Source organism: Pseudomonas sp. GW822-FHT02G04 (assembly GCF_058802085.1).
On the sequence record NZ_JBXANU010000002.1, the window covers coordinates 1 to 226704 of the forward strand.

General features: G+C 58.9%; 212 protein-coding genes and 3 pseudogenes. 78 read left to right on the top strand and 137 right to left on the bottom strand.

The features are described from left to right. The first annotated feature begins 298 nt into the window (after window positions 1-298). Genes AC1RO5_RS02430 through AC1RO5_RS02455 form a run of 6 tightly spaced genes read left to right on the top strand, consistent with a single transcriptional unit; the run spans window position 299 to window position 6252 of the window. Window positions 299-1393 (top strand): ABC transporter ATP-binding protein, encoded by a 1095-nt coding sequence (locus tag AC1RO5_RS02430; protein ID WP_018925486.1) that lies wholly within the window; start codon window positions 299-301, stop codon window positions 1391-1393. Continuing rightward, window positions 1393-2508 (top strand): ABC transporter ATP-binding protein, encoded by a 1116-nt coding sequence (locus AC1RO5_RS02435; RefSeq protein ID WP_493172444.1) that lies wholly within the window; start codon window positions 1393-1395, stop codon window positions 2506-2508. The genes AC1RO5_RS02430 and AC1RO5_RS02435 overlap by 1 nt, the downstream gene beginning before the upstream one ends. Next, the gene (locus tag AC1RO5_RS02440) at window positions 2505-3371 is read left to right on the top strand and encodes a carbohydrate ABC transporter permease (RefSeq protein ID WP_253421468.1); all 867 of its coding nucleotides are present in this window, start codon (window positions 2505-2507) and stop codon (window positions 3369-3371) included. Before AC1RO5_RS02435 ends, AC1RO5_RS02440 begins: the two co-directional genes overlap by 4 nt. 8 nt (window positions 3372-3379) lie before the next feature. Beyond that, entirely contained in the window at window positions 3380-4180 is an 801-nt protein-coding gene (locus tag AC1RO5_RS02445; RefSeq protein ID WP_018925489.1) for a carbohydrate ABC transporter permease, read from the top strand. 10 nt (window positions 4181-4190) lie between these two features. Then, the gene (locus tag AC1RO5_RS02450; RefSeq protein ID WP_493172447.1) at window positions 4191-4463 is read left to right on the top strand and encodes a DUF2160 domain-containing protein; all 273 of its coding nucleotides are present in this window, start codon (window positions 4191-4193) and stop codon (window positions 4461-4463) included. A gap of 46 nt (window positions 4464-4509) precedes the next feature. Beyond that, the gene (locus tag AC1RO5_RS02455; protein WP_007940906.1) at window positions 4510-6252 is read left to right on the top strand and encodes an ABC transporter substrate-binding protein; all 1743 of its coding nucleotides are present in this window, start codon (window positions 4510-4512) and stop codon (window positions 6250-6252) included. Between the two features lie 82 nt (window positions 6253-6334). Here the strand turns inward: AC1RO5_RS02455 and AC1RO5_RS02460 are convergent, their stop codons facing one another. Both AC1RO5_RS02460 and AC1RO5_RS02465 read right to left on the bottom strand, forming a co-directional pair. Next, on the bottom strand, window positions 6335-7744 hold the full coding sequence (locus tag AC1RO5_RS02460) for a heavy metal sensor histidine kinase (RefSeq protein WP_493172449.1): 1410 nt from the start codon (window positions 7742-7744) through the stop codon (window positions 6335-6337). Beyond that, window positions 7741-8415: a heavy metal response regulator transcription factor gene (locus tag AC1RO5_RS02465; RefSeq protein WP_007940896.1), complete on the bottom strand. Its 675-nt coding sequence runs from the start codon at window positions 8413-8415 to the stop codon at window positions 7741-7743. The genes AC1RO5_RS02460 and AC1RO5_RS02465 overlap by 4 nt, the downstream gene beginning before the upstream one ends. 466 nt (window positions 8416-8881) lie before the next feature. Here AC1RO5_RS02465 and AC1RO5_RS02470 point away from each other — a divergent pair, with 466 nt between their 5' ends. The 6 genes from AC1RO5_RS02470 (at window position 8882) to AC1RO5_RS02495 (ending at window position 16077) form a co-directional block, all read left to right on the top strand. Beyond that, a complete protein-coding gene (locus tag AC1RO5_RS02470) occupies window positions 8882-10141 on the top strand; it encodes a TolC family protein (RefSeq protein WP_493172451.1) in 1260 nt (419 codons plus the stop codon). Between the two features lie 49 nt (window positions 10142-10190). Then, entirely contained in the window at window positions 10191-11384 is a 1194-nt protein-coding gene (locus AC1RO5_RS02475) for an efflux RND transporter periplasmic adaptor subunit (RefSeq protein WP_493172453.1), read from the top strand. A gap of 40 nt (window positions 11385-11424) precedes the next feature. After that, a complete protein-coding gene (locus AC1RO5_RS02480; RefSeq protein WP_493172455.1) occupies window positions 11425-14577 on the top strand; it encodes an efflux RND transporter permease subunit in 3153 nt (1050 codons plus the stop codon). A gap of 120 nt (window positions 14578-14697) precedes the next feature. Further along, a complete protein-coding gene (locus AC1RO5_RS02485) occupies window positions 14698-14901 on the top strand; it encodes a co-regulatory protein PtrA N-terminal domain-containing protein (RefSeq protein WP_493172457.1) in 204 nt (67 codons plus the stop codon). Window positions 14902-14980: 79 nt separating this feature from the next. Further along, a complete protein-coding gene (locus AC1RO5_RS02490; protein WP_493173198.1) occupies window positions 14981-15313 on the top strand; it encodes a DUF2790 domain-containing protein in 333 nt (110 codons plus the stop codon). Between the two features lie 383 nt (window positions 15314-15696). Next, complete coding sequence (locus AC1RO5_RS02495) at window positions 15697-16077, top strand: DUF6124 family protein (protein ID WP_493172459.1); 381 nt, start codon at window positions 15697-15699, stop codon at window positions 16075-16077. Between the two features lie 208 nt (window positions 16078-16285). Here the strand turns inward: AC1RO5_RS02495 and AC1RO5_RS02500 are convergent, their stop codons facing one another. The 3 genes from AC1RO5_RS02500 to AC1RO5_RS02510 form a co-directional block, all read right to left on the bottom strand. After that, a complete protein-coding gene (locus AC1RO5_RS02500; RefSeq protein ID WP_493172461.1) occupies window positions 16286-17611 on the bottom strand; it encodes an OprD family porin in 1326 nt (441 codons plus the stop codon). A 176-nt stretch (window positions 17612-17787) separates the two neighbouring features. Beyond that, on the bottom strand, window positions 17788-18102 hold the full coding sequence (locus tag AC1RO5_RS02505) for a helix-turn-helix domain-containing protein (RefSeq protein WP_493172463.1): 315 nt from the start codon (window positions 18100-18102) through the stop codon (window positions 17788-17790). Next, on the bottom strand, window positions 18092-18442 hold the full coding sequence (locus AC1RO5_RS02510; protein WP_493173200.1) for a toxin: 351 nt from the start codon (window positions 18440-18442) through the stop codon (window positions 18092-18094). The genes AC1RO5_RS02505 and AC1RO5_RS02510 overlap by 11 nt, the downstream gene beginning before the upstream one ends. Window positions 18443-18815: 373 nt before the next feature. Here AC1RO5_RS02510 and AC1RO5_RS02515 point away from each other — a divergent pair, with 373 nt between their 5' ends. Then, window positions 18816-19280, top strand: coding sequence for a GNAT family N-acetyltransferase (locus AC1RO5_RS02515; protein WP_493172465.1), 465 nt, complete (start codon window positions 18816-18818; stop codon window positions 19278-19280). Window positions 19281-19285: 5 nt separating this feature from the next. On the opposite strand, the gene AC1RO5_RS02520 is transcribed toward AC1RO5_RS02515, so the two are convergent. The 23 genes from AC1RO5_RS02520 to AC1RO5_RS02630 form a co-directional block, all read right to left on the bottom strand. Continuing rightward, the gene (locus AC1RO5_RS02520; RefSeq protein ID WP_493172467.1) at window positions 19286-19534 is read right to left on the bottom strand and encodes a type II toxin-antitoxin system Phd/YefM family antitoxin; all 249 of its coding nucleotides are present in this window, start codon (window positions 19532-19534) and stop codon (window positions 19286-19288) included. Between the two features lie 207 nt (window positions 19535-19741). Continuing rightward, window positions 19742-21205 (bottom strand): NADH-quinone oxidoreductase subunit NuoN, encoded by a 1464-nt coding sequence (nuoN, locus tag AC1RO5_RS02525; protein ID WP_007940882.1) that lies wholly within the window; start codon window positions 21203-21205, stop codon window positions 19742-19744. Window positions 21206-21212: 7 nt separating this feature from the next. Next, window positions 21213-22745 carry an NADH-quinone oxidoreductase subunit M gene (gene nuoM / locus AC1RO5_RS02530; protein ID WP_476212827.1) on the bottom strand — a complete coding sequence of 511 codons (1533 nt, stop codon included), beginning with the start codon at window positions 22743-22745 and terminating at the stop codon, window positions 21213-21215. Window positions 22746-22785: 40 nt separating this feature from the next. Continuing rightward, a complete protein-coding gene (gene nuoL, locus AC1RO5_RS02535) occupies window positions 22786-24639 on the bottom strand; it encodes an NADH-quinone oxidoreductase subunit L (protein WP_493172470.1) in 1854 nt (617 codons plus the stop codon). Continuing rightward, window positions 24636-24944 (bottom strand): NADH-quinone oxidoreductase subunit NuoK, encoded by a 309-nt coding sequence (gene nuoK, locus AC1RO5_RS02540; RefSeq protein ID WP_007940879.1) that lies wholly within the window; start codon window positions 24942-24944, stop codon window positions 24636-24638. Before nuoK ends, nuoL begins: the two co-directional genes overlap by 4 nt. A gap of 2 nt (window positions 24945-24946) precedes the next feature. After that, window positions 24947-25450, bottom strand: coding sequence for an NADH-quinone oxidoreductase subunit J (gene nuoJ / locus AC1RO5_RS02545; RefSeq protein ID WP_007940878.1), 504 nt, complete (start codon window positions 25448-25450; stop codon window positions 24947-24949). A 9-nt stretch (window positions 25451-25459) separates the two neighbouring features. After that, window positions 25460-26005, bottom strand: a complete 546-nt coding sequence (nuoI, locus tag AC1RO5_RS02550) for an NADH-quinone oxidoreductase subunit NuoI (protein WP_019648466.1) — start codon at window positions 26003-26005, stop codon at window positions 25460-25462. A 12-nt stretch (window positions 26006-26017) separates the two neighbouring features. Next, on the bottom strand, window positions 26018-27025 hold the full coding sequence (nuoH, locus tag AC1RO5_RS02555) for an NADH-quinone oxidoreductase subunit NuoH (RefSeq protein WP_019648467.1): 1008 nt from the start codon (window positions 27023-27025) through the stop codon (window positions 26018-26020). Beyond that, window positions 27022-29736: an NADH-quinone oxidoreductase subunit NuoG gene (nuoG, locus tag AC1RO5_RS02560; RefSeq protein WP_493172473.1), complete on the bottom strand. Its 2715-nt coding sequence runs from the start codon at window positions 29734-29736 to the stop codon at window positions 27022-27024. Before nuoG ends, nuoH begins: the two co-directional genes overlap by 4 nt. A 137-nt stretch (window positions 29737-29873) precedes the next feature. Continuing rightward, window positions 29874-31229: an NADH-quinone oxidoreductase subunit NuoF gene (nuoF, locus tag AC1RO5_RS02565; protein WP_258669446.1), complete on the bottom strand. Its 1356-nt coding sequence runs from the start codon at window positions 31227-31229 to the stop codon at window positions 29874-29876. After that, window positions 31226-31723 (bottom strand): NADH-quinone oxidoreductase subunit NuoE, encoded by a 498-nt coding sequence (gene nuoE / locus AC1RO5_RS02570; RefSeq protein WP_007940871.1) that lies wholly within the window; start codon window positions 31721-31723, stop codon window positions 31226-31228. The genes nuoF and nuoE overlap by 4 nt, the downstream gene beginning before the upstream one ends. 2 nt (window positions 31724-31725) lie before the next feature. After that, the gene (nuoC, locus tag AC1RO5_RS02575; protein WP_493172476.1) at window positions 31726-33510 is read right to left on the bottom strand and encodes an NADH-quinone oxidoreductase subunit C/D; all 1785 of its coding nucleotides are present in this window, start codon (window positions 33508-33510) and stop codon (window positions 31726-31728) included. 72 nt (window positions 33511-33582) lie between these two features. Beyond that, window positions 33583-34257, bottom strand: a complete 675-nt coding sequence (locus AC1RO5_RS02580; RefSeq protein ID WP_007940869.1) for a NuoB/complex I 20 kDa subunit family protein — start codon at window positions 34255-34257, stop codon at window positions 33583-33585. Between the two features lie 10 nt (window positions 34258-34267). Further along, window positions 34268-34681: an NADH-quinone oxidoreductase subunit A gene (locus AC1RO5_RS02585; RefSeq protein WP_007940868.1), complete on the bottom strand. Its 414-nt coding sequence runs from the start codon at window positions 34679-34681 to the stop codon at window positions 34268-34270. 627 nt (window positions 34682-35308) lie between these two features. Continuing rightward, a complete protein-coding gene (gene aceA, locus AC1RO5_RS02590) occupies window positions 35309-36634 on the bottom strand; it encodes an isocitrate lyase (protein ID WP_007940867.1) in 1326 nt (441 codons plus the stop codon). A gap of 496 nt (window positions 36635-37130) precedes the next feature. Further along, entirely contained in the window at window positions 37131-37892 is a 762-nt protein-coding gene (locus tag AC1RO5_RS02595) for a secretin N-terminal domain-containing protein (RefSeq protein ID WP_493172479.1), read from the bottom strand. Window positions 37893-38138: 246 nt separating this feature from the next. Beyond that, window positions 38139-38564: a GNAT family N-acetyltransferase gene (locus AC1RO5_RS02600; protein WP_493172481.1), complete on the bottom strand. Its 426-nt coding sequence runs from the start codon at window positions 38562-38564 to the stop codon at window positions 38139-38141. Continuing rightward, complete coding sequence (locus AC1RO5_RS02605; protein ID WP_493172483.1) at window positions 38557-39726, bottom strand: ribosomal protein uL16 3-hydroxylase; 1170 nt, start codon at window positions 39724-39726, stop codon at window positions 38557-38559. Before AC1RO5_RS02605 ends, AC1RO5_RS02600 begins: the two co-directional genes overlap by 8 nt. 86 nt (window positions 39727-39812) lie before the next feature. Next, entirely contained in the window at window positions 39813-41183 is a 1371-nt protein-coding gene (purB, locus tag AC1RO5_RS02610) for an adenylosuccinate lyase (RefSeq protein ID WP_493172485.1), read from the bottom strand. 128 nt (window positions 41184-41311) lie between these two features. Next, window positions 41312-41935: a high frequency lysogenization protein HflD gene (gene hflD / locus AC1RO5_RS02615; protein ID WP_007940860.1), complete on the bottom strand. Its 624-nt coding sequence runs from the start codon at window positions 41933-41935 to the stop codon at window positions 41312-41314. Beyond that, window positions 41932-43065, bottom strand: coding sequence for a tRNA 2-thiouridine(34) synthase MnmA (mnmA, locus tag AC1RO5_RS02620; RefSeq protein WP_490136245.1), 1134 nt, complete (start codon window positions 43063-43065; stop codon window positions 41932-41934). The genes hflD and mnmA overlap by 4 nt, the downstream gene beginning before the upstream one ends. A gap of 59 nt (window positions 43066-43124) precedes the next feature. Continuing rightward, the gene (locus AC1RO5_RS02625; RefSeq protein ID WP_493172488.1) at window positions 43125-43571 is read right to left on the bottom strand and encodes an NUDIX hydrolase; all 447 of its coding nucleotides are present in this window, start codon (window positions 43569-43571) and stop codon (window positions 43125-43127) included. A gap of 79 nt (window positions 43572-43650) precedes the next feature. Continuing rightward, on the bottom strand, window positions 43651-45876 hold the full coding sequence (locus AC1RO5_RS02630; RefSeq protein WP_493172490.1) for an NADP-dependent isocitrate dehydrogenase: 2226 nt from the start codon (window positions 45874-45876) through the stop codon (window positions 43651-43653). Window positions 45877-46381: 505 nt separating this feature from the next. Here AC1RO5_RS02630 and icd point away from each other — a divergent pair. Further along, the gene (icd, locus tag AC1RO5_RS02635; protein WP_007941117.1) at window positions 46382-47638 is read left to right on the top strand and encodes an NADP-dependent isocitrate dehydrogenase; all 1257 of its coding nucleotides are present in this window, start codon (window positions 46382-46384) and stop codon (window positions 47636-47638) included. 62 nt (window positions 47639-47700) lie between these two features. On the opposite strand, the gene AC1RO5_RS02640 is transcribed toward icd, so the two are convergent. Further along, on the bottom strand, window positions 47701-47982 hold the full coding sequence (locus AC1RO5_RS02640; RefSeq protein WP_493172492.1) for a cold shock domain-containing protein: 282 nt from the start codon (window positions 47980-47982) through the stop codon (window positions 47701-47703). Window positions 47983-48207: 225 nt separating this feature from the next. Between AC1RO5_RS02640 and clpS the strand changes: the two genes are divergently transcribed. Continuing rightward, window positions 48208-48570, top strand: coding sequence for an ATP-dependent Clp protease adapter ClpS (gene clpS, locus AC1RO5_RS02645; RefSeq protein WP_015094394.1), 363 nt, complete (start codon window positions 48208-48210; stop codon window positions 48568-48570). Window positions 48571-48600: 30 nt separating this feature from the next. After that, window positions 48601-50871, top strand: coding sequence for an ATP-dependent Clp protease ATP-binding subunit ClpA (gene clpA, locus AC1RO5_RS02650; RefSeq protein ID WP_019648478.1), 2271 nt, complete (start codon window positions 48601-48603; stop codon window positions 50869-50871). A 225-nt stretch (window positions 50872-51096) separates the two neighbouring features. On the opposite strand, the gene infA is transcribed toward clpA, so the two are convergent. From infA to trxB, 4 genes are all read right to left on the bottom strand, one after another. Beyond that, window positions 51097-51315: a translation initiation factor IF-1 gene (infA, locus tag AC1RO5_RS02655; protein WP_002553999.1), complete on the bottom strand. Its 219-nt coding sequence runs from the start codon at window positions 51313-51315 to the stop codon at window positions 51097-51099. A 100-nt stretch (window positions 51316-51415) separates the two neighbouring features. Next, complete coding sequence (locus tag AC1RO5_RS02660; RefSeq protein ID WP_493172494.1) at window positions 51416-52123, bottom strand: arginyltransferase; 708 nt, start codon at window positions 52121-52123, stop codon at window positions 51416-51418. Between the two features lie 88 nt (window positions 52124-52211). Then, window positions 52212-52892, bottom strand: a complete 681-nt coding sequence (gene aat, locus AC1RO5_RS02665) for a leucyl/phenylalanyl-tRNA--protein transferase (RefSeq protein WP_493172496.1) — start codon at window positions 52890-52892, stop codon at window positions 52212-52214. A gap of 68 nt (window positions 52893-52960) precedes the next feature. Beyond that, the gene (gene trxB, locus AC1RO5_RS02670) at window positions 52961-53920 is read right to left on the bottom strand and encodes a thioredoxin-disulfide reductase (protein WP_493172498.1); all 960 of its coding nucleotides are present in this window, start codon (window positions 53918-53920) and stop codon (window positions 52961-52963) included. 306 nt (window positions 53921-54226) lie between these two features. On the opposite strand from trxB, the gene AC1RO5_RS02675 reads away from it, so the two are divergent. From AC1RO5_RS02675 to cysG, 6 genes are all read left to right on the top strand, one after another. Beyond that, a complete protein-coding gene (locus AC1RO5_RS02675) occupies window positions 54227-56632 on the top strand; it encodes a DNA translocase FtsK (protein WP_019580089.1) in 2406 nt (801 codons plus the stop codon). A gap of 68 nt (window positions 56633-56700) precedes the next feature. Then, window positions 56701-57324 (top strand): outer membrane lipoprotein periplasmic chaperone LolA, encoded by a 624-nt coding sequence (lolA, locus tag AC1RO5_RS02680; protein ID WP_237886954.1) that lies wholly within the window; start codon window positions 56701-56703, stop codon window positions 57322-57324. A 79-nt stretch (window positions 57325-57403) separates the two neighbouring features. Further along, window positions 57404-58726 carry a replication-associated recombination protein A gene (locus AC1RO5_RS02685; RefSeq protein WP_258669400.1) on the top strand — a complete coding sequence of 441 codons (1323 nt, stop codon included), beginning with the start codon at window positions 57404-57406 and terminating at the stop codon, window positions 58724-58726. Next, window positions 58726-59100 (top strand): fluoride efflux transporter CrcB, encoded by a 375-nt coding sequence (gene crcB / locus AC1RO5_RS02690; protein ID WP_007941127.1) that lies wholly within the window; start codon window positions 58726-58728, stop codon window positions 59098-59100. Before AC1RO5_RS02685 ends, crcB begins: the two co-directional genes overlap by 1 nt. 15 nt (window positions 59101-59115) lie before the next feature. Beyond that, the gene (serS, locus tag AC1RO5_RS02695; protein ID WP_493172501.1) at window positions 59116-60396 is read left to right on the top strand and encodes a serine--tRNA ligase; all 1281 of its coding nucleotides are present in this window, start codon (window positions 59116-59118) and stop codon (window positions 60394-60396) included. After that, window positions 60397-61791: a siroheme synthase CysG gene (gene cysG, locus AC1RO5_RS02700; RefSeq protein ID WP_493172503.1), complete on the top strand. Its 1395-nt coding sequence runs from the start codon at window positions 60397-60399 to the stop codon at window positions 61789-61791. 134 nt (window positions 61792-61925) lie between these two features. On the opposite strand, the gene AC1RO5_RS02705 is transcribed toward cysG, so the two are convergent. The 8 genes from AC1RO5_RS02705 to AC1RO5_RS02740 form a co-directional block, all read right to left on the bottom strand. Further along, window positions 61926-62927, bottom strand: coding sequence for a glutathione S-transferase family protein (locus AC1RO5_RS02705; protein ID WP_493172505.1), 1002 nt, complete (start codon window positions 62925-62927; stop codon window positions 61926-61928). A gap of 90 nt (window positions 62928-63017) precedes the next feature. Further along, window positions 63018-64019 (bottom strand): glycosyl transferase family protein, encoded by a 1002-nt coding sequence (locus tag AC1RO5_RS02710; RefSeq protein WP_493172507.1) that lies wholly within the window; start codon window positions 64017-64019, stop codon window positions 63018-63020. Beyond that, entirely contained in the window at window positions 64016-64351 is a 336-nt protein-coding gene (locus AC1RO5_RS02715; RefSeq protein WP_258669380.1) for a TusE/DsrC/DsvC family sulfur relay protein, read from the bottom strand. Before AC1RO5_RS02715 ends, AC1RO5_RS02710 begins: the two co-directional genes overlap by 4 nt. Then, window positions 64348-64641 (bottom strand): sulfurtransferase complex subunit TusB, encoded by a 294-nt coding sequence (tusB, locus tag AC1RO5_RS02720; protein ID WP_493172509.1) that lies wholly within the window; start codon window positions 64639-64641, stop codon window positions 64348-64350. Before tusB ends, AC1RO5_RS02715 begins: the two co-directional genes overlap by 4 nt. After that, entirely contained in the window at window positions 64641-65003 is a 363-nt protein-coding gene (gene tusC / locus AC1RO5_RS02725; RefSeq protein ID WP_493172511.1) for a sulfurtransferase complex subunit TusC, read from the bottom strand. Before tusC ends, tusB begins: the two co-directional genes overlap by 1 nt. A 1-nt stretch (window position 65004) precedes the next feature. Further along, window positions 65005-65397, bottom strand: a complete 393-nt coding sequence (gene tusD, locus AC1RO5_RS02730; protein ID WP_026286366.1) for a sulfurtransferase complex subunit TusD — start codon at window positions 65395-65397, stop codon at window positions 65005-65007. 98 nt (window positions 65398-65495) lie between these two features. After that, window positions 65496-65825, bottom strand: a complete 330-nt coding sequence (locus AC1RO5_RS02735; RefSeq protein ID WP_413695350.1) for a DUF6388 family protein — start codon at window positions 65823-65825, stop codon at window positions 65496-65498. A gap of 19 nt (window positions 65826-65844) precedes the next feature. After that, on the bottom strand, window positions 65845-66093 hold the full coding sequence (locus AC1RO5_RS02740; protein ID WP_413695349.1) for a hypothetical protein: 249 nt from the start codon (window positions 66091-66093) through the stop codon (window positions 65845-65847). Window positions 66094-66240: 147 nt separating this feature from the next. Here AC1RO5_RS02740 and AC1RO5_RS02745 point away from each other — a divergent pair, with 147 nt between their 5' ends. Further along, entirely contained in the window at window positions 66241-66591 is a 351-nt protein-coding gene (locus AC1RO5_RS02745; protein WP_007941140.1) for a hypothetical protein, read from the top strand. A gap of 134 nt (window positions 66592-66725) precedes the next feature. Here the strand turns inward: AC1RO5_RS02745 and AC1RO5_RS02750 are convergent, their stop codons facing one another. Next, window positions 66726-67154, bottom strand: coding sequence for a GNAT family N-acetyltransferase (locus AC1RO5_RS02750; RefSeq protein WP_493172514.1), 429 nt, complete (start codon window positions 67152-67154; stop codon window positions 66726-66728). A gap of 260 nt (window positions 67155-67414) precedes the next feature. Between AC1RO5_RS02750 and AC1RO5_RS02755 the strand changes: the two genes are divergently transcribed. From AC1RO5_RS02755 to AC1RO5_RS02765, 3 genes are all read left to right on the top strand, one after another. Then, window positions 67415-68008, top strand: a complete 594-nt coding sequence (locus AC1RO5_RS02755; RefSeq protein ID WP_493172516.1) for an NUDIX domain-containing protein — start codon at window positions 67415-67417, stop codon at window positions 68006-68008. 122 nt (window positions 68009-68130) lie between these two features. Then, window positions 68131-68670, top strand: coding sequence for a kinase inhibitor (locus tag AC1RO5_RS02760; RefSeq protein ID WP_493172518.1), 540 nt, complete (start codon window positions 68131-68133; stop codon window positions 68668-68670). Window positions 68671-68675: 5 nt separating this feature from the next. Next, a complete protein-coding gene (locus AC1RO5_RS02765; RefSeq protein ID WP_493172521.1) occupies window positions 68676-69494 on the top strand; it encodes a helix-turn-helix transcriptional regulator in 819 nt (272 codons plus the stop codon). 221 nt (window positions 69495-69715) lie between these two features. Here AC1RO5_RS02765 and AC1RO5_RS02770 read toward each other — a convergent pair whose 3' ends face one another. Beyond that, window positions 69716-70438 carry a pirin family protein gene (locus AC1RO5_RS02770; protein WP_493172522.1) on the bottom strand — a complete coding sequence of 241 codons (723 nt, stop codon included), beginning with the start codon at window positions 70436-70438 and terminating at the stop codon, window positions 69716-69718. Window positions 70439-70664: 226 nt separating this feature from the next. Between AC1RO5_RS02770 and AC1RO5_RS02775 the strand changes: the two genes are divergently transcribed. Then, window positions 70665-71615 carry a GlxA family transcriptional regulator gene (locus AC1RO5_RS02775; RefSeq protein WP_493172524.1) on the top strand — a complete coding sequence of 317 codons (951 nt, stop codon included), beginning with the start codon at window positions 70665-70667 and terminating at the stop codon, window positions 71613-71615. Between the two features lie 185 nt (window positions 71616-71800). Next, window positions 71801-73279 carry an ATP-binding protein gene (locus AC1RO5_RS02780; RefSeq protein WP_493172526.1) on the top strand — a complete coding sequence of 493 codons (1479 nt, stop codon included), beginning with the start codon at window positions 71801-71803 and terminating at the stop codon, window positions 73277-73279. Here AC1RO5_RS02780 and AC1RO5_RS02785 read toward each other — a convergent pair. After that, complete coding sequence (locus AC1RO5_RS02785; protein ID WP_493172528.1) at window positions 73244-76048, bottom strand: ATP-binding protein; 2805 nt, start codon at window positions 76046-76048, stop codon at window positions 73244-73246. The two genes, AC1RO5_RS02780 and AC1RO5_RS02785, sit on opposite strands and share 36 nt — an antisense overlap. A 230-nt stretch (window positions 76049-76278) precedes the next feature. On the opposite strand from AC1RO5_RS02785, the gene AC1RO5_RS02790 reads away from it, so the two are divergent. Beyond that, on the top strand, window positions 76279-76854 hold the full coding sequence (locus AC1RO5_RS02790) for a flavodoxin family protein (RefSeq protein ID WP_493172533.1): 576 nt from the start codon (window positions 76279-76281) through the stop codon (window positions 76852-76854). Between the two features lie 33 nt (window positions 76855-76887). Next, the gene (locus tag AC1RO5_RS02795) at window positions 76888-77712 is read left to right on the top strand and encodes an alpha/beta fold hydrolase (RefSeq protein ID WP_493172535.1); all 825 of its coding nucleotides are present in this window, start codon (window positions 76888-76890) and stop codon (window positions 77710-77712) included. Between the two features lie 33 nt (window positions 77713-77745). Here AC1RO5_RS02795 and AC1RO5_RS02800 read toward each other — a convergent pair whose 3' ends face one another. After that, entirely contained in the window at window positions 77746-78210 is a 465-nt protein-coding gene (locus AC1RO5_RS02800; RefSeq protein WP_493172537.1) for a helix-turn-helix domain-containing protein, read from the bottom strand. 318 nt (window positions 78211-78528) lie between these two features. On the opposite strand from AC1RO5_RS02800, the gene AC1RO5_RS02805 reads away from it, so the two are divergent. From AC1RO5_RS02805 to ycaC, 7 genes are all read left to right on the top strand, one after another. Continuing rightward, window positions 78529-79452: a LysR family transcriptional regulator gene (locus AC1RO5_RS02805; protein ID WP_493172539.1), complete on the top strand. Its 924-nt coding sequence runs from the start codon at window positions 78529-78531 to the stop codon at window positions 79450-79452. A 157-nt stretch (window positions 79453-79609) separates the two neighbouring features. Next, window positions 79610-82102: a hypothetical protein gene (locus AC1RO5_RS02810; protein WP_493172541.1), complete on the top strand. Its 2493-nt coding sequence runs from the start codon at window positions 79610-79612 to the stop codon at window positions 82100-82102. A gap of 390 nt (window positions 82103-82492) precedes the next feature. Next, the gene (locus AC1RO5_RS02815; RefSeq protein WP_493172544.1) at window positions 82493-82861 is read left to right on the top strand and encodes a DUF6124 family protein; all 369 of its coding nucleotides are present in this window, start codon (window positions 82493-82495) and stop codon (window positions 82859-82861) included. A 270-nt stretch (window positions 82862-83131) separates the two neighbouring features. Then, window positions 83132-83548 carry a DoxX family protein gene (locus AC1RO5_RS02820; protein ID WP_493172546.1) on the top strand — a complete coding sequence of 139 codons (417 nt, stop codon included), beginning with the start codon at window positions 83132-83134 and terminating at the stop codon, window positions 83546-83548. Beyond that, window positions 83541-84143 carry an antibiotic biosynthesis monooxygenase gene (locus tag AC1RO5_RS02825; RefSeq protein WP_493172548.1) on the top strand — a complete coding sequence of 201 codons (603 nt, stop codon included), beginning with the start codon at window positions 83541-83543 and terminating at the stop codon, window positions 84141-84143. Before AC1RO5_RS02820 ends, AC1RO5_RS02825 begins: the two co-directional genes overlap by 8 nt. A gap of 69 nt (window positions 84144-84212) precedes the next feature. Then, window positions 84213-86051 (top strand): amidohydrolase, encoded by a 1839-nt coding sequence (locus tag AC1RO5_RS02830; RefSeq protein WP_493172550.1) that lies wholly within the window; start codon window positions 84213-84215, stop codon window positions 86049-86051. A 66-nt stretch (window positions 86052-86117) separates the two neighbouring features. Further along, on the top strand, window positions 86118-86744 hold the full coding sequence (gene ycaC / locus AC1RO5_RS02835; protein WP_028941293.1) for an isochorismate family cysteine hydrolase YcaC: 627 nt from the start codon (window positions 86118-86120) through the stop codon (window positions 86742-86744). A gap of 89 nt (window positions 86745-86833) precedes the next feature. Here ycaC and AC1RO5_RS02840 read toward each other — a convergent pair whose 3' ends face one another. Together AC1RO5_RS02840 and AC1RO5_RS02845 are read right to left on the bottom strand one after the other, a co-directional pair. Next, the gene (locus tag AC1RO5_RS02840; RefSeq protein ID WP_493172553.1) at window positions 86834-88261 is read right to left on the bottom strand and encodes a mechanosensitive ion channel domain-containing protein; all 1428 of its coding nucleotides are present in this window, start codon (window positions 88259-88261) and stop codon (window positions 86834-86836) included. A 63-nt stretch (window positions 88262-88324) separates the two neighbouring features. Then, a complete protein-coding gene (locus tag AC1RO5_RS02845) occupies window positions 88325-89341 on the bottom strand; it encodes an alpha/beta hydrolase (RefSeq protein WP_493172555.1) in 1017 nt (338 codons plus the stop codon). Between the two features lie 160 nt (window positions 89342-89501). On the opposite strand from AC1RO5_RS02845, the gene AC1RO5_RS02850 reads away from it, so the two are divergent. Both AC1RO5_RS02850 and AC1RO5_RS02855 read left to right on the top strand, forming a co-directional pair. Further along, a complete protein-coding gene (locus AC1RO5_RS02850) occupies window positions 89502-90386 on the top strand; it encodes a LysR family transcriptional regulator (protein WP_493172557.1) in 885 nt (294 codons plus the stop codon). Window positions 90387-90500: 114 nt separating this feature from the next. Next, window positions 90501-91313: a class I SAM-dependent methyltransferase gene (locus tag AC1RO5_RS02855; RefSeq protein ID WP_493172559.1), complete on the top strand. Its 813-nt coding sequence runs from the start codon at window positions 90501-90503 to the stop codon at window positions 91311-91313. A gap of 14 nt (window positions 91314-91327) precedes the next feature. On the opposite strand, the gene AC1RO5_RS02860 is transcribed toward AC1RO5_RS02855, so the two are convergent. From AC1RO5_RS02860 to AC1RO5_RS02935, 16 genes are all read right to left on the bottom strand, one after another. Further along, window positions 91328-91636 (bottom strand): addiction module antidote protein, encoded by a 309-nt coding sequence (locus tag AC1RO5_RS02860; protein WP_007937045.1) that lies wholly within the window; start codon window positions 91634-91636, stop codon window positions 91328-91330. A gap of 211 nt (window positions 91637-91847) precedes the next feature. Next, the gene (locus tag AC1RO5_RS02865) at window positions 91848-92537 is read right to left on the bottom strand and encodes an N-acetyltransferase (RefSeq protein ID WP_493172561.1); all 690 of its coding nucleotides are present in this window, start codon (window positions 92535-92537) and stop codon (window positions 91848-91850) included. 57 nt (window positions 92538-92594) lie between these two features. Beyond that, complete coding sequence (locus AC1RO5_RS02870) at window positions 92595-93407, bottom strand: ChbG/HpnK family deacetylase (RefSeq protein WP_493172562.1); 813 nt, start codon at window positions 93405-93407, stop codon at window positions 92595-92597. Then, a complete protein-coding gene (locus AC1RO5_RS02875; RefSeq protein WP_493172564.1) occupies window positions 93379-94599 on the bottom strand; it encodes a GNAT family N-acetyltransferase in 1221 nt (406 codons plus the stop codon). The genes AC1RO5_RS02870 and AC1RO5_RS02875 overlap by 29 nt, the downstream gene beginning before the upstream one ends. A 31-nt stretch (window positions 94600-94630) precedes the next feature. Further along, window positions 94631-96550, bottom strand: a complete 1920-nt coding sequence (locus tag AC1RO5_RS02880; RefSeq protein WP_493172566.1) for a hypothetical protein — start codon at window positions 96548-96550, stop codon at window positions 94631-94633. Further along, complete coding sequence (locus tag AC1RO5_RS02885; RefSeq protein ID WP_493172568.1) at window positions 96547-97851, bottom strand: lipopolysaccharide biosynthesis protein; 1305 nt, start codon at window positions 97849-97851, stop codon at window positions 96547-96549. The genes AC1RO5_RS02880 and AC1RO5_RS02885 overlap by 4 nt, the downstream gene beginning before the upstream one ends. Continuing rightward, window positions 97848-98849 carry a polysaccharide deacetylase family protein gene (locus AC1RO5_RS02890; protein WP_493172570.1) on the bottom strand — a complete coding sequence of 334 codons (1002 nt, stop codon included), beginning with the start codon at window positions 98847-98849 and terminating at the stop codon, window positions 97848-97850. Before AC1RO5_RS02890 ends, AC1RO5_RS02885 begins: the two co-directional genes overlap by 4 nt. 12 nt (window positions 98850-98861) lie before the next feature. Continuing rightward, window positions 98862-99998 (bottom strand): glycosyltransferase, encoded by a 1137-nt coding sequence (locus tag AC1RO5_RS02895; RefSeq protein ID WP_493172572.1) that lies wholly within the window; start codon window positions 99996-99998, stop codon window positions 98862-98864. Then, a complete protein-coding gene (locus AC1RO5_RS02900) occupies window positions 99991-100959 on the bottom strand; it encodes a glycosyltransferase family 2 protein (RefSeq protein WP_493172574.1) in 969 nt (322 codons plus the stop codon). The genes AC1RO5_RS02895 and AC1RO5_RS02900 overlap by 8 nt, the downstream gene beginning before the upstream one ends. Further along, window positions 100956-102323, bottom strand: coding sequence for an O-antigen ligase family protein (locus tag AC1RO5_RS02905; protein WP_493172576.1), 1368 nt, complete (start codon window positions 102321-102323; stop codon window positions 100956-100958). Before AC1RO5_RS02905 ends, AC1RO5_RS02900 begins: the two co-directional genes overlap by 4 nt. Continuing rightward, on the bottom strand, window positions 102320-103375 hold the full coding sequence (locus tag AC1RO5_RS02910) for a glycosyltransferase family 4 protein (protein WP_493173202.1): 1056 nt from the start codon (window positions 103373-103375) through the stop codon (window positions 102320-102322). Before AC1RO5_RS02910 ends, AC1RO5_RS02905 begins: the two co-directional genes overlap by 4 nt. Window positions 103376-103407: 32 nt before the next feature. Then, window positions 103408-105003 (bottom strand): GumC family protein, encoded by a 1596-nt coding sequence (locus AC1RO5_RS02915; protein WP_493172578.1) that lies wholly within the window; start codon window positions 105001-105003, stop codon window positions 103408-103410. 17 nt (window positions 105004-105020) lie between these two features. Next, complete coding sequence (locus tag AC1RO5_RS02920; protein WP_019648519.1) at window positions 105021-106043, bottom strand: polysaccharide biosynthesis/export family protein; 1023 nt, start codon at window positions 106041-106043, stop codon at window positions 105021-105023. Between the two features lie 23 nt (window positions 106044-106066). Further along, window positions 106067-106711 carry a CpsD/CapB family tyrosine-protein kinase gene (locus AC1RO5_RS02925; RefSeq protein ID WP_493172581.1) on the bottom strand — a complete coding sequence of 215 codons (645 nt, stop codon included), beginning with the start codon at window positions 106709-106711 and terminating at the stop codon, window positions 106067-106069. After that, a complete protein-coding gene (locus tag AC1RO5_RS02930; protein ID WP_493172583.1) occupies window positions 106712-107458 on the bottom strand; it encodes a sugar transferase in 747 nt (248 codons plus the stop codon). Window positions 107459-107469: 11 nt separating this feature from the next. Continuing rightward, entirely contained in the window at window positions 107470-108513 is a 1044-nt protein-coding gene (locus AC1RO5_RS02935) for an NAD-dependent epimerase (protein WP_493172585.1), read from the bottom strand. Window positions 108514-108990: 477 nt separating this feature from the next. Here AC1RO5_RS02935 and AC1RO5_RS02940 point away from each other — a divergent pair, with 477 nt between their 5' ends. The 5 genes from AC1RO5_RS02940 (at window position 108991) to AC1RO5_RS02960 (ending at window position 116515) form a co-directional block, all read left to right on the top strand. Continuing rightward, window positions 108991-110688 (top strand): sulfatase-like hydrolase/transferase, encoded by a 1698-nt coding sequence (locus AC1RO5_RS02940; RefSeq protein WP_493172587.1) that lies wholly within the window; start codon window positions 108991-108993, stop codon window positions 110686-110688. Between the two features lie 91 nt (window positions 110689-110779). Then, window positions 110780-111448 (top strand): ABC transporter ATP-binding protein, encoded by a 669-nt coding sequence (locus AC1RO5_RS02945; RefSeq protein WP_493172589.1) that lies wholly within the window; start codon window positions 110780-110782, stop codon window positions 111446-111448. 1 nt (window position 111449) lies between these two features. Next, window positions 111450-113921: an ABC transporter permease gene (locus AC1RO5_RS02950; RefSeq protein ID WP_493172591.1), complete on the top strand. Its 2472-nt coding sequence runs from the start codon at window positions 111450-111452 to the stop codon at window positions 113919-113921. Further along, window positions 113911-114981, top strand: coding sequence for a lipocalin-like domain-containing protein (locus AC1RO5_RS02955; protein WP_493172592.1), 1071 nt, complete (start codon window positions 113911-113913; stop codon window positions 114979-114981). Before AC1RO5_RS02950 ends, AC1RO5_RS02955 begins: the two co-directional genes overlap by 11 nt. A 715-nt stretch (window positions 114982-115696) precedes the next feature. Beyond that, complete coding sequence (locus AC1RO5_RS02960; protein ID WP_493172594.1) at window positions 115697-116515, top strand: cyclase family protein; 819 nt, start codon at window positions 115697-115699, stop codon at window positions 116513-116515. A 7-nt stretch (window positions 116516-116522) separates the two neighbouring features. On the opposite strand, the gene AC1RO5_RS02965 is transcribed toward AC1RO5_RS02960, so the two are convergent. The 9 genes and pseudogenes from AC1RO5_RS02965 to AC1RO5_RS03005 all read right to left on the bottom strand — a co-directional run bounded on the left by AC1RO5_RS02965 (window position 116523) and on the right by AC1RO5_RS03005 (window position 128872). Further along, complete coding sequence (locus tag AC1RO5_RS02965; RefSeq protein WP_493172596.1) at window positions 116523-118409, bottom strand: ATP-binding protein; 1887 nt, start codon at window positions 118407-118409, stop codon at window positions 116523-116525. Window positions 118410-118711: 302 nt separating this feature from the next. Further along, the gene (locus tag AC1RO5_RS02970) at window positions 118712-118978 is read right to left on the bottom strand and encodes a hypothetical protein (RefSeq protein WP_493172598.1); all 267 of its coding nucleotides are present in this window, start codon (window positions 118976-118978) and stop codon (window positions 118712-118714) included. Then, a pseudogene (locus tag AC1RO5_RS02975) lies at window positions 118975-119220 on the bottom strand (DUF6124 family protein); the annotation flags it as partial. The gene AC1RO5_RS02970 and the pseudogene AC1RO5_RS02975, both read right to left, overlap by 4 nt. 56 nt (window positions 119221-119276) lie before the next feature. After that, the gene (locus AC1RO5_RS02980; RefSeq protein ID WP_493172600.1) at window positions 119277-119939 is read right to left on the bottom strand and encodes a hypothetical protein; all 663 of its coding nucleotides are present in this window, start codon (window positions 119937-119939) and stop codon (window positions 119277-119279) included. A gap of 174 nt (window positions 119940-120113) precedes the next feature. Beyond that, entirely contained in the window at window positions 120114-120545 is a 432-nt protein-coding gene (locus tag AC1RO5_RS02985) for a HEAT repeat domain-containing protein (protein WP_493172602.1), read from the bottom strand. Continuing rightward, complete coding sequence (locus tag AC1RO5_RS02990) at window positions 120542-125452, bottom strand: RHS repeat-associated core domain-containing protein (protein WP_493172604.1); 4911 nt, start codon at window positions 125450-125452, stop codon at window positions 120542-120544. The genes AC1RO5_RS02985 and AC1RO5_RS02990 overlap by 4 nt, the downstream gene beginning before the upstream one ends. Then, window positions 125449-126177 (bottom strand): DUF4123 domain-containing protein, encoded by a 729-nt coding sequence (locus AC1RO5_RS02995; protein ID WP_493173204.1) that lies wholly within the window; start codon window positions 126175-126177, stop codon window positions 125449-125451. The genes AC1RO5_RS02990 and AC1RO5_RS02995 overlap by 4 nt, the downstream gene beginning before the upstream one ends. A gap of 4 nt (window positions 126178-126181) precedes the next feature. Beyond that, the gene (locus AC1RO5_RS03000) at window positions 126182-128224 is read right to left on the bottom strand and encodes a type VI secretion system Vgr family protein (RefSeq protein WP_413695317.1); all 2043 of its coding nucleotides are present in this window, start codon (window positions 128222-128224) and stop codon (window positions 126182-126184) included. A gap of 132 nt (window positions 128225-128356) precedes the next feature. Beyond that, window positions 128357-128872, bottom strand: coding sequence for an Hcp family type VI secretion system effector (locus AC1RO5_RS03005; RefSeq protein WP_007900657.1), 516 nt, complete (start codon window positions 128870-128872; stop codon window positions 128357-128359). Window positions 128873-129305: 433 nt separating this feature from the next. On the opposite strand from AC1RO5_RS03005, the gene ligD reads away from it, so the two are divergent. Further along, on the top strand, window positions 129306-131840 hold the full coding sequence (gene ligD / locus AC1RO5_RS03010) for a DNA ligase D (protein ID WP_493172607.1): 2535 nt from the start codon (window positions 129306-129308) through the stop codon (window positions 131838-131840). A 143-nt stretch (window positions 131841-131983) separates the two neighbouring features. Here the strand turns inward: ligD and AC1RO5_RS03015 are convergent, their stop codons facing one another. The 3 genes from AC1RO5_RS03015 to AC1RO5_RS03025 form a co-directional block, all read right to left on the bottom strand. Continuing rightward, complete coding sequence (locus AC1RO5_RS03015) at window positions 131984-132265, bottom strand: DUF3303 domain-containing protein (RefSeq protein WP_007937010.1); 282 nt, start codon at window positions 132263-132265, stop codon at window positions 131984-131986. A gap of 219 nt (window positions 132266-132484) precedes the next feature. Continuing rightward, entirely contained in the window at window positions 132485-132886 is a 402-nt protein-coding gene (locus tag AC1RO5_RS03020; protein WP_019648541.1) for a hypothetical protein, read from the bottom strand. A gap of 132 nt (window positions 132887-133018) precedes the next feature. After that, window positions 133019-133309, bottom strand: a complete 291-nt coding sequence (locus tag AC1RO5_RS03025; protein WP_493172609.1) for a hypothetical protein — start codon at window positions 133307-133309, stop codon at window positions 133019-133021. Window positions 133310-133565: 256 nt separating this feature from the next. Between AC1RO5_RS03025 and AC1RO5_RS03030 the strand changes: the two genes are divergently transcribed. Next, window positions 133566-133910 carry a cupin domain-containing protein gene (locus tag AC1RO5_RS03030; protein ID WP_018925601.1) on the top strand — a complete coding sequence of 115 codons (345 nt, stop codon included), beginning with the start codon at window positions 133566-133568 and terminating at the stop codon, window positions 133908-133910. Between the two features lie 72 nt (window positions 133911-133982). Here AC1RO5_RS03030 and AC1RO5_RS03035 read toward each other — a convergent pair. From AC1RO5_RS03035 to AC1RO5_RS03070, 8 genes and pseudogenes are all read right to left on the bottom strand, one after another. Continuing rightward, window positions 133983-134189, bottom strand: a pseudogene (locus AC1RO5_RS03035) (chromate resistance protein ChrB domain-containing protein); the annotation flags it as partial. Next, window positions 134161-135519, bottom strand: a complete 1359-nt coding sequence (chrA, locus tag AC1RO5_RS03040) for a chromate efflux transporter (protein WP_493172612.1) — start codon at window positions 135517-135519, stop codon at window positions 134161-134163. The gene chrA and the pseudogene AC1RO5_RS03035, both read right to left, overlap by 29 nt. Continuing rightward, window positions 135512-136453: a chromate resistance protein ChrB domain-containing protein gene (locus AC1RO5_RS03045; RefSeq protein ID WP_493172614.1), complete on the bottom strand. Its 942-nt coding sequence runs from the start codon at window positions 136451-136453 to the stop codon at window positions 135512-135514. The genes chrA and AC1RO5_RS03045 overlap by 8 nt, the downstream gene beginning before the upstream one ends. 124 nt (window positions 136454-136577) lie before the next feature. Then, window positions 136578-137561, bottom strand: a complete 984-nt coding sequence (locus AC1RO5_RS03050; protein ID WP_493172616.1) for an SDR family NAD(P)-dependent oxidoreductase — start codon at window positions 137559-137561, stop codon at window positions 136578-136580. Window positions 137562-137591: 30 nt separating this feature from the next. After that, on the bottom strand, window positions 137592-138215 hold the full coding sequence (locus tag AC1RO5_RS03055; protein ID WP_349746511.1) for an eCIS core domain-containing protein: 624 nt from the start codon (window positions 138213-138215) through the stop codon (window positions 137592-137594). 392 nt (window positions 138216-138607) lie between these two features. Continuing rightward, window positions 138608-139123, bottom strand: a complete 516-nt coding sequence (locus AC1RO5_RS03060) for a GNAT family N-acetyltransferase (protein WP_493172617.1) — start codon at window positions 139121-139123, stop codon at window positions 138608-138610. 128 nt (window positions 139124-139251) lie between these two features. Next, window positions 139252-139572, bottom strand: a complete 321-nt coding sequence (locus AC1RO5_RS03065) for an isochorismate lyase (RefSeq protein WP_493172618.1) — start codon at window positions 139570-139572, stop codon at window positions 139252-139254. A 58-nt stretch (window positions 139573-139630) separates the two neighbouring features. Continuing rightward, the gene (locus AC1RO5_RS03070) at window positions 139631-140539 is read right to left on the bottom strand and encodes a LysR family transcriptional regulator (protein WP_493172619.1); all 909 of its coding nucleotides are present in this window, start codon (window positions 140537-140539) and stop codon (window positions 139631-139633) included. Between the two features lie 92 nt (window positions 140540-140631). Here AC1RO5_RS03070 and AC1RO5_RS03075 point away from each other — a divergent pair, with 92 nt between their 5' ends. Beyond that, window positions 140632-141639 carry an aldo/keto reductase gene (locus tag AC1RO5_RS03075; RefSeq protein ID WP_493172621.1) on the top strand — a complete coding sequence of 336 codons (1008 nt, stop codon included), beginning with the start codon at window positions 140632-140634 and terminating at the stop codon, window positions 141637-141639. 114 nt (window positions 141640-141753) lie between these two features. Here the strand turns inward: AC1RO5_RS03075 and AC1RO5_RS03080 are convergent, their stop codons facing one another. The 5 genes from AC1RO5_RS03080 to AC1RO5_RS03100 form a co-directional block, all read right to left on the bottom strand. Continuing rightward, complete coding sequence (locus tag AC1RO5_RS03080; RefSeq protein ID WP_493172623.1) at window positions 141754-144849, bottom strand: efflux RND transporter permease subunit; 3096 nt, start codon at window positions 144847-144849, stop codon at window positions 141754-141756. Further along, window positions 144846-145958, bottom strand: a complete 1113-nt coding sequence (locus AC1RO5_RS03085) for an efflux RND transporter periplasmic adaptor subunit (protein ID WP_493172625.1) — start codon at window positions 145956-145958, stop codon at window positions 144846-144848. Before AC1RO5_RS03085 ends, AC1RO5_RS03080 begins: the two co-directional genes overlap by 4 nt. A 30-nt stretch (window positions 145959-145988) precedes the next feature. Beyond that, the gene (locus AC1RO5_RS03090) at window positions 145989-147503 is read right to left on the bottom strand and encodes an efflux transporter outer membrane subunit (protein WP_493173206.1); all 1515 of its coding nucleotides are present in this window, start codon (window positions 147501-147503) and stop codon (window positions 145989-145991) included. Between the two features lie 117 nt (window positions 147504-147620). Further along, on the bottom strand, window positions 147621-147836 hold the full coding sequence (locus tag AC1RO5_RS03095; RefSeq protein ID WP_493172627.1) for a hypothetical protein: 216 nt from the start codon (window positions 147834-147836) through the stop codon (window positions 147621-147623). A gap of 275 nt (window positions 147837-148111) precedes the next feature. Further along, window positions 148112-151012 carry an AAA family ATPase gene (locus AC1RO5_RS03100; RefSeq protein ID WP_493172629.1) on the bottom strand — a complete coding sequence of 967 codons (2901 nt, stop codon included), beginning with the start codon at window positions 151010-151012 and terminating at the stop codon, window positions 148112-148114. A gap of 232 nt (window positions 151013-151244) precedes the next feature. Between AC1RO5_RS03100 and mhpA the strand changes: the two genes are divergently transcribed. The 7 genes from mhpA (at window position 151245) to AC1RO5_RS03135 (ending at window position 160010) form a co-directional block, all read left to right on the top strand. After that, the gene (gene mhpA, locus AC1RO5_RS03105) at window positions 151245-152903 is read left to right on the top strand and encodes a bifunctional 3-(3-hydroxy-phenyl)propionate/3-hydroxycinnamic acid hydroxylase MhpA (protein ID WP_493172631.1); all 1659 of its coding nucleotides are present in this window, start codon (window positions 151245-151247) and stop codon (window positions 152901-152903) included. 2 nt (window positions 152904-152905) lie between these two features. Then, window positions 152906-153550, top strand: coding sequence for a TetR/AcrR family transcriptional regulator (locus tag AC1RO5_RS03110; RefSeq protein WP_493172633.1), 645 nt, complete (start codon window positions 152906-152908; stop codon window positions 153548-153550). A gap of 242 nt (window positions 153551-153792) precedes the next feature. Further along, window positions 153793-154407 (top strand): TetR/AcrR family transcriptional regulator, encoded by a 615-nt coding sequence (locus tag AC1RO5_RS03115; protein ID WP_493172635.1) that lies wholly within the window; start codon window positions 153793-153795, stop codon window positions 154405-154407. A gap of 89 nt (window positions 154408-154496) precedes the next feature. Continuing rightward, window positions 154497-155588 carry a VOC family protein gene (locus tag AC1RO5_RS03120; RefSeq protein ID WP_493172637.1) on the top strand — a complete coding sequence of 364 codons (1092 nt, stop codon included), beginning with the start codon at window positions 154497-154499 and terminating at the stop codon, window positions 155586-155588. A gap of 82 nt (window positions 155589-155670) precedes the next feature. Beyond that, entirely contained in the window at window positions 155671-156627 is a 957-nt protein-coding gene (locus tag AC1RO5_RS03125) for a fumarylacetoacetate hydrolase family protein (RefSeq protein ID WP_493172639.1), read from the top strand. Next, entirely contained in the window at window positions 156627-158528 is a 1902-nt protein-coding gene (locus AC1RO5_RS03130; protein WP_493172641.1) for an acyl-CoA synthetase, read from the top strand. The genes AC1RO5_RS03125 and AC1RO5_RS03130 overlap by 1 nt, the downstream gene beginning before the upstream one ends. A 162-nt stretch (window positions 158529-158690) precedes the next feature. Further along, complete coding sequence (locus tag AC1RO5_RS03135; RefSeq protein ID WP_493172643.1) at window positions 158691-160010, top strand: outer membrane protein transport protein; 1320 nt, start codon at window positions 158691-158693, stop codon at window positions 160008-160010. A 12-nt stretch (window positions 160011-160022) separates the two neighbouring features. On the opposite strand, the gene AC1RO5_RS03140 is transcribed toward AC1RO5_RS03135, so the two are convergent. Together AC1RO5_RS03140 and AC1RO5_RS03145 are read right to left on the bottom strand one after the other, a co-directional pair. Next, window positions 160023-160334, bottom strand: a complete 312-nt coding sequence (locus tag AC1RO5_RS03140) for a hypothetical protein (RefSeq protein ID WP_493172645.1) — start codon at window positions 160332-160334, stop codon at window positions 160023-160025. Between the two features lie 159 nt (window positions 160335-160493). Continuing rightward, entirely contained in the window at window positions 160494-161567 is a 1074-nt protein-coding gene (locus AC1RO5_RS03145) for an alpha/beta fold hydrolase (RefSeq protein ID WP_493172647.1), read from the bottom strand. Between the two features lie 207 nt (window positions 161568-161774). On the opposite strand from AC1RO5_RS03145, the gene AC1RO5_RS03150 reads away from it, so the two are divergent. Further along, window positions 161775-162239, top strand: coding sequence for a VOC family protein (locus AC1RO5_RS03150; RefSeq protein WP_493172649.1), 465 nt, complete (start codon window positions 161775-161777; stop codon window positions 162237-162239). A gap of 28 nt (window positions 162240-162267) precedes the next feature. Here the strand turns inward: AC1RO5_RS03150 and AC1RO5_RS03155 are convergent, their stop codons facing one another. Both AC1RO5_RS03155 and AC1RO5_RS03160 read right to left on the bottom strand, forming a co-directional pair. Then, window positions 162268-162810 (bottom strand): GrpB family protein, encoded by a 543-nt coding sequence (locus AC1RO5_RS03155; protein WP_493172651.1) that lies wholly within the window; start codon window positions 162808-162810, stop codon window positions 162268-162270. 185 nt (window positions 162811-162995) lie between these two features. Further along, window positions 162996-163454, bottom strand: a complete 459-nt coding sequence (locus AC1RO5_RS03160) for an Lrp/AsnC family transcriptional regulator (RefSeq protein ID WP_493172653.1) — start codon at window positions 163452-163454, stop codon at window positions 162996-162998. 267 nt (window positions 163455-163721) lie between these two features. On the opposite strand from AC1RO5_RS03160, the gene bcaP reads away from it, so the two are divergent. Then, complete coding sequence (gene bcaP / locus AC1RO5_RS03165) at window positions 163722-165110, top strand: branched-chain amino acid transporter BcaP (protein ID WP_493172655.1); 1389 nt, start codon at window positions 163722-163724, stop codon at window positions 165108-165110. Between the two features lie 308 nt (window positions 165111-165418). On the opposite strand, the gene AC1RO5_RS03170 is transcribed toward bcaP, so the two are convergent. From AC1RO5_RS03170 to AC1RO5_RS03180, 3 genes are all read right to left on the bottom strand, one after another. Further along, a complete protein-coding gene (locus AC1RO5_RS03170) occupies window positions 165419-166288 on the bottom strand; it encodes an AraC family transcriptional regulator (RefSeq protein WP_493172657.1) in 870 nt (289 codons plus the stop codon). Between the two features lie 129 nt (window positions 166289-166417). Then, window positions 166418-166936 carry an isochorismatase family protein gene (locus AC1RO5_RS03175; RefSeq protein WP_493172659.1) on the bottom strand — a complete coding sequence of 173 codons (519 nt, stop codon included), beginning with the start codon at window positions 166934-166936 and terminating at the stop codon, window positions 166418-166420. 327 nt (window positions 166937-167263) lie between these two features. Then, complete coding sequence (locus AC1RO5_RS03180) at window positions 167264-167749, bottom strand: hypothetical protein (RefSeq protein WP_493172661.1); 486 nt, start codon at window positions 167747-167749, stop codon at window positions 167264-167266. Window positions 167750-167959: 210 nt separating this feature from the next. On the opposite strand from AC1RO5_RS03180, the gene AC1RO5_RS03185 reads away from it, so the two are divergent. Together AC1RO5_RS03185 and AC1RO5_RS03190 are read left to right on the top strand one after the other, a co-directional pair. Beyond that, on the top strand, window positions 167960-168544 hold the full coding sequence (locus AC1RO5_RS03185) for an eCIS core domain-containing protein (RefSeq protein WP_493172663.1): 585 nt from the start codon (window positions 167960-167962) through the stop codon (window positions 168542-168544). Window positions 168545-168548: 4 nt separating this feature from the next. Continuing rightward, window positions 168549-168665 (top strand): annotated as a pseudogene (locus AC1RO5_RS03190) (DUF2269 family protein); the annotation flags it as partial. 4 nt (window positions 168666-168669) lie between these two features. Here AC1RO5_RS03190 and AC1RO5_RS03195 read toward each other — a convergent pair. The 3 genes from AC1RO5_RS03195 to AC1RO5_RS03205 are packed head-to-tail and all read right to left on the bottom strand — an operon-like array spanning window position 168670 to window position 170700. Further along, the gene (locus AC1RO5_RS03195; RefSeq protein WP_493173208.1) at window positions 168670-169212 is read right to left on the bottom strand and encodes a histidine phosphatase family protein; all 543 of its coding nucleotides are present in this window, start codon (window positions 169210-169212) and stop codon (window positions 168670-168672) included. 17 nt (window positions 169213-169229) lie between these two features. Then, window positions 169230-170273: an SDR family oxidoreductase gene (locus AC1RO5_RS03200; protein WP_493172665.1), complete on the bottom strand. Its 1044-nt coding sequence runs from the start codon at window positions 170271-170273 to the stop codon at window positions 169230-169232. Window positions 170274-170289: 16 nt separating this feature from the next. Further along, the gene (locus tag AC1RO5_RS03205; RefSeq protein ID WP_493172667.1) at window positions 170290-170700 is read right to left on the bottom strand and encodes an ester cyclase; all 411 of its coding nucleotides are present in this window, start codon (window positions 170698-170700) and stop codon (window positions 170290-170292) included. Between the two features lie 121 nt (window positions 170701-170821). On the opposite strand from AC1RO5_RS03205, the gene AC1RO5_RS03210 reads away from it, so the two are divergent. Then, window positions 170822-171763, top strand: a complete 942-nt coding sequence (locus AC1RO5_RS03210; RefSeq protein WP_493172669.1) for a LysR family transcriptional regulator — start codon at window positions 170822-170824, stop codon at window positions 171761-171763. 147 nt (window positions 171764-171910) lie between these two features. Then, window positions 171911-172606, top strand: coding sequence for a tRNA (adenine(22)-N(1))-methyltransferase (locus AC1RO5_RS03215; protein ID WP_493172671.1), 696 nt, complete (start codon window positions 171911-171913; stop codon window positions 172604-172606). A gap of 67 nt (window positions 172607-172673) precedes the next feature. On the opposite strand, the gene tssI is transcribed toward AC1RO5_RS03215, so the two are convergent. Both tssI and AC1RO5_RS03225 read right to left on the bottom strand, forming a co-directional pair. Next, window positions 172674-173969, bottom strand: coding sequence for a type VI secretion system tip protein TssI/VgrG (gene tssI, locus AC1RO5_RS03220; protein WP_493172673.1), 1296 nt, complete (start codon window positions 173967-173969; stop codon window positions 172674-172676). Window positions 173970-174268: 299 nt separating this feature from the next. Further along, window positions 174269-175372: a polyamine ABC transporter substrate-binding protein gene (locus AC1RO5_RS03225; RefSeq protein ID WP_493172675.1), complete on the bottom strand. Its 1104-nt coding sequence runs from the start codon at window positions 175370-175372 to the stop codon at window positions 174269-174271. A 138-nt stretch (window positions 175373-175510) separates the two neighbouring features. On the opposite strand from AC1RO5_RS03225, the gene AC1RO5_RS03230 reads away from it, so the two are divergent. Then, complete coding sequence (locus tag AC1RO5_RS03230) at window positions 175511-176302, top strand: response regulator transcription factor (protein WP_493172677.1); 792 nt, start codon at window positions 175511-175513, stop codon at window positions 176300-176302. A gap of 89 nt (window positions 176303-176391) precedes the next feature. Here AC1RO5_RS03230 and argC read toward each other — a convergent pair whose 3' ends face one another. Further along, the gene (argC, locus tag AC1RO5_RS03235; RefSeq protein WP_493172679.1) at window positions 176392-177321 is read right to left on the bottom strand and encodes an N-acetyl-gamma-glutamyl-phosphate reductase; all 930 of its coding nucleotides are present in this window, start codon (window positions 177319-177321) and stop codon (window positions 176392-176394) included. A gap of 114 nt (window positions 177322-177435) precedes the next feature. Here argC and AC1RO5_RS03240 point away from each other — a divergent pair, with 114 nt between their 5' ends. Next, window positions 177436-178320 carry a LysR family transcriptional regulator gene (locus tag AC1RO5_RS03240; RefSeq protein WP_493172681.1) on the top strand — a complete coding sequence of 295 codons (885 nt, stop codon included), beginning with the start codon at window positions 177436-177438 and terminating at the stop codon, window positions 178318-178320. Between the two features lie 34 nt (window positions 178321-178354). Here AC1RO5_RS03240 and AC1RO5_RS03245 read toward each other — a convergent pair whose 3' ends face one another. Further along, window positions 178355-178969 carry a LysE family translocator gene (locus AC1RO5_RS03245; RefSeq protein ID WP_493172683.1) on the bottom strand — a complete coding sequence of 205 codons (615 nt, stop codon included), beginning with the start codon at window positions 178967-178969 and terminating at the stop codon, window positions 178355-178357. A gap of 175 nt (window positions 178970-179144) precedes the next feature. After that, a complete protein-coding gene (locus AC1RO5_RS03250) occupies window positions 179145-180038 on the bottom strand; it encodes a LysR family transcriptional regulator (RefSeq protein WP_493172684.1) in 894 nt (297 codons plus the stop codon). Window positions 180039-180231: 193 nt separating this feature from the next. Here AC1RO5_RS03250 and AC1RO5_RS03255 point away from each other — a divergent pair, with 193 nt between their 5' ends. Continuing rightward, window positions 180232-181758 carry an MFS transporter gene (locus AC1RO5_RS03255; protein WP_493172686.1) on the top strand — a complete coding sequence of 509 codons (1527 nt, stop codon included), beginning with the start codon at window positions 180232-180234 and terminating at the stop codon, window positions 181756-181758. A gap of 88 nt (window positions 181759-181846) precedes the next feature. Here the strand turns inward: AC1RO5_RS03255 and AC1RO5_RS03260 are convergent, their stop codons facing one another. The 12 genes from AC1RO5_RS03260 to AC1RO5_RS03315 all read right to left on the bottom strand — a co-directional run bounded on the left by AC1RO5_RS03260 (window position 181847) and on the right by AC1RO5_RS03315 (window position 191343). Beyond that, window positions 181847-182587 carry a Mut7-C RNAse domain-containing protein gene (locus tag AC1RO5_RS03260; protein ID WP_493172688.1) on the bottom strand — a complete coding sequence of 247 codons (741 nt, stop codon included), beginning with the start codon at window positions 182585-182587 and terminating at the stop codon, window positions 181847-181849. 125 nt (window positions 182588-182712) lie between these two features. Beyond that, window positions 182713-183477: an ABC transporter ATP-binding protein gene (locus AC1RO5_RS03265; RefSeq protein ID WP_046031503.1), complete on the bottom strand. Its 765-nt coding sequence runs from the start codon at window positions 183475-183477 to the stop codon at window positions 182713-182715. Between the two features lie 16 nt (window positions 183478-183493). Next, on the bottom strand, window positions 183494-184204 hold the full coding sequence (locus tag AC1RO5_RS03270) for an ABC transporter permease (RefSeq protein WP_493172691.1): 711 nt from the start codon (window positions 184202-184204) through the stop codon (window positions 183494-183496). Further along, entirely contained in the window at window positions 184201-184929 is a 729-nt protein-coding gene (locus AC1RO5_RS03275) for an ABC transporter permease (protein ID WP_258669065.1), read from the bottom strand. Before AC1RO5_RS03275 ends, AC1RO5_RS03270 begins: the two co-directional genes overlap by 4 nt. 55 nt (window positions 184930-184984) lie before the next feature. Beyond that, window positions 184985-185767, bottom strand: coding sequence for a transporter substrate-binding domain-containing protein (locus AC1RO5_RS03280; RefSeq protein WP_493172693.1), 783 nt, complete (start codon window positions 185765-185767; stop codon window positions 184985-184987). A 429-nt stretch (window positions 185768-186196) separates the two neighbouring features. Further along, the gene (locus AC1RO5_RS03285; protein ID WP_493172695.1) at window positions 186197-186856 is read right to left on the bottom strand and encodes an aspartate/glutamate racemase family protein; all 660 of its coding nucleotides are present in this window, start codon (window positions 186854-186856) and stop codon (window positions 186197-186199) included. A gap of 51 nt (window positions 186857-186907) precedes the next feature. Further along, window positions 186908-187675 carry a phosphonate ABC transporter, permease protein PhnE gene (gene phnE, locus AC1RO5_RS03290; protein ID WP_493172697.1) on the bottom strand — a complete coding sequence of 256 codons (768 nt, stop codon included), beginning with the start codon at window positions 187673-187675 and terminating at the stop codon, window positions 186908-186910. Next, a complete protein-coding gene (gene phnE, locus AC1RO5_RS03295; RefSeq protein WP_493172699.1) occupies window positions 187672-188499 on the bottom strand; it encodes a phosphonate ABC transporter, permease protein PhnE in 828 nt (275 codons plus the stop codon). The genes phnE (AC1RO5_RS03290) and phnE (AC1RO5_RS03295) overlap by 4 nt, the downstream gene beginning before the upstream one ends. Then, the gene (locus tag AC1RO5_RS03300) at window positions 188493-189290 is read right to left on the bottom strand and encodes a phosphonate ABC transporter ATP-binding protein (protein WP_493172701.1); all 798 of its coding nucleotides are present in this window, start codon (window positions 189288-189290) and stop codon (window positions 188493-188495) included. Before AC1RO5_RS03300 ends, phnE (AC1RO5_RS03295) begins: the two co-directional genes overlap by 7 nt. Then, entirely contained in the window at window positions 189287-190138 is an 852-nt protein-coding gene (locus AC1RO5_RS03305; RefSeq protein ID WP_493172703.1) for a putative selenate ABC transporter substrate-binding protein, read from the bottom strand. The genes AC1RO5_RS03300 and AC1RO5_RS03305 overlap by 4 nt, the downstream gene beginning before the upstream one ends. 146 nt (window positions 190139-190284) lie before the next feature. Continuing rightward, window positions 190285-190824 carry a hypothetical protein gene (locus AC1RO5_RS03310; protein ID WP_493172705.1) on the bottom strand — a complete coding sequence of 180 codons (540 nt, stop codon included), beginning with the start codon at window positions 190822-190824 and terminating at the stop codon, window positions 190285-190287. A gap of 36 nt (window positions 190825-190860) precedes the next feature. Continuing rightward, window positions 190861-191343, bottom strand: a complete 483-nt coding sequence (locus AC1RO5_RS03315) for a hypothetical protein (RefSeq protein ID WP_493172707.1) — start codon at window positions 191341-191343, stop codon at window positions 190861-190863. A gap of 259 nt (window positions 191344-191602) precedes the next feature. On the opposite strand from AC1RO5_RS03315, the gene AC1RO5_RS03320 reads away from it, so the two are divergent. Next, window positions 191603-192301, top strand: a complete 699-nt coding sequence (locus AC1RO5_RS03320; RefSeq protein WP_493172709.1) for a hypothetical protein — start codon at window positions 191603-191605, stop codon at window positions 192299-192301. A gap of 192 nt (window positions 192302-192493) precedes the next feature. On the opposite strand, the gene AC1RO5_RS03325 is transcribed toward AC1RO5_RS03320, so the two are convergent. Continuing rightward, window positions 192494-193156, bottom strand: coding sequence for an NADPH-dependent F420 reductase (locus tag AC1RO5_RS03325; protein WP_493173210.1), 663 nt, complete (start codon window positions 193154-193156; stop codon window positions 192494-192496). Window positions 193157-193257: 101 nt separating this feature from the next. Between AC1RO5_RS03325 and AC1RO5_RS03330 the strand changes: the two genes are divergently transcribed. Next, on the top strand, window positions 193258-194154 hold the full coding sequence (locus tag AC1RO5_RS03330; RefSeq protein ID WP_493172710.1) for a LysR family transcriptional regulator: 897 nt from the start codon (window positions 193258-193260) through the stop codon (window positions 194152-194154). 213 nt (window positions 194155-194367) lie between these two features. Here AC1RO5_RS03330 and AC1RO5_RS03335 read toward each other — a convergent pair whose 3' ends face one another. Beyond that, window positions 194368-194631 carry a hypothetical protein gene (locus AC1RO5_RS03335; protein ID WP_493172712.1) on the bottom strand — a complete coding sequence of 88 codons (264 nt, stop codon included), beginning with the start codon at window positions 194629-194631 and terminating at the stop codon, window positions 194368-194370. A gap of 37 nt (window positions 194632-194668) precedes the next feature. Continuing rightward, complete coding sequence (locus tag AC1RO5_RS03340; RefSeq protein WP_493172714.1) at window positions 194669-195109, bottom strand: hypothetical protein; 441 nt, start codon at window positions 195107-195109, stop codon at window positions 194669-194671. Between the two features lie 771 nt (window positions 195110-195880). On the opposite strand from AC1RO5_RS03340, the gene AC1RO5_RS03345 reads away from it, so the two are divergent. Next, on the top strand, window positions 195881-196414 hold the full coding sequence (locus tag AC1RO5_RS03345; RefSeq protein ID WP_493172716.1) for a hypothetical protein: 534 nt from the start codon (window positions 195881-195883) through the stop codon (window positions 196412-196414). Window positions 196415-196419: 5 nt separating this feature from the next. Here the strand turns inward: AC1RO5_RS03345 and AC1RO5_RS03350 are convergent, their stop codons facing one another. From AC1RO5_RS03350 to AC1RO5_RS03380, 7 genes are all read right to left on the bottom strand, one after another. Further along, window positions 196420-196707 carry a DUF7693 family protein gene (locus tag AC1RO5_RS03350; protein ID WP_493173212.1) on the bottom strand — a complete coding sequence of 96 codons (288 nt, stop codon included), beginning with the start codon at window positions 196705-196707 and terminating at the stop codon, window positions 196420-196422. 79 nt (window positions 196708-196786) lie between these two features. Beyond that, window positions 196787-197818 (bottom strand): HlyD family secretion protein, encoded by a 1032-nt coding sequence (locus AC1RO5_RS03355; RefSeq protein WP_493172718.1) that lies wholly within the window; start codon window positions 197816-197818, stop codon window positions 196787-196789. A 6-nt stretch (window positions 197819-197824) separates the two neighbouring features. Beyond that, a complete protein-coding gene (locus tag AC1RO5_RS03360) occupies window positions 197825-199321 on the bottom strand; it encodes an MFS transporter (protein ID WP_493172720.1) in 1497 nt (498 codons plus the stop codon). A 71-nt stretch (window positions 199322-199392) separates the two neighbouring features. Further along, the gene (locus AC1RO5_RS03365; protein ID WP_493172722.1) at window positions 199393-200928 is read right to left on the bottom strand and encodes an efflux transporter outer membrane subunit; all 1536 of its coding nucleotides are present in this window, start codon (window positions 200926-200928) and stop codon (window positions 199393-199395) included. Window positions 200929-201042: 114 nt separating this feature from the next. Further along, window positions 201043-201444: a cupin domain-containing protein gene (locus tag AC1RO5_RS03370; protein ID WP_493172724.1), complete on the bottom strand. Its 402-nt coding sequence runs from the start codon at window positions 201442-201444 to the stop codon at window positions 201043-201045. 197 nt (window positions 201445-201641) lie between these two features. Beyond that, window positions 201642-202121, bottom strand: coding sequence for a carboxymuconolactone decarboxylase family protein (locus AC1RO5_RS03375; RefSeq protein WP_493172726.1), 480 nt, complete (start codon window positions 202119-202121; stop codon window positions 201642-201644). Window positions 202122-202197: 76 nt separating this feature from the next. Beyond that, window positions 202198-202947: an SDR family oxidoreductase gene (locus AC1RO5_RS03380; protein WP_493172728.1), complete on the bottom strand. Its 750-nt coding sequence runs from the start codon at window positions 202945-202947 to the stop codon at window positions 202198-202200. Window positions 202948-203173: 226 nt separating this feature from the next. On the opposite strand from AC1RO5_RS03380, the gene AC1RO5_RS03385 reads away from it, so the two are divergent. Beyond that, window positions 203174-204748: a winged helix-turn-helix domain-containing tetratricopeptide repeat protein gene (locus tag AC1RO5_RS03385; RefSeq protein ID WP_493172730.1), complete on the top strand. Its 1575-nt coding sequence runs from the start codon at window positions 203174-203176 to the stop codon at window positions 204746-204748. 13 nt (window positions 204749-204761) lie between these two features. Further along, window positions 204762-206195 carry a mechanosensitive ion channel domain-containing protein gene (locus tag AC1RO5_RS03390; protein WP_493172732.1) on the top strand — a complete coding sequence of 478 codons (1434 nt, stop codon included), beginning with the start codon at window positions 204762-204764 and terminating at the stop codon, window positions 206193-206195. Between the two features lie 16 nt (window positions 206196-206211). Here AC1RO5_RS03390 and AC1RO5_RS03395 read toward each other — a convergent pair whose 3' ends face one another. Further along, entirely contained in the window at window positions 206212-207084 is an 873-nt protein-coding gene (locus AC1RO5_RS03395) for a LysR substrate-binding domain-containing protein (RefSeq protein ID WP_493172734.1), read from the bottom strand. 135 nt (window positions 207085-207219) lie between these two features. On the opposite strand from AC1RO5_RS03395, the gene AC1RO5_RS03400 reads away from it, so the two are divergent. Genes AC1RO5_RS03400 through AC1RO5_RS03415 form a run of 4 tightly spaced genes read left to right on the top strand, consistent with a single transcriptional unit; the run spans window position 207220 to window position 211438 of the window. Continuing rightward, window positions 207220-208272, top strand: coding sequence for an agmatine deiminase family protein (locus tag AC1RO5_RS03400; RefSeq protein WP_493172736.1), 1053 nt, complete (start codon window positions 207220-207222; stop codon window positions 208270-208272). Between the two features lie 4 nt (window positions 208273-208276). Beyond that, the gene (gene aguB / locus AC1RO5_RS03405; protein ID WP_493172738.1) at window positions 208277-209185 is read left to right on the top strand and encodes an N-carbamoylputrescine amidase; all 909 of its coding nucleotides are present in this window, start codon (window positions 208277-208279) and stop codon (window positions 209183-209185) included. Window position 209186: 1 nt separating this feature from the next. Next, a complete protein-coding gene (locus tag AC1RO5_RS03410) occupies window positions 209187-210290 on the top strand; it encodes an extracellular solute-binding protein (protein WP_493172740.1) in 1104 nt (367 codons plus the stop codon). 23 nt (window positions 210291-210313) lie between these two features. Further along, window positions 210314-211438 carry an agmatine deiminase family protein gene (locus AC1RO5_RS03415; RefSeq protein WP_493172742.1) on the top strand — a complete coding sequence of 375 codons (1125 nt, stop codon included), beginning with the start codon at window positions 210314-210316 and terminating at the stop codon, window positions 211436-211438. Window positions 211439-211482: 44 nt separating this feature from the next. Here the strand turns inward: AC1RO5_RS03415 and AC1RO5_RS03420 are convergent, their stop codons facing one another. Further along, complete coding sequence (locus AC1RO5_RS03420; RefSeq protein WP_019580216.1) at window positions 211483-211962, bottom strand: VOC family protein; 480 nt, start codon at window positions 211960-211962, stop codon at window positions 211483-211485. 112 nt (window positions 211963-212074) lie between these two features. Here AC1RO5_RS03420 and AC1RO5_RS03425 point away from each other — a divergent pair, with 112 nt between their 5' ends. Continuing rightward, entirely contained in the window at window positions 212075-212641 is a 567-nt protein-coding gene (locus tag AC1RO5_RS03425; protein WP_493172744.1) for a hypothetical protein, read from the top strand. Between the two features lie 688 nt (window positions 212642-213329). Here AC1RO5_RS03425 and AC1RO5_RS03430 read toward each other — a convergent pair. After that, the gene (locus AC1RO5_RS03430; RefSeq protein WP_493172746.1) at window positions 213330-213788 is read right to left on the bottom strand and encodes a hypothetical protein; all 459 of its coding nucleotides are present in this window, start codon (window positions 213786-213788) and stop codon (window positions 213330-213332) included. Window positions 213789-214064: 276 nt separating this feature from the next. Between AC1RO5_RS03430 and AC1RO5_RS03435 the strand changes: the two genes are divergently transcribed. Beyond that, a complete protein-coding gene (locus AC1RO5_RS03435; protein WP_493172748.1) occupies window positions 214065-214676 on the top strand; it encodes an alpha/beta fold hydrolase in 612 nt (203 codons plus the stop codon). A gap of 12 nt (window positions 214677-214688) precedes the next feature. Here the strand turns inward: AC1RO5_RS03435 and AC1RO5_RS03440 are convergent, their stop codons facing one another. Continuing rightward, entirely contained in the window at window positions 214689-215267 is a 579-nt protein-coding gene (locus AC1RO5_RS03440; RefSeq protein ID WP_019648604.1) for a DUF4337 domain-containing protein, read from the bottom strand. A gap of 325 nt (window positions 215268-215592) precedes the next feature. Here AC1RO5_RS03440 and AC1RO5_RS03445 point away from each other — a divergent pair, with 325 nt between their 5' ends. Then, window positions 215593-216498 (top strand): hypothetical protein, encoded by a 906-nt coding sequence (locus AC1RO5_RS03445; protein WP_493172751.1) that lies wholly within the window; start codon window positions 215593-215595, stop codon window positions 216496-216498. Here the strand turns inward: AC1RO5_RS03445 and AC1RO5_RS03450 are convergent. From AC1RO5_RS03450 to xylA, 5 genes are all read right to left on the bottom strand, one after another. Then, window positions 216464-216634: a helix-turn-helix domain-containing protein gene (locus AC1RO5_RS03450; protein WP_493172753.1), complete on the bottom strand. Its 171-nt coding sequence runs from the start codon at window positions 216632-216634 to the stop codon at window positions 216464-216466. The genes AC1RO5_RS03445 and AC1RO5_RS03450 overlap by 35 nt on opposite strands. 136 nt (window positions 216635-216770) lie before the next feature. Beyond that, window positions 216771-217907 (bottom strand): sugar ABC transporter permease, encoded by a 1137-nt coding sequence (locus AC1RO5_RS03455; RefSeq protein ID WP_305412242.1) that lies wholly within the window; start codon window positions 217905-217907, stop codon window positions 216771-216773. Next, a complete protein-coding gene (gene xylG, locus AC1RO5_RS03460; protein WP_493172755.1) occupies window positions 217908-219464 on the bottom strand; it encodes a D-xylose ABC transporter ATP-binding protein in 1557 nt (518 codons plus the stop codon). It abuts the gene before it with no gap. An 80-nt stretch (window positions 219465-219544) separates the two neighbouring features. Further along, window positions 219545-220546, bottom strand: a complete 1002-nt coding sequence (gene xylF, locus AC1RO5_RS03465; RefSeq protein WP_007936912.1) for a D-xylose ABC transporter substrate-binding protein — start codon at window positions 220544-220546, stop codon at window positions 219545-219547. Window positions 220547-220687: 141 nt separating this feature from the next. Continuing rightward, entirely contained in the window at window positions 220688-222004 is a 1317-nt protein-coding gene (gene xylA / locus AC1RO5_RS03470; RefSeq protein ID WP_493172757.1) for a xylose isomerase, read from the bottom strand. Window positions 222005-222179: 175 nt separating this feature from the next. On the opposite strand from xylA, the gene AC1RO5_RS03475 reads away from it, so the two are divergent. Genes AC1RO5_RS03475 through AC1RO5_RS03485 form a run of 3 tightly spaced genes read left to right on the top strand, consistent with a single transcriptional unit; the run spans window position 222180 to window position 224574 of the window. Further along, window positions 222180-223355 carry a XylR family transcriptional regulator gene (locus tag AC1RO5_RS03475; protein ID WP_007936905.1) on the top strand — a complete coding sequence of 392 codons (1176 nt, stop codon included), beginning with the start codon at window positions 222180-222182 and terminating at the stop codon, window positions 223353-223355. A gap of 40 nt (window positions 223356-223395) precedes the next feature. Beyond that, entirely contained in the window at window positions 223396-224064 is a 669-nt protein-coding gene (locus tag AC1RO5_RS03480) for a hypothetical protein (protein WP_493172759.1), read from the top strand. 39 nt (window positions 224065-224103) lie between these two features. Beyond that, window positions 224104-224574, top strand: coding sequence for a hypothetical protein (locus AC1RO5_RS03485; protein ID WP_493172761.1), 471 nt, complete (start codon window positions 224104-224106; stop codon window positions 224572-224574). A gap of 79 nt (window positions 224575-224653) precedes the next feature. On the opposite strand, the gene AC1RO5_RS03490 is transcribed toward AC1RO5_RS03485, so the two are convergent. The 3 genes from AC1RO5_RS03490 to AC1RO5_RS03500 are packed head-to-tail and all read right to left on the bottom strand — an operon-like array spanning window position 224654 to window position 226648. Then, window positions 224654-225139, bottom strand: coding sequence for a MaoC family dehydratase (locus AC1RO5_RS03490; RefSeq protein WP_493172763.1), 486 nt, complete (start codon window positions 225137-225139; stop codon window positions 224654-224656). Between the two features lie 20 nt (window positions 225140-225159). Next, complete coding sequence (gene panB / locus AC1RO5_RS03495) at window positions 225160-226002, bottom strand: 3-methyl-2-oxobutanoate hydroxymethyltransferase (protein ID WP_493172765.1); 843 nt, start codon at window positions 226000-226002, stop codon at window positions 225160-225162. A gap of 28 nt (window positions 226003-226030) precedes the next feature. After that, a complete protein-coding gene (locus AC1RO5_RS03500; protein WP_493172767.1) occupies window positions 226031-226648 on the bottom strand; it encodes a LysE family translocator in 618 nt (205 codons plus the stop codon). Between the last annotated feature and the right edge of the window lie 56 nt (window positions 226649-226704).

The following is a 226704-nucleotide window of genomic DNA, read 5'->3' on the forward strand; positions in this document are numbered from 1 at the left end:
CCCCCCCCCCCCCCCCCCCCCCCCCCCCCCCCCCCCCCCCCCCCCCCCCCCCCGCCTGGCTCCTACAGGGGCAATGTGTGGCTGAAAGCGCCTATAGAGTGTTGTTCACATTTGTTCATTGTCAATCGTTGAACTGTTCAATTGTTCATTCGTGGTTGTTCATTTCTGTTCAGCAACGAATGCGATTCTTGTTTTGTGTGAGGGGATTTCAAGCCAAATCAAGCGCTTGGAATTTCTGGCACGAATGTCGCTGTAGTGCTCCGGTCGCTTGACTCAAAAAATAAAAAAAGGCCGAGCCATGTCACTAATCCTGGAACACGTCAGCCGCACCATCGAAGGCCAGACCTGGATCGACGATGCGTGCCTTAATTTCGAACCCGGATCGTTCAACGTTTTGCTTGGTCGCACGCTGTCCGGCAAAACCAGCCTCATGCGCCTGATGGCCGGTCTGGACAAGCCCGACAGCGGTCGCATCCTGATGAACGGCGTCGACGTCACCCAACGCCCGGTGCGTTTGCGCAACGTGTCGATGGTCTATCAGCAGTTCATCAATTACCCGACCATGACGGTGTTCGAGAACATCGCCTCGCCGCTGCGTCAGGGCGGCGTTGCCAATGAACTGATCCAGAGCAAAGTGCTGGAAACCGCGAAGATGCTGCGCATCGAGAAATTCCTCCAGCGCCATCCACTGGAGCTCTCCGGCGGCCAGCAACAGCGCACGGCCATGGCCCGGGCGCTGGTCAAGGACGCCGAGCTGATTCTGTTCGACGAGCCGCTGGTCAACCTTGACTACAAGCTGCGCGAAGAGCTGCGCCAGGAAATGCGCGAGCTGTTCAAGGCGCGCAATACCATTGCGATTTACGCCACCACCGAACCCAACGAAGCCCTGGCGCTAGGCGGCACCACGACGATTCTTCACGAGGGTCGGGTGATTCAGAGCGGCAAGTCCTCCGAGGTGTATCACCAGCCGCAAACCGTGCTGGCGGCGGAGTTGTTCTCCGAGCCACCGATCAACCTGATGCCGGGGCGCATTGCCGGCAACGAAGTCAGTTTCGCCAATTTCGTGCACTTCCCGTTGAACGTCGATCTGCGTCCGGTGGGCGAGGGCGAGTTCCGTTTCGGCGTGCGTCCCAGCCATATCTCGCTGGTGCCGAGCAACGACGACGATCTGGAACTGGCGGTGACCGTCGAGGTGGCCGAGATCAGCGGTTCGGAAACTTTCCTGCACGTGCGCAACGAGTATTTCCTGTTGGTGCTGCACTTGCCGGGGGTGCACGAATACGACGTCGATGCGCCGATTCGCATCTATATCCCGACTCATAAACTGTTTGTGTTCGATATGCAGGGGCGGCTGGTCCAGGCGCCCGGTCGCCGTATTGCGAGGGTTGCCTGATGGCCGAAATCCGTTTGCAGAGCCTTGCCCACAGCTACACCCACACACCGACCGGCCCCGAGGATTACGCGATTCGCGAGATGGACCACGTCTGGGAGCAGGGCGGCGCCTATGCGCTGCTCGGGCCTTCGGGGTGCGGCAAGTCGACCTTGCTCAACATCATTTCCGGGTTGCTCAGCCCGTCCCAGGGCCAAGTGCTGTTCGACAGTAAAGTGGTCAACGAACTGACCCCGGAAAAGCGCAACATCGCCCAGGTTTTCCAGTTTCCGGTGGTCTACGACACCATGACGGTGTTCGACAACCTGGCCTTCCCGCTGCGCAATCAGGGCATGGTCGAAGCGAAGATTTACAGCAAGGTGCATGAAATCGCCGAAGTCCTCGACCTTCAGGCATTGCTGCACAAGAAGGCGCGCAACCTCACCGCCGATGAAAAACAGAAAGTCTCCATGGGCCGTGGATTGGTGCGTGATGACGTGTCGGCGATCCTCTTCGATGAACCGCTGACGGTGATCGACCCGCACCTGAAGTGGAAGCTGCGGCGCAAGCTCAAGCAGATCCACGAGCAGTTCAACATCACCATGGTCTACGTCACCCACGATCAGCTCGAAGCCTCGACCTTCGCCGACAAGATCGCGGTGATGTACGGCGGGCAGATCGTGCAGTTCGGTACGCCACGGGAATTGTTCGAACGGCCGAGCCACACCTTTGTCGGCTATTTCATCGGCAGCCCGGGGATGAACCTGATCGACGTCCAGCCTCAGGCCGGCGGTGTCGGTTTTGCCGGGACTCATTTGCCATTGTCCGACGCGATGCAGAAACGCATCGCCGACAGCGAATGGAAAACCCTGAAGGTCGGCATCCGTCCAGAGTTCGTCCATGTGTGGGAGGAGGCCTTTGATGACGCGTTGCAGGCCAAGGTCGTACACGTCGAGGACCTGGGCACCTACAAAATCATGACCCTGAACCTCGACGGCGTGCTGCTGAAAGTACGCCTGGCCGAAGACAAACCGGTGCCCGACGGCACGGCGTACATCAGTTTCCCGGGGCAATGGCTGATGGTTTATGCCGATGATTATTTGCTGGAAGCGAAAGCCATTAACGAGGTGCAGCCATGAACAAGGTGCAGAACAACAAGGCCTGGTGGCTGGTGCTGCCGGTGTTTCTGCTGGTGGCGTTCAGTGCGGTGATCCCGATGATGACCGTGGTCAATTACTCGGTGCAGGATATCTTCGACCAGTCCAGCCGCTATTTCGTCGGCGCCGACTGGTACAAGCAGGTGCTGCTCGACCCACGGTTGCATGACTCGCTGCTGCGTCAGTTCATCTATTCCGGCTGCGTGTTGTTGATCGAAATCCCGTTGGGCATCGCCATCGCCCTGACCATGCCGATCAAGGGCCGCTGGTCGTCGCTGGTGCTGATTATCCTGGCGATTCCGCTGTTGATCCCATGGAACGTGGTCGGCACCATCTGGCAGATTTTCGGTCGGGCCGACATCGGCTTGCTCGGCTCCAGCCTCAACGGCATGGGCATCAGCTACAACTACGCGGCCAACACCATGGACGCCTGGGTCACGGTGTTGGTAATGGACGTCTGGCACTGGACGTCGCTGGTGGCGCTGCTGTGTTTCTCCGGGCTGCGAGCGATTCCGGACGTGTATTACCAGGCGGCGCGGATCGATCGGGCGTCGGCCTGGGCGGTGTTCCGGCACATCCAGTTGCCCAAGCTCAAGAGCGTACTGCTGATCGCGGTGATGCTGCGGTTCATGGACAGTTTCATGATCTACACCGAGCCGTTTGTGTTGACCGGTGGTGGTCCGGGCAATGCCACGACCTTCTTGAGTCAGACCTTGACCCAAATGGCCGTAGGGCAATTCGATCTCGGCCCGGCGGCGGCATTCTCGCTGGTGTACTTCCTGATCATCCTGTTGGTGTCGTGGCTGTTCTACACCGCCATGACTCACTCTGACGCCAATCGGTGAGGCCCGCCATGAGCAAGAGAAAGCTGATTCCGCTGCTGGTCTACATCCTGTTCCTGCTGGTGCCGATCTACTGGCTGCTGAACATGTCCTTCAAGAGCAACACCGAAATCCTCGGCGGCCTGACCCTGTTTCCCCAGGATTTCACCTTCGCCAACTACAAGGTGATCTTCACCGACCCGAGCTGGTACACCGGCTACCTCAACTCGGCGTACTACGTCAGCATGAACACGATTATTTCCCTGACCGTGGCCTTGCCGGCGGCCTATGCGTTTTCGCGTTATCGCTTCCTCGGCGACAAGCACCTGTTCTTCTGGCTGCTGACCAACCGCATGGCACCGCCGGCGGTGTTCCTGCTGCCGTTTTTCCAGCTGTATTCCTCGATCGGCTTGTTCGATACGCACATCGCCGTGGCGTTGGCTCACTGTCTGTTTAACGTGCCGCTGGCGGTGTGGATTCTTGAGGGCTTCATGTCTGGCGTTCCCAAGGAAATCGACGAAACCGCCTACATCGATGGCTACAGCTTTCCCAAGTTCTTCGTGAAGATTTTCGTTCCGCTGATCGGCTCCGGGATCGGTGTCACGGCGTTTTTCTGCTTCATGTTTTCCTGGGTCGAACTGTTGCTGGCGCGAACCCTGACGTCGGTGAACGCCAAACCCATCGCCGCGGTGATGACCCGCACGGTCTCGGCCTCCGGCATCGACTGGGGCGTTCTGGCAGCGGCGGGGGTGTTGACCATCCTGCCGGGCATGCTGGTGATCTGGTTTGTTCGCAACCATGTGGCCAAGGGCTTTGCCCTGGGCCGGGTATGAGGAACTGATGATGGAATGGATGAGCTGGACCAGCCCGACGGCGGCGTTCTTCGGCGTCATTGCCTTGATCCTGGTGGGCATGACGACCTGGGAGTTGCGTTCGCCAAGCATTCTTCGAAAAGGTTTTCTGCCGATTACCACCACCCGTGGCGATCGGCTGTTTATCGGTCTTCTCGGCAGCGCCTACCTGCATTTGCTGGTAATCGGCGTCACCGACTGGAGCATCTGGGTGGCGTTCGCGTTGTCCCTGGTGTGGCTGTTGGCTGTGATGCGTTGGGGATAGGCTCTGTACGAGAACTGCCTGCTCCGAAACCCATAAAGGAGGTCTTATGTTCGATAAAAACAATAAGCTGCGACATAGCATTTCACTGGCAGCCATGCTGGCACTCAGCGGTTTGAGCGCATCGGCCTGGGCTGATGCCTACGAAGACGCTGCGAAAAAGTGGATCGGCGGCGAATTCAAACCGTCCACCCTGACGGCCGATCAGCAACTCGCGGAATTGAAGTGGTTCATCAAGGCGGCCGAGCCGTTTCGCGGGATGGACATCAAGGTTGTCTCGGAAACTCTGACCACCCATGAATACGAGTCCAAGGTGCTGGCCAAGGCCTTCACCGAGATCACCGGGATCAAGGTCACCCACGACCTGCTGCAAGAAGGCGATGTGGTGGAAAAGCTGCAGACCGTGATGCAGTCGGACAAGAGCATCTATGACGGCTGGGTCAACGACTCGGACCTGATCGGTACGCACTTTCGCTATGGCAAGACCGAGGCGATCACCGACCTGATGGCCAACGAAGGTAAAAACTTCACCTCGCCAACCCTCGACATCAAGGACTTCATCGGCACCTCCTTCACCACCGCGCCCGATGGCAAGCTCTATCAATTGCCCGATCAACAGTTCGCCAACCTCTACTGGTTCCGCGCCGACTGGTTCGAGCGCCCGGAGCTGAAAGCCAAGTTCAAGGAAAAGTATGGCTATGAACTGGGCGTGCCGGTGAACTGGTCTGCCTATGAAGACATCGCCAAATTCTTCAGCGAAGACGTCAAGGAAATCGACGGCAAGCGGGTCTACGGGCACATGGACTACGGCAAGAAAGACCCGTCTCTGGGCTGGCGTTTTACCGATGCCTGGTTCTCCATGGCCGGCGGCGGTGACAAGGGCTTGCCCAACGGTTTGCCGGTGGATGAGTGGGGCATTCGTGTCGAAGACTGCCATCCGGTCGGCTCCAGCGTGACCCGCGGAGGCGATACCAACGGCCCGGCAGCGGTTTTTGCCACCACCAAATACGTCGACTGGCTGAAGAAGTACGCGCCACCGGAAGCGGCGGGCATGACCTTCTCCGAATCCGGCCCGGTGCCGTCCCAGGGCAACATCGCCCAGCAGATTTTCTGGTACACCGCGTTCACCGCCGACATGACCAAACCGGGCCTGCCGGTGGTGAACGCCGACGGTACGCCGAAGTGGCGCATGGCGCCGTCGCCGAGAGGGCCGTACTGGGAAGAGGGGATGAAGCTTGGGTATCAGGACGTGGGTTCCTGGACATTCATGAAGTCCACGCCTGAGAAACAGAAGCTCGCGGCCTGGCTGTACGCGCAGTTCGTGACCTCGAAAACCGTGTCGCTGAAGAAAACCATCGTCGGCCTGACGCCGATCCGCGAGTCGGACATCAACTCTCAAGCCATGACCGACCTGGCGCCGAAGCTCGGTGGCCTGGTCGAGTTCTATCGCAGCCCGGCGCGGGTGCAATGGACGCCGACCGGCACCAACGTGCCGGACTATCCGCGTCTGGCGCAGTTGTGGTGGAGCCACATCGCCGAAGCTGCCAGCGGCGAGAAAACCCCGCAACAGGCGCTCGATGGTCTGGCCAAGGATCAGGACGCGATCATGACCCGTCTGGAACGCTCCAAGGCCCAGGCCACTTGCGCGCCGAAAATGAACCCGGAACGCGACGCGCAATACTGGTTCGACCAACCGGGCGCACCGAAGCCGAAACTGGCCAACGAGAAGCCCAAGGGTGAAACCGTGAGCTACAACGAACTGCTGAAATCGTGGGCAGATGCGCGTAAGTAAGCTTCTCTACTGAGAAAGAGGAACGGCACCGAAAGGTGCCGTTTTACTTTGTGCCTGTTCCTCCGCCAGGTATTGCGGTGACCTACATTGCATTTTCGTTTTTGGGGAAAACCAGTCTGAACACGGTCATCGTACCGGGCAGGCTTTCAACCTCGGCCACTCCCTGATGCAAACTCATGATCGAACGCACGATGGCCAGGCCCAGTCCGGTGCTGCCTTGCGAGCGGGAGCGACTGCTGTCGACCCGGTAAAAGCGGTCGAACAGGTGCGGCAGATGCTGCGCTTCGATGCCCGCGCCGGGGTTGCTGACCCGCAGCGAAATCTGAGTCGGCTCTTGCTCAATGTGCAGCGAAACCGTTTGCCCGGCCGGGCAGTGGCGCAGGGCGTTGGACAGCAGGTTCGAGATCGCCCGTTGAATCATCAGGCGGTCGCCCAGTACCCGTGCGCTGGCGCCGGTCACGCGCAGGCTGATGCGCTTGTCTTGCGCCGACAAGGAAAACAGGTCGGCCACTTTCTCGGCTTCTTCTTCCAGGGCGACCGGCTCGAAGGACGTGAGCGCTGCCGGGTTACTGGCCTGCGCCAGAAACAGCATGTCCGAGACAATCCGCGCGACACGCTCCAGCTCTTCGGTGCAGGACACCAAAACGTTTTTGTACGCCTCGGCCGTGCGTTCCCGGGACAGCGTCACCTGTGCCTTGCCCATCAAATTGTTGATCGGCGTGCGCAGTTCATGGGCCAGGTCATCGGAGAACTGCGACAACTGCTGCACACCATTGTCGAGGCGATCCAGCATGAAGTTGATCCCTTGGGCCAGTTCACTGAGTTCCTGGGGCATGTCGAGCACCGACAGCCGATGGCCGAGGTCTTGCGTCGAGACCATCGCCGCCACTTTGCGAAATTCGCGCAACGGCATCAGCCCCCGCTGTACGGCGGCCCAGGCACTGAGGCCGATGAAGATCAGCAGCAATGGCAAAGCAATCAGCGTCGAGCGCAGATAGGCGCTGAGCAACGCCTGATTGTGGGCATCGTCCATCGACAGCAGCACCGGGACGCGGGTGCCGTCCTTGATGCGGACCAACCGCGAGGCGGTCAGGTAGCGCTTGCCTTGATCGTCGGTACCGTCGGAGAACGCCAGTGGTTCGTCGGCGGCCAGTACTGCCTTGCGTTCAAGGCGAGGGTCGGCCATGCCGGAGCCGGATTTCAACAGTGGCGTGCGCAAGTTTCTGCGGTCATAAATCGTCAGGGTGAGGTTGTCATGGCCCATGACCTGATCGAGCAGAATGTGCGGCGCCGAACGAATTTCTGCGGGATCGGCGTACAGCGACAGGCTGTGTTCCACCTGTTCCATCTTCTGGGCCAGGCTGTCCCTGGATAACGCGTTCAGTTCATGGGTCAGGGCGAAATAAGCCAGGATCGCCAGAAACACTACCAGCAGCGCCCCGAGAATACTCACCGTCAGGCCGAGGCGCATCGACAGGCTGGCCGGCTTCATTCCCGCGCCTCCAGCACATAGCCGACACCGCGCAGGGTATGGATCAACTTGCTGTCGAACGGGTCGTCGATCTTCGCCCGCAGGCGGCGGATCGACACTTCGACCACGTTGGTGTCGCAGTCGAAATTCATGTCCCACACCAGCGAAATGATCTGGGTGCGGGTGAGCACTTCCCCGGACTGGCGCATCAGCAGGTGCAGCAGGGCGAATTCCTTGGTGGTCAGGTCGATGCGCTGCTCGCCGCGGAAGGCGCGGTGACGGCCCGGATCAAGTTCCAGGTCGGCGACTTTGAGCACCTGCGGCACCGGGATGTTTTCGCTGCGGCGCATCAGCGTGCGCACTCGCGCCAGCAATTCCGGAAACTCGAAAGGCTTGACCAGATAATCGTCGGCGCCCAGATCCAGACCACGAATCTTGTCGGCCAGACGCCCGCGCGCGGTGAGCATCATCACTCGGGTGGAATGGGTGCGACGCAATTGTTCCAGCACGCCCCAGCCATCGAGTTCCGGCAGGTTCACATCCAGAATCACCAGGTCATACGCCTGCTGTTGCGCCAGATGCAGTCCATCGGCGCCGGTGGCCGCATGGTCAACGATATAACCACTTTCCGTCAGTCCCTGATGCAAGTATTCGGCAGCTTTAAGCTCGTCCTCGACGACAAGGATTCGCATGATCTATCACCACTTTTATTTAATGGATATTTAATTAAGGTGGCCGGGAAAGTTGTTGTTTTTGTAGGGGCTTCCGGACGGATTTGAATAACGACTAGAGGTTGTGAGTTGCTGGTTTCCTACAGCGGTTTCCCTGTGTGATGGCGTGCAAGGTAAAGGCTGTAGTGGCTACAGGGTCAACTGAAATGGTGGGTCTTGAGCCCTTTAATAGCGATCTGCGACAGCCTGTCGCAGCAGGCAAGCCCGAATGCCCATACGCCGCATTCAGGCAAGTGCTGTTTGGCAGATAACTACCGCGTATTTGTTTCCATGTATTGCTATGTCGCCTTTCGCACTTCGCATCCTAAATCAAAACAACTTCTACATGCCGCGGATAACGGATTTGTAATGTTCCAGTCACCTTGCCGATAAGTTCAAAACCCTACCGTGGCGGCATCAAAGATTCTTGAATAAAGGAAGTCTTCCATTGCCCGGTTTAAAAGAACGGACGGCGCGATCACGCCTGAAAAAAACAGCGAGGAGAGTGACGGCCAGCGTTGTATTGCTGGCCGGCACGGGTCTTGTGCATGCATCGACCCTGACCCTCGATCAAGCCCTGCAAACAGCATTCGCCGGTAACCCGGATCTGGCGGCTGCGCAGTGGGAAATCGGCATCGCCGAGGGTGAGCGCAAACAGGCCGGTCTGATCCCCAACCCCGAAGTGTCATGGGAGGCTGAAGACACCCGGCGCGATTCGCGAACCACCACGGTGATGCTCAGCCAACCGATCGAACTGGGCGGCAAACGTGGCGCACGGATCGACGTCGCCAGCCGCGCGCAGGACGCCGCCGGGATCGAATGGGAGCGCAAGCGCAATGCCTTGCGCGCCGATGTGATTCAGGCGTTCAACAGCGCCCGGACCGCGCAACAACGCTTGCAGTTGTCGCGTCAGTCGCTGCAACTCGCCGAACACGGTTTGCGCGTCGCCCAAGGACGCATCGAGGCTGGTAAATCATCGCCGGTCGAAGGCACCCGGGCGCAAGTGCAACTTTCCGAAGTGCGCCTGGAGCTGAGCCGCGCCGAACGCGATCAGGCCAACGCCTACCAACAATTGGCGCAGGTCATGGGCGCACCGTTGCCAACCTCGACCACCGTGCAAGCGGCCACGCAAAGCATGCCCACCGTGCCGCCGGCGAGCCGATTGCTGGAGCGCCTGAACGAGACCGCCGAACTGCGTCTGGCCAAATTGCAGATCGATCAGCGCGAAGCCTCATTGGGTCTGGAAAAGTCGCAGCGCATTCCCGACCTGACTGTGAGCATCGGCAGTCAATACAGCGAAACCGAGCGCGAGCGGGTCAACGTGGTCGGGCTGTCGATGCCGATTCCGCTGTTCAACCGCAACCAGGGCAACGTGCTGGCGGCAGCCCGGCGCAGCGATCAGGCGCGGGATCTGCGCAGCGCCACCGAGCTGCGTTTGCGCACGGAAATCCAGACCACCCTTGAGCAATGGCAGACCGCCAACGGCGAAGTCGAAGCGTTCAATCAGACCATCCTGCCCGCTGCGCAAAGTGCAGTCGACAGCGCCACGCGCGGCTTCGAAATGGGCAAGTTCGGCTTCCTCGACGTGCTCGACGCCCAGCGCACCCTGATCAGCGCGCGCAGCCAATACATCCAGGCCGTCAGCGAGGCGACGGATGCGCGAGTACGCATCGAACGCATTTTCGGCGACCTCACCGTCAACCCTTGAATTTCATCTTTCAGATCACTGCGCGATGGCATGGCGCAGAGGAGTTTCCATGGAAAAAAAACTGATCGTGGTGGCTGCGGCGACGTTGGCGCTGGGCATTGGTATTGGCTCGATGTGGCCGGGCAATGCGTCCATCGACGCTCACGCCGATGAAGCGGCGGAACACGCCGGTCACACTGAGGAAGGCGCAGCAGCCGACGGTGAACATACGGAAGAAGGGCACCTGGAGTTGAGCGCCGAACAGATCACTGCGGCAGGCATTCAACTGGCCGAAGCGCGGGCACAGAACATTAGCCTCGGCTTGCCGTTCCCTGGCGAAGTGCGCTTTGACGAAGACCGTACCGCGCACGTGGTGCCTCGGGTGCCCGGCGTGGTCGAGTCGGTGTCGGTCAATCTTGGGCAGTCGGTGAAGAAGGGCCAGTTGCTGGCGGTGATCGCCAGTCAGCAGATCTCTGATCAGCGCAGCGAACAGGTTGCCGCACAGCGTCGCCTGAGCTTGGCGCGCACCACCTACGAACGCGAGAAAAAACTGTGGCAGGACAAGATCTCCGCCGAGCAGGATTTCCTTCAGGCACGCCAAGCCTTGGAAGAAGCCGAAATTGCCCTGACCAATGCGCGGCAAAAAATCAGCGTGCTCAGTGGCAGCGTGGTCGCCACCGGCGGCAATCGCTATGAACTGCGCGCGCCGTTCGACGGTGTGGTGGTGGAAAAACACCTGACGCCGGGGGAGGTGGTCGATGAAACCACGGCGGCGTTTACGCTCTCCGACCTGTCGCGGGTGTGGGTGACGTTCGGCGTTTCGCCCAAGGATCTGAACAAGGTGCGAGTGGGCAAACCGGTCACCGTCAGCGCTCCGGAACTCAATGCCGAAGTCGCCGGCACCGTAGCCTACATCGGCAGTTTGCTCGGTGAACAGACCCGCACTGCAACGGTCCGCGTGACCCTGGAAAATCCGCAAGGCTCGTGGCGCCCCGGCCTGTTCGTCACCGCGCTGGTGGCGACCGACAGTCGCCAAGCCAGGGTCGCCGTACCCGAGACCGCGATCCAGACCGTCGAGGACAAGCCCACGGTGTTCGTGCGCACCGATGACGGTTTCAAGGCGCAAGCGGTGGAGTTGGGCAGTCGCTCGGCCGGTCTGGTGGAAGTCACCCAAGGGCTGGAACCGGGCGTGCAAGTCGCCAGTGCCGGCAGCTTCGTCCTCAAATCGGAGTTGGGCAAAGCCTCGGCTGAGCATTCTCATTGAAGGCTCCCACTGATCCGTCAACCTCGACCGGAAGGTTCTCATGTTCGAACGCCTGATCCAGTTTGCCATCGAGCAGCGCATCATCGTGCTGCTCGCTGTTCTCCTCATGGCCGGCCTCGGCATCGCCAGTTATCAAAAGCTGCCGATCGACGCCGTGCCCGACATCACCAACGTCCAGGTGCAAATCAACACCGGCGCGGCCGGGTTCTCGCCGCTGGAAACCGAGCAGCGCATCACTTTCCCGATTGAAACCGCCATGGCCGGTTTGCCGGCGCTGGAGCAGACCCGCTCGCTGTCGCGTTCGGGGCTGTCGCAGGTCACGGTGATCTTCAAGGACGGCACCGATCTGTTCTTCGCCCGGCAATTGGTCAATGAGCGTTTGCAGATCGCCAGGGAGCAATTGCCCGAGGGTGCGCAAGCGCTGATGGGGCCGATTTCCACCGGGCTTGGCGAGATTTTCCTGTGGACGGTGGAGGCGCAGGAAGGTGCGCTCAAGGACGACGGAACCGCCTACTCGCCGACCGACCTGCGGGTGATTCAGGACTGGATCATCAAGCCGCAATTGCGCAACGTGCCCGGTGTGGCCGAGATCAACACCATCGGCGGATTCGCCAAGGAATACCAGATCGCCCCCGACCCGAAACGGCTGGCGGCGTACAAACTGACCCTCACCGATCTGGTCACGGCGCTGGAGCGCAACAACGCCAACGTTGGCGCCGGTTACATCGAGCGCAGCGGCGAGCAACTGCTGATTCGTGCGCCCGGGCAAGTGGCGAGTACAGACGACATCGCCAATATCGTGATGGCCAATGTCGACGGTACGCCGATCCGGATCAAGAACGTCGCAACCGTAGAGATCGGCCGCGAACTGCGTACCGGTGCCGCCACCGAAAACGGTCGCGAAGTGGTGCTGGGCACGGTGTTCATGCTGATCGGCGAAAACAGCCGGACCGTCTCCCAGGCAGTGGCTACCAGGCTTGAACAAATCAACCGCTCCCTGCCCAAAGGTGTGATCGCGGTGCCGGTGTATGACCGCACGCACCTGGTGGACAAGGCCATCGCCACGGTGAAGAAAAACCTCGTGGAAGGGGCGATTCTGGTCATCGCGATTTTGTTCCTGTTCCTGGGCAACATCCGCGCGGCGTTGATCACCGCCATGGTCATTCCGCTGTCGATGCTGTTCACCTTCACCGGCATGTTCACCAACAAAGTCAGCGCCAACCTGATGAGCCTCGGCGCCCTCGACTTCGGCATCATCGTCGACGGCGCGGTGGTGATCGTCGAAAACACCCTGCGACGGCTGGCCCATGCGCAGCAACATCACGGGCGTTTGCTGAGCCGTTCCGAGCGTTTCCATGAAGTATTCGCAGCGGCCAAAGAAGCGCGGCGGCCGCTGATTTTCGGCCAGTTGATCATCATGGTCGTGTACCTGCCGATCTTCGCCCTGAGCGGTGTCGAAGGGAAAATGTTCCACCCGATGGCCTTCACGGTGGTCATCGCGCTGCTCGGCGCCATGCTGTTGTCGGTGACCTTTGTGCCGGCGGCCATAGCGCTGTTTGTCACCGGTAAAGTCAAAGAAGAGGACGGCGTGGTCATGCGCGGCGCGCGTCGCGTTTATGCGCCGGCTCTGGCGTGGGTGATGTCCCATCGCGCAATGGCGGTGGGTGCGGCGTTGGCTGTGATTGTGCTCAGCGGCGTGCTCACCAGCCGCATGGGCAGCGAGTTTGTGCCGAGCCTCAGTGAGGGCGATTTTGCCCTGCAAGCCTTGCGCGTGCCGGGTACCAGCCTCACGCAATCGGTGGATATGCAGCAGCGTCTGGAGACCTTGATCCTCAACAAGGTGCCGGAAGTCGAGCGCGTGTTCGCCCGTACCGGCACCGCCGAAATCGCCTCCGACCCGATGCCGCCGAACATCTCCGACAGCTACGTGATGCTCAAGCCGAAGGAGCAGTGGCCGGATCCGGGCAAGTCCCGCGAGACCCTGATGGCCGAACTGCAACAAGCCGCCGCGACGCTGCCGGGCAGCAACTATGAACTGTCGCAGCCGATCCAGTTGCGCTTCAACGAACTGATCTCCGGTGTGCGCAGCGATGTGGCGGTCAAGGTGTTCGGGGATGACATGGACGTGCTCAACGCCACGGCGGCGAAGATCGCCACCGCCATGCAGAAGGTCAACGGCGCATCCGAGGTCAAGGTCGAGCAAACCACCGGCCTGCCGGTGCTGACCATCAACATCGACCGCGACAAGGCGGCGCGATACGGGCTCAACGTCGGCGATGTGCAAGACACCATTGCGGTGGCGGTTGGCGGGCGCCAGGCCGGGACACTGTATGAAGGCGATCGTCGTTTCGACATGGTGGTGCGTTTGTCCGATGCCATGCGCAAGGACATCGAAGGTTTGTCGGCACTGTTGATTCCGGTGCCAGCGCCCCTGAATGGCGCGGCCGATCAGATTGGCTTCATCGCCCTCAAGGACGTCGCCAGCCTTGATCTGGTGCTCGGGCCGAATCAGGTCAGCCGCGAAAACGGCAAGCGGTTGGTGATCGTCAGCGCCAACGTGCGTGGGCGGGATATTGGCTCCTTCGTTAAGGAGGCCGGTGAGGTGATCGAGCGCGATGTGCAGGTTCCAGCGGGTTACTGGACCCGTTGGGGCGGGCAGTTCGAGCAGTTGCAGTCGGCAGCCAAACGCTTGCAGATCGTGGTGCCGGTGGCCTTGCTGTTGGTGTTCGGGCTGCTGTTCATGATGTTCAACAACCTCAAAGACGGCTTGCTGGTGTTCACCGGGATTCCGTTTGCGTTGACGGGCGGCGCCATGGCCTTGTGGCTGCGGGACATTCCGCTGTCGATCTCGGCGGGCGTGGGGTTTATTGCGCTGTCGGGGGTGGCGGTGCTCAACGGCCTGGTGATGATCGCGTTCATCCGCAATTTGCGGGAGGAGGGGCGTTCGCTCGCTGATGCAATCAATGAGGGCGCGCTCACGCGACTGCGCCCGGTGTTGATGACGGCGCTTGTGGCGTCCCTGGGCTTCATTCCCATGGCTTTGGCGACCGGCACGGGTGCCGAGGTGCAACGTCCGTTGGCGACGGTAGTGATTGGCGGGATTCTGTCTTCGACCATCCTCACGCTGCTGATACTGCCCGCGCTGTATCAGCTCGCGCATCGTCGGGATGAGGAGGTGAGTCCTACCCCATAAGCCAATGTTTCAGACATATCCCCTGTGGCCACATAACGGATATGTAATTTGCGCGCCACCGTCATGAAAGGTTCGGATTGTTACCTTGACCTCGTTAGTTAATTAAACGAGGAATCAAGCATGAAACTTGTACAACTGAGTGCGTTTGCAGCGGCGTTGGTGATGTCTTCTGTTGTTTTGGCTGAAGGTGGCGGCGACAGAGTCTTTGAGAAAATGATGGCGGCCAATGACCGCTCGGTGGAGGCCTTTGTCGCCAAGGAACAGGCGCGTAACCCCGTCGTGTTGAATGAAAAGAAGGACGACAACAAGACCAAAGACTTGTAAGCGTGTCGCACCTGAACTAGCCCGTCATCGAAGGCCGATGGTGGGCTTTTTTTTGAGCCTCGATTTGAAGGTATTGGATATGAAAGTTTTTAAGTTGATGGCGTTCGTCGGTGTGATGGCGATGTCGTTGAATGCGCTGGCAGAAGGCGGCGGTGACCGGACGTTTGAGAGGGCGCTCAGTGCCAACATCAAAGCCATGGAGCAATACGCGGCCAACCGGGGCAAACCTGCGCCGGTGGTGAAAGACTACGAATACGGGATGAAACTGGATGTGGTGAAAGTGGTGAGCGTTGTGCGGCCGCAAGTTGCTTGTGCTGTTGTGCCTACTGCCATGACCTATGAAGATTCAAAGGGCCAACTCAACACCATCAAATACACCGTGGCAGGCGGTTGCCGCAATCGCGGCGGCTGACACAGCTTCCACCTGTCTGGCATCGAATCCCCCTACACATTGCGTATTTCAATTCGGGATGTTTAAAGGTTGTACTTGGAATACAGACGCTTCCCACAATATTTTCAGGTTGTCCGTCGGACGCCCGCTCTCTAGCCTGTGCACGTCGCTGCCAATTCAGCGACCGGGCCTGGAAACCCCGATCAGTAACAGTGGCGCCAACACGCCTTTCATAACGTATCCTTGCGCACCTTGAATGTGTGCACTCCGTTATGGCGGCTGTGCGTGGGAGACCTTCGGGTCGACCGGGTCGCCGCTGCCCGGGTTTCCAACCTGCGTACAGCTGCCACCTCTTCGTCCGGAAACCGAATGGGGCAGCTCCAACTTTTCAGTGGAGTTTCACCATGAAAAAACCAACACCAAACCCTCCCGAAGCAAGCACAGCTACGGACACCGACCCAACATCCCCCTACGCCACCATCGACTCCAAAAAACTCCACGAAGCTGCCGAACGTGCGCTCGATTACTACCTGAACCCTACCGCCCACGTCATGGCCACGCCCTACACCCCCAACCAGATGTATTTCGCCAATCCCAAAGCCGACACCGAATCCCTGCTGGCCAATGCCAGCGAATCATTGTCCTCGGCCACGGTCATGCTCGGTGACTTCGCTGCACTGCTGGAAGGCACCCATCGCAAGACTTTGCTGGGCATTGCGCAAGTGGTGATGTTGGGAGAGCTGGCGGTAAATCAGGCGTTGGATAACGTCGAGCCGGCTGAGTAACCCTCGCGCAACGCAACCCCCGTAGGAGCTGCCGAAGGCTGCGATCTTTTGACTTTAATTTTAAGGATCAAAAGATCGCAGACTTCGGCAGCTCCTACAGATTCTCAATCCACGGGCATAAAAAAGGCGCCCCGAAGGACGCCAAAAGATTCACCTCTTACCAAAGGAGCAAGGAGCTTCTAAAGGTGAATTTGCATAAACCGTGAAGTCAGAGAATCGCCAGCGGATACTCGACAATCACCCGCACTTCATCCAGATCCGACTCAAACGCCGTGGCGCGGGTTGTGGCCTGGCGCAGACGAAGAGACATGTCTTTCAGCGAGCCGCTCTGCACCACGTATTTGACTTCGATGTCGCGCTCCCAGCGCTTCTGGTCAGTCAGCGGGTTGCCGTCGGCATCGCGGCGCATGTACACGGCGTTGGCGTTGGAATAGTTGGCGTCGGTGCCACGGGCGTAACGGGTCATGAACGACAAACCCGGCACGCCATAGCTGTTCATGTCGAGGTCGTAACGAACCATCCAGGAACGCTCCTTGGGCGAGTTGAAGTCGCTGTACTGGATGGAGTTGTCGAGGAAGATCGAGTCGGACTGGCGCAGGTAATCGAAGTCGTCGTTGCCGTTGTTGCGCTGGTGCGATAACGCAACGGAGTGGGCGCCGAGTTTCACCCCGACACGGCCGCTCCAGATGTTGTTGTCGAATTCGCCGAGCAGTTGTTTGCCTTCGTCGACCGCCTTGTAATAGTTCAGGCCACCGAACAGCGACAGGTCGTCCGACAGCGGATAAGTCCATGCGGTGCCGGCGTAGTACTGATTCCAGGCATCCTTGAGGCGACTGGAATACAGGCTGAAACTGAGGTTTTTGTTCTGCGTGTAGTCGCCACCGAAATAGCCGACCCACGGCGAATTGACTGGACCGGCGTAGAAGGTCGCGAAGTTTTCGCGCATGTTGCTGGACACCGGTTGGCTCATCGCATGCAGGCGACCGCCCTGCACCGACAGACCTTCGATACTGGTGTTGGTGGCCGTGACACCCCGGAAGCTTTCGGGCAACAGTCGGGAGTCACCCGCCGCAACCACCGGGTTGGCCGGAAACACATCGCCGACCTTCACCACCGTATCGAAGGCGCGCACTTTGGCGGCGCCACCGACCTTGGTGTATTCATCCCGCGCTTGGCCATCACTGTCGACCGGCAGCACATCAAACGAACTACGGCCACCGTTTCGACCATCGCCGGTATCGAGCTTCAAGCCGATCATCGCAAATGCATCGACCCCGACCCCGACGGTGCCTTGGGTAAAGCCGGATTCGAACTTGCTGATGACCGCGTGAGACCAGGCCTCGGAATAACCATTGCCGGTGGGACTCGACTGGCCGTCACGGTGATCACGATTGAAGTACAAGTTGCGGTTGAGCACCGTCAGGCTGCTGCCCTCGATAAACCCCTCGGCTTTTTCTTCCGCCAACACCATGGACGGCCCGGAGCCGACAACCACCGCTAAAGCGGCTATCGACATTTTTGTATTGTTAACCATCAATCACTCCTTGGGTTCGGCAGAACGGGAACGTGCTTCGGCGTGGGTTTTATTGTTCGACGGGCAAGGGCCCGCCGGCATGGTCGCCGGGTGACATCGTTGCAAGCTGCGGATAACGCCAAGGTGATGGGGGAATTACAATTTCGTCATGTGGGTGGAATGACAACCCTGCACGTTCAGGTCAGCGCTGCGAGTTGTTCGATCGTCTGCGGAAAGCGTTCAACCAAGCGGATCAGTGTCGTGGCTTGGGCATTTGGTGTTGCCCGTCCTTGTTCCCAGTTCTCGAGGGTTCGGGTGTTGGTGCGTAGATACATGGCGAACACCGACCGGGAAAGATTGAGCTGTTGACGGATGGCCACCACTTCCTCGGCAGTGATGGGTACCAGTTTCGGCAGCGTGACCTTGTGGGTCCGCAGCGTGACCTTGCCTTGGCGCTCGTCGGCCAAGGCTTCGAGGCCTTCCATCAGTTCGGAAAAAATGTCACGTTTCATAGTGGGTTCTCGTGTTGATTTCTCTATCCAGCGTTTGTCTGAAAAGTTTTTTCTGGGACGGCGACAGGTCGTCTTGCTCGTTTTTGCTATACACGGTGAACAGCCAGAATTGATCGAAACCTGACCACCAGTAATAAATCACCCTAAGCCCGCTGCGCTTGCCTTTACCCCGACGTTGATCGAAAAAGCGGATTTTTCGCAGCCCGCCCGTGCCTTCAATGAGATCGCCAGCTTCGGGGTTTTTTAGCAGCTCCAACTGAAAGCTGCGGAACAGATCGTCATCCAGGTAAGCGTCTCGGTGTTTCTGAAACGCAGGTAATTCGATAAAAAGAGCATCCATGTTCTGTACGTCACCTGCGTATAGTGTTGTCTCGATAATCGAATAGGTCAAGGCATCGAAGCCATCCTTTTCGTTCCCCGTTTTCAAGGTAGACCCCGGTCGTAAAAACGCCTGTAGGACGAAGCGACCAGGCCGGTGAGAGTTTTCGAGTAATGCTGGGGAAAGGGGACTTCGCAATTGACTCATCGGATCATCCACAGCACTATCTGCCGATGAATGATCAACGCCGAATGAACATGATGTGTTCCTCTATGACCGCTTCCGGCGGGCCATAAGGTCATACGTGCTTGGCATTTGACGTGTTACCCAAAGCCCCGCCAGAGATGGACGGGGCTTTTTGATTCTCCGTCTCACATGGCTGATGGAGAGTGATATGTTCGAAATTAGAAAAGCCACCCAAAGCGACGCCCAGACTGCATTCGACATACGGCTGCTAGCCATCCGGCATCAATGCATCGGTGCCTATACCGAGAAGCAAATGCTGACCTGGACATCGGGGGCAGCTGAGGACGGTTACTGCGCGCTCATGGAAAAGTATTTCTATCTGGGGTGCATTCAGGGTGAGCCCGTGGCGACAGGCATGCTGGATCTGGAGAACCGCGAAATCGGTGCAATCTTTATACATCCTGACTTTATGCAACGAGGCTTGGGCAAGCGCGTCGTGGGCTTTCTCGAAGATCTGGCGCGGGATCTTGGCCTGTTGGAAGTCCGTCTGGATGCGACTTTGAATGCTGCCGATTTTTATCGACGCTGTGGTTACATTGGGGAGGAACCTGCGGTTTACCATTCCCCCTCCGGTCTTCAACTGGCCTGCGTTCCCATGGTGAAGAAACTGTGATGGCTTCATTTTTGAGTGCCTTGAAAAGCATCGAGCATGTCGTCCGGCAGTGAGGCGTCATAGTCTTCGTGAAGCACCAGTTTGCCTTTCATCGCACCGATCCGCTGGCCGTTGGATTTTCCCACCGGAACCAGACGCGCAAGAGCCCGACTATGTTTGGCAATCGTGATGAGCTGCCCGGCGGCTGCGTCATCGACGAGTTTGGACAGATTGTTTTTTGCTTTGGCCAACGGAATGACGATGTCACGGTTCATTGTTATTTCTCGCGTTGATTTATCGATCCAGCCAGTCATTCAAGATAGAGCCAAGTGCGCAGTGCTGGATGTAGGACGAAACGGACATTCCCGCGCGAGGTTTCGGGGATTGCAGAAGGAGGGGAGGGCAGCAGTAACAAATCCCACAAACGAAAAAACGGCACCCGAAGGTGCCGTTTCTGTTTTCTACCGAGTATCGCTACGCGATCAACCCGCCAACCCCGACTGTTGAACCAGGTTCAGCAGCGGTTGTGGGTACAGACCGAGGAAGAACGCCAGTACGGCAATCGCCAGCAGCATCACGCCGCCTGCACGTTGTTCCCAGTGCAGTTGCGCATCGTGGCGACGCAGGTTCGGTTCCATCAGGTACAGGGTGACCATCACACGCAGGTAGTAGAAGACGCCGATGGCGCTGCCCAGTACCAGGGAGCCGACCAGCCACCATTGGTGCGACTCGACGCCGGTGGCGATGATGTAGAACTTGCCGATGAAGCCCGCGGTCAGCGGGATACCGGCCAGGGACAGCATCATAACGGTCAGGACGGCGGTCAGGTACGGACGGCGCCAGAACAGGCCACGGTATTCGTACAAGGCATCCGCGTCACGGCCGCTGTACGGCGAGGACATCAGGGTGATCACACCGAACGCGCCGAGGCTGGTGATCACGTAGGTGACCAGGTACACGCCGATGGCTTCCACGGCCAGGCCCTTGCTCGCCACCAGGGCGATCAGCAGGTAACCGAAGTGTGCGATGGACGAGTAACCCAGCAGACGCTTGAGGTTGCTCTGGGTCAGTGCCAGCAGGTTACCGAACAGGATGGACGCGATGGCGATGATGGTCAGCACGTTGCTCAGTACGCCACTGCTCGCCGCTGGCGAGATCTGGAACAGACGCACCATCACCGCGAACACAGCCACTTTGGAGGCCGTGGCCAGGAACGCTGCCACCGGTGCCGGAGCCCCTTCGTAAACGTCCGGGGTCCAGAGGTGGAACGGTACCAGCGACAGTTTGAACGCCAGGCCGATCAGCATCATGCCCAGGCCCAGTTGCGCGATCGGGCTAGGCAGGCCGGTGGCCGCCAGGGCCTGACCGATGCCGTTGAAGCTCAGGCTGCCGGCTTCGGCGTAGAGCAGGGCCATACCGAACAACAGGAACGCGGAACCAGCGGCCGACAGCACCATGTACTTGATGCCGGCTTCCAGCGAACGCTTGTTGAAGAAGGCGTAAGCCACCAGACCGTAGACCGGTACCGAAAGCAGTTCCAGACCGACGAACAAACCGGCCAGGTGCTGCGCGCTGACCAACACCAGGCCACCGGCGGCGGACATCAGGATCAGCAGGTAAAGTTCTTCACGGTTGCCCGGGTAGCCCGTACCGCCATCGCCCAGGTAGGCGTGGGCGAGGGTTACACAGGCGAGGGTGGCGACCAGGATCAGCGCCATGTACAGGCAGGCGAAGGTGTCGATCTGCAGCAACGGAGTCACGGCCAGTGGCGCGACTTTCAGGGCTGGCAGGATCGACAGCAAGGCCAGGTTAAGACCTGCCACCGACAGCAGGAAGGTTTGCGAGTGGTTGCGGCGCCACGCGATAGCCAGCATCACCACGATGATCGTGGCGCTGGTGATCAACAACGGCGCAAGCGCGATAAAGTGTTGAGTCGTGAATTCCATAGCGCTCTTACCGGGCCGAAGCGAGTTGAGTGAAGGCGGTGCCGAGCCACTGCTGCACGCCATGCATCGTTGCGGCAGAGGTATCGAGGAACGGTTGCGGGTACACGCCGATGTAAAGCAGCAGTGCCGCAAGCCCAACCACCATGATCAGTTCGCGACCGTCCATGCCATGCAGCACCGCGTCGGATTTCGACGGGCCGAAGAAGGCACGGTGGACCATGATCAGCGAGTAGACCGAACCGAACACCAGGCCGGACGTAGCGATCACGGTGACCCATGGCGCGCTGGCGAAGGTGCCGATCAGGATCAGGAACTCACCGACAAAGTTACCGGTCGCAGGCAAGCCCAGCGATGCCGCCGCGAAGAACAGGCTGAGGGCTGGAAGGTAGGCAATCTTCGACCACAAGCCACCCATCTCGCGCATATCACGGGTGTGAGTGCGCTCGTACAGCTGACCGGAGAGGATAAAGAGTGCCGCGGCCGACAGACCGTGAGCCAGCATCTGCATTACCGCGCCCTGCAGCGCCAGTTGGCTGCCGGAGTAGATGCCGATCAGTACGAAGCCCATGTGGGAAACGGACGAGAAGGCAATCAGACGCTTGATGTCGGTTTGCGCGAAGGCCAGGAACGCACCGTAGAAGATCCCGATCAGACCCAGGGTCATGGCGAACGGCGCGAACTCGGCCGAGGCATTCGGGAACAGCGGCAGGGCGAAACGCAGCAGGCCATACGCAGCGGTCTTCAGCAAGATACCGGCCAGGTCCACGGAACCCGCAGTTGGTGCCTGGGCGTGAGCGTCAGGCAACCAGGAGTGGAACGGTACGACGGGCAGCTTGACCGCGAAGGCGATGAAGAAGCCGAGCATCAGGATGTACTCGGTGGTCTGCGACATCTTGGTTTTCAACAGATCGGCGTAGTTGAAGGTAATCACGCCGGTGTCGTTGAAGTTGACCAGTACCAGGCCCAGGATCGCCACCAACATGATCAGGCCGGAAGCCTGAGTGAAGATGAAGAACTTGGTCGCCGCGTAGATCCGGGTTTTCTTGCCGTCCGAAGAACTGTGACCCCAGAGCGCGATGAGGAAGTACATCGGCACCAGCATCATTTCCCAGAAGAAGAAGAACATGAACAGGTCGAGGGCGAGGAACACGCCGACGACACCGCCCAGGATCCACATCAGGTTCAGGTGGAAGAAGCCCACGTGACGCTGAATCTCTTTCCAGGAGCAGAGTACCGAGAGGACACCCAGCAGGCCGGTCAGCAGGATCATCAACAGCGACAGGCCGTCGAGGGCCAGGTGCACGTTGATGCCGAAGCGCTGGATCCAGACGTGTTTGAACTCAATCGCCCAGGTCGGATCGGCACCCGGTGCCGGAGCAAATGAATAGTCACCGTTGGCCCACAGCCAGAGGCCGAGGGAGAGCAGCAGGGACATGGTGATCAGCGCAATCCAGCGGGGGAGGGTGGCGCCGAAGCGCTCACCCATCCAGCACAGCAGGCCGCCGATGAAGGGGATCAGGATTAGCCATGGCAGAATCATGACGGGCTCGTTTCCTTTCGCAAGTTCGCAAGGTTCATAGTCAGACCGCTACCAGCACGACGGCGCCGATTACCAGCACGGCACCAGCAGCCATCGAGGCGGCATACCAACGCAGTTGACCGGTCTCGGTGCGGCTCAGGGCGGTGTGACCGCCTTTGGCCATACGCGGGATCAGACCGATGGTCTGGTCGAGCGGGTCTTTGCGCAGAATGTGGCTGATCGCAAGGTATGGCTTGACGAACAGTTTGTCGTAGATCCAGTCGAAGCCCCAGGCAGCGAACCACCAGGCCGAAAGGAAGCGGCCGATGCCGCTGTTGGCGATGGCCGTGACGAAGCGACGCTTGCCGAGGAACAGCAGCGCGGCCAGCAGGATACCGGACAGGGCGATGGCGCCCGAAGCGATTTCCAGGCTGTGCTTGGCTTCGCCGCCGGCATGGCCGACGCTTTCCGGCAGCACACCGTGCAGCGGTGGAACGATCATCGCGCCGACAAACGTCGACAGTACGATCAGCACCGACAGCGGCAGCCAGTGAGCAATGCCGTGACCGGCATGGGCTTCGGTCTTCGCTTCACCGTGGAACGTGATGAAGATCAGGCGGAAGGTGTACAGCGAGGTCATGAAGGCACCGACCAGACCGGCATAAAGCAGGCCTTCGTTACCGCTGGCGAACGCTTCCCAGAGGATTTCATCCTTGGAGTAGAAGCCCGCGGTCACCAGAGGCAAGGCCGCCAGGGCCGCGCCGCCGACGATGAAGCTGGCGTAGGCCAGTGGCAGTTTCTTCCACAGGCCGCCCATCTTGAAGATGTTCTGCTCGTGGTGGCAGGCAACGATCACCGCACCGGATGCAAGGAACAGCAGCGCCTTGAAGAAGGCGTGGGTCATCAGGTGGAAAATCGCACCATCCCATGCACCCACGCCCAGGGCCAGGAACATGTAGCCGATCTGGCTCATGGTCGAGTAGGCGAGGATACGTTTGATGTCGGTCTGAACCAGTGCGGCAAAACCTGCCAGCACCAGCGTCACGCCACCCACGACACCTACCAGGTGCAGGATATCCGGCGCCAGTGCGAACAGGCCGTGGGTACGGGCGATCAGGTAGACACCGGCGGTTACCATGGTCGCGGCGTGGATCAGTGCCGAAACCGGAGTAGGGCCGGCCATCGCATCCGCCAGCCAGGTTTGCAGCGGCAGTTGCGCGGATTTACCGACAGCGCCGCCCAGCAGCATCAGGGTCGCCAGAACGATCCAGAAGTCGCCGGCCTTGAAGTGCTCAGGCGCCTTGACCAGCAGTTCCTGGATATTCAGCGTGCCCAACTGTTGGAACAGGATGAACAGGCCGATGGCCATGAACACGTCGCCGACCCGGGTCACGATGAAGGCTTTGAGTGCCGCGTTACCGTTGTTGCGGTTGCTGTAGTAGAAACCGATCAACAGGTACGAGCACAGGCCCACGCCTTCCCAGCCGAAGTACACGAACAGCAGGTTATCGGCCAGGACCAGGAACAGCATGCTGGCGATAAACAGGTTGGTGTAGGCGAAGAAACGCGAGTAACCGGCTTCACCGCGCATGTACCAGGACGCGAACAGATGGATCAGGAAGCCCACGCCCACTACCACACCGAGCATGGTCACGGACAGGCCGTCCAGGTAGAGGGTGAAGGTCGGCGTAAAGCCTTCCACCGCCATCCATTGCCACAGCATCAGGCTGTAGTGACCATCTTGCGGTGGCGCAACGTTGAACTGCCAGATCACATAGGCCGCGACGATCGCCGACAGGCCGATGGAGCCGACGCCGATCAGCGCCGAGAGGTTTTCCGAGAGGCGTCCCCGGGAGAACGCCAGCAGCACAAAACCGATCAGGGGGAACAGGAAAGTCAGATAGAGAAGGTTCATCCGCGCATCTCGCTGGCAGCGTCGATATCGAGAGTGTGGAAGCGGCGATACAGCTGCAACAGAATCGCCAGGCCGATACTGGCCTCGGCGGCTGCCAGGCTGATCACCAGGATGAACATGATCTGTCCATCCGGCTGCGCCCAGCGGCTACCGGCAACGATGAACGCCAACGCGGAGGCATTCATCATGACCTCCAGGCTCATCAGCACGAAGAGAATGTTGCGCCGGACCATCAGGCCGACCAGACCGAGGCAGAACAGGATGCCGGCGACCGCCAGACCATGCTCCAAAGGGATAGCAGGCATCGTCATTGCTCCTTGGCTTCGTTGCGGCCCAAGTGGAACGCCGTGACGGCTGCGGCGAGCAGCAGCATCGAGGCGAGTTCGACCACCAGCAGATAAGGGCCGAACAGGCTGATGCCCACGGCCTTGGCGTCTACGGTGGTGTGGCCGAGGGCCTGACCGCTGGAGTGGCTGAACAGCACATACAGCAGTTCAGCCAGCAGCAGGGCGCCGAGTACGACCGGGCCCAGCCAGATACCGGGCTTGAGCCAGACGCGCTCTTGCTGAACCGAGGCCGGGCCCAGGTTCAGCATCATCACCACGAACACGAACAGCACCATGATGGCGCCGGCGTAGGCGATCACTTCCAGTACACCGGCAAACGGTGCGCCAAGGGCGAAGAACGTCATGGCCACGGCGATCAGCGAAATGATCAGGTAGAGCAGGGCGTGCACAGGGTTGGTGTTGGTGATCACGCGAAGCGTGGACACAACAGCGACACCCGATGCGAAATAGAAAGCGAATTCCATCGTTCTTCCTTAAGGCAGCAAGCTCTTCACGTTGATCGGCTCGGCTTCATTCTGCGCGGCGCCTTTTGGCTTACCGGCAATCGCCATACCTGCAACACGATAGAAGTTGTAATCAGGGTTTTTGCCGGGGCCGGAGATCAACAGATCTTCTTTCTCGTAAACCAGGTCCTGACGTTTGAACTCGGCCATCTCGAAATCCGGTGTCAGCTGGATCGCGGTGGTCGGGCAGGCTTCCTCGCAGAGGCCGCAGAAAATGCAGCGCGAGAAGTTGATACGGAAAAACTCCGGGTACCAGCGACCGTCATCGGTTTCAGCTTTCTGCAGCGAGATGCAACCCACCGGGCACGCCACGGCGCACAGGTTGCAGGCTACACAACGCTCTTCGCCGTCGGGGTCGCGGGTCAGGACGATACGGCCACGGAAACGCGGCGGCAGGTACACGGCTTCTTCCGGGTACTGCAGCGTGTCGCGCTTGCGGAAGGCGTGGCCGAAAATCATCACCAGGCTGCGAAGCTGGGTGAAGAAGCCATGCACGATGTCAAAAATGTACTTCATGATTCTCTATCCTCACTGAGCCGCGACGGCGGGCGTGTTGAGCAACACGATCGCAGCGGTCACCAGCATGTTGACGAGGGTCAGCGGCAGGCAGAACTTCCAGCTGAAGTCCATCACTTGGTCATACCGTGGGCGCGGAATCGAGGCGCGCAGCAGGATGAAGAACATGATGAAGAACGCGGTTTTCAGTGCGAACCAGATGAACGGGATCTGCGGCAGCAGGCCGAACGGGCCGTGCCAGCCACCGAAGAACAGCGTGACCAACAGCGCCGAAATCAACACGATGCCGATGTACTCACCAACGAAGAACATGCCCCATTTCATGCCGGCGTATTCAATGTGGTAACCGTCGGCCAGTTCCTGTTCCGCTTCCGGCTGGTCGAACGGGTGACGGTGAGTCACGGCGACACCAGCGATGAAGAAGGTCAGGAAACCGAAGATCTGCGGAATGATGAACCACATGTTCTGCGCTTGGTATTCAACGATGTCGCGCATGTTGAACGAGCCAACCTGGATCACGATGCCCATCAGCGACAGGCCCATGAACACTTCGTACGACACGGTTTGTGCCGAGGCCCGCAAGCTGCCCAACAGGGCGAACTTGTTGTTACTCGACCAGCCCGCGAACAGCACCGCGTAGACCGACAGACCCGCCATGGCGAAGAAGAACAGGATGCCGATGTTGATATCTGCCACGCCCCAGGTCGGGGTGATCGGGATGATCGCGAAGGCAATCAACAAGGCGCTCATGGCCACGACCGGTGCCAAGGTGAAGATCACTTTGTCGGCGAACGGCGGGGTCCAGTCTTCCTTGAAGAACATCTTGATCATGTCGGCCGCAATCTGGAACGCGCCGAACGGGCCGACACGGTTCGGACCGTAACGGTCCTGCCAGAGGGCGAGCAAACGACGCTCGACCCAGCTCAGCAGCGCGCCACAAACCACTACGGCGAGCAGAATCACGATGGCCTTGAGGACCGCGATGATTACGTCGATCACTTCAGGAGTGAACAAGGTCATAGCGCTGCCTCCTGCAGACCGTCAACGGATTTGCCAAAGATGGCTGGTGGAATGCCGGCGATACCTGCAGGCAATGCGACCAGACCGGCACCCAGCTCTTCGTTGATGCGCAGCGGCAGGCGCAAAGTCTGGCCAGCAACGTTCAAGCTCAGCAGGGCACCGTCATTGACACCCAGGCGATCGGCTTCGGACTTGGCCAGCGACACGTAGGCGGCCGGGATGCGTTCCTGCACCGGTGCGGCTTTGGAAGAGTTCTCTTCGCTGCCGAACAGATGGAAGAACGGCACGACCTGCCAGGTGCCTGGGGCCGGGTTGAACGCACGCGGAACACTGGCGAACCAGTTCAGCGAATCACCGGTGCTTTCGATCAGGCGAGTGCCCGGGTCGCCAGCGCGCAGGTGACCACCGACTTCGTCCTGGAACTTGTTCCAGGCTTGCGGCGAGTTCCAGCCCGGAGACCAGGCGAAAGGTACTTGCTGACGCGGTTCGGCAGAGCCCGAGTAACCTTCCATCGAGAACGAGAACGCGGTGTCGTTGTCCTGGGAGGTACGCGGTTCGTGCACGCTGATGTCAGCGCGCATGGCGGTACGACCGGAGTAACGCAGCGGTTCGCGCGCCAGTTTCAGGCCTTTGATCCGGAATGCGGCGGACGGTGCGGCATCGACGATACGCGCCAGTTGCGGCGTGCTTGCAGCAACGGCAGCGGTGACGTGGTCCAGTTGGGTCCAGTCGATCGGCTGATTCAGCAGGGTCGAACGCAGGGCATGCAGCCAGCGCCAGCCTTCGTGAACCAGGATGCTCGCGTCGAGGTAAGTCGGGTCGAAGACCTGGAAGAAACGCTGGGCGCGGCCTTCCTGGCTGACCAGCGTACCGTCGCCTTCAGCGAAGCTGGCCGCTGGCAGCACCAGGTGCGCGCGATCGCTGGTGGCGGTCTTCTGATGGTCCGCCACGATCACCACTTTCGCAGCGTTCAGGGCAGCATCGACCTTGGATTTGTCGGTACGGGTGTACAGATCGTTTTCCAGCACGACGATGGCGTCGGCCTTACCGTCGATCACGGCTTGCAGTGCTTCGTCGACCGAGTTGCCGCCGAGCATGGCCAGGCCGAGGCTGTTGGCCTCCGGCACGATCAGGCTGATGGAACCGTTCTTCTCGCGCAGCTTCAGGGCTTTGGCGATGTTCGCCGCGGCTTCGATCAGCGCCTTGGAACCCAGCGAGGTACCGGCAATGATCAGCGGACGCTTGGCCGCGAGCAGGGCGTCGGCAATGCGCTTGGCCAGCTCCAGCGCTTCGGCATCCAGGCCTTCTACGGCTGGAGCGCTGGCGTCGAGGGCGTGAGCCACGGCGAAACCGATGCGGGCCAGGTCGTCCGGTGCGGCGTGAACGCATTCTTCAGCGATGTCGTCGAGCTTGGTTTCAGCCAGGCTGGCGATGAACAGCGGGTTCAGCTCGTGCTGGCCGATGTTCTTCACCGCGGCGTCGAGCCATGGCTGAACGCGCATGGCGTCGGCCATGTCTTCGGCCTTGCCCTTGACCGATTGACGCAGGGCCAGGGCCATGCGCGCAGCGGTCTGGGTCAGGTCTTCGCCGAGGACGAAAATCGCATCGTGGTCTTCGATGTCGCGCATGTTCGGGATCGGCAGCGGGCTGTCTTTGAGCACCTGCATGATCAGACGAATGCGTTCCAGCTCCGAGGCTTCGATACCGGAGTAGAAGTGCTCGGCGCCGACCAGCTCGCGCAACGCGTAGTTGCTTTCGAGGCTGGCGCGCGGCGAACCGATACCGACGATGTTGCGACCGCGCAGCAGGTCGGCGGCTTTATCCAGTGCTTCGTCCAGGCTCAGTTTCGCGCCATTGGCCAGCAGTGGCTGACGTGGGCGATCCTTGCGGTTGACATAGCCATAGCCGAAACGGCCACGGTCGCACAGGAAGTACTGGTTCACCGAACCGTTGAAGCGGTTTTCAATGCGGCGCAGTTCGCCGTAACGCTCGCCCGGGGAGATGTTGCAACCGCTGGAGCAGCCATGGCAGATGCTCGGCGAGAACTGCATGTCCCACTTGCGGTTGTAGCGCTCGGAGTGAGTCTTGTCGGTGAACACACCGGTCGGGCAGACCTCGGTGAGGTTGCCGGAGAACTCGCTTTCCAGGGTGCCGTCTTCAACGCGACCGAAGTACACGTTGTCGTGGGCGCCAAACACACCGAGATCGGTGCCGCCAGCGTAGTCTTTATAGAAGCGCACGCAGCGGTAGCAGGCGATGCAGCGGTTCATTTCGTGGGAAATGAACGGGCCCAGTTGCTGGTTCTGGTGAGTACGCTTGGTGAAGCGATAACGGCGCTCGTTGTGGCCGGTCATCACGGTCATGTCTTGCAGGTGGCAGTGACCGCCTTCCTCACAGACCGGGCAGTCGTGAGGATGGTTGGTCATCAGCCATTCGACGACGCTTGCGCGGAATACTTTCGCTTCTTCGTCGTCGATGGAGATCCAGCTGCCGTCGGTGGCGGGGGTCATGCAGGACATGACGATCCGACCACGCTTGTCGTTCTCGTCGGTGTACTGCTTGACCGCGCACTGGCGGCAAGCGCCAACGCTGCCAAGGGCTGGGTGCCAGCAGAAATAAGGGATATCGAGGCCTAGCGACAGACATGCCTGTAACAGGTTGTCTGCCCCATCGACTTCGAGCTCTTTGCCGTCTACGTGGATAGTGGCCATGGTTCAAAGTTCTTCGTTGGCCCGGTGTCAGCGGGCGTGGCTAATGGAATCTTGTTATCCGTCCAAATCCAAACAGCCTCGAAAGGCGTCATCGGACGAAAGGCGAACGGCACGGACCGTTCGCCTTTTTTAAAGCGTTAAGCGCCGACTACGATCGGCTTTGCCAGAGGCGGGACGACGGCGCGGGTAGGCGCGATGCCGGCTTCGAACTCTGGACGGAAGTATTTGATGGCACTGCCCAACGGCTCCACGGCACCCGGTGCGTGAGCACAGAAGGTTTTGCCTGGGCCGAGGAAACCGACCAGACCCAGCAGGGTCTCGATATCGCCGGCTTGCCCTTCACCGTTCTCGATCGCGCGCAGCAGCTTGACGCTCCACGGCAGACCGTCACGGCACGGGGTGCAGAAACCGCACGATTCACGGGCGAAGAACTCTTCCATGTTGCGCAGCAGGGACACCATGTTGACGCTGTCGTCCACCGCCATGGCCAGGCCGGTACCCATACGGGTGCCCACTTTGGCGATGCCGCCGGCGTACATTTGTGCGTCCAGGTGTTCCGGCAACAGGAAGCCGGTACCGGCGCCGCCTGGCTGCCAGCACTTGAGCTTGTAACCGTCGCGCATGCCACCGGCGTAGTCTTCGAACAGCTCGCGACCGGTGACGCCGAACGGCAATTCCCACAGGCCCGGGTTCTTGACCTTGCCGGAGAAGCCCATGAGCTTGGTGCCCATGTCTTCACTGCCTTCGCGGGCCAACGATTTGTACCAGTCCACGCCGTCGGCAATGATCGCCGGCACGTTGCACAGGGTTTCGACGTTGTTCACGCAAGTCGGCTTGCCCCACACGCCCACGGCGGCAGGGAAGGGCGGCTTGGAGCGCGGGTTGGCGCGGCGGCCTTCGAGGGAGTTGATCAGTGCGGTTTCTTCACCGCAGATGTAACGCCCGGCACCGGTGTGGACGAACAGCTCGAAATCGAACCCGCTGCCCAGGATGTTCTTGCCCAGCAGACCTGCTGCCTTGGCTTCTTCCACGGCACGGTTCAGGTGCTTGGCGGCGGTGGTGTATTCGCCACGCAGGAAGATGTAGCCACGGTAGGTTTTCAGCGCGCGAGCACTGATCAGCATGCCTTCGATCAGCAGATGGGGCAGTTGCTCCATCAGCATGCGGTCTTTCCAGGTGTTCGGCTCCATTTCATCCGCGTTGCACAGCAGGTAGCGGATGTTGATGGATTCGTCCTTGGGCATCAGGCCCCACTTCACGCCAGTGGGGAAGCCTGCACCGCCGCGACCCTTGAGGCCGGAGTCTTTCACGGTCTGGACGATGTCGTCCTGGGCCATGTCGGCGAAGGCCTTGCGCGCAGCGGCGTAACCGTTCTTGGCCTGGTACTCGTCGAGCCATACGGCTTCGCCGTCGTCACGCAGACGCCAGGTGAGCGGGTGAGTCTCTGCGACACGCTTGATGCGGTTGGCAGGACCGAAGGAAGTCAGGGTCATACGTAGCCCTCGAGCAATTTGGCAACGCCGGCAGGCTGTACATCACCGAACGTGTCGTCGTCGATCATCAGCGCCGGTGCCTTGTCGCAGTTGCCGAGGCAGCAGACCGGCAGCAGGGTGAAGCGACCGTCGGCGGTGGTCTGGCCCAGGCCGATGCCCAGCTTGCTCTGGATTTCGCTGACTACCGATTCATGGCCGCCGATGTAGCAGACCATGCTGTCGCAGACGCGAATGATGTGACGGCCGACTGGCTGACGGAAGATCTGGCTATAGAAAGTGGCCACCCCTTCAACGTCGCTGGCCGGGATACCGAGGATTTCGCCGATGGCGTAGAGCGCGCCGTCAGGCACCCAACCACGTTCCTTCTGGACGATCTTCAGGGCTTCGATCGACGCCGCGCGCGGGTCTTCGTAGTGATGCAGCTCGTGCTCGATGGCCGAGCGCTCGGTTTCGCTCAGGGCGAAACGGTCTGTCTGGATAAGCGGGCTGTTCATGCTTAGCGGTCCACGTCGGCCATAACGAAATCGATACTACCCAGGTACGCGATCAAGTCCGCGACCATGCTGCCTTTGATCACCGAAGGGATCTGCTGCAGGTGCGGGAAGCTTGGGGTACGAATCCGGGTGCGGTAGCTCATGGTGCCGCCATCGCTCGTCAGGTAATAACTGTTGATGCCCTTGGTCGCTTCGATCATCTGGAAGGATTCGTTGGCCGGCATGACCGGGCCCCACGAAACTTGCAGGAAGTGCGTGATCAGGGTCTCGATGTGCTGCAGCGTGCGCTCTTTGGGTGGCGGCGTGGTCAGCGGGTGATCCGCTTTGTACGGGCCTTCCGGCATGTTGCGCATGCATTGCTCGATGATCTTGATGCTCTGGCGCATTTCTTCGACGCGAACGATACAACGGTCGTAGGCATCGCCATTGGCCGCCAGCGGGACTTCGAATTCGAAGTTTTCGTAGCCGGAGTAGGGGCGGGCCTTACGCAGGTCGAAATCGCAACCGGTCGAACGCAGGCCTGCACCGGTGACGCCCCATTCCAGGGCTTCCTTGGTGTTGTAGGCGGCGACGCCGATGGTCCGGCCACGCAGGATGCTGTTGTCCAGTGCGGCTTTCTGGTATTCGTCCAGACGCTTTGGCATCCAATCGACGAAATCCTTGACCAGTTTTTCCCAGCCGCGCGGCAGGTCGTGGGCGACACCACCGATGCGGTACCAGGCCGGGTGCAGGCGGAAACCGGTAATGGCTTCGATCACCGTGTACGCCTTCTGGCGGTCGGTGAAGGTGAAGAACACCGGAGTCATGGCGCCGACGTCCTGGATGTAAGTCCCCAGGAACAGCAGGTGGCTGGTGATCCGGAAGAACTCGGCCATCATGATGCGGATGACGTCGACCTTCTCGGGCACCTTGATGCCGGCCAGCTTCTCGACCGAGAGCACGTACGGCAGGTTGTTCATCACGCCGCCGAGGTAGTCGATACGGTCGGTGTACGGAATGAAGCTGTGCCAGGACTGACGCTCGGCCATCTTCTCGGCACCACGGTGGTGGTAGCCGACGTCCGGTACGCAGTCGACGATCTCTTCACCGTCCAGCTGCAGGATGATACGGAACGCACCGTGGGCCGAAGGGTGGTTCGGACCCAGGTTGAGGAACATGTAGTCCTCGTTCGGGCCGGAACGCTTCATGCCCCAGTCTTCAGGCTTGAAGCGCGCGGCTTCTTCCTCAAGCTGTTGCTTGGCCAGGGTCAGGCTGAACGGATCGAACTCGGTGGCACGGGCCGGGAAGTCCTTGCGCAGCGGGTGACCTTCCCAGGTCGGCGGCATCATGATGCGGCTCAGGTGCGGGTGGCCGGCAAAGTGAATGCCGTACATGTCCCACACTTCACGCTCGTACCAGTTGGCGTTCGGCCAGATGCTGGTGACGGTCGGTAGGTTGAGGTCGCTCTCGGACAAGGCGACCTTGATCATTACGTCACTATTACGTTCGATCGACATCAAGTGATAGAACACAGTGAAGTCGACGCCGTTTGGCAGCCCTTGACGCTTGGTGCGCAGACGCTCGTCCACGCCGTGCAGGTCATAGAGCATGACGTACGGCTTGGGCAGGTTGCGCAGGAAAGTCAGGACTTCGACGAGTTTGGCACGGGCAACCCAAAGCACCGGCATGCCGGTGCGGGTAGGCTGGGCGGTGAACGCCTCTGGGCCAAAGCGGTTGTTCAGTTCGACGACCACATCCTGGTCGTCTGCCTTATAAGGCGGGATGTACAGAGCACTGCCTGCAGTCATGGTTATTTATCGCTTTCGGTCAACGTAAAGAATGAAGCCAGTTTCTCGTTCTATAAAAGAAGCAGAGCTGGATCAGACTTCGTCGGGGCTGCGCAGGTTGGTTACCTGAATACGCTGTTCGCGGCGCTGTTCCTTTTGCGAAGGCATCTCGGCGCGGTAAACGCCTTGATCGCCAACGACCCAGGAAAGTGGGCGACGCTCCTGGCCAATCGACTCCTGCAACAGCATCAAGCCTTGCAGAAAAGCTTCAGGGCGGGGTGGGCAGCCAGGCACGTAGACGTCCACGGGCAGGAACTTGTCCACCCCTTGAACGACGGAGTAGATGTCGTACATGCCACCGGAGTTGGCGCACGAACCCATGGAAATGACCCATTTAGGTTCGAGCATCTGCTCGTAGAGACGCTGAATGATCGGCGCCATCTTGATGAAGCAGGTACCGGCGATAACCATGAAATCCGCCTGACGCGGCGATGCCCGGATTACCTCGGCGCCAAAGCGCGCGATGTCGTGGGGCGCCGTGAAGGCGGTGGTCATTTCCACGTAGCAGCACGAAAGACCGAAGTTATACGGCCACAGGGAGTTTTTGCGCCCCCAGTTGATCGTGCCGTTGAGCACGTCTTCGAGCTTGCCCATGAAAATGTTTTTGTGGACTTGATCTTCTAACGGATCGGAAACGGTTTCCCGTTGGCCAATCGGATACTGCTCGTTAGGAGCATCGGGGTCGATCCTGGTGAGATTGTATTGCATTGCCAAAGCCTCATTGTTTCAGCTTCGCTTGCCGCTTAAGACGAGCTGCCGGAGCCCAGTCAAGGGCGCCCACTCGAAATAGGTAGACAAGACCTGCCAACAGAATTGCTATGAAAACGAGAGCTTCGACGAATCCGGTCCAGCCGCTTTCGCGGACGGACACAGACCAGGCAAAGAGAAAGAGGGCTTCGATATCGAAGATCACGAAGAGCATCGCGACCAGATAGAATTTGGCTGAGAGCCGCAAGCGGGCGCCACCTGTAGGTAGCATGCCGGACTCGAACGGTTCGTTTTTGCTGCGGCCCCAGGCTTTTGACCCGAGGAGGCTGGAGACGCCGAGCATGAAGGCGCAAAGGCCGCCGACACCCAGAAGGAAAATGGCAAAGCCCCAGTTGTGGGCCATGAGTCCGGTCGCTTCGGGCATGCTGGTAATCCTTAACAGAGAGCAAAGGTCTCTGAGCTTGATAAAGAAATATGGCAGTGACGATATGTCGCAGCAATCAATCCCGCTGATTTTATGGCTAAACACCCTGCAAGTAAAATTCCTATAGCGAAATTATTTATTGGAATAAGGACATGGCGCACCTCCAAAGCCCTGTAGCCCATGCGGTCCGGGCATTAGCGGGGGTTTTGTCAAATATGTTTTGTAGGGAATGTAACGAACATAGCTGTCGCTAAATGATAATCAATATTATTTGGTGTGGTTTTCAAACTGTTTAGTGGGTAGCGGTTCGGGAAGTTGTCTTATATGCGCGTTACTGCAAGTAGCGCGCGGGGTGGTTTTACCTTGTTTTCCTGATCGTGAAACTGCTCTGGATCAAGGTTTTTCCCTGCACCCGATCCCGTAGGAGCGAGGCTTGCCCGCGAAGAGCGATGATGCGGTATGTCTGAAAGACCGCAGCGCATTCTTCGCGGGCAAGCCTCGCTCCTACGGAGGGGGAGGGAAATCGCAGGCAAAAAAACGCCCCGAACCAGTCGGGGCGTCAGATGAGCGGCTTTGCGGTTAGCTTTTTATTCGGTCCGCAAGGGCCGTTTGTTTAAGCGAAGCAGATCAGTGGAACTGTTCTTCTTCGGTCGAACCGGTCAGTGCGGTTACCGAAGACGTGCCACCCTGGATCACGGTGGTCATGTCGTCGAAGTAGCCGGTGCCCACTTCCTGCTGGTGAGCCACGAAGGTGTAGCCCTTGGCAGCGTCAGCGAACTCTTGCTCTTGCAGCTTCACGTAGGCAGTCATGTCGTTGCGGGCGTAGTCGTGCGCCAGGTTGAACATGCTGTGCCACATGTTGTGAATGCCGGCCAGGGTGATGAACTGGTGCTTGTAACCCATGGCGGACAGTTCGCGCTGGAACTTGGCGATGGTCGCGTCGTCCAGGTTTTTCTTCCAGTTGAAGGACGGCGAGCAGTTGTACGACAGCAGTTGGTCCGGGTATTCCTTTTTGATCGCTTCGGCGAAGCGACGAGCCTCGTCCAGATCCGGCTTGGCGGTTTCGCACCAGATCAGGTCGGCGTACGGCGCGTAGGCCAGGCCGCGAGCGATGGCCTGGTCGAGACCGGCACGCACTTTGTAGAAACCTTCCTGAGTGCGTTCGCCAGTCACGAACGGTTTGTCGTACGGGTCGCAATCGGAGGTCAGCAAATCAGCTGCGTTAGCGTCGGTACGGGCCAGGATGATGGTCGGTGTACCGGCAACGTCAGCCGCCAGACGGGCAGCGGTCAGCTTCTGTACAGCTTCCTGGGTCGGAACCAGTACCTTGCCGCCCATGTGGCCGCATTTCTTCACGGAAGCCAGTTGGTCTTCGAAGTGAACGCCGGCGGCGCCTGCTTCGATCATGCTCTTCATCAGCTCGTAGGCGTTCAGTACGCCACCGAAGCCGGCTTCAGCGTCAGCCACGATCGGTGCGAAATAGTCGATGTAGCCTTCGTCGCCCGGGTTCTTGCCGGCTTTCCACTGGATCTGGTCAGCACGACGGAACGAGTTGTTGATGCGCTTGACCACGGTTGGAACCGAATCCACCGGGTACAGCGACTGGTCCGGGTACATCGATTCGGCGGAGTTGTTGTCCGCGGCTACTTGCCAGCCCGACAGGTAGATCGCCTGGATGCCGGCCTTGACTTGTTGCACAGCCTGGCCGCCGGTCAGGGCGCCCATGCAGTTGACGAAATCTTTCTCAGGGCGGAAGGACGGCTTGGCACCTTGGGTGACCAGGTTCCAGAGCTTCTCGGCGCCCATTTTTGCAAAGGTGTGCTCAGGTTGAACCGAGCCACGCAGGCGGACGACGTCAGCAGCGGAGTAAGCGCGTGTCACGCCTTTCCAGCGTGGGTTTTCAGCCCAATCTTTTTCGAGGGCTGCAATTTGCTGTTCGCGTGTCAGTGCCATGGAGATAAACCTCGTCGCATAGGTCTGGGGTGGAAAATTCCTGCTCCTGCCCACTACGCAAATCAGGCGTAAGAGGCTGCTCGCTGACCAGAAGCTTAGGCGGTCAAGTCGGGTTCGGCGGGGATGGCGACGGGATGAACGATGGGCTCGAGGGGAAGTGAGCAGGTAAGGGCGAACTGGCGAGCGCATTCGGGCGTCGTGGGCCTTGGTGCGAACTTCAGTGTGGAGCCGGGTTACCTAATTACGCTTCCGTCCCTCGGGACAACTTCGTTCCAGTCGGCAACCTCGTCAAACACACCTTGTGGGCGGTACAGACACGAATCGGTTCGCGGGGTAGGGTGCGAACAGCGACTCGAAAGCCCTTGCCAGGGCCTCTGATTAGCGGGAGCGAGGCCATCATGCCTTTGCTTTTTTGGCTCGTCAAACGTTTTGTAGTGCTTTTTTTCGAGCACTACATCTTTGGTCTAATACGACTAATCAGTCAGTTTTTGGTGCTTTAGTCCAAGGTGTCGACTTTCACCCGCAAAGTCATGTCATCCCGGCCCTGAGTCGAGTAGCTGCGGGTCAGGCTCTGTTTGTCGGCCTGAGTCTGACGATTCACGCCGGCCAGGGTGATCCACTCGCCCAGTCGGCCGCTGACAGTTGTGTCGGTACTTTGCACGTTCACTACATCGGGACGTTCCTGGCTCATCCGGTCACGGTTGGTACTGATAGCCAGATGAACGATGTCGCCGGTGACGCTGGCGGTGACGTAGAAACCCTGGGTGACATTGCGGTATTCAGTCTGGCTGCGCAGGTCGCCATAGCCGTCGGTCTGGGTGCTGGTGAGCGGCACGCTTTGGCCGACCTGAATCAGCGCGGGGGCGCCTTCGCTGGCCTGAACCTGCTGGATGCCACCGTCACGGCTGTCGGTGCTGCGATTGATGATGCGGGTCTGATTCGGTGCGGTCCCGTTGACCGAGTAGCCCTGATCGCCCTGAAAGTTGTTTTCGTTGGTGTCGACGGTGATCAGCAGGCGTTTGGGGGCGGTATCGAGTTGCGCGAGGAAGGCCTTGAGTTCGTCGATCTTGCCGGGGTCGGCATTGACGATCAGCTGGTTGCCGTAGGCGCTGACCTTGCCGTCCTTGCCGATGAAATCCTGCGCCACTGGCAGCAAGTCGGCGCTGGTGCGGTAATTCAGGGGCACGATCTCGGTGGCGGCCATGACCGAAAAGCTGCAGGTCAGTAGCAGCGTGGTGAGCAGGGTGCGTAGGGACATATCCGTTATCTCCGCTTTCAAAGTCTTGATGATATTGCCAGTTTGTCGGCCTGGCGTGGTGCGAGTTGAATCACAGACAGCAAAACGCCCCGGCATCCGAGAATGGCGGGGCGTGATCGTTCCCACGCTCCGCGTGGGAATGCAGCCTGTGACGCTCCGCGTCACTGCCGCGAAGGGACGCGGAGCGTCCCGAGAGACATTCCCACGCAGAGCGTGGGAACGATCAGTTAGGCTTTTGTCAGGGTATCAAGCTGAGTGACGCACCATGTCTACATGGGGAATCCCGGCTTCCAGGAATTCCTCACTGACCATGCTGAAACCCAGGCGCTCATAGAACGCCGTGGCCTGCACTTGTGCGCTCAGCATTTGCTGTTTCAGCCCGCGCTTCTCGGCTTCACCGATCACCGCTTGCATCAGCGCATCGCCGACCTTCATGCCGCGCCAGTCTTTCAGTACCGACACCCGGCCGATGTGGCCATCGGGCAACAGGCGGGCGGTGCCGATCGGAAAGTCGCCTTCGAAGGCCAGGAAATGCACCGCTGTGGCGTCATCGGCATCCCATTCCAGTTCAGGCGGAACGGATTGCTCGACGACGAATACCGCTTCACGAATGCGCCGGATCTCGGCGTTATCCTTTTGCCAGTCTGCGACACGTACGTGAATCTTATTCATCGGCAAACCCCAGGCTGCCCTGCTTGACCAGTTCACACAGCAGGCCGCGGCCGTCTTCGTCGCTCAGCCATGGGCCGAGGTTGTCGACATGCAGGGCGTCGGCGGCGCAGATCATTTTCAGCAGTTCGCGCAGTTTGCCCGGCAGGTAACGGCTCTGGCCGCTGGCGAACAGCAGCAGGTCGTCGTCGACTTCCGACCAGGCCAGGCGCGCGCTCGGGTTGCGGATCAGCACGGCGCCTTCTTCGAGGGCGCTGAGGAAGTCTTGCTCTTCGACTTCTTCCGGGCCGACCACCAGTTCCGGGTAGCGCGGCTCGGTCATGAACTGGCCGAACCAGGTCAGCAGCAGGCGCTCGTCGCTCATGTGCTCGGCCAGCAGGCTTTTGAGGCGATCGAGGGCATCGTGCTGGATCTGATGGGGATCGACCGCCGGCAGGGCGTCGGCGTCGGTGTAGCGCTCTTCGTCCGTCAGGAACTGGCTGAGGAAGTCGGTGAAGTGGGTCAGCACTTCAGCGGCGCTCGGGGCGCGGAAACCGACCGAGTAGGTCATGCAATCATCGACAGCCACACCGCAGTGGGCCAGGCGCGGCGGCAGGTAGAGCATGTCGCCCGGTTCCAGCACCCACTCATCGGTGGCTTCGAAATCGGCGAGGATGCGCAGGTCCGCGTGCTGCAGCAGCGGGCTCTCGGAATCGCACATCTGGCCGATTTTCCAGTTGCGCTTGCCGTGGCCTTGCAGCAGGAATACGTCGTAGTTATCGAAGTGCGGACCGACGCTGCCACCCGGGGCGGCGAAGCTGATCATCACGTCGTCGACGCGCCAGCTCGGCAGAAAACGGAAGTTTTCCAGCAGCTCGGCGACTTCCGGCACGAATTGGTCGACCGCTTGCACCAGCAGGGTCCATTCGCGTTCCGGCAGTTTGCTGAATTCGTCTTCGGCGAACGGGCCGCGGCGCAATTCCCAAGGGCGCTCGCCGTGCTCGATCACCAGACGCGATTCGACTTCTTCTTCCAGCGCCAGGCCGGCCAGTTCGTCGGCGTCGATAGGGCTTTCGAAATCAGGAATTGCCTGACGGATCAGCAGGGGTTTTTTCTGCCAGTAGTCGCGCAGGAATTCCCGTGCCGTGATGCCGCCCAGAAGTTGAAGAGGAGTGTCAGGATTCATGTGTAACCTATTGAAAAAAAGCACTTTTCAGACGGGAATAAAAACGCCCGGCGCTGCCGGGCGTCTCAAACGGGTAGAGCGGTCGATCAGATGCGTTTGGCTTGTGCTACAGCGTTGCCGATGTAGTTGGCCGGGGTGAGCAGTTTCAGCTCAGCCTTGGCGGCGGCTGGCATGTCCAGGCCGTCGATGAAGGTTTGCAGTGCTTCAGGGCTGATGCCTTTGCCGCGAGTCAGCTCTTTGAGCTTCTCGTACGGGTTTTCGATGTTGTAGCGACGCATCACGGTCTGGATTGGCTCGGCCAATACTTCCCAGCAAGCGTCCAGGTCGGCGGCAATCTTTTGCTCGTTGAGCTCCAGTTTGCTGATGCCTTTGAGGCTGGCTTCGTACGCGATCACGCTGTGGGCGAAGCCGACACCGAGGTTGCGCAGTACGGTGGAGTCGGTCAGGTCGCGCTGCCAGCGGGAGATTGGCAGCTTGCTCGCCAGGTGCTGGAACAGTGCGTTTGCGATGCCCAGATTGCCTTCGGAGTTTTCGAAGTCGATCGGGTTGACCTTGTGCGGCATGGTCGACGAACCGATTTCGCCAGCGACGGTGCGCTGTTTGAAATAACCCAGGGAGATGTAGCCCCAGATGTCGCGGTCGAAGTCGATCAGGATGGTGTTGAAGCGCGCGATCGCGTCGAACAGCTCGGCGATGTAGTCGTGCGGTTCGATCTGCGTGGTGTACGGGTTGAAGCCCAGGCCCAGCTCGTCTTCGATGAAGGCGCGGGCGTTGGCTTCCCAGTCGATCTCAGGGTAGGCCGACAGGTGAGCGTTGTAGTTGCCGACGGCGCCGTTGATCTTGCCCAGCAGCGGAACGGCGGCGACTTGAGCGATTTGACGCTCCAGACGGTAAACCACGTTCGCCAGTTCTTTGCCCAGGGTGGTCGGCGATGCCGGTTGACCGTGGGTGCGCGACAGCATCGGCACGTCTGCGAAACGGATGGCCAGTTCGCGGATGGCGTTGGCGGTCTGGCGCATCAGCGGCAGCATCACGTCATCACGGCCTTCACGCAGCATCAGGGCGTGGGACAGGTTGTTGATGTCCTCGCTGGTGCAGGCAAAGTGGATGAACTCGCTGACCTTGGCCAGTTCCGGCAGCTTGGCCGCCTGCTCTTTAAGCAGGTATTCAATGGCTTTGACGTCATGGTTGGTGGTGCGCTCGATCTCTTTGACACGCTCGGCGTGCTCCAGAGAGAAGTTTTCCGCCAGGGTGTTCAACACAGCGTTGGCTTCGGCGGAGAACGCCGGCACTTCGCTGATGGCAGGGTGAGCGGCCAGGCGCTGGAGCCAGCGCACTTCAACCAGAACGCGAGCACGGATCAGACCGTATTCGCTGAAAATTGGGCGCAGGGCCTGGGTTTTGCCGGCGTAGCGGCCGTCAACAGGGGAAACCGCAGTGAGCGAAGAGAGCTGCATGGGGTGTTCTCGGACAGTCGGGCAACGAAATGGGGCGCGTATCATACATGAAAAAAATCCGCCGGTCCGTTGCCAACTGACCGGCGTATTACGCGTTACTGACTATAAAACGGTATTGCGGGCGCGGTTCAGCTGCTGCGCATCAGCGGGTAAAGCTCTTTAAGCAACTTGCGTCGGCTGATCACCAACTGCCAGCGATGACCGCCCAACTGCCGCCACAGGCGTGCCGAACGAATCCCGGCCAGCAACAGTGCGCGGATTTTCGAGGCATTGCTCGGTTGCTGCAGGTTGCGCATGTCGCCATGCACCTGAATTCGTTGGCGCAGGGTGCTCAGGGTGTCCTGGTACAGCGCACCGCAAGCGGCGATCACGTTTTCGTGGGCCGGGCCGAAGTGTTCGACCTGGGACTGAATCTGCGGCAGACGCTTGCCGATCACGTCCAGCATGTCATTGCGCTTGGCCAATTGGCGCTCCAGCCCCAGCATCGCCAGGGCGTAGCGCAGTGGTTCACGCTGAAGGGTGCTGGGGTCGCGTTCCAGGGCGCCGATCAATGCGCGATAGCCTTCGCGCAAATTGATGTCGTCGCCGCCGTACACTTCCAGAGTGTCCTTGGGGTCACGAATCAACAGGCTGCCGAGCATGCAAGTCAGGCCGGCTTCGTTGGTCTGGCCGGTCTTGGCGATCTTGTCGACCAGCACGGCGGCGAGAAACACACCGCCCAGGGCTGTCAGTTGCTCCTGAGTCGGGCTCATGAACGCTGACCCTTGCTGGTCCAGGGCTCGGCCACTTCGATCACGCCGCCACCGAGGCAGATTTCACCGTCGTAGAACACCACGGATTGGCCCGGAGTGACCGCGCGTTGCGGGTCATCAAAAGTGGCGCGGTAGCCGGTGGCGGTCTTTTCCAGCGTGCAAGGCTGGTCGCTCTGGCGATAACGCACCTTGGCGGTCAGCCTGCGCGGCTCGGTCAAATCGATCGGGTTGACCCAATAGATGTCCGAGGCGAGCAGGGCGCGGGAGAACAGCCACGGGTGGTCATTGCCCTGGCCAACGATCAACTCGTTGTGTTCCAGGTCCTTGATCAGCACGTACCACGGCTCTTCACCGGCGTCTTTCAGGCCGCCGATGCCCAGGCCCTGGCGTTGGCCGATGGTGTGGTACATCAAGCCATGGTGGCGGCCGATGACTTCACCTTCGGTGGTCTTGATCTCGCCGGGCTGGGCCGGCAGGTATTGCTTGAGGAAGTCGCTGAAGCGGCGTTCGCCGATAAAGCAGATTCCGGTGGAATCCTTTTTCTTCGCGGTGGCCAGGTCGTGTTTCTCGGCAATCGCGCGCACTTCGGGTTTTTCCAGCTCGCCGACCGGGAACAGCGTCTTGGCGATCTGTTCGCCGCCGACGGCGTGCAGGAAGTAGCTCTGGTCCTTGTTCGGATCCAGGCCCTTGAGCAATTCGGTGCGACCATCGATGTCGCGACGGCGCACGTAGTGGCCAGTGGCAATCAGGTCGGCGCCGAGCATCATGGCGTAATCGAGGAACGCCTTGAACTTGATTTCGCGGTTGCACAGGATGTCCGGGTTCGGCGTGCGGCCGGCCTTGTATTCGGCCAGGAAGTGCTCGAACACGTTGTCCCAGTACTCGGCGGCGAAGTTGGCGGTGTGCAGCTTGATGCCAATCTTGTCGCACACGGCCTGCGCGTCCGCCAGGTCATCCATGGCGGTGCAGTATTCCGTTCCATCGTCTTCTTCCCAGTTCTTCATGAACAGGCCTTCCACCTCATAACCCTGCTCTATCAGCAGGAGAGCGGAAACGGAAGAGTCCACGCCGCCGGACATACCGACAATGACGCGCTTCTTTTGTGTGGCAGAAGGGGCTGGATCACGCATAGGGATTTAATGAGTGTCTTGAAAAAGGACGCGATTCTAGCAGGCTCAAGCCTGCAAGGCTAAAGAGAAGGGCGGATCAGCTCGAGGCTGAAGTGTTTACCGTCCAGATAATCATCGATGCAGCGGATGATCAGCTCACTGCGCCAGTTTGCGCGCTGTTGCAGCAGTTCGTCACGCGTCAGCCATTTCGCGCCGACAATACCGTCGTCCAATTGATAATCGGGGTGGTGTTTCAGCGCTTTGGCGGTGAAGCAGACGCGTTGATAGGTCACTCCGTTGCTCGGCGCAGTGTAGAGGTAAATGCCTATTACACCGGTCGGCTCGACGTCCCAGCCGGTTTCTTCGAGGGTTTCGCGTACGGCAGCCTCGATCAGGGTTTCGTCCGGGTCCAGATGGCCGGCGGGTTGGTTGAGCACCGTTCGTCCGTGCTTGGATTCTTCGACCATCAGGAAGCGACCGTTGTCTTCGACGATGGTGGCAACGGTGATGTGGGGTAGCCAGGTCATCAATGGGTTCCGTAGGGGGGGGTGGTCAGAAACACAAACCCCGGCACATGGCCGGGGTTTGTGATGTTCCCTTACAACCTTAAACCAACGCAGCAATCGCGGCGTTGAAGGTTGCGCTCGGGCGCATGGCCTTGCTGATCAGCTCGGCATTGGCGTGGTAGTAACCGCCGATGTCCACTGGCTTGCCCTGAACGGCATTGAGCTCGGCAACGATGGTTGCTTCGTTCGCGGTCAGGGTTTTGGCCAGCTCGCCGAACTGCGCTTGCAGTGCAGCGTCTTCGGTCTGGGCGGTCAGGGCCTGAGCCCAGTACAGCGCCAGGTAGAAGTGGCTGCCGCGGTTGTCGATGTTGCCGACTTTGCGCGATGGCGACTTGTTGTTGTCGAGGAACTGGCCAGTGGCCTGATCCAGAGTCTTGGCCAGTACCAGCGCTTTAGGGTTGTTGTAAGTCACACCCAAATGCTCAAGGGAAGCGGCCAGGGCCAGGAACTCGCCCAGGGAATCCCAACGCAGGAAGTTTTCTTCCAGCAGTTGTTGAACGTGCTTCGGTGCCGAACCGCCAGCGCCGGTTTCGAACAGACCGCCGCCATTCATCAGCGGAACGATCGACAGCATCTTGGCGCTGGTGCCCAGTTCCATGATCGGGAACAGGTCGGTCAGGTAGTCGCGCAATACGTTGCCGGTCACCGAAATGGTGTCCTTGCCTTCGCGAGTACGTTCCAGGGTGAACTTCATCGCCTCGACTGGCGACATGATGCGGATGTCCAGGCCGGACGTGTCGTGATCCTTCAGGTAAGCCTGAACTTTCTCGATCACTACGCCGTCGTGGGCGCGCATTGGGTCCAGCCAGAAAATCGCTGGAGTGCTGCTTGCGCGAGCACGGTTGACGGCCAGTTTGACCCAGTCCTGGATCGGTGCGTCTTTGGTCTGGCACATGCGGAAGATGTCGCCGGCTTCAACCGACTGTTCCAGCAGCAGGGTGCCTTTGCTGTCGGTGACGCGAACAACGCCGTTGGCCTTGATCTGGAACGTCTTGTCGTGCGAGCCGTACTCTTCGGCTTTTTTCGCCATCAGGCCAACGTTTGGCACGCTGCCCATGGTGGTCGGATCGAAGGCGCCGTTTGCCTTGCAGTCTTCGATCACCGCCTGGTAGATGGTGGCGTAGCAGCGATCCGGGATTACTGCCTTGGTGTCGTGCAGCTGGCCGTCGGTGCCCCACATCTTGCCGGAGTCACGGATCATCGCCGGCATCGAGGCGTCGACAATGACGTCGCTCGGCACGTGCAGGTTGGTGATGCCTTTGTCGGAGTTGACCATGGCCAGCGAAGGGCGAACGGCGTAGACCGCCTGGATGTCCGCTTCGATCTGCGCTTGTTGATCGCCAGGCAAAGCCTTGATGCGAGCGTACAGGTCGCCGATGCCGTTGTTCAGGTTAAAGCCGATCTGCGCCAGCACGTCAGCGTGCTTGGCCAGTGCGTCTTTATAGAACTCGGCAACGATCTGGCCGAACATGATCGGGTCGGAGACCTTCATCATGGTGGCTTTCAGGTGAACCGACAGCAGCACGCCTTTTGCCTTGGCGTCTTCGATCTCGGCTGCGATGAAGCTGCGCAGCGCGTTTTTGCTCATGACTGCGCAATCGAGGATCTCACCGGCTTGTACGGTGGTTTTTTCTTTCAGGACGGTGGTGGTGCCGTCTTGAGCGATCAGTTCGATTTTGACAGCGTCAGCGGCGTCGATCAGGGCGGCTTTTTCGCTGCCGTAGAAATCGCCGGTGCTCATGTGAGCCACGTGGGATTTGGAGTCTTTGGCCCAGGCGCCCATTTTGTGCGGGTGCTTGCGTGCGTAGTTCTTGACCGACAGCGGTGCGCGACGATCGGAGTTGCCTTCGCGCAGAACCGGGTTTACGGCGCTGCCCTTGATCTTGTCGTAGCGGGCCTTGGCTTCTTTGTCGGCGTCGCTGGTCACGGTTTCCGGGTAGTCCGGCAGTGCGTAGCCCTGGGCTTGCAACTCTTTGATCGCAGCCTGCAGTTGCGGAACCGAAGCGCTGATGTTCGGCAGCTTGATGATGTTGGCTTCAGGTGTAACGGCCAGGTCGCCCAGTTCGGCGAGGTGGTCGGCTACCGCTTTGTCACCCAATTGCTCGGGGAAGCTGGCCAGAATGCGCCCTGCAAGAGAGATATCGCGGGTTTCAACGGCGATATCAGCGGAGGCGGTGAAGGCCTCTACGATAGGCAACAGTGAATAGGTGGCGAGGGCTGGGGCTTCGTCGGTGAAGGTATAGATGATCTTCGAGCGGGTGGGCATATTCGGATTAACTCTCTCTTCTTTGCTAAAGCGTGCACAGAAACTCGAGGGGCGCCGGGTAAGCGCGTTCGTTCAAAGTCATCCATGAGCCGAATGTCGAGGTTTCTTTGCTGTGATGTTGGGTGCATCGGTCGAGCGTCAAGCGGGTGGACTGCGGTAACAATCCTGCTTTTCGGGCCCGGGATCTCGGCTACATTTGCAGTGGCAGAGCGGTCGGCCGTCGTGACTCTGTGGTCAGCGGCGGCATTATACATAGGTAGCTGGCAATCTGCCGATGCTTCATAGGTAACGATTTTCGTCCATTGGTCTAAAGGTCGCAGGAAGGCGTGGGGCGTAGAGTCGTCCATCGTGCTTGAGTTTGGCGCTTTTCCCTTTGCTTTCAGGCTTGTACGTCACGAACTGTGCAGCTTCGCGGCAGATGGACGGAACATAGGGTTTGCGCGCCGATTTAACTGGGGTACGCTCGGACCAAGCCAGATGTTCAATCCAAACAATGGAGTTCAGCATGGGATACAAGAAGATTCAGGTTCCAGCCGTCGGCGAAAAAATCACCGTCAACGCGGACCATTCTCTCAATGTACCTAACAACCCGATCATTCCCTTCATCGAAGGCGATGGTATTGGCGTTGATATCAGCCCGGTCATGATCAAGGTTGTCGATGCTGCTGTTAAGAAGGCTTACGGCGGCGAGCGCAAAATTTCCTGGATGGAAGTCTACGCCGGGGAGAAAGCGACTCAGGTTTACGATCAGGACACCTGGCTGCCTCAGGAAACCCTGGATGCGGTCAAGGATTACGTGGTTTCCATCAAGGGCCCTCTGACCACGCCAGTCGGCGGTGGCATCCGTTCCCTGAACGTGGCGCTGCGCCAGCAACTCGACCTGTATGTGTGCCTGCGCCCTGTACGCTGGTTCGAAGGCGTGCCGAGCCCGGTCAAGAAGCCAGGCGACGTCGACATGACCATCTTCCGCGAAAACTCGGAAGACATTTATGCCGGTATCGAATGGAAGGCCGGTTCGCCGGAAGCGACCAAGGTCATCAAGTTCCTTAAAGAAGAAATGGGCGTCACCAAGATCCGTTTCGACGAAAACTGCGGTATCGGCGTCAAGCCGGTCTCCCTGGAAGGCACCAAGCGTCTGGCGCGCAAGGCCCTGCAGTATGTGGTCGACAATGACCGCGACTCGCTGACCATCGTGCACAAAGGCAACATCATGAAGTTCACCGAAGGTGCCTTCAAGGAGTGGGCCTACGAAGTGGCCGCCGAAGAATTCGGCGCGACCCTGCTCGACGGCGGCCCGTGGATGCAGTTCAAGAACCCGAAAACCGGCAAGAACGTCATCGTCAAGGATGCCATCGCCGACGCCATGCTCCAGCAGATCCTGCTGCGCCCGGCCGAGTACGATGTGATCGCGACCCTGAACCTCAATGGTGACTACCTCTCCGACGCCCTGGCGGCGGAAGTGGGCGGTATCGGCATTGCGCCGGGTGCCAACCTGTCCGACACCGTGGCCATGTTCGAAGCCACCCACGGTACTGCGCCGAAATACGCCGGCAAGGACCAGGTCAACCCGGGCTCGTTGATCCTGTCCGCCGAAATGATGCTGCGTCACATGGGTTGGACCGAAGCGGCCGATCTGATCATCAAAGGCACCAACGGCGCGATTTCCGCTAAAACCGTGACCTATGACTTCGAACGTCTGATGGATGGCGCGAAACTGCTGTCGTCTTCCGCGTTTGGCGATGCGCTGATCTCGCATATGTAAGCCGATCGGCACACAAAAAACCGCCTTCGGGCGGTTTTTTTATGACTGGATGACGGGGTGCGTCAGCTCGACACTGTTTCTTTATGGGTGGCAGGTGCGGTCTGTCCGTTCGGGGAGGTGGCTGACGCGATCTTTACTGCATGCAACCCTTTAGGGCCCTGAATGATCTCGAAGCTAACGATTTGCCCGGCCTTGAGGGTCTTGTAGCCATCCATTTCAATGGCCGAATAGTGTGCAAAGAAATCAATAAGATGACCGTCTTCGTCACGACCTTCTCTGGTGTCGGTATTAATGAAACCGAACCCCTTGGCATTGTTGAACCATTTCACCTTACCAACTGACATACCCATATCCCTCTGCAACAGACTCCATCACTGGAGTATCATCCAGTTAATCCGCAGTCTAATCTTGCAAACAGGATTGACTCCGCGGACCTTTTTTACCCACTGTGGGCTCTATTGGTTGTAACACCGTTTTCCCGATAGTCAAGGTGACCGGGTAGTCGGAGTTGAAATCGTCGATGGGCGCCCCCACCACTGTATTTGCACAACTGACGAACCTTTCTTTCCATGCATGCAATCAGCCAGATTCGACTAACATTCAATCAGGATCGCCCTGATTTACACGACGACGATTCCGCAGGCATTGCTGTTCAGGAGGCTAAGCCTGCTTTACAGGCGCCGCCTATGTACAAGGTGGTTTTGTTCAACGATGACTACACACCGATGGATTTCGTCGTCGAAGTGCTCGAGGTGTTTTTTAACCTGAATCGCGAGCTGGCGACCAAGGTCATGCTGGCCGTCCATACAGAAGGACGGGCAGTATGTGGAGTGTTTACCCGCGACATCGCCGAGACTAAGGCCATGCAGGTCAACCAGTACGCCAGGGAAAGCCAGCATCCGCTACTCTGTGAAATCGAGAAGGACGGTTAATCGCCGACCACTTGGGTATGAGGTGAAGCTATGTTAAACCGCGAGCTCGAAGTCACCCTCAATCTAGCCTTCAAGGAGGCTCGTTCGAAGCGTCATGAATTCATGACCGTCGAACACCTGCTGCTGGCCCTATTGGATAATGAGGCTGCCGCTACCGTTTTGCGTGCCTGCGGCGCAAACCTCGACAAACTCAAGCATGACCTGCAGGAGTTCATTGACTCCACCACGCCATTGATCCCCTTGCATGACGAGGATCGTGAAACCCAGCCAACCCTGGGCTTCCAGCGTGTACTGCAACGTGCTGTCTTTCATGTACAGAGCTCGGGCAAACGCGAAGTGACTGGCGCCAACGTGCTGGTCGCGATCTTCAGTGAGCAAGAGAGTCAGGCAGTGTTTCTGCTGAAACAGCAGAGCGTTGCGCGCATTGATGTCGTCAACTACATCGCCCATGGCATTTCCAAAGTACCAGGGCATGGCGATCACTCTGAAGGTGAACAAGATATGCAGGACGACGAGGGCGGTGAGTCTTCTTCTTCAGGCAATCCTCTGGATGCTTATGCCAGCAACCTCAACGAGCTCGCGCGCCAGGGTCGTATCGATCCATTGGTAGGCCGTGAACTCGAAGTCGAGCGCGTCGCGCAGATCCTGGCGCGTCGTCGCAAAAACAATCCGTTGCTGGTGGGCGAGGCGGGCGTGGGTAAAACCGCGATTGCCGAAGGCCTGGCCAAACGTATTGTCGACAATCAGGTGCCGGACCTGCTGGCCAACAGCGTGGTGTATTCCCTCGATCTGGGGGCTTTGCTGGCCGGAACCAAATACCGCGGCGATTTCGAGAAGCGCTTCAAGGCGTTGCTCAATGAACTGAAAAAACGTCCGCAGGCGATCCTGTTCATCGACGAGATCCACACCATCATCGGTGCGGGCGCTGCGTCCGGTGGCGTCATGGATGCCTCGAACCTGCTCAAGCCATTACTGTCGTCGGGCGATATCCGTTGCATCGGTTCGACCACGTTCCAGGAATTCCGCGGGATTTTCGAGAAGGACCGTGCTTTGGCCCGGCGCTTCCAGAAGGTCGATGTGTCGGAGCCTTCGGTGGAAGACACCATCGGTATCCTGCGTGGCCTGAAAGGGCGTTTCGAGCTCCATCACAACATTGAATACAGTGATGAAGCCCTGCGCGCCGCTGCCGAACTGGCGTCGCGTTACATCAATGACCGGCACATGCCAGACAAAGCCATCGACGTCATCGATGAGGCGGGCGCCTATCAGCGTCTGCAGCCGGTCGAGAAGCGCGTGAAACGCATCGAAGTGCCTCAGGTCGAGGACATCGTTGCGAAAATCGCGCGAATTCCGCCAAAACACGTCACCAGCTCCGACAAAGAGCTGCTGCGCAACCTTGAGCGTGACCTGAAACTCACGGTATTCGGCCAGGATGCGGCGATCGACTCACTGTCGACCGCGATCAAACTGTCTCGTGCAGGCCTCAAGTCGCCAGACAAGCCCGTCGGCTCGTTCCTGTTCGCAGGTCCGACCGGTGTCGGTAAAACCGAAGCTGCGCGGCAACTGGCCAAGGCGCTGGGAGTCGAACTGGTTCGCTTCGACATGTCCGAGTACATGGAGCGCCACACCGTATCGCGTCTGATCGGTGCGCCTCCAGGTTATGTCGGGTTCGATCAGGGTGGTCTGCTGACCGAAGCCATCACCAAGCAGCCTCACTGCGTGCTGTTGCTCGATGAAATCGAGAAGGCGCATCCGGAAGTCTTCAACCTGCTGTTGCAGGTCATGGACCACGGTACGCTGACCGATAACAACGGGCGCAAGGCGGACTTCCGTAACGTGATCGTCATCATGACGACCAACGCCGGTGCCGAGACTGCAGCGCGTGCTTCGATCGGTTTCACCTATCAGGACCACTCGTCTGATGCGATGGAAGTGATCAAGAAGAGCTTCACGCCGGAGTTCCGCAACCGTCTGGACACCATTATCCAGTTTGGTCGCCTCAGTCATGAGGTCATCAAAAGCGTGGTGGACAAGTTCCTTACCGAGCTTCAGGCGCAGCTGGAAGACAAGCGTGTGCTGCTGGAAGTCACCGACGCTGCTCGCAGCTGGCTGGCTGCCGGTGGTTACGACGTGACCATGGGGGCTCGACCAATGGCGCGCTTGATTCAAGACAAGATCAAGCGTCCGCTGGCGGAGGAGATTCTCTTTGGCGAACTGGCTGAGCATGGCGGTGTGGTGCACATCGACATCAAGGACGGCGAGCTGACCTTCGAGTACGAGACCACGGCTGAAATGGCCTGACGTTAACCGCAACAAAGCAAAAAGGCGCCGCAAGGCGCCTTTTTGCTGCCTTGAAGAAGCACGCAATGATCGTTCCCACGCTCCGCGTGGGAATGCAGCCCGGGACGCTCCGCGTCCCTTCAAAAGCCGAACGCAGAGCGTCCGTTGAGGCATTCCCACGCAGAGCGTGGGAACGATCCGCAAACAAAAACGCCCGGCATAGCCAGGCGTTTTGTATTGACTTGATTAGCGAGCGCGGTAGGTGATGCGCCCTTTGCTCAAGTCATAGGGCGTCAGCTCGACGCGCACTTTGTCGCCGGTAAGAATACGAATGTAGTTCTTGCGCATCTTGCCGGAGATATGCGCGGTTACGACGTGCCCATTTTCCAACTCCACACGAAACATGGTGTTGGGCAGGGTGTCGACGACAGTGCCTTCCATTTCGAAGCTGTCTTCTTTCGACATGCAGTAAAGCCCTCGGTGTCCAATGAATGGCCCGGTGCAACTGCGCCAGGCAAAAGCGGCGTGCATTGTGCCCGAAAAGTGGGGTTTAAGCCAAGGGGTTCTAGTTCAGGATGACCCAACGTTGATTAATCAGCAGTTCGATAGGGCGATATTGGGTCTTGTAGCTCATTTTTTTGCAGTTTTTGATCCAGTAGCCGAGATAGACCGCTTCCAGCCCCAGGCGCCGGGCCTCGGCAATCTGCCAGAGAATCGCGTAACGCCCCAGGCTACGACGTTCCTCGCCGGGCTCGTAGAAGGTGTAGACCGCTGACAGACCGTTGGGCAGCAAGTCGGTGACGGCCACCGCCACCAGTCGGCCTTCGAGACGAAATTCGTAGAAGCGGGAGAACGGCAGGTCACGCACCAGGAAGGTCGAGAACTGGTCGCGACTCGGCGGATACATATCGCCGTCGGCGTGGCGTTGTTCGATGTAGCGCTGATAGAGGTCGAAATACTCCTCGCTGAACTTGGGTCGAGCCGGGCGTACCTGCAAGTCGGCATTGCGTTTGAGAATGCGTTTCTGCTGACGGTTGGGGGTAAATTGCGCCACAGGAATGCGCGCCGGTACGCACGCATTGCAATTCTGGCAATGGGGCCGGTAGAGATGATCACCACTGCGACGAAAGCCCATTTCCGACAGATCTGCGTAGACATGCACATCCATGGGCTGACTAGGGTCGAGGAACAGCGTAGTGGCCTGCTCCTCGGGCAGATAACTGCAAGAGTGGGGCTGAGTGGCATAGAACTTCAAACGCGCCAACTCGGTCATGATCAACCCTCGGGATAAACTTTTGATAAGGGGGCGTTCTCAATTCGTTTCCCCAGCATTAAGTGTAAGCCACACGCGCCAATGTCGCTCAGCAAACCCAGGTGGCACGACTGGGTTGATCCAGGTGCCGCGCAAGGTAGCCGGCAAATTCGGTGCGGGGAACCGCTCGGGCGCCCAGGCTGTGCAGATGATCGGTAGGCATCTGGCAATCGATCAGCACAAAACCTGAGTCTTTCAGATGTCGCACCAAGGTGGCAAAGCCATATTTGGAGGCGTTGTCGGCGCGACTGAACATCGACTCACCGAAAAACAGCTGCCCCATGGCCAGGCCGTAGAGCCCGCCGACCAGCACGCCATCGTCCCAGACCTCCACCGAATGGGCGTAACCGCGCCTGTGCAGTTCGACGTAGGCGTCCTGCATCGCCTGGGTGATCCAGGTGCCGTCGGCGTACTCGCGCGGCGCGGCGCAGGCGCGGATGACCGCGGCAAAATCCCGGTCGAAAGTCACTTGATAGCGTTGTTGGCGCAGCAGTTTGTTCAGGCTGCGGGAGACATGCAGTTCGTCGGGAAACAGCACCGTGCGCGGATCCGGCGACCACCAGAGAATCGGTTGGCCTTCCGAGAACCACGGAAAGCAGCCATGGCGATAGGCCTGAATCAGGCGGTCGGCGGACAGATCGCCGCCCGCGGCCAGCAGTCCGTTGGGGTCGCGCATGGCTTTTTCCAGCGGCGGAAAAGTCAGGGTATTGCGTTGTAACCAAGTCAGCATGGCATCCGGGCTTGCAGAAGGGGAGGGCAGTGGCGGGCCGATAAGCCCGCCAGATAGAAGGTTAACCGTCAAACACCGGGAATGTCATCGAGATACTTCTCGGCATCCAGCGCAGCCATGCAGCCGGCCCCGGCGGATGTCACCGCCTGGCGGTAAACGTGGTCGGCCACGTCACCGGCGGCGAACACGCCCTGGATTTCGGTGGCGGTGGCGTCGCCTTCGCTGCCGCCCTTGACCAGCAGGTAGCCGTTGCGCATCTGCAGCTGGCCCTGGAACAGGTCGGTGTTGGGTTTGTGGCCGATGGCGATGAACACGCCGGCCAGCGACAGTTCGCGGGTTTCGTCGGTATGGCTGTGACGCAGGCGGGCGCCGGTCACGCCGCTGGCGTCACCGAGTATTTCGTCCAGGTTCTGGTTCCAGTGCAGGCGGATATTGCCGTTGGCGGCTTTTTCGAAGAGCTTGTCCTGCAGGATTTTCTCCGAACGCAGTTTGTCACGACGGTGAATCAGATGAACTTTCTTGGCGATGTTCGACAGGTACAGGGCTTCTTCCACTGCAGTGTTGCCGCCGCCGACCACCGCGACCACCTGGTTGCGATAGAAGAAACCATCGCAGGTGGCGCAGGCCGAAACCCCTTTGCCGGCAAAGGCTTCTTCTGATGGCAGCCCCAGGTATTGGGCCGAAGCGCCGGTGGCGATAATCAGCGCGTCGCAGGTGTAGGTGCCGCTGTCGCCGATGAGCTCGAACGGGCGCTGTTGCAACTTGGCGGTATGGATGTGGTCGTAAACGATCTCGGTGTCGAAGCGTTCGGCGTGTTTCTGCATGCGTTCCATCAGCACCGGGCCGGTCAGGCCTTCGACGTCGCCGGGCCAGTTGTCGACTTCGACGGTGGTGGTCAGCTGGCCACCGGCCTGTATGCCGGTAATGACAACGGGTTTGAGGTTGGCGCGAGCGGCATAAACGGCTGCGCTGTAACCGGCAGGGCCGGAACCCAGAATGATCAGGCGGGAATGCTTCGCTTCACTCATAAAAACACCTCATAAGCCTTTGTCACAAAAGAGAATGCATGCTCAAATTGGACGGCGCGTATTGTGCTGTTGGCTATGCTGGAGCCAAGGGTCTCAAGCATGGCATTGGGTGAACAAACCCGTACAATGCCCGCTTGTAACAGTGTTTGTATCAAAAAAGCGCTGCGTGCCGTATTTCGAAAAACCGGGGCACAGTGTTAAAAGTAGTCCCGGTTGGGACTGTTAACTTTTTTACCTGCCTGGATTGGGCAGTTTTTATAGTCATTCAACAGATGGACGCGCCATGGGCGCAGGAAAAGAAGCGTTTTGAAGAAATCCACCGCAGCACCTAAAACAGTCGTTCCGCTCTGGCGCCAGCAATTGCACTACCGGCTCAAGGAAGGTGCATTGATCGCCATCGGCGCCTTGTGCCTGTTCCTGATGATGGCCTTGTTGACCTATGGCAAGGACGATCCGGGCTGGAGCCATAACAGCAAGATCGACGATGTACAGAACTTCGGCGGGCCTGCCGGCTCTTACAGCGCCGACATCCTGTTCATGGTCCTGGGTTACTTCGCCTACATTTTCCCGCTATTGCTGGCGATCAAGGCCTATCAGATCTTCCGCCAGCGCCACGAGCCATGGCAATGGAGCGGCTGGCTGTTTTCCTGGCGCCTGATCGGCCTGGTGTTTCTGGTGCTGTCGGGCGCGGCGCTGGCCCATATCCATTTCCATGCGGCGACCGGTCTGCCGGCCGGCGCGGGCGGCGCTTTGGGTGAAAGCCTCGGCGATCTGGCGAAGAATGCACTGAACATCCAGGGCAGCACGTTGCTGTTCATCGCGCTGTTCCTGTTCGGCCTGACGGTGTTCACCGACCTGTCGTGGTTCAAGGTGATGGACGTCACCGGCAAGATCACCCTCGATTTGTTCGAATTGTTTCAGGGCGCGGCCAATCGCTGGTGGGCAGCCCGTACCGAACGCAAGCAACTGGTCGCCCAGCTGCGTGAAGTCGACGATCGCGTGCATGACGTGGTCGCACCGACGGTCACCGACAAGCGTGAGCAAGCCAAGGTCAAGGAACGCCTGATCGAACGCGAGCAGGCCCTGAGCAAGCACATGTCCGAGCGCGAAAAGCAGGTGCCGCCGGTGATTGCTCCCGCGCCGCCCAAACCGGCCGCTCCGAGCAAGCGTGTGGAAAAAGAGAAACAGGCGCCGTTGTTCGTCGACAGCGCCGTGGAAGGCACCTTGCCGCCGATCTCGATTCTCGACCCGGCGGAAAAGAAACAACTCAATTATTCGCCTGAATCCCTGGCGGCCGTCGGCCACTTGCTGGAAATCAAGCTCAAGGAATTCGGTGTCGAAGTCTCGGTGGATTCGATCCACCCGGGCCCGGTCATTACCCGTTACGAAATCCAGCCGGCCGCCGGGGTGAAAGTCAGCCGCATTGCCAACCTGGCGAAAGACCTGGCCCGTTCCCTGGCCGTGACCAGTGTGCGGGTGGTGGAAGTGATTCCGGGCAAGACCACGGTCGGTATCGAGATCCCTAACGAAGACCGGCAGATCGTGCGGTTCTCCGAGGTCTTGTCGACCCCCGAGTACGATAACTTCAAGTCGCCGGTCACCCTGGCCCTGGGTCATGATATCGGCGGCAAACCGGTCATCACCGACCTGGCGAAAATGCCGCACTTGCTGGTGGCCGGTACGACTGGTTCCGGTAAGTCGGTGGGTGTGAACGCGATGATCCTGTCGATTCTGTTCAAGTCTGGCCCTGAAGACGCCAAGCTGATCATGATCGACCCGAAAATGCTTGAACTGTCGATCTACGAAGGCATCCCGCACCTGCTGTGCCCGGTGGTCACCGACATGAAGGACGCCGCCAACGCCTTGCGCTGGAGCGTCGCCGAAATGGAACGGCGCTACAAACTGATGGCGAAGATGGGCGTGCGTAACCTGTCGGGCTTCAACGCCAAGGTCAAGGAAGCCCAGGACGCCGGCGAGCCGTTGAGCGATCCGCTGTACAAGCGCGAAAGCATCCACGACGAGGCACCGCTGCTGCAGAAGCTGCCGACCATTGTCGTGGTGGTCGACGAATTCGCCGACATGATGATGATCGTCGGCAAGAAGGTTGAAGAACTGATCGCCCGTATCGCCCAGAAGGCCCGTGCGGCGGGCATCCACTTGATTCTCGCAACTCAGCGTCCGTCGGTGGACGTGATCACCGGCCTGATCAAGGCGAACATCCCGACCCGTATGGCGTTCCAGGTGTCGAGCAAGATCGATTCGCGGACCATCATCGATCAGGGCGGCGCCGAACAACTGCTGGGCCACGGTGACATGCTTTACATGCCGCCGGGCACCAGCCTGCCGATTCGTGTTCACGGCGCGTTCGTGTCCGATGACGAGGTGCACCGGGTGGTTGAAGCCTGGAAACTGCGCGGCGCGCCGGAATACAACGATGACATCCTCGCCGGTGTCGAAGAGGCCGGTAGCGGCTTTGAAAACGGCGGCGGTGGCGGTGAAGATGATGCCGAAACCGACGCGCTCTACGACGAAGCGGTGCAGTTCGTCCTGGAAAGCCGTCGAGCGTCCATCTCCGCGGTTCAGCGCAAGCTGAAAATCGGCTACAACCGCGCAGCACGCATGATCGAAGCCATGGAAATGGCCGGGGTCGTAACGTCAATGAACACCAACGGTTCGCGTGAAGTCCTGGCCCCTGGCCCGGTGCGCGACTGATCCGGTCTTGAAAGGGGCGGCGTCTTGAGGCGCCGCCCGCACTCCCACGAATGTTTATGAGGACTCCCATGCGTCTTATCCGCATGCTGTTGCTGCCGGTACTGGCTCTGACCACGCTCTCGGCTCACGCCGATGACAAGGACGTGGCGCGTCTGACCCAACTGCTGGAAAAATCCCAGACCCTGACCGCGCGTTTCTCCCAGCTGACCCTCGATGGCAGCGGCACCCAGTTACAAGAAACAGCAGGGGAAATGTCCTTGCAGCGCCCAGGCCTGTTCTACTGGCACACCAACGCGCCGGCCGAGCAAACCATGGTATCGGACGGTAAGAAAGTGACCCTGTGGGACCCGGATCTGGAACAGGCCACCATCAAGACCCTCGACCAGCGCCTGACCCAGACCCCGGCGTTGCTGCTGTCCGGTGACGTGTCCAAGATCAGCCAGAGCTTCGACATCAGCGCCAAGGAAGCCGGCGGCGTGATCGACTTCACCCTGAAGCCGAAAACCAAGGACACCCTGTTCGACAGCCTGCGCCTGTCGTTCCGCAATGGTCTGGTCAATGATATGCAGATGATCGACAGCGTCGGTCAGCGCACAAATATCCTGTTCACCGGCGTGAAGGCCAACGAGCCGATCCCAGCCTCCAGATTCAAGTTCGACATTCCTAAAGGTGCGGACGTGATCCAGGAGTAAGACGCAGGACCACAGGGATTGTGGTGTTTAGTGCTTTGACTGATCGGCATCAGGACCCAGTGAGGTTTCATAAGTAGTGATGGACCTGTTTCGCAGCGCCCCGATTGCTCAGCCCCTGGCCGCCCGTTTGCGTGCGGCCAATCTGGACGAGTACGTCGGTCAGGAACACGTGCTCGCTCGCGGCAAGCCTTTGCGCGAAGCGCTGGAGCAGGGTGCCCTGCACTCGATGATTTTCTGGGGGCCACCGGGAGTGGGTAAAACCACCCTGGCGCGGCTGCTGGCGGAAGTCTCGGATGCGCACTTCGAAACGGTTTCGGCGGTGCTGGCCGGGGTCAAAGAGATTCGTCAGGCGGTGGAAGTCGCCAAGCAGCAGGCCGGGCAGTACGGTAAGCGCACCATCCTGTTCGTCGACGAAGTGCATCGCTTCAACAAGTCCCAGCAGGATGCGTTCCTGCCGTACGTTGAAGACGGCACGCTGATTTTTATCGGCGCGACCACGGAAAACCCCTCGTTCGAACTCAATAACGCGCTGCTGTCCCGGGCGCGCGTTTATGTGCTCAAAAGCCTCGACGAAGCCGCCCTGCGCAAGCTGGTGCATCGCGCGCTGACCGAAGAGCGCGGGCTGGGCAAGCGGCAACTGACCCTCAGCGACGAGGGCTTCCAGATGCTGCTGTCCGCCGCCGATGGCGACGGTCGGCGTCTGCTTAATCTGCTGGAAAACGCCTCTGACCTGGCCGAAGACCACAGCGAAATCGGCGTCGAGCTGCTGCAAAGCCTGCTCGGCGATACCCGTCGGCGTTTCGACAAGGGTGGCGAAGCCTTCTACGACCAGATCTCCGCGCTGCATAAATCGGTGCGCGGTTCCAACCCCGATGGCGCGTTGTATTGGTTCGCGCGAATGATCGACGGCGGCTGCGACCCGCTGTACCTGGCCCGGCGCGTAGTGCGCATGGCCAGCGAAGACATCGGCAATGCCGACCCCCGCGCCCTGAGCCTGTGCCTGGCGGCGTGGGAAGTGCAGGAGCGCCTCGGTAGCCCCGAAGGCGAATTGGCGGTGGCCCAGGCCATTACGTATCTGGCTTGCGCGCCAAAAAGCAACGCGGTGTACATGGGCTTCAAGGCCGCGATGCGCAGCGCTACCGAACACGGTTCGCTGGAAGTGCCGCTGCACCTGCGCAATGCGCCGACCAAGTTGATGAAGCAATTGGGCTATGGCGATGAATATCGTTACGCCCACGATGAACCGGATGCCTACGCCGCTGGCGAAGATTATTTCCCGGACGAGTTGGAGCCACAACGGTTCTATCAACCCGTGCCCCGCGGCCTGGAGCTGAAGATCGGCGAAAAGCTCAACCACCTAGCGCAGCTTGACCGTCTAAGCCCCCGACAGCGGAGAAAATAGTGATTCCCTTGATCGTTGCGGTTTCTGTCGGCGGTGTCGCCGGTACGCTGTTGCGCTTCGCCACCGGTAACTGGATCAACGCGAATTGGCCGCGGCACTTCTATACCGCGACGCTGGCCGTTAATATCGTGGGCTGTTTGCTGATCGGCGTTCTATACGGCCTGTTTTTGATTCGCCCGGAGGTATCGTTTGCGGTACGCGCCGGGTTGATCGTCGGCTTCCTCGGAGGGCTGACGACTTTTTCATCCTTTTCACTGGATACGGTGCGCCTGCTGGAAACCGGGCAAGTGCCGCTGGCCCTGGGCTATGCGGCCATCAGCGTATTCGGCGGGCTGCTCGCCACCTGGGCTGGCCTGTCCTTGACCAAACTTTGATAACGAGAAACCGACATGCTCGATTCCAAACTGTTACGTAGCAACCTTCAGGACGTAGCGGACCGCCTGGCATCCCGTGGCTTTGCCCTGGATGTTGCGCGCATCGAAGCGCTGGAAGAACAGCGCAAGACCGTCCAGACCCGCACCGAAGCTCTGCAGGCTGAACGTAACGCGCGCTCCAAATCCATCGGCCAGGCCAAGCAGCGCGGCGAAGACATCGCGCCGCTGATGGCAGACGTCGAGCGCATGGCGGGCGAGTTGAGCGCCGGTAAAGTCGAGCTGGACGCGATCCAGACCGAGCTGGATTCGATCCTGCTGGGCATTCCGAACCTGCCGCACGAATCGGTGCCGGTTGGCGATGACGAAGAAGGTAACGTTGAAGTGCGCCGTTGGGGCACGCCGAAGGCGTTCGACTTCCCGGTTCAGGACCACGTGGCCCTGGGCGAGAAGTTCGGCTGGCTGGACTTTGAAACCGCCGCCAAACTGTCCGGCGCCCGTTTCGCCCTGCTGCGCGGCCCGATTGCTCGTCTGCACCGTGCGCTGGCGCAGTTCATGATCAACCTGCACATCAACGAACACGGCTATGAAGAGGCTTACACGCCTTATCTGGTACAAGCGCCGGCCCTGCAAGGCACCGGTCAGTTGCCGAAATTCGAAGAAGACCTGTTCAAGATCAGCCGCGACGGCGAAGCCGATCTGTACCTGATCCCGACCGCTGAAGTATCACTGACCAACATTGTGGCCGGCGAAATCGTCGATTCGAAGTTGCTGCCGATCAAGTTCGTGGCGCACACGCCGTGCTTCCGCAGCGAGGCCGGTGCATCGGGTCGCGACACTCGCGGGATGATCCGTCAGCACCAGTTCGACAAAGTCGAGATGGTTCAGATCGTTGAGCCGTCGACTTCGATGGAAGCGCTGGAAGGCCTGACCGCCAACGCTGAAAAAGTCCTGCAACTGCTGGAACTGCCATACCGCACCCTGGCGCTGTGCACCGGCGACATGGGCTTCAGCGCGGTCAAGACCTACGACCTGGAAGTGTGGATTCCGAGCCAGGACAAGTACCGCGAGATTTCGTCGTGCTCCAACTGTGGCGACTTCCAGGCGCGCCGCATGCAAGCGCGTTTCCGCAACCCGGAAACCGGCAAGCCTGAGCTGGTGCATACCCTGAACGGTTCCGGCCTGGCGGTCGGTCGTACCCTGGTGGCGGTGCTCGAGAACTATCAGCAGGCCGACGGTTCGATCCGTGTGCCTGAAGTGCTCAAGCCGTACATGGGTGGCCTTGAGGTCATCGGCTAAATGGACTATCTGCCGCTGTTTCATAACCTTCGCGGCAGTCGTGTGTTGGTCGTCGGCGGGGGGGAGATTGCCTTGCGCAAATCCCGCCTGCTGGCCGAAGCCGGTGCGCTGCTGCGGGTGGTCGCACCTGAAATCGAACCGCAATTGCGTGAGCTGGTAGCCGGCAGCGGTGGCGAGTGCCTGGTGCGGGGCTACGTCGAGGCGGATCTGGACGGTTGCGGGCTGATCATCGCCGCTACCGACGACGAACCGCTGAACGCGCAAGTCTCCGCCGATGCCCATCGGCGTTGCGTGCCGGTCAACGTGGTGGACGCGCCGGCCCTGTGCAGCGTGATCTTCCCGGCGATCGTCGACCGTTCGCCGCTGATCATTGCCGTGTCCAGTGGTGGCGATGCGCCGGTGCTGGCGCGGTTGATTCGCGCCAAGCTGGAAACCTGGATTCCTTCCACCTACGGCCAACTGGCCGGTCTGGCGGCGCGTTTCCGCAATCAGGTCAAAGGCCTGTTTCCGGACGTGCAGCAGCGTCGGGCGTTCTGGGAGGATGTGTTCCAGGGACCAATTGCCGACCGGCAACTGGCCGGGCAGGGCGCCGAGGCCGAGCGCTTGATGCTGGCGAAAATCAATGGCGAGGCACCTGTAGCCACCGGCGAGGTTTATCTGGTGGGCGCCGGGCCGGGTGATCCCGACCTGTTGACCTTCCGCGCCTTGCGCCTGATGCAGCAAGCCGACGTGGTGCTGTATGACCGTCTGGTGGCGCCGGCGATTCTGGATTTGTGCCGTCGCGATGCCGAGCGGGTCTACGTCGGCAAACGCCGCGCCGATCACGCCGTGCCTCAGGAACAGATCAACCAGCATCTGGTGGATCTGGCCAAGGCTGGCAAGCGCGTGGTGCGCTTGAAAGGTGGCGATCCGTTCATTTTCGGGCGTGGCGGCGAAGAGATCGAAGAGCTGGCGGCCCATGGCATCCCGTTTCAGGTCGTGCCGGGCATTACTGCCGCCAGCGGTTGCGCGGCGTATGCCGGGATTCCGCTGACTCACCGCGATTACGCGCAGTCAGTGCGGTTTGTCACCGGGCACCTCAAGGACGGTTCCACCGATTTGCCGTGGGCCGACCTGGTCGCGCCGGCGCAAACCCTGGTGTTTTACATGGGGCTGGTGGGCTTGCCGATCATCTGCGAGCAGTTGATCAAGCACGGTCGCGCGGCCGATACCCCAGCGGCGTTGATCCAGCAGGGCACCACGATCAATCAGCGGGTGTTTACCGGCACCCTGGCCGACCTTCCACGGCTGGTGGCGGAGCATGAAGTGCATGCGCCGACACTGGTGATCGTCGGGGAAGTGGTGCAACTGCGTGAGAAACTGGCGTGGTTCGAAGGGGCTCAGGCGCAGGTCTGATTTCTGTGTTGTCTGTTGTGATCGTTCCCACGCTCCGCGTGGGAACGCCGCCAGGGACGCTCCGCGTTCCGTTTCGGATGTGACGCAGAGCGTCACGGGATACATTCCCACGCAGAGCGTGGGAACGATCAACCTCAGGCCTTGCGCCAAACCCCTTTCCCGCTCAACCGCTCCCGATCATGTGCCACGGTGAAATCCTGCGCCGGCCCTTTAGGCACAATCCCGGTCGGATTGATGGTCTTGTGGCTACCGTAGTAGTGATTCTTTATGTGCTCAAAACTCACCGTCTCGGCAATTCCCGGCCACTGATAAATTTCCCGTAGCCAGTTCGACAGGTTCGGATAATCGGCAATCCGCCGCAGATTGCATTTGAAGTGGCCGTGATACACCGCATCAAAACGAATCAGCGTGGTGAACAGGCGGATATCCGCTTCGGTCAGGTATTCGCCCGTCAGGTAACGATTGGCGCCCAGCAGCTGCTCCAGCCGATCCAGCTCAGCAAACAACTCATCGAACGCTTCTTCATAAGCCTGTTGCGAGGTGGCAAATCCGGCGCGATAGACGCCGTTGTTCACCGCCGGATAAATCCGTTCGTTCAGCGCATCAATCTCGCCCCGTAGCGGTGCCGGGTAGAAATCCAGGTCATTACCCGTCAAATCATTGAAGGCGCCATTGAACATGCGGATGATCTCCGCAGACTCATTGTTGACGATGCGATTCGTCTGCTTGTCCCAGAGCACCGGCACAGTGACGCGGCCGGTGTAGTCGGCGGTATCGGCGGTGTAGCGCTGGTGCATGAAATTGAAGTGATCTAGCTTGTCGCCGGTCGAGCCCAGGTGTTTATCGAAGGTCCAGCCGTTTTCCAGCATCAACCAGCTGACCACCGACACGTCGATCAGGCTTTCGAGGCCTTTGAGTTTGCGCAGGATCAGCGTGCGGTGGGCCCATGGGCAGGCAAGCGACACATAGAGGTGATAGCGACCGGCCTCGGCGGCAAAACCACCGACGCCGCTCGGGCCTGGCTTGCCATCGGCAGTCAGCCAGTTGCGACGCTGCGCCTGTTCACGCTGGAACGCGCCGTCCTTGCTGCTTTGGTACCACTGATCCTGCCAGCGACCTTCGACTAACAAACCCATGTGCCTGACTCCTCAACCTGTAAGCGTTGGAGAGGAGTCTATGCGCATAGGTTCGAACAAAAAGCGCAAAGGTTGGGCGGTTATGATCGATTAAATCGATCGATCCCGGGCGTCCCAGTACTGCTGGGCGGTTTCGAAGGCTTGTTCGCGGGGCTGGCCGAGGCCGCGCAAGGCCAGGGCCATGGTCGAGATCAGCGCCATTTGCGGGTAGCTGTCGACCACTTCGCCACGCCACACGGCTTTCAAGTGCTCCGGGTCCAGGCTCGCCGGTTTGACGTGGCGCTGGCTCGACAGCTGCGGCCATTCTTCATCCCAGCTTTCGCCGCCGGTGGTGCCATACAGGTGACTGTCGGCGTCCGGGTTGATCTCAATCTCGCCGCCATCGCCCTTGACGACGATTGCTGTGTCCCCGAGCAGACCGCTGGCATCGCGATGCACTGCCTGGTAGCCGGGGTGGAAAATGCTTTGCAGGCCACAACGGGCGCCCAATGGGTTGAGAATCCGCGCCAGGGAATGGATCGGCGAGCGCAGGCCCAGGGTGTTGCGCAGGTCGATCATTCGCTGAAGCTGGGGGGCCCAGTCCACCAATGGCATGAACGCCAGGCCGCCCTGATCGAGGGCCGCACCGGCCTGCTGCCAATTGCGGCACAGTGGAATGTTCAGTGTCTGGAGCAGTTGTTCGCTGTACAGCCGACCCGCCGTGTGTGCGCCACCGCCATGCATGAAGATGCGCACGCCGTTCTGCGCCAGGCACTTGGCTGCCAGCAGATACCACGGCAAATGCCGCTTCTTGCCTGCGTACGTCGGCCAGTCCAGATCGACCGCCAGTGCCGGTGGGTTCAGGCGTTCACGCAAGGCTTCGGTGAACCCGGCCATTTCCTCGGCGCTCTCTTCCTTGTGCCGCAACAGCATCAGGAACGCGCCGAGCTGGGTGTCCTCGACCTTGTCGTCGAGCACCATGCCCATGGCTTGGCGGGCTTCTTCGCGGGTCAAATCACGGGCGCCGCGTTTGCCTTTGCCAAGAATCCGCACGAACTGGGCGAACGGGTGCTCGGCGGGCGTTTCGAGGGTCAGCGCTGGATAGTCGGTCATAAGCAATTCGTCGGTTTGGGCAGGCCCGCCAGTTTCGCGGCGAGTTTGGCAGGGGTGCCTTTGAACAGTCGGTTCAGGTGCAGGCTGTTGCCCTTGTCGGGGCCGAGCTTCAATGCGGTGTACTTGATCAGCGGGCGAGTCGCCGGGGACAGCTGGAATTCGTCGTAGAAACTGCGCAGCAGTTCGAGGATTTCCCAATGTTCCTGGCTCAACTCGATGTCTTCGGCGGCGGCGAGGGCGGTGGCCACCTCGGTAGACCAGTCGCTCAGTTCGACCAGGAAACCGTCCTTGTCCAGTTCAATGGCGCGGGCGCCAACGGTCAGGGATTTCATAGCCAACTGTTGACCTTGTCGTAATGAATCGACAGCTCGACGAAGGCCGGGTAATCAATGGCCTTGGCCCAGTCCGGTACTTGCAGAGCCCGCGCCTGAGCATCTTCGGCCAATACGAACAGTTTCAGCTGGCGGGCGTGCAGCGCGCTGAACGGCGCGGTGCCTGGCTGCAAGGCATAGGCCGCGTCACCACTCAGCAGCAACGCATCGTTGGGGCCGATCACGCGCAGGCAACTGGTCAGGCGCTCGTCGCCGAAAGGGGAATGAGACAACACATACAAAGTCGACATCAGAGGGTGATCACCTGGTCGTAACGGTCAATAAGGGCGGTGATGTCCTGGGCGCTCAGCACCCGGGCTTCTTCGAGCGACAGACCGTTGGGGTCCAGACCTCGGGCAGCGGCGCTGTCAGCGCACACGAACAGGTCTTCGACGCCAAACATCGGCAAGGCTTGCAGGTTGGCGCTCAGGTCTTTCTGCTGCAACGCCTTGGCGTCCTGTTTTGCGGCGAGCTGGAACACGCCGTCATCGAGAAACAGCAGGCCGATTGGCAAATCGAAAGCACCGCCGGCCAGCACTATGTCCAGCGCTTCCCGCGCACTCGGCCCGGACCACGGCGCCTGACGGCTGATAATCAGCAAGGATTTAGCCATCTCACGCGCCTCCGAAACAGATCAGGCGGTCAGCGTCCTGCACCGCGTCATGCAACTGGCCAAGGCCGGACAATTCCCACGGCGCGCCCACGGCGACCGCTTCACGCTGATAGCGCTGGGCTTCTTCCTCGTTAAGCACTCCGCGACGCAGGGCGGCGGCGATGCAGACCACGCCATCGAGTTGATGCTCGGTGACAAAGGTGCGCCATTGCTTGGGCAAGTCTTGTTCGTCCTGAGGCGTAACCACACTGCCGGACGCGTTGTAGACGCCGTCCTGATAGAAAAACAGCCGGACAATCTCATGTCCGCCGGCCAGCGCGGCCTGGGCGAACAGCAAGGCACGACGCGAGGAGGGCGCATGGGCGGCGGAAAACAGCGCAATGGCGAATTTCATGACGGACTCGATCAGCAAAACTGCGGCCATGATAAAGCTTTATCGGCGGGGCGGCGAAGGGCGTTTACTCGCAGACCGAGTCGCTGCCATCGCGAGGATTATTTGGTCAGCCCATACAACTCGCAATACTCAAGCCAGTCCATGCCGGCCATTTCTGCAACTTCCTTGTGCACCTCCAGGCGTTGGGCGTGGTAATCCTCAGGCGTGGCGGCGGTCAATTGCAGTGTCAGCTCCCAGGCAAACAAACCCAGACGCTCCGCCTCGGCTTCGAACGCTTCATGCAAACGCTCGTCGCGGTACTGCGTCACTGTCTCGCCCTTGGCCTGGGCCAACAGTGGATTAAGGTTGTCCAGTTCGACGCGCAGCTCGGGGCGCTGATCGAGAAACTTCTTCAGCGCCTGCTCGTGTTGCTGTTCTGTTGCCGCCATGGTCACTCCTTGAGGGGGATTACGAAGACTGCTTTTTGTTCGCCTTGGCAGCTGCGGCCAGGCACTCGAGGGCAAACTGCTCGGTGTAGGTCATCTGGATCGGCGTGGTTTCGCCTTTGACGGTTCTTTCGCCGTCGAGAATGTAGCGAATCCGCTTGTCGGTGACGCCAATTCGCTTGGCGATCCAGGCCGGCGTCTGACCGATCTGGCTGATCAGTTTGTCGGCGTAGTCGGTGGACGGTTTGTAGAACTCGGCGTTGGGTGTCATGGCTTTCCTGAAAAATGGGCGATGCGACGATATCGGCGCGACAGGGTGCGCGAATCGTTGCGCGGTGTCGCGGTATAAATGAAGTAAAGCAGAACGATACGCCGCGCCACGGTGGTAAAGTCCGCTTTTTCCTGATGAGCGAACGCAATGCGAATTCTGATGGTGGCGCTGGCCGCAACCTTGCTGGCGGGCTGCGCCGGATCGGCGATGAACGACGCCCGCACCAAAACCCCGTACAAAACCCTGACCTCGGACAAACCGGAAAAAGTCGTTGCCCAGTGCGTGCAGTTTGCCTGGCAGGACGAGGCGGTGTTCGGCGTCGATGCCGGCGCGTATTTGCAGCCGGGCAAGAAGGGCGGCTCGACGGTCTACACCCGTTCGGCCGAGTCTTTCGTGGACGTGACCAGCGATGCTTCAGGTACGGCCTTGAGCTACTACGCCCAGCATGATGATTTTGTCGCCAAGCGCCGTTTGGCAGCGTTGGCGACCTGTTTGTAAGCAAGATCGAAGATCCAGAAAAGATCGCAGCCTCGTTTCACTCGACAGCTCCTACAGGGGAATACAAAACCCATGTAGGAGCTGTCGAGTGAAACGAGGCTGCGATCTTTTGAAGGCAACACAAAAATCGAAGCTTACAAATCCATCAAACGCTTCTGGAAAAAGAAGCGCTTGTGGCCCGGCGGGTAATCGGCAATGTGCCCCAGCTCGCTGTAGCCGTGTTTCTTGTAAAACTCCGGCGCCTGGAAATCGAAGGTGTCCAGCCAGATCCCGATGCACTCCTTCTCCCGCGCCAGGTCTTCGGCCATCTGCATCAGCTTCGAGCCCAGCCCTTGTCCCCGGGCCTGGTCCGGCACCGACAACAATTCAATGAAAAACCACCGGTAAAACACTCGGCCATAAAGCCCTCCGAGAATCTCGTCGTTGTCATCGCGTACCAGCAAGGCAATCTGCTCTGACACCGTGGGCCCGGCTTTTGAGGCGTTGTAGGCGCGCAGCGGTGTGAGGATCGCTTCGCGTTCTTCCTGGGTGGCGTTTTCCGACAGTTCAATTCGCAGGGTCATGGGGCTACATCCATATGGCAAAGAGAGAGCCTATCGCGATCGTAGTTTGTTTGGAACTCTCGGGCCGCTGACCTGAAGCACACAATCATTTGTTACTTTGGCGTGTAGTCCAATTGGATTTCTAGTAACACCAACCCTCTGAATCAACACGTTCTGAAGGATTGGACAAAGCGTTAAAAAAAGAGGCCCGGCAACCATGCCGGGCTTTTCTGTTTTCGCCTAACATGGACGCCCTCTGACGAAAATAAGGATGAATTGTCATGTCGAACACAGCCGAGCGGGTCAACATCATCGAGTCCCAGGTGTTGTCCCACAACTGGTATCTGCTGAAGAAAATCACGTTCGATTACCTGCGCAACAACGGCGACTGGCAGCGCCAGAGCCGCGAGGTCTACGACCGTGGCAACGGCGCGGCGATTCTGCTGTTCAACCGCGAGAAGAAAACCGTCGTGCTGACTCGCCAGTTCCGGTTGCCGGTGTTCGTCAACGGCCATGATGGTTTGTTGATTGAAGTGGCGGCGGGGCTGTTGGAAGGCGCTGCGCCTGAAGAGCGCATTCGCGCTGAAGCCGAAGAGGAAACCGGCTATCGCGTCCACCATGTGCAGAAGGTGTTCGAGTCCTACATGAGCCCCGGTTCGGTCACGGAGAAACTGCATTTCTTTATCGCCGAATACGACGCGTCTTCAAAGGTCAGCGAGGGCGGTGGGCTGGAAGAAGAAACCGAGGAACTGGAAGTGCTGGAGTGGAAGTTCGACGACGCCCTAGAGGCGTTTTATCGCGGGGAGATCTGCGATGCCAAGACCATCATGCTGCTGCAGTATGCGGCGATGAAGGATATTTTCGGACCGGTCTGAGTCGGCGGGGCTTACCTGGATCGAGAGAGCGTTCAGGCACAATGGTCGAGCGTTTCGGCACAGTAACCGCCCAGCGCTCTCTCTAGACTCGTGCTTCACGCCAAGACACCGATGAGGTCACGATGAACATCCGAATTATCCTATCCGCATTGTCCATGGGGGTCGTCCTCACTGGACACGCTGCCGACTTCTCGCTGAGCAGCCAGGATATTGCTGAAAATCGCCCGCTGACCAGTCGCGAGGTGTTCCAGGGCTTCGGTTGCGAAGGGGGTAATACGTCTCCGCAACTGTCCTGGTCCAACGCCCCGGCGGGCACTAAAAGTTACGCGATCACGGTCTATGACCCTGATGCGCCGACTGGCAGCGGCTGGTGGCATTGGACAGTGGCCAACTTACCGGCGTCCACCAGCAGTTTGCCAAGAGGAGTAGGTTCGAACCTGCCTGCCGGTGCAATACAAGGGCGAACCGATTACGGCCAACCGGGATATGGCGGGCCTTGCCCTCCGGTTGGGGAGAAGCCCCATCGCTATCAATTCACCGTATGGGCGTTGAAAGTCGACAAGTTGCCACTCGACAACCAGGCCAGCGGAGCCTTGGTGGGCTATATGCTCAATGCCAACGCCTTGGCCAAAGCGACCATCACTTCAACTTACGGACGTTAAGAACAATGCGCCCTTGTGACGGCATCCAGCACCGGGAAAACATTATCGATGCGTGTGTCATACGGGCGCGGCAGCCTCATACCTTGCAACGGGTGCCGATATTCGCAACCACCTTGTGTCGAGTGCGACAGGGGGAAAAGCTGCTGCAATGGGATGACCGGGAGATGCGCGCAGGGCCGCAACATCTGATCCTGATGCCGGCCGGGCGCGAGCTTGGCATCTCGAACTTCCCCGGCCTTCATGGTCACTACATCGCTGATGTCGTGACCTTTCCCGCTTCGACACTGCGCAACTTCAGCAGTCGATATGGCCGGCAGATCATGAGTGGTCACCGTGCCCCGAAGACAGATCTGTGTGTGCCTCTGGACAGGCATACGACGCAGGCATGGGAGCAGTTATTGGCCGCCATCAATGCGAACGCTCCGGATGCATTACGCACCCACTACGGGGAAGCTGTTCTGCTCAGCCTGAGCCTCAACGGCCAGGCCGGACCGCTGCTGACGGATCGCAATGATCCATTGTGCGAACGTGTGCAGCAGTTGCTGATGGGCAGCCCTGAGAGCGACTGGACGGTTGCGAGCGTTGCACAACATCTGAACCTTGGTGAATCGACGTTGCGGCGCCAACTGGCCAATGAGGGGAGCAGTTTCAGGAATATTCTGGAAAGTGTTCGACTTGCAACGGCGCTGCAATGGTTGCAAACCACTTCTCGGCCCATCGGTGAAATTGCCGGCGCCAGCGGCTACGCCTCAGCCTCACGTTTTGCCGTGCGCTTTCGCTCACACTATGGCCTGTCGCCACGGGAGTTGCGGGCGACGATTTAGGTATTCCTGTACTTGATTTGATCCGAATGAAAACGGCCTGTCGGCCGTTTTTTTGTACCTGGCGAAAACCTTAATCGCCGGCCCCTGTGGCGAGGGAGCTTGCTCCCGCTCGGCTGCGAAGCAGTCGCAAATACGGCGGATGCGGTGTGTCAGGAAAACTCCCTATACCGGTTTTGGGGCCGCTGCGCAGCCCAGCGGGAGCACGCTCCCTCGCCACAAAGTCACGGCATTTCCGGCAACTCCTGCGGCCGCAAATCAAACACCAGCACCTCGGCGTCCACGCCATTGCTCAAGGTCAGCACCTGTTCTTCGCGAACCCGTACGCCGTCGCCTTCGCGCAGCTGCATACCGTTCAATTCGACACTGCCTCGCGCCACATGCACATAAGCATAGCGATCGGCAGCCAGTTCCAGCGTGGCGCTTTCCTTGCCGTCGAACAGGCCGGCATACACTCGCGCATCCTGCCGGACTTTCAGCGAACCGTTGGCCCCGTCCGGGGAGATGATCAGCTGCAAGCGGCCGCGTTTTTTCTGGGTACTGAAATGCTCTTGCTGATAACGCGGTTTGGCGCCGCTGACGTCGGGCACGATCCAGATTTGCAGGAAGTGCACCGGGCGTGTCGATGAGTGGTTGTATTCACTGTGCGCCACGCCACTGCCGGCGCTCATCAATTGCACGTCGCCAGGGCGGATCACCGAACCGGTGCCCAGCGTGTCCTTGTGTTCCAGCGCGCCTTCGAGCACGTAGGAGAAAATCTCCATGTCGCGGTGAGGGTGCTGGCCAAAGCCTTTGCCGGCGGCCACGCGGTCGTCGTTGATCACCAACAAGTCTGAAAACCCCTGTTCCCGCGGGTTGCGGTAGTTGGCAAAGGAAAAGGTATGGAACGACTTCAACCAACCGTGATTGGCCGCGCCGCGATCCGAAGCTTTGCGAAGGGTCAGCATTATGAAATCTCCTGTCAGGACGTGAATTCGTCCGAGTGAGGAGAAGGTTAATGGTTACGCTTCAGTGCAATAAGTAGATGAAAATTGAAATACTGTCTCTTGCAGGTTGACAGTTATGTGGACGGGTTCATGTATGCTTGTTGTTACATGTGGCCATAATGCCGGGCGCCAGACCTGTGGGCGGCGCAGTGGTATTGAACAGTTATCTATTAGTGACTTTGAACCCATGAAAACCGTGGCAATGGTGTTGTTCCCAGACTTTCTCCTGCTCGACATGGCCGGTCCCATGGAAGTGTTTTCCATCGCCAATCGTTATCTGCAACCGGCGGACCGATACGAGCTGTTGACCATCGGCACCGAGCAGGGCGCATTGCGGGCCTCCAATGGCGTCAGCGTCCAGGCCGATCTGCACATCGATCAGGCGAACGGGCACTACGATGTGTTGCTGGTTCCGGGCGGGCCGGGGGCCTACAACGAAAAGCATCCGCCGCTGCTCAACTGGCTTCAGGGTGCCATCAGCCGTGCGAACCGATACGGGTCGATCTGCACCGGCGCGTTCGTGCTCGGGCATGCCGGGTTGCTGGACGGCTTTCGCGTGACCACTCACTGGCATTACACCGAACGACTGATCAAAGGCTTCCCCAAGGCCATCGTCGAGACCGATCAGATTTTCGTGCAGGACCGCAATCTCATCACTTCCGGCGGTGTCACCGCTGGCATCGACCTGGCGCTGGCGGTGGTTGCCCAGGACCACGGCAAGAAAGTCGCCCTGGACGTCGCCAAAGTGTTGTTGGTGGTGATGAAGCGCCAGGGCGGGCAGGCGCAGTTCAGTCCGCTGGTGATGGCAGTGTCCCCCCAGGAAACGTCGATCACCCGGGTGCAGAACCATGTGCTCGAACACCTCGACGAAGCGTTCAGCATCGAACGCATGGCCAGTCTGGTGAACATGAGTGCGCGGCACTTCGCCAGGATTTTCGCTCGGGAAGTGAACATGACGCCGATGGAGTTTCTGCAAAGCGCGCGCATCGATCACGCCAGGAATCTACTGGAAACCAGCGAACTGCCACTCAAGACCGTGGCCTATAAAAGTGGCTTCGGCAGCGTGCGCCATATGCGCTTTCTGTTTAGTGAAAAGCTCGGCCTGACCCCCACCCAGTACCGTGAGCAGTTCAGTTAGAGCCCTGTTGTCCGTCGTGCGCACCGCGATGGCCGTGATGCTCCTCCCGTGGCCGTTGTGCCGTCATCCATGCCTGCCAAGATACCCGTGAACTCTTTTTTTGGAGGTGCGGGAGCCTGGATGGGCGGGTGCGATGGAGCTTGAAGTTCCTTGAGCCGAGCCAGGTTTTCAGCGCATGAACGTGCATGAACAGCCTCAGAAACATAAACAGCGACACGGTGCTGCGGTTCGGGCCCTACGCGTTCCACCTGCACCAGCGGTTGATCCTGGACGGTGATCGGCCGCTGCGCATGGGCGGGCGGGCCCTGGAAATTTTGCAGGTGCTGGTCGAGCACGCCGGTGCGGTGGTCAGCAAAGAGGCGCTGATTGCCCACGTCTGGCCGACCTCGGTGGTCGAGGAAATCAACCTGCGCGTACATATTGCCGCTCTGCGCCGAGCGCTCGGCGATGGGCCGAACGGGCAACCCTACATCGTTAATATTCCCCAACGCGGTTATAGCTTCATCGCCCCGGTGCAGCACGACCGGACGGGCACGCCGGTGCTGGTCGAAGCCGTGCACAAGCCTCAACACAACTTGCCTGCGCGGCTCACGCCAGTGACCGGTCGCGACTCGATCGTCGGCAGCGTGGTCCGGCAGTTGCCGGTTCGACGCTTCATGACCCTGGTCGGCCCCGCCGGCATTGGCAAGACCACCGTGGCGTTGCGCGTGGCCGAGTTGCTGTTGCAGCACTATCGGGACGGTGTCTGGATGGTTGATCTGGCAGCCATCGATGACCCGTCGCAGCTTGTCGATCATCTGTCGCGCACTCTGGAACTGGACGTCGGCGCAAAGGCGTTGAGGCAACGGCATGCCTTGCTGGTGCTCGACAATTGCGAACACGTGCTCGAGCGTTGTCGGACAGTGGTGGACGATTTGCTGGCCTCGGCGCCTCGGTTGTCGATCCTCGCCACCAGTCGCGAACCGCTGCGAGCGGCAGGAGAAACGCTGCTGCGGTTGTCACCCCTGACGGTGCCACCCGCCTCGGCGATTTATAGCGTGGCCGAGGACATGGGTTATTCAGCGGTGCAGCTGTTGGTCAGCCGCGCCCGAACCCGTCAGCAAGGGTTTGCCTTGCGCCAACAGGATCTCAAGGCTGTGCGCGAAATCTGTCGGCGGCTGGATGGCTTGCCGCTGGCCATTGAGCTGGCGGCGGCGCAAATCGATGCGCTGGCATTGGTGGGGTTGCAAGCGCAACTCGGCAACTGTTTTCAGCTGTTGAGCCAAGGTCGACGTACCGCCGTGCCACGGCATCAGAATCTCAAAGCGGCGCTGGACTGGAGCTATGAACGGTTGAGTCCGTTGGAGCAGATCGTGTTGCAGCGGCTGGCGGTGTTCAAGATGGCGTTTACGCTGGACGCGGCGATTGGCGTGATCAGTGGCGCGATGTTGCTGCCCGCAAGCCTGGTCAACGTGGTGGAGAGTCTGGCGAATAAATCGCTGCTGTCGGTGGAGCAGGGCAACGGCGTGACCCGCTACCGTTTCCTCAATACCACGCGCACCTACGCTCTGGAGAAGCTCGAACACAGCGGTTACTTGCATGCCTTCGAACTGCGTTATGAGCGCTACATAAGTCGGGCCCACTGGACATCAGGCGGGCAGGTCGCGCTGCAACTCGTCGAGTAACCGCCGGACTTTTATCAGGTCCGGTGTGGCGAAACCTTCGGTGAAGCGCTGGTAAATCGGCGCCAGCAGCTCATGGGCTTGGCGGAAGTGACCCTGACGCTGCCACAACTGGGCCAGTGATGTGGCGCTGCGCAGTTCCCAGGCCAGCGCTCCCTGGGTTTTTGCCACGGCTAAAGCCTTGAGCAGCACTGCCTCGGCAGCGTCGCCGCTGCTTGGGCAATCCTCTGCCAGTAACGCGTCGGCCCGGGCCCGCAGAATCTCCGCCGTGCTCCAGCCCGCCGCGCCGTTTTTGGCCCGCTCCAGCGACGCGTCATCGATGAAACGGCTGTCCAGAGTGACCATTATTTCCTTGATCAACCCGGTGTTCGGTCGCGGCGACGAAAGTGCATCGGCACCGTCGATCACCTGCGCGTAATGTTTGGCCCATGTGTAGAACAGCAACACCGAGTGTTTCTTCGACTGCTCAAGCAGCAAGGCCAGGAGTTCGCGGGCGACCGGAGTGTCGCCGTTGTAGTGGGCGATCAGGCAACCGGACAGTGCCAGGGTGTAGCAGATGGACGTGCCATGATTGATCTCCATCGCGATGTCGAGCGCCTGTCGCGCGGTGTGCCAGGCTTTTTCCGGGAGCCCTTGCAACCAGAGAATGCGCGCCAGAATCGTCAGGGCCGCCACGCTCTGGTCGTACTGCACGCCAAAACCATGGGTGAAGCGGTTGAGGTGGCCGCTCTGGGCCAAGCGTTGAATGACCTGCTCGGCATTCTCCCGCGCCAGTGCCTGATCCCCGGCAAAATGCAGGGCCAGGACCCGCAAGCGGTGAGTGCTCAGGGATAACACCGCATCGCCGTGCAGTCCCAAACGGTCAAATTGCCGGCTCTGCTCCAGGGCCATTTGGTACTGGCCACAACTGAGGTTAACCGCCATGTGTCCCGAGATTGCCCTGAGCTGACCGGCCATATCGTTACAGTCTTCGGCCAGTCGTTTGGCGCTGACGAACGCTTCGATGGTTTCGGCGGTACCGCCCTGGGTGTGGTAGCAGGAGCTGCCGAGGGCGAGCTTCAGGGTCATTTTCAAACGCGGGCAGGGACGGTCTGTCGCCTTGAGCAACACCAAGGCCTTGCGCACATACACACCGTGCTCCTTGAGCAGCGACAGTTCCTGCCAGAGCGGTGTTGAGGTCGCGGCAAGGCGGATGGCCAACGCATGTGAACCTTGAGTATTCAAGGCCCAATCGAGCGCTGCACGAATGTCTTCCAGGTTGCGGGCGTAACGTTCGGTCCAGCGCTCGCTCTGGGTGTGTTCCCAATCGCTCTGTGCCTGCTGCATCAAGGCCAGACAGCATTCGGCGTGGCGCTCTCGGGTGTCCGCCAGCTCTTGGGCCTGGTCGAGTTTTTCCAGTGCATAGCCACGTGTGGTGTCGAGCAGACGGTAGAACACTTCTTCGTCGCCGACTTCCACGTTCAGCAATGACTTGGCCACCAATTGGGTAATCGAGCCAAACACCACGTCGGGCTCAACGTACTGGCCGACAATCACGGCGGCCGCCGATTCCAGGGTAAAACCGCCCCGGAATATCCCCAATCGGCGCAGGCAGGTTTGCTCGCAGGCATTGAGCAGTTCGAAGCTCCAGTCCAGTGTGGCACGCAGGGTCTGATGGCGGGCCAAGGTCGTCTGACAGCCTTGGGCAAGCAGACGAAAACTGTCTTGCAGTTGCGACAGCAAGCCACTCAAACCCAGGTTGCCGACTTGCGCCGCCGCCAGTTCGATCGCCAGCGGTATGCCGTCCAGGCGACGGCAGATTTCAATCGCCAGCGGCAGGTCGGCTTCGCTCAGTTCGAAGCTGTCGTGGCTGGCCATCGCCCGCTCGACAAACAATTGCAGCGCCGAAAACGTCAGGGCCTGAGCGCGGTCGAGCACGGCGATGGGCGGCGGGCAGTCCAGCGATTCCAGGCGCTGCACGCATTCGCCTTCGGCCCGCAGGCTTTCGCGGCTGGTGGCCAGAATGTGCACCTGGGGCGCCGCGCGCAGGATGCTTTCGCTGAGCAACGCAATGGCATCGATCAGGTGTTCGCAGTTGTCGATGACCAGCAGCATCTGCCGTTCGCGCAAGCATGTGGCGAGCCCGTTTATGGGGTCGGCGTCATGCAACGACAAGCCCAGCACTGTTGCCAAGTGCGCGCCGATCATCAAAGGGCAGTTGATCGGTGCCAGGTCCACCAGGCGAATGCCGTCTCGATAGCGACCGATCAGTTGCTCGGCGACACGCAGCGCCACGGTCGTCTTGCCGATCCCGCCGGGGCCCACGAGGGTGATGAAACGCTGCTGCGAGAGTTGCGCCAACAGGCTGTCGACCAGGGCCTGACGGCCGATCATGCGGGTGCGGCGGACCGGCAGGTTATGGCCGCCTGGTTCACTGATGTCGTTTTGGGGGCGTTGTTCGATGGATTCCAGGGAAAACGGCGCAACAAAACTGTAGCCGCGCTGGGCGACGGTGATGATGTAGCGCTGGCCGGCCTGACCGTCACCGAGGGCTTTGCGCAGTGCCGCCATGTGCACGCGCAGGTTGATGTCTTCCACCACGCTTTTCGGCCAGACCCGGGCAATCAGGTGCTGCTTGCTCACCACCTGGCCTGCGTTCTCCAGCAGGATCAACAGAATGTCCATGGCCCGCCGGCCCAGGCGCAGGGGCTGGTCGGCCTCCATCACCAGGCGTTGTCCGGGGTAGATCCGGTAGGGGCCGAAATGGATGGCCTGTTCGGGGGAAAGGGTCAACGGGTCACTCCTGCTTGCATCTGTCATCACGCGCTATTCGGGCATGTTCCTCAAGTTTTTTCGGCAACGCAACGCAGCGTCAGGTGCGCAGTTGAAAATTAACAACGTTTAACTCGTGTTGTGTCCGGTCTACGCTCAAAAATCCATTTATTCAATTAGCCGAAGGTATCGGCCTTTTAAGCAACAACAAGCGTGCCGCAAAAAGGACGAACACTTCTGGAGGAGCCGGAATGAGCAACGTGGTGGTGGTCTATCACAGTAGTTACGGGCACACCCGGGTCATGGCCGAAGCCGTGGGGCTGGGGGTGGAGCGGCACCTGGGCAGCACCTGTCGGCTGATTCCGGTGGAGGAAGTGGACGACCACTGGGAGCGCTTGCACCGTGCCGATGCAATCATCTTCGGCGCCCCTACCTACATGGGCAGTGCTTCGGCGGCGTTCAAGGGCTTCATGGAGGCCACCGCGTCGTTCTACCTGGCCCAGCCCTGGCGCGACAAACTCGCTGCCGGGTTTACCAACTCCGGTTGCCTGTGCGGCGACAAGCTCAACACCTTGCTGCAGATGGCGGTGTTCGCCGCCCAGCACTCGATGATCTGGGTCGGCCTCGATCTGCTGCCCGCGCGCAGCAGCCTCGGCGTGTTCGACGGGCAGTTGAACCGACTCGGCAGTTCGCTGGGGGCGATGGCCCAATCGAACGTCGAACAATCCCCCGAATGTGCACCTCCCCTGGAAGACCGCCGTACCGCCGCACATTTGGGCGAGCGGGTGGCGCGCCTGGCCGAACGAATGGCTCATACCTCTTATTAACCGTCGTAAACCCCATGCATCAGGAGAATCATAATGAGCACCTTCACCACCCGAGACGGCACCGAGATTTACTACAAGGACTGGGGCACCGGTCAGCCGATCGTCTTCAGCCACGGCTGGCCGTTGAACGCCGACAGTTGGGAGTCGCAGATGATCTTCCTGGCCTCCAAAGGCTACCGGGTCATCGCCCATGACCGCCGCGGTCACGGTCGTTCGAGCCAGCCATGGTTCGGCAACGAAATGGACACCTACGCTGATGACCTGGCGCAGTTGATCGAGCACCTGAATCTGCAAAACGCGGTGCTGTTCGGCTTCTCCACCGGCGGTGGAGAAGTGGCACGCTATATCGGCCGCCACGGCACCGGTCGTGTGGCCAAGGCCGGGCTGATTTCTGCGGTGCCGCCGCTGATGCTCAAGACCGAGGCCAACCCGGGTGGTCTGCCATTGGAAGTGTTCGACGGTATTCGTCAGGCATCGTTGGTCGACCGTTCGCAACTGTACAAGGATCTGGCCAGCGGTCCGTTCTTCGGCTTCAACCGGCCGGGCGCCAAACCCTCGCAAGGCATGATCGACTGGTTCTGGCTGCAGGGCATGGCTTCCGGCCACAAGAACGCGTACGACTGCATCAAGGCGTTCTCTGAAACCGACTTCACCGAAGACCTGAAGAAGTTCGACGTGCCGACTCTCGTGGTGCATGGCGACGACGATCAGGTGGTGCCGATCGAAGCCGCGGGCATCGCCTCGGCAAAACTGGTCAAGGGCTCCACATTGAAGGTCTACCCGGGAGCCCCACACGGCCTGACCGATACCCACAAGGATCAACTCAACGAAGACCTGCTGGCGTTCATCAAGGGCTGATCAAAATCAAAAGATCGCAGGCTGCGCCGGCGCCTACAGGGATATGTGAACACCTGTAGGAGCTGCCGAAGGCTGCGATCTTTTGATCTTGAGAGAGGGAAGAACACGCACGGCCCGGCAACGCCAGGCAAACGGTGTGATGCCTTCGCTGCGGGTAAAAATATGAGAGAAATGTGCCTGGTCGCAGAAGCCACATTCCAGGCTGATTTGCGTCAGGGTCATGTCCGTGTTCTGGATCAACTGTTTGGCCCGGGCGATGCGTTGCTGTCGGATCCAGTCCTGCGGTGAAACACCGGTGCTGCACTTGAACGCACGGGAAAAATGACTGCGCGACAGGGCACAGGCCCGTGCCAGTTCGGTCACTTCCAGGGTGTCGTCGAGGTGGTCGAGGATCAGTTGCTTGACCAGGGTTTCACGCCAGGGGCTAAGGCCGCCCGTGGGTTTTTTTTGCGTTTCAATGGCACACGCCTTGATCGCGTTTTGCTGAATGAGAGCCATGGCCAATGTCCGTGTCGATGGGCGCGCGGTTGCACTGCACGGTGGGTCAGCACGTTTCTTTTTCTAAAAACTCTAAAAAAAGAGCTCTGCGCAGAAGGCTTCATTCTTGGTCGCGGGGGCTTTGGCTTGCGAGTTAAACGTTGTTAATTCCACAGTCAGGCTTAAGGGTGAAAATGCGTCACTGAGCACATCGCTGCAATTCGTGCTGATGCACGGTCATGCAAGATTGACGACGTGTAGCGGCTTGGGCAGGGCCGCTTTTTTTTAGTAAAGTCCGACACACTTGCGCCTGACTGAACACAAAGGGGAACCGTGCCCATGAACCGTAACGATCTGCGCCGCGTCGACATGAACCTGCTGGTGATTTTCGAAGCCCTGATGTTCGAAAAGAACCTGACCCGAGTCGCCGAAAAACTGTTCATGGGCCAACCGGCGGTGAGCGCCGCGCTGGGCCGGTTACGTGATTTGTTCGACGATCCGTTGTTGCTGCGCAACGGTCGCGGCATGGAGCCGACGGCGCGGGCGCTGGCGATTCTCAAGGAGCTGCAACCGGCGATGGACACCATCTCGGGGGCGGTCAGCCGGGCCAAGGAATTCGACCCGGCCAGCAGCTGCGATGTGTTTCGCATCGGGCTGTCGGACGACGCCGAGTTCGGGCTGTTTCCGCCGTTGCTGCGACAATTGCAGGAAGAGGCACCGGGGATCGTGGTCGTGGTGCGCCGCGCCAACTATCTGTTGATGCCGGCGTTGCTGGCGTCGGGGGAAATCTCGGTGGGGGTGAGTTACACCACGGATCTGCCGGCCAATGCCAAACGCAAGAAGCTGCGGGACATCCCCTGCAAAGTCCTGCGCGGCGATGACCGCCCAGGGCCGCTGACACTGGACGAGTATTGTGCGCGGCCCCATGCAATGGTGTCGTTCTCCGGTGACCTGAGCGGCAACATCGACCTCGACCTGGCCAAGGTCGGCCGTACCCGCCGCGTGGTGCTCGGCGTACCGCAATTCAGTGGTCTGCGCGCGTTGCTCGCTGGCACCGAGATGATCGCCACCGTGCCGGATTACGCCGCGTGTGCGTTGGTGGAGGGGTGTGGGTTGCGCGCGGAAGATCCACCGTTTCCCATCGACGCGGCGCAGCTGTCGATGGCCTGGAGCGGGGTGCATGACAACGATCCAGCGGAGCGCTGGTTGAGATCGCGGATCAGTCAGTTCATGTCGGCGCCGCTGGATATTGCGGCGGTGTAAACAGGCAGAACACGTGCTGCGAGCAAGCGCTTTTGCTCTTACCGTTCATCCGTTTTTTTCCTGACCTGTAATTTCTGATAGTAGCGCGATGTCGCCAACCGGTGTGTGATGAGTCAGTGCCCATGGGGCGACCTCAATCATGCACAGGGAGCGAATGATGAATAGCCCAGTTGCCGCAGCGCTCATCAACTCTCCGCCAGCCCCTGAACTCGAGCAAAACCCGGGTAACCCGCCACTTGACCCAGCGTTGGTCCGTAATAACCTGACGGTTGTCATCAACTACCCCATGCAGCCTGGGGAGAGCTTGCAAGTGATCTGGAAGGCTGCGCCGGGAGCGCCGAGCGAGGCCTCATTCACGACCGTCTTCTTTCCGGTCGGCGGCACTGCGCCATGGAAAGTTCCGCTGCCCAACTGGATAGTGGCCTATAGCTTGAATAGCGTGGTGACGGTGACTTATGTCGTCATGAACGGCACCACACCGATCACGACCTCCTTGCCGCTGACGGTCACCATTGTGCCGCTTGCGCAGAGCGCTCTGCCCATCCCGCTGATCACCCAAGCGGCCAACAATGGCATCGGCAGCGTGTTGGACGTGGCGTTCTTGACCCATTTCACCCTACGCATCAATGGCTGGCCGCTGATAACGGACGGGCAGTATTTCTGGATGAGCCTGAGTGGCATCAACGACGACGGCAGCGCTTTTTACATTGAATACTGGATAGCGCCCAACAGCGTGGTCACCCAGGCATTTCTGCAGTCCGGTTTTTATGCCGAGACGTTTTCGGCGTTGCCGCTCAAGAGACTCAAGCATGGCAGCACGTTGACACTGGATTTCAGGGCCGCGCTGGATAAAGAACTGAACAAGAATGCAGCACTGAAGTTTGCGCCGCGTCACTACACCATCAATAACGATGCCCAAACGCGACTGTTGGCTCCCTCTATCGTGGAAGCCAAAGGTAACCCCCATCTGGACCCGCTGGCGGCCCGATACACCCTCACGACTCGTCTCTCCTTTCCCGTAATAACGGGCGCCAGGGTCCGTGTGCGCTGGATAGGTGCGCCGGGCACTTCGCCAGAGGCTTCAGTTGTCACCGCTTATGTCGATGCCGGTGCAACCGGTACTAAAGACGTGTCGCTGCCCAATTCGGTGGTCGCCTTTAACCTGGGCCAAACGGTGACGGTGATCTTTGACCTGATGGTCGGCAACGCTCCCGCCGTGAGTTCGCTGCCGCTGATGTTGAACGTGCTGCCTCTTGCGCAGAACGCATTGCCCCAGCCGATCATCAAGGAAGCATTGGGCAATGGCCATGGCAACGAGCTGGACGTGAGCTCTATCTCGGCGTTCACCCTGTTCATAGAGGGTTGGCCGCTGATCGCCGTCGGTCAGTACTTCTGGGTAAGCCTGATTGGAACATTGGCCGATGGCGGCGTTTTCAATGTCGAGTACGTGATTGCCCCCCACCCCCCTGTCGACCAGTCGTTTGTCACCCACGACTTCTTTTCGCAAATCTTTTCAACCACCCCGCTAAACCTGCTCATGGATGGCAGCACACTGACAGTGGAACTCAGGGTGGCACTGGATAAAAGCCTGAGCAAAAGTTCAGCAGTGAAGTTTCCAGCGAAACAGTACACCGTCAAAACGGGCGGACCGATACCGCCGGATCCGATGATCCTGGCGGTGAAAGACTCTGCCGGCAATGACATAACCAATGGCGGGACCACCAACGCCACCCAGGTGACGATCAGCGGCAGCGCGAGGGCAGACGAACAACTGGAGATACTTGACGGGCCAACCCCCATACGCACGATCCCGGTAGTTTCCGGCATCTGGGAGCTTACGGTCTCTGCGTTGACTGATGGCCCGCACGTATTCACCGCCCGGCCCTTGAATGGCAGTGGGGTATCCAACTCATGGACGATCAACGTTAAGGTAAGCCGGGAAGTGACGATCAAGGAAGCGCCAGATAACGCCAATTTGAACCCGGTTGACGCAATCACACATTTTACCGCTGTCTTGAATTATGCGAGTCAGTCTGACGACCTGGTCAGTGTGACCTGTACTGCCGAGCCAGGCACACCGGCAGCGGGTTCGCTCACCACAACCCTTGTCCCGGTGGGCGCCATGCCCATGGAAATATCGTTGCGCACTTCATTGGTGCCTTTCAGCATCGGTAAGGTGGCGGATATCTCGTTCACCTATACGCGTGGTTCATCGGCTCCAGTCACATCATTGCCCTGGCCGTTCAATGTTCTGCCTATCCCGAAGGACTCGCTCATTTCCCCGGTGATTGCCGAAGCGAAGGGTACAACCGAGCTTGATCTGAAGGATGTCATTGCCGGAGCGACCCTGCAGTTTGGCAACTGGCCACATATCGCAACCGGACAACGAGTATCGTTGATGTTGAGGGGCCGCAATACCAGCGGCGCCGAGCATAACCTCACTCTATGGACAGACACGCGCAACGCGGTTCATCGAGCATGGGTTACGTCTGGTAGTTACAGCACGATCATCCAATCTGGCTATCTGCTGGCGCTCATGCCCGGGAGCATATTGTCTATAGTGTTCTCGGTATGCACGGATCAGGTGCCTGGTTCGGCGGCCAGGACGGATTTCAATGAGCAGGAATACACTGTCAAGGACACTCGTTGACCAGAGAAAGGGTTAGAGATTTTTGGTATTCGACGTGGAGTGTTTAATGGCGTTTAGCGTTACTTCCTGAAAGCTACAGATCCTTGCGCCGTTGCCTACGACTGCGCCAGAATCCGCCGGCTTGTGTGCCTTGAACCAGATCTCTATCGTTTCCAGGTCGCTGACGAATCAGCGATCGGGTTTAGCAGCTCGGTGAATATCAAGGCACGTCAGTGCCGCCTCTGATCAACCGACACCGTTTTAGTCAGTTGCTCTTCGTTATGGCGGCTTTGCGTGGGGCACTTCGGTGCGCCGGGTTCCTTGATCCCTGGTCTGCTAACCCGCGTACAGCCGCCACCTTTTTCGTTTAGCAGCGATGGGCGACGGCTCCAATGATCAAGGAGTTTCACCATGTTCAAACCAACACCGAACCCGCCACAAACCGACGACGTTTCCCCCTACGACCCCCTCGATCCCAAAAAACTCAACGAAGCCGCCGAGCGCGCCCTCGATCACTACCTCAAACCGTCCGCCCCCAAGCCCCCACGCAAACCGAGCACGATTTACACCGTCGCCCCGGACATCGACATCGAAGAGTTGCTGGCCAATGCCTGCGAGTCCTTTGCCTCGGCCAAGGTGATTGCCAGTGACTGTGCCGGGTTTCTGCAGGGGCCGCAGCGCAATACGATACTGGGTGTCGCGCAACTCATCATGTTCGGTGAGCTGGCAGTGAATCGGGCGCTGGATAGTCTGGAGCTGAAGGCCGACCCGGCCCTGTAACCTGAGGTCAAACGCTGATCCCTGTGGCGAGGGAGCTTGCTCCCGCTCGGCTGCGCAGCAGTCGTAAACCCTGTACACGCGGTCTACCTGATGCAATTGGGTTGAATGGTTTTGGGGCCGCTTCGCAGCCCAGCGGGAGCAAGCTCCCTCGCCACAGGGGTTGCGTTGTCTGTGTACTGCATTCCAGCCGTACAAAGAGAGCACGTACATTCAATTTTTCCCTACCCCTTGGCGGCACTATTCAATCCAGTGATTGAACAGGGGTGAGCCATGAACGCTTCGCAACGGGATGAACAGGCGCGGGATGTCGGGCTGCTGTTTCTGCGGGTCAGCGGTGGTCTGTTTCTGCTGTGGGTTCACGGCTTGCCCAAGCTGCTGGACTTCAGTGCGCAACTGCAACTGATCGAAGACCCGTTCCACCTCGGTGCCCACCTCACCCTGAGCCTGGCGATTTTCGCCGAAGTGCTGTGCCCGCTGCTGATTGTCGCCGGTGTTCTGGCGCGGCTGGCGTGCTTGCCTATTCTGTTTGTGCTGCTGGTGGCGCTGCTGGTCGTGCACCCGCAATGGAGTGTGGCCGAAGGGCAGTTCGGCTGGCTGTTGTTGATCATCTTCACCTCTGTGTGTATCGCCGGGCCGGGTCGGCTGGCGCTCAATATTCGTTTGCCCGGAGTGCTCCGTTATGTCTGAAGCCCAAACTCAAAAAGCGCCGGGGTCCGATGAGATCGTGACGCTGATCGTCAAGCACCGGGTCAAGGCCGGTTACGAAGCGGCCTATGAAGCCTGGCTGCGCAACATCGTCAGCGTAGCGGGGCGCACCGAAGGACATCTGGGCGTGGACGTGATCCGCGGCAAGAACGCTGGCCTGGACATGTTCACCTGCGTGCTGCGCTTTTGCTCCACCGAGGCCATGCAGCGCTGGCTCGATTCGCCGCAACGTCAGGCGTTGATCGATGAAGCCGTGCCGATGCTGGCCGACGGCGACCAGACCGAGGTCAACCCGGTCAACGAATTCTGGTTCGCGCCGCTGGCCGACGCCGCCTCGCCACCGCCGCGCTGGAAGCAGGCCGTGGTGTCGTTGCTGGTGATTCTGCCGCACACCTTGCTGGTGCCGCTGCTCTGGGGGCCGCTGCTCAAACTCAACGCTTTTCTCTCCAACTACTTGGTCGCCACGTTCCTGATCACCCTGACCATCGTGGTGTCGGTGGTGTACGTGTGCATGCCGGCTGCGACTCGCTTGTTTGCGCCGTGGCTTGCGGCCAGTCAGCCACGGGAACACCTCTAATCCAACGCAAATTCGCCGCGCTGAGCGGGCGCTTTTTTGCTTCATTTCACTGATGACGAAGGAACTGCGATGAACGCCGATCTGATTCTGTTCAATGGCCAATTTCATACCGTAGACCGCAAAAAACCCCTCGCCAGCGCCGTGGCAATCAAGGGCGGCCGCTTCGTCGCGGTCGGCACCGACGCCGAAGCCATGGCCCTGCGCGGCTCGGGCACCCAGGCCATCGATCTCAAGGGCCGTTGCGTCATCCCCGGCCTCAACGACTCGCACCTGCACCTGATCCGTGGCGGTTTGAACTACAACCTCGAACTGCGCTGGGAAGGCGTGCCGTCCCTGGCTGATGCCTTGCGCATGCTCAAGGAGCAAGCCGACCGCACACCGACGCCGCAATGGGTACGGGTGGTCGGTGGCTGGAACGAATTCCAGTTTGCCGAGAAGCGCATGCCGACCCTGGAAGAGCTCAACCAGGCGGCGCCAGACACCCCGGTGTTCGTGCTGCATTTGTACGACCGCGCCTTGCTCAACCGCGCTGCATTGCGGGTTGCCGGTTACACCCGCGACACGCCGAACCCGCCGGGTGGCGAAATCGTGCGTGATGCCAACGGCAACCCGACCGGCATGCTGGTCGCGCGGCCCAATGCGATGATTCTGTACTCGACCCTGGCCAAGGGGCCGAAGCTGCCGCTGGAATATCAGGTCAACTCGACCCGCCAGTTCATGCGTGAGCTCAACCGCCTCGGTCTGACCAGCGCGATCGATGCCGGCGGTGGTTTCCAGAACTACCCAGACGATTACCAGGTGATCGAGCAGTTGGCCAAAGACGAGCAACTGACCATCCGCATCGCCTACAACCTGTTCACCCAGAAGCCGAAGGAAGAGCTGACCGATTTCCAGAACTGGACTGGCAGCGTCAAGTTGCATCAGGGCGACGACTTCCTGCGGCACAACGGCGCCGGCGAGATGCTGGTGTTCTCGGCGGCGGATTTCGAAGACTTCCTCGAACCGCGTCCGGACCTGCCGCAGACCATGGAGCAGGAGCTGGAACCGGTGGTCCGCCATCTGGTGGAGCAGCGCTGGCCGTTCCGTTTGCACGCTACTTACAACGAATCGATCAGCCGCATGCTCGACGTGTTCGAGAAGGTCAACCGCGATATTCCGTTCAACGGCCTGCCTTGGTTCTTCGATCACGCCGAAACCATCACCCCACAAAACATCGAGCGGGTGAGGGCGCTGGGCGGTGGTATTGCGATCCAGGATCGCATGGCGTTCCAGGGTGAATATTTTGTCGACCGCTACGGCAAGCAGGCCGCCGAATCTACGCCGCCGATCAAGCGCATGCTGGCCGAGGGTGTACCGGTCGGCGCCGGCACCGATGCCACGCGAGTGTCCAGCTACAATCCATGGACCTCGCTGTACTGGATGGTCAGCGGGCGCACCGTCGGTGGTCTGGCGCTTTACGAGGAAGGCTTGCCACGGCAGACCGCGCTGGAACTGTTCACTCATGGCAGTGCCTGGTTTTCGTCCGAGCAGGGCAAGAAGGGCCAGATCAAGGTCGGACAATTGGCGGATCTGGCGGCGTTGAGCGCTGACTTCTTCAGCGTCGAGGAAGAAGCGATCAAGTGGATCGAGTCGGTATTGACCGTGGTCGGCGGCAAGGTGGTGTACGCCGCCGGCGACTTCGAAAAACTCGGGCCTGTCAGCCTGCCGGTGCTGCCGGACTGGTCGCCGGTGGCGAAGGTTCCGGGACACTGGCGGCCGAACGCGCCGATGCAGGCGCAGGTGCACCAGTGCAGCGGCCCGTGCGCCGTGCATACCCACAGCCATGAGAAGGCCCGTATGTCGAACGTGCCGGTGAGTGACTTCGCCGGTTTCTGGGGCGCCTTCGGCTGTTCCTGCTTCGCGTTCTGAGTCTTGCAACACAGCGTCGGCCATCGTGGTCGACGCCTCACCTCACCACCATCCGAGGAGTTTCACATGAGCAACGTTCCTTACAAACGTCTGAACAAAGATGACGCCGTTGTGCTGCTGGTCGATCACCAGACCGGCCTGATCTCTCTGGTGCAGGATTTCTCGCCCAACGAATTCAAGAACAACGTGCTGGCCCTGGGCGACATCGCCAAGTTCTTCAACCTGCCGACCATCCTCACCACCAGTTTCGACGCGGGCCCGAACGGCCCGATCGTGCCTGAACTGCGCGAGCAATTCCCGGACGCGCCGTTCATTCAGCGTCCAGGCCAGATCAACGCCTGGGACAACGAAGACTTCGTCAAGGCAATCAAGGCTACCGGCCGCAAGCAACTGATCATCGCGGGTGTGGTGACCGATGTGTGCGTGGCGTTCCCGACCCTGTCGGCCATTGCCGAAGGTTTTGAAGTGTTCGTGGTAACCGATTCTTCCGGCACCTTCAACACCACCGTGCAGCAAGCAGCGTGGGCGCGGATGTCGGCGGCGGGTGCACACCTGCTGAACTGGTTCGCCGTGGCCTGCGAGCTGCAAGGCGACTGGCGCAACGACATGGAAGGCCTGGCCAACCTGTTGTCCCAGCGTTTGCCGAACTACCGCAACCTGATCAACAGCTACACCAAGTTCACTGCCAAGTAAGAAGATCAAAAGATCGCAGCCTGCGGCAGCGCCTACAATTGGAATGCGTTCCTCCTGTAGGGGTTGCCGCAGGCTGCGATCTTTTGCTTTTAGCGTTTTTGCAACCATCCCAAAAAACCACCTTTCCTGATCGGTGCCGGTTTGGCCATCAACGCCAGCCGACTGTTCTGCTGCCGCACCGCCTGCAACTTGTTCAACGCCCGGCCCACTTCGCTACGTTGCTCCATGCACTGGCGGGTCAGGTTCTTGTCGAGACGGTAGATGATCGAGGACGTCAGCGCGGTAAACGTCGCCTGCGACGGCGTATCGGCCAGGATGCTCTGTTCGCCCATGACTTCGCTCGGCCCCATGCGACCGGCCTCGGTGAAACCATCGCCGTCCGGCACGCTGGCGCTGACGACGCCGGTGGCGATCACGAACAGGCTGTCCGGCACTTCATCCAGATCCAGCACCACCTGGCCTGCGGCGTATTGTTGCGCGACCATCGATTCGGCGAGGCGGTCACGTTCCTCATGGCTCAGCGAGCGGAAAATCTTCACTTCATCGAGCAGCGCGCGGGCGCGGGTCGAGGGTTCGATCACGCCGTCGGGGTGTCGCGAGATGCCGGCCGCTTCCAGATGGCGATGGGCGAGGTCGAACAGTTGATTACGCACGTCGCTTTTCTTGCCCAGCTCGGCGATGAAACCGCTGGCCACGTATTCGGACATCTCTTCGCCAGCCTCTTTCAACACCGCTTTGGGTGCCGGGTTCAGCAACAGGTTGCTGCTGCCTTGCAGCGTGCGCTCGAGGGCGTCGAGCACCCGGTGTGGGCGGATGTGGTTCGCCACCTTGATGCTGATCGACACCCCGTGCAGGTTGTTCGGGCGGCTGAGGTTGACGATCTTGGCCTTGGCCGCCACCGAGTTTGGCACCACGGCCATCGTACCGGCGCTGCTCAACAGGTGCGTGGCGCGCCAGTTGATGTCCAGCACTTTACCCTCGACGCCATCGATAACCACAAAGTCGTCCACCTGATAGGGTTTGGTGGTATTCAGCACAATGCCGGAGAACACGTCGGCCAACGTGCTCTGCAGCGCCAGACCGACCACGATGGCGAACACGCCGGACGTCGCGAGCAGGCCTTTGACCGGCAGATCCAGCACATAACCGGCAGCCGCGACGATGGAGGCCAGAAACACCAGCGCACCGATAACGTCCTGCAACAAACGGCCGCTGTGACCTATGCGGCGCATCAGCACCAGACCGAACACCTCGGTGAGCACCCGTGCGGCATACAGCCACCAGATAATCCCCAGCGCCGTCGCACCGAGCTGCGCCACCGGGTCATCGGCAAACAGCGGCGCCTGCAACGGGCTGACGCCGGCGTTGATGACCAGCGCACTGAACGCCAGAAACAACACCAGACGCACGCCGACCCGCGGCGCGCGATGCTTGAACGGGACGAGGTGCCAGAGCAGAGCGTCGAGCACCAGCAGCAGGGCGCTCCAAGACAACAGGTGGGCAGAGAAAAGGCTCATGGATTGCACTCCAACGGGCACAAAAAAACTCGCCACACCCTGGGGTGTGGCGAGAGGTTGGACTTAGTTCAAATGCGTCTTGAGTTCGGCTGCGGCCTGACGTACCGCCGCTTTGACTTCCGGAATCTGATTCAGCGGGTTGAGCAGGCCAAAGTCATGAATCATCCCGTTGTAGCGCACCGAGGTCACCGGCACACCGGCCGCATCGAGGTGGCGGGCGTAGCCTTCGCCTTCGTCACGCAGCACGTCGAATTCGGCGGTCTGCACCAGTGCGGCAGGCAGGCCCTTGAGTTGTTCGGCGCTGGCGTTGAGCGGCGAGGCATGAATCTGCGCACGCTCGGCCGGGTTGGTGGTGTAGTTGTCCCAGAACCACTGCATCATCCCTTTGGTGAGGAAGTGCCCCTCGGCGAATTGCTGGTACGAGCCGTCGTCGAACTGTGCGTTGGTCACCGGCCACATCAACAGCTGGAAGCGCAGGGCAGGGGTGTTCTGCTCCTTGGCCATCAGCGCCACGACCGCCGCCATGTTGCCGCCGACGCTGTTGCCGGCCACCGCCAGTCGCTTGCCATCGACACCGATCTCTTTGCCATTCTCGGCCACCCATTTCGTCGCGGTGTAGGCCTGGTTGATGGCGGTCGGGTAGTGCGCTTCCGGCGACGGCGTGTAGTCGACGTATACCGCGACTGCGCCGGAGCCCACTACCAGGTCACGGATCAGGCGCTGGTGAGTCGGGAAGTCGCCCAATACCCAGCCGCCACCGTGGAAAAACATGAACACTGGCAACTCACCCTTGACCTTCGCCGGACGCACCACTTTCAGGTTGATGGTCTGGCCGTCGACCTTGATCGCCTTATCGCTGACTTCAACGCCCGACAGATCAACCTTCACCGAAGCCTGGGCGTCGGTCAGCACGGCGCGGGCGTCTTTCGGGCTCAGTTGTTCCAGCGGTTTGCCACCGCCGACGGCGAGGGCATCGAGGAAGGCCTGGGTGTTGTGTTCGACACCGGGGCTGCCGGCGGCGAATGCGTTGCCGATGGACAGGGCGAGAACGGAAGCGGCGAGGGTTTTCTTGATGTTCATGTGCAAATCCTTTTTAAATCGTTTGAGTTTTTATGCCTTGGGATCGGGCTGCTGTGGCGCTGGGGTTCAGGCCTCAGCAACACCGTGAGCACAGATTAATGAGATGCCGGAAAGTGAAAAAGCGGCTATAAAGCGATTAACTGTCAACCAGAGAGTGACAATGAACCCGTTCGAAGACATGCGTATTTTTTGCCAGGTCATGGACTCCGGCAGCTTCACCGCGGCGGCCGATCAGTTGGGCCTGTCCAAGCAGTTCGTCAGCCGCCGCCTGATGCAACTCGAAGAGCGCCTTGGCGTGCGCCTGCTCAATCGCTCCACCCGGCGGCTGGACGTCACCCCACTGGGGCAGAGCTATTACGAATCGGCCCTGCGCCTGCTCAGTGAAGTCGAGCATGTGGAGCAGGGCATCGCCGGCCAGACCATCGAGCCTCGCGGCACCATTCGTCTGAGTGCGCCGTTGTCGTTTGCCGTGGCGCATTTGGGCTGTTTGCTGCCGGTGTTTTTGCAGCGTTATCGCGATGTCACCGTGGAGGTTGATCTGAGCGATCGGCCGGTGGACTTGCTCGGCGAGGGGTACGATTTGGCATTGCGCATCGGCGTGCTGGAAGACTCGACCCTGATCGCCCGCCGCATCGCCGTCATCGAGCGGGTGTACTGCGCCAGCCCGGCGTATCTGGCCGAGCGTGGCACGCCGCTCAAACCCGAGGATTTGCACACCCACGATTGCCTGCCCTACGGCCACGGTCGCCAGGTGCAATGGCGGTTCGAAGGGCGGGGCAAACCGCTGACCGTCAACGTCACCGGGCGGATGCGGGTCAACAACGGTGAACTGCTCAAGGACGCGGCCATCGCCGGCATGGGCATCACGTACTTGCCGAGCTTCATCGTCGGTTCGGCCCTGGAGGACGGCCGGCTGGTGCCGGTGCTGGATGATTTCCGCCCCGAGCCGCTGACCTTGTCGGCGGTCTACCCGCAGCACCGTCAGGCCTCGCGGCCGGTGCAGGCGCTGATCGAGTTCTTGCGTGAGCGGCTGAATCAACAATAAGAGGGCTCATGTCATCGTTGATTACAAGATTGCAACAAACCCCTGATGTGGTTTTTCCTGACGCTGATCTAGACTCGTGCCGGTCAATCGAAGACCCGTGTTCTGGAGCGCGCAATGGAAATGCCGACAAAAGAAAAAGCCATCGCCAGCAATCGCGATGCATGGAATGACTCCGCCCAACACCACAAAGACACCCCCGAATGGCGGGCCCGTTTGAGTGCCGTGGGCCATAGCGATTTTTCCTGCCTGGATGACACCCTCACCGGGTTGCTCCAACAGGTCGGTGTCGACGGCAAGGATGTGGTGCAACTGGGCTGCAACAATGGCCGGGAAAGCCTTTCGCTGTTTGCACTGGGTGCCCGCAGCGTGGTGGGCGTCGACCAGTCCGGGGCCTTTCTCGATCAGGCCCGGGAGCTGGCATCCCGTTCGCCTCATCAGCCCGAGTTCATCGAGGCTGACATCCATCACCTGCCGACTGAGCTTCACCAGCGCTTCGACGTGGCGCTGATCACCATCGGCGTATTGAACTGGATGCCGGACATCGGCGAGTTTTTGCGCCATGTCGCGCAAACCCTCAAGCCCGGCGGCAGCCTGGTGACTTACGAAACCCACCCGTTCCTGGAAATGTTCGACCCCGAGTCAGCCGACCCCTATCGTCCGGACAGCTCGTATTTTCGCAGTGAGCCTTTCGTCCAGGACCAACCGATCGTCTACGAAGGCAAAGTCGAGCAGCAGGCCTCGGCGTCCTACTGGTTCGTCCACACCCTGGGCGCGATCTTCACCGGTGCCGTCGAGGCGGGGTTGCAGATCAGCCACTTCAAGGAGTACCCGCATTCCAATCGCGAAGAACTCTACGACAAGTATCAGCAGCAAAAAGCGCAGTTGCCGTTGTGTTACACGTTGGTGGCGGTGAAGCGAGCAACGTAGTGCCAGGGATATTCTCAGAGCGTTGAGTGATTTGCCGCGTGTCCTGGTTGCGCGCAGAGATCAATGCCCAAGGCATGAATGACCTTTAGAACCGTATCAAAACGTGGTTTCGCCCCGGGTGCGAAGGCCTTGTACAGGCTTTCGCGCCCCATTCCGGAATCTTTGGCAATTTGTGTCATGCCGCGAGCCTTTACCACGTAGCCGATAGCACGAAGAAATTCTTCGTTGTCGCCGTCCGCCAATACCTGAGAGAGGTATTCGCTGATGGCTTCGTCACTGTCGAGCAGTGCCGCCATGTCGAAGTTTGTTAGTTTTTGATTCATGCTTCTGGCTCCTCATTCCTGTGCGAATGTATCTGTTAGCGCAGGCATGAGGAGTCAGTTGGTTCTTTTGTGATGGGTGTATTTTTCCCTGAACTGTGTAGGCAACTGACGCCATCGCGGGCAAGCCACGCTCCCACAGGTTCAGCGCAGTTCAATGTGGGAGCGAGTCGGCCGTAAAAAAGTGGCTGATTGAGATCGATGTGGAAGCCAATCACGCCTGCGCCGCCGTCACCGGCTGCTGTTCCGGTTTGCGCAGTGCCGTCAGCCGTGAGCCGGTGTAGTAGGTTTCGCGGAAGAAGCGCCAGCGGCCGAACAGGTCGTAGACGTGGGTGATGCGCCCTTGCTCCTGGTAGTCCATGCGGATGTGCATTTTCATCGCCTGGATGTTGCGGGTGTCGCAGACGTCGACGATCTTGTTGCAGCCTTTGGCCCGCATCGCGTCCCAGAGCTTGAACTGGGCGTCCATCGACAGGCTGGTGCCAAAGTAGAGCGGGATCATTTCACCGCCGAACTCGAAAAACTCACCGGGGTTGATCCGGAACCAGCAGCCGTAATAGTGCCGGTCGAAGTAGTCCCTGGCGCTGCCCCAGATGAATCCGATGGCATCACCTTCCTCGTTCACGTACATGTGCCCGGTGTGACCCTCGGCGGCGATTTCGGCCATGGCTTTGACGCGGTTGCCGTAATACTTGGTGAACGCCGTGGCGTTTTCCGGGGTGATGTTCACCAGGCGCAGGCCCGAATAGGGCCGCAGATTTTGCGGCGCCACCGGGGTCACCAGATCGCGCCCCAGCCACAGCAGCTCCCGATGGAAGTACACATAACGCTTCCAGAGCGTCTGGAGTGTGTAGAGCAGGCCTTTTTGTTTGATGCGTTCGCTAAGTTTGTCGATGACGCTCATGAAGTCCTCCGAGGCTGGAGCCAGGGTGTGGTGGGTAACGTTTTCGATGGCGAAAAATCAGGATTTCAACGGGTGCAGTTCGGTAGAGTATTGCGGCTCCTCTTTGGACGCCTTCGGCACAACGGCATAGGACACCCTTGGAACACCCGCAAGACGCTGATCCAGCACAAGGCTCAGCGACTCGCCCGGGTCCAGATAGGCATCGCCAAAATCGGCGCCGATATGGATCGGATGGACGACGATTTCCAGCAGGCCGTCGATTGGCATCGCCACGGTGCGTAGGTCGACCGGGGTGCAGACGTTCTGGGCGGTCGCCCCGGACAGGCTGTTCAAGCGATGGTTGAGCAACGTTTTGAACACTCGTTTGGGCACACTCAAATTACTGCCTAGATCGCGCGCCAGTCGCACGGGCACCCCTTGACGGGCGGCAAACCGCGCGACGATTTCACCGATGGGCCAGATGTTGTGCACGTGCTGATGGGAATCGAGGTGGCTGGGGTGCAGGCCGTTGTCCAGGCAGCGTTGCCATTGGGCTTCGAGTTCCTCCAGCACCGCGTCGCGATCCAGGCGGTTGAGCCAGAGGCTGTGGCGGGGCAGGCTGAGGTCGAACTCACCCTGGCTGTCGCAAAACGTCGAACGTGTGAGAATCGACAGGCTCAACGGCCGGCCATACGTGAGGTTGAAGTGCAGCCCGATCCGCCCCTTGAGCAATGGCTGCCTGGCCAGGACGCAGGCCGCTTCGAAGGCCGGCATGTTGGCCATGGCGGTCGCGGAGCTGATGACCCCGGCGTGGAAGGCCCCCAGTATCACCGCGTTTTCGCTCGGGCTGAGGCCGAAATCGTCAGCGTTGACTATGACTTGGCGAGGCATGGCTGCCCTCTCTTCCTTGTTCGGTGGGTGCAGCGTCTTTCGCGACGGGAACCTGCATAGGTGTAAGCGTAGGAGCAACCAGCGCCGCTGCACGCCTGGCCTGCCATTTTTTTAACCAGGGTTTGATTCGGTGCCAGAGTCGCAGCGCCAGCCCCAGGGTGAGGCCGCTGGGGCGCCAGGAGTAGAAACTCCAGCGCCAGTGCTCCAGTTGTCCGGTCATGCGCTCCAGGAGTTGATGACTGGAGTTTTCCAGGCTGATCCGCGAGGCATCGATCCAGTGCCAGTTGTCGTCCAGCCCCCAGCGGATCCACTCTTCGAGCAGCACGCGCCCGCTGCCCAGGCCGGCGTATTGCGGCAAGAACGCCAGGTTGTAATCGTACAACCGGTCCTGTTCCAGCAAGCCGATGCGGTAGCTGATGCAGCGTCCGTCCAGTTCCAGCACCACCACCCGCACCAGTCCCAGTTCGGCAAGGGCGGTGAAGGCTTGCTCGATCCATTGCCGGTAGCGGTCATTGGTGAAAATTCCCACGCCTTGAAGGCCTTTCCAGCTCAGCGCTTCGACTTTGCCGAGGGTCCGCAACAGTGGCCTGATAGTGGCGGCGTCGGGGATTATCCGCCGGACCTCGGCACCGCAGGCCGCGATGCGTTTACGCGCCCGGCGCAGTTTGTAGCGCGGGTCGCCGGATACCTCCTGGTGGTCGGCGTCGCTGATCAGGTGCACCGGCACCCGACAACTGAGGCGGCGTTCGCCGGTCGAGCTGTGGGCCATCCAGGTGGTCAGCGCACTTTCCTCGCCGATGGGTTCGGACAATTCATTGAGTTGCAGCATCGCATGGGGCACGCGACGGCGGATGATCACCAGCGCCTTGCGCATGCTCTCGGCATCGAGGCAACTGAGCAGGGCCAAGCGATCGGTGAGGGGATAACCGAGGTGATGCAGGACTCGAAACGGTAGCCCGCCAAAGCGCTCCACGGACACCACCAACGGCAGGCACAAGGCCAATTCATCGCCGTGCCAGCCGAGCAGAACGTGCAAACGCTCCCCGGCCACCAGTGCCTGTTCCGATGCGCGCAGCCAGGCGAGGGTGTTGAACGGCGTGTGGTCCGTCATGCGCCAGCGCAACCCCTCATAAGCGGCTGTTGGAAAGTCCGGAGCGCACAGCGACGTGCGCCATTCAAATCGAGCCATCATAGGTTCAGACCGCCGCATAACTCATGGACGTTCATGAGGCGCTCCAGCTCAGGGCGAACAGGGTTTGCCCTGGCAGGTCGAAGCTGACACGACCGTCCTGACAGTTGAATTTGCCTTCGCGACTGCGGCTGTCGGCACCGAAATACACCAGCGCTCCCTTGGTGAGCGGGCATGTCGCCCCGGCCAGATCGACACGCTGCAAGCGCGCGCCCTTATTGACGCCCAACAGGCTGCGTTGGCGCTCGGTGGCCATCGCCAGCACGTCGACTTCGAAGGCGTCGTTGTCCAGGCGCATGACGTTTTTCAGCCAGTGCTGCCGGATGAATTGTTGGGCCAGGCCCACCGGTTTGAGCTCGAAACGATCGCCGCCCAGCACCCGCACCATGCCTTTGGGGTAGTTCGGTTCGTCGGCGGCCTGGAACCAGTTGAGCATGTCCAGCAAGCCGTCCTGCGCCGAGTTGATGACCACCGAGGCCCACCACAGCGAAGCGAAGTGGGTTTCCTGATCGTAGGGGCTCAGGCTTGAGCCGCTGGACAGGTTGGTCTGGTCCAGCAGCAAGGCCTTGCGTGGCCGGCCCTTGGCATCGAGGCCCACCAGCTCGGCGGCGCGGCGCACGCTGTCGCGGTAGACCCGGGTCGCCAGCAGGTCGCGAACCATCCATTCATGCCAGGCGAGGGCGTCGATCTGCTCGCCGGATTCGGCCAGCAGGCGCCGTGCCCAGTCGATACCGCGCTTGTCGGCAGCATCGTCGGTGAACGGGCCGTTGACGAAGCGCGAACTGGCGGGCATGGCAATGCGAATGCCGGCCTTGGCGTTGGCCGGATCGCTGCGCACTTGCCGGGCCATGCTGTTGAAGATCGCCTGGTAGTTGGCGTAGCTCGAGTAGTTGAGATTCGGCTCGTCGGCGAACGCGATGTAGTGAGTGCCGCTGCCACCGAGGGCGCGGGTGGCGGCGAGCCAGGCGTCGAGGCCGGCGTTGCTCATGGTGTCGGCGCGCAGATCGGCCTGACGCTGGCTGCCGGCCAACAGCGTGATGTCCTGCGTGATACCGAAGCGGTTCTGATAGAGCTGGCGGAACGCATCTTCGTGGTGCGGATTTTGCGCAGTGACGTCGACGAAACTGTAATAGGAACCCGCCTGAGGCTTGAGGGCGTCGAGCGCCGCGAAACTGGATTGCGGTGGCAGCACGTAGGGCAAGTAAATGCCCAGGTTCGGGGTCGGGCCGAGCGTCTCTTTATGCAGGGTCAGCCGGGTCTGGCCATCGTCCTCGCGCAGCGGCTTGAGTTGCTGCGGGTTCTGGGCGAACAGGTTCGTCGTGCCATCGAGCCAGAACGCGACCTTGCCGCTGCCTTGCAGGCGCAGGCGCCAGACTTGTTCGTCCTGGGTGACGGGCAGTTCAAGCTGATCGAATTGCCAATAGGCGCGATAGGGTTTCAGCGCCAGCGTCACTTGTTTGTTATCGCCCACACGTTGGGCCAGCAGAGCGCTGACGCCACCGTGAAACTTGCCGGCCAGCACGGCGTGTTCCCCCGGTGCGACTTTGAAATACAGCTCATCGCCGCCACGGGTTTCGGCGCTGAAATGCACCTTGGCCGGGGCGAACAATGCCACGGTGCGTTCGTCGTGTTCGACGGTGTAGCGGCGGAAGCTGTAGCCCGGAATTTCCAGTCGATAACTGGCGGCACCCGGCGCCAGCGGCCAGCTCTGCTTGCCGCGTGTTTCACTGGCGGCGATTAGGCGATCACCCTTCAGGTTGCCGTTGCCGTCGAGCAGGTACAGGTGTTCTTCGTTGGCATCGGCCTGCCACGCCGGGACCCACTGGATGGTCAACGTGTCGGGGCGATCCGCTTGCAGGTACAGGCTGCCGTCGCGAATGTCGGCCCAGCGCATGGGTGCCGCCTGAGCGCTCAAACCGAGACCCAGGCTCAACAGCAGCACCAGGCGTTTCATGCCGATTTCCGTTGCAGCATCTGCAGCATCGGTGCCACATCGCTGGGCAGGATGATCAGGGTTTGCCAGGCCGGTACGCCGCTCAACCGGCAGTACATCACCAGTAGTGCGACGGTCACCGCCAGGTAGGCGATGGACGAAGCCGCCGCGGCGCCGACGATGCCATACATCGGGATCAGCAACAGGTTCAGGGCCAGGTTCAGCAGCGCGCCGAGGCCCACCAACAGCGAAACCGTGCCGGGGCGATTTTTGCCCAGCAAGTCCAGGCGCAGGATGCTCGCATAGCAAAGGCCGAGCAGCCCCGGCAGCAGCGCCAGTAAGGCTGGGTAGGCCGGTTGATAAGCAATGCCGAACAGCGTGACGATCAGCCATTGCCCGATCACGGCCATGGTCAGGCAGGCACCGAGCATCACCGTGGCGGTCAGGCGCAGGGCCAACGGTGTCAGGCGATCCATGCCTTCGTCTTGTTGCAGCAGGCGTTTCATCAGCGGCGTGGTCACCGCTTCCGGGACGATCAGCAGCAACTCGGCGGCAGCGCTGGCCATGGCGTAATGACCCAACGCCGTGCTGCCGAGCAAGGCACCGATGAACAGGTAATCGGAGCGCAGAATGACTTGCTGGAACAATAAGTCGGGATGGCTACGGGCGCTGTAGCGCAACAGTTCTTTCTGGCTGGCGCGGTCCCATTGCAACGTCAAGGGTTGCGCACGGTTGAGCCAGAACCAACCGGCCAGCACCACCAGGCTGATGCCGGCCAGCCAACTGATCAGCGCCGCCTCCAGCGCGGCGTCTTTCCACATCCAGAACAAGGCGATAAACAGCAGCAGTGGCGCCAGCGATTCCACCAGCCGCAAGGCATTGAACGCCACCACTCCGCCCGACGCGTTGTGCAAGGTCAGCAGACCGCTCTTGAGCACGGTCAGCGGCACCGCCAGCAGCAACAGCCAGGCAAGCAATCCCAGTTGCGTGGTGATGTCGAGTTCGCTGCCGAACTCGCGCACCAGCGCCACCACCAGCAACGTCAGCAAACCCGCCAGCAGGCAACCGAACACCAGCACCTGGCTCAGCAGCAAACCCATCGGCCGTTGCTTGGCCGCCTGATAACCCACCGCCGAATTCAGCCCGCCGCTGGTGGCGGCACTGATCAAATCGGGCAGGGTACTGAGCAGCGCAAACAGGCCGCGCTCGCTGGGCCCCAGAATCCGCGCCAGCAATACGTTGCGCAGCAGCCGCAAGCCGATCATCGCCAGTTTGGTGCCCATGCTCAGGGCCAGGTGTTTGAGGTAGTGGCTGCGACTCATGGCCGGGCTCCGCGGTAGATACGCCACGACAGCAATTCCGGATTGCGTGCCGTGCGCTGGCTGATGCCGATCCGCGGCAAGGCCAATGGATCGCCGACACCACGGTAAATCCCGCTGGCGGTGCCCAGGGCAAACGGAAAGTCGTGGTCGGCCACGTGTTCGCGCACCCGCGCATCATGGTCGCCATTGGGGTAGCAGTAGACCGGCAGCGGCCGGTTGCAGCCGTTCAACAGTGCATTGCGGCTGCGGCTCAGTTCTTCATCCAGGTGTTGATCGTCAAGGGCGGTGAAGATCGTGTGGCTGGCGCCGTGAGGGCCGAAGCGGATCAACCCGCTGGCTTCCAGCGCGCGCACTTGATGCCAGTCCAGGGCCTGGGGCAACGACTCTTCAGGGCATTGGTCGGTGAGCCGGCTCAGTTCGCCCGGCGGCAGGTTTTTCAGGCTTTGCAGAAAATGCAAAAGCGCCAGGCTACGGCGCTGCACATCCAGATCATCGAGCAGCACCGGTAACGGTCGCCCGATCTGTCGCAGGCATTCAATCAAGTGCGTCCGGGCTTTTTCACCGTGGCTGTGCCACAGGGTTTCCCCCAGGCTTTCCCACCAGAAGCGTTGCCGGCTGCCGATGAAATCGGTGGAGAGAAAAATGCTCGCCGGCATCTGATGCCTTTTCAGCAACGGGAAGGCATTCAGCGCGTTGTCGCGCCAGCCATCGTCGAAGGTCAGCGCGACTTTGGGGCGCTCCGACATGGCGGTGCCGGGTTGCAGAATTTCCATCAGCGGCACGCAATCGAAGTGTTTTTTCAACCAGAGCAGCAGGTGAGCAAAGCCTTTCGGTCCGACGCACAGTTCATTGCGATGGGGCAGGTCGGCGGCGCGGTCATTGGGCAGCACCCGGTGCAGCATCAGGATCACCCCGGCACCGTGCAGTTGGTGACGGCCTACCGGCGAGTTGAGATAGAGCCAGCCACTGGTGCGTTTTAGTAATTGTCTGATCGCCATGGCGCGGTCCTTTCAACGATTTTGCTCGGGGTTCCACTGCGCGTACCGCTGTCCACGCAGGAACTGCCACAGGCCGATACTCATCCCGGCAAGGGTCACCAGAAAGAAGCCGGCGAGGCGAAAGGGTTTGGGCAAACGGTGTTGCACATCCAGCAGGCCGGCGATGGCTACCGCATAACCGAGTAGTTGCGCGATCAGGCTCAGGCGATAGAAGCCATGGACGTCCCACAACCAGAAGTTGCTCAGCAACAACGGCAGCAACAGGATCGGTGCCAGGCGTCGAATCAGTTTGTGGCTGATCAGCGCAATCGCATACAAGCCATGGCGCCAGGGGTTCAACAGTTCCCGACGCTGGGCCAGGCTCTGCAGGCCGCCGACGGTGACGCGCAGACGACGGCGCCATTGTTTGTCGATCTCATCGACGCCCTGGTCGATCACCCGGGCTGTGGGCACATAGACAATGCGTTTGAGCGCCACCGGCGCGCAGGTGCTGATAAAGAAATCATCGTTGACCTCCGCCGGCACGTTCTGGAACAACTCGCGGCGCAGGGCAAGCAGGGCGCCGTCGGCGGAGACCATGCAGCCGGTGCGGTTTTCCACCAGGCGCAGCCAGCCTTCGTAGTGCCGATAAAGGCTGTCGCCCAGGCTCAGGCCCTGGCCCGTCACCGGGATCAACATGTGCCCGGCGCAGGCCCCGACCTGTGGATCGGCCAGGGGCGCGAGCAATTGGCCGAGGGTGTCGGTCGACCATTGGTTGTCGGCATCGGTGAACACCAGAATTTCGCCCGTGCTCAGGGTGACGGCGGCATTCAAGGTGGCCGCCTTGCCCTGACGGGGCAGGTCGAGCACGCTGATGCGCGGGTCGATGACCTTGTGGGCGCAGGCCACGGTGTCGTCGGTGGAGCCGTCGCTGGCCAGAATGATCTGTAGCGAGCGCGCCTGATAATCCTGGGCGAGCAGGATGCGCAGCTTCTCTTCGATGTACTGGGCCTCGTTGTGCGCGGCAATGACGATGCTCACGTTCATCGGTTGCGCTGGCTCATGACGGGGCGCCGCAAACAACGGCGAGAGCAGCGTCAGCAGCAGCGGGTAGCCGAGCCAGGCATACACCGGCAATAACAGGCACCACCAGAACACGAATTCAGCCACGGGCGGGTCTCCTGGCATTCCAGCGACAAAGGCTCAGGATGAGCGCGGCACCGGCCAGGTGCAGACGCACCCAATGCAGGCCCCAGAGTTGCAGCATCAGGCGCAGGTCGCGGTGTTTCAGGCTTTGCCGCAGACTTTGGGCGAGCGCTGGCAGGCTGGTGACGAACAGCATGAATAGCGCCAGTCGGGGGGAACCGTTGAACAGGGCGGATAGCGCCATGAAATCCAACACCCAGGCGATGATCGACAGCATCGGGAAACGCAGTAAACGCAGACTCATGCCGTGGCTGCGCAGTAATTGCAGGTGACTGCCCTGACGCCAGAACTCCTTGCCCATCCATTCGCGCCAACTGCTCTCGTAACCCCAATGCAGGGCAACGCTCTGGTTGACGGACAGCAGGCGTGCGCCAGAGTGGGAAAGGCGCATGGTGAAATCTTTGTCTTCGCCAGTGCGCAGGTTTTCGTTGAAGCCGCCGACTTTGTCGAACCATGGACGACGCATCAACAGATTGGAACTGGGCAGCCATCGCACTGTTTTCAGCGTTTCATCGTTCGGGCGCAACGTGCGGCGTTGCCAGGCATTGGCATACCACGGGGCTTCGGTCGGGGTGTGCAGGTCCAGTCCCAGGACGTCGACCTGAACCGCGTGTTGGATGCTCAACAACAGCGTGAGCCAGTCCTCGGGCATCTCGATATCGGCATCGATGAAGCCCAGCCATTCGCCTGTCGCCATTGCCGCTCCGCGATTGCGCAGGGCGCCGATCAGCAGCCCGGGCAGCACCAGCACCTGCGCCCCGAGCTGGCGAGCGATGTGCGGGCCCTGATCGTCGGAGCCGTTATCGACCACAATCAGCTCGCATTCCATCCCGGCAGCCTGCGCGGCTTTTTTCGCGGCAAGCAAGGTGCGGCCGATGTGCCTGGCCTCGTTGTACATCGGGATGGCAATGCTGATGCGGTTCATGCCACGGGCTCCGTCAGCGGACGTTCTTGCGCCTTGAGGCGCAACACCCAGGTCAGGGCGAGCATGATCCACAGGTACTTGTGGTTCGGTGCGCTGAGGAACATCAAAAACAGTGTCAACGACAGATAACTTATGCCCAGGTGGGTGATCAGGTCGGCCTGCTCCCAATCCCGTCGCAGCATCCAGGCTTGACGGGCGCGGACCAGGTTATACATCCCAAGGCCCAGCATGCCGACGAACAGCAGCCCGGCGGGAATCCCCAGTTCACTGAAGATTTCCATGTACGTGTTGTGAGCGCGACGGTACAAGTCGCCGGGCTTGCGGTTGGCTGAAAACACCTTGGCGTAACCGGAGGTGGCGTAGTGCAGCGGGAAGGTGCCGGGGCCGGAACCGAGTAACGGATGCTCACGAATGATCTGGCTGCCGACCACAAGGTATGACGCGCGGCGGCCGAGGGATTCGTCCTGGCTTTTGGAGCCTTCTTTCAAGACGCTCAAGGACTGGATGCGCTTGAGGTAACCAGCCGGCATCGAATAAGTCGCCACCGGGATCACGATCGCAAGGCCGAGCATGGCAAAACCCAAGTGGCGCGGCCGGATGCGTGGCAACTGCGCGCGGTAGTGCCAGGCGCCGATCATCAAGCTCAGGAACAGGACCACCAGTCCGGAACGGGAATCGGTTTTGGTCATGCCGCCCAGCAGCAAAATGCAGCAGCCGCCCCAGAACAATCGGTGCAACAGGTTCGGGCCGCGGATCACCAGCAGCAGGGCCAACGGTACGGCGAAGGCGATCAGCAGGGCAAACGAGTTCGCGTCTTCCAGCAGCCCGGCGGCGCGGCCCTGGTCCTGATACTTGGTGGAGAACATCGCCAGCACAGAGGTCGCGGCAACGCTGAGGGTCACCAGCCGGGCGAACAGATCGAGGTTCAACTCACGGCCGATCAGCAAGGTGATCACAAACAGCACCATGCCGACACTCATGTCCCGCAGATGACTCTGGGACATGTCCATGTTGTCGGTATTGATCATACTCAACCCGTACAACACCATGAATCCGATCAGATAGCGCCAGATGTTGCTGCGCAGGCGCTCGGACGGAATCTGGTGAATGGCCAGTTGCAACATCAGGACCAGTGCCAGTGACGCACCGATGAATTTGGTGCCTGACAGCGCGTTGCCCTTGAAGAAACCTTCGAACGGCACCAGCGCCGCGATGCCCAACAACCCCCAGGCGGGTTTTCGGTAGAGCACACCGACAGCGACCATGCCCAGCACCGCGCCTGGCGCCAGATAGGGGTAAGGGCTGGCCAGCAAACCGAGGCAGACCAGGGCGAGCAGACTGACGATCGAGAGCGGAAAGATCACGTGCGTGCCTCCCGTGCAGTACGGATATAAAGCTGCGACCAGCGTTCGGCCAAGGCCTTCAGGTCGTAACGGTCCTGTTGCGTACGTTTTGCGTTGTCGATCAGTTCGCCAGCCAGTGCCGGCTCACTCAGCAGCGTGTCGAGCTGCCGGGCGAGGGCGACGCTGTCGGTGGGGGGCGCCAGCAGGCCGTTGTGCCGGTCCTCCAGCACATCGGGAATTCCGCCGACGCTGAACGCTACTACCGGCACTCCGGCCTGCATCGCTTCGAGCAAAATCATCGGCGTGCCCTCGGTGCGCGAGCTGATCACCAGCGCATCGAGTTGCGGCCACCAGCGGTTCATGTCGGTCTGGTAACCCGGCAGGGTGATGCGGTTGTGCAAGCCGGCAGCGGCAATTCGCGCCAGCAGGGTTTCCCGTTCCGGACCGTCGCCGAGCATCACCGCGTCCAGTTGCGGATGTCGCTGACACAGCGCAATCAGCGCATCGAGAAACAGGTCCGGGCCTTTTTCATGGGTCAGCCGACCGACGTAGCCCGCCAGCCAGCGCGGGTGTCTGGCGTTGTGGGGCAGCAGGCCGTTGGCGGTTGGCAGACCATTGGGAATCACTTGCAGCTTCTCCTTCCGAACACTGGCTTTGCGGTGCAGCACCGCGATGCTTTCGGCCACGCACACCACCCGATCCACCGACGCCGTGCGGCACAGTTGCAGGCTCAGCCAGCCGTAGAAGCGTTGCTTGCGACTGCGCGGGGTGAAACCGTGCTGGGTAATCACCAACGGCAAGTCAAACAATGTCGCGCCGACCCAGCCAAACACCAGACCTTTGAAATTGTGCGTATTGATCAGCGGATGTTCAGCCCGCCGATAACGTAAATGACCCAGCAATTGCCCAATTCCCGCGAAAGCGCGGCAGTCGATCCCGGCCTCGCGGAACCGGTCGATCAGGGCCGGCGGCGCATCCAGAAACAGCACCTGGTGGTGTCCCGGCGTCGCCAGGCAATGGTCCAGCAACATCCGCTCAGCGCCATAAAAGCCGCCGCTGCTGATCAAATGCATGATCGGCAGCGCGCTGGCGCTGAGCGGCCCGTTCAATGGCGCACCCAATACATGAGGCTAGGCACGGTCCAGTTCTTGTGCGGGTTGTTCGGCAAGGCGTCCTGATCGTTGATCACCAACAGCACCGGCAAGCCCAGTTCATGGGTGATTTGCGCTGGATGTTTGAAGCTGTGATCGAAGAACTCACGCACGTAGACGAAGGCAATCGCCAGCAGCAGGCCGGTCAGCATCCCGAACGGAATGATCAGCAGCGGTTTGGGAAACGCCACCTCGGTCGGTTCGAACGGCGGGCTGAGCACCCGGGCGTTGGACAAATCGCTGTCCAGCGCGCGGGCGGTGCTGCTTTCGGCAAAGCGCTGGGCGTAGGTGGAGAACGCCGCGTGCAAGGCATTGATCTCGGTATCCATCTGCTGCAGCTTGCTCTGCGCCACTTGCAACTGGTGGATGCGGTTCTTGAACTCGGCGATGCGCGCGGTTTTCTGGTTGATCACTGAGGTGACAATCGCCAGGTCGCTGGTGCGCTCCTGAATCCGGTTGCTGACGATTTTCAGGAACTGCTGGCGGGTGCGGGTAATTTGCTCACGGGCCAGCAGCATCGGTTCACTGCCCGGCTGGAACACCGCCAGGTCGTTCATGTAGCGGCTGACTTGAGTCGTCAGTTGCTCACCGATCTGCCGGATCTCCCGGTCTTCGAAGGCAATGTTGTCCACCGTGGTGGTGAAGGTGAAGGGGAAGGTGTAGTCGTTGAGCCGAGTGGTATTGTTGGCTGCCGCCAGCGCGGTTTTCAGGTAGTCGAGCCAGCGCTGGCTTTGCAACAGGCGATCCTGATACTGGTTCAGGTTCTCTTCCTCGGTGTTGATGGCGTTGAGGCGGAAGGTGATTTCTTCCTTCGGATCGGACGCGCCGATCTTCTCGAGCAACGCCAGTCGAGTGCCTTCCAGGCCATCGAGCCGCCCCTGATACTGCTTCTTCTTGGTTTCGTAGAAGCTCTGTGGCAGGTCGATCGATTGCAGTTCCTGACGGCTGGCCAGGTAGTTTTGCAACATCGTTGCGACAAACCGGGTGCCTTGGGCCGGATCGCTTGAGCTGTAGATAATGGAGATCACGTTGGAGCCGGGCAGGGTGTCGATCTTCAGGTTATCGATGGCCTCCTGGGTGAAAGTATCCAGGCTGGTGTCCCGCACCGGATCGATTGCAAGCCCGAGCGCGCCGCGCACCGGGTTGATCACGTATTCACGCAAGGGGTTGGTCACGAAACTCTGGATCGGTACGGTCACCAGTTTGTTGAAGGCCCCGGGGTTGGGCGTGTACTCGCCTTTGGCCTGCAGGTCGCTGATGGTCTGACGGATCAGGGCCGGCGAGCGCAGGATATTGCTCTCTGTTTCCATATCCGCCAGTGACGGCGGAATGAAAGAGGCATCCCCCTGGGTCAGGGATGTGGTGGCGTCTCCCTGAGAGAGTTTTTTGGACTGCACGAGCACCTGCGCGGTGATATCGAAGCTCTGTTTGAGCACCAGCGGCAGGAGCAGGGCGATCACTGCAAAGATCAGGAAGATTCGCTTCACCAACCGCTTGTTGGCGAAGAAAATCCTGAAGAACTCATGCAGGTAGTTTTCCTTTGGGTTCATGATCGGTCTCCTGAGCTTTAGTTGTTACTGCCTTTGTTGTCGACGCGGTAGCCGAAGCTGAAGCCGACCCCCTGGAACAACACCACGTCCGCCAGTTGCCGCGCGAGTTCACCGGCGCTGGCCAGTTTGGTCTTGGGCACGTAGAGCATGTCGTCCGGTTGCAGGTAAGCAATCTGCGACGCATCACCGGACAAGGCTTTCTCCACGTCGTAGCGCACGGCCTGCACTTGGTTGCCGTTGCGGCGCATGATCACCACCGAATCGAGGCGCGCCTTGACGCTGGTGCCACGGGCCAGGGTCAACGCTTCGAGCACCGAGACCGGGCGGCGAATCGGGTAGGAGCCCGGCTGCCCGACTTCACCCAGCACATAGATTTCGTTGCCCGATGTGGACTTGAGCATGACGTCGACTGTCATCCGTCCCGGCAATTGCGCGTAACGTTGATTGAGGAACGTTTCGAGCTGGTTGACGGTCATGCCTTGCAGCGGCACGGAGCCGATCTCCGGAAAACTCGCATAGCCGTCGTTACCCACGGTGATCTCCCGGCTCATGCCGGTAGCAGGGTGGTTAAGGGCGCTCTTGAGGTTTTGCTCGTTGCTCAGCGGGCTGGTGACCAGCACGGTCAACTGGTTGCGATTGGGCTGGAACAGGGCTTTGCGGTTATAGGCGCGCTGGATTTCCTCCCGGGCCTGGACCGAGGTCATCCCGCCGATTTTCACCGAAGTGTTGGCCCCTGGCAGTTCGATGGTGCCGTCGGGCAGCACCAGTTGCGTGCCGTTGAGCTGGCTGGCCGCCGTGAAGTTCAGCGCGACCTGGTCACCGGGCTGAATGCGGTAAGCCTCCGAGCCACTGGTGCTGACGTGGAAGATCACATCCAGCACGTCCTTGGGCCGCAAGGTCTGTTCTACCTTGGGCATATCGGTGGCCTGGGCGTTGGCCGGCTCGGCCGTGAGGATCTGCACCGGCATGTTCTGGGTTTCACTGGTGCTGGAGCAACCTGCAAGCGGTAGCAACAGCAGGACAAGCACTTTGGCATTCATGACTTCATCCTTCAGGTGGGTGCTTACAGGTTTTTGTAGAGCCATTTGGGCATGTAGTACTTGCGCCGGTTGAAGACGCTGCCCACCAGTTTCGCGCCGGCCTGGGTCAGGCGCTGGGCCGCGGCCTGGGCCACTTCCCAGCGGGTGTCTTCCGCGCGCACCACCATGATCACGCCGTCCACCAGAGTGCTGATGACGAGGGTGTCGACGGCCGCATACACCGCATCGCCGTCGATCACCACGAAGCGATACCGATCGACCAGCTGCTCGAGCAACGGGATCAGCTGTTCGCTGGTCAGGTGCTCGGTGCCGCGGATGTGCCGCCCGTTCGGCAGGATGTGGAAGGGCAGGCTGGAGACGTTCACCAGGCAGTCCTGCAGCAGCGGCGGGGAATCGTTGAACAGCAGGTCGCGAAAGCCGCGCTCTTTGCTCAGCCCCAGCTGTTGCGTGAGGTTGCCCGTCGACTGGCTGGCGTCCACCAGCAGCACTTGGCCGTTGCTCATCGACGCCAGTTGGCTGGCCAGCGCCAGGGCACTGGTGGTGGTGCCCGTGCCTGCGTTGGCAGCGGTCAGAAAAAGGATCCGCAGATCCAGGTCGAGCACGGTCGAGGTCAGGTTGGACTCGCTCGGGCTGGCGATGGTCAGGCTGTTGTTCGATGAACCGTCCATTTAACTCGCTCCGTGGCCGTTGAATACGATGAAGGGGGTTTTCAACAGAATCTTCAGATCAAGCAACAGGCTCTGCTCGGCGATGTAGGTGAGGTCCAACTCAACGCGCTGGTCGAAGTCGATATTGCTGCGCCCGGAGATCTGCCACAGGCCGGTCATGCCGGGGTAGATGCTCAGGCGTGCAAGATGGCTGTCCTTGTAACGATGGGCATTGAACGAGGTGGGTCGCGGGCCTACTAAACGCATGTCGCCGCTCACCACATTGATCAGGTTCGGTAACTCATCGAGGCTGCTGCGCCGCAGGAAGCTGCCGATGGGGGTAATCCGCGGGTCGTTGTCGATCTTGAAGTCGATGGCGTCGGCGCCGTGCTTGTTCAGATGCCGCAGGGACTCCTTGAGCTCCTCGGCGTTGGCCACCATGGTGCGGAACTTGTACATGCCGAACATGCGACCGCGGTAGCCAGTGCGTTTTTGCACGAACATCACTGGCCCCGGGCTGCTGAACTTGATTGCCAGTGCCAGCCCCAGCAGCACCGGGGAGATCAACAGCAAAATCACCAGTGCACCGAGGCAGGCGAGCACCCGATTGGTGCGCGACAGGGTCCAGGACCGACCACCGTTACGGCCGGTCACCCAGCCGTGACCCTGCACGTGGATCGCCTTGTCGAGGCGCATCCGGTGCTCGGGATCCAGGCGGTTGTCACTCTGCATGTGATCGAGCAACATGCCTTTTTCATGTCCAGTCATAGAGTCCTCCGCTAAAGCCCGGCCATGAATGGCGAGTGGGCGCTACGCAGTGGGTAGTAGTCACGGAACCAGGCGATGAATCGTCCGAGTCCTTCATCCAGCTCTATCCGTGGCTGGAAACCGGTGGCCTGTGCCAGATCGCTGGCATCGGCGCAGGTGTTGAGCACGTCGCCCGGTTGCAGGGGCAGCAACTCGACGAGGGCCTTTTGCCCGAGGTGCTTTTCCAGCAGCGCCAGGTAGTCCTTGAGCTCTACCGGCTGCTGTCCGCCAATGTTGTAAATGCGCCATGGCGCCATGCTGCTGGCCGGATCCGGTTGCTCGCGGTTCCAGTCCGGTGCCGGCTGGGGCGCGCGTTCGATCAGGCGGGCGATGCTCTCGATGATGTCGTCGATGTAGGTGAAGTCCCGCTGGTGCTGGCCGTAGTTGAACAGTTTCAGCGGCTGCCCTTCGGCGATCGCCCGGGCGAACTGGATCGGCGACATGTCGGGCCGGCCCCAGGGCCCGTACACAGTGAAAAAACGCAAACCGGTGCAGGGAATGCCGAACAGATGGCTGTAGCTGTGGGCCATCGACTCGTTGGCTTTTTTGGTCGCGGCGTACAGCGACAACGGATGGTCTACGCCGTCCTTGACCGAATAAGGCGTGTGCTGGTTGGCGCCGTACACCGAACTGGACGAGGCATAGATCAAGTGCTTCACCGGGTGGTGACGGCAGCTTTCGAGGATGTTGAGGAACCCGCTCAGATTGCTGTCGAGGTAGGCCCGGGGATTTTCCAGGGAGTGCCGCACCCCGGCCTGGGCCGCGAGGTGAATCACCACTTCCGGTTGTTCACACTCAAACAGTGCGTCGAGGGCCTCGGCGTCGGCCAGGTCGACTTTTGCGAGGGGGAAATCGCCGACCTGCTCGCGCACCCAATCCACGCGATCATGTTTGAGTTGCGGGTCGTAGTAGTCATTGAAGTTGTCCAGCCCGCACACCTGATGCCCGTCGCTCAACAGCCGCAACACACAATGGGCACCAATGAAGCCGGCGGCTCCAGTGACGAGTATCTTCATGATCGTGGCGCCTCGGGAGCAGCCAATGCCGCAGCTTGGATCAGGCCGACGTAGCCCGTACCAAATACGCTTACGTCCATTTTGGCGCGCCTCGTAAGACGGTGGATGTAACTGAAATGAGACTGTCAAAAGGGGTATAGCCCAGCCTTGGGAAAGCGTGTCAGCAAAATGACGGGTAGCGCGGGCTGAAAACCCTGATTTCACGGGCTATTTGCTATCAAGTGCTTGCCGTTGCTGGATTTGTCTCAGTTTTGAGGGCTTGCTGAGGGTTTCAAGAAAACGATAAACGGTCGAAAGGCTTGTATTACAAGGGTTACCGGCGTTTTTGCGTGTCAGATTTGAGTCAACGTTTTTTTGACGCTTTTGGCAAAAAACCGGCATTTCTTGCGCTTCGATAGCTTAGTGCTAGTGTCAGAAAATGGCTGACAATCATTGGTTTCCATCGGCTAATGACGGCCATGGAGGTACTGCACCACCATGATCCGATACTTTAAGGAACTGTTGCTGGTTCTGTATTTACTCAAAAGCTACGACTTTTACCTCGACCGTCTCGAGGCGTTGGGCATCGGTTTGCCGATGTTGCTGTATGGCGGGATGTTCGTGGTGCTGACGATTGTGCTGTTCATGACCGCGTACATTCGTCAGACGCTGATCCGTCATTTGTTTGCGTTGGTGCTGTTTGTCTCGGCGGTTTTCTTTGACGTTTACACGCAAGTGACTGCCGGTTACCTGACTTACAGCAGTTTTGTGTCGCTGGTGTATTCCGGCGGGTTCATTCAGGAAGCGGCTTACCAGTACCGCGATGCGATCATCGGCGCGACGGTCAGTGGCTTGTTACTGCTGTTGGGTATCGGGCTCAAGCCGCGTCGACGGTTGCCGTTGCCGGGGGCGCTGTTGGCGGCGGCACCGGTGCTCGGGGTGCTGCTGCTCAGTGTCGTGTTGTTCGTGCGGGCCGGCGAGGGCGCCCGTGGCTTGCCGATCATGTACACGCCGTTGGCCTATCTGAATCTGTTTACCTATGAAGCACTGCACAACACCGTCGGCCCGCGCGAGCCGGTGAGCCTGGCGCGCATAGATCAGCCGGTGGGCCACGACATCGTACTGATCATCGACGAGAGCATTTCCGGTAACTACCTGGACATCAACACGCCGTTCGGTGTGCACAGCAACCTCAAGGAAGCGCATCCGGGCGTGGACATCTTCAATTACGGCTACGCCGCGTCCATCGCCAATTGCAGCGCCGACACCAACGTCACCCTGCGCTATGGCGGCACCCGTGCTGACTACATGCGGATCAACACCACGCTGCCGTCGATCTGGCAGTACGCGAAAAAGGCCGGGCTGCGCACGGTTTACATCGATGCCCAGCGCACGGGTGGCAACTTGCAGAACCTGATGAACGCCGCCGAGATAAAGGACATCGACGAGTTCGTGCAATTCGACCAGACCAGCGTGCGTGACCGCGACATGGCCGCGGCCGCCAAGCTGATCGACCTGCTCAACGACGGCACGCCGGAACTGGTGGTGATCAACAAGGTCGGCGCGCATTTTCCCGTGCACGACAAATACCCGGACGCGTTTATGGCCTACCGCCCGACCTTGCCTCGGGGGCAGTTTGTCGAGGTGGCGGACACGGGCACGCGCGAGGGTTTCAATGGGCAACCGGATGATTGGGTGCTGTACCGCAATGCCTACAAAAACACGGTGCTGTGGAATGTCGGCGAGTTCTTCGCACGGGTTTTCTCTCAGGCGGATTTACGCAATGCGTTGCTGATCTACACCTCGGACCATGGGCAGGATCTGCATGAGCGAGGGAACCCGGGGCTCAACACTCACTGCGGCAGTGATCCGGTGGAGGAGGAGGGGTTGGTGCCATTGGTGGTGATTTCGGGCAGCGACTTGAAGACCCTGGGCTGGCAGGCGCAGATGCCGGCCAACAAGGATCGCTCCAGTCACTACAACATCTTCCCGACGTTGCTGCAGTTGATGGGCTATGACCTGGCGGGGATCGAGGCGGTGTATGGCAAACCGTTGAGTGTGTCGACGGCGGATGATTTCACCTTCAACTATCGCTTCAATGCGCGGCTCGGCGCTATGCCGGCGTGGAAATACATCGATCTGAAGAGCATTGTGACGCCGGGGCCGGTGGTGCCGAGTGTGGCGGTGGGGCAGTGAGACTTTGATGGACTGAGCGGGCGATAAACGATAACGCGGTCCCGCTGCCGTCCGCTATCCTAGGCCCACTGTCTTCAACGAGCCTCCTCTCATGCTTTCGGTCCAGGGCGTCTTCAAAAGCTACGCCACCCCCCAAGGCCCATTGCCGGTGCTGCAAGGCGTCGACCTCACGTTGAAACCCGGCAGCAGCCTGGCGTTGATGGGCGAATCGGGCAGTGGCAAAAGCACCTTGTTGCACCTGATCGCCGGCCTGGACAAGGTCGATCGCGGCAGCATTCGCAGCGGCGAGCATCGGCTGGAGCAGATGAACGAAGGCCAATTGGCCAACTGGCGGCGCACCGAAATCGGCCTGGTGTTTCAGCAGTTCAACCTGATCGGCAGTTTGCGCGTCGAGGACAATCTGGCGTTTCAGGCGCGTCTGGCCGGGCGCCACGATCCGCGTTGGCAGGCGCATCTGGTGCAGCGTCTTGGGTTGGTGGATCTGTTGCAGCGCTATCCGGAACAACTGTCTGGCGGGCAACAACAGCGAGTTGCGCTTGGCAGGGCGTTGGCCTCGCAACCGAAACTGCTGCTGGCCGACGAACCCACCGGCAGTCTCGATGAAGCCACCAGCGATGAGGTGTTGAAGTTGTTGCTGGAGCTGCTCGACGACAGCCCGACGACGTTGCTGATGGTCACTCACAGCCCAAGGGTCGCCGCGCGACTGGCGGAAAAAGTGATGCTGCACGGTGGCCGTCTGGCTGGCGCGGACGAGCGCTGAAGTGCGGGTTTTTCGCGAGACATTGCGGGCGCTGCTCAGCCATTGGCGGCAACATCCGGTGCAATTTTTCAGTGTGCTGACCGGGCTCTGGCTCGCCACCAGCCTGCTGACTGGCGTGCAAGCGTTGAACAGTCAGGCACGGGAAAGCTACGCGCGGGCCAGTCAGTTGATCGGCGGCGAACCTCAAGCCAGCCTCAGCGCGCCTGGCGGCGGGGTGTTTCCTCAGCAATTGTTTATCGACCTGCGTCGCGCGGGGTGGCCGGTATCGCCGGTGTTGCGAGGTCGGCTGACGCTCAAGGGCCATGAAGACCAGCGCTTGCAATTGATGGGCATTGAGCCGGTGTCGTTGCCGGCCGGTTCCGCCGTGGCCGGGCGGTCGTTACCGATCGAGCAGGTGGTCGAGTTCTTCACGGCGCCGGGCAGCACCTGGATTTCGCCGCAAACCTTGCGGGCGTTGGGCTTGGCCGAAGGTGAAACACCGGTGGCCCAGAGCGGCGTCACCTTGCCGCCCCTGCGTGCCCAACCCGATATGGCCCCCGGTGTGTTGCTGGTGGACATCGGCTTCGCCCAGCAGATTCTGCAATTGCCCGATCAACTGTCACGCCTGCTGCTGCCCAAGGATTTCTCCGCGACCCTGCCTGATCAGTTCAAGGGCCAACTGCAGCTCATCAGCAGCGGCGAAGAAAACAATCTCGCGCGCCTGACCGAGAGCTTCCACCTGAACCTCGATGCCCTGGGCTTTCTGTCGTTCGTGGTCGGCCTGTTCATCGTGCACGCGGCGATCGGCCTGGCGCTGGAGCAACGTCGAGGCTTGCTCAGAACCCTGCGCGCCTGCGGCATCAGCGCGCGGATGCTGATTGCCGGCCTCGCCGTCGAGCTGGGTGGCCTGGCGTTGATCGGTGGTGTCGCCGGCGTGGTCAGCGGCTACCTGCTGGCCGGCGTGCTGTTGCCGGACGTCGCCGCCAGTTTGCGTGGCTTGTATGGCGCCGAAGTGCCGGGGCAGTTGAGCCTCAGCCCGCTGTGGTGGTTCAGTGGTATCGGTCTGAGCCTGTTCGGCGCGTTGCTGGCCGGCGCCAACAGTTTGCTGCGAGCGGCACGTTTGCCGTTGCTGGCGCTGGCCGATCCGCAAGCCTGGCATCAGGCCCACGCGCGCTGGTTGCGGCGCCAGGGTTGGGTCGCGGCGATGGCTGCGCTGATCGCGGTGTTGGCGTTGATGTTCGGCGACAGCCTGAGCAGTGGCTTCGTGCTGATGGCCGCGTTGTTGATCGGTGCCGCACTGGCCTTGCCGGTGGTGTTGAACAGCGTGCTCAACCGGGTGCTTCGGCACAGTCATTCAGTGCTCGGCCAATGGTTTGTCGCCGACTGCCGTCAGCAGTTGCCGGCCCTGAGCCTGGCCTTGATGGCGCTGTTATTGGCGCTGGCGGCGAACATCGGCGCCGGCAGCATGACCGCCGGTTTCCGCCAGACCTTCAACAACTGGCTCGAACAACGCCTGACCGCCGAGTTGTATGTTAATCCGCAAAACCCCGCTCAGGCTCGAGAGCTGCACACCTGGCTCAAACAACAACCCCAAGTCAGCGCGGTGCTACCCAACTGGCAAGTGTCGATCCAGTTGCAGGGCTGGCCGGCGGACGTCTTCGGTGTGATCGATCACCCGACCTATCGCCAGCACTGGCCGTTGCTGGAAGCCTTGGGCGACGACCCTTGGGAGCGGCTGGCCAAGGACGACGCGCTGATGCTCAGCGAACAACTGGCCCGGCGGTTGAAGGTGCGCCTGGGTGATCACATGACCATTGCCACGCCCAACGGTCCATGGTCGCCACGGATCGTCGGGATCTACGCCGACTACGGCAATCCCAAGGGCCATCTGCTGGTCAACATCAATCACCTGCTGCGCGGCTGGCCGCAGCTGACACCCAGCCGTTTCAACCTGCGCATCGAGCCGGCATCGATTCCCGCGTTCCTGACCGCGCTGCAAGCGCGCTTCGCCCTGGACGACAGCCGCATCGTCGATCAGGCTCGGCTCAAGGGTTGGTCCACACAAGTGTTCGAGCGCACCTTCGCCGCCACCGCCGCACTCAACAGTCTGACGCTTTGCGTCGCGGGCGTGGCGCTGTTCATCAGCCTGCTGACCCAGAGCCAGAGCCGCCTCGGACAACTCGCGCCGCTGTGGGCGCTGGGCGTGACGCGGCGACAGTTGATGCTGCTCAACCTCGGGCAAACCTGGTTGCTCGCGGTGCTGACGTTGGTGCTGGCATTGCCGTTGGGCATCGCGTTGGCGTGGTGTCTGGACACGGTGATCAACGTGCAGGCCTTCGGCTGGCGCTTGCCGCTACGGGTGTTTCCACTGCAACTGTTGCAGCTGATGGGCCTGGCCTTGCTCGCCACGTTGCTCGCATCGGCGTGGCCGTTGTACTCGCTGTATCGCACGCAACCGGCGGATCTGCTGAGGACGTTTGCTCATGAAGATTAAAGTCTGCGTGCTGTTACTGGTGTTGCTGAGCGGCTGCGACAACACGCCTGCGCCGGAAAAAGGTTTCGCCGGCCTCGGCCATCAGGCCGCCGCATTTACCCCGGTGGTGCCCGGGCGAGTGTTCAATTTCCCGGCGGACCACGGCGCCCACGATGGCTTTCGCATCGAATGGTGGTACGTCACCGCCAACCTCAAGGACGACCAGGGTCGCGAGTTCGGCGCGCAATGGACGCTGTTTCGCAGCGCCTTGAAAGCGACGCCCGAGCAATCCGGCTGGGCCAATCAGACCATCTGGCTGGGCCATGCGGCCGTGACATCCGCCACCGCACACCATGCCGCCGAACGCTATGCCCGAGGTGGCGTCGGCCAGGCCGGAGTAAGCCTGACACCGTTCAACGCATGGATCGACGACTGGCGTTTCAGCAGTCAGGCCATCGACGCAAACCCGCTGGCAGACCTGCAACTCAGCGCCCGCGACAAGGCGTTCAGCTACCAGCTTCGACTGACCTCAAGCCGGCCACTGGTGCTTCAGGGAGACAAAGGCTTCAGCCAGAAATCCGAACAAGGCCAAGCATCGTATTACTACAGCCAGCCGTTTTTTCAGGCCAGTGGCACCCTGGAAATCGACGGCAAAACCTACACGGTCAACGGCCCTGCCTGGCTCGACCGCGAGTGGAGCAGCCAGCCGCTGACCGCCAACCAGACCGGTTGGGACTGGTTCTCCCTGCACCTGGAGAGTGGCGAGCAAGTGATGCTCTACCGCATGCGGCAAAAGGACGGCGCGCCATACCTCACCGGCACCTGGATCGACGCTCAAGGGCAGACGCAGTTGCTGCACGCCGACGACATCAGCCTCACACCGCAAGATACCGCCAAGGTTGCCGGGCGTTCGATGCCCGTGCGCTGGTCGATTAAAATCCCCGCCCAGCACCTCGAAATCACCATCGACGCCCTCAACCCCAAGGCCTGGATGGACTTGCGTATTCCCTATTGGGAAGGGCCGGTGCGGCTGAGCGGCAGTCATGGGGGGCAGGGGTATCTGGAGATGACCGGGTATTGAGTTGGAGCTCTCGGCGCCACGCCGTTCGGCGAAATTGAAAGATCTGAAAGCAGGGCAGAGCGTTGTGCTGATCTGTAACGATGTGCTGAAAGTGACCAGCTGGCACCCAAGCTGATCACTACTTGTACGTATTGATTGTTCTTGTGCAGATAGCGGTATAAGAACAATCAATTTCAATGGTCGAACTGGTGGGTTTAAGTAGTTTGTAGACGATGTGTGAGCGAAGCCTTACGAAATATTACGTGCATAAATTTCATGTTTGTACACGAGGACATATCTGCCAAATTCTATTAAAATCCTTCCCGTTCGCCCGGTGTCAGGGCTCTTTACCGGTGCATGGATTGCCAAGGCCATTACACTGGGCGAACACCTTCTTTGGGAGGTGCTGTTTAAAAGTTTCGGATATAAAAATGGGCGGCCCTGGAGTCGCCCATTTTTATTGGAAGATCTAAAGCGGCTTCCGCAAATGCTGTCCGGACACATCCATCAAATCGTAACCGTCCTGCAACGGGATGGCCAACCCGCATAAAGTGCCGCGAGTCGATGCATCGTGGGGCGCCGGGACGGTTACGGTGATGCATTGAAACGATCAATATTGATACTCTCCAATACACAAACCTCTTCAGGATCAACGAACAGGGAGTAGAGAATGGCTGGAGCCACAGCTGGGCTCGAGGGTAGGAGTCCTTAATGATCAAAGGGGGAGCCAATCGTTATGGCGAGATCAAAGCAAAACAAGAGCTGTTTTAAACGGGTATCCATCGGCGTACTGGCCGCTTTGCTGTCGGTCGGCGTCGCTAAAAGTTTCGCAGAGGATAAGGAAGTCAAAGGAATGCAGAGTATTCAGTTTCGAAAGGTCATTGACCTCAGCCATGTCATTAGCACGACGATTCCACTGTGGCCTAACGACCCTCCAGTGACATTCGACGTGGTGGCTTCACAGGAAAAAGACGGTTATTACCTGCGGCGTTTCAGCATCGGCGAGCACAGCGCTACCCATATGAACGCGCCCAATAGTTTTCACCCCAATGCCATCGGGATTGATGCCTATAAACCGGAGTCCCTGGTGCGTCCGGCCGTGGTGATTGATATACGAACCCAGGCTCGGGATAACCCGGATTATGTGATTGGCGTCCAGGACATCGAAAAATGGGAACAGGCTAATGGGCGCATCGACCAAGGCTCTGTTGTGCTGTTTTATACGGGATGGCAAGCCCTGTGGAACGATCCCAAGCGCTTTATCAATGAAGACGCGAAAGGCCCACACTTTCCCGGTGTGGGCGCTGCTACGACCCAGTTTCTGCTTGAAGAACGCCAAATCGCCGGTGTCGGTATCGATACACATGGCGCTGATCCAGGTCAGGATACGGTTTACGCCACCAACAGCCAGATTCTGGCCAAAGATGGCATCGTCCTGGAGTGTCTGACAAATCTCGATCAGCTACCTGCGAAAGGCACGACACTGGTCATTGGCGTGCTTCGACTCAAAGAGGGGTCGGGTTCTCCTGTTTCCGTAATGGCGTTTGTACCCTAAGCCCATTTCAACTTGAAATTGCATCCACTACCGGAGTACTGGCCTGGAGCTGTCGCCGGTAGTTGGCTGCACGCTGAAGTACTTGGGTCAAGGCCTGAAAGTTTGCCGGTTTGGTTAAAATGTCATTGGCACCGGCGGCCCTGAAACGTTCTATCTCGCTCGAAAAAGCGCTCGCGGTGAACGCAACGATGTAGCAAGTATCGCCCAGTGGTAGTTCGCGGATTTTACGGATGGCCGCTAGCCCATCCATAACAGGCATATTGATGTCCATAAAAATGATACCTGGAGTCGACGTTATGCACTCATTGACCGCCTCCAGACCATCTGACGCAAGGGCGGGTATATAACCCAACGCCTGTAACATCGCCAAGGCAACTTTCTGACTAATGGGATGGTTCTCCACCAGCAGGATATCGAGCGGGTAATCCCTGGCAAAAGATGAGTCGAAACCAACCGTTGCATGATCGTCCCCGAGGGGTATTTCCGAGACGGAAAAAGGCTCCATGGGGAGTGAGAAGGAAAACGTCGATCCGATGCCAGGCTGACTGGTAAAGGATAAAGTCCCCTGTTGCGCCTCGACCAGACTCTTGCAAATTGAAAGACCGAGCCCACTCCCGGTAAAGCGTTGACTGGCCGGCCCTTTGAACTGAACAAAGGGCTTGAACAGGCTGTCTTGCCGCGCCAAAGGGATACCTATGCCGGTATCGCGTATGGAGAAGTCGAGTCGGGCTCGAGGGCCGTCACCGCTCGTTTTGACCACGAGCGATACTGTTCCGGTTTCGGTGAACTTGACCGCATTACCCAACAAGTTGATCAGTATCTGGCGAAGGCAATCGGTATCGGTTTTGACCCAGTGCGGTACATCCGGCGATACCTGAGCCTCAATGATTATTGGTTTGCCCTGAGTGTTTTGCCGGATCATTTCAATACTGGATGAAACCAATGCTCTCACTTCGAATACACGAGGTCTCAATTCAAGTTTGCCCGCTTCGATCTTTGCCAGGTCGAGAATGTTGTCGATAAGCGACAGCAGGGTTCGTCCGCTGGTATGAATCGTATTGACCAGACCGCTTTGCTCGGGATTCAGGGAGGAGCCGGCCAGTAACTCAGTCGCACCGATGACACCGTACATGGGCGTGCGGATTTCATGACTCATGGTGGCTAAAAAACGGGTCTTGGAACGATCCGCATCCTCGGCGGCATTTTTTGCCTGATTCAATACCTGTTCGTTTATTTGCAGTTGCTGAAGATGAGCACGCATGCGCAATAAGTCGATCACGAACAAAAGACTGAAGGCGAGAAATACCAGAATGGCAAGGATGATATGGTGCAGAGAGTCCTGATTAAGTTGTTGGTAGTAGTCCGCCAACGTCATCTCCGCACCCGCCACATAAACCGTCCCGTCCTGGGATTTCATTGGGACGAACACGGCGCGAAAGTCTCCCCAGTGATCCGAGTAATCGATCCAGGTGGGCTCGGTGCGCTCAAAACTGTCGAGCAAAGCCTGACTGGCATCTGGATAAGGATCGAAAAAACGTACGTAATTCTGTTCTTGAATCTCTTTTTTCGACGCGCTGGAGCTGATCAGATAGGCTTCCCCAGCGCGTTTGACCACGCTGTAGACAAACGCGGTGCCCATGGACTCGTTGAACCTGGAGAGCCGCTGAATGGCATCCCAGTCTTGCGCTTCCGTTTTCGACTGTTTGTCGATCAGATTGTCATGGTAGCGGTCGCCGAGGATGGCCGAAGCGCCCAGCGCGGCATGCAGCAGCTTGTTATTAATGTTGTCAGTGAGGATTCCTTGAGTCTCGACGTAGAGGTAGTAGATATAACCACTGACACCTACGATGTAGACCAAAAGTAACGCCCATGTTTTCCGTCTGAGTTTGAACATTCATCACAGCCTCCATACTGTTAGCCCAGCATAGATTGAAGACTGGCTCAAAACCAATATTTCTCAGTGAGGAAGCTACTTGACCGAATAGCCAGTTTTTCTGGGTTTTTGGGGTGACTGGGATTTTGTGGAAGAGTCCACCATAGTGGAAATTGGAAGAATTTTGCTCCTATATCAAGAAATTTGCAGACGAAGTTTTAGCAGCCTCTTGCCAAATGCTCTGTGTATAAAATTGAGGGATGATATTAAACGTCGGATATAAAAATGGGCGACCCTGGAGTCGCCCATTTTCATTGGCTGAATTAAAGCTGGGCCCGTAACCGCCGCCCGACCACATCCAGCACGTCGCAACCGTCCCGCAATGGGATGACCAACACCCGCGCAAACTCTTGCAACAGTACAGCGTCACCGCCAGGCGCTTCGCCCATAGACAGCGTTTCCAGCAGTTGAGTGACACAGCGAATGCGATACGCGGCCGTGTCATGCAGCACATCGACAGGCGCTGCGGTGTCGATCAGCAGCGAAGGGATCGTGCAGTCGATGCCGGTAATCGGCATGTATCGAGTCATGGCTGAACCTCCTGAGCGTCGGACGTCCCACCGGGTGGGTCGAGGTTGTCCAGCGCCCGGTTTACCAACAACTCACCCAGTGCGGCCAATTGCTGAATTGATAGCGCTAGGCTGCGATGTGAGCCTTCGAGTTCACAGGCCAGGTCGGTGGTCAGTACGTTGAGCGAGGAGAGGGTTTCGCAGGTGTGGCTGATGGGGTCAGGATTTTTGGGGTTGCGGAGGCGGGCGCTGACGGAGTGTTGGGGTGAAACAGGTGTAAACCTATTTCAGGACTAGACAAACCTTGACTTGAGACCGGTTAATGGGTGTCCCCTTTCTTATTAAAATCTTTAATGGTGTCCGGTACTTCAGTTGTGGTTATTTTGGTGATCTCTAAATTTTCAAGTAAGGACTTTATTTTGTCGCTGTACGCTATTGGGATGATAAGTTGTGCGGCTGAATGAGTATCGCTTTCTATGAATCGGCCAATGAGGGTTTCTCGACTATTTGTTAAGAAATCAAGGACGCTTTGCGAAGAGATACCCTTGTCGGCTTTGTTAAGATGTTCCCATATAAGGTCGAGATTAGGGCTGATTTTTTTGAAAATTAGAATTGTATTTCGATGCTGTGTTAATTCATTTGGGTTGAATTTTACATCTCGGGTGTTGTTTAGTTTGATGTATGAATATATTTTTGATATTTCATTAATTTTTATTAGATCTTTTTCGGTCAAGGATTTGCCAATTTCTTTGCGTAGGCGTAGCTCTTGAACCTTTTCGTGTTCCAGTGAGTAGCCTATTGTTCGCCATTTCATCACTACTGGCCATTCGGGTCCTAAAGTGTGAGTGACTTTTTTCCAAGTGGCCCATATTTCTAAAATGGAAGGGCCAAGAAATGAAAAAGTCATGAAGCCAAGGGCAGTGGTGTAAGTTGGTTGCTCCCATAGCTTTATTCCTGGTTCACAAATATAAAATGTGCTCATGGTTTTTCTTTCTTGAGGTAGGTATGCGAATTATCACCTTCATTTAGTGCTGCTTTTGTACCTGTGGTGCCACTGACTTGTCCGGTAACACTTCTAAAGCCGAAAGGGGGGGCAGGTTTACTTCCTATGTGAATGGAAAATAAATATGTCCCTTGTTGGGTCGGTTTTTTGTGATTAGTTTTCTGCCGCTTCAGCTTTGGCGAGTAATCTGTTGAGTTCTGGCTCAATCTCATCAATAGGTGTTGTCTCTATAAGTTCTCTGATGAAAGGTGCGTATTTTTTTTCTATAGGTACTTCTGCCCAGTCGAGTTCGTATGTTGCGATGATTTTTACATCTTTGTAGCAGGAGCTGGAAAGCAATAGTTTTAGGAGTTTAATCGCTTGTTCTGTTCTGTCTTCTCCCAATGAAACGGCGCAACGCTGTTGCCAATACTCAGGCTTTTGTAGTATTTCTTGCTCTAATCGTTCCCATTGCTGATTTTTGAAGTCTATAAGGACTGATTTTGCAACAAGCTCTGTACTGTACTCAGTCCAGTTTGATTCTTCTGAGTCACCGATCCATGAGTGAAGCTTTTCATAAGTCTCGTCTTTTTCGTAGTTTTTCATGGGGTGGCTCCTGTTGGATAAGATGACGTCACTACACCGTTTTCTTTAATTACTTGCCATTCAACGCCGTCCACGATTTTGGTGTGCTCGGTAATTAATGCTCCGGGTTCATTGCGTATAACCCTTCCAGGCTCTAATGCTACCTCGTCAGTGACTTTAAGTATTTTTGCGTCACTCCAAGTTTTAGGCGCAAAAGTATGCCTGTTCGGAGACTTTGCGGCTGACCAGCCAACTGTTCCATCTTTCCGCTCCAAAATCATCTTGAAGTTTTTGACACTAGTTGTTCCGTCTTTATTGGTACTAACAATGTCGTATTGATAGTTTGGCGAGTTCATTGTCTGAGGAGAATGTCCGCCGATAGGCTTGTTATGTGCCGGGCTCCGGGTGCCATACAGAATTTTATCCTGCATCGCTTTCGGGATCGTCCCTGTATATGGGGGCTCAGGGCTGTCATCATCGACTTTAGCTTTCTTTTCCGGCTTGTCTACAGCTGTCGCTGAAGGTTCTTTGTCTTTGGCGCCTGGGCACCCATTCAACCCCAACGGATCCACCCATCCCGTAGGATTAGGCACGTACTGGTAGTTGTTCAACCCGCCCGCCAGCTTGATCGGGTCTGGCGTCAAAAACCGTCCAGTACCCGGATTGTAGTAGCGATGCCGGTTGTAATGTAACCCTGTCTCGGCGTCGAAGTACTGCCCCTGGAAACGCAACGGGTTATCGATTTCGCTGACGTCTAGCGCCACAAGGTTCCCGTAGGCACGGTACTTGGCCGACCACATGATCTCACCGCTGTAGTCGGTGAGTTCCTGTGGGGTGCCGAGGTGGTCGAGTTGGTAGTAAAACGGTGCGGCTTTCAGCGGACCTTCGCCGTCGAGCATCGCCAGTGGGCGGAAGGTCCCCGGCTCGTAGATGTAGCTGCGATAGCGATTGTCGGCGCTTTCTGCGATTAGGCGTTCGCCTTGCCAGAGGAACTCAGTGGTGTGGCCGTCGACGGTCTTTTCGATGCGTCGGCCGAAGGCGTCGTACTTGTAGGACGCGACGCTGCCGCCCGGCAGGCTGACGCCGATCAGGCGATGTTGGCAGTCGTAACGGTACTCGGTAACCAGTTTCTGGCTGGCACCACGGCGCTCACGGATCAGGTTGCCGTAGGCATCGTAGTCGTAATGGCGGTCGCCCTGCATCAGCAGGCGGTTGCCTTTGACGTTGGCGAGGTTGGCCGTGCCTTCGTTATTCTGGCCGAGGAGGTTGCCCGCCGGGTCGTGGGCGAAGCTTTCAGGTGTAGCGCCGCGTACGCTGATCAGTCGATCGAGCGGGTCGTAGTGGTAGCTGCGATTGCCTTTGCGGCTGTCGTCGATGCCGGCGAGGTTGCCGTTGGCGTCGTAGGTGTAGCGGCGCTGGAACAGATTTTTTTCGCGCTGGCTGACGCTATGGGCTTGTAGTCGGCCCTGTTCATCGTATTGGTATTGGCTGAGTAGCAGGCCTTGCTGGCGTTGTTGTTCGCGACCAGCGTTGAATTGGTGGCTGGTCAGGCGCGAGCCGTTGAGGTCGATGCTGCTCAACTGGCCGCCAGGCTGGTGGCGGTAGTCGAGCTTGCTGCCGTCCGGCAGGCGGCAGTGCTTCAGTTGGCCGACGCTGTCGTACTCGTAGCGCAGGGTGCCCCAGCCCTGGTGTTCGGTGATCAGGCGATCTTGCAGGTCGTATTCGTAGGCGAGGGGCCAGTGGCTGTCGTCGACGTTGACCAGGCGACCGAGGGCGTCGTAGCTGTAGTGAATTTCTTCGCCGTCGGCCAGGGTTTTCACCAGCAGGCGACCAGCAGCGTCGCGTTGGTACTCGGTCACCAGCTCGCTGCCGTCGTCGCCGAACTCGATTTTTTTCAGCAACCGACCGTTGAGGTCGTATTCGTAGGCGGTACGGCGACCGTCGAACCCCGTTTCCTGCTGGATCAGACCGTTAGGGTAGTAGTCGAGGTGGTAGCGCTCACCGCGTTCATTTTCAATCTCGGTGAGCAGAAGGCGCGAGTTGTCGTAGCGGTAGCTCAGCTGGCTCCCGTCTGGGTTGATGCGGCGGCTGACAAGGTGCAGGTTGTCGGCATACTCGTAGCGGGTGATGCGCTCGAGTTCATCCCGTTCGGCGGTGACGCGACCATACGGGTTATAGGTGAAGGCGCGGGTGGCGCCGCCGGGAAGGGTGATTTGTGTCAGGCGATCAGCTGCGTCCCATTGGTAATGGCTGATGGCTCCGGTTTCATCCTGACGTGTAGTCTGCCGACCTAGCGCGTCGTAACGGTACTTGCGTTGGCCGCCATCAGGCAGGCGTTCTTCCAGCAGTTGGCCAAGATTGTTCCAGCCCAGCTGGTGACGGCTGCCGTCGGGATGATGGATTTCCAGCAGGCGGCCTTGACGGTCGTAGCTGTAGTGGGTTTCGGCGCCCTGAGGGTCGGTTTGCTGGGTGATATCGCCTTGACGGTTGCGCTCGTACTTCCAGCGCGCTTTACCACGCTGGACCTCAATGAGTTGACCATTGAAGTAGTTGTAACGAGTCGGTTCGTCTTCTGGCGGGATCACGGCCATCAAGCGTCCGGCATCGCTGTACTGATACTCGGTGATGGCCCCCATCGGGTCTTTTACTGCGACCAGACGACCCTGATCGTCATAGGCTTTCTGCGTTTCCCCGCCATCAGGAGCAGTCTCGCTGATCAGCCGCGCATTCTTGTCATGCACGTAGACATGTTCGCTGCCGTCGGAGTTGTAAGCAGTCACTGAACCTTTGTCATCCCACTCGTAACGCGCTTCCAGTTGCGAGTAGTTAGCCCAGTGACGGACGCAACGAGAAAGTTTGCCCTCACGCTCCCATTCCCAGAAAAAACTGGCGCCACCTGCCAGTTGCCGTTCCAGAATGACGTGCTGATCGTTGTAGCGGTAATACTCGGTTTCACCTGCTGCATTGGTCGAGGATACGAGCTGATTACGCGTGTTGTAGCGGTAGGAGACCAAGGTCTGGATGGTTAGCCATGGATCCTGGCGTTCACCGCGCTCGTTGTACTCGGAGCGTTGTTGCTGATGGTTCACCGCGGCGATATGACGGTCGTCGTAACGCAGCAGCAAGGCGCGGCCTGCGCCATTGTCGATGCGCTGAATGCGGTCGACAAAGTCATAACTAATATGCACCCGATTGTCATAGGCATCGCTGATGGTGATCAATCGCCCGGCACTGAAGTGATAAAAGCGTGCTTTTGGCCCCGCCTGGGTAAGGATCAGTTCACCGGGAGCATCACCCAAATAAATCGCCGCCTGCGCCAGACTGTTGGTGATAGCCGGGCGTTGTTCGGTTGGCATCGGGAAGCGGATCTGGCGGTTTTCGTTGTCCGTCCACAGGACACCTTCATCGTCCAGTTCCAAGCGATGAGACAGGGAATGGCTCCAGCCATGGCCAAGACGGCTGTCGATTTCGACCGCACTGCTTCGGTAAAGGCGCGTCCATTCCAGAGGCAACAACCCACCCAGCTCGCCATCAGAGAGGGTCAGCAATTCCTCGCCGGTCACCATCGAAATCGGGTCGTCTTTGAGGCAGGTTTTGTTGGCACACTCGGTGGGTTGGTCAGCCGGGTTTTTCGATTGATTTGGCGCGTTGTCGACCGTCTCTTTTTGCTCGACACGTGTGGCGCTTTCAGTTTTGCCGCGCGCCTGAATCTGCGCATCCGTTTCCACTTTTCCACCGGCGACAGGTGGCTTTTTCTTCGGTGGCGTTGCTGTTTCTGCAGGTTTGGGCGGGGCGATCTCAACGTTGGCTTTACGCGCCGGGTTGAATGCCGAATTGCCATTCAGCAGTAAAGGCCGAGCAGCCTCGGTATGCGGTGTGGCGCTTGTTTTGCTGACCTTCATCAGCATGCCAGTAAAGTCTTCAATAAGTTTTATGACTTTACCGCTGCTTTGCACACCCTTGATTGCCTTCGTACCCACACGCACAGCCAGGCCCAGACCACCAGTCAGAACCACACCGACCAGAATGTTCAGCAAGAATTCTGTGCTCATTTGCGCCAGCACTTCCGTGCAGGTCTGCGGCGGCAGCATCTTCACCCACGCCACGATGGCAGCGACATAGATCCACATCAGCGGCTCATCGCTGGCGATCAGCAAGGCTGTGTGGATGGCCTCTGTTGAGGCGTCATAAATCTTCTTGATCTGTTCTTCGGTGAAGAAGTTTTTCAGCTTCTCGTAGTTCTCACGAGGATGCGCAACCAGGTTGTAGAGGCTTTTGATATCCCCCCACAAACCCATGATCGCCTTCAGAAATCCTTCCCATGCAGCTTCCAGCTCTTGCAGGACACGGCCACCCATCGACGCATCAGTATGTGCCTGCCAGAGCGGCAGGAAACTGGTGCTCCACTCAGTCTGCAACCAGCCGCTCAAGTCGCCGATTACGCCCTGATAGGAGTTGAACAGGCTGTCGATCTGCGCGCGGGTAGGATTCGGGAAGAACGTGATTTTGTATTGCTGATTGGGGGTGAGTCCGGAGACTTCCAGAATTCCGGTTGAGTCGATGGTTTTGTTGATGGTCGGGCCGACTTCGTTCTTGCCAATGAATCGGCCATCGACCACAGGTGTCAGCCTTACCGGAGTATTGCCGATTGGAACAAATCGCGCAGACTCGAAGCTATGCACAAGCGTGAGTTTGCCGTTTGCCGGGCAGTTGGCATAAAGGGTGTTTTCCTTTTTGCTGTCCTTGTCCTGAGTGTGGACCTCATCACCGACCTTGAATTGCTGTTCCGCGTCCAGCACGCCGCCGTACCAGGCCTCGGCATGCTCACGGTAATCCTTCAGGCACTTCTTGAAATCACTGACGATGACCTGAGCATCTGGTTGTTTCGCTGTCAGGTTCCCAACGATCGAACCCATCAAAATGCTCATACGGCCACCTCATTTTCCAAGTGGGCTTTCAGCAGCCCTGTGTAGTTTTCTTCCGTGAGAGGGGTGCGCTTTACGAAGCGCGCCACTTTTTCTCGAAGGTTGGATTCAGGGAACGAGAAGTACAGATCGGCGTGATCCTCCTTCAACCACTGCATCATGTTGCCGATGACGGTCGACGGATTTTGCTTGGTCAAACCATCCAGCAGTTTCTGCGGCACCTCCCACCACGGCCAGTCTTTCGCCGGTGGCACCGCGCGAGGCCCAACTTCCAGACTCTTCCCATTAATCAAATACCGATCAAACACCGGCAGCACCTCACCAGCGGCATCGCCGAGGCCTTCCAGAATCGGATAGATATGCCGTCCATCCCAGAACCGGAAAAACACCTCGCTACCGTCGGGCATGCGCACTTGAGTCAGGCTGCGCAGATGTTCGAACACCACATCCGGCGCACTGGTGGATACCGCCAGCCATCCCCAGTCCTGAGCATCCGTTTCGGCAATCCACGGCAGAAAACTTGAGTTGGGTTTCAACTCGGTTAGGTAGGGCATCACCGGCTGCCAGGCCGCGTAAGGTGTGCCGCCCCAAATCGGGGTCGCCTGGGTTGTGGGTTCGTTTTGATAAAGCGACTTGAGCGCTTCAGCATCACTGGCCGCACTAACAATCAAGTACAACCGCTCACCCGTCTGCAATGGCCGTTCAGCCAGCCAAGCCTGTGGAGTCATCAGATCAGATCGCACAAGCACCTGCCTTGCACTTCTCGCACTCTTCACAGAACGGCGCATTGCGTTTCAGGGTGTTGATCTGCGCCGGCGTCAGTACCGCACCAGCCTTATCCGCATCAGCCTGTTTCAACGCTCCAGGCATCAGCGGCGCTGCCCCGGTGCCGCTGCCTGGGCTGCCGCCGGAGTTCATGTTGATCGCCGGGCCGCTGAGGGTGACGCCGCTGGCATCGATCTTGATGAAGCTGCCGCCGCCCTTGAGGGTGAGTTCGCTGCCGGCTTCGAGCACGACTTTCATGCCGCTGCTCAGGTGGATTTCCTGGCCGGCTTCGATGAATTGGCCGGTGCCGACCTTGATGTGCTGGTTGACGCCCACGGTGAGGTGGTCGTTGGCGCGGGCTTCGACTTTGCGATCGGCATAGACGGTGTGGTGTTCTTCGGCCTTGAATTCGCTGTAGCTGTTTTGCTCGACGGTGTCGTGGCGTTCGTTGCCGACGCGGATTTTCTGGTCGTGCTCGACGTTCTCATCCCAGTCGCGCTGGGCGTGCAGGAAGATCTGTTCCTGGCCTTTTTTGTCTTCGATGCGCAGCTCGTTGAATCCGCCGCCGCCCGGAGAACTCAGGGTTTTGAAGGTGCTGCGGGTCTTGTTCGCCGGCAGGGCGTACGGGACGACGTTTTCCTTGTGGTACAGGCAGCCGCTGATCAGCGGTTGGTCGGGGTCGCCTTCGAGGAAGCTGACCAGCACTTCCATGCCGATCCGCGGAATGGCAATGCCGCCGTAATGGGCGCCGGCCCAGGCGGAGGAGACGCGCAGCCAGCAGCTGGTCTTGTCGTCGGCCTGACCTTCGCGGTCCCAGTGGAATTGCACTTTGACGCGGCCGTATTGGTCGCAGTGGATCTCTTCACCTTTTGGCCCGGTGACCACGGCGCTCTGGCTGCCGAGGATCCGTGGCTTGGGGTGGTTCAGCGGCGGGCGATTCGGCACGTCCCAAGGGGTGGCCTGGAAGCGGTTGCGGTAGCCCTGATGGAAATCGTCTTTGAGGTTGGTGGTGCTGCTGGTCACCGACTCTTCCAGCACTTGCGGCTGTTTGCCTTCGTGGAGGATTTCGGTCAGCAGCCACAGATCGTTCCACTTGGCCTTGGGGTGTTGGGTCAGGGCCAGGAAGTGGCCGCTGACCAGCAACGGCTGATCGCTGCGGCCTTCGGCCAACTGGAAGTCGCTGCGGTGGCGTTCGAGGGCGCGTTTGGCCAGGTGCTTGCCGCGTTCACGGTCGATGAAGCGACCGGGGTAGTCGTAGTCTTCGAGGTCGGGCAGGGCATCGCCACGGTTCTCGCTTTCCAGTTTCAGGCGCGGCTTCTCGAAGTCGTAGTCGCGGCGGGTGGTGCGGCTGGTACGGGTTTCCAGGCGCAGGTCGAAGCGCTTGATTACCGGGTCGTTGGCGACCATGCCGGAGTCTTGCTGGTAGGCCACGGGCGCGAGTTTCGGGAACACCGTCTGGTCATCGCCGAACACCAGCTTGTGGGCCGTGGCGCTGTGCTGGAAGTGGTAATGGATACCTTCTTCCTCGCACAGGCGCTGGATGAACTGCAGGTCCGATTCATCGTACTGAACGCAGTAAATGCGCTCGGGATAAATCGCCCCGACTTTGAATTCGTAGGCATTGCTCTGGATGCCGTGCTCTTCGAGGACCATGCCGATGATTTTCGGCACGGTGAGGTTCTGGAAGATGCGTTGGTTGATGCGGTGCGCCAGGTAGGACAGCTGCGGGCGCAGGGTCACGGCGTAGCGGGTCAGGCGTTTGCCCGAATCGCCCTGGGCGGCGCGGTAGATCTGGCCATGAATGCCGCTGCCGTCAGGCGAGAGCTGCAAGAAGGCCGGTTTGTGCAATAGCGTTTCGAGGTCCAGGGACGGCTGTTCACTGACCAGTTCCACCTCAAACACAAAAGGCTGGCTGATGGCTTCCCGACCTTGCAGGGCAAGGACCTGGAGATCGTTTTCCAGACCTTCGACAGTCAGGGCAAAGTGAGTCTGATTGGCCGGCGCGAACATCCCTTGTTCCTCGTGCAGTGCTGCGGCGCGCGTTGACACCCGAAAGCCGGATCAACGGACGCGAAAATTCCTGGAAGGCGCAAATGACATCGACCAGCAGAGCTGGCCGATGTTTGGAACCGTCAGCCGCGATTAAGCGACTGGAACACGCCAGTCATCGGAACCCGAAGTACCGGATACTTCGTGGGTCCAGGTGATTTTGCGGTAGGTGAATTGCACTTCTTCCAGGTGCGTGAAGTGCGAGTTCGACGGATCCTGGCAGTTGTGCATTTTGTTGTTGATGGCGACGATGATCGCGTCTTCCAGTTTGGTGGTGTAGTAGTGCTCTTGGGTACCTTGAGCAGAGGTGCGGTACCACTGGATAACGATTTCGCTCATGCGCTCGCCGGAGGTCAGCGCCGCTTGCAGCAGTGGCGAAGACTTGTCGTATACCTTGGTGATCACGACTGGCTTGTGTACACGCTGACCGGTTGGTTGGCCGGACTGTGGGTCACGCGGGATGATCACGTCGTGGCTGAAAGCCTGAACCATGACCTGGTCTTCGTGGCCTTCCTGGTAGGTGTTGCCAACGGAGTCGGCGGTGAACGCGCCGGCAGTGATCAGGCCTTGTTTCTCGCCAGTAACGGACATGTACGCTGGTGTAGCCATGGATGTGCTCCTTGCTAAAAGTTAGGGTGCCCGGGAGGCGGTATCGCCCGGTGGGTGCCTGACTGTTATCAAGGACCGTGCCATAAATGTTTTTTTCCATATAAATCAGGTAGTTGATGTGGTTTTTAAAGCACGCAGAGGTTTTTCGGCAACGATCACCTGAAAAAGTGCGCAACTTCTTGCGCAGTGGTGCGCAAGAAGTTGCGCACTCGGCTGGAGGGCTTGATCCACTTGGCGTTCAGCGTTGTTGAGGTGTTTTTGGGGCGAATAACTGCGCAAGAAGTTGCGCATCAAGGCTATGAGCGATCATCCCGATATACCCAGCCGTCTGTCCGGGCAATTCCAGTGGTGATGGAATTTTTTTCCGGACCAGTCGCTCTGCTGATGTAGAGACGTGCCGATTCAGCGTCCGGCAGTGAGCACCTGGTAAGCCATGAACAAGACCCTGGACGATTACAACCGCATGCGTGACTTTGTGGCGACTCCGGAACCGGCCGCCGCCAAGCGTTCGGGCAAAAAAACGGTGAAGGATCATGCGTTGCAATTCTGCATTCAGAAACATGACGCGTCGCACCTGCACTATGACTTTCGCCTGGAGCTTGATGGCGCGCTGAAAAGTTGGGCCGTGCCGAAAGGCCCGTCGCTGGACCCCAAGGTCAAGCGCCTGGCAATCCACGTCGAAGACCATCCGCTCGATTACGCCACGTTCGAGGGCACCATTCCCGAAGGGCATTACGGCGCCGGCGAGGTGATCGTTTGGGACCGTGGGGTGTGGATTCCCCAGGACGACCCGGCCAAGGCGTACGCCAAGGGCCGGCTGAAATTCGAGTTGCAAGGGGAGAAGCTCGGCGGCCTGTGGAACCTAGTGCGCACGCACATGCCGGGCAAGCAGGAGCAATGGTTTCTGATCAAACATCAGGACGGCGCGGCCAGGCCCGAAAGCGATTACGACGTGGTCGCCGCCGAGCCCGACAGCGTGCTCAGCGATCGCACCATCGTCGCCAAGTCGAAACCCGGTCCCGTTAAAAAGCCAGCGGCGAGGGTGCGCAGGGAGCGCTCATCACAGCTGACAGGCGCCCGCAAAGCCAGACTGCCGGAGCTGATCAAACCCGAATTGGCGACGCTGGTCGAATCCGCACCGGACGGCGAATGGCGCTACGAGATCAAGTTCGACGGCTACCGGGTCATGGCGCGCATCGATCACGATGAGGTCAAACTCTTCACCCGCAACGGCCACGACTGGACCCACAAATTGCCAGAGCAGGCCGCAGCGCTGGCGGCGCTGAGCCTTGAATCGGCCTGGGTTGACGGTGAAATGGTGGTGGCGGACGAGCAGGGTGTTCCGGATTTTCAGGCGCTGCAAAACGCCTTCGATGCCGGACGAAGTGGCAGCATCGTTTACTACCTGTTCGATTTGCCTTACCTCAATGGCGTGGACCTGCGTGAAGTTCCTGTCGAAGAGCGCAGGACGGTGCTGGCGACTGTGCTCAAAGCCAATGAAAACCCGCTGTTGCGATTCTCCGACACGCTCAACGAATCCCCGGAGGCGTTACTCGACAGCGCCTGCAAAATGCACATGGAAGGGCTGATCGGCAAACGCCTGGGTTCGCCTTACGTGTCCCGGCGCAGCAGTGACTGGATCAAACTCAAGTGCAAGCATCGGCAGGAATTCGTCGTAGTCGGCTTCACCGACCCCCAAGGCTCTCGCAGTGCTTTTGGCGCGTTATTGCTGGGGCTGCACGACCGTGACAGCGGTGAGTTGCGCTATGCGGGCAAGGTCGGCACCGGGTTCAACGAGGCGAGCCTCAAGCGCCTTTACGAACAGCTGAAACCGCTGCAGACGAAAAAGCCGTCGGTGGTCAACCCGCCCACCGGCGTTGAAGCCAAGGGTGTGCATTGGCTCAAACCCGTTCTGTTGGCGGAAGTGGCCTTCGCCGAGATGACCAAGGACGGCTCGGTGCGCCAGGCCGTGTTCCATGGGCTGCGCGAGGACAAGCCTGCCGCAGACATCACTGAGGAGCGTCCGACAACCGTGAAAATCCCAGCCAGCAAAAAGCCCCCCGCGCCGTCACAAGTCGGCCTGGGGCAGGGCAAGGTGCGTATCACGCATCCTGAGCGGGTGATCGATGCCAGCAGCGGCACCACCAAGATGCAATTGGCGGAGTATTACGCCAGTGTCGCCGAGTGGATTCTGCCGCAACTCAAAGACCGGCCGGTGGCGCTGGTGCGCGCACCGGACGGCATCACCGGCGAACTGTTCTTTCAGAAGAACGCCGAGAATCTGGCCATACCCGGCATTATCACTCTGGACAAGGCACTGACAGGCCAACCGATGATGGTCATCAAAAGTGCCGAAGCCCTGATTGGCGCGGTGCAGATGAGCACCGTGGAGCTGCACACCTGGAACGCCACGTCGGTCGATCTGGACAAGCCCGACCGCTTCGTCCTCGACCTCGACCCGGATCCGGCGTTGCCCTGGAAGAGCATGGTCGAAGCGACCCGGCTGACCCTCACGGTGCTGGATGAGCTGGGGCTCAAGGCGTTTCTCAAGACCAGCGGCGGCAAGGGGATTCACTTGGTCGTACCGCTGACCCGCAAACACGCTTGGGACGAGGTCAAGGACTTCAGCCACGCGATTGTCAGTCACATGGCCAAGCTGCTGCCGGAACGTTTTTCCGCGGTGTCGGGGCCGAAAAACCGGGTTGGGCGCATCTTCATCGATTACCTGCGCAACGGTTTGGGCGCCACCACGATCTGCGCTTATGCCGTGCGCACCCGCGAAGGGCTGCCAGTGTCGGTGCCGATCTTTCGCGAAGAAGTGGCTGAGCTCAAGGGCGCTAATCAATGGAACCTGCACACCGTGCATGAGCGCCTGGCCGAGGTGGGCGATGAGCCCTGGGCCGACCTGAAGAAAACCCGGCAGACGATTACTGCCGAGATGCGGCGGCGGATCGGGATGAAAAAATAGTGAATCAGAAGGCTGTGGCGAGGGGGCTTGTCGGAACGCCGCATCGCCCCGTTTGAGTGCTTAGCACTCACAAGATCTTTGGACATCAGAGATTTTGGGGCCGCTGCGCAGCCCAACGGGGGCAAGCCCCCTCACCACAACAACTATTGCTTGCCGACTGCGGCAGCGAGCAGCGGCGCCACCTGTTCATCGGTCAATGCGGCGTGGACTTCCATGTTCATGAGGTCGCTCCATTCCAACACCCACTTCTGAATCGCCACCGGATCACTGGCCTCGGCAATGCCCACACCACTGGAGCCGCCGACAGCATGCCAGCGTCCCAGCATGCTGACGCCTGCGGGTGGGGCACCACCGGTCTTGAGAAAGCGTTCGATCGCGCTGTTACGTTGTTGCGGACTGATGGACCAACGGACCATGAATAACATCTGCCACCTCCTGCTACGGACTGGCACCTTTTATCTTCGCGTTCCTGGCTGGCGCCGGGGCCACGGTCACGCCTGAGTTTCCAGCTCCTTCCTGGCTGGCCTGAAACCTGTTCTCCCATGAGAAGGCATAGCAGTGGACCGTGTCGCGTGTACGACCGCTGATCCTGTTTCAGGGCATTCGAACGAACGGATCGGGATAACGGTGCAAGCCATCAGGCATCACGCATCACGCAACAAGTCGTTGGCGTTGAGCAGCTCGTAGGCAACTTCCGGGTGCTTCTCCAGTCCTCGGCGAATGGCCGCCGGGATCGACTGACGGGTTTTGCGGCACAGGCCCGGCAGTTCGCCCAAAGTGATGTTGATGCCACGCATGGTGCGCACTTCATTGAAGCCCGGAACGATCTCCACGCGCAGACCCAATTGCTCATACATTCGCCGTTGCAGACGCTCCAGGTCGCTCAGGCTCTGGAGGTTTTCCAGGCGTTCGATCAGGCGCTTTTCTTCCGACTGGGTCAGGCTCAGGATGCGCAGGTCCGTGCCGGGCGTTTCCAGCAGCTGCTCACGCTCGCAGATGCAGGCACCGGGAGGGCAGGGTTGGCGGATCGGAAGAGAGGTCGTCATGGGGTTCAATCATAGAGCGCTATGATCGGGTTTGCCCATGGGGTTGTTGTGGCGTTGAGCGCGATGTATTCCGTCGATGCAACACGCCTCCTGTTTACACAGCGTTTAGTGTGTTGCATCGATCGGTTGAATCTATTTTATCTGCACAATCACCGGACCTTCCGTCACGATCGGCGGTTTCACTTGAATATGCGAAGCATTTTTCTGAATCCAGTCGCGCGCCACTTTCAAGCTTGCATCGGTGCCGGTCTTGTCTTTGCAAACCGTCACCGCCGTGCCCCCATCACCCGTATTGAGCAGTGTGTAGCTCACGAGGCCAGGCACTGTCCGCAGGGCCGCTTCGACGTCGGCATTGCGCTCTTCCAGAAACTTGAAAAGCTGCTTTGCATCAGTACCCAGGTAGGTTCTTATCACCGCATACATAGTCGTCTCCTTTGGGAGTACCGTCTTGATGCCCATCCAGATCCGCTGATGGTCGCCATCACTCCGGTATCAGTTCACCCCCGATTTATTCAGCTTAGCCAAACGCCGGTGACAAGCGACATGCCACGACCACCGGCCACTTTTGGCCGGCTGGCGACGGTTTGGCGGCGACCGTCGCCGGGCGGATTTACACCTCTGTCTGTTCTAAGGGTCTTTACTTCCAGTCAGGCCCTGTATGTACAGAGAGGAGAGCACGATGAGCAACGAACAGGCGGCACCCGAAACGCAAGGTGTTGCGGTGAAGTTACTGGCAACGGTTGACCTTGGCCCCGAGATCGAAGGCATGGCAGGGCGCCAACTTAGAATGCGTATGGTGACGATCGAGCCTGGAGGCGTCTTCGGGCCGGTTCACAACCATAAAGACAGACCCGGCACCGTTTACATACTGCAAGGAACAATCACTGACCATCGAAATGGCGTTGCTACGGATTATGGGCCGGGCGTGGGTTGGCCTGAGGACAGGAACACCACGCACTGGCTTGAGAACAGAGGCACGATTGCGGCAGTGGAGATCTCGGTCGACATTGTCAGGCAGGAGTAAGTTCAGGCCCGACATGCACATCTGCGGAGGCCAATTATGCGACTCGCCCTGACACTCCTTGCACCAGGCATACAGGGCGTCATACATGATCAAGCCGTGCGCCAGCATTTCGTGGTCATCGGCATAACGCTGCGATAGTCCCATCGAAATCGCGGACAGCCCAGCCGATTGCGACGTCAGATCCAGGCGGGAGGTATCGGCGATCTGGCAGGCCCGGTGCCCGCCAGAGAATAGTTGATCATTGCGCGCTCTAGCGCAGCAGGTGCACAGCCAAACCAACGAGTGCGCAGGCCATCAGTACCTGAATCACGCCGCGCTTGAAGCGGAACAAGGCAATCGCCGCCGCAATCGCGATCAGCGCGGAAGGCCAGTCCAGGTTGCCGCTGAAGCCTTTGGGCCAAAGAACGTGATAGCCGAAGAAACACGCCAGATTGAGAATCACCCCAACCACTGCCGCTGTAATGGCGGTAAGCGGTGCGGTGAACCTGAGTTCATTGTGAGTCGACTCCACCAGCGGGCCACCTGCGAGGATGAACAGGAACGAAGGCAGGAAGGTGAACCAGGTCACCAGCGTGGCGGCGACGGCACCAGCCAGAAACACTTGATCGGCCCCGAACACCTGCGAAACATAGGCGCCGACAAAGCCGACAAAAGCCACCACCATGATCAGTGGCCCCGGGGTGGTTTCACCCAGCGCCAGGCCATCGATCATCTGTGTCGGCGTCAGCCACCCATAGTGACCGACCGCGCCTTGGTAGACATAAGGCAGCACCGCATAAGCACCGCCAAACGTCAGCAACGCGGCCTTGGTGAAGAACCAGCCCATCTGGGTCAAGGTACCTTCCCAGCCAAAGAGTGAGGCCAAGATTCCCATCGGGAATGCCCATAACGCGGCGCCGATTAGTGCGAGCGATACCAGTTTCAACCAGCTGAACCGGGCATGGTCAGGCGATGGTGTATCGTCATCGATCAATGCCGGGCCGAAAGATTTTTTCGCGGCACTGTGGCCTCCGGTTCTGAACTTCTCGGGCGCCAGGCGACCGCCGACATAACCGATTAAGGCGGCTCCCAGCACGATCAGCGGGAACGGCACATTGAACGCGAAGATCGCGGCAAACGACGCCGCCGCAATCGCCCACAGCCAATTATTCTTCAATGCCCGTGAGCCGATCCGGTGGGCCGCCTGCACGACGATGGCCGTCACGGCAGGCTTGATGCCATAGAAAAGCCCGGCCACCACCGGTACTTCGCCGAAGGCGATGTACATCCAGGACAGCGCGATCAGGATGAACAGTGAGGGCAGCACAAACAGCACTCCGGCGATCACCCCACCCCAGGTTCGATGCATCAACCAGCCGATATAGGTTGCCAGTTGCTGAGCCTCCGGCCCTGGCAACAGCATGCAGTAGTTGAGGGCATGCAGAAACCGCCGCTCGGAAATCCAGCGCCGCCGCTCTACCAGCTCCTGGTGCATGATCGAGATCTGTCCTGCAGGCCCGCCAAAGCTAATGAATCCCAGCTTCAGCCAGAACCAGAATGCCTCACGCAAACTGATCGGTTCAGGCCTCGACAGATCCTCTTCAACAGCTGATGGGGAAGCCTTAATCATTGGGATGTTCCTCTTTCACAAACTCGGCGAGCAGGCCGTCAAAGATGGCGCTGGCAGCAGCCAGCAAGTGGTCATCTTGGGTAATGGTTTCGCGTAGCCCTGCCAGCACCCGTTCGATGCCGGCAGCCTCCACCGGCTGAATGCCACCGATATCGAGGTAATGCACCAGTGCAGCGATGCGGTTCAGGCCTGGCTCTTGAAGTTCAAAACTGGCTTGCAGGGTTTCAAAAGTCACGCGGTTGCCGACATGACTGAAAGTTGCGTCATCGAAGTCGAAACCCAAGGCATCTGCCGGGCAGTCCTGTGGCGTGTTCAGCCAAAGGATCTGAGCCTGCGGATCAATGAAGCGCCGAATCAACCAGGCGCAAGCCAGGCGGTCGACCCATGGGCGTTTACGCGTTGCCCAGACACGACCTTGAAAGTCGCCAAGGCTCAGCGCCGTGATTGGCTGGTCGCGGCTATGCGGCTCATCCGCAGACAGCGCTCTGACCGCTGTCTCCAATTCCTGCAAAGCCGAATCGATCTGCTGTTTCGGTTTACCTGGAAAGTAATCGATGCTGGCGAGCTGTTCATAGGCTTTGCGCAGCTTGCGAATTTGTTTGGTGGTGGCCAGCGCATTCTCGGCATTGAGCCGTGCCCGGCATGCTTCGATCTCGGCGCGTAGCTTGGTGTAATCATCGCTACGGTCGAACAGCTCAATAAAGCGCTCACCGTCAGGATCAGTGACAGGCAGGACGTAGGCAGTGCCATTGATGGCCAAGATGTCGCGCTCGACAGACGTTAGCGCTTCTCGACAGGCAGCGGTATCAGGTAAGAGGTAGGCGCCATCGCGTAAGACCGCCGCTCCAGAGGCTTTTAGCGCGCGCCAGGCACGCATGCGTTCGGTGGCATTGGCGGTCGGCAGACCGAGAATCAACGTTAGCCAATTTTCCATGTAGCGAATTCTACGTGTTATGTAGGTATTGCTACCTTAATCCTGATTCAGGCGATGGGAAAGCTCTCCTTCAGAAGTAGGGCGGCAAACGACCCTGAGGGGGCATTCGCGATTGCCTCCGCGATCAAGAGGCTGCGACTGAAATACCCGTCCGGGCAACCAGTGTTTCGGACGCGATCATGAACTGGTTGATGTGCGCTTCAGTCATGCCTGCAGACGGCAGGATCGCTTGGCCCTTGCTGTTGAACATCGCGCCGCTGCGATTCTCGATCTCAGGGGCAACCAGTAGCGGGACGATTCTCTTCGCATAAGTTTCGGCGGTGGGTGTCAGCAGCCCGATCAGACCCTCCGCGATGCGCGATTTCAGCGAGCCCTTGCCGAAAAAATTATCGCGGATACTGGTTTTGATAAGGCCGGGATTCAGGCCAAAAACGTCCAGGTGCGGGTAGCGCTTCACCGCATCCAGAACAAGCATTTCGTTGCCGGCCACAGTGTTCATATGCGCGGACATGGCCTTGTAGGACCTTTCAGCATTGAGGTCGTCGAACGTCCCTATCTGGCCTGTGCCGGGATACCCCACGACAATCACCCTTGGTTTGCTCTTGGTCTTGGGCCTGTCTGTACCCAACTTCGGCCCGACGTTGCGCAGGATGACCATGCGGTTCAGATAGCTGACCGCCAGATCACGCTCAACGCCCTCAGCTGTTTCCTGACGTTGGGAGGCGGCAAAGATACCGGTGGTGAAGATGAGCAGGTCCAGGGATTCCGCCGGCAGCTGCTTGGCGACCTGCAGAGCCTCACTCATCAGGCTCAGGTCCGCCTGGAGAAATTCGATTCCCTGCGTGCCAGCATCACGAAAGGTTTGCCCGACGACCAGGACGCGAGCGCCGCGAGAGGCCAGCAAGCGACTCAATGCCTGACCGATGCCACCGGTGCCACCCACGACGGCAACCCGCATCCCGTTTAGGTCAAGGTTCTCTGCATCGACATGGCGCCACGTCAGGCTGGTGTCACGCTTCATGATGGCTCTCACATAAATGGCTGGAGGCGCATCATCCGCTCTATTGTTTTTGGGATAAATATGGGTTTTTGGATTTAACTGATCCATTTATGGAGCAAACGCCCAACCCTTTGAACATCAAGGATGTCGAGGAGGTTCTGACTGGGCCACGCTGGCTCTTAGCGCTCTGGCTACCTTGGCTTGAATCTCGTAAGCAGGCGCCTCGACGGCTGTGTAATCACGAGTATAGCGAGTGGAAAACTCCCGAACCCCCCACTGCTGGTACTGCTGCACGTGCTTCAATTCATGCGCCCACAGCGCGACATTGTTAAGTGCATCATCGGGACTGCGAAAGACGATGATGTCTATCAGGGTGACTGCAGTGACATCGGGATTCTGCAGCATGGTGTTTGCGGCGTTCAGCTCCTCATCATCGCCTACCTTGTAGCGAGCCGAATCAAGCACTTGAATGTCATAGTAGGGTTCGAGCTGGGCTCGGATATTCAGCGGGATTGTCCGAATATCGCCAGTTGCCGCGGTGTCGCGCGATTGCACGATCCAACTCTGTAATCCAGAGGAAGCTATTTGGCTCATGTTCTCAAAAATCGACCCGGTCTCCTCTTTGGAGCCCGGAGCACAAAAACAAGTGACCACGCAGACTTCGTACTGCCCTTTTGGGCAGGCGTAAACAGAAAACGAAGTGCCAACGGAAAAGAGCAGTACCGATAACCGGAAAACTTGACGCAAAAAGACAGCTGACAATTGGTTCTCCCAGAGGTAGTGGCGGTCGGCAGGTGATGTTTCTGGTAGCTCGCACCCGGTGTCCAGGCGCGCGTTGGACCGTTGCGGCCACCGTTTGTTGCCTTCCGAGCCCACAGCTTTTTCAGGCCATCTCCCACATTACCTGAAAGGTCGCGCTTGGCCGTTTCTACCCGTCGCGTTCACAGCCGCGCGGCCGACAAACGGTCGGTCGCGCGCTGTCGATCAATTGCTCATGATGGGGGCCAGTGCGGTCTGAACCCTGGACATCTGTGCTGGCGTTGTCATGCGTGTCAGCAGCCGGCCAAAGTGTGGATGCTGCACGCCCGAGATGATGTACTGCCACCCTCGATGTGGGGGCAGGCGAACTCGTTCTGCTTCCTCGCAATGACGCTCTAAATCGAAAGACCAAACCGACATTCGTGCCCTGGCCCTTCTTTCCGTGTCCCTTCTTGCCGAGACGCATGTTCGATCAAGAAGCCACACCGTTTGAGTACTTTTGCCGAGCCGATATTTCCAGCGTATACGGTGGCAACCAGTTGTTTGAGGTTCCAATGTAACTGCGCCTCCTGGATCAGATGCCTCACCGCCAGCGTTGCCAGTCCCTGTCCGCAAGCGCTTTGGGCAATCCGATAGCCGACTTCTGCCGACCGCTCGGACATGTCAATGCCTTTGAGGTTCGCCCGACCCACTATGTTTCCGCCGTCATCTTCGATGACGAATGGGTGCCAGGTTCCGGCAGCAAAATCAGCTAAATAAGCGGCAATGTGGTCGGTGACGCCCTGCACCGAGTAAAAAGCAGAACCGCGCGCGTCAATGTGGCGCTCGAACCATTCGCGATTGTCCAGCTCGAACGTCAGCAACGCATCAGCATCGGTACTTTGCAGGGTACGAATTCTGACGGGCTTCATAAGGTCGTTCCCCTTGCGGGTAAAACTACTTGGATAATTGTGCAGTGGAACAACTGTCCGCTCCAGGCCGATCGCAGCCTGTCATGGCTGACCAAAATAGACCTTGGCGGACAGTCAGGACACTAGCGTCAGGCTTCGGATTGATGAGCCGCCCAGTGTTTCATCTCTTCGGCAATGAAGTGGTTCACCAGGTCGCTGTACATCTTTTCGATGGCATCCGGGCTCAGGCCCTCGGCTTCGGCCCATTCGCGTCGTGTTGCCAGCATGGCCTTGAAACGCTCCGGAGCGCGCACCGAAGTCACCGAGGTCTTGAACTTCGAGGCGGCCAGCACGTAGTGAAAACGCTTGCCCAGCAGCTTGATAACGGCCTGATCAAGGGTGTCGATTTCGCGTCGGATATCTTCCATGTCTGCACACTCTGCGGGCTGCAACTGATTGATGACTTCCATGTAGGTGACTCCGTTTGTTGAAAAAAATCGTGGGTTCCAGGTTCTGATTTGACGACGGCTACGCAGCCTCGCGAGCTCGGCCCGCTTTGATAAAATCGATGAGCGCTTTCAAGGCCGGTGGCACATGGCGCCGGCTGGAATAATAAAGAAAGAATCGGCTTGGCGGTGCTTTCCATTCCTGGAGTATTTCTCTGAGATGCCCGTTCCGGATATCGTCGCGCGCCAGCTCCTCGTAGACATAGGCAATACCAGCGCCATCTTTCGCCGCCTGGATCATCAGTGCATCGTCCTCCAGAATCAGCGGGCTGGTGACGGACAATCGTATCGGTTGACCGTCGGCTTGATACTCCCAAGCGTAAAGTTTGCCACTGGGAAAACGCCTGGCAATGCACGCATGGTCGAGCAAGTCGCGGGGGACGTGCGCGGTTCCCTTCGCGGCCAGATAAGCATCCGCAGCAACGGTCACGAACGATTGAGGTGCGCCGACGGGGACTGCGATCATGTCACCGGCCAGGCTTTCACCAAAGCGAACTCCAGCGTCAAAACCCTCATTCACGATATCGGTCAATCCATCATCGGTGATCAGGTCCAACTGAATACGTGGATACCTGGCCAAGAAGGGTGCGAGCACTTTCGCAAACACGATGCGAGCCGCCGGGCGCGCCACGTTGAGGCGAAGTTTGCCAGCGGGCACTTCCTGCATCGAGGTCAATTGCGCCAATGCATCGTTAACCTGGTGCAGACTCGGGACCAGCGTCGCCAATAGTTGCTGGCCGGCCTCGGTCGGGGTCACGCTACGAGTGGTTCGGTTCAGCAGCCTGATGCCTAAACGTGCTTCCAACGCTCGCATCGCATGACTCAACGCGGAAGCCGAAACACCACGCTCGTCGGCGGCCTTGCGAAAGCTGCGATGGCGAGCGACGGCGGCAAAGGCGTCGAGTTCAGAGAGATCGGGGTGATAACTCATGAATGTTGCTCAGTAGTTCAAATACGATTACCTATCTTATCGTCATGAGACCTCTGCCGGATACTTCCTCCATCATTGGTGGAGAGGTCGCTATGCAAAACAATCGTCTTGGATCGTCGGATTTTCTGATTTCGCCTATTGGCCTGGGGACATGGGCAATCGCCGGCACCGGCTGGGAGTACAGTTGGGGAGCGCAGGATGACAAGGACAGCCTGGGCGCACTTGAATATGCCGTCGAACGCGGCGTTAACTGGATTGATACCGCTGCGGTTTATGGCTTGGGCCATGCGGAGCAACTAGTGGGGCAATTGCTGCGGCGGGTGCCGGCCTCACGGCGTCCTTTGGTGTTCACCAAAGGCAGTTTGGTCTGGGACCCGGTCACGAAGAAGATTTCGCATTCACTGGCCCCTCAATCCTTGCTTGCCGAGATCGACGCAAGCTTGCGCCGGCTTCAAGTCGAGACCATCGATCTTTATCAGATCCACTGGCCTGCTTTTCCTGCCGACGCCAGCAGTGAAGGTATTGAAATGGCGCTTTCGGCGTTGGCGGCCGCGCGCGATCAAGGAAAGATTCGCGCGATCGGTGTATCGAATTTCGATGTCGCTCAACTCAAGCGGACGCAGGCAGTGACAGAGATCGTATCGCTCCAGCCGCCGTACTCGGCCTTGATGCGGGACATCGAGAAGGACGTTCTGCCATTCTGTGGGCAGGCCGGGATGGGTGTTCTTGCCTATTCCACGCTTCAATCAGGGCTACTTTCCGGCAGCATGACGCGCGAACGCATTTCGCAACTGCCCGAAGACGATTGGCGCAAGGCCCGAAGTGCTGACTTCCAGGAGCCCCGTTTGAGTGCGAACCTGGCATTGGTTGACGTCATGGCTCGCATTGGAGAAAGGCACGGGGTGAGCGCCGCGGCGGTCGCCATCGCCTGGGTACTTCGCAAACCGGTCGTGACGGGCGCCATTGTCGGAGCCCGCCATCGCGCACAAGTAGACGGGCTGATTGCAGCCCTGGAGTTGCGCCTTAGCGCTGCGGAAATCGACGAAATCCGACCGTTCCTGCCGGCGGGCATGGGAACAAATGTCCCTGGCGCCGCCTGACGCTATTGAGCAGAGGGTGAGCGTTCAGTTTTGTTATTGAATGCAGGCGTTCGATGGGTAGCAGAGCGGTCGATCAAGATCGCAATGCTACCCATCACATGGGCGGGGCACTCGTCACTCAGAAGCGAGCGCGGCATCCCCCAGTTCCTGTCGGGTGTCTGCGGCCGTCTGGCGACTCACCTTGAACCATGCGGCATACAACGCCGGGACGAAGAAGATCGTCAGTAGCGTCGCCACGGTAAGGCCGCCCATGATCGCAATTGCCATTGGTCCCCAGAACACACTGCGCGTCAGCGGAATCATTGCAAGCACGGTGGCCAACGCCGTCAGCATCACCGGACGGGCCCGGTGAATGGCGGCATCCAGCACGGCATTCCACGGGTCGCGCCCTTCGGCGATCTCGGTTTGCACCTGGTCGATCAGGATCACCGAGTTGCGCATGATCATGCCACCCAGTGCGATGATGCCCAGAATCGCGACGAAGCCCAGCGGCGACTGGAACACCAGCAGCGCCGGCACCACACCGATCAAGCCCAGCGGCGCGGTCAGCACCACCATCCACATGCGAGAGAAGTTCTGCAGTTGCAGCATAAGCAGCAGCAGGATGCTGATCATCATCAGCGGGGCCACCGCCAGCAGCGCCTTGTTGGCCTTGTCGCTTTCTTCCACCGCGCCACCCACGTCGATGCGGTAGCCCGACGGCAGTTTCGCTTCGATCTCCTTGAGCAACGGCTGGATCTCCTGCGTCACCGATACACCTTGCTCGCCATCCTTCACGTCGGCACGCACCGTGATCGCCATGTCGCGGTTGCGGCGCCACAGCACTGGCTCTTCCAGTTCAGAGCGCACCTGTGCGACTTGTGACAGTGGCACCACCGTGCCCTGGCGCGTGTAGAGGTTGATGTCTTTGAGTGTGTCGAGGCTCAAGCGCTCCTCAGGCACGGCGCGGGCCACGATGTCGATCAGGTCCTCGTGCTCACGCAGCTGCGACAGGGTTGCGCCGTTCATCACGGTCTGGGTCGCCAGCGACACGTCGGCCGGCGTGAGGCCCAGCGCGCTCGCCTTGTCCTGATCAAGCTGCACTTTCAGCGTGCGCACCGGGTCGTTCCAGTCGAGCTGGAGGTCACGCACCTTCGGGTTGGACGCCACCACCTTCTCCACGTCGCGGGCGATCTGGCGCACCATTTGGGTATCAGGGCCGACGACGCGGAACTGCACCGGGTAGCCGACAGGCGGCCCCAACTCGAGCCGGGTCACGCGCACCCACGCCTGCGGGAATTGTTGGTCGGCCGAGGTCACCAGCCGCGCTCGTACCCGCTCGCGTGCATCCAGGTCCTTGGTCATCACAACGAACTGGGCAAATCCAGGATTCGGCAACTCGGGGTTGAGCGAGAGATAGAAGCGCGGTGCGCCGGCGCCGGTGTAGGCAGTATAGAAACGCACGTCTTCGTCCTTCGCCAGGATCTCTTCCATGTGCTTGACCTGCTCGGTCGTCGCGGCGAACGAGGAGCCTTCCTTGACGCGCAGGTCAATGACCAGTTCAGGACGCGAACTGTTAGGGAAGAATTGCTGCGGCACTAGCTTGATACAGGCCAGAGCCAGCACCAGAGCGCCAAACGTTGCACCGATGACCACCCAGCGGCGCTTGATGGCGGCGTCGATCAGGCGGCGCAGGGTACGGTAGAACTTCGTGTCGTACAGGTCACCATGCTGGTGCTTGCCCAAGTCGTTGGGCAGCATCTTCACTGCCAAGTACGGTGTGAAGATGCCGGAGCAGATCCACGAGAACAGCACCGCGGCACCGACGATCCAGAAAATTCCTCCCGCGTACTCGCGGGTGGTGGATTTCGAGAGGCCGATCGGCAGGAAGCCCACGACGGTGATGAGTGCGCCGGTCAGGCGCGGCATGGCGGTGGACTGATAGGAGAAGGCGGCCGCCTTCACGCGATCCATGCCGGTTTCCATTTTCGCCACCATCATCTCGATGGCGATGATGGCGTCATCCACCAGCAGCCCCAACGCGATAATCAGCGAGCCGAGTGAGATACGCTCGAGGTTCCAGCCCATCGCCAGCATCACCAGCGCCACGCCGCCCAGTACCAGCGGCACCGTGGTCGCGACCACGAGGCCGGCGCGCCAGCCCAGGCTGGCCAGGCTCACCGCGATCACGATGATCAGCGCCTCGGCCAGCGCATGACCGAAGTCCAGGATGGCGTCCTTCACCGTGGTGGGCTGGTCGGCCACCAGCTCCAGCTCCACGCCGTGTGGAAGTTCGGACTGGATCTTGGCGACTGCCGTGTCCATCGCCTTGCCAAGGTCGACGATGTTGCCGTCGCTGGTCATCGTAATGCCGAGCATCAGCACCGGCTGACCGTTGTGGTGTACCGTGTAGGTGGGCGGATCCTCGAAGCCACGGGTAACGGTCGCAATGTCGCCGAGCTTGATCAATCGGCTGCCCGCGGTGATGGGTACGTTGCGGATAGCCTCTTCACTGGCGAATTGGCCGCTCACGCGCACCATGACGCGGTCGCCATGGGTGTCGATCTGGCCCGCGGGCAACAGGGCGTTCTGGCTCTTGAGGCTTTCGGCGATGGCCAGCGGAGTAATGCCCAGCGCTGCCAGGCGCTCGTGCGAGAACTCGACGTAGACACGCTTGGCCTGCTTGCCGATGAGATCGATCTTCTTGACCATCGGCACCTTCAGCATCTGGCGCTTGATGTCTTCGGCCGCGTCCGACAGGTCGGCGTGGCCGACGCCATCGCCCTTGACCGCGTACATCAGGCCATACACGTCGCCGTACTCGTCGTTTACGATCGGCCCGATCACACCGTCAGGCAGCTCGCGGCTCAGGTCGTTGAGTTTCTTGCGCGCCTGGTACCAGGCCTCGCGCTGGTCAGCCTTGGAGGTGCCGCCGCGCACGGTGAGTGTCATGCCCGCGTAGCCTTGCCGCGCGTAGGTGACGACCTTCTCGAAGTTGTCGATCTGCTCGAATTTCTTCTCCATGCGGTTGAGGACCTGGTCCTGCATCTGCTGGGCGGTGGCGCCCGGCCAGATGACCATGGTGGTCATGGAGGGCACGGAGAAATTCGGATCCTCGAGCTGACCGAGCCGGGTGAAGCTGAAGGCACCGGCCAGCGCGACGAGGATGAGCATGAACAGGACGATGGCGCGGTGGCGCAGCGCCCAGTCGGTGAGGTTGAAGTTGTTCATCGGGCGGCCTGCTGCGTGGTGTTCGCGTCAACGATCGACGCGCCGGGAAGCGCGACTTTCAGTCCGGATGCCATCTTCTGCACTCCGGCGGTGACGACCAGTGCGCCGGCCTGCGGCCCGGAGACGAGCACCTCGTCATTGCGGTAGCCCCACACTGACACCTGCACCAGTTCGACGATACCTGCCGGCCCCTTGCCCGCGGGTGTGACCACCCACAGTGCGGGCTGGCCGCCGATTTGTGTCAGTGCCGTGGCTGGCACCGCCGCCACAGAGACGTTTGTCATCATCCGCTCGGCGGTAACCGTGGCAGTGGCGCCCAGCGGCAGCGCCTGCACCGGCTTGAGCCGCGCGCGATAGGTGCGCGTCTGCGCTGCAGCCTGCGGCGACAGTTCACGTAGGGTGACATCGAAGACTTCGTTCGGCGCACTGGCCAGCGAAGCCTTGAAACGCGCCTCCTTGAAGACCGACAGCTGATCCTCGGGCACATCGATGACGATCTCGGATTCATCCGGATTCGCAACCGAGACGACCGGTTGACCCTCCGCCACGACCTGTCCCGCCTCAAAGCGCACAGCTGTGACGACACCGCTACGCGAGGCGCGCAGCACGGTGTACTTGAGTCGGTTGCGCGCGAGTTCGAGCTTTCGCGCCTCGGCCTCGGCGGTCGCATGCGCGGTCTGGGCATTGGTCTGCGCGCGTTCATCATCGGCCGCACTGACCGAGCCGTCAGCCTTCAGCGCAGTCAGGCGCTGGCGGTCCGAATCGGCCTGGCGTGTCTGCTCGACGGCAACCGTCCATTGTTGTCGCGACGCGTCCTCGGCGAGGCGGTAGTCGCTGTCATCCAGCACAGCCAGGATGTCGCCTTCGCGCACAAACTGACCGACATCGACCTTGCGCTGGGCGACCTTGCCGCCCACGCGGAAGGCTTGGTCGGCTTCATGTCGCGACTGTACGGTACCCACGTAGCGACTGATGTCACGGGCATTGTCGTAGCTTATTTCAACGGTGCGAACCGGTCGTGGTGCCTGCACGATGGGTTGGTCCGGGCTGCACGCGGACAGCATGACGGCTACGGCCAGGGCGCCGGCCGCAGTAAGGGAATTCTTCAAGACGGTTCCTCTTTGGAAAACGACAGATTCTTAGGAAAGTGGTGGCCGGTCGGCTTTGGCGGATGCGGTTGGATTGGAGGGTTGTTCGAACACTTGCCAGCCCCCGCCCAGTGCCTTGTAGAGCTGGACGCTATCGATCAGCAGGCGGGTGTTGCTTTCGTTGGAGTTCAAGCGGGCCGCCAGGCGCGCCCGCTGCGAATCCAGTAGCGGCAACAGGTCGATCTGCCCGCGGTTATAGAGCGACTGGGCGCGGTTCTGCGCAGACTCCGCAGATGCGGCGGCCAATTGCAGCGACCCGGCGCGGCGCCGCTCCTGCGCGAGCGTGACGAGGGCGTTCTCCACATCTTCGAGCGCTTTTACGATGCCGTCTTCGGCACGCAGCACTGCCTCTTGTTGAGCACTTTCGGCAGCCTCGTTGATCGCTTGCGTGCGCCCGGCGTTGAAGATCGGCATCGCCAGCAGGCCCGCCACGTTAGTGAAGCGCGCAGCGCCGAGATCCGCGCCGTTCAGGGTCAGGCCCTGTTGGCCGAAGGACGCGCCGAGGAAGAGCCGCGGGAACCACTCGGCCGCAGCCTGCTGGCGGCGCGCATTGGCCGCGTCGAGCTGCGCCATCAGCGCCAGCACGTCAGGTCGGCGTTGCAGCAGTTCGGCCGGCTGGCCCGGCTTGGCCTCGGGCACCGCCGCATCGCCGTTCGAGGGCTGGATGTTCGCGGTATTGAAGGACTGATCGGCGATCAACACCGCGATACGATGGCGCGATACAGCCGCCAGCGTTTCCAGCGGCGGAATCTGCGCCCGCGCCGACAAGGCGTCGGTCTGCGCGCGCTCGACGTCGAAGGCGGATGCCAGCCCCACCTGCTGACGCGCGGTGACCAGACGCAACGTCTCGTCCTGCATCGCCGAGATGGCGCGCAGCGTCGCGACCTGGCGCTGCGCGCCGACCAGTGTGAAGTAGTTGCTGACGACGTCACTCATCACCAGCAGGCGCACGCCGCGCATGCTGTGCTCCGCAGCCAGCGCATCGGCGTCGGCCGCTGCTGCACCAGCGCGCAGACGCCCGCTCAGGTCGAGCTCCCACGAGACATCCAGGCCCACACTGGTGGTCTTGGTATCCGGATAACCCTGTTTCGTGGCCGAGTTGTAGCCGCTGCTGCGATCGCTGCCGGAGGCGGATGCGCCAACGCTCGGGAACAGCCAGGAACGGCTGACCGTTTCGCCGGCACGCGCGGCGCGCAGACGCTCGGCGGCAATTTTGACGTCGCGGTTCTCGCGCGCTGCCCGGCGCACCAGATCTGTCAGCATCGGGTCGTGGTAGACCTCCCACCACGCCGCCTCGGGTTCCATCTCGGAAGCCGTGCTCGCGGCGTAGTTGCTCGGCAGGTCGACCGACGGCTTGACGACTGGCGTGGAGCAACCGGCCAGGGCAAAGGCGATCGAAGTGGCAAGGGCGGCCGCAACGGCTAGCCCAGCCGGGCGCACGGTCCGTTGCAAGGTCGTCCGACCGGTGTGGAGGGACAGTGGAAAGGAAGCTGGAAGTCGCGGCATCGCATGGGACTCGTGTAGATTCGAGGTGGCATCAGCGTAGGGCCCGGTGTGCGCGGAGTCGTCAGCGAAGCGTCGCTGTTCGGTCGCCATGTCGAGCGTTGATTCAGGTTGGAGACGTCACTCGCTGTCGGCATCTGCTGCGTGCTCGCCGGTCGCTGACGCGAGGTCGGAGTCAATCGACTCCAGCAACGCTTCGGCGGACGAAAACTCGCTTTGACGCCCGGTGACCAGGTTTTCGAGGCGGCCCGCGAGCGCCCCGGGCATGGCGTCGCTACGCAGCTTCACGACATACGAGAGGCGGTTCGGGTACTTGGATTCAGGGTTCAGGCTCATTGCAGACCAGGGGATCAGAAAGTTCGACGACAGCGTAGGCCGTCCCCCCTGGTCGAGTCGTAAGCGAAAGGTCGTACTTCGGTCGGGAACACTGCAGCTCTTGTGGGAGCTTGCCTCTGTGGCGAGGGGGCTTGCCCCCGTTCGACTGCGAAGCAGTCGTAAAACCGGTCGCCGCTTTCTAACTCAAAATCGCGGTGACTGGATTCGGGTGCGCTTCGCGCCCCAACGGGGGCAAGCCCCCTCGCCACAGAGGCTCGCACACAGGTTTTGCGTCTTTAATTCACGGGCTTTGCAGCCTGAAGCAGCGAGCGCGCACGTTTCACCAGCTGGGTTCCTTCGGTTTCGGGCAATTGCTCAACCAGCGCCGCCAGGGCCTGGCGGTCCTCGGTAGCCGCGTCGTGGTGCTCGCACAACTCGACCAGCGCGAGCAACTCCAGCCACGGTGCAGCCTGGGCGCGCGCGTCCTCAATCGCCCGCCGCGCTGCGGTGTTGCCGGCATCGAGCCGGCCCTGCATCCGCGCAATCGCTGCTTCTAGCAACAACAGTTGCGGCAGGTACACGCGCTCGCCCAGTTCTTCCCCCACTCGTAGTGCTTCCTGTAGCTCGACTTGCGCAGCGTCGAAATCACCCGCCAGCAGCAGCGCCTCGGCGGCGTAGCCGAGCACTTCGCTGGCTCCGGAGCGCATGCCGAGTCCGGTGTGTTCGTCGTAGGCCTCGCGGATGCTGCGGTAGCCGTCACGCGGAGCGCCATTGCGCGCCTCGGCCCAGCCGCGCCACCAGCGGCAAGCCGTGCGCCCCAGTGCCAGCGAATACTCGTCGACCAGCGCCTGCATGTCGTTAGCCAACGCTGCCACACGCACAGGGTTGCCCATCCGCACCTCGATCAACACCTCTTGCCAGGTGGCGACCAGCCAGGTCATGGGCTGGCGAAGCGCCTGTGCGCGGGTCCGCGCCCGCTGCATGTGGTCCTGGCCTTGCACAACAAGACCGGAACGCACGAGTTCTATGGCCAACATACCGTGCAGCATGACCTGAGGATCGGCCGCAAAAATCTCGTTCGCCCCGATGTCCAGCGGCTCGGCGATTGCGAGCGCGCGCTCCAGCCAATGGCGGGTCGCTTGCGTGCGCCCCTGAAGATGATGCACCTCGCCCTGTACGATGCATGCCACCAGCATGAGTGTTGAATCATTCGCCTCGCACGAGAGGGTTTCGGCGCGTTCCGCTACCGCCAGCGCCAGCGCATAGTCGCCGCGCAGACCGAGCAGATAGCCGAAGCCGTGCAGCAGGCGCCCGCGCATCGGATGCTCGGGTACCTGCGCTAGCCGCGCGTACGCGCGTTCGAACGCGTTCCTGGCTTCGTTGCCGACACCGAGCGTATGGAAAGCCGATACGCCCTGCAGTGTCGCCAAGGTAATTTCGAGCGTATCGCGCTCTATCCCTTCTGGTGCCCGCCGCAGCAGGGCCAGCGCGCGCTCGGTGAGACCGATGCACAAGGCCGGGCTGAAGTGCAGCAGCGCGGCTTCCGCGGCTTCGGCGTAGTAGCGCAGCGCGATCATCGGCTGCCGGGCCCGGTCGAAGTGTGTCGCCAGTTCCGAGGCAGCGACTGGCACGCCGGCCATGCGCTCATGTTCGAGCGCAGCGCCAACCTGGTGATGAAGGTGAGTGCGCAATGAGCGCGGCGTGCGGTCGTACAGTACCTGGCGGAAGAGGGCATGCCGGAACGAGTAGGGTAGCTCCAGCGTCTCTTCAGGTTCGGCGACCCGCGACCGCGTGAGCCACACCTGCTCGCGCACCAGTTCCTCGCAGGTGTCGGCCACGCAAGCGAGGTCGCGCTCGAGGGCCAGCGAAACCGTCTCGACTCGAAACTCGACTCCGCATACCGCTGCCGCCGAGAGCAGCGCACGCTGCTCCTGCCCGAGCTTGGCGATGTAGTGATCAATGATGGCCGCGAGGTTTTCGGGAACCGCCATTCCCGCCAGCCGGGCTTCGATGGTGGCGTCGTCGTCCGCAGGGTCCATCACTTCACTGATGACTGACGACACGAACAGCGGTACACCGTCGGTGCGCTCGTGCAGGGCACGCACGAAGGATTCATCGCGCGCCAGCGACGTCGAACGTAGCGCGACATAGTCAGCGACTTCGGTTTCCGAGAACGGATCGAGCACCACTTCCTCGCACAGACGTTGTTGGCGCAGTTCGTGGCGCAATGAGTTAAGCGGATGTTCGAGCGCTACCACCTCGGCGACGCGGAAGCTCGACAGCCACATAAGCCGCGCGCGGCCACGTCGCCGCGCCACATAGTCGATGAGCTGGACCGTTGCCCGATCGCTCCAGTGCAGGTCTTCGGTCACCAGCAACAGCGGTCGCTGCTCCGTGTAGCGGTCCAATAGTTCGCCCATTTCCCGCAGCATGCGATCCGGACCGATGCCGGCAAGCTCGCGCCGCAACGCATCTCGCTCTTGCGCTGTGCTCAGCCACGGGAGTTGCAGCAGCCAGGTCGGCGCCACGGCGCGCAGTAGTGTCGGCATGTCAGGGTCGCTGCGGCACAGGTCGGCCAACGCCTCCAGCACCGGCAGGTACGGTTCGCCGGTGCCGTAGTGCTCCACGCAGTGGCCGCGGGCACAGGCGATGCCGCCTAGGCTCGCGAGGAAATGCTCGATCAACGTGGTCTTGCCAATCCCCGGTTCTCCGGCAAGCCAAACCACCGCCCGCTGCCCGCCGCAAGCCCGCTCCCATGCCCGTTGCAGTCTTGAGAGTTTGTCGGTGCGACCAATGAATGGCGGCGCCGGATACGCGTCGTCCGCCGGCACCGTCGTGGATGCAGACGGTATCGAAGGGGCAGGGGATGGCCCGGCGATGAACCGATAGCCGCGCCGTGACACCGTCTCGATGAAGCGGGGCTGCCTGGGGTCGTCGCCCAGCACCTTGCGCAGATCACTGATGGCCGTCTTCAACACTGAATCGCTGACAAACCGATGTCCCCACACTTCATCCAGCAAAGCATCCTTGGTCACCAGCGATCCCGGTTGGCGTGCAAGCGCGCAAAGCAGCATGAAGGGCGTTGGGGCCAACGCCACGGCTTCTCCACTACGTGACAAGCAGGCGTTGGCTTCGTCGAGTTCGAACTCGACGAAGCAGAGCTGGACCGGGTTCGGATGGGGCTGCGGACGTGCCACGTTGGATTCCTGAAGACTGAAACAGAGTGATGCGCCGTGAGGCATGGCACGTGGTCACTCCAATAACAACGCTGATCGGCTCAGAAGCCAAGCTTCATCGGTCGGAAACTGGCTCTGGAAGATTAATGACAAAAATTTCAATATTGAAATATCTTTCAATTTTACATACCTTCACCTTGCCTGACGATGAGACCTGCGTGTCTCACGACTTCAATCACAACAAGGGCTCGAGATGAACAACAACAAGAAAGGTTCCGAATTGCCTCCCACCGATGTCGATGTGTTGGTCGTCGGTAACGGTCCGGTAGGGGCGACCATCGCGGCGCTGCTCGGCCGCTATGGTGTAAAGACACTGGTATTGGACAAGACCCATGAGGTCTTGCTGATGCCCCGCGCCATTGCTCTGGACAACGAGGCGCTTCGCATCCTGCAACTGGCCGGATTGTCGGAAGACGCTTTCGAGAAGATCGTTATCCCTGAAGTGAAGATGCATTCCCCGGTCCTCGGTCAATTCAGTCGGGCCAATACCGCGGGGTGCATCGACGGCCATCCCAAACTGGTGACGTTCTATCAACCCGACCTTGAACATGCGATGCGCAACCAGGTCTCCCGGCTGAAGTCGGTGACCAGCCTGGGTGGATTCGAGCTTGAGAATCTGGTCGAGGAGTCGGAGGGGGTCGTCGCCTCCGTACGGGACCAGGATGGCCAGATGCATTCCGTTCGCGCCCGATACCTGATCGGTGCGGATGGTGCCAGCTCCAGGGTCAGGGGCTTGATTGGCCAGGAGTTCGAAGGGCAAACCTATGCAGAGGATTGGCTGATTGTCGATACCAGGAACCGGCATCAGTCAGCGATTGATCATGTTGAGTTTCTCTGTGATCCACAGCGCCCAACGCCGCACATGCCCGCTCCCGGCGGGAGGGAGCGTTGGGAGTTCATGCTGCACCCGGGCGAATCCCGGGAAGAGTTGGAAAGTCCGGAAAGCATAGCCCGGCTGATCGCGCCATGGATCAATCCGCAGGAGCTGGAGGTCGAGCGCAAGGCGGTGTATCGATTCCACGCGCGCTGCTGCAACCGATTCAGCAAGGGGCGGGTCTTCCTCGCCGGGGATGCCGCCCACATCACCCCGCCTTTTGTCGGGCAAGGTCTCGTCGCGGGGCTTCGAGATGGCGCCAACCTTGCCTGGAAACTGGCTTGGGTCCTTCACGGCCAAGCCGCGCCTTCAATACTCGATACCTATGATGAAGAGCGCCGGCCCCATGCCCAGGCGATGATCAATCTGGCGAAACTCATGGGCCGTCTGGTGATGCCGAGAAACAAGGTCGCCGCTTTCTTCATCCACGGCCTGATGCGGACGCTGGCGTTGACGCCCGCTTCCAGAAAGTACTTCGAACAGCTGGACATCAAGCCGAAGAACATCTTCAAAAACGGTTTGTTCATGCAGCATCGTCGTGGCGACAAACTGGTTCGTGGCAGTCTGTTTCCCCAGGCCTGGGTTCGCAATACGCAACAGCGGATCCAGCTGAGCGACGATGCGCTTGGACACAACCTGACCCTGGTCGGGTTCGGTGTTGACCCGTTGTCACTGCTGAGCGCTGCTCAAGTCTTTTCCTGGATAAAAATGGGCGGTCACTTCTTGCAGATCGGACCCAGCGGTCAGCGCTTCGACAGTGGTTGCGACTTCATCGAAGACCTGAACCATGACATCCTGCCGCTGGCTGCCAAAGGCACGCTCGTCGCGATTCGCCCCGACCGTATCATCATGCACCACGCTCCCGGCACAGAGGCAGACAGTCTCATTCGAGACTGCCTGATCCTGATGACCAGCGCCGATTCCACTGCCGATAGCGTTTCCATTACCATCAACGAGCCCCCTCGATTAAGAGCGTGAAGATGCCGTCTCCCACTTTTCCTTCAGAAGTACCTGCGCAAGAGCCTCTCACTCGAGGCCACAAGAAGCGTGAACGCACCCGTCGCGGCCTGGTGGACGCGGCATTGCGTCTTGTCGCGCGCAAGGAGGTGGGGGAGATTGCACTGCTCGAGGTCGCTGCGGAGGCCGCCGTATCCAACGGCACCATCTACAACTATTTTCGCACGCGCGACGAAGTACTCGAGGCGGTTGGCATCGCCATGGCGTCCGAATTCTCCGATGCCATTTCCACCTTGAGCTCGGACGTGCACTGCGGTGCACAGCGGCTTTCGATTGGCGTGCGCATGTTCGTCCGTCGGGCTGCCTACGACCATCAATGGGCTAACGCACTGCTGCGCATCATCCATTGCGATCAGGCCATGCGCTCGCGGCTGGCTGACCATGTGCTGGGCGACCTGCGTGACGGTCTGCGCGCGGGCACTTTCGCTTACGAGGACGAAGGGGTCGCCCTGGACCTGGTCGTATCGTGCACGACCGGAGCCATGCGCTCGGTTGTCGAGGGGCGTGCGGCGGCGGAGCACGATCTGCTGGTCGCCGAGATGATTCTCAAGGCGCTGGGCGTAACACCGGCCAGAGCCAAGAAAATCGCCGGCAAGCCGCTCCCCTAGGCCTGATGTCATCCTCGACTCGCCAGGCCTTCTGCTGGATATCTGAACATTTGTGTTCATTTTAGCTGGCGAATAGAACTCCAAATCCCTTCGTGAGCCTTGAGAAATCATTCGGCTAATCCGCTTTTATATGGGGTTGAATGATTTTTTTGGATGGTTTCGTTCTTTATTCAAAAAACGTTGTTGACTGAAAATGAACACGCGTGTTCAATTGGTTCATAAGGTAATTTTGGAGAGATAACGTGGAATCCCTGAATCCGACACAGCGCCGCATTCATCAAGCCGCCTTCCGCCTGTTCGCTGAAAGAGGCACCTCCCAGGTGAACATCCTTGACCTCGCACAAGAGGCAGGAGTAGCGCGCGGAACGATCTACAGCAACATCGACAGCATGGAAAACCTGTTTGAGGCGGTTGCCAGCCATCTCGCCAGGGAGATGCATGAGCGCGTCAACAAGAGCTTCGACTCTCTTACCGATCCCGCTCAGCGCCTCGCCAATGGCATTCGATTCTTCATTCGTCGAGCTCATGAGGACTCCCATTGGGGGGCGTTCATCCATAAATTCGCCATGAGCAATGCTTCGTTGCGCGAAATGTTCAGCAGCCAGGCGACTACGGATCTTCTGAGCGGACTTTCCAGTGGGCGGTACACGTTTGCGCAAGGGCAATTGATCTCAGTACTGACGCTGATATCGAGCAGTGTCCTCGGCTCGATTTTCCTGGTGCTGGAAGGGCATAGAACGTGGCGCGAATCGGGCTCTGACACCGCCGAGCTGGTGCTGCGAGCATTGGGTATACCGCCAGATGAGGCCCGTGCGCTGGCGACCACAGAGTTGCCGGCACTTCCGCTTCTCGACTGAGCCGCGTTAACCGACCCGACTAAACAACACCCCTGGATTTTCAGGGGTGCGGGGACGGCTTTACCCTCAAAACCCGGAAAACAAAAACAATGAACAACAAAAACCAATTGCACCGGTTGGCGACACCACAACCCGCCCGGCATCCGCAGCCGACGGTGAAGGCCCAGGGGCTGACTCACCTGATCTTTCAACGGCCGGACTTGAATGAGGCGGCGCGGTTTTTGACCGATTTCGGCCTGACAGTCAGTCAGCAGGACGCCGATACGCTTTATCTGCGCGCCACCGATCCCTCTGCATATTGCTACCGCGTCCATCGTGCAGAACAGGCACGTTTTGTCGGGTTCGGACTGGCAGTCCAGTCGCTCAAGGATCTGCAGAAACTGACGCGAATCCCGGGCGCGTCAGCGATCGAGAAATCGGAACATCCGGGTGGCGGGTATTGCGTCAGACTGACCGATCCTTCCGGTTTCATCGTGGAAGCTGTTTGCGAGCAGATTCCAGGTAAAACGCTGGTACACAGAGCGCCTCTTCCCTGGAATCTGGTCCACGAGCAACCGCGAATCAATGCCACGCAGCGTCCGCCGATCGCTCCCCCTGAAGTACTCAGACTCGGCCATATCGTCATCGAAGTGGCCGACTACCAGGCGACCTGTGCCTGGTACACCAAGCATTTCGGGTTTATTCCCAGCGATGTGCAGGTGCTCCCCGATGGCACACCTATCGTTACCTTCATGCGCCTCGACCTCGGTGAAGTTCCCGCGGCTCACCATACGCTCGCGATAGCGCAAGGGTTCATGGCCACCTATAGCCATAGCGCCTATGAGGTTGTCGATGCCGATGCGGTGGGAATGGGGCAACGCGTCCTGCGCGAGCGCGGTTGGGAGCATTCATGGGGAATCGGTCGACACATTCTGGGCAGTCAGATCTTCGATTACTGGCAAGACCCTTGGGGTGACAAGCACGAGCATTACTGCGACGGGGATGTGTTCACGGCCGCACAGCCTACGGGTATTCATCCCGTAAGCCCCGAGGCAATGGCGCAGTGGGGGCAGCGCATGCCCAAGAGTTTTACAAAACCCAGGATGAGCCTGACCAAGCTGCGTGCGCTGATCCGTAACCTGCGACGCAGCCCGGACCTGACCTTTCGCAAGTTGATAACACTCATGCGGATGTTCGGCTAGAGCTGTCAGCCCCTCCACAGAACAACACCATCGATCTCGTGCCGCCGCGCGCGGGACAAACGCTGCTCCAGGAGTACCCTCAATGTCTGCTGTACACGTTGTCCGCTTTGAATTTCAGAACGGTATCCACTGGGGCGTGCTACGCCAAGGCCGTATCACGGTTGTCCCCGGTGTTTTTGAAAGCACCGGTGATTTCATCCGCCAGAACAGCATCGACGATCTCGCTCAACTGAAGGGTACGGAGCTGGATGAAGTCGAAGTGAAACTGCTGTCGCCGGTGACCCGTAACCAGCAGTTCGTCTGCCAGGGCGCCAATTACCGTCAGCACATGATCGAGTCGGGCATGGACCCGGATGCGAAGAAATTCAACATGATCTTCACCAAGGCGACCAGTTGCCTGGTGGCGGCGGACAGCGACCTGATCAAGCCGCGCACCGTGCGCTTCCTTGATTACGAGATCGAACTGGGGCTGGTGATGAAACGTGCGATCACTGGTGCTGTGGCGGTCACCGACGCCAATCTGCATGAGTTCATCGCAGGCGTCGTCATCGTCAATGACTACTCGGCTCGCGACATCCAGATTCCCCAGATGCAGTTCTACAAGGGCAAGAGCTTCCGCACATTTGGCCCGGTCGGCCCGTACCTCTGCCTTCTGGATGCCAAGAGCATGCATTACCTCAAGGCACTGCAACTGCGCCTGACCGTCAACGGCCAGGTGCGACAGAACGACAGCACGGCCAACCTGGTTTACGGCCCCGCTGAAACCCTTACCGAACTCTCCGCCGTGCAAGATCTCGCCGTTGGAGACCTGATCGCCACCGGTACGCCTGCCGGCTGTGCACTGACAGTTCCTTCGCCTGCCAAACAGCGCATTGCGGCCCTGATGCCAGAAGCTACCAAGTGGAAGCTATTCCTCAAGGCGCAGGAAGGCCGGTCGCAGTATCTCAAGCCAGGTGACGTGGTCGAGGCGCGCATTCGCAGCGCCGATGGTGTGATCGACCTCGGCGTGCAACGCAACCGCGTCGTGGAGGAAGCCTGATGACGGTGCAGACCCTGAATGACATCGAAAGTCTTGAACGAGTCCCCTTGTCGGAGCGTGGCCTGGCTTCCAGCACTTATGAAGCGCTGCAACAGGCGGCCGAGCGCACCCCTCAGGCGCCGGCGCTAAGTTTCTTCGCCAATGCCGCCGATTTCAGGCGCACCAGCGAGTGGAACTACTCCCGGCTCTTCGCGGATATCACCCGCGCGGCGAATGCCTTCCATGACCTGGGCATCAAACCGGGCGAGGTGCTTGCCTTCATCCTGCCTAACCTGCCGGAAACCCATTTCACGATATGGGGCGGGGAGGCGGCTGGCATTGTCATGGCGATCAATCCTTTGCTCGAAGCCAAGCAGATGGCTGGCTTGCTGAATGCCGCGAAGGCCTCCGTGGTGGTGACGCTCGCACCGACTCCGGGTAGCGATCTGTGGCCCAAACTGGCTTCGCAGCTGGATCAGTTACCCGCGGTCAGGTCTGTCGTTTGGGTCAGCATGGAACCCTATGTCGCCGAACCGGTGCGCGGGATCCTGCAGGCCATGGCACTCAAGGAGCGAGACTTACACAACGGTATCGCGATCCACGATTGGCAATCGCTGATGAATACTCAGCCGCACACACACCTGAAGAGCGGCCGGCAAATCCGCCAGGATGAGTGCTCCTCCTACATTTGTACGGGCGGCACCACCGGGCTCCCCAAGATTGCCGCGCGAACCCATGGCTCGGAAGTATTCAATGCATGGGCGATGGCCGCTCACATGCAGCCACGCACGAGTGGCCAGGTTATCTTTTGTGGCCTGCCGCTGTTTCATGTCAATGGACAAATGGTGACGGGACTAATGCCTTGGACCCAAGGCGACCATGTGATCCTCGGGACGCCTCAAGGGTATCGTGGCGAGGGGGTGATCCCGCGATTCTGGGAGATGGTCGAGCACTTCGGTATCAACTTCTTTTCCGGCGTGCCAACGGTCTATGCCGCACTTCTGCAAAATGAATGGCAGGGCCGCGACCTGTCCAGTCTTCGCTATGCAATGTGTGGCGCGGCCCCCATGCCGGCTGAGCTTTTGCGAGAGTTCGAGCGCCGGACCGGGCTAAAGATCCTTGAGGGCTACGGCCTTACTGAGGGTGCCTGCGTTTCCTCAATCAATCCGCCCAATGGCGAGCGTCGTAGCGGCTCCATCGGGATACGGATCGCCTACCAGAATATGCGTGCGGTCTTGCTCAGCGATGCGGGCGAGTACCTGCGCGATGCCAACGTGGATGAGATCGGGCTCATCGCGATCAGTGGTCCGAACCTCTTCGATGGCTATCTGGAGGAGAGTCATAACCGGAGCCTCTGGATCGATATCGACGGTCAGCGCTGGCTGAATACGGGTGATCTGGGTCGCGAGGATGCGCAGGGTTACTTCTGGCTGACCGGGCGCAAGAAGGAGTTGATCATCCGCGGCGGCCACAACATCGATCCCAAGCAAATCGAGGAGATTCTGCAGGCGCATCCCGCCGTCGCCCTGGCCGCTGCCATCGGCAGCCCCGACGTCTACTCGGGCGAGGTGCCGGTGGCCTACGTTCAATTGCGCCCCGGGCAAGTTTGCAATGCCGAAGAGCTGGAGGTGTTCGCCCATCTCCACATCAGTGAGCGGGCCGCCGTTCCCAAGCGCATTGAAATCCTCGAAGCATTGCCACTGACCGCCGTGGGCAAGATATTCAAGCCCGCTTTGCAGCAGCGGGAGATTGCCAGAGTCGTCCAGCAGGAAGCGGGGCGCCTGGGGCTTGCGGATATTGCCGTTGAGGTCGTGCAGGACAATCGTCGTGGGCATGTCGCCTGCATTCGGGCCGGCACTGACCAGCAAATCCTGGCGCCGCTTTTAGGGCGCTATAGCTTCCAGATCGAGTGGCTTGATTGAGTCCCTGACTCGCATCTGTAAATCCAGCAGTCATGCCCTGGCGCTGTTCCGCCAGGGCCTTTTACACAACGTCGATCAACTCCGGCCGGCACTGAAAAGTGCACGGGAAGGCGAAGCCTTGCCTGCGTGCAATCAACAAAAACAATAAATAAGAGGTGGTAAATGAAACTGAATAGCCGTGTGATCCCGTGTCTTTCTGTTCAGCGAAAGTGTGCTGTCTGGATCAAGTTCACCAGTGCCATGGCACTGCTCAGCGCCTCGACCATTGCCGGCGCCAATGGCATTGGCCTCAACGAACAAAGTGCAAGCAGTGCGGGAACTGCTTATGCGGGGAGGTCTTCATCGGCGCTGGATGCCAGCACGATCTATGGAAATCCTGCCGGCCTGACCAAGTTGCGGCGCAGTGAGATTTCCGGCGGGGCTGCAGTCGTCTCGGTGAGCGACGACATCAGTGATGCGCAGAGCAGTGCCGCAGGAACGAATAAGGGCGACTCGGTACCGTTGGGGGTTGTGCCCTTCGTCTATATGTCGACACCGCTTGATGAGCGTTTTTCGATGGGGCTGGGCCTCTATGCGCCGAGTGGTTTGATCAATGACTACGAGAGCACTTTTCAGGGTCGTTACCATGGTTCCTATAGCACCACCAAGGAGATAACCCTGCAGCCCACACTGGCCTATCGGATCAATGATTACGTGTCCATTGGTGGCGGACCGACCCTGAACCATTTCGATGCAAAGCTTCAGAACTACATGGCAACCGGCGCCCTGAACAACGGCCAGGACACACTGGTCACCATCAAAGGCGATGACACGGCAGTTGGCTACAACGTCGGCCTCTTGGTTGACTTTAGTGAGGCCACCCGTTGGGGGATTACCTATCATTCGAAGGTGAGCTATCACCTCAAAGGGCATACTGAGGTTTCCGGCTCCCCGAGCGTTATCCCGCTGGACGGAAACTATGGCACTCAGATAGATCTGACGATGCCCGAAAAAGTGGACACGTCCATCACCCATCATTTCAATAGTCGCTGGACCGGCTACCTGGGGGCCACCTGGACACGCTGGAGTCGGATCCAGAAGGTCGAGGCAATCAACAGCGGTGTTTCCGCCATGGGCCAGGCTGCCGGCCTGGGGAATGTGGCCGAACAAATGAACTGGCACGACACATGGTCCACCGCGGTTGGCGCCTCCTATCAATTGAACCCGCAGTGGTTGATACGCGCAGGCTATGCCTATGACCCGGCGCCTGTTGGAAATGCCGATCGTAGCGTGCGTGTTCCGGTCGGCAATCGCCAGGCCGTGACCCTGGGCGGCGCTTATTTGCCGAATCCCGATCTGACGATCGACTTTGCCTATGGTTATCTCTGGGATTCAAAAGCCTCCGTAACGCACTCGAACGACTCCGGTCTTCAACCGGAATACAGTGCCCATTACGAAAACAGTGCGAATGGAATTTCAGTGCAGGCAACGTATCGGTACTAATTGCCGCTCCTATCAGTTTTTGCACTCCGCCATCACCACATGACAGGTCGTCGGCGTACCACCGGATTGGCCGGCATAGCGTATGCAATTATCCATGGACTTTTGGCGAGCCATGTCCAGGGTGGAGCCCCAGGCCAGGCCGCCTTCGCCGGCAGTGGGTAGCGCTTTTGCATAGCAGCTTGAGCCTGCGCTTGAGTCTGTGCTTGAGGCCGAATAGCGGGCCGTGGAAGTTTTGCCCGCACATCCCGCAGTCAGGGCCAGGTTGATGGCGAGCAGGGAAGGGAGGATCCATGACAAGCATTGACGTGCTGTTTTGCCGATCATCCCGTTTCCCCTGTATCAAGAGGCTGGAGGCGTGTTTGTGGTCGTGTTCTATTCAGATTAGACGGTGTTGCGCCTGCCTTGGTTAAAACGGCTCGTTAAATAAACGAGCCGTTGCTGTGAAGGTGTTCATCGGGGCAAGTGCATGGATTTCAGATCACCTCAAAGGTGATCCGCATCAATCACAGCCTTGGCGAACGCCTGCGGATCTTCCTGCGGCAGGTTGTGGCCGATGCCGCCGCTGATCAGCCGGAACTCGTATTTACCGGTGAAGCGCTTGGCGTAATCCTCAGGGGCCGGGTGCGGTGCGCCGTTGGCATCGCCTTCAAGGGTGATGGTCGGCACGTTGATGGAAGGCGCCGTGGCCAGTTTCTGCTCGAGCGCCTCGTATCGGGTCTCGCCCTGGACCAGGCCCAGGCGCCAGCGGTAATTGAACACGGTGATGTCGACATGGTCGGGGTTGTCCAGTGCCTTGGCGCTGCGGTCGAAAGTGGCGTCATCGAACGCCCATTTCGGCGAAGCCAGTTGCCATATCAACTTGGCGAAGTCGTGGGTGTTTTTCTCGTACCCGGCGCGTCCGCGATCGGTGGCGAAGTAAAACTGATACCACCATTGCAATTCAGCCTTGGGTGGCAGCGGGTTCTTGCCGGCCGCCTGATTGCCGATCAGATACCCGCTGACCGAGACCAGCGCCTTGACCCGTTCTGGCCACAGCGCCGAGACGATCTCGGCCGAGCGCGCGCCCCAGTCATAACCGCCGAGTACGGCTTGTTTGATCTTCAGCGCATCCATGAAGTCGATGACGTCACTGGCCAGCGCAGCCGGTTGGCCATTGCGAACGGTCTTATCGGACAGAAAATGCGTATCGCCATAGCCACGCGCATACGGCATCAGCACTCGATAGCCCTTTGCGGCAATCAAGGGGGCGACCTCGTCATAGCTGTGAATGTCGTACGGCCAGCCGTGCAGAAGAATCACCACCGGCCCATTAGCCGGGCCTGTTTCGGCGTATGCCACGTCCAGCAGTCCGGCGTTGACATGCTTGAGCGGGCCGAACGGAGAGGGTGTTGCATGAGTGGCACCAGCATTGACTGCGGTTGGCTGCGCGGCTGCGGTCGTTTGTGCGTGGGCCGCACCGAGAACGCCGAACAGGGTAAACGCGAGGATCGACGAGCCGACCAGACGGTGGCGGGTTTTGCCGGTTCTGTTCTTTTTGTTCTGCAGTGCCATCTTCATGTGATGTCTCCGTTGCAAGTCGTTGGCCAGGGGTTCTGGCTGAGCCCCTCGAAACCTTGCTTGCATTTGAATGCGGCGACGTATCTGGGCTGTGTCGAATTGCAGGCCAGGTGAAAAACCATGTATCAAGAGGCTGGTCAGACACACTGTGATACATAGCGGAGCGATCTCGGTATCAAAATCGCAAATCTGAAAAAGGTGAGGCCATTGAAATTAAAGTTCAGCCACGTCGATGTTCTCGTCAAAGACCTTGAGGAAGCGTGCAGGTATTACGCCCGTGTCTTCAGCGCCAAAATTTCAAAGACACTTGATTGGCAGCGCGACGGTTTGCATGTGCGCTATGCGATCGTCATGTTCGGTACGGAGCGGATTATGCTGGTGCAACCGTTTACCGGAAATCTCAAGGCTCTGATGGACGCCAACGGCGAAGGCACCATCTACCGGCACTGTTATTCCACACCGGACATCGAGGCAGCCTACGATGAGTTGATCGATGCAGGCGTCCAGCCGGAAAATGAAAACGGCAAGCCGCTATCTCGCGATAATCTCCAGTCGCCAAGTGGGACACGCATACTCTGGTTACCGAAACGCTTCGGGCACTTTTCCATTGAGCTGCTTGAAGAGAAAGAGCTGGAGGCATTTATCAAGGATGCATTTGCCGAGGAGGGATGAGGGAGGACGCTCGGCATTACCATGTTGACTAGCCGATTGGTCCAGGCTCTATGTGATCACTGCGAGCGGATGTCGAGACCAACCCCATAACCTCGTCGATAAAGGGTGCCTTCCGTGCCAGGTATTCACCTATGCCGCCGGTGTTGTTTGCTTCCAGTTCAAGCTTCAAGTCTTGATACCGCTGGCGAATTAAAGGGTCGCTCCTTAGCAAATCACGAAAGCGGAGCATTCTTTCGATTTGACCGTGGCCGGCGATACAAACGTGGGCTTTGTGTGTTCGCACACCATCAACATCGCGACGATAAAAATGGTGTCCTGCCGACAGATCGCTTCCCCGTGCGTACCCTAACCCAAGCATGACATTGTCTCGGGAGGATTCGTTTCGATGCTGCGCAACCTCGACCAGGAGGTCGATCTCTGGCTTGGCAGCTAGCTCGGCAACGGCGGTGCTTCCGACATGATGGATGGCAACAAGCTCAGTGCCGAACGCCTTCGCGATCTGCTCTTTGGCGCTAAGGAAGAGCGCGGGCCATCGACTGTCATAAGGGGAAATCTTGCTGGTTAACGCCATGGTGCTTCTTCCTTGTATCCACTGGCTTGGTAATACGGACACTCCAAGCGTGCGCGCTCTACACGCCGTCATACAGCATCCATGCGGGGGGCGGGATGTTAGCGCTTCCAATGCGCAGCAGCTATAGAGTTGGGAGGCCAGGGATTTGGCTTGTCTCGTCCTGAATAAGGGGCAAGTCCCGGCACTTACAGTGGCAAGGTATTGCAGTGCTTGATCTCCTTGACCGAAAACCCGGTGTACATTTCCTTGATACTGCCGAGCGTACGTATGCGATGCATGGCGAGTTCATGGAATGCCTCCATGTCTTTGACGACTACTTGCAAGAGGTAGTCGTATTTCCCCGACACTTTGTGACAGGCAATAATGTTGGGCAACGCCAGAACGCCCGCTTCGAAATGCTCCATGGCGTCCTCGGAGTGACTGTCGAGGGTGACGCTGATGAAAGCAAAAAGTCCCAGCCCCACGGTCTTTGGGTTCAAGTGCGCGTGATACCCGACAATCACCTCCTCTTCCAGGCGCTTCAGGCGCTTCCAGCAGGCTGGCGCTGACAGGCAAACACGAACGGCGATCTCGGCGTTCGTCAGGCGACCATTCATTTGCAGAATTTCCAGAATTGAACGATCAACCTTATCCATTTCCGCCATGTGTTCTCTCCCTTTAACAATGAGTACGCGGTAGGGCGATTGGCCCCATCCCGCAGGTCCTTGATCAAGCATCCATTTCTCGAAACGACAAATATTAGAAAGAAAATTACACAAAGAACACGTTTTGGATAATTAACGACTGAAAAAAATCAAATACAGACCCGTTTCGAAAGCTAATTTTCGAGGCACTGAAATACAATTTCTTGTCGTTTCCGACACCCAAGCCACTGGCTCTGACAATAAAAATAAGTAACAACGGAGGCAATATTGAGCATTTTCAGAACAAAAGACCTGGACGCAATGATTGCTGCTGCCCGAGCTCCTGCCGGGTTGAAAAAAGTGCTGGGGCCGATGGATTTGGTCCTGATTGGTATCGGTGCAATCGTGGGGACTGGCATCTTTGTATTGACCGGAACCGGCGCATTGACTGCGGGACCGGCCCTCACGGTTTCATTCCTGATAGCGGCGTTGGCCTGTGCATTTGCAGCGCTCTGTTATGCCGAGTTCGCCTCATCTGTACCGGTAGCAGGCTCGATTTACACCTACAGCTACGCGACGCTGGGAGAGTTGGTGGCCTGGATGATCGGCTGGGATCTGATGCTCGAATACGGACTGGCCAGCTCGGCTGTGTCTGTTGGGTGGTCGGGTTACTTCCAGTCCCTGCTGAGCGGATTTGGGCTGAATCTTCCGGTTGTGCTTACGGCGGCTCCAGGCTCTTTGCCCGGTGTGGAAACCTGGCTCAACCTACCCGCGCTGGTGATTATGCTGGCAATTACCTGGATGCTTTCTATGGGCATCAAGGAATCCGCGCGCGTAAACAACGTGATGGTGACCATCAAAATCGCCGTGGTGCTGCTCTTCATCGCCGTTGGTGTGCGACATGTTCAGCCCGCTAACTGGCAACCTTTCGCTCCCTTCGGCGTCAATGGCATTTTGAGTGCTTCTGCCTTGGTTTTTTTTGCTTTTATTGGTTTCGATGCGGTTTCCTCTGCCGCCGAAGAAGTGAAAAAACCGGCGCGAGACCTCCCCATCGGTATTATCGGGTCCTTGGCCGTTTGTGCGGCGCTGTACGTTGCCGTTTCAATGATCATGACCGGCATCGTGCCCTATGCCCAATTCCTTGGCGTTGATCATCCGGTCTCATTGGCGTTGCAACATGCCGGTGAAAGCTGGGTTGCCGGGTTCGTTGATTTAGGCGCGATCGTTGGCATGACGACTGTCATTCTGGTTATGGCTTACGGTCAAACCAGGATCATCTACGCGATGTCGCGCGACGGGCTGCTTCCCCAGCGCCTTTCCAGGGTTCATCCACGATTCGGCACCCCATTTTTCGCCACCTGGATGGTCGGAATAGTCTTCGGGCTGATCTCGGCACTGATTCCGCTGAACGTCCTCGCCGAGCTGATCAACATCGGTACGTTGGCCGCATTCAGTCTGATCTCGGTGGCAGTGATCGTATTGCGCAAGACCCGACCCGATCTCCCTCGCGCATTCAGATGCCCGGGCGTGCCCGTTGTTCCGTTGCTCGCCATCGCGTTCTGCGTAACCTTGATGACCTTCCTCAAGCAGGCAACCTGGCTGGCATTTGGGGCGTGGTTGGCAATTGGCCTGGTGATCTACTTCGCCTATGCGAGGCGCCGCTCGTTGTTGCATTAATCCTGCATTTCATCAGGTCTCTTTGGAGTGTCAATCAACCTCCAATAGCTTTCAGGTGCGAAACTGCATTCCAGTTGCGCACCTGATTGCATTCGCCTGTCAATCCTCGCCTCATTTGTCCTGTTTTTTGTCAATGCGAGCAGAACTTGCTATCAGGACTCGCTGTGAGGATTGCAACACTTCTTGAATGGGGCCTGTCTAGCCCGGCGAATACCGAACTGAGAAGCTCCAATACCTCTTGGTTAAACAGTCGAGTTTCGTGTTTGAGTGTGTGCTCCAGTCGGTGCCACATCTCAGCCCGGTTGCCGCTATTGCAGCGGAACATACACATCAGTTTGCCATTGATCCTGCGGCGTCTCGGGATAGACGCTCAGGTAATTGAAGAACAGCGGGTGGTCACGAAGTTCCTCTCCACTGGCAGGAAGCCAATCGCGGTAAATCGGATAGATCGTTTCGCCGATGTGATCCGGTGACCCCGCGTGTCGCACCACGACACAGCGACCGCCAGGAATGATGATCTCGTGTACACCGAACTCATTCGGCGCCACAGCCTCGTGAATCTCGCCGCAGATTGCAAAGCGGAATGCTTGTGGAGGTGTCGTGTCGGGGTTGCCATAGGGAATGCCAAAGGTGCGGCTCGATGCCACCGGCGACTGTCCGCTCTGCATACGCCACTCGATGAACTTGCGCACGCTCTCATTGACGAGCCCGGCGGGTCCGCAGTGCTCAAGCGCTGCTACCCTGATTTCAGGGGATTCCACGATTCGTACTTGCATGATGATAGTCCTGGAAAAGTGAGGGATTGCGAATACCGTATTCCAGACCTGCCAGTTCGGTTCCTTCCTGAACGCACTCGGCGTCATACCGAATGCTCGCCTGAACGCCCTGCAAAATGCCTCGGGGCTTTCAAAGCCGGCACCGAGTGCGGCGTCGAGTACCGAGTAATCAGCGAGGGCGACCAGGCGATGTGCCGCGCGTCTTAGCCGCATCAGTTGCACATAACGTGAGACAGGCACTCCGGCGAACGCGGTGAATTGTCGATGGAAGTGAAACACCGAAAAATTCGCCACATGGCTCAACGTCTTCACCGACAGGTCACCTTCGAGATTGGCATCAATGTAGGCGAGTACGGCGTTGAAGCGTTTTGTGTAAGCGAAGTTGCTCGGCATGTCAGACACTGGGAAAAGGCTCCTGGAAGTACGGTCGGCAATAGAGTCGACTATCGCGGCGTGAACGCGCCTAGCCGCGTTTGCTCAATGTACGTTTTGGGTTGGCCAATGCGATCTCTTCCAAGGCAATGTAAACGGTTAAAAATGCCAGTCCTCAGCGCGAACGACGCGACAGAATGGGCCCGCCAGGGTCGCATTGTGATGAGCGATGATATTTTCGGCCTTCAACACAGGGGTATCGGTGCAGGTATGACCATCGGCGATCAGCACTGCATCGAATTCAAGATCGCGTGCGGCGCGGCAGGTGCTGTCGACACAATACTGGGTCTTCATTCCGGCAATAACCACACCTTGAGATCCACAAGCCTTCAGCCGATCGGCCAGGTCAGTCATGGCGAAAGCGTTGGGTCGTTTTTTTTCGAAGATTACTTCGTCGCCTTGTAGCAGCAGTTCCGGCACCAGTTGCGTCAACGGGCTTGCAGGTTCGATAGGCGAGCCAGGTGGACCGACGTGGCGAGCAAGGAAAATTGGCGCGCCAGCCGTGCGGGCCTTGCTCAACAGGTTATTCAACGTGTTCAGCAGCGCTTCGCCAGCCCATGGTTTATCCGGACCATGAAACAATCCAACCTGCATATCGAGAATCAACAGTGCGTACATAGTGCTTTCCTTGCGTTTGGACCAGCGACACAAGGGCAAAAGAAAAGGCCCTGTCCATCGCTGGCGGGCCTTTGAAGTTCGTGCGTTATTGGCTCACGACACCTCTCACGACCCGCCTTGGGCGGTCGTGGTCGTGGTGGTCGAGGCAATGCGTGGCTGATTCATGAAGTAGACAATATCTGCGCGGTACCTGGTTGGCAAGGAGGCGTGACCTGCGCGGCGGCTAGTGCTTGTATTGATCGTTGAGGTCCGCTTCTGGCCGTTTGCTGTTGGTTGCCAAACCGTTGGCAGGGGCGACCAATGCAATACATGAGCAATAACCGTATCTCAATAGAAGCGATCTTCCTGCTTCATGGCAAAAATGCGGCTGATTGTTCTGAACGAGATGCCAAGAAACAACAATGCCAGCAACACACCGCCAGTCATGATGAAAAAGCCGGGGCGGTAGGTATGTAGTTCGGTTGTGATACTACTTACTCGCGGGAACCAGCGTGAATAAAGCAGCGAAATATCCTGACCCACTTCATATTGGGAGCGTTCGCCATAACGCTGGTCCAGGTATTCGTCTTCGTGAACTTGGCGGTCGTGATCGACATATTGGTAGTGAATTATTTTGGCCATGCTGTTTCTAGGGATATTTTCCAGCTGCGTCACTGTGCCTGTGACCTCAACCGCGCTCAATTGGATGGTCGCATAGATGGATCCTTGCTGCCGTGCCATGGCGGCCAGTGATAGCAGCACACAGCAAGCAATGGTTAGCAGGATTGCTCGGTTGTATAGATGATCTTTTTCTGCTTCGCGTGGGTAAAACATCTTACGGTCCTTCGCATGAGGGCATTCAGCAACCGTGTCGGCGACCTAACCAATTACTTGAGGTACTTCAGCGTTCATGGCCATTTACGGGCAGCAATCGACCCCAAGCCGCCAGCGAGAAGAGACCCGCTAGGGATACGCTAAAGTTATGCGGGTCGTCGATCAATTGTGATCTCACTGTTCGTGCTGCTTCCTTCCCAGGAGGGCCCAATGCCGCCCATCATCACATTCCTGGTGGCGCTGTTTGTTGTTTGCCTGACGCTTGTAGTGCCAGCCCAGGCCAACGTCTGCCCACCTGGTGAGAAACAAGTATGCCTGGACGGCTGCATCTGCCTGCCAGATCTGGGGCAGATGCCTGATGGCATCTACCAGGTCGCGGCACCTGCCCTGGCGCTGTGGCTGACCCAAGCCCGCGCTGAAGCAGCCAGCGCCGACATCCAACCCATTCCACTGCACATCCGGGCACAACTGCTGCGCTGGTACGACCCCAGCGTCCTTGATGCCGCGCACTACAAAGTTAGCAACAACGGCCAATTCAGCGCCGCCACTTCCATGCTGCAAAACCCCGATGTCGGTGCCGTGACACTGATCGACATCATCCTCTTCAGGGACGCTCAAACCGCAGAACAGGACATCGCGCTCTGGGCTCACGAACTAAAGCATGTGCAGCAGTTTCAGGAATGGGGGGTAGAAGGATTTGCCCAGCGGTATACACAAGATTTCAATGCTGTGGAGGCGCCGGCTTATGCCATACAGGCTGAGGTCAGACGGTTGGTGCGGGAAGGGACTCACTGAAGGGTACCTGATCGCTGCCAACCGCACGGCAACCCCTCAAGTGATTGCGCATGTGGCCCGAATGGTCGTGCGCTTCGACACCTGGATTACCACGCCGGCAGGCTTTGTTCAGATCATGACCCGCGTTAAACACCATCATATTGATACACCGTCGCACTCCAATACCGGCTGCCGTTACGTGTTTGGCGGATCCATCCATCCGCCACCAGTTGTTTGGCGATCATTCGATTCATAAAACCATGACCGAGCAGCAGAACCGGTCCTTCGCTGGCAAGGGACTGAAGTCGTTGAGCTGCCGCGCTGGCGCGTTTTCTCGCCGTGCCGACGGATTCAACTCTGCGTGCGTATCCGCACAGCCATAGGATTCGAAGGATAAATGCCCAGGTAAACGGCGATAACCTTGGCAATTTCCAGTGACCATAAGGCAGTTGCGCTTCACAGAAAAGCGCGTCGACAAGGGCCGGCTTCAGGCCAAGAGCCCGGACGGAGGTCAGCGCACGAGGCGCGTTGCTTGAGACAATCACCGTGGCGGTTGCGGCGAGTTGCATGCTGGCATCCGGAACGGGTTGGCTGGTAATTTCGGACTGGTTGTAGTGTTCGATCCAGTCTTTCATCTCGAGCGCTGACATTTTGTCGGTTGCGTCCAGCTTTGGCTGGCCGTGACGCATCAGGATTATTTTCTTGCTCACAGTATGTTTACGTCCTTGTACTGATGTGTTTCAAACCAGCCGTGATCACGGTACCACGCCACGGTGTCGGTGATTGTCAGCTCCAGCGCCCGGAAACTCAGGTCAAGCTCTCGTTCACTCTTGCTGTGGTTGAAACAAGTGCGGTCCTTCTCTCGTACCAACAGGCGCAACGTGGCCATGCTCAGCAGAATGGGTTTGCCGGTAATACGCGCATAGATCTCTTGTACGGCCGCCAGGGTGTATAGCAAGGGCAGCGGTAGTTGTCGAACGGGTGTCTTGACGCCTGCTATACGCCCAAGAATAGGCACCAGTTCACGCATTGTCATATTCCGGCCCGCCGCGAGATAGCGCTCACCTCGCCGCCCATGTCTGGCTGCGGCAATCTGCGCTAATGCCACATCGCGGGCATCGACAATGGAGAAGCTACCGGGGATCAGTCCGGGCAATTTGCCGCGTACGACGTCGTTGACCAACTGTCCCGAGGAGGTCGGGCCAATGTCGGCAGGGCCCCACATCCAGCCAGGCAGGACCATGCAGGCATGCATCTCGGGATGGCGTTCCAGGAATGACAAGACGACACGGTCGGCGAGGATCTTGCTGCGGTAATAGTCATCTGCGTCAGCGTCGGCCCGTAGGCAAGTTTCGTCAATTGACGTGCCGGGAGCGCCGTCGAGCACGGCAATGGAAGACGTATGGATGAACCGGCGTATACCGGCGCGGTAGGCCTGGTCAAGCAGGCGCTGCGTACCAGACACGTTAATTTTTTCGAGTTCCTCCCAGTGGCTACCGCCCTTGTAATTGTCGCGAAAGAACGCTGCGGTGTGGAACACCGTATCGCAGCCTCGTAACGACTCTGCGAACGCGTCGACATCGGCCATGTCACCAACCACCAGTTCCACACCCGGCAAATGGCTGAGCTGCTGTTCACCTTTGGCTCTTGAACGGACCAAGGTTTTGATCACGCAGCCATGAGCGATCAATTCACGCACCAGGTTGTTGCCCAGCAAGCCGGTTGCGCCAGTAACGAATACGTTGTGCATCGCTCAACCCTCAGCCTTACCGGCTAAAAAATGACATCAATACCGCACTGTCGAAGAAGGCCTCTTCACGGATGGCCAACCCGTCTTTGAAGGTGAAGTGTGCGGCGTAGTACACGGCAATGTGGCGTCCATGGGGTGGAATCACCCGGTCCGGCATCACTAAAGGTGCGGTGAAGGTGCCGGTCAGGAAGGCGGTCAGTGCTAAACGATCGTCACCGACGACAAATGGGCTGAAGGTCAGTTGGGCATCGGGGAAGGCTTCGAGTAATGCGGTTTCTCGTTTGCGCATGGATTCGCGACCGGTTTGCATCCCCATCCCGTCGAAGTAGATGAAGTCTTCGCAAACCAGCGTAAGCATCGCCTCCACATCACGGCGATTGAAGGCACTGGCGGCGCGTTCCGCAAAGTCGTTGGGGCCAGTTGTCATACAGTCCGTTCCATTCCATTTGTTTTGAGGGCCTGTAGATATACCTTTGAGGCCTCTGTCGAAAAACAGCGACTACTGCATAATGGCTTTGCACATATGCAGGTCAGGGAGGATATGAAGCATGGCGTTGCAAGCAAATTGGGACGATCTTCGTCTGCTGTTGGCAGTCTCGCGGCGTGGCAGCTTTCTTCAGGCTGGTCAGTTACTGGGTATCGCGGCGTCTACGGTGTCCCGCCGATTGACCCAACTTGAGGGCGCCCTGGGCGAGCCACTCGTCGAGCGAGGCGTTGAAGGATGCTGGTTGACTTCGCGGGGACAATCTCTCGTGGAGGTTGCCTTGGCTGCGGAAGCGGGCTTGAGGCGTCAAACCGTTGCTGGCATGTCGGGGCTACACACCGAGCTATTTGGCAGTGTCCTGGTCAGTGCAGGGGAGGGATTCTCGTCTTGCGTGCTGGAGGCGGCGAGTCGCTTCACTTCTCTTCACCCGCGTTGCTCGGTGGAGTTGCTGGTAACAGCCGACTTCCACAAGATCGTCCGCGGCTTGGCAGACATTGCTATACGCACAGCTCATCTGGGCGAGCCATCGCTGATTTATCGACCCATAGGCAGGCTCGCCTACGGTGTCTTCACCGATGCAGGCTATCTGAAGCGGTTTCCAGGGGTGACTCCGGCCACTGCGGTCAATATTGCCTTGCTTCCTCCGCTGGACATGTTGCCGCAAATGCGTGCGGCAAAGGCCGCGGGGCTGGAACGCGCGCAGATCAGCGTAAACTCATTCGCGGCTCAGCTCGAGTCGGTGAGGCGGGGTATGGGGGTGGCGGTATTGCCCCGTATTCTGGCGAAGGACCTGATCGAGTTGTTCCCGGATCTCCAACTTCCAGATATGGAGGTCTATCTGGTGACCCGGCCTCAGGCACTGAAACAGGCCCACATCAAATGTTTTTTTGCCATCCTGGAGCAGGTGCTGCTTGAAGCGCTTTCCATAGGCAATGTCGAAGGTTACTTCTTGGGGGCGACCCGAAATGGGCGCATAGGGGGCGCTTGTCAAAATGATAGAGATTGATCCAGTCATGACATCAGTCGAACTCACTAATGACGGGGCGAGCCATGGCTCTGGTCGCATAAATTTGAAATGCACGGCGTTGCTCGACAGAATCTCGCCCCGATCCGGCCAAAGGTGCCGGACGTTCGTGGTGAAAAGGGGCAGCAGTTGAACCAACAGACATTGTCCATGCGCCTGGAGCGCGTGGCAGCGCATGTGCCAGCAGGTGCGCGCCTGGCCGATATCGGCTCGGATCACGGCTACCTGCCTGTGGCATTGATGCGCCGTGGCGCCATCGCCGCGGCGGTGGCCGGCGAGGTGGCATTGACGCCGTTTCGCTCGGCCGAACGCACCGTGCGCGAGAACGACCTGGACCAGTGGATCACCGTGCGCCTGGCCAATGGCCTGGCGGCAATCGAGCCGGGGGACGGGATCACGGCGATCAGCATCTGCGGCATGGGCGGCGAGACGATCCGCGACATCCTCGACAGCGGCAAGGCACGTCTGAGCGGCCAGGAGCGCCTGATACTGCAGCCCAACGGCGGCGAACAGCCGCTGCGCCAATGGCTGATGGAAAATGGTTACCGCATCCTCTGCGAGGAAGTGCTGCGGGAAAACCGCTTCGACTACGAAATCATCGTCGCCGAGCGCGCCGGGCCGGTGACGTACACCGCCGAGGAGCTGTACTTCGGCCCGCTGCAGATGCAGGCACGCAGCCCGGCATTCCTGATCAAGTGGCAGCGCCTGTTGCGCGAGAAGCAGCGGACCCTGAACAACTTCGCCAAGGCGCGGCAAGCAGTGCCCGAGGAGAAGGTGCAGGACGTCGCCCTGCAGGCCCGGTGGATCACCGACCTGCTGGCTTGAGTCCTTAACTGAGTCATTGCATGGGCAAATTTCAACCTGGCTGTTGTTGCCCTGATAGGGTTTGCGGTCAGCGACAACACAGGCAACCGCTGATCAGCGGTTGATCGGGGTCGCTTTCGAGAAATGTGACCATGACTTCCATACCCGTTCTGGGGGGCGTAGTTTCACAGTTCCAATCGGGGGCCCCCTTTAGCCAACAACTACTCTTGTCGTCAAATCTACCTTCGCGGTCCCAGGGGAACTTGACCTTGACCCTTGCGAGGTGCCGATCACTCTGGATCTCCTCGTCTTCCAGAGCGATGACCACAGCGGTCTGGTTGCTTGGTACCTGAGGTTTCTTGTGAGCCAAAGGTGGACGATAGAACACGTCCCACGGAAGAACCATAAAGCGGTTGCGGTAACCCTGATGAAAGTCATCCTCGTTGTCAGTGTTGCCACTGGCGACGTTCTCACTCAATACCTGTGGTTGCTTGCCTTCGTGGATGACCTGAGTCAGTAGCCATAGGGCGTTCCACTCCTGGCGCGGGTGGTCTGAGATTTCCAGAACATGGCCACTGACTAACCGGGTCTGGTCACTTTGCCCTTCAGCTTGACGATAAGCCGCGTGGCGGCGCTCCATAGCACGCAGACTTATCTGCTTTGCGTGCTCATGATTTGTGAAACGCTTCAGCTTGTCATCGTTTTCCATGTCTGGCTGTTGCCCGTTTCTCCCCAGACGCAGATTGAAGCGCTTGATCAGTGGCTCGTTGGCCACCCTGGCGCTCTCTTGTCTATAAGCAGTGGGTTGCCCAATCCTGGGAAAAACCGCCTGGTCATCGCCAAAGACCAGCACGTGGCCTTGAGCGCTGTGTTGGAAGTGAAAGTGAATACCTTCTTCTTCGCACAAGCGCTGAATAAAGTGCAAATCCGTTTCATCGTACTGGATACAGTAGTCACGCTCGGGGTAGGTCGACCCGAGATGAAACCGATAAGCGTCGCCCACAATCCCGTGCTCTTCCAGTATCAAGGCGACGATTTTCGGCACCGAGAACTGTTGATAGATCCTCTGGTTGATGCGGTGGCGCAAGTAGGACAGGTGCGGTACGAGGGCCAGGCTGTAGCGCGTCAAACGCTGACCATTACCGCTTTGAGCGATGTGATAGACCCGTCCATGGATGCCGTTGCCCTTCGTGTCGAAGGTCAGAAAAGCCTCTGCGTCGAAGAGGCTTTCGAGATCCAGGTCAGACCGCTCGCTAACAAGCTCCACGTTGAAGAGGTAAGGCCTGCTGATCGCCTCCTCTCCGGTGAACGCGAGCACTTGAAAATCGTGCTCAAAACCGTCGATTGTCAAACTGAAGTGCGTCTGATTGGCTGGGCTGAACATCCGCTGTTCTCTTTTACATAAGGTGTTGAATTGACGCTGTCGCAAACAGCAATGTCAGGAAGCCGGTTTTACAAACAGCCGCGCGAATGCCGTTACGAGCAATGGCCAGAGCAAGGGCCATCAGTATCGGCAACTTCCGACGCCAACTCCAACGTGAGGGGTTCTTCTTCCAGTAACTCAAGGATGAGGGCGTTTACGTCTTACTTTCTGGACATAAATAGCCTCAACCTGCTGCTCGCCCCACGCCCATGTACAAAATAAAGACAGGCATCGAGCAACAGGCGACAAATCAAATCAGATCACACACCACTCTTCACTTTGGTCCAGATCCGTGTGCGGATTCGCTCCAGTTTCAACGGCAGTGGCTCAAGTGGAATAAGTGTAGCGATAGTCTTTTTGTCTGGATAAATCCAAGGGTTGTCGCGCAGTTTCTGTTCGACAAACTCAGTGGCATCTTTATTGGCGTTAGGATATAGAGTGTGATTTGAGGTCTTGGCAATAATTTCTGGTTGCAGCATATAGTTAATAAACGCCATACCTTCCTTTGGGTGAGGAGCGTCTTTTAGCAGAACCAGATTTTCTGACCAGACCAGCGCTCCTTCGCGAGGAAGACTGTAGGTAATCTTGCGTCCAGTGTTGGTCTTCTCGTTTATGGCCTGCGCAGCAAGGGCACCATTAGCCCATCCCACCACTGCACAAATATTGCCGTCAGCCAGGTCAGCGTCAATTCGGGATGAATCGAAATAGAGGACGTAGGGACGGATTTTTAACAGTAGGGCTTGAGCTTTCTGGTAATCATCCGGGTTCTTGCTGTTGCTGGGAAGCCCAAGGTAATGCAAAGCAATCGAAATGATCTCACTTGGAGAATCGAGCATTGCCACACCACACGACTGGAGCTTGCTGATGTTTTCTTCTTTGAAGATCAAATCCCAGCTATTCACCGGAGCATTATCACCCAATGCCGCTTTGACTTTGTCAACGTCATAGCCAATGCCGGTAGTGCCCCATAAATAGGGCACAGCGTAGCGATTACCAGGATCATTGACCGCGAGCTGGGACAAGATATCAGGATCGATGTGTGACAAATTACTCAGTTGATTACGATCCAGCGGCTGAAGCACTCCCGCCTGGATCAGGCTTGGCAACACATTGGAGGTGGCCACAACCACGTCATACCCCGTGCGCCCGGCCATTACCTTGCTCTGCATGATTTCGGCGCTGTCGAACGCATCCATATGCATTCTGGTGCCGGTTTTCTGCTCAAACTCCTTTGGGGTCTCCGGTGCGAGAAGCCCGAACCAGTTATACAGATACATCCCAGGCTCTGCAGCCCCCACTGATGTGCTTATCCCTACACAGAGAAGCGAGGCCGAAAAAATGGTTCGCAAATGTGATTTTCTCATGCAACATCCTTGTCAAGACGATACGCCCTCATGGCCATCGTAAACCCTGCTAGCGAATATACCGGGCATTACCGAATAGTAAATACCTACGAATACTTACCTCTGACCTACGAATCCCTAACCCTAAAGGGGTAGAAAATGCCGTTCGACTTTCATAGCCTGGCTTGGCACCGATCGATTGGGAAGCTGATCATGCAGTTGAACCGTCCAGAATTCTGGAGTTCACTGATTCGTATATTAAATGAATACGTGCAAATCGATAATTGGGTTGTATTAATTTTCAGTAATCAACAAGTGCAAGTTGTCAGTCTTCCTGAGATAGCGGATGCGGAAGAGGTCGACGCGTTCATTCATCGCTATGTGAAGGGGCTTTACCTGCTGGATCCATTTTATATAGCTAATCGAGAAAATCCACAGAGCGGTTTCTTTCATCTGCTGGATATTGCGCCGGAATATTTCCTTGAGACTGAGTATTATCATCAATATTTTGCACAATATATCTCTGCGGATGAGGCTCAGTATAATGTTCAGCTCGACGCCGATAGAACGTTATGCATTTCCATTGGTAGCAAAGTCCGTTTTAGTCAAGAACAAATAACAATGCTTGATATTATCAAGCCATGGGTGACTGCATTAATGCATCAGCGCATGTGTTTTGAAAGTGACGTAGAGAAAAATCTCACTGAGCCACCTCTATGGCCAGAAACGATTACCCAGCTTGGCGCACAAATAACAACGCGCGAAAGTGATGTGCTCAGATTATTGCTTAGTGGCTTCTCTAATAAGGAGATAGCCGGAAAACTTTCCCTCTCGGTGGAGACGATAAAAGTTCATCGTCGCAATATTTACGCTAAATTAAATATCAAGTCGCAATCCGAACTGTTTGCTCGATTTTTTATGCCGAAACAGGATGTTTTTTCTACAAGTTGAAATCAGCATATAGAGGCAGTTACCCATGGTACTGCCTCTAGTCCTGGCTCGAGACGAGGACATTGCGCTGAGTTGCGCGATAATCGGAGTCATGTTCCTGCAAGCATCAAATCCAGATTCTGCACTGCTGCTCCAGCGGCTCCCTTCCCAAGATTGTCAAATACCGCAGCCAACAAAACCTGCCCCGTCTCATCATTCTCAAACACTGACAATCGCAAATCATCAGTCCCGTTAAGTGCCTGAGGATCAAGGTACGTCAACCCTTTAGCCTCCTGCATCGACATCACCTGTACATGGCTCGCATCGACGTAGTGCCGCATCAGACACGCATGCAACTGCGCCGCACTCACACCTGGCGCCAACAACCGGGTTTGCAAGGGGATGGTCAGTACGATCCCCTGCCGAAAAGCGCCATAGGCCGGCACAAACATCGGCCGCTCCGTCAGACCGCTTTGCTGCTGAATCTCCGGAATATGTTTGTGTGCCAGCCCCAGCCCATAGACCTGAAACGCCGACGCCTGTGCTGCGCCTTTTCCCTCATGTTCCTCCACACCGACACGTCCTTTCCCGGAATAACCCGACACGGCATGAATGTTCATCGGGTAATCCCTGGGCAGTAATCCGGCCTCCAGTAAAGGGCGCAGCAACCCTATCGCCCCCGTTGGATAGCAACCGGGATTGCTGACCCGTCGCGCGGCGGCGATGCGTTGGCTCTGCTGCGGATTCATCTGCGCGAAACCATAGGTCCAGTCTGGATGGGTGCGGTGCGCCGAACTCGCATCGATCACCCGAACGGCGGGGTTTTCGATGGTCGCTACAGCGTCGCGGGCAGCTTGGTCGGGCAAGCAGAGAATCGCGATGTCGCAGTTGTTGATGGCTTCGGCGCGACGTTGCGGATCCTTGCGATATTCGGAGCTGAGTGTGATAAGCCGCAGATCGCTCCGGTCACGTAGGCGGTGATGGATTTGCAACCCGGTGGTGCCTTGGTCGCCATCGATGAATACAAGGGGACTTGCCATGGAATGCTCTCGGACATAGGAAATCAGGAGTTCCAATCTTCAGCGAGGCGCTAAGATAGGAAAAGTTGAATTTATAAACGATGAAATTCAGTTTTTCTGAACAAGGAGTCACTCATGCGCGAAATCAGCCTGGACCGTCTGCGCACGTTGGTGGCGATAGCCGACCTGGGTTCATTTGCCGAGGCGGCCCGTGTGCTGCACCTGGCGCCACCCACGGTCAGTTTGCATATCGCCGACCTGGAGACGCGCGTGGGCGGCAAGCTGTTGTCGCGCACGCGTGGGCGCGTTCAGCCTTCAGCGATTGGGAACACACTGGTGGAACGTGCGCGGCGCCTGTTGGCGGATGCGGAGCAGGCGCTTGAGGACGTGGAACGTCAGGTACAGGGATTGGCCGGGCGTGTGCGGCTAGGCGCCTCCACAGGGGCCATCGCACAGTTGATGCCACACGCATTGGAGACGTTGAGCCAACGCCATCCCGCTATCGATGTGCAGGTTGCGGTGCTCACGTCGCAGGAAACTTTGAAGAAGCTTGCCGAGGGCTCTTTGGAGATCGGTTTGGTCGCGCTGCCGCAGTCCCCGGTGAAGGGCTTGCGGATCGAGCCATGGCGACGGGACCCGGTCATGGCCTTCTTGCCAGCTCGCTGGGAATCCCCGGAGGTTGTGACCCCCGACTGGCTGTCCACTCAGCCATTGATTCTGAATGACAACACCACTCGTCTTTCGCGTTTGACTGCGGAGTGGTTCGCCAGTGGTGGGCCGCAGCCTGCGCCGCGTATTCAACTGAACTACAACGATGCGATCAAAAGCCTGGTGGCGGCTGGCTATGGTGCGACGTTGTTGCCGCATGAGGCCTCCACGCCATTGCCCGATACCAGGATCGTCATGCGACCCTTACAGCCCTTATTGTGGCGGCAACTGGGTATTGCCCACCGTAGTCGGGACATCGAACGGCCTACGCAACATGTGCTGGATGTGCTGTGGGAGTTGAGTGCGGGGTAGGGGGATTTTGTCAGGCGAATCAATCGCGGGATTGCTAAACCAACTGACGGCCCCCCAGAGATAAAATCAAACCGCCGCACAATCGGTCGATAGCTTTTTTCCTCCCTTGATACGCGGACGCAATCTTGGGTTGCGAAAGAGTGATTGCAACCATCCCATACCAGGTCATTGAAACCACCACGACAACCGCGAGCATCGACGAAAACGTGCCTGGTGAAACGTGGGCGGGGGCTGCTGCTGAAAAAACAGCGGCATAGAAGGCCATGGACTTGGGGTTGCCGATGTTGGTAACCACCCCCTGAATGAAGGACTGCCGGCAACTACCGGCGACGGCATCATTTAGCGGGCCAAGCGCATTCTTCCCCGCGTTGATCAGCAGTCGGAATCCGAACCACATCAGGTAGGCGGCGCCCAGAACCTTTACAACAAGCGCAGCCCAAGGGAGCGCAGCAAATACAACCCTGAGACCTGCAATTGCACAGGTGGACCAGAACAAATTGACCAGTACGATGCCCGCTACCAAGGCCAGAGCTTCTGACCGTGTAGCCGCCACCGCTTTGTGGACCACTGCAACGAAATTTGGCCCAGGGATAACGACACCGGCCAGGTAAACCAAAAAGACTGTCAAAACGGCGGAACCATCGATCATGTGCTTCCTCGCGAGTCCTGTGGACGGTGTTCGTCACGCCAATAAGACGTTCCAAGAGCAAGGTCGCTCCCGACCTCAACGTCCATCGAGATAAGAGTTTTACACAGGGCTCTCGAGATCAGGGGCTTTTTACACATTCTGGACTCAAAGCAACCCTTCGCAATCAACAGGGCACTTACCCTGGAATGCCAATGGCAGTCAGCTTGTTCCAGATCGATGGCGACTCAGACATCTCCACCAGCAGTTGTCCAAATGCATTGGCCGCGGGGGTCTTTCCCGTGACACTCCATATCAGTCTGAAATCAGCATCCAGCAGCGGTGGCAGACCATGTTGACCGTCAATGACCACCATGCCAGGCTCTAGATCGCCCAGCGGTAGGGCGGTGACGGCAAGCCCCGCCAATACCGCCGCTCGCAGTCCTTGTTGACTTGGAGAGGTAAAGGCGACCCGCCAATCCACGGTGGAGCTCTCCAACGCATCTACGGCCACCTGGCGGTGCAAGCAGGGCGCTGGGGCAAACGCCAGTGGCAAAGGGGCATCGCCAGTAAAATCGAAACTCTGCGCCGCGGCCCAGACGAACCGGGTTTCGCGCAGTACGGTACCGCCGGCCTGGCTGCCCGGCAATGCCATGACCACGGCCAGATCGAGCCCGTCGGCATCAACCAGCGCGCGCAGATCGAGGTAGGTGCCGACGGTTACATCCAGGCGTACGGCGGGAAATTGTCTGGCGAACCGAGACAGTAACGGCGGCAGGCCGTCGCCGATAAAGTTTTCTGGCACACCGAAGCGCACGGCCCCGGATACCGACGACGCTTCGAAACGTCGGGAGAGAGCATCTTGTGCTCTGAGGATTTGTTCGGCATGGCGCAGAAAATCTTCACCATCTTCCGTCAGCGTCAAACGTCGGGTGGTGCGTACCAATAGCGTGGTACCGGCCTGTTCTTCCAAGCGCCGGATCTGATGACTGATCGCTGACTGGCTCAAGTGCAGCCGCTCTGCGGCACGAGTGAAACTACCGGTGTCCTTGATCGCGACAAAAGCACGCAACAGAGCTGGGTCGAAGTCCATTAAGTCAACTCATGACGAATATTAATAAAACTTACGAAATTAAATCATTTCTGTCATTTTTTAATTACTTCCAGAATGCGGCCAGTCACTTGGACTTGTGCCGGGTGACGCTGGCAAGGCTATCGCGTCTCTACCCCTGACGGCGTTCAGAGCGGTCTTGCCAGTGCCCATCAACTTGATCTGGAAGATCACGATGCAGTTCTCTCCGTCGCAAAAGGATATTTTCACCATAGCCGCCGTGTGCCTGGCGTCGCTGATGTTCGGCCTGGAAATCTCGAGCGTGCCGGCAATCCTGCCCACTCTTGAATCGGTTCTGCGCAGCGATTTCAAAGATATGCAGTGGATCATGAATGCCTACACCATCGCCTGCACCACGGTGCTGATGGTCACCGGCACACTGGCGGATCGGTATGGACGCAAGCGAGTGTTTATCATCAGCCTGGTGCTTTTCGGCATTACCTCACTGGGCTGTGGATGGGCGCAAAGCGCCAGTGTGTTGATCGCAAACCGATTCCTGCAAGGTATGTCCGGTGGTGCCATGCTGATCTGTCAGGTGGCCGTACTGTCTCACCGATTCCAGACGGGAGCTGCGCGCGGCAAAGCGTTCAGTGCCTGGGGGATCGTGTTCGGTATCGGTTTGGGGTTTGGCCCGATAATCGGCGCCGTTATCGTGGCGTTGTCGAGTTGGGAATGGGTGTTTCTGGTGCATGCGCCCATTGCCGTGCTCGCGCTGGTGCTGGTGATCGCCGGTGTCGATGAGTCACGTGATCCGCAGCGTCGCAGGCTGGATGTGTTGGGCATTATTTCGTTGTCGCTGGCAGTGTTAGGCCTTTCCTGGTTCATCACTCAGGGCGCGGGGGAGGGTTTTTCCAGTGGTTCGGCCATCACCAGCCTGGTTGTGGCAATGCTCAGCTTCATCGTCTTTGTCGTTGCGCAGCGACGCTATGTCGATCCCATGTTCGACTTTTCGGTATTGCGCATCCGTCGCTTCTCGGGTGCCTTGCTAGGGTCGGCAGGCATGAACTTCAGCTTCTGGCCGTTCATGATTTACCTGCCGCTGTACTTTCAAAATGGCCTGGGCTACGCCAGTGTCGGCACCGGTCTGGCACTGCTGGCCTATACGCTGCCGACGCTGGTTGTGCCCCCGTTAGGTGAACGGCTGGCGCTGCGCTATCGACCTGACGTGGTGATTCCCGCAGGTTTGTTCACCATAGGTCTGGGGTTCCTGCTGATGAAATGGGGCAGCAGTGTCGCGCACGCCAGCTGGCTGACGATGCTTCCAGGCTGCCTGATCGCCGGAATCGGACTGGGGCTGACCAATACGCCTGTTACCAATACCACCACCGGATCGGTGCCCAGTGAACGTGCTGGCATGGCATCGGGCATCGATATCAGCGCTCGCATGATCAGCCTTGCAATCAATATCGCGCTGATGGGATTCATCTTGGTGGAAGGTATCCTGTCTTCCCTGCGCAACCAGTTACCTGGCTCGTCCGATGATGTGCAGCTGAGATGGCTGGCGGAGAATATTTCGGCCGGCAACTCTGCCGTGCTGGCGCAGACTGGCCAAGGGACTACGATTCCGGTCGATGTTGCCAACGCAGCTTTAGCGCATGGGTTTGGCTGGGTAATGCTGTATGGCGGTATTGCTGCATGGGTGCTGGTGGCGGCGAGTTGCCTGGTCTTTCGTTCGAGCAAAGCCGTTCATTCTCAGCAGTGACTGTCATTCGAAGGACCGCTTCTGGTCGTTATCGACCTGATGCAAAAGCCAGTAATCCCTGGCAACGCAGCTGGCCCGATGCACTCGGCTATCGATCCAGCAGAGGTGCCAACAGTGCACACATGCCGCGCCAGTGCGAACCCTCCCAGTAAATTCGTTGGCAGGCGTCGCAGCGCAGGAAGTGCGAATAGAGGACGCCAACGCGTGGCGGCACCTGCGGGCGGGCCAGTTCCGGGCTGATTTCGTGCAGCGGCAGGTTGCAATGAAGGCACAGGCTGAATGGCCGCGCGCTACGCGCCAGGTCGAGGCGCTCGTACAATTCGCGCAGCTGCAGCGACGGTTTCAGGGCATGCACGTAACAGCCGTGGCTGATGATCCGCCGCTTGAGCAGTTCGCGGTCGCGGGTTAGCACGATGCGTCCGTGCTGCGCAGCGATCTCGGCGATCTCGCCATCCTCGAAGCCATTGTCGTAGAGGGTGTCGAAGCCGCTCATGCGCAGCAGGCTCGCCAGCCCGCCAAGGTGCGCATCAGCAACGAAGCGCAGCACCCGTAAAGGTTGCGCACGAACCTTGAGCAGCGGGCTGATGTCCAGCGCTTCGAACTTGGGATACACAGCCAGCCGGTCACCGTCGAAGATCACCCGCTCGAAGCCCACCGACTCGCCGTTGAGCAGCACCATCTCGACCTCGGTGTGCGGTATCCCGAGCGCCTCGATCATGTGCTTGACCGTCGCCCCTTGCGCGCACTCGCAAGTGAAGGACTGCCGCCGCCGTTCAGCCGGCAGGAAATCGTTGAGCTCTTCGTAGAAGCGGAAAGTTGCACGGGTCATGCTGAACAGTATGGCAGGGCTGCAGGAAGAATGAGTACAGCTGCTCGGCAGAGGGCAGGAGGGATGGACTATCAGGTTGAGCCAGTGCCTTCGAGCGACCCTGCGATCGCTCGAAGGCGCTCCGGTTACTTCAGGTTGCCGCTGAGGAATTGCTGCAGGCGCTCGCTTTTTGGGTTGCCCAATACGTCCTCGGGCGCACCTTGCTCTTCAACCCGCCCCTGGTGCAGGAACAGCACCTGGTTCGACACTTTGCGCGCAAAGCTCATTTCGTGGGTCACCATTATCATCGTGCGGCCTTCTTCGGCCAGACCCTGGATCACCTTGAGCACTTCGCCCACCAGTTCCGGGTCCAGGGCCGACGTCGGCTCGTCGAACAACATGATCTCCGGTTCCATGCTCAGGGCACGGGCAATGGCGACCCGTTGCTGCTGACCACCCGAGAGAAACGCCGGGTATTGATCTGCAACCCGTGCTGGCAAACCGACCTTGTCCAGGTAGCGCCGGGCGCGATCCTCTGCGTCCTTCTTGCTGACGCCCAGCACCCGGCGTGGAGCCATGGTGATGTTTTCCAGCACCGTCATGTGGCTCCACAGGTTGAAGTGCTGGAACACCATCGCCAGGCGAGTGCGGATGCGTTGCAGTTCGTTGGCGTCAGCCACGCGCATGCCGTGGCGGTCATGGACCATTTGAATCGGCTGGTTGTCCAGGCTCATGGCGCCGTCGTTGGGCGTTTCCAGGAAGTTGATGCAACGCAGAAAGGTGCTCTTGCCCGAACCACTGGCGCCGATCAGGCTGATCACATCGCCGGTCTTGGCGTTTAGCGAAACGCCCTTGAGGACTTCATGGTTGCCGTAACTTTTGTGCAGGTTTTCAACGGTCAATTTGTACATGAACAAGCATCCTGAATTAGTGAGCCGGGCCGAGGAAAGACAACCAACGGCGTTCAGCCAGGCGGAACAGACCGACCAGGGAGAAAGTAACTGCCAGGTAGATCAACGCGGCGAGGCCGAACGACTGGAAGGTCAGGAAGGTCGCCGAGTTGGCGTCCCGCGCGACTTTCAGGATGTCCGGGATGGTCGCGGTGAAGGCCACGGTGGTCGAGTGCAGCATCAGAATCACTTCGTTGCTGTAGTAAGGCAGCGAGCGACGTAGGGCGGACGGCATGATCACGTAGGTGTACAGCTTCCAGCCGGTCAGCCCGTAGGCTTTGGCCGCTTCGACTTCACCGTGGTTCATGCTGCGAATCGCCCCGGCGAAGATCTCCGTGGTGTAGGCGCAGGTGTTCAGGGCGAAGGCGAGGATGGTGCAGTTCATCGCATCGCGAAAGAACGCATCCAGTACTGGCTGGGCACGCACCGCGGCCAGGCTGTAAATGCCGGTGTAACAGATCAGCAGCTGGATATACAGCGGCGTACCGCGAAACAGATAGGTGTAGAACTGCACCGGCCAGCGCACCCAGATATTGGTCGAGACCCGGGCAATCGACAGCGGGATCGACATCACAAAGCCGAAGAGGATCGAGGCACTGAGCAGCCAGAGGGTCATGGCCAGCCCGGTGATGTGATTGCCGTCCTGGAACAGGAAAGGTTTCCAGTATTCCTGCAGTAGCTCGATCATCGCACGGCCTCCCGGGTGCCTGCGGCGTAGAAGTTTTCCATCCGGCGCAAGACGTAGTTCGAAACGGTGGTTATCACCAGATAAATCAAGGCGGCCAGAATCAGGAAGAAGAACAGCTGATAGGTGCTCTTGCCTGCGTCCTGGGCCACCTTGACCAGATCGGCCAAGCCAATGATCGACACCAGCGCGGTGGCCTTGAGGATCACCATCCAGTTATTACCGATGCCCGGCAGGGCAAAACGCATCATTTGCGGGAACACCACCAGGCGAAAGCGCTGAGCGCGGGTCAGGCCGTAGGCGGTAGCCGCTTCCATCTGACCTCGCGGTACGGCAAGGATGGCGCCACGGAAGGTTTCGGTGAAATAAGCCCCGTAGATGAAGCCCAGAGTAATGACCCCAGCGCTAAAGGGGTTGATCTCGATGTATTCCCATTCCATGAAATCGGTAAACAAGGACAGCCAGGTTTGCAGGCTGTAGAAGATCAATAGCATCAGCACCAGGTCCGGCACCCCGCGAATCAGCGTGGTGTAGGCCTGCGCAGGGACGCGCAGCAGTGCCGATTTCGAAAGCTTGGCGCTGGCGCCGATCAGGCCCAGGCCAACGCTCACCAGCAAGCACAGAAAGGATAATTTGACAGTCATCCAGGAGCCTTGCAGCAACAACGGGCCGAAACCCTGAAGGCTAAAGTCTGACAGCCCAAGAATCTGCAATAGGTTTTCTAGCATTGAGCAGCCCTACGTCAATCAAAAAAGAGCCCATCCGGAAATGGGCGCAGGGTCATTATTTGCCGCTGTAGAGATTCAGATCGCCAAAGTGCTTCTGCTGGACGGCCGCATAGGTGCCATTGTCGTGCAGTGCCTTGATACCTTTGTTCAGCAAGGCCTGGAGCTCGGCGTTGCCTTTGACGAGACCCACGGCGGTCTTGGCTGGAAGCAGGGGGTTTTCGACCGGCTCGCTGACTTGGAAGTTGGCGCCTGGTGGCGACTTCAGGAAGCCCAGTTCGGCTTGCAGCATGTCCTGGATCGAGGCATCGAGGCGTCCGGAGATCAGGTCAGCGTACACCTGGTCCTGGTTGGCGTAGGCCTGGGTCTCTACTCCGGCCTTGTCCAGCACGGCCTTGGCGTAGGCCTCCTGGATGGTGCCTTGCTCGTAACCGACTTTCTTGCCCTTGAGGGAGGCCGGGTCGGTGCCGATGACCGCGCCTTTCTTGAATACCAGCGCGGTCGGGCCAGAGAACAGCTCGTTCGAGAAATCGATGACTTTCTCACGCGCCGGCGTGACGGTCATGGAAGAGATCACGCCATCGAACTTGTTGGCCTTGAGGCCGGGAATCATGCCGTCGAAGTCGCTTTCAACCCATTTGCACTTGACCTTCAGCTCAGCGCAGATCGCGTTGCCCAGGTCGATGTCGAAGCCCACCAGGCCGCCATCGGCGGCCTTGGATTCGAACGGCGCATAAGAGGGGTCGACGCCAAAGCGCAACTCCTTGTACTCCTTGGCCAGCGCAGAACCGGCAGCCACACACAAAGCCAATGCAGAAAGAGTGAGAAATGCTTTTTTCATTATTTTATTCCCAAGGACCATCGAAAACGCTTGTGCCGCAAGAGCGCGTGTACTGCGTGGCAAAGTGTCTTATGCACACGCAAGTACTTGTACAGACAAGCATATGCAATCACCCGGCCAATTCGCGGATTGGGCGTTTGAGAAAGCGCCTACAGCGCTCTGGGATGGGCTTGGCAGGCAGGTGAGCGCTGGGGGGAGGCAGCCTGCGAGGCTGTTACCTAAGCAGCTTTTTACACCCGGCTGGGGAATGCGGTAACAAATTGTGAGAGGGGTCCCGACTTCCTGGTTCAATCCTTGATGTGAACAAAAAAATCCCGGAAGCATTTTCTGTTTCCGGGATTTTTTCGTTGTTACGCAGTGAAGATGCGGTGATCCCGTCGGCGGTGTTGGCGCGCGGGCGATTTATTCATTTTATGTTTTGCACAAGCATCACGCTTCCAGAAGGCTACGAAGTTTCAAGATGGCACTGTCGGGCGTGGTCAGAACGGGGTGGCCGCTTGCCTGACTTGCCTGTTGTGCAGCACGGGCCATGGAAAATTGCGCGAAGCACAGCAGTTCGCCGTTTGTGACCGTACGAGCCATATCCGTAATCAATTGGTCATGACGATCGGCGTTGCCCTTGCGCAGTTCGTCGAATGCCTCAGGGCAGACATGTGCAGAGAGTTCGATCGCCACGCCTTGTTGCCGCGCGAAGCTTTGAAACTCCTCGGTCATTGATGTGATTGCCAGAGGGAATGTCGACAGGATGGAGATTTTCCGGCTTCGTTGAATGGCCTCCTCAATCATGGCTTCGTTCGGCTTGAGGATCGGGATATTCAGGGAGCGTTTACACAAATCAATGGCATCGCCGAATGCCGAGCAGGTAAACAAAATCGCGTCTGCGCCTGACTCTGCGGCATAAGTGGCGAGCTTCAAAAACCGTTGGCTCATCGCCGGAGTGAGTTCACCGGCGTCTGCCAGATCGCGGGAAAGAGAGTCCTCCAACAGATTCGCCAATCTGGCCTCAGGCCAAAGCCGAGAGAAGGCCTCGGTTATCGGCGCGATGGACAGAGGCGTGGCATGGATCAAATAGATGAGCGGTGCAGGCATGACGTTTCCCAGGGCTGTAGGGGGGCAGATATATCCGTTCCGCGAAAAAACTCAGGCCTTGACCCAACGCTGACGGCTCCAGCTGCTCAATGTATCGACAGCCAATACCAGTAACAACATCGCCAGGATAACCGTGCTGGCTTGAGCTTCCTGAAACAGGCTGAGGCTGACATAGAGCATTTGCCCCAAACCTCCGGCGCCGACGAAGCCGAGCACACTGGCCATGCGGATGTTGTTTTCCCAGCGGTACAGGATGTAGGCCAGTAGCTGTGGCAGCAGGTTGGGCAGGGTGCCGTAACAGAAAGCCCATATGGCATTGGCGCCCTGCAAGCGGATCGCGTCGGCGGGTTCGGGTGGCGTGTTTTCCAGTGCTTCGGCGAACAACCGGCCGAGCACGCCGGTGGTGTGCAGGGCTAATGCCAAGGTGCCGGCGTTGGGGCCGAGCCCGGCGGCCAGGACCATCAGCGCGGCCCATACCAGTTCCGGCACCGCGCGCAAAGCGTTGAGCACCAGACGTGACGCGCTCTGCAAAGGCCAGCCGTAGCGCCCGGCCGCGGGCAATGCCAATAACAGGCCGAATACCGCCGCGAGCAGGGTGCCAAGGGCAGACATGGCAAGGGTTTCCAGGGCGCCGTGGCCGATGGCTTGCAGATGACCCGGGCTCAGGTCCGGGCTGAGAAAACGTTGGGCATAAGCGCCCATCTGTTTCAGGTTGCCGGTGCCGCCGAGCTCGCCGAGGTCGATGCCCAGGTAGATGAACGAGGCGACGACCGCTGCGCCGATGCACAGGAGCAGTGCCAGGTTGAACAGGCGATTCATGTCAGCCTCCAGCGCAGCAGGCGGCTGAGTTGATCGGCGAGCAGCACCAGGACGAGGAACGTCAGTAACAGACTGGCTACTTCACCACCGGCGAACATGCGCAACGACAGATCCATTTGCTGGCCCAGGCCGCCGGCGCCGACGAAGCCCATCACCACCGAGGCACGGATTGCGCATTCCCAGCGGTACACCGTGTACGACAGCAGTTCCGCAGCGACATTGGGCAGGATCCCGTAGCAAAAGGCGGCGAGCCGACCGCTGCCGGACTGCAGTAGCGCGTGTACCGGACGCTGGTCGACTGACTCGAAAATTTCCGCGTAGACCTTGCCCAACATGCCGCTGTAGGTGATGGCAATGGCCAGTACCCCGGCAGTCGGGCCGAGGCCGACGGCGCGCACGAACAGCAAGGCCCAGACGATTTCCGGCACGCTGCGCAGGAAGATCAGTAAACCGCGTATGGGCCAACGCAGCAGTTGGCCCCAATAGCTCGGGTGGCCAGCGCGGGAGGCGGCAGACAGCGACAGAGCACGACTGGCGAGCAGGCCGGCGGGAACAGCCAACAGCAACGCCAGGGCCATGCCGGCCGTGGCGATGGCCAGGGTCTGCAGGGTGGCCTGCAACAACAACTGGATGAACTCGTCGCCATGGGCCGGTGGCCAGAAGGCGGATACAAAGCGGCCCATCTCGCTCTGACTGTCACTCGCCACCAGTACGCTCAGGTCCAGCTCGCTGAAGCGGATGCCGGGCCACAGCAAGGCAAGGGCCAGCAAGGTGAGCAGCAGGCGCGGCAGGGCGGCCGGATCGCGGGTGCCAGACGTCAGCATCGGGGAATCTGCACGCTCAAGGGGGGCAGAGGAGCCGGCGAGGATTGCAACTGTTCATTAGCGTAGAGCTTGTCGAGCAGCTCGCGGTCGACGGCGCTGGCCGCAAGGTCGAACAGGATCTGTCCATCACGCAAGCCGATGATCCGCGAAAAGTGCGCCAGGGCCAGCTCCACCGCATGCAGACTGGCGACCAAGGTGACGTTCTGTTCCCGGGCATGGCGGCACAGAACCGAAAGCGTGTGCTCGGCCAACACCAGGTCCATGGCCGATACCGGCTCATCGGCCAGCAACACTTCGGGTGCTTGATACAACACGCGGGCAATGCCCACACGCTGTAGCTGTCCACCGGACAGTTGCTGGCAATGCGCGAACAGCTTGTCACTCAGGTCCAGCCTGGCCAATGCCGCGCGTGCGCCTGGAATATCCAGCGGATGCAGCAGGTTCAGCAGGCTCTTGCCCAGACCCCACTGACCCAGCTTGCCGGCCAGAACCGCGGTGACCACGCGTTGGCGCGGGGGCAGGGGAGGCGCCTGATGGATCAGACCGATGCGCGCGCGCAGCCGCTGACGCTGACGGGCGGAAAGCTGCCAGACGCGCTCGCCAAGCACCTGCAACTCGCCGTTGCCCGGTCGCAGGGCGGTGGCCAGCAGATTGAGCAAGCTCGACTTACCCGCGCCGGACGGACCGATGATCGCGACCTGTTCGCGTGCACCGATGTGCAGGTCCACGCCACGCAGCGCCTGGACACCGTTGGCGTGGGTAACGCTGACCTGGCTCAGATGCAATGTCATTTGAGCAGTTCGGCGGCGCGTGCGGCTTCCTCGATGCCCTTGTAGTTCTCAGGCTTGGTTTCGATGAAGCGGCTGGCGGCCTGCAGGTCCAGAATCTCCTTATCCCTCGGGTTCGCCGGATCGAGCGCCAGGAACGCAGCCTTTATCTTGGCCGCCAGCGCCGGGTCGAGAGTTCCGCGCACCGTCCAGTTGTAGTCGAAGTACGCTGGGGTGGTCGAAAACACTTTGACCTTGGTGGTATCGACCTTGCCGGCGGCGACCAGTTTTTCCCACACGCTGGCGTTAAGCACCCCGGCGTCCACCTTGCCGGCCTGGACCCAGGCAACGGTGGCGTCATGGGCGCCGGAGTAGCCCACGCGGCTAAAGTACGTTTCCGGCTTGATGCCATCCTTGAGCATGAAATAGCGCGGCATCAGACTGCCGGAAGTCGAGGACACCGAGCCGAAGGCAAAGGTCTTGCCCTTGAGGTCGGCGAGGGACTTGACGGCTGGGTCGGCGGTGATGAATTTGCTGGTGAATTGGGCGTCCTGTTCACGCTGCACCAGCGGAATGGCATTACCGGTTTTCAGGCGTGCCTGCACGAACGTGAAGCCGCCCAGCCAGGCCAGGTCGATGCGATCGGTAGCCAGCGCCTCGACCACCGCCGGATAGTCGCTCACGGGTACGAACTCGACCTTCATGCCCAATTGTTGTTCCAGATAAGCGCCAAGCGGCTTGAACTTGCGCAGCAGTTCGGTAGGGGCTTCATCGGGAATCGCGCTGACTTTCAGGGTCTCGGCGGCTTGCGCCAGCAGGGTGCAAAAAGACAAGGACAAGCCGACGGCCACTGCCAGGGTACGCTTGAGCATGGAAGATCTCCGGTGCATTTACGGAAGAATGTCGAGGCGCCTGGCGCAAGCTGATTGCTGCGTGGCGCTTTGTGAGGGTAGCCGAAATGGAGCGAAATTGACTGCTTTTGGGCTATTGCTGTTTGTTGCGAAGGCCCCCCCAAATTTTATCGTCGTATCCGTGCGGATTCCATCAAGGCATTTGCAGCACTCTGCCGAATAACCCTGCAAAGTTTTTCCACCGCTGCATTATTAATAATGCAAATATTGGAATTTAATATAATCCTGTTCAGATCATCATCTGAGACAGTCGCATCGATATGTCGTATCGCCCAATTTTGAAAGTCAGGGTATGTTTTTGCAAGTGTGACAAATGTACCAAACTGATCCCATCTTTGGGCGAAGAGGTTCGCCACGGCTTCAGAGTAGCCTTCGCCAAGCTCACCATCATCACAAGAAGCGAAGACTCTCTGATGCTTAAAAAGGGAAGACCAATCTCCGCGCGCATCAACTAACAAAGACCCTGCTCGGCTATTCATCTCGGGAGGGCAGTTCCCGTATGCCGAAGCCTGAGAGAATGGCACACATCCCAATCCAGGTCCGAACAACAAGACCAAGAAGGTCAGGGCGCGAGCACATAAAAAACTGAACATTTTGCGGCACCGATGCACGTTATTTAAAAGTTGTTTTTCATCGTAGGGCGTCATGCTCATTTTGTTTTAGCGGCCTGTCCGGATATTTGTTTACATGTCTCGATCTTTCGTTACATGCCATGCAAAACATTGCGCAAGATTATCAGGAATGCCTTTAGCGCTTTCCTTGATCCATGAACTAATAACCTGCTCTTCATCAGGCTTCGCCCCGCCACTCCACAGGGTTAGAAAATGATGGTTAACTGGATTTTCTGAATAAAATAAAAAAGCAGGATCTGCATTGTCTGGAGTTACATACAAAATCGTCCAGCCAAGGCTTTTAAATGATTGTAAAACTTCAACATTGTCAACGTTTAACTGGTGCCCCAATTCGATGCGTAACTTGGATGCCTCAGATGAGTTTAAACGTCGATCAACACTATCGCAGGGTGATTTAGCCCATGCATTTCGTGTGGAGAGCAAGCACAGAGTTACAATTAAGAAAGTATTAATATTTGGCATGTGCATTTTGTTGATTTTCTTTATGGTGATGCCAGGTCGGTGTTCCATGCCAAGAACTTTGAGCGAGGCCATAGGCAGCCCTCCTGTATATTAGGCACTCCATACATTTTTATTGGAAGCTCTAGTTTTGCCCCCCTGCTCAGAGTGGCTTGAGTATAGGTCAACTCCGCCTGAATCGCCCCGGGCTCCATAGACATATCTGAATGACCGCTTTTGGCCGGAAGCTGCCTGTTGCCGTAATAGCAATCGCAGCCAGCGCTCTTGATTCCCTTCAGAATTTCCTGCCGCTGACGACAACCTACGCACATTCCCTTGGTGTCGTGAGTTATTCATGAAGAAGATTGCTGTCCTGATGTTTGCCGTTCTTTTCCTTGCCGGATGTGCCAACCAGAAATTCAAGCCCGAATACCGTACCCAGATCCATACCGTGAAAGTTCTCCCGGTTGCATGGCAACCCAAACAGATGACTTACATGGGCCGTGAGCAGGCATGGGGCGCGGCGTTGGGCGCAGGTGTCGGCGCTGGAGTAGGGATGGCGGCAGGTGCATCGAACCTGACCAAGGCTGCTTTGGGTGGGGCCGGATTTGCCGCAGGTCTGAAGGCAGGCGACTTGGCGTCGATGTCGACGGTTGACGCGATTCTTTACAACATGGAGACGGCGGATATCAACCTGGGCGAGTTGGTCAAAAAGAGTTTCGAGGAGCAACTGACCGCCACCGGCCGTTACAAAATCGTGGGTGAAAACGAACCAGCCGATGCGCAGATCGAGTTGACCGTCCTGAACTGGGGTTTCGCGCTGACGCAAGGCTTCAGCAGTGTGGTGTACCCGACGATTGCCGTGAGCGGTGTCATGAAACGCGGCGAGGAGTTGATCTGGCAGCGCAATGAGCCGATCACCGCATTCAACGGCGCCAACACCTATGGCTACACGCCGTTGCGCTATCGCACCGAACCGGAGTTACTGCGTACTGCGTTGGCGGGCGTTTCGCAAATCGTAGATGGCTATCTGGTCAAAGACTTGAACGAGTAATCACCGGTCTGATTGCATCCATGTTCAAGCGTTATATCGCCAGGCAGATAATCAGCAGAGGCGGCAGGTTTCGACTGTCCGCTCCTGGCCGAATGCTGCCTGTTGCGTCGACCGGTTGAATCCACAGCCCAAAGCTGACATTGCCCGCAGTCAGCTTCAAGTCTTCTCTCGATCCAGTAGGTTGTGGGCTATTCAGCGGCGCCACGATCCCTCGGGCAATTCGACCTGCCGATGGGCCGCAGCCAAGGCAACCTTCAGCCCCTCTTTATCCAGCGGTATGCAGTAGGCGGGTTTAGCCCGTTCGAATCGCCAGCTTTCATCAAGACTGCCCGCATCTACCGCGTCGAATCCAATCTCGTCCAGCAACTTGATCACCAATGCTTTCGCCACTGGATCATCCGCAGCGATCGGCAGTGCGCGTCGCTCGGGCGCTGCTTTCGGGCGCGAGTCCTGCAACAGGTCTTGGGCGAGGATTGCATTGAACACCTTGACCACGCTGGAGTGGGGCAGATGCTCGGCGAGCAGGCGGCTGGTGGTGGTTTCGAATCGGTCGAGAGCGGCAATGTGACCGTCGCGTTCCGGGTAGTAATTATTGGCATCCAGCACGGTTTTGCCCTCTAGCCACTTGGCCGGCACGCTTCGGTAATGCTCAAGAGGAATTGCCACGAGTACAACTTCGCCAAATTGCGCTGCGTCCTCGATAGTGCCGACCTGACTGCCAGGAATGCCACTGCGCACGCTGCTCATGGTCTGCGGCCCACGTGAATTGCTGAGCATCACCTCGTGTCCCGCGGCGATGACCAATTGCGCCACTGCACGTCCGATGAAGCCCGCCCCAATAATGCCGATACGCATGTCCTTGCTCCGCTGGTTAATTAAGAGGAAACCATGATGATTGCCAACCAGTGGCAGATAAATAATCATCGGTTAGTTAGTCTCGTTACCAGGAGTGTTGAATGATGGATCGTCTGACGAGTATGGGAGCGTTTGTGATGGCGGCGGAATCCGGCTCCTATGCCAGTGCTGCCGAGCGATTGGGCCTGTCGCCGCAGATGGTGGCCAAGCATGTTGCCGCGCTTGAGCAGCGGCTAGGTGCGCGGCTGCTGAACCGGACCACCCGACGCCAGAGCCTGACTGAGTTGGGCAGTGCTTACTACGAACGCTGTAAGCACATTTTGAGCGAGGCTCAGGCTGCCGACTCCCTTGCGCAGATCATGAACGACACCCCGCGCGGCAAACTGAAAATCAGCGCTCCCGTCACGTTCGGCTCCTATAGCCTCATGCCCTTTGTGACGGAGTTTTTGCGTCAACACCCGGAAGTCGAAATCGATCTGCATTTGACCGATCGCTTCGTCGATCTGGTGGAGGAGGGTTATGAAGTGACGTTCAGAATTGGCCCGTTGACCGCGTCCAGTTTGACCGCCAGGCCGTTGGCGCCTTATCGGTTGGTAGCCTGTGCGGCACCGAGCTATCTGATCGACCGCGGAGTGCCGCAAATACCGGATGATCTGAAGAACCATGAGTGTCTGGGGTATGCCTATTGGTCCCGGCCGGCCGACCGCGAATGGGTATTCTGCAAAGGCTCCGCAGTTGAACGGGTACAAGTCGTTAGTCGATTGCAGGTCAACGAGAGCAAAGCACTGCTGTCGGCAGCGCTGGACGGGTTCGGGATTGTCCTTGGCCCCGAAGACTTTCTTGAATCCGCGTTGCGCAGCGGCGAGTTAGTTCGGCTGTTAGCTGATTACGAAGCACCGAGCCGACAAATGCATTTGCTCTACACGGCCAATCGTCAGAGAACAGCCAAACTCCGACGATTTATCGATGCTGCGCTCGTCCGCTTTGGTGCTCCTTGAGCAGGCTTTTGAGGGCAGAAAGCAAGGCAAGTGCGAAGGCGGATACGACGTGTATAACTGGCTGTGGACCCGGTCGGACAACGGGCGCGTCAACAGGATTGATGCGGGTCAAATAACCAGCTGCTAGTCGCACTTTTGATACCGCTTCTGATCAGAAGCTGCTTCACGTACTGAGGCAGTCAGACAACGGATATGGCCACCTTGAACGGCTGCCTATGAGCTAGAGGCAGGATGAATAAGCCAGACATATTGCGCCAGCAGTGCCGCAACCATACCGATTCCTCCTTGAATGCGTACCCATCGAACAGCCGTTTTACTACCAAGCGATTCGCTTGTAATACTGAATATGGTTTTCATGTACCACATCCAGATGCGACTTTGTTGTACATAAGCGAGCACGCGTTCCGGTGCAAACGCCATTGCAGTCGATATGAATACACACCACAAAATAGTCAATAACAGGAACAGCCTGAGCATTTATGCCTCCCGTTGCGCTTCCCCAATGCTTTGTTGGCTAGTAACCACCATATACCTCGCCCCGCTGCTGAAGGGCGACGAAAGCCGCTGCTGTTATCTGCTGATCTGTCCAGTTTCTGGTTAACCATATGGTCAGAGCCGCGCCGGATAGGTGCCACCACAGCATTCGCTGTGTTGAGTCCTGTTTGATCAAGTGTTCAGAGGCCACCCACCAGGCGACCTGCCTATTCCTATCGTTGTTACCTTTCAAAATGAAAAGGTCGTACAGATACGAATACGGGCTCAACTGCACTATTACCGGTTCGCCTGAGCCTTTGGCGAGGCTCCATACCCACTCACGCTGTGCAGTGGATATAGCTTGAGAGGGAGGCGAAGGATACTGCGAAATTCTGTACAGACCGACCCAATAGGCACCCCAAGGCAGGATCAGTGCCAGTGCAAGAATTCCAATTAGCAAAAAGCCGACACGACGCATCATGAGGCTGAGTCCTTTTGCCTATTGTGGAGCTTTCGGTTTGGTCGGGCGTTTAGGGTGAGGGCTGTAACGTTCTATCTCTCGAAGGTATTCACGCGCTTCGCGAAAATAGTAGAGTCTCAAATGAACTCGCACGTTCTGCCTTAGCCGCCAAGTACTGTATGCACCTGCGCAAAGAAAGAAAAAAAGCAATACCAGTTGGTTGGAGTCAGATAAAAATACAGCCAGACAAATAAGTGCTACGACAATTAATTGATCAGACGTATTGAGCCACCCCCTGTTTACTTCTTGCTTTCCCAGTGCGCGAAGGGACCGTCTATACATGGAAAAAAAAAGGGCACTCAAGGCAAAGAAAACTAACCCTATGATCCAGCTTCCTGACATGGGTAAAAACACAACTTAACCCCAAAGCCAGCAAGGCAAATGCTTGTGGTGAATCCACCAAAAGGAGCATCCCACTGTTGAGCGGCGTAGCGATACAGCCTTCTTTTGATCTCGGCCTTGTGTATTTCGCGGTAGCGAGGGTTCATAGGCATGACCTGAGGCTAGCCGGCAAAAGAAGCTGTGCCTTTGGTTCTCGAGTGTATGTTAGATAGAGTTTTTGTCCAGGCGGCCCTCCCTGGTCGCCGGCATTTACCAAAGTGTGCCCCGGTTGCATGCGGGTGACGGATTTATGGAATAGTGCTTTGTAAAGGTGTACGGGCTCATGTGTCATAGTCATGTGAGCCTCGTATGAGGCGGCTCTCAACCCAGTATGGATGCGACGGACAAACAATGAACACTGCTCAACTATCGATTCGACAGTACATCAAAGCCAAGGACGGCAACCGTCCACATTTGTTACACCAGGCCTTTGCGCCAGACGCGATACTGGACATGGTCGTGCACACCGGATCCATCTCGTTTCCACCCCACGTTGAAGGCCTTGGACCTATCGGCGATGTGCTGGTCAGGCGATTCGGCCAGACCTTCGAAAACGTCTATACCTTTTGCCTGGGAGGCCCACCTGAACCGCAGGCCAAAACATTCCAGTGCAAATGGCTGGTCGGCATGTCCGACAAGCACTCCGGCGAAGCCCGGGTCGGTTGCGGTCTGTATGAATGGCAGTTCAGCCCCGAGTCGGGACTTGTCCAAAGGCTCACTATCACCATCGAGCACATGAAAACCCTGCCAGCGACTGATCTGCACTGCATCATGGAGTGGCTATCGCATCAGGATTACCCATGGTGCCGCCCGCAAGCGTTAGTGAGCAATGCTCCAGACATAGACACGCTTGAAGAGGTGATCCAGTACGTGAAACAGAGCTGATCGCGTTAGCTCAATAGCCGCTCGACCTGCGCCAACTCCCAGGTGCTCAGCAAACTGACCGGGTCAGTGCCGTAACGCCAGGCCTGGAGCGTGCCCTCGCGACCGTCCGGGCTCCGGCAGTGTTGGCAGTGGTGCAAGCGGTTGCCGTCGAAGTCGAGGGTCAGACGCCAGCCTTCGATATCGACCTGTACCTGACCGGGTTCACACGGTTCGTGGAGGCGCCGCAACGGGAGGACTTCCAGGGCGGCGTCTCGCAGGCGTTGGCAGACTTCACGGGCGGTGAGGGCGGGTATCGGGGTTAGGCTCTGCAAGGTCATTCTCATTCTAGGGAGTAACTTTTGGAGCATTGTAGCGAGACACGCCGGCGTCATATCACCGGATACGGATTTTCGGTGTCACGGACATGCCGACTCGCAGCTTCGCCACCGCAGGCTGATCGGGATCGATACGAATGCGTACGGGCAAGCGCTGGACGATCTTCGTGAAGTTGCCAGTGGCATTGTGTGGCGCAACGGCGGAGTAGGTGACTCCGCTGGCCGGTCCCAGGCTGTCCACCGTTCCTTGCAGCGTCTCACCCGGCAAGGCATCCACTTCGATATCCACGGCTTGACCCGTTTGTACGCGCGCCAGTTGCGTCTCCCTGAAGTTGGCCGTGACATAGACGGCATCGAGCGGAACAATCGCCAGCAAGGGTTTTCCGGCATTGACGAAGGCACCGATGCGTACCGATTTCTGCCCGATCGTGCCGCCGATCGGTGCAGTGATGCGGGTATAGGAAAGTTTCAGCTCCGCGGTGGCTTGTTCAGCTTGCGCGTGGGCAAGAGCCGCCCTGGCTTTCTCCAGATCAGCTTTCAGGATAACCACTTGTTGCCGAGCAGCTTGTAACCCCGCCTGGCTCTTTTCCCCACGGGCCTGTTGAATGCTCAATTGCGCTTCGGCCTGTTGCCGCGCTTGCACCGTTCCCGAGCCGTCGGTGGCCAGGTTGCGATAACGCGCCTGATTGATTCTGGCCAGCTTGAGCGCAGCGTCGTCTGCGGCAACGGCCGCTTGGGCCTGGCGTATGGCGGTTTCCTGTTGAATCAGGTGCGCTTGCAGGCTGGCGATGCTGGCCTGGGCACTGGCGACCTGGGCCTTCGCCGCGTTCACGGCCACAACGAAATCACGGTCGTCAATGATCGCGAGCAGATCGCCTTTCTTTACCAGCTGATTGTCTTCGACCAATACCGTATCAACCGTTCCCGACACCTGCGGCGCTACCGTGGTGAAGTCGGCGTGGACGTAGGCATCGTCCGTGGACTGGGTCGATGCGCTGGATTCGGGGCGATTGAGATAGAGAACACCGCCGATCGCCACTGTAAGCAGCAGCACGGTACTGATGATCCTGGCTTTCTTTGGCAAGGCCATGATGGGTTATCCGTGTGAGGAAGATGAAGGAGAGGAAGAGGGCGAGGCCACACGCACATCGGGTGCGGGGATGTAGGTCAGCCGCAGTACCAGAGGAATCAACACCAGCGCCAGAATGCCCAGCACGCGATAGGCGTCGGCGATCGACAGCACCAGCGATTGCTGACCGATGATGCTCATCAGTTGCGACGGCTCAAGCACCAGGGCGTTATCCGTCAGGGCAGCATGAACGAGCAGCATTTCCCCATGGAAACGACCGCGTACGGTCATCAGCTGTCCGACCACCGCAGCCCCCACCAGTGACCCGAAGGCGCGCAGGGTGTTGATGGTGCCGGACACGTAAGGTCCTTCGTGGGGCTGCACGACGCTGGTGACCAGAAACAGCATCGATACCACCGCCATCGGCTGGCCGAACGCTTGCAACGTTTGCACCACGACGAACTGCTCGCGGTTCCAGTCGGAGGTCAATTGCGCGCCGCAAAAACACGCCAGCGCGATCAACAACAACCCCAACGCGAACATGACTCGCGCATCGACCCACTTCTGGTACAGGAGCAGCGCCACCGCAGGCCCCAGGACCAGTTGCGGTAAGGCGACGATCAAACCGATCGAGGCCATTTGCAGGGGCCGGTAGTTCTGCAGAGGGCCGAGATAGCTGGCCGGCAAGAGTGAGCTGGACATCAGCACTACCAGCAAGCTGACGAACAGAATGCAGCCCAGTCCCAGGTTGCGGCGTCCGAGAATCTGCAATTTGATGAACGGCGAGGGGTGATACCACTCGGTCAGCAGGTAGACGGCCAGCAGGGCCAGCCCGGCCACCAGCGATAAGGTGATCAAGGGTGAGTGAAACCAGTCCAGGCGCACGCCTAGATCGAGGGCGACGGTGATCAAACCGAGCGCGGGCACACCGCAGACCATGCCGGACCAATTGGCCTGGCCAAAGCGTACGATCTGGATGGGCTCCCGCGGCAACCCCCATCCGACCAACAATCCGGCGATGATGGTCAGGGGAACGATTTGCCAGTACACCCAGCGCCAGTCGAACAGCCCATCCGTCCAGTACCCGGCCAGCCAGATCGAGAGATTGGGCGCGAAGGTCGCGGTCATCGCATACAGCGCCAGCCCGTACAGCCGGATGGGCGGGGGCAGGAATTTCAGCGCCGCCATCATCAGCAGCGGGATCGTCGTGCCGCAGGCAATGCCTTGCACAAAGCGCAAGGTCAGCAGCAGGTTCAGATCGTGGATGAAGGGCAGGATCACCGCCAGCAGCGCACACGTACCGAGCATCCACAGTTCGAAGCGACGCAGCGAAAGGGTAATGGCAAACCATGCCGCAAACGGCATGGCAATCAATTCCCCGGCACTGTACGCCGTGGTCAGCCAGGAGGCGTCATCAAGGCCAAAACCGAGTGCGCCGCGTACATCGGCCAGCGCCAATGCGCCGACACGGGTGTTCAACCCCGCCATCATGGCCGCGATGAAAATCCCGACGAGACCTGCCATGGGGCGTTTCGAGGGTTTGGCCAAGGGCGCTGCGGTAGCCGGGGCGTTCGCTGGCGACAAGGCGACGCCGTTCATTGCTCGGCCTTTGAGCGTGAAGCAACCGGCGACACAAGGGCAACCGGGTGATCCGATGAAGGTGCCGCCGAATGATCGATGCCCGCCTGCGGGTCCCAACCGCCACCCAGCGACTTGTAGAGGTTGACTACGGTGAGCGTGGCGTTGGTCGCGCTGTCATTGAGACTGGTTTGGCTGGCAAGCACGTTGAGTTGCGCCGTCAGTACGCTCAGATAGTCCGTAGCGCCTTGCTGATAGCCTCGCTGGGCAGCCTGCAGTGCCTGCTTGTTCTGTTCATACGAAACCAACAATTCACCGTGCCGGCGCTGTTGGGCAGCCCAGGCATCCAGGGCATTGTCCACTTCATGCCAGGCTCGCAATACTGTTTGCCGATAAGCCAGCGCGGCGGTTTTTTGCCGTGATTCGTTCAGCGCCAGGCGCTGCGTCAACCGCCCCCCTTGGAAGATCGGGAGGTAAACCGTCGGGCCGACGGAAAAGAAGCGCGAGTCCCAACTCGCGAGATCGCTGCTTTCGAAGGCTTCCACGCCGACTCTTCCTTTCAAACCGATACGTGGGTAGAAATCAGCCTTGGCCACACCGATGGCGGCTGTCGCGGCATGCAGTTGCGCTTCGGCACGCAGGATGTCGGGTCGCCGGTGAGCCAATTCCGAAGGGACGCCGACCGGTACGCGGGTCGGCAGTGAAGGCAAGGGCATGGCGTCACGCAGTTGCGCATCGAGCGCGCGCGGCTGTTCTCCCATTAACAACGCCAGCGCATTCATCAGGGCGTTGCGACGCTGGATCAGTTCGGGAACCAAGGCCTTGATCGTCGCCAATTGCGCGCGAGCGGACGAGGTTTCGAAGCGCGTAGCGACGCCGTTACGTTCGCGGCTTTCGGCCAGGCCGAGGGTGCGTTCGGCGATCGTCAGGTTCTGCTGCGCGATGTCCAGTTGCGCTTGCGTTCCGCGCAACTGCAAATAGGTGCGCGCCACTTCGGCGGACAAGGTCACTCGCGCCGCTTCACGGTCATACACCGTGGCTTCCAGGGTCGCCGCAGCGCCCTCGCGCGCACGTTGTGCACGGCCCCACAGATCGAGTTCCCAACTGGCATCGAAGCCAAGTTGCCAGAAATTGCTGGGGGCAGTAGGCGCTCCCAGGGCGGCGAACTTGCCATGTTCGCTGAGCCCCTCACGCGTGTAGCTGGCGTTGGCTGCCACGCTGGGCAGCAACTGCGAGGAGGTGATGCCCAGTTGCGCCCGGCTTTGTTCGATGCGTTCGGAGGCTATGTGCAGATCGAGGTTGCCAGCCTGCGCACGTGATTGCAGCTCGGCGAGTACGGTGTCGTTGAACAACAACCACCACTGGGAGGGCACTGCGGCGTCGGAAGTCAGGGCGGCGCTTGGGTGGTCCTGTCTGGGCGCCAGCACCGTTTCGTGAAGACCGTTTTCAGGCTTCACGAAGTGGGGGCCGACCATGCAGCCGGCCAGCGAGACGGCGCCTAGCGTTGCGATCGCGCACTGCCGTAATTGTGAAAGCAGCCGTTGAGAGGTCATTGCAGCGTCCTGTCGAGGAAGGGATCGCCCCAGGCCGATATCCGTTGAACTGATGATGTCGGCCGAGTAGGGCGTCACCGAGCACGCAGCTGGCCGCGTGTACGGGCGATGCTGTCAGTGCACCGGTGTAAAAATGGGCTTGCTCTTGTCCTTCAGCAGCACGACCAGAAACTTGGCGGGTTTGGTGAGGCTGGCGTTGCGCCCGACCGTGTGGATGTCGTCCGGGCCTTCGTAGAAGGTCTGGCCTGGAGTCAGCGTGACGGATTCGCCGCCGCGCACGCCCATCACAATCGAACCCTCCAGCACATAGATGAATCCGTGGGCATTGTGCCGATGCACGGGATCGCCTCCACCCGGTGGAAACTCCACCGTGATCATCACCGCTTCCTTGCCGGGGTAGTCCGCCAGCGCTTTGGTCATCAGCGGTGTTACCTGTGCCTGTGGCAATGCCTCCTGTGCGCCGGCGGTGCCGGTGGTCAACAGGAGCCCGATGGCGAACGTTCTGAAAATGGACATGGCGTGTTCCTCGTTGTCGATTACGGCAAGGGTTGATGCCGGTCAGTTAAGACGCATAACCTGTGGGAGCGAGGCTTGCCCGCGAAGAACGATGACGCGTAATACCTGAAAAACTGCGGTGCATTCTTCGCGGGCAAGCCTCGCTCCCACAGGATTTTCATCGCTCCACAGGTCGCAGCCAGAAGAGCTGTGCGTTGTCAGGACAGGCCGGACTTGTCCACGCCGAATGCCTTGTCGTACGTGCCGGGCACGACCTGGAAGCCCACGTTGATGCGGTTCCAGGCATTGATCGACATCACCAGGAAGGTCAGATCGGACAACTCCTTCTCGGACAGTTGTGTACGAACACGCTCATAGACCTCGTCAGGCACGCCATGGGCGGGAATCTGGGTGAGGATTTCGGTCCACGCCAGGGCAGCGCGTTCGCGTGGGCTGAACAGCGTTGACTCACGCCAGATGGCGACATGGTGCATCCTGAGCGGCCGCTCGCCATGGATCGTGGCTTCCTTGACGTGCATGTCCACGCAGAAGGCGCAGCCGTTGAGTTGCGATGCCCTGATATCCACGAGATCGCGCAGCGACTCCTCGATGGCGCATTGCTTGAAGGCAAAGCTGAACTCGACGAACTTCTTGAACAGCTCGGGGGATTGCTTCTGGTAATCGATGCGCTGAGTCATGGTGAATCCTCTGTGTGAGAAAAACGTAGGTGGAGACTCGATGGCGTCCTGCCTGATTAGCTGGCTGGCGCGATCCTTAAGCCGATGTGCGACTGAGCCAGTTCAGGAAGCGTGTTGGACCGATGTGCGCGTCGTCGCCCGCGACCAGGGATCGATCATTCAACTCATTGCCGAAGTAGCACGCATGCACGTCGGCAATGACCTGCCGCTTGTCGTGGTGCGCGGCAAGAAACTTGCGGGCCAGTTCGTCGAGAGGAAAGCGATCAGGTCCGCCCACCTCGACGATGCCGTTGACCGGTGCCCCGACCGCGAGATCGGCCAGCACCGCCGAGACGTCATCCGCTGCTATGGGCTGAATGAGGGCGGGCGAAAGGCGAATCGTGTCGCCGTCGGCACCCGAGTTGACAATGCCTTTGATGAACTCGAAGAACTGCGTCGAGCGCAGGATGGTGTAGGGGATCTTCGAGGCCTCGATCAGCTCTTCCTGGGCGACTTTTGCCCGGAAGTAACCGCTTTGCGGAAGACGATCAGTGCCTACGATAGAGAGCGCGACGTGGTGCTCCACGCCGGCGGCCGCTTCGGCTGCAAGCAGGTTTCGACTGGAGGTCTGGAAGAATTCCATGACGGCCCGGTCTTCAAATGAAGGAGAGTTCGCCACATCGACGACGACCTGAGCACCGGCAAGCGCTTCGGCCAGCCCCTCGCCCGTGAGGGCGTTCACGCCCGAGCGTGGCGATGCCGCCACTGTCTCGTGTCCATTGAGACGTAGCCTGCTGACAATGTTCGATCCGATCAGTCCGCTACCGCCAATAACGACAATTTTCATGTCCCGCTCCTCGGTTGGGTGTCGATCAAATTCGTTGCAGTGATCGATGTAGGGAGCATGCTCGTCAGTCGGGCGCGATACTTTGCCGAAGCCTTGGGTTTCCATTGAATTTGGCTTGGCTATTTGTCCAGGAACCCGTGTTATAAATCACGTCGCCTGGCCGTCAAACGTCGGCCGGTAACCACGGGCACGTGCCCGGCGCGTGAGTACGGGACAGGAGCCCTGAATGCTATTGGTGTTTGATGACTGCGTACTCGACCTGGACCGGCGAGAACTCCTTCGCGCCTCGCAGGTGATTGCCACTGCGCCTCAGGTTTTCGACCTGCTGGTCTACCTGGCGCAGCACCACGAGCACGTCGTCAGCAAGGACGACCTGATCAATGCGATATGGACCGGCCGAATCGTCTCTGAGTCGACCCTGGCCAGCCATATCAATGCGGTGCGCAAGGCAGTCGGCGATGACGGTCAGCAGCAGCGCGTGATTCGAACGGTGGCCCGCAAGGGATTCCGGTTCGTCGCCGACGTCAAGTCGCAGGAGGGCGTTGGCCTTGCTGGCACCGAGCCTGCCCCATCAATTCAAGCTTCTGCATCCGCGCCGGCCCTGCCTGCCAAACCGTCCATCGCGGTCTTGCCGTTCGTGAACTTGAGCGGGGACGAAGAGCAGGATTACCTGGCCGACGGCGTGGTAGGGGACATCATCGCGGCGCTGTCGCAGTATCGTTGGCTGTTTGTCGTCGCGCGCAATTCGAGCTTTACCTACAAGGCTCGTACGGTGGACGTGAAACAAGTCGGTCGCGAATTGGGCGTTCGTTATGTGCTGGAGGGCAGCTGGCGCAAAGCCAATAATCGTGTGCGCATCACGGCCCAGCTGATCGATGCGACAACCGGGGCCCACCATTGGGCGGGCCGTTTCGAAGGTGTGCTGGGAGACATCTTCGAACTGCAGGACCAGATTACCGAAAGCGTGGTCGGTGCGATCGCGCCAGAGCTTGAGCGGGCGGAGATCGAACGTGCGAGGCACACACCCACCGAAAGTCTCGACGCCTACGATTACTATCTGCGCGCAATGGCCAAGCTTCATCATGGCACCCGGGAGGCCATCGACCAGGCGCTGCCGCTCTTCCATAGGGCCATAGAGTTCGACCCGGATTTTGCATCGGCCTATGCGATGGCGGCCTGGTGTCATAGTTGGCGCAAAGCCAATCGCTGGATGACTGATCACCCACGGGAGGTCGCGGAGGGTATTCGACTCGCTCGCCGAGCAGTGGAGCTGGACAAGGGCGATGCGGTCGCTCTCACCAGAAGCGGCCATACGCTTGGCTATCTTGCTGGCGACCTCCGGGGCGGCATCGCATTGCTGGACAAGGCACTCATGCTCAATCCCAACCTCGCAGCCGCGTGGTTCCTCGGCGGGTTCCTCAGGCTCTGGCACGGCGAAACCGATGTAGCCATCGAGTACTTTACGCACGCCATGCGGTTCAGCCCCCTCGACCCGGAGCTATATAGAATGCAAGCCGGAATGGCGGTCGCGCATCTCTTCGTGGGGCGCTTTGATGCGGCGTCGTCTTGGGCGGAGAAAGCACTTCGGGATTTGCCAGGTTTTCTGTTGGCCGTCGCCATCCTCGCAGCGAGCCATGCGCTTGCCGGACGGATGGCCGAAGCGCAGCGTGCGATGGACCATTTGCGTAAGCTCGATCCTGCGTTGCATCTCTGCAATATCGCGGATTGGCTACCCATCCATCGGCCGGAGAATCTCGCCACTCTGGTGGACGGTCTACGCAAAGCGGGACTGCCGGAATAAAGGAGAATCATCCATGTTCACGTTCTTGCAGGCCCACCCCTTGATCTGCGCCGCCACCCTGATAGTGATTGAACTGGCGCTCTGGCAGTTCATTGGTGCCTCGCGGCGCAACCTGCGGATGTGTGTGCGCGTCGGTATTTTTGTGGTGTTCTGCTGGGTCATGCTGTCTGTCGGCATCAGCCCTTTGCAACCACCACTCTGGCCGGAAGATCCCGTACTGAACCTGATCGCCACGGTGTTGGGCATTAGCTGGTGGCTGTTTGCGGCCAGAGTACTGACGGTGATCCTGGGCAATGGCCTGATCTCTCGCGCCGGTCACAACGCTCGATTTCTCTACGATCTGATGGGCGCGTTGATTTTCCTGATCGGCATTGTCGGCGCCGCGGCCTATGTCTTGCAGCTGCCGGTCAAGGGCTTGCTGGCGACTTCCGGGGCGATGGCGGTCATTATCGGTCTGGCGGTGCAAAGCACATTGAGCGATCTGTTTTCAGGCATCGTGATCAACACCACCAAGCCTTACCAACTGGATGACCAGGTTTCCATTGATGGCACCCAGGGAAAGGTCGTTGAGATTGACTGGCGCTCGACGCATCTGATCACCGAGATGGGCGGCATGGCGGTGGTGCCCAACTCTGTGGCAGCGAAAGCGCGAATTATCAATTTCAGTCGTCCCGGGAATGTGCATGGGGTCAGTGTGATCATTGCAGTGCCCAGCAGCGTGCGTCCGCGCCGCGTCATTGATGCCCTGGAAAAAACCTTGCGCGGAACCCAGGCGTTGTTGCCCGCGTCGTCCGCTAAAGTCTCGATAAAGAGCTCTCACCTCGACTACACCGAATACGAACTCAAGGGTTTTATAGCGTCGCAAAAGCACAAGACCGAAGTGTGCAACCTGATGTTCGACCTCGCCCATCGTCACCTCGAAGCCGCGGGTGTCTCCTGGGATGCGGGTCAGGAAAATCAACCCTGGAACCGTCAACGCCAGTTGCTCGAGGACGTGCGTATTTTCCGCTCGCTGAGCAGCGATGAGCGTGAACGGCTCGCCAGTGATATGACCCCGGTGGACTATCAGGCTGATGAGGTGATTCTGGCTTTCGGTGAGGTTGCCGATTGCCTGATGGTCATCAGTACCGGGGTGGTCTCCGTCTCGATTCACGACGGTGAAAAGCTGATTGAAGCGATGCGTATGGGGCCGGGGGAGGTCATGGGCGAAGAGGGGATTCTCGCTGCAGGTCCTTCGCGAGCGGAGTTTCGCAGTATCACCAGTGGCCGGCTTTTCAGGATTGAAAAAACCACGCTCGACAACCAGTTGGAGCACCTCAGTGATTTGAAATCTGCCCTGAGCACTCTACAAGACAAGCGCCTGGAAATCCGTCAGGCCGTGGTCATGCAAAAGCCCGTGGAGATCAAGAAAAGCGGGTTGTTGCACTGGTTGCTGCAAAGGAAGTGAAAATCGCCGCCAGTCGTCAGGCTGTCGGACTTGCAACCTCCAGATGACTCAGCAGCCACTCGCTGAAGCTTCGCGCCAGCGCATTGTTCTCACTGTCGCGATGGGTCAGCAAGGCCCAGTTCGGGCCGCGAATGGTTTGCTCCACCAAAGGTTGCAACAGCCCGTTGGCGCGCGCCTGCCGACTCAGTAATTGGCTGACCAGCGCGATACCGAGGCCCGAGCACGCGGCATCCAGCAGCAGGCCGGGGTCGGAGAAATTCAGCCCCTGATCTTTCTGGCCGACATCGATGCCAGCCTCTACTGCCCAGTGACTCCAGTCCATTTCCCGCTCGCCGTGAAGGGTGGTGCGTTGCTCGCGGGGCACCGCCAACAAGCTTGGGTGACAAGCCGGGTAGAGGCGGTCTGCGTGCAGCACCTTGAAGCTGCATTCGGCTTGGGAACTGATGTCGTCGCGCACGGCGAGGTCGATGGTCTGGCTGCTCATGTCCGGGACTTCATCGGTACTGAAAATCCACAGATCGACTTCCGGATGCTCACGGCGAAAATCCCCCAGACGCGGCAGCAGCCAGTGACGGGCGAACGCCGGGGTGGTGTTGAGCACCAGTTGGTTGGGCTTCTGATACTGCCCAAGCCGGCGTATGCCGACGGCCAGTTGTTGCAACAGCGCCTGGGTGGTACTGAGCAGGTCGTGACCCGCATCGGTCAGGCTGACGCTGCGGCCACTGCGAAAGAACAAGGGCTGTTCAAGGTACGCCTCAAGGCTGCGGATTTGCTGACTGATTGCCGATTGGGTGAGGTTCAGTTCGGCAGCAGCCTTGTGAAAACTGCCCAGCCGGGCAGCGGCTTCAAAGCCGCGAAGGGTGCTGAGAGGCGGCCAGTGCTTGAGCATACTGATAAGTTCCTCTAATCATTTATCTACAAAATCCATCGTTTGTTTGCCAGTTTTTACAGCCGTAGCATGCATGCCAAGACCGCCAAGGCAGTTTTAGTGAACACAATAACTTAACTAAAAGGGCTTTTTGTCATGCAGCAGAATGAAATTCGAAACAGTGGTTGGTGGATGCCGGCAGAGTGGGCCCGGCACGCCGCGACCTGGATGGTCTGGCCGCACAACAAGGCTCTCTGGGAGTCGGGTTGGGGCGTCACATTGGCGCTGGTGCAAGAGGACTTCGCTCGTGTGGCCAACGCCATCGCTCGTTTCGAACCGGTGAAAATGGTCGTCGACCCGTCTGCTGTCGCCAGTGCCCAAGCGTTGTGTGGGCCCAACATCGAATTGATCGAATTGGCGGTGAACGACAGTTGGTGTCGAGACTCCGGTCCAAGCTTCGTCTGCCACCCGCAACAAGGGTTGGGCGGTGTGAGCTGGCGCTTCAACGCGTGGGGCGGCAAGTCGGCCCATGATCTGGACGAAAGCCTGGCGCGCCGCACACTCAATCACCTCGGCGTGCAGTGCTTTGGTACTCCCCTGAGTAACGAAGGCGGTGCCATTCATGTGGACGGCGAGGGCACGCTGATCACCACCGAGTCTGTATTGCTCAATGCCAATCGCAACCCGGGCATGAGCAAGGCGCAGATGGAGGACATCTTCACGCGTCTGCTGGGTGTGAAGAAGACCATCTGGCTGCCGGGCGATCCGGACCATGTAACCGGCGACATGACCGACGGCCATGTCGATGGCGTGTGTGCTTTCGCCCGCCCTGGTGTGCTGCTGGTGGACGCCACTCACGACAAGCACTCGGTGTACGCCGAGGTGGTACGGGAAAACCGTCGCGCGCTGGAACTGGCCACCGATGCCCAGGGCCGACAGTTTGAACTGATCGAGTTGTATGAAGCGAGCGATGCCGTGGACACCGACGCCGAAGTGTTCTGTGCCTCCTACACCAACTTCTACATCGCCAACAACGCCATCATCATGCCGGCCTATGGCATCGATGCCGATCATGCGGCCGAGAAAGTGTTGGCTCAGGCTTTCCCCGAGCGCGAAGTGGTACCGGTGCGGATCAATCATCTGGCCCATGGTGGCGGCGGTGTGCATTGCATCACCCAGCAACAGCCCGCCTGGCCACTGGAGGGTTGATGCCATGACCCTATTGACGATTGCCACCACCCAGATGCCCTGCACCTGGGACTTGCAACACAACCTCGATCAGGCTGAGCAGTTGGTGCGCGAGGCGGCGGCGAAGGGCGCCCAGGTCATCCTGCTGCAGGAACTGTTTGCCACACCGTATTTTTGTATCGAGCAAAGTCACCAGCACCTGGCGCTGGCCGAAGAGTATCGAGACCGCCATGTGCTCAAGCGCTTTGCCGCACTGGCCAAGGAGTTGGGTGTGGTGTTGCCGCTGAGCTGGTTCGAGAAGGCGGGCAATGCGTACTTCAATTCCTTGAGCGTGGCCGATGCCGATGGGCGTCTGCTGGGTGTGTATCGCAAGACCCACATTCCCAACGCGATCGGTTATCAGGAGAAGGAATACTTCAGCCCCGGTGATACAGGTTTCCGTGTCTGGGACACGGCGTTTGGGCGTCTCGGTGTGGGCATCTGCTGGGATCAGTGGTTCCCCGAGACCGCGCGCTGCCTGGCGTTGATGGGCGCGCAAGTCTTGCTGTTTCCCACCGCCATCGGTTCTGAACCTGGCTGCGCGGCCCTGGATTCACGGGACCACTGGCAAATGACCATGCGCGGTCATGCGGCTGCCAACATCCTTCCGGTCGTGGCGTCCAATCGTGTCGGCCGAGAAGTGGCGACCACCGATCCGACCCTGCAGATGAGCTTCTACGGCTCGTCCTTTATCTGCAACCACAAGGGCAAGTTGCTCGCCGAGGCCGACCGTGACAGCACCGGTGTGCTGGTGCACAGCCTGGACTTGACCGCCATGGGCGAAGAACGCCAGAGCTGGGGCATCTACCGCGACCGCCGCCCGGACATGTACGGGGCGCTGTTAAGCCAGGACGGTCGTCACATCCATGCACGCTGGAACACTCAGGGGATTTGACATGCGCATTTACAACAAGCTGTTGATCGGCACCCTGGGATTGGCACTTGGTGGTGTCATGCCGTCACTGCACGCCGAAGAAAAAAACTTAAGGCTGTACAACTGGGCCGACTATTTCGCCGAGGACACCCTGACCCGGTTCACCGCCGAAACCGGGATCAAAGTGATCTACGACGTCATGGATGGCAGTGAGACGCTGGAAGCCAAGATGCTCGCCGGCGGAAGCGGTTATGACCTGATCTTTCCCGGCGACACCGTTGCCGAGCGTTTGATGCGCGCCGGCAGTCTGCTGCCGCTGGACCGGTCAAAGCTCACAGCTCTGGATGACATCGAGCCCGGCTTGCAGAAGCTGCGTACCCATTATGTGCATTCGAGCCAGGCCACCGTTCCGTATACCTGGGGGACCATCGGCCTGACCTACAATGCCGAGCAGATCAAACAGCGCATGCCGGATGCCCCGGTCAACAGCCTGGACATGCTGTTCAAACCGGAACTGGCCGCCAGATTTGCCGATTGCGGTATCTCGGTGATCGATTCGCCCGATGAAGTGTTGGCGGTGGTGCTCAACTACCTGGGCCGGGAGCCGCGCAGCGCCAAGCCTGAGGATCTGGTCGCAGCGAGTGAGCTGCTGCTCAAGCTACGGCCGTACATTCGCAAGTTCCAGTCGCAGCCGGTGACCGATCTGGTCAACGGTAACTTGTGCCTGTCGCTGGGTTACAGCGGGGATATGACTCAGGCGCAGCGGACAGCGGATACCGCCGGCAAGAAAACCACGTTCCAATATCGCATTCCCCGTGAGGGCACCACGGTGTGGATGGACACCATGGCGATTCCGGTCGATGCCAAACATCCGGAGTACGCCTATGCGTTTATCAACTTCATCATGCGCCCGGAGAATATGGCCGCGATCAGTAACTTCACCGGCTACCCCACCTCCAACGCCAAGGCACGTCCGAGTGTCGATGCAGTCATGCGCAACAACCCGGATATTTATCTCGACGAGGCCACGTACGAACGGCTGATCCCCGGCAAGGACATTCCCCAGCCCGATATGCGGGCGCGCATGCGAACCTGGACCAAGTTCAAGACGGCTACCGTGAAATGAGTACAAATTCCAAGGATCAATACATGTCGACTCGTCGTGAGTTCATTAAGCAGGCTTCGATCGTTGCCGGTTTGGGCGCAGCTGCGTCCATCGGACTGGGCCTGATGCCTTTGCGCGCGCAAGCGGCGACTCAGGGCCGTTGGCGTATGCCGGATGAGGCCGACAGACACCAGCGCGCCTTCGTCGCTTTTGGTGCGCAGGAGGCTATCTGGAAAGATTTCACCCCTCACGTGCAAGAAGCCATTGGCCTGATCGCGAGCACCATTGCCCGATATGAACCAGTGACGGTGTTCTGTCGCGAGCACGAGCGGGATCTGGCCGAAGAGCACTGCGGCACGGTCAATATCACTTACGTCACCACCGGACTCGACGATATCTGGATGCGTGATACCGGGGCCAACTTTGTCATCGACGGGGAGGGCGGGCTCGGCGCCGTGGATTTCAACTTCAATGGCTGGGGCAATAAACAGCGACATGCCGAGGATGCGCAGTTGGCCGCGTTGGTTGCCCGCACCGTGGATGCCCGCCATATGCGCAGCGAATTGGTGGGAGAGGGCGGTGGTATCGAAGTCGATGGTCACGGAACAGGGATCATGACCGAAAGCAGCTGGATCAATAGCAACCGCAACCCCGACTGGAGCAAGGCCGAGGTCGAGCAAGAACTGAAAGCCCGTCTGGGGTTGCGCAAAATCATCTGGCTGCCGGGCATCAAGGGCAAGGACATCACCGACGCCCACGTCGATTTCTACGCCCGCTTCGTCAAGCCAGGCGTGGTGATCGCCAACCTCGACAACGACCCTGAGTCATACGACCACAACGTGACACTGGCCCACCTGGAGATTCTCAAACAGACCACGGATGCCGACGGCCGCAAGCTGCAGGTGCACACAGTGTCGCCACCGCTCAATCCACGAAAGAGTCAGTTCAGTCGCAACAACCCGGACTTTGCCGCCGGCTACATCAACTACTTCGTCATCAACGGGGCGATCATTGCGCCCGAGTTCGGTGACCGGGCGGCAGATACCAAGGCCTTTGATCTGTTGTCTGGACTCTATCCGGAACGTGAAGTGGTACAGCTCAACATCGACGCGATCGCCGCCGGTGGTGGCGGTATCCACTGTGTGACCAGCCACCAACCGCAGGCTTAGTCTGAACCCGCGCGTCGGCATGCCCTCGCATCCGCCGGCGCTGGTTAACGCTTCAGAGCTGCTTCGATCGCTGCGATGTCGATCTTGCCCATCCCCATCATGGCGTCGAACGCGCGCTTGGCCGCCGCTCGATCCGGATTGGCTATCGCGGCGCTCAGGACCCGTGGCGTGATCTGCCACGACAGTCCCCACTTGTCCTGGCACCAGCCGCATACATTTTCCTGGCCGCCGTTGCCGACAATCGCGTTCCACAAACGGTCGGTTTCGGCCTGGTCGTCGGTCGCCACCTGGAACGAGAAGGCCTCGTTGTGCTTGACCCCCGGCCCACCGTTCAACCCGAGACAAGGGATGCCCATCACCGTGAACTCCACCGTCAAGACATCACCCTGTTTGCCCGCCGGATAGTCGCCAGGCGCGCGAAGGACCGCTCCCACCGCGCTGTCCGGAAACGTCTCGGCGTAGAACGTCGCAGCGTCCAGCGCGGTGCCGTCGTACCAGAGACAAATCGTGTTCTTGCTGATCATCTTGGTTCTCCAGGGTTGGGACAGGTACGTGGATTCTAGCAGTGCAGGTAACCGCATATTCCTGGTCTACGCTAAAGGGCAGAACCGAGCGGCATATCTATGAGGTTGGGTTATGTCTGAGGACGGTTGTGGGCGTAGCAGGACAAGTATTTTCTTGCCGGTTTTCAGTATAGGACAGGCAAAGCTGATCATTGTATTGCTTATCCTTTTATTGGTTGTGGCCAGTGCCGTTGTGCCCGATACGTCTAATGACGAAGGGTGGTTGTTAGTCCAGCAAATTATCTTGGTTGGGTACAAGGATATTGGGAGCCTTAGTGAAGGTTCAAGTTATAGATTGGTAGTGATGGTTGGTTTTTCTATGGCGGTTATTCTGTCTTGGATTGCCGCCATTGTGATGTCGTTGACTCGTATTAATATGCATGCTTTTCAGGCTGTTGAGAAAAAAAGCTGTTTGTCAAGAGTTTTGACTGTTGGGCTCATACTGGTATTCTTGTTACTGCCAATTTTTCAAGAGCTGCCAAATAGTGATTTGAGCTTCTCATATCATGTGTTTAAGGCAATGTGGGAAAGTAGATTGTTGATAATCGGGGCGAGCGTTACGTATTTTTTGCTCTCTTTGTCGTTTTGGGTGTTGGTTTTATTTGAGTTTTCTAACTTGTTGGGTCGGAGGTCGTTATGAGTTTGGCGACGGGCGAGCAAACCCAATACCGGTCAGATATATGAATGCAATCGCACTGACGAGAGAGTTGGAAAAGCATTACTCACCACTTGTGGGGAGAGTCCATATACGACTTGTTAGCCGCTTTAGAAGCCCCCGAAACCGATAAACCAGGGAAACATAGCCCCGCCTTTATGCCCTTTATACTCCGATTTCCTTCTAAGCTGCCTTCGACAATAAAGCAAGCTGATCATTGCTGGGATAAGTAACAAGTTGAACAGTCATTGAAATGCATCTGTTGATTTCAATGTGATCGCTGCAAGTAAATTAATTATGATTGCGCCAATGATTATAAGATTGTATTTAATATGTTGGCGATTGATTAAGGCAAAACTTTCCCAATCATAAATCAGCCAGTCGTGGGAAAATTCGTCGCATTTAGGGCACTTATGGGTTGGAGGAGGTTTGTCTGCGATATAACCACAGCCAGGGCATCGAACTTTCATGGCGCTATCCTGACACTCTCTCATTAGGTGACATGCCATGTCGCGTCTCTTGTCGCGGTAAGCGCGAGACCTATCGAGGGGAAACGCGACTGGGGCGACGGTAAGCCCGACTATGGTAAAGAGGGTAGCAGGGCACCCCCTGTTTGCCACTAGTCTGTCCACCGGTTGAATCCACAATCCAAAGCGGACATGCAGAACGGCCATTACGGTGTCGGCAATCCTAGTTGATTTGCTTCGTCGCTCACATTCATCTTTGCGCCCTTGAGCGCCGGCTGATGGCCGAGCAGGCGGGTGGCAGGTTCCAGGCTGTCATCCGCAGGCACGAGTAATGCCTGCAAGCTCTCCGGATCAATAACACCCCAGTTTGATAACTCGAAACAACCGCTACCGCTGCATACCGCTTGGTAGACGATTCGTGGGGAATTGTTCGCGTCTGTGTCGCACGTGCCTCCAATGAAATCGACGTTGCTGTACCGTAGGAGCGTCGAACGCGGACCTCGCTCTACGCGCAGTATGACGTCAGCGCCTTCAGTTGATCGTAATGGCAGGGTCGTGTCGACGCTCATAGTGACTGTGGCTTCACCACACTGGAAAACTTGTTCGGCCAGAACCGATTGAGAAGCCATTGCGATCAGGAGGGAACAGGCGGCGATCCGTAGCATGCAGGTAGCTCAGAAATGTACAAAAAGCGGATGCTAGCAGACCTGTCTGCGAACCAGATGGAATCCACACACGCCCAAGGGTTTTCAGCCACTCAACGCGACTCGATAATTCCCACCCGACCGTGCATCATCATGCTCGCCACGATCCCGTGTGGCATCGAATCCATAAGTGCAGAACCTGATACCGTGAATCAGGTAATTAACCTGCCCGCCCCTCGTGGCATCCATTTTTTCCACCTGCTGACTCTTTCAATCCCACCTTCAAGGACCGAACCTGTGATCGCATCCCCCGCCAAATTCCTCTTCCTGCCCGGAGCCTCAGGTAACACCCGGTTTTGGCATCCGGTTGCTGAGCGCTTGACCCACCCGGCGCAACAGGTCCATATCGGCTGGCCCGGCTTTGGAGACACTCCGCCCTTGCCTGGCGTGACTGGCATGGATGATCTGGTGGCTCGCGTGTTGGCCGAGATCGACCGGCCCACAGCGCTGGTGGCACAGTCCATGGGCGGCATAGTCGCTGTGCTTGCAGCGCTTGAACGCCCTGAGCTGATCACGCACCTGACGCTGACCGTTACCTCTGGCGGGGTGGATATGTCTGCTCTGGGCGCGCATGACTGGCGCCCGGATTTTGCTGCCGACAACCCGACACTGCCGAGTTGGTTTCTCGACGACCGCACCGACCTCACGCACCGGTTGATCGAGTTGCGCATGCCAGTCCTGCTCCTCTGGGGGGATTCTGATCCGATCAGCCCCGTTCGCGTCGGCCAGCGCCTGGCTCAACTGTTACCTCGTGCTGAACTACACGTTTTCCCTGGCGCCGATCACAGTCTGGGCTTTACTCACGCAGCCGAAGTGGCGAGGTTGATCGAGAGACATCTGGCCGGCTGATGAGCGCTTCGCTTAGATATGCAGCCAAGCCAGCGAACCCAACATGACGCCAACACCCGCGGCCCCAAAAGAGAGCCGCTTGAGCCATTCCTTACGCGTCAGCAAGGTAATGGCCGCCAGTGAAATTGCTATTTGAATCGCTGTCATTGCCTGGGCCCAACGGTGATGCTGATGCAGCACCTGCTCTGACTTCTCGTCCCACTCTCTTGCCCCTTGTTCGAATGCTTCAGCTTTCTTGCGCGCCTCCTCCTTCTGTTCCCCGTACCGCCGCGCCTCTGCAACATAATGGGCGGAGTCCAGCCCTGGGAGATGGCTGGCCAGATCCGACAGGTTCTGCCGGCTGGATTTGGCCTGGTAGTAATTCCACTCGTTGGCGGCTTCGGTTTTCTGGATGGCGGCGTTGTTTTTGTCCATGGCCGCCTCATTCTCCGTTGAGCCGGCCTGATAGCTCATCAGGGCGCCGACGGTCGCCATGATGGCTGTCATCACCGCAATCTTGCTCGCAAAGCTGTCGCCTTGTGCATGCGCATGATGGGTGGTGTGCTCAATATGTTGCTCGTGTGGGCTGGGGACTTCGAACTCTTCAGGCATGGGTGTCGATCTTGGAGGCGTTAGTGGAGATGGACAGCATTATGAATTGTCCCTGATTCTTTGGACACAATTGACTGGCAGCTAGTGGTCGATTCTGTTGAACAAGTCGGTTCTTCCAGACTGCCCGCTCATGGCCGATTTTTTCAACAGAATCGGCCGTTAACTGCCTGCCAAGAACTGCCATAAGCGCCCCATTCATGGCTTGACGGTCGCCTGTTGCTCACGTCCCCATGGCCTGATCCGCGATTTTTCGCCCCACCTGCCACTTTCGCCACAATCGGCGTGGATCTAAAGTCAGGGGCGCACCTTCAGGGGACTTCCAGTCATGTACAGCTCGCTTGCCATACCGAGTACCGCTCGCCAATTGCATGACCGGATCTATGCTGGCGAGATCATTCGCTTCACTGACCTGCAGCCCATGATGGCGCTGGTGGAATACACGCGTGCGTTCCTCGAAGACGCGCTGCATCCCTGGTCGCCGCAGCAGATCCATCGCCATTTGAGCCACCCTGAGCAGACTGAGCGCTTTGCGAAAATTCAGAACGATTTCGCCGGCTCGGCTGAGGTCCAGCAGCGCTGGCAGGACGTTGTGCAAAGCCTTGGCATCGCCCCCGATACCCTGGCGTGCGATCGCCTGCATTTGCGTTTTCAGCCGCATTGCGAGCCAGCGCAGTCAACACCGCGTGCCCGCACGACGGCCACCATCGCGTTTCACCGCGATACCTGGGGGTCGAATATCTATGCACAAACCAACTGGTGGGCGCCCATCTATCCCATCGCGGCAGGGCGTACCGTCGCCTTGTATCCAGACCTCTGGCAGCGACCGCTGGGTAATTCGAGCGCAGATTTCGATATGCGCGCCATTTTGCAGCGATCCCATCGAGACGGCCGCAATGCCGTGGATGCCGACGAAGCCATTCCGCACCTGCTGGAAACGATCGACCCGCAGGAGGGGATTGCCGTCGATATCGCGCCGGGGAGCCTGATCGCCTTTTCCGGGGCTCATGCCCATGCCGGCGTCGGCAATAGTACCGGGCTGACACGCATCTCTTTCGAGACCCGATCAATACTGATCGCCGATCTGTTGGCCGGATTGGGAGCGCCCAATGTCGATGGTCACGCGCCGTGGAAGACTGTTGGACTGTTTCGCCGAATGACCGATGCGCAACGCCTGAACGAGATCCTTGGTTGCGGCTTTATCGAGCCCTATCTGCGGCCAGCAGAGCCCTAACGCTGGCGCCGGTAGTCGCTTGGGAAAAACCGGTGTGCTTGAGAAATACATGGGCGAAGTGACTGAGGTTGGAGTAGCCGACTTCATTGGCGACAGTGACTACGCTCAGTTGTGTTTCGCACAATAAGCGCCGCAACGCCTTGAACGAACAGGCGGCTGGCCACGGGGCGTTCGGCTTCTTCGCGCAGGCATTGGTGGCAGCGTTACGACCGTCACAACGACTGGCATCTCACCAGAAGCCGACGGTCGTGGATGACTTCATCCGCAGCGGATCAGCGTCGTCCGGTCCGGGTGCTCACATCTACCCACACGGCCAGCACGAGAATGCTGCCCTTGACGATCATCTGCCAATAACTGTCGACGTCGAGCATGGACATGCCATTGTCCAGGCTGGTGATGACCAGCGCGCCGAGGAGGGCGCCGTAGACAGTACCGGAGCCACCACGCATGGAGGTGCCGCCGATGAAGCAGGCGGCGATGGCGTCGAGTTCGCCCATGCTGCCGGCCGAGGGCGAACCGGCGGCCAGGCGCGCGGTGTTGACCACGCCGGCGAGGGCGCACATTACGCCCATGATCCCGAAAATCCAGAGCTTCACGGCCTGCACATTGATACCGGACAGACGCGTTGCTTCCATGTTGCTGCCCACGGAATAGACACGTCGGCCGAAGACGGTCTGACTGGTCACGTAGCTGAACCCGCCCAGTAGAATCAGCAGAAGCAGGACCGGCACGGGAATGCCGTCATAGCTGTTGAGGGTCTGGACGAAGCCGGCCAGCACCGCGCCGATCAACAGCACGCGTACGACGTCACGCACCAGTGAATGTGCCGCCAGGCCGTGAAGGGCGCGATTGCGCCGTTGTTTCCAGGTCAGGAACAACGTCAGTGCGAACAGCAGAACGCCCAGGCCTGTGCCGATCGTGTGTGGCAAATAACCCTGGCCAATGTAGACGAGCTCCGGCGACACCGGGGCGATGGTCGTGCCGCCGGTAATCCCCAGCAAAATGCCCCGGAAAGCCAGCATGCCCCCCAGCCCCACGATGAAAGACGGAATGCGCAGGTAGGCGGCCATGTAGCCGTTGGCGAGGCCGATCAGCAGTCCGCACAGGGCGACGAGGCTCAGGTTCGCCAGCAGCGGTATGTGGTAGATAACGTCGAGAATCGCCGCGACGCCACCGAGCAGTCCCAGCAATGAGCCGACCGACAAATCGATCTCGCCGCTGATGATGACCAGCACCATACCGCAGGCGAGAATCCCGGTAATGGACATCTGGCGCAGCAGATTGGAGAGGTTGCGCGGTGTCAGGAATCCGCCTTCGGTCTGCCAGCTGAAGAACAGCCAGATAAACGCCACGGCAAACACCAGCGCGAGCATCTTGTAGCGGGTGAAGAGTTGTTTGACCTGATTCATTTACACGGATTTCCGATCTTTATTGTTATGGCTGTCAGGCTGGCTGAGTGCGGCGGCGAGCACCTGTTCCTGAGTGAGTTCATGGTTGATGAAGTCGCCCTGCAACCGGCCTTCGCCGATCACCAGTACGCGGTCGGAAACGCCTAGCACTTCGGCCAGCTCCGAAGACACCATGATGATCGACACGCCTTCGGCCGCCAGCGCCCCCATCAACTTGTAGATCTCGTACTTGGCGCCGACATCCACCCCCCGGGTGGGCTCATCGAGAATCAGCACCCGGGGTTTGGTCAGCAGCATCTTCGCCAATACGGCTTTTTGTTGATTGCCGCCGGACAGACTGGTGATCGGCAGGAACGGGCTCGCGGTCTTCAGGTGCAGGCGCGAAATTTCCCGATCGATGCTGGCCAGTTCGGCTTCGGTATCGATGCGGGTCAGTTTCGAGTAACTGTCCAGCACGGCCAGGGTGATGTTCTGGCCGACTCCCAGGTCTGGAATGATGCCCTGGCGCTTGCGGTCCTCGGGCACCAGGCACAGGCCGGCACGGATTGACTTGAGCGGCGTGCGGGTGTCGATGAGTTGGCCGTCCAGCCAGACTTCGCCTTCGTGGCGACCAGGGTAGGCGCCGAACAGCGCTGTCACCAGCTCGGTGCGGCCTGCACCGACCAGCCCGGCGATGCCGAGGATTTCCCCGCGTTTGAGGCTGAACGAAATATCGTCGACCCGTTTGCGCCTGGGGTTGTCGACGTCGTAGCAGGTGATGTGGCGGGCCTCGAAAATCACCTCGCCAATGTCGTGTGGCTCGGTGGGGTAGAGGTTGCTCATTTCCCGTCCGACCATCTGGGTGATGATCTGTGGAATATCCATGTCCGCCATGGCGGTCGTGGCGATGTGTTTGCCGTCCCGGATCACCGAAATGGTGTCACACACGGCGGCCACTTCATCGAGCTTGTGGGAGATGTACACACAGGCAACACCCTTGGCCTTGAGGTCGCGGATGATGTCCAGCAACACCTCGATTTCCGAACGGGTCAGGGCCGATGAAGGCTCGTCGAGGATCAGCAGGCGCGCGCGCTTGTTCAGTGCCTTGGCGATTTCCACCAGTTGCTGATAGCCGCCGCCGTACTGCGAAACCGGCAGCGATACGTTCATGTCCGGCACTTTCAGTTCACGCATCAGGGCTTCGGCGCGGTGGATCATCGCCGGGTAATTCATCCGCCCACCAGGCAGCGTCAGTTCATGGCCCATGAAAATGTTCTCGGCCACCGACAGGTCGGGAACCAGCGTCAGCTCCTGGTGAATGATGACGATACCGGCGGCTTCCGTTTCGCTGATCGATTGCGCCTTGAGCGGTTGACCGTCCCAGAGGATTTCACCGTCCCAGGTGCCATGGGGGTACACCGCGGAAAGGATCTTCATCAGAGTGGACTTGCCGGCGCCATTCTCGCCGCACAGCCCGACGCACTCACCCGGCTTGACCTTGATGTCGATGCCATTGAGCGCTTTGACACCGCCGAAGGTTTTGACGATACCGTTCATTTGCAGCAGATAGTCGGACATGGCAGAGACTCATAAGCGGCAGGTACGAGGCTGGTCCCGCAGGAGCGAGCTCCTGCGGTGGGGGCATTACGGGGTGATGATCACTTTCCGGCAATCTGCGCCTTGGTGTAGAACCCGTCCTGTTCCAGCAGGTCGATGTTGTCCTTGGTCAACGGAGTCGGCGTGAGCAGGATGGTGTCGACTTTTTTGCTGCCGTTGTCGTACTGCGAGCTGTAGGCGGGTTTCTCGTTACGCGCCAGTTGCACCGAGAGCCTGGCGGCTTCGGAGGCGATGAGTTTCAGCGGCTTGTACACGGTCATGGTTTGAGTGCCAGCGATCACTCGCTTGACCGCTGCGAGGTCCGCGTCCTGCCCCGAAATCGGCACCTTGCCGGCCAGTTGCTGAGCGGCCAGGGCCTGGATGGCGCCGCCTGCCGTGGCGTCGTTGGAGGCGACGATGCCGTCGATTTTGTTGGCGTTACGGGTCAAGGCGTTTTCAACAATGCTCAACGCTTCGGTAGGGTTCCATTCCTTCACCCATTGTTGGCCGACGATCTTGATATCACCCTTGTCGATGGCCGGTTGCAGCACTTTCATCTGACCTTCGCGCAGGACTTTTGCGTTGTTGTCGGTGGGCGCACCACCGAGCAGAAAGTAATTGCCCTTGGGCGCCGCGTGCAGCACGCCGCTGGCCTGCATCTCGCCGACCTTTTCGTTATCGAAGGAAATGTAGGCGTCGATATCCGCGTTGAGTATCAGACGGTCATAGGACACGACCTTGATTCCGGCTTTCTTCGCTTCGGCCACTGCATTGGTCAGGACCGTAGCGTTGAACGGCACGATGACGATGACATCGACGCCACGGGAAATGAGGTTTTCGATTTGCGAAATCTGCTTTTGCTCGTTGGCATCGGCCGACTGTACGAAGACCTTGGCGTCCATTTTCTCCGCCGCCGCAACGAAGTAATCGCGGTCACGTGACCAGCGTTCCAGCCGCAGATCATCAATGGAGAAACCGATTTTCGGGTGGGCAGCATCGGCCATCACCGGCAGCGACAGCAGAGCCAGGGCGCTGGCAAATAGCGCGCGTTTTACTTTCTTCATGGTGGTGCGTCCTTTTATTTTTGTTTGAAAGACACTGCCTGACGATGAGTATCGGGCTGGGAGAACTGTAGAGAATCGGCAGACGCAACGGACTACAGATTTGTCGCGCAAATGTCACAGCGTCCGCATTCCCGTTGGCGATCAGCGATAGATAAACCGGTTGACGACGTTTTCGAGCATCTCCTGCCTGCCGCTGACGGCCTGCGGATTCAGCTCGTTGGCGAAAGCGTGTTCGGCCAATGACTGGAGGTTGAACTCACCCGCCAGCACCGCCTGCCCGAACGGCTGCTGCCAGCCGGCGTAGCGTTGATCCTTGAGCTGCTGAAGCTGGTCGTTCTGCACCATGGCGGCTGCCCGCTCCAGGGACTGGGCGAGGACGTCCATCGCGCCGACGTGACCATGGAACAGATCGATCTCATCGAGGCTCTGGCGGCGTACCTTGGAGTCGAAGTTGAACCCGCCATTCTTGAACCCGCCGGCCTTGAGAATTTCATAGGTGACCAAGGTCATTTCTTCGACGCTGTTGGGGAATTGATCGGTGTCCCAGCCGTTTTGCGGATCACCGCGATTGGCGTCGATGCTGCCGAAAATCCCCAGCGAGACGGCCGTCGCAATCTCGTGATGAAAGCTATGACCGGCCAGGGTCGCGTGGTTGGCCTCGATGTTGACCTTGATTTCCTTTTCCAGGCCAAACTGCTGGAGAAAGCCAAACACGGTGGCGCTGTCGTAATCGTATTGGTGCTTGGTCGGCTCCTGCGGCTTGGGTTCGATCAGCAGGTCGCCTTTGAAACCGATCTTGTGCTTGTGCTCGACCACCATGCGCATGAAGCGGCCCAGTTGTTCGCGTTCACGTTTCAAGTCGGTGTTGAGCAGGGTTTCGTAGCCTTCGCGACCGCCCCACAACACGTAGTTGGACCCTTTCAGGCGTTGGGTCGCGTTCATGGCGCTGAATACCTGGGCAGCGGCGCAGGCGAACACTTCGGGGTCCGGGTTGCTGGCGGCGCCTGCGGCAAAGCGCGGATTGCTGAAGCAGTTGGCAGTTCCCCACAGCAGCTTGATCCCGCTTTCTTCCTGGTGTCGCTCCAGGTGATCAATCATTTGCGCGAAGTGGTTGCGGTACTCCTTCAGCGAATTGCCTTCCGGAGCGACATCCGTGTCGTGGAAGCAGTAATAGTCGATACCCAATTTGGAGAAGAACTCGAACGCGGCTGCCGCCTTGCCAATGGCCAGCTCCATCGGGTCGCCGGCGTGTTGCCACGGGCGCTTGAAAGTACCTGCACCGAACACATCGGAACCCGGCCAGACGAAGGTGTGCCAATAACAGGCGGCCATGCGCAGGTGTTCGCGCATGGGTTTGCCGAGGATGATTTTGTCGGCGTCGTAGTGACGGAAGGCGAGGGGAGAATCGCTGGCAGGGCCTTCGTAGCGAATCCTGTCGACATCGGGGAAGTACGGCATTGGCAATGTCCTTGTTGTTCTTGGCGGTGTCTCGATACTAGCAACGGCCCTGTGCCTGCTGATTATGAAAATCACCAACACAGGGTGCGATTTTGCGTATTGAGATTCGTTGTCTGCGCGCCTAGTCTGTGCACACCGCCTCCGTGACAAGGGGCCCGGAACAAGCATAAAAACAATGAAAACCGTACCGCCTGTTCACCGCATCGCACTGTTGTTCAACGGGAGCAAGATCTATGACCGCGGCATCATCAGCGGCATCGGCAACTACCTGAGCAGCACCCGCGCGTCCTGGGACCTGTTCCTGGAAGAGGATTTTCTCTGCCGGTTGAAAGGGATCGAGCGCTGGCAAGGTGACGGAATCATTGCCGACTTCGACGATCCGCTGATTGGCGAGGCGCTGGCCGGCATCAAGTTGCCCGTGGTGGCGGTGGGTGGTTCTTATCAGGATGAGCGGGCCTATCCGAAAGGGATCCCGTACGTCGCTACCGACAATAACGCACTGATCACACTGGCTTACGCGCACTTGATCGAGGCAGGGCTGCAGCGTTTTGCCTGCTTCAGCCTGCCTGAAGCACAGGCGAATCGTTGGGCTCAGGAGCGGGAAAAATCCTTTCGACGACTGATGCAACGTGACGGCTTGCACGCCGAGGTCTATCGCGGCATGGGAACCAGCGCACCGCTCTGGGACAGCGCCGTCGAACAATTGATCGCCTGGCTCCAAAGCCTGCCCAAGCCCATTGGCATCATCGCCGTCAGTGACGCCCGCGCCCGGCAGTTGCTGCAAGCCTGCCTGACCGCCGGAATCGCCGTACCGGAGCAGGTGGCGTTGATCGGCATCGACAACGACCCCCTGACACGCAGCCTGACCCGGGTCCCCCTGAGCTCGGTCATCCAGGGCACCGAAACCATGGGCCGCACCGCCGCGCAACTGCTGCACCAGATGCTGCACGGCAAGCCGTCCACGGGCACGCACATCCTGATCCCGCCTGATGCGATCAACGTGCAGGTGTCGAGTTTGCACCAACCTTTGGGCAACCCCTACGTTATGCAAGCGCTGCTGTTTATCCGCCAATATGCCTGCCAGGGCATCAAGACGGCGCAGGTGGCGGCTTATGTCGGCGTGTCGCGCTCATCGCTGGAGTCGCACTTTCGCACTGTGCGAGGCTGCAGCGTGCACGACGAGATTCTGCGTTTCAAACTGGCGGCGGCCACCCGCGGGCTGGAAAATACCGACACAGCGATTGCGGACGTTGCCCGCACTTGCGGTTTCAAATCCGCACAATATCTACACACGGTGTTCCGTCGCGAGTTTGGATGTACGCCCCGTGAATACCAGCAGGGCGCCAGATAGCGATGCCTCCCAAGGCTGGAAATGATTGCAGGTGTGGAAAATGAGACTAAAACCAAAGTACTTTTCGGACATTGTCAGAACATTAGTTTTGGTCGTTGTGGGCTGTTTCGTGGCAGCGAAAGGCAGAGATTGGCTTATAGAGTGGTGGGGCATACGAATTTCGCCAGGGCTTTACTTTTGCATGGCGTATCTATTTGTAGCCTTCGTAGTATGGATAGCGACAGCGAAGTTACTTAATGAACTGCGGGCTGAATCGATGGTACAACAAGAACGACAGGTGTCCTTCGGTGATATGCCGGCTCTCGACCAAAATGAAGGGACGACTGTTTATCGATACCCCTACCATGTTGTATGTATGGCAGTTGCCGTTTCCGCGATTTTCATAATCGTCCCAGCTCTTTCAGATAATCCTGCGAAACCGATTTCGTTGGCCGGGTACCTGATGTGCTTTGGTTTTGCCACGATTGTAATCATATATGCAGCCTATCTTTTAAAATTTTCAGTTCGCGTTGATGGGGCAAGCGTGGAAATTCACGGATTCAAGAAAGAAACCTTCCTGTTGAGTGATGTTTTGGACGTCCAGTTACGCCGAGATAAAGGCAACCTACGCGCGGTGGTAAAGCTCAACAATGGGGAAATATTTTCTTTTTCTGGAATGCTTAAAGACTTTTCCAGTTTGACAAAAACATTGCAAACGAAAATTGGATAGGACGAAATTGTACCTTCTCGGCACTTATAGGCGCGCCACATGAATCTTTCCGAATACTTTGCAACTAACGATGGATCGCTCCCTGAGGTTGTGGTGACGTATTCGGATTCGTCGCTTGTACCGCAGGCATTTCAATATCTGTTCGATCATGGCGCGAAAAATGCCACTGTTGACGGCGGCTATCTTTGGATCAAAGCATCCCAAAGTGGAAAGCCATTCTCCGGCCCTCAGGATGCTTTGCTTGTAAGCTCAGGAGCAGCAGAGGCATTCCACGTCGTTCTCGGTGGGCTTTACGGCACCAGGGGTCAAATACCTGACCTTGGTGTTTACGTTTTCACTAATAGCCTCACATTGGACTATCGGATGGGGGCTCAGTGGGGACAAGATCAGATCTACTCATTGTTGGAACTACTGCGACAGCTCAGAGACCTCGGCGGCGTTGTATCTATCCCATGGTGGGGAGCTGAGGGTGAACAGGACTTCCTTACGGCCCTGGAGAGCCCCGAATAAATTATCTGGGAATAGGGTCATGGCCTGCTGTTAGCCGAAAACAGCCGTTTTAGTAAGGACTGCTCTCGACTCAAGGCGATCATCCATCAGAACGCACCACCCCGTTTGTGGGATCACCCTCGGCCAGCATCTGCCTCATGATTTCCTGCTCCCTCGGGCCAGGCAAAACACCGCTGGTTTCTCCCTCCATCACAGTAATGCCGTCCTCGTTGGCCATCGTGATAACCGCCGTCGCACGACCTTTTTCATCCACGTCCTTGATGACCCAATAACAGGTGACGGTATCCCCTGGATAAACGGGGCGCTTGAAGTGGAACGTCATCGCTGAGGCCAGCCAGCCAATCTGGCCGCCGATTTCAGTCATCAGGCTGGCTGTCAGCAAGCCATGGGAGACCGGTGCCTTGAAGTGTCGCGCTTGCGCGAAATGCGTATCGAAATGCACTGGATTGTAGTCGCGGGAGATCTGCGCAAAGCGCTGGATGTCTTCCTGCGAGAAGCAGCGGGAGAGGGTGAAGCTATCGCCTGTTTGAAGCCCTTCGGCTGCACGCTGTCTGAAGCTTTTCATTGAAGCGCCTTCTCCTTCGACTAAAAAGAATGCTCGGTCCCTGGAAAGTCGCCCGTTTGCACATCGCCGGCGAATTCGCGCGCGGCCCCGAGCAGCACGCCTCGCAGGTCGGCGTATTGCTTGACGAACCTGGGCAGAGGTCCGGTGCGCAATCCCGCCATGTCCTGCCACACCAATACTTGAGCGTCACAACCGCTGCCGGCACCGATGCCGACGGTAGGAATGGCAACGGCGGCGGTGATCTGTGCAGCGACCTCTGCGGGCACCATTTCAATGAGCAGCGCGAAGGCGCCGGCCGCCTCGAAGGCTCGGGCACTGTCGATCAGTCGCTGCGCATCGTCACCTCGCCCTTGAACACGGTAGCCGCCCAGTTGATGTTCGGCTTGCGGGGTAAAGCCGATGTGAGCCATCACCGGAATCCCCGAGCGTGTGAGTTTCTCGACCTGCGGCAGCATCTCGATGTCTCCCTCGATTTTCACCGCATGGGCGCCACCTTCCTTCATGAAGCGCACGGCGGTGTGGAAGCATTGCTCGGCCGAAGCCTGGTAGGAGCCGAAGGGCAGGTCGGCAATCACCAACGGTCTGCGGGTTGATCGGGAGACGGCGCGTACCAGTGGAATCAGCTCGTCAACCGTGACGGGCAGGGTGGATTCATGGCCGTAGACGTTGTTGGATGCCGAGTCGCCCACCAGCAGAACAGGAATGCCGGCTTCTTCGAAGATCGTTGCCGTGTACATGTCGTAGGCCGTCAGCATCGCCCACTTCTGGCCCTGTACTTTCATTTGTTGCAGATGAGGAATCCGGATCCGTGATTTCACATTCGATACTTCGTTGTTGCCGTAGGGTGAGCAGGTGTCACTCATTATCTTTTCCTCCGAGATGAATAAACGATCAGCGCAAGATCTGCTCGATCAACAACAGCACCGCGATAATGATCATGATCGCCCCCGAGAGCCGACTGACCACTTGCGCAGCAACAGGGCGTGCCTGCAACACGACTCGAGAGCCGAACCCCACCAGCAAATAAACCACGCCACAACTGAACGCATGGAGCAGGCCTAACGCGATGATCTGCATCGGCACCGGCCAGGACGCCGTCGGGTCAGTGAATTGAGGCAGTAACGCCAGGAACAGCAGAAAGACCTTGGGGTTGAGGCCGCTCACGCAAACCCCTTTAAAGGTCCAGCGCGCCCAGGAGCCGGATCGCTGGGTTTGCCCCGCGCGAGGAACCGAAGGATGCAGGAGCATGTTGATGCCCAGCCAAAGCAGGTACGCAGCCCCGCCGACGGTGAGCACCGAAAGGGCAAAGGGGTTGCTCGCAACAAGTCCGCCGACACCGGCCGCCACGACCAGCGTGGCGACTAAATGCCCGATCAGTAGCCCGGCCACGGCGGGCATCACCACACGCCCGAATAACCCCGCCGATATCGCATACGCCCAATCGGCCCCCGGTGTAATCACGAACAAAAACGACACGGCCCAGAAAGCAGCGAAAACACTAAGGGTCATGATCGCCACCTTCTGATTTCAACGTGTTTTTGCATTTTCTATCTCGCAGACAGGAA

Excerpts from the sequence above, each read along its gene's own strand:
- AC1RO5_RS02640 (WP_493172492.1), bottom strand. The coding sequence starts at position 47,982 with ATGTCAGTTGGTAAGGTGAAATGGTTCAACAATGCCAAGGGGTTCGGT.
- clpA (WP_019648478.1), top strand. The coding sequence starts at position 48,601 with ATGTTAAACCGCGAGCTCGAAGTCACCCTCAATCTAGCCTTCAAGGAG.
- AC1RO5_RS02475 (WP_493172453.1), top strand. The coding sequence starts at position 10,191 with ATGGAAAAAAAACTGATCGTGGTGGCTGCGGCGACGTTGGCGCTGGGC.
- mnmA (WP_490136245.1), bottom strand. The coding sequence starts at position 43,065 with ATGCGTGATCCAGCCCCTTCTGCCACACAAAAGAAGCGCGTCATTGTC.
- AC1RO5_RS02960 (WP_493172594.1), top strand. The coding sequence starts at position 115,697 with ATGGCGAGATCAAAGCAAAACAAGAGCTGTTTTAAACGGGTATCCATC.
- AC1RO5_RS03320 (WP_493172709.1), top strand. The coding sequence starts at position 191,603 with ATGAAGAAGATTGCTGTCCTGATGTTTGCCGTTCTTTTCCTTGCCGGA.
- phnE (WP_493172697.1), bottom strand. The coding sequence starts at position 187,675 with ATGAATCGCCTGTTCAACCTGGCACTGCTCCTGTGCATCGGCGCAGCG.
- AC1RO5_RS03440 (WP_019648604.1), bottom strand. The coding sequence starts at position 215,267 with ATGCCTGAAGAGTTCGAAGTCCCCAGCCCACACGAGCAACATATTGAG.
- AC1RO5_RS02660 (WP_493172494.1), bottom strand. The coding sequence starts at position 52,123 with ATGACCGAGTTGGCGCGTTTGAAGTTCTATGCCACTCAGCCCCACTCT.
- AC1RO5_RS02930 (WP_493172583.1), bottom strand. The coding sequence starts at position 107,458 with ATGACTGGACATGAAAAAGGCATGTTGCTCGATCACATGCAGAGTGAC.
- AC1RO5_RS03355 (WP_493172718.1), bottom strand. The coding sequence starts at position 197,818 with ATGGCCTTGCCAAAGAAAGCCAGGATCATCAGTACCGTGCTGCTGCTT.
- AC1RO5_RS02845 (WP_493172555.1), bottom strand. The coding sequence starts at position 89,341 with ATGAACATCAAGAAAACCCTCGCCGCTTCCGTTCTCGCCCTGTCCATC.
- AC1RO5_RS02980 (WP_493172600.1), bottom strand. The coding sequence starts at position 119,939 with ATGAGCACATTTTATATTTGTGAACCAGGAATAAAGCTATGGGAGCAA.
- AC1RO5_RS03400 (WP_493172736.1), top strand. The coding sequence starts at position 207,220 with ATGCAGCAGAATGAAATTCGAAACAGTGGTTGGTGGATGCCGGCAGAG.
- AC1RO5_RS03385 (WP_493172730.1), top strand. The coding sequence starts at position 203,174 with ATGCTATTGGTGTTTGATGACTGCGTACTCGACCTGGACCGGCGAGAA.
- AC1RO5_RS02480 (WP_493172455.1), top strand. The coding sequence starts at position 11,425 with ATGTTCGAACGCCTGATCCAGTTTGCCATCGAGCAGCGCATCATCGTG.
- AC1RO5_RS03270 (WP_493172691.1), bottom strand. The coding sequence starts at position 184,204 with ATGATCGAGCTACTGCAGGAATACTGGAAACCTTTCCTGTTCCAGGAC.
- AC1RO5_RS02445 (WP_018925489.1), top strand. The coding sequence starts at position 3,380 with ATGAGCAAGAGAAAGCTGATTCCGCTGCTGGTCTACATCCTGTTCCTG.
- AC1RO5_RS03280 (WP_493172693.1), bottom strand. The coding sequence starts at position 185,767 with ATGAAAAAAGCATTTCTCACTCTTTCTGCATTGGCTTTGTGTGTGGCT.
- AC1RO5_RS03300 (WP_493172701.1), bottom strand. The coding sequence starts at position 189,290 with ATGACATTGCATCTGAGCCAGGTCAGCGTTACCCACGCCAACGGTGTC.
- AC1RO5_RS02450 (WP_493172447.1), top strand. The coding sequence starts at position 4,191 with ATGGAATGGATGAGCTGGACCAGCCCGACGGCGGCGTTCTTCGGCGTC.
- AC1RO5_RS03255 (WP_493172686.1), top strand. The coding sequence starts at position 180,232 with ATGCAGTTCTCTCCGTCGCAAAAGGATATTTTCACCATAGCCGCCGTG.
- AC1RO5_RS02435 (WP_493172444.1), top strand. The coding sequence starts at position 1,393 with ATGGCCGAAATCCGTTTGCAGAGCCTTGCCCACAGCTACACCCACACA.
- nuoE (WP_007940871.1), bottom strand. The coding sequence starts at position 31,723 with ATGAACAGCCCGCTTATCCAGACAGACCGTTTCGCCCTGAGCGAAACC.
- AC1RO5_RS02515 (WP_493172465.1), top strand. The coding sequence starts at position 18,816 with ATGTTCGAAATTAGAAAAGCCACCCAAAGCGACGCCCAGACTGCATTC.
- AC1RO5_RS03305 (WP_493172703.1), bottom strand. The coding sequence starts at position 190,138 with ATGCTCAAGCGTACCCTGGCAGTGGCCGTCGGCTTGTCCTTGTCTTTT.
- AC1RO5_RS03445 (WP_493172751.1), top strand. The coding sequence starts at position 215,593 with ATGTACAGCTCGCTTGCCATACCGAGTACCGCTCGCCAATTGCATGAC.
- AC1RO5_RS03275 (WP_258669065.1), bottom strand. The coding sequence starts at position 184,929 with ATGCTAGAAAACCTATTGCAGATTCTTGGGCTGTCAGACTTTAGCCTT.
- AC1RO5_RS02800 (WP_493172537.1), bottom strand. The coding sequence starts at position 78,210 with ATGGCTCTCATTCAGCAAAACGCGATCAAGGCGTGTGCCATTGAAACG.
- AC1RO5_RS02455 (WP_007940906.1), top strand. The coding sequence starts at position 4,510 with ATGTTCGATAAAAACAATAAGCTGCGACATAGCATTTCACTGGCAGCC.
- AC1RO5_RS02965 (WP_493172596.1), bottom strand. The coding sequence starts at position 118,409 with ATGTTCAAACTCAGACGGAAAACATGGGCGTTACTTTTGGTCTACATC.
- AC1RO5_RS03005 (WP_007900657.1), bottom strand. The coding sequence starts at position 128,872 with ATGGCTACACCAGCGTACATGTCCGTTACTGGCGAGAAACAAGGCCTG.
- AC1RO5_RS03080 (WP_493172623.1), bottom strand. The coding sequence starts at position 144,849 with ATGAACAACTTCAACCTCACCGACTGGGCGCTGCGCCACCGCGCCATC.
- AC1RO5_RS03325 (WP_493173210.1), bottom strand. The coding sequence starts at position 193,156 with ATGCGTATCGGCATTATTGGGGCGGGCTTCATCGGACGTGCAGTGGCG.
- tusC (WP_493172511.1), bottom strand. The coding sequence starts at position 65,003 with ATGGCTAAATCCTTGCTGATTATCAGCCGTCAGGCGCCGTGGTCCGGG.
- AC1RO5_RS03095 (WP_493172627.1), bottom strand. The coding sequence starts at position 147,836 with ATGAGCCTGAACCCTGAATCCAAGTACCCGAACCGCCTCTCGTATGTC.
- AC1RO5_RS02510 (WP_493173200.1), bottom strand. The coding sequence starts at position 18,442 with ATGGATGCTCTTTTTATCGAATTACCTGCGTTTCAGAAACACCGAGAC.
- AC1RO5_RS03480 (WP_493172759.1), top strand. The coding sequence starts at position 223,396 with ATGAGACTAAAACCAAAGTACTTTTCGGACATTGTCAGAACATTAGTT.
- AC1RO5_RS03425 (WP_493172744.1), top strand. The coding sequence starts at position 212,075 with ATGTCTGAGGACGGTTGTGGGCGTAGCAGGACAAGTATTTTCTTGCCG.
- AC1RO5_RS02440 (WP_253421468.1), top strand. The coding sequence starts at position 2,505 with ATGAACAAGGTGCAGAACAACAAGGCCTGGTGGCTGGTGCTGCCGGTG.
- AC1RO5_RS03045 (WP_493172614.1), bottom strand. The coding sequence starts at position 136,453 with ATGGAAAATTGGCTAACGTTGATTCTCGGTCTGCCGACCGCCAATGCC.
- AC1RO5_RS02580 (WP_007940869.1), bottom strand. The coding sequence starts at position 34,257 with ATGCAATACAATCTCACCAGGATCGACCCCGATGCTCCTAACGAGCAG.
- AC1RO5_RS03285 (WP_493172695.1), bottom strand. The coding sequence starts at position 186,856 with ATGCCTGCACCGCTCATCTATTTGATCCATGCCACGCCTCTGTCCATC.
- AC1RO5_RS02460 (WP_493172449.1), bottom strand. The coding sequence starts at position 7,744 with ATGAAGCCGGCCAGCCTGTCGATGCGCCTCGGCCTGACGGTGAGTATT.
- clpS (WP_015094394.1), top strand. The coding sequence starts at position 48,208 with ATGCATGCAATCAGCCAGATTCGACTAACATTCAATCAGGATCGCCCT.
- AC1RO5_RS02940 (WP_493172587.1), top strand. The coding sequence starts at position 108,991 with ATGATCCGATACTTTAAGGAACTGTTGCTGGTTCTGTATTTACTCAAA.
- AC1RO5_RS03155 (WP_493172651.1), bottom strand. The coding sequence starts at position 162,810 with ATGGCGTTAACCAGCAAGATTTCCCCTTATGACAGTCGATGGCCCGCG.
- AC1RO5_RS03140 (WP_493172645.1), bottom strand. The coding sequence starts at position 160,334 with ATGATCGGCAAAACAGCACGTCAATGCTTGTCATGGATCCTCCCTTCC.
- AC1RO5_RS03000 (WP_413695317.1), bottom strand. The coding sequence starts at position 128,224 with ATGTTCGCGCCGGCCAATCAGACTCACTTTGCCCTGACTGTCGAAGGT.
- AC1RO5_RS03210 (WP_493172669.1), top strand. The coding sequence starts at position 170,822 with ATGGCGTTGCAAGCAAATTGGGACGATCTTCGTCTGCTGTTGGCAGTC.
- AC1RO5_RS02805 (WP_493172539.1), top strand. The coding sequence starts at position 78,529 with ATGAACCGTAACGATCTGCGCCGCGTCGACATGAACCTGCTGGTGATT.
- AC1RO5_RS02760 (WP_493172518.1), top strand. The coding sequence starts at position 68,131 with ATGAACATCCGAATTATCCTATCCGCATTGTCCATGGGGGTCGTCCTC.
- AC1RO5_RS02740 (WP_413695349.1), bottom strand. The coding sequence starts at position 66,093 with ATGACACCCAACGCCGAGTTCTACAAACCGTCCACCGACTACGCCGAC.
- tusD (WP_026286366.1), bottom strand. The coding sequence starts at position 65,397 with ATGAAATTCGCCATTGCGCTGTTTTCCGCCGCCCATGCGCCCTCCTCG.
- AC1RO5_RS02830 (WP_493172550.1), top strand. The coding sequence starts at position 84,213 with ATGAACGCCGATCTGATTCTGTTCAATGGCCAATTTCATACCGTAGAC.
- AC1RO5_RS02780 (WP_493172526.1), top strand. The coding sequence starts at position 71,801 with ATGAACAGCCTCAGAAACATAAACAGCGACACGGTGCTGCGGTTCGGG.
- nuoK (WP_007940879.1), bottom strand. The coding sequence starts at position 24,944 with ATGCCTGCTATCCCTTTGGAGCATGGTCTGGCGGTCGCCGGCATCCTG.
- AC1RO5_RS03310 (WP_493172705.1), bottom strand. The coding sequence starts at position 190,824 with ATGACGCCCTACGATGAAAAACAACTTTTAAATAACGTGCATCGGTGC.
- AC1RO5_RS03430 (WP_493172746.1), bottom strand. The coding sequence starts at position 213,788 with ATGCTACGGATCGCCGCCTGTTCCCTCCTGATCGCAATGGCTTCTCAA.
- AC1RO5_RS03455 (WP_305412242.1), bottom strand. The coding sequence starts at position 217,907 with ATGAATCAGGTCAAACAACTCTTCACCCGCTACAAGATGCTCGCGCTG.
- AC1RO5_RS03175 (WP_493172659.1), bottom strand. The coding sequence starts at position 166,936 with ATGTACGCACTGTTGATTCTCGATATGCAGGTTGGATTGTTTCATGGT.
- AC1RO5_RS03360 (WP_493172720.1), bottom strand. The coding sequence starts at position 199,321 with ATGGCAGGTCTCGTCGGGATTTTCATCGCGGCCATGATGGCGGGGTTG.
- AC1RO5_RS03185 (WP_493172663.1), top strand. The coding sequence starts at position 167,960 with ATGCCGCCCATCATCACATTCCTGGTGGCGCTGTTTGTTGTTTGCCTG.
- AC1RO5_RS02625 (WP_493172488.1), bottom strand. The coding sequence starts at position 43,571 with ATGACCTGGCTACCCCACATCACCGTTGCCACCATCGTCGAAGACAAC.
- AC1RO5_RS03120 (WP_493172637.1), top strand. The coding sequence starts at position 154,497 with ATGAACAACAAAAACCAATTGCACCGGTTGGCGACACCACAACCCGCC.
- AC1RO5_RS02995 (WP_493173204.1), bottom strand. The coding sequence starts at position 126,177 with ATGACTCCACAGGCTTGGCTGGCTGAACGGCCATTGCAGACGGGTGAG.
- AC1RO5_RS02920 (WP_019648519.1), bottom strand. The coding sequence starts at position 106,043 with ATGAATGCCAAAGTGCTTGTCCTGCTGTTGCTACCGCTTGCAGGTTGC.
- AC1RO5_RS02685 (WP_258669400.1), top strand. The coding sequence starts at position 57,404 with ATGGACCTGTTTCGCAGCGCCCCGATTGCTCAGCCCCTGGCCGCCCGT.
- AC1RO5_RS03025 (WP_493172609.1), bottom strand. The coding sequence starts at position 133,309 with ATGTATGCGGTGATAAGAACCTACCTGGGTACTGATGCAAAGCAGCTT.
- xylF (WP_007936912.1), bottom strand. The coding sequence starts at position 220,546 with ATGAAGAAAGTAAAACGCGCGCTATTTGCCAGCGCCCTGGCTCTGCTG.
- AC1RO5_RS02935 (WP_493172585.1), bottom strand. The coding sequence starts at position 108,513 with ATGAAGATACTCGTCACTGGAGCCGCCGGCTTCATTGGTGCCCATTGT.
- AC1RO5_RS03475 (WP_007936905.1), top strand. The coding sequence starts at position 222,180 with ATGAAAACCGTACCGCCTGTTCACCGCATCGCACTGTTGTTCAACGGG.
- AC1RO5_RS02745 (WP_007941140.1), top strand. The coding sequence starts at position 66,241 with ATGCGAATTCTGATGGTGGCGCTGGCCGCAACCTTGCTGGCGGGCTGC.
- AC1RO5_RS03225 (WP_493172675.1), bottom strand. The coding sequence starts at position 175,372 with ATGAGAAAATCACATTTGCGAACCATTTTTTCGGCCTCGCTTCTCTGT.
- icd (WP_007941117.1), top strand. The coding sequence starts at position 46,382 with ATGGGATACAAGAAGATTCAGGTTCCAGCCGTCGGCGAAAAAATCACC.
- AC1RO5_RS03340 (WP_493172714.1), bottom strand. The coding sequence starts at position 195,109 with ATGATGCGTCGTGTCGGCTTTTTGCTAATTGGAATTCTTGCACTGGCA.
- AC1RO5_RS03160 (WP_493172653.1), bottom strand. The coding sequence starts at position 163,454 with ATGGCGGAAATGGATAAGGTTGATCGTTCAATTCTGGAAATTCTGCAA.
- AC1RO5_RS03195 (WP_493173208.1), bottom strand. The coding sequence starts at position 169,212 with ATGCGTCACGGCCAGCCAAAGCTGGACGCAACCGACAAAATGTCAGCG.
- AC1RO5_RS03130 (WP_493172641.1), top strand. The coding sequence starts at position 156,627 with ATGACGGTGCAGACCCTGAATGACATCGAAAGTCTTGAACGAGTCCCC.
- AC1RO5_RS03205 (WP_493172667.1), bottom strand. The coding sequence starts at position 170,700 with ATGACAACTGGCCCCAACGACTTTGCGGAACGCGCCGCCAGTGCCTTC.
- AC1RO5_RS03145 (WP_493172647.1), bottom strand. The coding sequence starts at position 161,567 with ATGAAGATGGCACTGCAGAACAAAAAGAACAGAACCGGCAAAACCCGC.
- AC1RO5_RS03315 (WP_493172707.1), bottom strand. The coding sequence starts at position 191,343 with ATGGCCTCGCTCAAAGTTCTTGGCATGGAACACCGACCTGGCATCACC.
- AC1RO5_RS02495 (WP_493172459.1), top strand. The coding sequence starts at position 15,697 with ATGAAAAAACCAACACCAAACCCTCCCGAAGCAAGCACAGCTACGGAC.
- AC1RO5_RS02875 (WP_493172564.1), bottom strand. The coding sequence starts at position 94,599 with ATGATGGCTCGATTTGAATGGCGCACGTCGCTGTGCGCTCCGGACTTT.
- AC1RO5_RS03410 (WP_493172740.1), top strand. The coding sequence starts at position 209,187 with ATGCGCATTTACAACAAGCTGTTGATCGGCACCCTGGGATTGGCACTT.
- AC1RO5_RS02915 (WP_493172578.1), bottom strand. The coding sequence starts at position 105,003 with ATGAACCCAAAGGAAAACTACCTGCATGAGTTCTTCAGGATTTTCTTC.
- AC1RO5_RS03365 (WP_493172722.1), bottom strand. The coding sequence starts at position 200,928 with ATGACCTCTCAACGGCTGCTTTCACAATTACGGCAGTGCGCGATCGCA.
- nuoH (WP_019648467.1), bottom strand. The coding sequence starts at position 27,025 with ATGACCTTGTTCACTCCTGAAGTGATCGACGTAATCATCGCGGTCCTC.
- AC1RO5_RS03345 (WP_493172716.1), top strand. The coding sequence starts at position 195,881 with ATGAACACTGCTCAACTATCGATTCGACAGTACATCAAAGCCAAGGAC.
- trxB (WP_493172498.1), bottom strand. The coding sequence starts at position 53,920 with ATGAGTGAAGCGAAGCATTCCCGCCTGATCATTCTGGGTTCCGGCCCT.
- AC1RO5_RS03240 (WP_493172681.1), top strand. The coding sequence starts at position 177,436 with ATGCGCGAAATCAGCCTGGACCGTCTGCGCACGTTGGTGGCGATAGCC.
- lolA (WP_237886954.1), top strand. The coding sequence starts at position 56,701 with ATGCGTCTTATCCGCATGCTGTTGCTGCCGGTACTGGCTCTGACCACG.
- AC1RO5_RS02870 (WP_493172562.1), bottom strand. The coding sequence starts at position 93,407 with ATGCCTCGCCAAGTCATAGTCAACGCTGACGATTTCGGCCTCAGCCCG.
- AC1RO5_RS02880 (WP_493172566.1), bottom strand. The coding sequence starts at position 96,550 with ATGAAACGCCTGGTGCTGCTGTTGAGCCTGGGTCTCGGTTTGAGCGCT.
- chrA (WP_493172612.1), bottom strand. The coding sequence starts at position 135,519 with ATGATTAAGGCTTCCCCATCAGCTGTTGAAGAGGATCTGTCGAGGCCT.
- AC1RO5_RS03260 (WP_493172688.1), bottom strand. The coding sequence starts at position 182,587 with ATGACCCGTGCAACTTTCCGCTTCTACGAAGAGCTCAACGATTTCCTG.
- AC1RO5_RS02955 (WP_493172592.1), top strand. The coding sequence starts at position 113,911 with ATGAAGATTAAAGTCTGCGTGCTGTTACTGGTGTTGCTGAGCGGCTGC.
- AC1RO5_RS02790 (WP_493172533.1), top strand. The coding sequence starts at position 76,279 with ATGAGCAACGTGGTGGTGGTCTATCACAGTAGTTACGGGCACACCCGG.
- AC1RO5_RS02505 (WP_493172463.1), bottom strand. The coding sequence starts at position 18,102 with ATGAAACGTGACATTTTTTCCGAACTGATGGAAGGCCTCGAAGCCTTG.
- nuoC (WP_493172476.1), bottom strand. The coding sequence starts at position 33,510 with ATGACTGCAGGCAGTGCTCTGTACATCCCGCCTTATAAGGCAGACGAC.
- AC1RO5_RS02970 (WP_493172598.1), bottom strand. The coding sequence starts at position 118,978 with ATGACTCGATACATGCCGATTACCGGCATCGACTGCACGATCCCTTCG.
- AC1RO5_RS02595 (WP_493172479.1), bottom strand. The coding sequence starts at position 37,892 with ATGTCCCTACGCACCCTGCTCACCACGCTGCTACTGACCTGCAGCTTT.
- nuoG (WP_493172473.1), bottom strand. The coding sequence starts at position 29,736 with ATGGCCACTATCCACGTAGACGGCAAAGAGCTCGAAGTCGATGGGGCA.
- AC1RO5_RS03125 (WP_493172639.1), top strand. The coding sequence starts at position 155,671 with ATGTCTGCTGTACACGTTGTCCGCTTTGAATTTCAGAACGGTATCCAC.
- AC1RO5_RS03030 (WP_018925601.1), top strand. The coding sequence starts at position 133,566 with ATGAGCAACGAACAGGCGGCACCCGAAACGCAAGGTGTTGCGGTGAAG.
- AC1RO5_RS02465 (WP_007940896.1), bottom strand. The coding sequence starts at position 8,415 with ATGCGAATCCTTGTCGTCGAGGACGAGCTTAAAGCTGCCGAATACTTG.
- AC1RO5_RS02715 (WP_258669380.1), bottom strand. The coding sequence starts at position 64,351 with ATGAAATCCCTGACCGTTGGCGCCCGCGCCATTGAACTGGACAAGGAC.
- AC1RO5_RS03265 (WP_046031503.1), bottom strand. The coding sequence starts at position 183,477 with ATGTACAAATTGACCGTTGAAAACCTGCACAAAAGTTACGGCAACCAT.
- AC1RO5_RS02735 (WP_413695350.1), bottom strand. The coding sequence starts at position 65,825 with ATGGCGGCAACAGAACAGCAACACGAGCAGGCGCTGAAGAAGTTTCTC.
- AC1RO5_RS02985 (WP_493172602.1), bottom strand. The coding sequence starts at position 120,545 with ATGAAAAACTACGAAAAAGACGAGACTTATGAAAAGCTTCACTCATGG.
- nuoN (WP_007940882.1), bottom strand. The coding sequence starts at position 21,205 with ATGGAATTCACGACTCAACACTTTATCGCGCTTGCGCCGTTGTTGATC.
- AC1RO5_RS02855 (WP_493172559.1), top strand. The coding sequence starts at position 90,501 with ATGGAAATGCCGACAAAAGAAAAAGCCATCGCCAGCAATCGCGATGCA.
- AC1RO5_RS03075 (WP_493172621.1), top strand. The coding sequence starts at position 140,632 with ATGCAAAACAATCGTCTTGGATCGTCGGATTTTCTGATTTCGCCTATT.
- AC1RO5_RS03135 (WP_493172643.1), top strand. The coding sequence starts at position 158,691 with ATGAAACTGAATAGCCGTGTGATCCCGTGTCTTTCTGTTCAGCGAAAG.
- AC1RO5_RS02430 (WP_018925486.1), top strand. The coding sequence starts at position 299 with ATGTCACTAATCCTGGAACACGTCAGCCGCACCATCGAAGGCCAGACC.
- AC1RO5_RS02600 (WP_493172481.1), bottom strand. The coding sequence starts at position 38,564 with ATGAATAAGATTCACGTACGTGTCGCAGACTGGCAAAAGGATAACGCC.
- aceA (WP_007940867.1), bottom strand. The coding sequence starts at position 36,634 with ATGGCACTGACACGCGAACAGCAAATTGCAGCCCTCGAAAAAGATTGG.
- AC1RO5_RS03015 (WP_007937010.1), bottom strand. The coding sequence starts at position 132,265 with ATGTTATTCATGGTCCGTTGGTCCATCAGTCCGCAACAACGTAACAGC.
- AC1RO5_RS03395 (WP_493172734.1), bottom strand. The coding sequence starts at position 207,084 with ATGCTCAAGCACTGGCCGCCTCTCAGCACCCTTCGCGGCTTTGAAGCC.
- aat (WP_493172496.1), bottom strand. The coding sequence starts at position 52,892 with ATGCTGACTTGGTTACAACGCAATACCCTGACTTTTCCGCCGCTGGAA.
- AC1RO5_RS02775 (WP_493172524.1), top strand. The coding sequence starts at position 70,665 with ATGAAAACCGTGGCAATGGTGTTGTTCCCAGACTTTCTCCTGCTCGAC.
- AC1RO5_RS02910 (WP_493173202.1), bottom strand. The coding sequence starts at position 103,375 with ATGCATTTGATCAGCAGCGGCGGCTTTTATGGCGCTGAGCGGATGTTG.
- AC1RO5_RS03415 (WP_493172742.1), top strand. The coding sequence starts at position 210,314 with ATGTCGACTCGTCGTGAGTTCATTAAGCAGGCTTCGATCGTTGCCGGT.
- nuoL (WP_493172470.1), bottom strand. The coding sequence starts at position 24,639 with ATGAACCTTCTCTATCTGACTTTCCTGTTCCCCCTGATCGGTTTTGTG.
- AC1RO5_RS02485 (WP_493172457.1), top strand. The coding sequence starts at position 14,698 with ATGAAACTTGTACAACTGAGTGCGTTTGCAGCGGCGTTGGTGATGTCT.
- mhpA (WP_493172631.1), top strand. The coding sequence starts at position 151,245 with ATGAACAACAACAAGAAAGGTTCCGAATTGCCTCCCACCGATGTCGAT.
- nuoM (WP_476212827.1), bottom strand. The coding sequence starts at position 22,745 with ATGATTCTGCCATGGCTAATCCTGATCCCCTTCATCGGCGGCCTGCTG.
- AC1RO5_RS03420 (WP_019580216.1), bottom strand. The coding sequence starts at position 211,962 with ATGATCAGCAAGAACACGATTTGTCTCTGGTACGACGGCACCGCGCTG.
- AC1RO5_RS03050 (WP_493172616.1), bottom strand. The coding sequence starts at position 137,561 with ATGGATCAGTTAAATCCAAAAACCCATATTTATCCCAAAAACAATAGA.
- AC1RO5_RS03485 (WP_493172761.1), top strand. The coding sequence starts at position 224,104 with ATGAATCTTTCCGAATACTTTGCAACTAACGATGGATCGCTCCCTGAG.
- tssI (WP_493172673.1), bottom strand. The coding sequence starts at position 173,969 with ATGTTCAGCCCAGCCAATCAGACGCACTTCAGTTTGACAATCGACGGT.
- AC1RO5_RS03500 (WP_493172767.1), bottom strand. The coding sequence starts at position 226,648 with ATGACCCTTAGTGTTTTCGCTGCTTTCTGGGCCGTGTCGTTTTTGTTC.
- AC1RO5_RS02490 (WP_493173198.1), top strand. The coding sequence starts at position 14,981 with ATGAAAGTTTTTAAGTTGATGGCGTTCGTCGGTGTGATGGCGATGTCG.
- AC1RO5_RS03020 (WP_019648541.1), bottom strand. The coding sequence starts at position 132,886 with ATGACGACCTCTCTTCCGATCCGCCAACCCTGCCCTCCCGGTGCCTGC.
- AC1RO5_RS03380 (WP_493172728.1), bottom strand. The coding sequence starts at position 202,947 with ATGAAAATTGTCGTTATTGGCGGTAGCGGACTGATCGGATCGAACATT.
- AC1RO5_RS02885 (WP_493172568.1), bottom strand. The coding sequence starts at position 97,851 with ATGAGTCGCAGCCACTACCTCAAACACCTGGCCCTGAGCATGGGCACC.
- panB (WP_493172765.1), bottom strand. The coding sequence starts at position 226,002 with ATGAGTGACACCTGCTCACCCTACGGCAACAACGAAGTATCGAATGTG.
- AC1RO5_RS03180 (WP_493172661.1), bottom strand. The coding sequence starts at position 167,749 with ATGTTTTACCCACGCGAAGCAGAAAAAGATCATCTATACAACCGAGCA.
- AC1RO5_RS02710 (WP_493172507.1), bottom strand. The coding sequence starts at position 64,019 with ATGACCGACTATCCAGCGCTGACCCTCGAAACGCCCGCCGAGCACCCG.
- AC1RO5_RS03330 (WP_493172710.1), top strand. The coding sequence starts at position 193,258 with ATGATGGATCGTCTGACGAGTATGGGAGCGTTTGTGATGGCGGCGGAA.
- AC1RO5_RS03375 (WP_493172726.1), bottom strand. The coding sequence starts at position 202,121 with ATGACTCAGCGCATCGATTACCAGAAGCAATCCCCCGAGCTGTTCAAG.
- AC1RO5_RS03335 (WP_493172712.1), bottom strand. The coding sequence starts at position 194,631 with ATGCTCAGGCTGTTCCTGTTATTGACTATTTTGTGGTGTGTATTCATA.
- AC1RO5_RS02860 (WP_007937045.1), bottom strand. The coding sequence starts at position 91,636 with ATGAATCAAAAACTAACAAACTTCGACATGGCGGCACTGCTCGACAGT.
- serS (WP_493172501.1), top strand. The coding sequence starts at position 59,116 with ATGCTCGATTCCAAACTGTTACGTAGCAACCTTCAGGACGTAGCGGAC.
- AC1RO5_RS03070 (WP_493172619.1), bottom strand. The coding sequence starts at position 140,539 with ATGAGTTATCACCCCGATCTCTCTGAACTCGACGCCTTTGCCGCCGTC.
- aguB (WP_493172738.1), top strand. The coding sequence starts at position 208,277 with ATGACCCTATTGACGATTGCCACCACCCAGATGCCCTGCACCTGGGAC.
- AC1RO5_RS03200 (WP_493172665.1), bottom strand. The coding sequence starts at position 170,273 with ATGCACAACGTATTCGTTACTGGCGCAACCGGCTTGCTGGGCAACAAC.
- ligD (WP_493172607.1), top strand. The coding sequence starts at position 129,306 with ATGAACAAGACCCTGGACGATTACAACCGCATGCGTGACTTTGTGGCG.
- AC1RO5_RS02865 (WP_493172561.1), bottom strand. The coding sequence starts at position 92,537 with ATGAGCGTCATCGACAAACTTAGCGAACGCATCAAACAAAAAGGCCTG.
- AC1RO5_RS02890 (WP_493172570.1), bottom strand. The coding sequence starts at position 98,849 with ATGGCGATCAGACAATTACTAAAACGCACCAGTGGCTGGCTCTATCTC.
- AC1RO5_RS02630 (WP_493172490.1), bottom strand. The coding sequence starts at position 45,876 with ATGCCCACCCGCTCGAAGATCATCTATACCTTCACCGACGAAGCCCCA.
- AC1RO5_RS03490 (WP_493172763.1), bottom strand. The coding sequence starts at position 225,139 with ATGAAAAGCTTCAGACAGCGTGCAGCCGAAGGGCTTCAAACAGGCGAT.
- ycaC (WP_028941293.1), top strand. The coding sequence starts at position 86,118 with ATGAGCAACGTTCCTTACAAACGTCTGAACAAAGATGACGCCGTTGTG.
- AC1RO5_RS02765 (WP_493172521.1), top strand. The coding sequence starts at position 68,676 with ATGCGCCCTTGTGACGGCATCCAGCACCGGGAAAACATTATCGATGCG.
- AC1RO5_RS02500 (WP_493172461.1), bottom strand. The coding sequence starts at position 17,611 with ATGGTTAACAATACAAAAATGTCGATAGCCGCTTTAGCGGTGGTTGTC.
- AC1RO5_RS03090 (WP_493173206.1), bottom strand. The coding sequence starts at position 147,503 with ATGCCGCGACTTCCAGCTTCCTTTCCACTGTCCCTCCACACCGGTCGG.
- AC1RO5_RS02900 (WP_493172574.1), bottom strand. The coding sequence starts at position 100,959 with ATGAACCGCATCAGCATTGCCATCCCGATGTACAACGAGGCCAGGCAC.
- nuoI (WP_019648466.1), bottom strand. The coding sequence starts at position 26,005 with ATGAAGTACATTTTTGACATCGTGCATGGCTTCTTCACCCAGCTTCGC.
- AC1RO5_RS02770 (WP_493172522.1), bottom strand. The coding sequence starts at position 70,438 with ATGCTGACCCTTCGCAAAGCTTCGGATCGCGGCGCGGCCAATCACGGT.
- AC1RO5_RS02925 (WP_493172581.1), bottom strand. The coding sequence starts at position 106,711 with ATGGACGGTTCATCGAACAACAGCCTGACCATCGCCAGCCCGAGCGAG.
- AC1RO5_RS02850 (WP_493172557.1), top strand. The coding sequence starts at position 89,502 with ATGAACCCGTTCGAAGACATGCGTATTTTTTGCCAGGTCATGGACTCC.
- xylA (WP_493172757.1), bottom strand. The coding sequence starts at position 222,004 with ATGCCGTACTTCCCCGATGTCGACAGGATTCGCTACGAAGGCCCTGCC.
- AC1RO5_RS02585 (WP_007940868.1), bottom strand. The coding sequence starts at position 34,681 with ATGCCCGAAGCGACCGGACTCATGGCCCACAACTGGGGCTTTGCCATT.
- AC1RO5_RS03370 (WP_493172724.1), bottom strand. The coding sequence starts at position 201,444 with ATGTCCATTTTCAGAACGTTCGCCATCGGGCTCCTGTTGACCACCGGC.
- AC1RO5_RS03060 (WP_493172617.1), bottom strand. The coding sequence starts at position 139,123 with ATGAAGCCCGTCAGAATTCGTACCCTGCAAAGTACCGATGCTGATGCG.
- nuoF (WP_258669446.1), bottom strand. The coding sequence starts at position 31,229 with ATGACCCTGACTTCCTTCGGTCCTGCCAACCGCATCAAGCGTGTCGCA.
- AC1RO5_RS02605 (WP_493172483.1), bottom strand. The coding sequence starts at position 39,726 with ATGAATCCTGACACTCCTCTTCAACTTCTGGGCGGCATCACGGCACGG.
- hflD (WP_007940860.1), bottom strand. The coding sequence starts at position 41,935 with ATGAGCCCGACTCAGGAGCAACTGACAGCCCTGGGCGGTGTGTTTCTC.
- AC1RO5_RS03110 (WP_493172633.1), top strand. The coding sequence starts at position 152,906 with ATGCCGTCTCCCACTTTTCCTTCAGAAGTACCTGCGCAAGAGCCTCTC.
- AC1RO5_RS03250 (WP_493172684.1), bottom strand. The coding sequence starts at position 180,038 with ATGGACTTCGACCCAGCTCTGTTGCGTGCTTTTGTCGCGATCAAGGAC.
- AC1RO5_RS02945 (WP_493172589.1), top strand. The coding sequence starts at position 110,780 with ATGCTTTCGGTCCAGGGCGTCTTCAAAAGCTACGCCACCCCCCAAGGC.
- cysG (WP_493172503.1), top strand. The coding sequence starts at position 60,397 with ATGGACTATCTGCCGCTGTTTCATAACCTTCGCGGCAGTCGTGTGTTG.
- AC1RO5_RS03245 (WP_493172683.1), bottom strand. The coding sequence starts at position 178,969 with ATGATCGATGGTTCCGCCGTTTTGACAGTCTTTTTGGTTTACCTGGCC.
- infA (WP_002553999.1), bottom strand. The coding sequence starts at position 51,315 with ATGTCGAAAGAAGACAGCTTCGAAATGGAAGGCACTGTCGTCGACACC.
- AC1RO5_RS02825 (WP_493172548.1), top strand. The coding sequence starts at position 83,541 with ATGTCTGAAGCCCAAACTCAAAAAGCGCCGGGGTCCGATGAGATCGTG.
- argC (WP_493172679.1), bottom strand. The coding sequence starts at position 177,321 with ATGGCAAGTCCCCTTGTATTCATCGATGGCGACCAAGGCACCACCGGG.
- AC1RO5_RS03065 (WP_493172618.1), bottom strand. The coding sequence starts at position 139,572 with ATGGAAGTCATCAATCAGTTGCAGCCCGCAGAGTGTGCAGACATGGAA.
- phnE (WP_493172699.1), bottom strand. The coding sequence starts at position 188,499 with ATGCTGACGTCTGGCACCCGCGATCCGGCCGCCCTGCCGCGCCTGCTG.
- xylG (WP_493172755.1), bottom strand. The coding sequence starts at position 219,464 with ATGTCCGACTATCTGCTGCAAATGAACGGTATCGTCAAAACCTTCGGC.
- tusB (WP_493172509.1), bottom strand. The coding sequence starts at position 64,641 with ATGTCGACTTTGTATGTGTTGTCTCATTCCCCTTTCGGCGACGAGCGC.
- AC1RO5_RS02705 (WP_493172505.1), bottom strand. The coding sequence starts at position 62,927 with ATGGGTTTGTTAGTCGAAGGTCGCTGGCAGGATCAGTGGTACCAAAGC.
- AC1RO5_RS02840 (WP_493172553.1), bottom strand. The coding sequence starts at position 88,261 with ATGAGCCTTTTCTCTGCCCACCTGTTGTCTTGGAGCGCCCTGCTGCTG.
- AC1RO5_RS02755 (WP_493172516.1), top strand. The coding sequence starts at position 67,415 with ATGTCGAACACAGCCGAGCGGGTCAACATCATCGAGTCCCAGGTGTTG.
- AC1RO5_RS03390 (WP_493172732.1), top strand. The coding sequence starts at position 204,762 with ATGTTCACGTTCTTGCAGGCCCACCCCTTGATCTGCGCCGCCACCCTG.
- purB (WP_493172485.1), bottom strand. The coding sequence starts at position 41,183 with ATGCAGCTCTCTTCGCTCACTGCGGTTTCCCCTGTTGACGGCCGCTAC.
- AC1RO5_RS02520 (WP_493172467.1), bottom strand. The coding sequence starts at position 19,534 with ATGAACCGTGACATCGTCATTCCGTTGGCCAAAGCAAAAAACAATCTG.
- AC1RO5_RS02810 (WP_493172541.1), top strand. The coding sequence starts at position 79,610 with ATGAATAGCCCAGTTGCCGCAGCGCTCATCAACTCTCCGCCAGCCCCT.
- AC1RO5_RS02990 (WP_493172604.1), bottom strand. The coding sequence starts at position 125,452 with ATGAGCATTTTGATGGGTTCGATCGTTGGGAACCTGACAGCGAAACAA.
- AC1RO5_RS02795 (WP_493172535.1), top strand. The coding sequence starts at position 76,888 with ATGAGCACCTTCACCACCCGAGACGGCACCGAGATTTACTACAAGGAC.
- AC1RO5_RS03230 (WP_493172677.1), top strand. The coding sequence starts at position 175,511 with ATGCCGTTCGACTTTCATAGCCTGGCTTGGCACCGATCGATTGGGAAG.
- nuoJ (WP_007940878.1), bottom strand. The coding sequence starts at position 25,450 with ATGGAATTCGCTTTCTATTTCGCATCGGGTGTCGCTGTTGTGTCCACG.
- AC1RO5_RS02820 (WP_493172546.1), top strand. The coding sequence starts at position 83,132 with ATGAACGCTTCGCAACGGGATGAACAGGCGCGGGATGTCGGGCTGCTG.
- AC1RO5_RS02750 (WP_493172514.1), bottom strand. The coding sequence starts at position 67,154 with ATGACCCTGCGAATTGAACTGTCGGAAAACGCCACCCAGGAAGAACGC.
- AC1RO5_RS02815 (WP_493172544.1), top strand. The coding sequence starts at position 82,493 with ATGTTCAAACCAACACCGAACCCGCCACAAACCGACGACGTTTCCCCC.